The sequence below is a fragment of the Gordonia sp. 11cp genome (assembly GCF_057767225.1).
In genome coordinates this window covers 2584798-2815483 of sequence record NZ_CM173437.1, presented here as the reverse complement: position 1 = coordinate 2815483, position 230686 = coordinate 2584798, and the positions used below count along the sequence as shown (strand labels likewise).

The following is a 230686-nucleotide window of genomic DNA, read 5'->3' as shown; positions in this document are numbered from 1 at the left end:
CAAACATCTGAATCTCCTTCTGGCCCGCTCGCACGGGCCTCACGTTGTGAGTGCTTCTGATGCACGGCCTGTCGGCTGATCTGCAGTACTTCTGCGATCGCCTGCCAGCTCCACCCGTTGGCACGGGCGTTGGCCACCTGCACGTCCTCGAGTCGGTCGGCCAGGGTGCGCAGTGCGCGTACCGCGGCCAGGCCCCTCGCCGGGTCGCCGCTCGCGGCGTCCCCGGCCAGCTCGGCGCTCGATGCGTCGGGTGCGGTGTCGGTGCTGTGGTCGTCGTGCATGATGTCAGGTTATGTTGACACCACGGCCTTGTCAAGAATTGTTGACGAGCGGGGTATGCGACATCTCGCCCGGTCGCGGGTCCACAGACCGTACTACTCGTTCTGGATCGACTCGCTGATGTTCATCCGGCCGGCACGGACCGCGGGTATGAACGCGCCGACCAGGCACAACGCGACCGCGATGGTCACGAAGAGCAGGGCCGACGGCCGCGGCGAGTAGAGCACGGTCAGCGACGTCGTGATGGTCAGGATCTGGTTGCTGAGCAGATGCATCGCAGCACCGAGGACGACGCCGACCACCGACCCGACCAGGGCGACCGCACCCGCCTCGGCGAGCACCGTGCGGGAGACGAACCTGCGCGAGGCGCCCATGGCCCGCAGGACGCCGAGCTCGCGCCGGCGTTCCAGAACCGACAGCAGCAGCGTGTTGAGGAGTGCGATCGCGGCCGCACCGGCGACGATCCACTGGATGGCGACCGCGAACGCGCCGGCCTGCTCGACGGTGGCCTGGGTCGCGGCGAGGGCCTCCGCGCCGCTGTAGACGCTGATCGGTTTGTTGCCCGTCGTCGGGACGTTCTGGACCAGCGCATCGAGGTCCCGGCGGACCTGAACCGGGTCGGCGTCGGGCGAGGTGATCACCTGCAGGTAGGTGTCACCGTCGCGATCGAACCAGTCGGCCAGCAACTCCTGCGACATGGCCGCCACCCCGGAGTCGAGGGAGACGTAGTCGACCGTGTCACGCACCACCGTCTGCCGTGGGCCGTTGGGAGTCGCGAGTTCCACCGTGCTGCCGGTGTCCACGTCCAGCGCCCGCGCGAGGACATTCGACATCAGGATGCCGTCCCCGGCGAGCACGCTCGCCACCGCCTCCGGCGAGGCCTTGCGCATGAACGGAGCCCGCGAACCCGGCTCGAGCCCTTGCACATTCGCCTTGCTCTCGCCGATGTTCACCGCGGCCCACTGGCCACCGACCACCTCGGTGACGCCGGGAACCGCGGTGACGCGCTCGGCCACCGACGCCGGCAGGATCGGCCCCAGGGGCAGGGTCGCGGCCGACGTCGACGACACGTAGAAGTCCGGATCACCCAGCCCGTCGAGGGATTTCGACATCGAGGAGACCAGATTGTCCAGCGCGCCCGATGTCCCCATCCCGACCGCGATGGCCACCGCGACCGTCATCAACGTCGCCCACGCGCGCCGCGGGGCTCGCTCGGTGTTCACCGACGCGAGCTGCCCGGGACCGCCGAACCAGCGCGCCACCCGAACCACCGCCCAGGCCAACGGCTTCGACAGCGCGAAACACAGGAGCAGCGCGCCGACCAGATAGAAGACACCGGCGAGGATGGCCGGCCGGCCCGGCACCGTCGACACGATGACCCACGACGCGATGAGGCCGGCGACGCCGAGTACGGCGGCGACCACCACCGCGGGACCGCGGCGGGACGCGGAGTCCGACACCTCCACGGGAGCCATCGCCTCCACCGGCGAGACCGCGAACACCGCCCGCGCGGCCAGCGTCGTCGCCGCGACACACGCCACCACGCAGGCGATCACCGCGGCCGCGGGCGCATAGGCAGGCAGGTGGTAGTTGATGACGGTGCCGACCGAGTCGGCCGGTGGTTCGGGCAGGCTGCCGATCACGGCCCGCCCGGCCAGGATCCCGAGCGGGATGCCGAGCGCGCCGCCGACCAGACCCATCAACGCGGCCTCGCCGAGCATGTCACCGACGAGGTGGGACCGCTTGGCGCCCAACGCACGGATCATCGCGAGCGACCTGCGCCGCGAGGCAACCGCCATGTTCATCGTGTTGAACACCAGGAAGGCGGCGATCACCAGCGACACCAGCGACACCAGCAGGGTCGCGTCGCGGGTCACCGAACTGGCTACCTCGGCCTGTTTGGCGCGGAAGTCCGGGTCGACCACCACCGCGCGGCCGTCCACGATGCCCTTCACCTGCGCGCGAACCGCGGACACGTCGGCGCCCGGTTCGGTCACGACGAGGATCGAGTCGAGGCGGCCCTCGAGTCCGACGAGCCGTTGCGCGAGGTCGACATAGGCGAAGACGAAGCGGCCGTTGTTGAGGCCCGCGGCCTGCGCGTTGCCGAGGACTTCGAGGACCTCTACGTCGATCCCGTTGACCGACAGGCGGTCTCCGCGCTCGAGCCCGAGACCCGGACCGACGAACACGCCGGTGCGCAGGCGATCGAGCTCGACGGTCGCCGACTGCGGACCACCCGCCTGCTCCTGCTGCACGGCGGCTCGCAGACTGCCCGACAGCTGGGTGACGCGCTGGTCGGAGCCGAGCAGCGGCACGGCCGAACCGTCGACGACGACCGACCCGCGGATCATCGGCACGACGGCCGCCGCCGCGTCGACGTCGCGACGGATCTCGCCGGCCAGGGACTCGTCGACCCCGGTGTCGGTGATGCCCGCGACCTCGATGTCGGCGACACCCGACACCGCGTTGTTGAACTCGCGCACCGATTCCGACGCCGACCCGTAGGTCCCGAGTACCGCGATCAGCAACGCCGACGACACGACCACCACCGCCAGCGACGTGAGCAGCCGCAACCGGTGGGTGCGGATCTCGCGCAGGTTCAGCAACCGGATGCGCGTGAGACCGGCGAGCAGGGCGGAGGGTCGAGTACCCCGGCTCGGCACTAGGCGATCTTCCCGTCGCGGACCGTGATGGTGGTGTCGGCGACCGCGGCGGCCTTCGGATCGTGGGTCACCATCACCACCAGTCGGTCGGGCGTGTCGTGGGCGACCTCCGAGAGCAGTTCGAGTACCGACTCACCCGTCTTGGAGTCAAGATTCCCGGTGGGTTCGTCGGCGAGCAGGATCGTCGGGTCCATGATGAGCGAGCGGGCGATCGCGACGCGCTGCATCTGGCCGCCGGACAGCTCCGACGGCCGATGATCGACTCGGTCGCTGAGTCCGACCCGCCGAAGCAGTTCCACCGCACGGGGTTTCGCCTTGCGTAGGGACTGGTTGTCCAGGAGGCGCGGTAGTGCGACGTTCTCCCACGCCGACATCGTCGGGACGAGATTGAAGAACTGGAAGATGAATCCGACGCGGTTGCGCCGGAATTCGGAGGCGGCGGTGTCGTCGAGCGCGCCGAGATCGACCCCGTCGATGCTGATCCGCCCGGACGTCGGGGTGTCGAGAGCCCCGAGCACGTGCAGCAGGGTGCTCTTGCCTGCTCCCGACGGACCGACCACCGACACGAACTGCCCGCCGTCGATCGAGAGGTTCAGACCATCCAGGGCGCGGACCCGTTCATCGCCCATCTGGTACTCGCGCACCAGATCGACCGCCTCCACCAGGGCACTTCCGGTGCCGGGCGTCCGCCCGGGTTCCATCGACACTCCCGGATCGTAACCCACCCGCGGTGTCCGGCCCGGGTCTCAGGCGGTCCAGCGACCGGTGGCGAGGAACTCGTCGAGCACCGTCTCGGCGGGGCCGAGGTCGAACGAGCCGGTGGCCAGCCAGTCGTCGTCGAAATAGGTGGTCGCGTACCGATCCCCCGAGTCACAGAGCAACGTGACGATGCTGCCGGGCGTCCGCGCGGCGACCATCTCGGCGACGAGCGAGAAGGCCCCCCACATGTTGGTGCCGGTGGACCCGCCCACGCGGCGGCCGAGGAGATCGCTCACGCGGCGCGCGGTCGCGATGGACGCCTCGTCGGGCACGCCGATCATGCGGTCGATGACCTGTGAGATGAACGACGGCTCGACCCGCGGGCGGCCGATCCCCTCGATACGCGAGCCGGTCTCGGCGGTCAGCGTCCCGTCCGCCGACTCGTACGCGGGCAAGAACACCGAGTTCTCCGGGTCGACGACCGCCAGCCAGGTGTCGTGGCGCCGGTAGCGCACGTATCGCCCCAGGGTCGCCGACGTACCACCCGTACCGGCCCCGACGACGATCCACGTGGGTATCGGATGGTCTTCCTCGGCCAGCTGGGCGAAGATCGACTCGGCGATGTTGTTGTTGCCGCGCCAGTCGGTCGCGCGTTCGGCCATCGTGAACTGGTCGATGAAATGGCCGCCGAGCTCGGCCTCGAGACGCAGCGCCTCGGCGTAGACCTCGCCGGGGTGATCGACGAAATGACATCGCCCGCCGTGGCGTTCGATCAGCGCCGTCTTGGCCGGAGACGTGCTCTTGGCCATCACCGCGATGAACGGGACGCCGATCAGCTCGGCGAAGTAGGCCTCGCTCACCGCCGTCGACCCCGACGACGCCTCGATGACCGGTGTGCCCTCGACGACCCACCCGTTGCACAGGGCGTAGAGGAACAGTGAACGCGCCAGCCGGTGTTTCAGCGACCCCGTGGGGTGGGTCGACTCGTCCTTGACGTAGAGGTCCACACCGACCTCGCGAGCCCCGTGCCCGTCGAGTGGACCTCCGCCCGGACCGGTGCCGGCGGGTTCGGTCCAGCGCGACCACGCGGGCAGTGCGACGCGCAGCAGGTGGGTGTCGGCACTGCGTCGGCCGTCGGCCTCGATGAGGCGGATGGCGTTCTGGGTCCAGGCGCGGTCGGCTCGACGGTCGACGAGCCGCGTCGGCTTCACTTCTCGCCGCGGAGCCGTGCCTGCAGATCGTCGTGCTTGGACCGGCGACCGGCCTCCAGGGCCGCGATCTCGCTGTTGACCTTCAGGCGCAGCGTCTTGAACAGAACCATGCCGAGCGGGAGTGCGATCAGCACGCCGAACACCGCCGCGACGAGGAACGGCACCTCGACGTCGACCAGGCGTCCGCCGACCATGATGATCACGACCACCGCGGCGACGAGCAGCAGCCGCGCGAACGTGTAGGCGAACAGGGCGACCGCCAGGGTCATCGGGCGTCCACCGGCCTGCGGCGCGGTGTCCGCGGCGGTCGTCTCGCGGGCGGTGTCGCCGGGCGCGGCCTTCTTGCCGGGGGCGGGTTCGCCGGAGGCCGGTGTGCCGGGGACGGGGGTGGGGTCGTGCGGTTCACTCACCCCTCCAGCCTACTGGGCGGTCCTCACGCTCCCGCAGGTCGCAGGGCTTTGCACGCTCTTTACCTCCCGCTGACGGTTCGAGTACCTGGGCGATTTGCGTGTATTCATGAAGAACTCGTCCACCACGTGCAGAGCCGCTTCGCCACCTCCGGCGCGCCGACCGAGCACTCCAACACGCAGGGGGAACCATGACCAGCATCGAGACAGCACCGCCCGCGACCTACATCACGCCTGGACTCGCCAGCCAGCACACGCTGACCCCCGGCCAGGTCGCCGCGATGTTCAACGTCAATCCGAAGACGGTCGCCCGCTGGGCGAGCTCGGGCATCCTCGGCTCGATCCGCACCCCGGGGGGCCATCGGCGCTTCCGCGAGGAAGACGTCGTCGCCCTGCTCAACCGTCGCACGCACTGACCCGCGTCGGGCCCTCCCCTGTCGCCGGCGGCCCGACCAGCCGGCCGGGACTCATCCGATCGGCCGAGATGTGCGGGTCCGGCCCGCGTTCACCCTGGCCTCTCAGGCATCTCACGTACGCTGGACTGCGGGAGGTTGTCATGATCTATCTGTTCGCCGTTCTGGGTCTTCTCGCCATCGGTTTCCTCATGTGGCGCGCCTTCGGACCCCATGCCGACGAGTCCGGCGACACCCCCTCGTCCGGCCCTCGGCGCGCCCGGCCGCGCGGCCCGCTCGGTCCCGACGACGACCCCGATTTCCTCCGCGACCTGGACAATCGCACCCGCGGTACCAACGGCACCGACGGTGACGAGATCTGAGGCGTGGGGCCCGGCAGAAAAGCTGAGACCAGGTTCAGAACGTCTCTACGGAACATACCCAGGGGTAGGGTATCGTCCACTTCACCATCGATTCCACGATGGCTGATCCGAGAGAAGGCGCCGTTGAACCCGGGACGATCTCCGCGAGGGACGTCAACCGATGACGACCTGAGCTTCGCCGAGAAGATCGGTTATCTCTTCGAACACAGTCGTGACGAGAACGGCATCCGATATACCGGCAAGAAGATCGCCGAGAAGGCCAACCGGCTCGGCTACTCGCTGTCCGACGCGTACATCTCCCAGCTACGCACCGGCAAGGCCCGGACGCCGTCGTTCCGTACGGTCGAGGCCATCGCCCGCGCCTTCGACGTCAGCGTGACCTACTTCCTGTCCAACCCCGACGAGGATCTCGAACGCGTTCGGCAGCAACAGAATTACGTCGAGATGCTCCAGGTGACCGGCAGCCATCTGTCCGGGATCGACATGGGTTCGCTGTGCCCGGACACGATCGACGCGCTCATCGACCTGCTCAAGCTGGTCAAGGCGCAGGCGCTCGCCAAGAAGGCCGAGGAGAACTCCCCGAGCGAGGCTTCCAGCTGACGCCTGCCGCTCACAGACCTGCGTAGGAGTGCAGGCCGGAGACGACCAGGTTGATGATGAACAGGTTGAACAGCATCGCCACGAATCCGGCGACGTTGATCCAGGCCGCGGCATTGCTGCGCCAGCCCGCCGTCGCTCGTGCGTGCAGGTAGGCCGCATAGATCACCCAGGCGATGAAGGACACCGTCTCCTTGGGATCCCAGCCCCAGAACCGGCCCCACGCAGCCTCGGCCCAGATGGCACCGCAGATGACGCCGAGACCGAACAGCGGGAAACCGATCACGACGCACTTGTAGGCCAGGCGATCGAGCTGATCGGCCGACGGCAGGTGCTCGACGACGCGGCGGACCGAGCCGGCGAAGCCCGGGCGGCTCGCGGCCGCAGCGGAACCGTCGGGCGAGGTCGCCGCCCAGCGCATCTTGACCAGGTAGAGGATGCTCGCGACGCCCGAGACCAGCAGAATGCCCGAGGACACCGAGATGATCGACACGTGCACGGCGAGCCAGTAGGACTTCAGCGCGGGGACGACCGGCGCGGCCTGGGTGTAGAGCCAGCGGCCGGCGATGAACATCAGCAGGATGACGGGGAGCAGCACGAAGGAGAGCAGCGGACGGTGTTCGCGCTTGCGCAGGATGATCAGTCCCGCGAGCACACCCGCGGCGCACGTCATCGAGATGAACTCGTACATGTTGCCCCAGGGCGCGCGTTCGGTCGCGATCCCGCGGAGCACGATCGAACCGAGGTGGGCGGCGAGTCCGACGACGACGACCGGCAGCGCCATGTTGCCGAGCTTCTCGCCGAGAGTCCGACGCGAGGACTCGTCGACACGACCGGGCACTCGCGCCTCGGTCCCGCCGGCACCGGCGTTGACCAGCTGCTTCTGCTCGAGACGGCGGCCGCGGACGGCCGCGAGCGCACCCAGGAACAGGATGACCGCGACGACATAGACCGTCATGGCGGTGCCGTACAGCAGGTCCGAGTACCGCGCGAGTGTCTCGTCGATCGGCATCGCCGGTGCTTCGGTGTTCATGTGCTTCCTTTCGCCGGCTGCTAGAGCCGCCGGGTCGTCCGCCGCGAGGCGGGTGCGCCGGCGTCGTCGGCCACGAGATCGGCCGCCTGCTCGTCGAAGCCCTCGCCCCATCCGGCCTGATCGGTGCGTGCCAGGCCGGCAATCTCTACTACAGTACGTCGTTGCCCGTTCTCGTGACCATCAGCGCCCCGGTCATCGCCGTCGGATTGCGCGCTCGCGACCGGCACCGGGACCAGCCGGGCCCAGATGCGCCGGCGGCGGATCAGCAGCGACACCAGCAGACCACCGAGCATCACGATCGCGCTGACCAGCACCCAGACCTGGGCGGGGTCGTGCGAGACCTGCACCGACACCCACCGCTCGTAGCCGTCGAACGTCACCGTCGTGCCGTCGGCCAGGGTGTGGCTCTGGCCGACCCCGAGGTTGACCTGCGCCTGACGCTGGAGGCGGCCCTGTTCGATGAGGTCCTGGTCGAGCGAGTACACGTTCTGCGCTTTGCCGGTGTCGAGACCGGTGTCGCCCTTGAAGATCCGGATGGCGACGAAGGGGTCGTCGGGTTCCGGCGACGCCGAGGTCAACAGCGAGCCGTGGAACGACGCGGTCGGCGCGAACAGGCCCTCCAGGGCGATCTGGTTCTTGCGACGGTCGTCGGCGTCGGGGTAGAGGCCGGCCGGGGTGTCGAAGCGCGCGGCGCCCGACGAGAGCATCGTCTGGAGCTCATCCGGCACGAACGGGGTCGTCTGCGTGCGCTTCTCCCCGTTGGGGAAGGTCACCGTGAACCTCGGTGCGAAGCCGTTGCCGAGGACGTAGACCCGATCGCCGGCGACGCGCAACGGTTCGTTGACCCGGACCGAGGCGGTCTCCCAGCCGGCGGGATCGCCGAGGTTGCCGACGCCGCCGTCGCTGCCCGCGGCGTACCGGATGGTGGCGTCGTACATGTCGGGCTGGCCGCTGGGCAGGAAGGTCGCCGAGAAGTCGTCGACGCGGAAACAGAACGGTGAGAGGTCGGTGCCGTCGACCAGGTTGCCGGCGCGGAATGAGTCGTAGATGGCGGTCGAGGTGTTGCACACGCCCTGCTCGCCGTCGGCGACGAGACTGCGGGTGCCCTCGTAGCCGTACATCTTGCCCACCGCGATCGACACCAGGAGCGCCAGCAGGGCGAAGTGGAAGACCAAGTTGCCGAACTCGCGGAGGTATCCCTTCTCCGCGGAGACCTCGACGCATCCGTCCGGGTACGCCGCGCTCGGCTCGCGGACGACGACCTCGCGACGCCAGCCGCGCAACCTGCCGTCGATCCGGCGGGCGACCGTTTCCGGGTCGCCGTCGACGGTGTGCGTGACGTGCCGCGGCAGACGGGACAGGTTACGGGGTGCGGCAACGGGTTTCGCGCGCAGGCTGTGGAAGTGTTCGACCATCCGCGGCGTCAGACAGCCGACGAGGGAGATGAACAGCAGCACGTAGATCGCGGTGAACCAGGCGCTGGAGAAGACGTCGAACAGTTGCAGCCGGTCCATCCAGACGCCGAGCTGACCGCGGTCGGCGATGTACTCCAGGGTCTTCTGCTCGTTGAGCTCGCGCTGCGGGAGCAGCGCACCGGGGATCGCGGCGAGCGCGAGCAGGAACAGCAGGATCAGCGCGGTCCGCATCGAGGTCAGCGAACGCCACAGGTTGCGGACCGGCCACAGCACCCGGCGACGCGCCCAATGGGGCTTGCGGGCCGGCTCGGGGGTGTCCACCTGCGGGCGGTCGGTGAGATCGGTCATGGGTCCAGCGCTCAGATCGGTAGTTGGGTGTCGGTGACGAAGCGGACCTGGACCCACACGATGAACTGGTCCCACCAGCCGGTCAGCAGGGCCACGCCGACCCCGATCAGCAGGACGCCACCGATCACCTGGATCGTGCGGGCGTTCCGGCGGAGCCAGCCGAGACTGCGCAGGGCCCACGCCGAGGAGAACGCGAGGATCACGAAGGGCAGGCCCAGTCCCAGGCAGTACGCGACGATGAGGGTCACGCCCTTGGCCGCCGTCGACCCCTCGGTCCCGCTGACGGTGGCGATCACCGCGGCGAGGGTCGGTCCCAGGCACGGCGTCCACCCGAGCGCGAAGACCGCACCGAGCAGCGGCGCGCCGACGATGTTGGAGACCCGACGCGGTTCGAAGCGGACCTCACGCTGCAGCGCGGGGATGAGACCGATGAAGACCAGGCCCATCGCGATGGTGACGACCCCGCCGATGCGTTGCAGCAGTTCACGATTCAGCACGAAGGTACTGGTCACGCCGAGGACGGTCGCGGTGGCGGCGACGAAGACGACGGTGAAGCCGAGGACGAACAGGCCGGCGGCGAGCGCGACCCGCGACCGGCCGCTCTTGGCCTGTTCGCCGACCTTCACCGCGGGCGCCTCCGCCCCGACGAGACCGGCCAGATAGGACAGATAACCCGGGACCAGCGGCACGACGCACGGCGACGCGAACGAGACGAGTCCCGCGAGCAGACATGCCGCGAAGGCGAGCAGGATCGGTCCGCTGGACACGGTGTCGGCGAATGTGTCGCCGATCGACGAGGCGAGGATCGTGGTCGAGCCGTTCATCACACCGGGCCCGCCGGCTCGGCCGCGACGCGCTGGACGACCTCGTCGAGCTCGGCGTCCGAGACCGCCTTCAGGAACACCGCCGCCGGGCGGTGCTCCCGATCGAGCACGATCGTCGTCGGCACCACCGAGGTGGGCGTCGTCAGCGCGGCGAGCGACATCCCCGGGAAGTCGTAGATCGAGGGATACCCGACCTTGCGGTCGATCATGAAGTCCTTCGCGGACTCCCGGTCGTCGCGCAGGTTGATGCCGAGGAACTCCACGCCGTCGGCGCGGTAGCGCTCGTAGACGCGCTCGAGGTCATCGGCCTCGCCACGGCAGGGCCCGCACCACGATCCCCAGACGTTGATGACGAGGGCTTTGCCTGCGAACGGAGGATCGGACAGGGACAGCTGCTGCCCGGTCATCAGATCCTCGCCGGTGACGTCGGCGATCGGCTTGCGCTCCTCGGGCGCATAGGTGATGACGGTCTGCCCGCCCGGTGAGACGAACTGGAAGGTGTTCCCCTGCGCGACCGCGTCGTCGCCGGTGCTGCAGCCGGCGATCAGCATGATCAGGGCCGACAACACCGCCGGCAGGAGGAACTTGCGCACTGGGTCAGACCTTCGGTTTCACGCACCGGTGGCCAGCGGGTCGGAGGACCCGGCCGGTTCGGAGTAGATGATGTCGACGAGGGCGTCGTCGTCGTAGATGAGGCTGGTCAGCGAGGCCAGCGAGCACTGGCGACGACGCGGGTCGTGCCAGAGGCGCTGACCTTCGAGGAACCGGCGCAGCGTGTACACGGGCAGCTGGTGGCTGACGCAGACGGCTTCGTGACCGCGGGCGGCGTCGCGGGCCTTGTTGGCCGCGGCCAGCATGCGGTGCGCGAGCTGGATGTAGGGCTCGCCCCAGGAGGGGGTGAACGGGTCCCGCAGTTTCGGCCAGTGCCGCGGCTTGCTCAGCGCGCCGTCGCCGACCGAGACCTTGAGGCCCTCGAAGACGTTCTCGGCCTCGATGAGGTCGTCGTTGGTCAGGATCGGGATGCCGTGCGCGGCGGCGATCGGCGTGGCCGTCTCCTGCGCGCGTTGCAGCGGCGAGGCGAACACGGCCCGGACGTCGTGGTCGGCGAGGGTGTCGGCGACCTTGCGCGCCTGCGCCTGGCCGTCGGCGGAGAGCCGGAAACCGGGCAGACGGCCGTAGAGGATGCCGTCGGGGTTGTCGACCTCTCCGTGGCGCATCATGTGGACGATCGTGTGCATCAGGCGTTGTCCCCCGGTGTGGCTGCGGTCGCGGCCGCCTGCGCTGCCGCGGGCAGCGCATCGGCGATCTGCGAGAAAGCATCCTCGTCGAGCGCCGCGGACACAAACCAGGCCTCGTAGGCGCTCGGCGGTGCGTAGACGCCGCGCTCGAGAAGAGCGTGGAAGAACGGCGCAAACCGCCAGGTCTCCGTGGCGGAGACGCCGGCGTAATCGACGATCGGCGTTTCCGGATCGGTAGTGAAGAACACACTCAGCAGGCTGCCCGCCTTCTGCACGCGGTGGGCCACCCCGGCCGCGGAGAGGGCCTCGTGCAGCATCGTCGCGAGCCGGTCGGCGTTGGCGTCGAGGGTGCGATAGACCTCGACGTCGGCATGCCGCAGGGTCGCGAGTCCGGCGGCGACGGCGACGGGGTTCCCCGACAGCGTGCCCGCCTGGTACACCGGCCCGGTCGGTGCGAGTCGTTCCATGACATCCGCGCGGCCACCGAACGCCGCGGCGGGCAGTCCCCCGCTCATCACCTTGCCGAAGGTGTAGAGGTCGCCGGCCACACCCTCCAGCCCGTACCAACCGCTCGGGCTCACACGGAAGCCGGTCATGACCTCGTCCATGATGAGCAGCGCGCCGTGGCGCCGGGTGAGGTCGCGCAGTCCGGCGTTGAATCCCTCCACCGGGGCGACCGCGCCCATGTTCCCGGCCGCCGCCTCGGTGATCACGGCGGCGATGTCGTCGCCGAACTCGGCGAAGGCGTCGGCGACTGCGGTGAGGTCGTTGTAGGGCAGCACGAGGGTGTCGTGCGCCGACGCACCGGTCACACCTGGGCTCGTCGGCAGGCCGAGCGTGGCGACCCCGGAACCGGCGGCGGCCAGCAGTGCGTCGACGTGACCGTGGTAGCAGCCGGCGAACTTGATGATCTTGGCGCGACCCGTGTACCCGCGGGCGAGGCGGATCGCCGACATGGTCGCCTCGGTGCCGGAGTTCACCAGCCGGACGCGCTCGACGGGGTCGACGCGGCCGATGATCTCCTCGGCGAGTTCGATCTCGCCCTCGGTGGGCGCACCGAAGGACAGGCCACCGGTGGCCGCCTCACGGACCGCCTCGACGACGGCCGGGTGTGCGTGCCCCAGGATCATCGGACCCCACGAGCTGACGAGGTCGACGTAGTCGTTGCCGTCGGCGTCGGTGAGCCGGCATCCGGCCGCGGAGGCGATGAAGCGCGGGGTCCCGCCGACCGCGGAGAACGCGCGCACCGGGGAGTTGACGCCCCCCGGAATGGCCTGCGTCGCGCGGGTGAACAGCGCGGCGGAGGCAGCCGTTCCGGGAGCAGGCGTGGCAGCAGCGGAAGGGGTCACGGCCTACAGTGTTCCAAACGGCACCGGGTGACCCAAATCCCCGCTGGTCAGCGGGGTCGGCACGGCGTCCCAGCGGTGCGGGGACTAGCCCGCGAGCGCCTTGCGCACCTGTTCGGCGATCGCCGCCTGCCCCTGCTCGTTGGGGTGCACCGCGCCGGGGCCCGAGGTGGTCATCGGCTCGATCCAGCGCTCGTCGCCGGCACACGCATCGTGCCCCTCGGACACCTGCGACATGTCGACGAATTCCACCCCTTCGTCCTCGGCCGCGCGCCGGCCATAGGTGTTCAGCGCCGTCTGCAGTTCGCGGATCATCGGCACGTCACCTTCGGCGAGCCGCATCTCGGGATAGCAGCCGACGGTCGGCGGGAGCAGCCACGGATAGCCCGCGAGCAGGATGCGGGCATTCGGCGCCCGGTTTCGCACATCGCGCAGCGCCTGACGGACAGCCGGGTAGATGTCGGCGGCGACCGGGTCGATCAGCGATCGTCCGTAGCGATCGGTGCACGGCGCACCGGCGCGGTCGACGTCGGCGAGTTCGCTGCAGAGCCGGATCGCGCGGCCGTAGGTCTGTTCGTCGTTGCCACCGATCATCAGCGTCACCACATCGGTGTCCTCGTCGAGGGCGTCGAGTTGAGGTGGCACGCCCTGGTGCTGCGACTCGCGGAAGTCACCGGTGTCGGCGCCCGCGCAGCTGACGTCGGTCAGGTCGAAGTCCTCTTCCTCGGCGACGATGTGCGCGTAGTTCCTCGACGACCGCTGACAGTAGATGGGCGAGTCCTCCTCGAGCGGGCTCACGCCGGTTCCGGCGCTGAAACTGTCGCCGAGGTTCACGTACTCCGTCGACTGGGCGGGCTTTTCCGTCGACTGGGCGGGCATTTCCGTCGACTGTGCGCCCGTTTGCGTCGACTGTGCATCCGTTTGCGTTGACTGGGCGGGCATTTGCGTCGACTGGGCGCATCCGGCGAGAAGTGCACCGGCCGCAACGAGTCCGGTCAGGGTCCCCAACAGCCTTCGTTTCGCCACGACGCAATAGTCGCCCCCATCCCGACCACTCGCCAACATCGCAGCTCAGCGGGTCGATCGGAGTCCGGGAGTAGGGTTCGAACCGGCAGAACCGACATGTGAGGATGTGGCTTCGGATGAGTGGCGACAAGAACGTTCTCGACCCGCGGGGAGTGCTCGAAGCGGTGCCCACCGGTCTCTGGATCGACGGCCGGTCCACACCGGCGGCCGACGGCACCACCTTCGACGTCTATGACGCGGCCACCGAGGAGTCGCTCGTCTCGGTCGCCGACGCGGGGGTCGCCGACGCCCGTGCTGCGCTCGACTCCGCCGTCGCCGCTTCCGCGGACTGGGCGGCCACCGCACCACGCGAACGCGGCGAGATCCTCCGCCGGACCTTCGAACTGCTCACCGAACGCGCGGACGACATCGCGATGCTGATGACGCTCGAACTCGGCCGGGCCCTGCCCGACAGTCGCGCCGAGACCACCTACGGACTGGAGTTCCTACGCTGGTTCGCCGAGGAGGCCGTCCGGATCGGGGGCCGGTTCACTCCGGCGCCGGCCGGCAACGGACGCATCCTGGTGGCACATCAGCCCGTCGGACCGTGCCTGGCCATCACGCCGTGGAACTTCCCGCTCGCGATGGGAACGCGCAAGATCGGTCCCGCGCTCGCGGCAGGCAACGTCATCATCGTCAAGCCGGCTCGCGAGACACCGTTGACGATGCTCGCCCTGGCCGAGGCCTTCGCCGAAGCCGGCCTCCCCCCGGGCGTTTTGTCCGTCCTGCCCACCACGTCGAGCGGCGAGGTGTCCTCGACGTTGATCACCGACGACCGGATTCGCAAGATCAGCTTCACCGGTTCGACGCCGGTGGGCCGCAGCCTGCTCGGCCAGGCCGCCGAGCGCGTGCAGCGCACCTCGATGGAACTCGGCGGCAACGCTCCCTTCCTCGTCTTCGACGACGCCGACATCGACGCCGCGGTCGAGGGCGCGTTCGCCGCCAAGATGCGCAACGGCGGTGAGGCGTGCACCGCGGCCAACCGCTTCCTGGTGCAGGCGGGGGTCGTCGAGGAGTTCACCGAGAAGCTCGTCGCGAAGATGTCGGAGGTCCGCATGGGGCCCGGCTACTCCGACGGGGTGACCCTGGGACCGCTGGTGAATGCCGATCAACGGGACAAGGTCGCCGACGCGGTCGAACAGGCCGTCGCCGACGGCGCCCGGGTGCGGCTGGGCGGTGAACGCCCGGAGGGACGCGGCTTCTTCTATCCGGCAACGGTTGTCGACAATGTGGACCCGTACGCCCCGGTGACGCGCGAAGAGATCTTCGGCCCCGTCGCGGTGATCAGCACCTTCGACGACGAGTCCGCGGGCATCGAGGCCGCGAACTCGACCGAATACGGCCTGGCGTCGTACTTCTACAGCCGCGATCTCGAACGCTGCATGCGGGTCGCCGAGCACCTGGACTCGGGCATGGTCGGGGTGAACCGAGGCGTGATCTCCGATGCCGCTGCACCGTTCGGCGGGATCAAACAGTCCGGGATCGGGCGCGAGGGCGGCAGCGAGGGCATCGACGAGTACCTCTCGGTGAAGTACATCGCGCTCACTTGAGCATGTTACGTATGTGACTAGAGATGCAGGTGTTACCACTTTGATACCTGCACGGCCGTACTGATCCCTACACTCGGTCACCATGCGTCGTAGAACCCTCACGACCGCGGCTGCCGCGGCCGCGATCGCCACGGCCGCCTCGGTGGCCGTCGCCGTCGCACCGTCCGAGCCGGTCGCGAACGTCCAGAATGCCGCGATCAGTACCGATTTCGGCAGCGTGGACCTCGGCAGCTCCGAACTCGGCACCCCAAACAGCAACTTCCTCTGGCAGAGTCCGCCGACTCGCTACATCGTCGTCCTGGGTGCCAAGTTCGGTGTTCTCGGCCAGACCCCCGATGTCCTCAAGCGCAGGCTCGACGTCGCGGCCAACCTCGGCAAGAAGCACCCGTTCAACCGCATGATCGTCTCCGGCGGCGACACCCACTGGCTCCCGGTCACCGAAGCCCAGTTCATGAACCTCGGCCTCATCCGACGCGGAATCCCGATGTGGCAGATGGTCAACGAAGGAGCGTCGACCTCCACGGTGCAGAACGCCCAGAACACGGTGCGGATGCTCAAGCACATGGGCGCGAACGGCGCGATCATCGTGACCAACGGCTTCCACATGGAACGCGCGATGAAGAATTTCCGCGACGCGGCCCGGCAGCAGGGCGCCCGCATCGAGTTCCGGTCGGCGTACGCCTAGCACCTCACGGACACCCCTCGCGCGTCGCCAATTCCGTGCCGCTGATTCGATCCCATCAGCGGGACGGAAACGGCACCGCGGGAACGCAGTTCGCCCCGCCGGCCGAAGCCGACGGGGCAAGATCGTGATTCTCAACCAGCGGTGTGGGTGATCAGCGCAGCAGCGCGCGGCTCATGACGACGCGCTGGATCTGGTTGGTGCCCTCGTAGATCTGAGTGATCTTGGCGTCGCGCATCATTCGCTCGACCGGGAAGTCGCGGGTGTAGCCGGCGCCGCCGAACAGCTGGACGGCGTCGGTGGTGACCTCCATCGCGACGTCGGAGGCGAAGCACTTCGACGCCGAGGAGATGAACCCCAGGTTCTTCTCGCCGCGCTCGGCGCGGGCGGCCGAGGTGTAGACCATCAGGCGGGCGGCCTCGACCTTCATCGCCATGTCGGCGATCATGAACTCCACACCCTGGAACGAGCTGATCGGCTTGCCGAACTGCTTGCGGTCCTTGACATATGCGATCGCCTGGTCGAGTGCGCCCTGCGCGATTCCGACGGCTTGCGCGCCGATGGTCGGGCGGGTGTGATCGAGGGTCTGCAGGGCGGTCTTGAAGCCGGTGCCCTCGTCGCCGATGATGCGGTCGAGCGGGATCGTGCAGTCCTCGAAGTACAGTTCCGCGGTCGGCGAACCCTTGATGCCGAGCTTCTTCTCCAGCGGTCCGACGGTGAAGCCGGGATCGTCCTTGTGAACCATGAAGGCGGAGATGCCGTTGGCCTTCTTCTCCGGGTCGGTCACGGCCATGACGGTGTACCAGGACGACTTGCCGCCGTTGGTGATCCAGCACTTCGTGCCGTTGAGCACCCAGTTGTTGCCGTCCTTGCGGGCGCGGGTCTTCATGCCCGCGGCATCGGAGCCGGCCTCGCGTTCACTCAGGGCATACGACGCCATCGCCTCGCCGGACGCGATGCCGGGCAGCACCTGCTGCTTGAGGTCGTCGGAGCCGTTGAGGATCAGGCCCATGGTGCCGAGCTTGTTGACGGCGGGGATGAGCGAGGACGACGCGTCGACACGGGCGACCTCTTCGATGACGATGCACGCCGCGATCGAGTCGCCGCCCTGACCGCCGAACTCCTCGGGTACGTGGATCGCGTTGAACCCCGATGCGACGAGGGCGTCGAGGGCCTCCTGGGGGAACCGGGAGTTCTCGTCGACGTCGGCGGCGTGGGGCTCGATCTCCTTCTCCGAGAGCGCCCGGATCGCCTCACGCAGGGCGATGTGCTCTTCCGGGAGTTCGAAGACGTTGAAGTCGGGATTTCCGTAACCCATGACAACTCCTCACGGCACCTGGAGTGCCTGTTCGTTCCCGGCACGCGTGTACCGGCAGATGTTGATCCCCAGTGCAGCACGGCACTGAGTGCCATGTCAACCGCGCGGGACCTCTCCCACGCCGATTGTCCCCGAATCCGCGGCGGTTGTCCCGCGGCCGTTCGCGGGGCTCAGCCCTCCCCCAGCTCCTCGGCCACGCGACGTGCGACTTCCGCCGGCGAGGTCCCCGTCGGATAGGTCACGACGGTGACCTGTCTGCCCGGTGTCGCCCGCCGGTTCGACGCCTCCCCGGCCCGTTCGGCACCGAGTGCCACAGCTACCCGTTCGAGCTCCACGCGCAGGCGTTCCGGCGTGGCCTCGGCATCGCCGCGGATCATCTGCCGGAGCAGGAAGTTGTGGGTACCCGTGACCGCGGCGACGTAGGCGACGACGTGAACCGGCGACTCGTCGGGCAGCCGGGTGCGCAGGAACTCCTCGAACGCCCCCTGGTAGCGATAGGTGGTCACCAGTTCCCGGTCTCGCAGTGCCGGCACCTCCTGCACCACCTGCGCCCGGCGCACCGCGAGTTCCCGATCGCGGACGAAGTGGCCGAAGACCAGTTCCGCGGCGGCACAGACGGCCAGCCACGGGTCATCGCGGTCGGCGGCGAGCCGAGCGCCGACCTGGGCGAGCAACGACTCGTGGTCGGCGAAGATCACGTCTTCCTTGGACCCGAACTGCCGGAAGAACGTGCGGCGGGACATGCCGGCCGCCGCCGCGAGTTGCTCGACGGTCGTCGACTCGTACCCGTGCTCACTGAACAGACGGATCGACTCGGCGACGACCCGCGTGCGGAACGCGGCCGGATCGGAGTCCGCGGCTGACATGGGTCAAGTATCACCACACCGCGGGCGACGTGGCCGTCGGACCGGCCCCGAGGAGGATGTTCGGCGCCGACCCGTCCACCGGATGGTGTTCCTTACTCGTCAGTAGCGAGCGCCACAAAAGCTAGGTCCGACGCCGATCCACTACGTACGGTGGAGCCATGGCAACCCCCACTTCGGCGAGTCCCGACGAACAGGCCCCTGCTGCGAAGACCCCTTCGACGACGAGTCCGACACCCATCGCCACCGAGCCGACCGTCGACGATCCGGTGACGCCGGCGTCGGTGTCCGCCGACGACGAGCTGTCCGCGGACGAGCGGGCCCTGCTGGTCGACAATCTGCGGTTCGTCCTCGACGGCCGCTGGCGCACGACGAGGGAGACGGTGCGCGAGAACTCGAATCGCGCGGACCTGCTGCCGGACCCGTCCCGGACACTCGACGAAGCCCGTGCGCACACCCTCGAGGTGATGCGCGAGCTCGCCTCTCAGGGCTTCGCCGCCGCCGGGTTCGCCGAAGACCACGGCGGCAGCGGTGACATCGGGGCGTCGATCACCGCCATCGAGATGCTCGGCTACGCGGACCTGTCGCTCATGGTGAAGGCAGGCGTGCAGTGGGGCCTCTTCGGTGGCGCCGTCGAGAACCTCGGCACCGCAAGGCATCACGAGAAGTACGTGCCCGGGATCATCGATCTGAGCGTTCTCGGTTGCTTCGCGATGACCGAGACCGGCCACGGCTCGAACGTCCAGGCCATCGAGACCACGGCCACCTACGACCGCGATGCCCGCGAGTTCGTGATCAACTCCCCCACCCCGTCGTCCCGCAAGGACTACATCGGCGGCGCCGCCGCACACGCCCGCTACGCCGCCGTGTTCGCGCAGCTCGTCACCGGCGGACCCGACGAGGAGGCCGAAGGGCGTGGGGTGCACTGCTTCGTGGTGCCCATCCGCGACGAGGACGGCAACGACCTGCCCGGTGTCACCACCAGTGACTGCGGATACAAGGGCGGACTCGCCGGCGTCGACAACGGCCGGATCATGTTCGACAACGTCCGGGTCCCCGCGGAGAACCTGCTGAACCGCTACGCCGACGTCGCCGCGGACGGCAGCTACAGCTCCCCCATCGAGAACACCAACCGCCGGTTCTTCACGATGCTCGGCACCCTGATCCGCGGCCGCGTGAGTGTGGCCGCGACTGCCGGTGCCGCCGGCCGCAAGGCGTTGGCCCTGGCCACCCGCTACGGCCTGATCCGCAAGCAGTTCGAGGCACCCGACGCCACCGACGAGATCACGGTGATGGACTACCTGGGCCATCAACGAAAGCTGCTGCCGCTCATCGCCAAGTCGTATGCGATCGGGTTCGCGCAGAACGAGATCGTCGCCGAACTCCACGAGGTGCAGTCGGTCGCCCCCGACGATTCCGACGCCGGACGTCAGCGCCAGCTCGAGGGACAGGCCGCCGGCCTGAAGGCCTACGCCACCTGGCACGCCTCCCACGCCATCAACGTCAGCCGCGAAGCCTGCGGCGGCGCAGGCTATCTCGACGAGAACCAGCTGTCGATCATGCGTGGCGACATCGACGTCTTCACCACCTTCGAGGGCGACAACACGATCATGACGCAGCTGATCGCCAAAGAGTTGCTGTCGGCGTATTCCGAAGACGTGCAGGGACTCTCGGCCGGCGGCTGGGTGCGATTCATCGCCGGCATGGCACGTGACGTGGTGGCCGAGAAGACCGCGGTCCGGCAGGTCGTGCAGACCCTGCTCGACGGCTCCGACGAGGACACCGAGAAGTCGGCCCTCACCGACCGCAGCACGCAGATCCGGCTGTTCCGCAATCGCGAGGATCACCTCGTCCGCACGTGTGCGCAACGTCTGCGCCGCGCACTCGACGACGACAACGACGCCTTCGAGGTGTTCAACAACGCGCAGGACCACCTGCTGAAGGTGGGACACGCACACATCGAGCGTGTCGTGCTCGAGGCCTTCGTCGAGGCGATCGAGAACTGCGATTCCCGTTCGGCGGCAGACCTTCTGGGCAAGGTGTGCGACCTGTTCGTCTATTCGGCGCTGGAGGACGACCTGTCCTGGTTCCTGATGCACCGGCACATCTCGGTGGAGCGCGCCAAGGCGATCCGCCGCGGCGTGAACGAGCTCTGCCTGGAGCTGCGCCCGCACGCACGGTCGCTGGTCGACGCGTTCGGCGTCCCCGAGGAGCTGCTGCGCGCACCCATGCTGCAGAACGGCTGACGCCTGCTCCACAGACCATCGCGGCCACCGTCGAGGAGACGGTGGCCGCGTTGCGTTCCGGGGCGGGTTTGAGCGTCGGGAGAGCGGGCATACTGCCGCCGACGCCGCTGCCGAGGCCCCGCTGCGGCGTGTGCCCGCCTCCCGATCCGGAAGGGGACTCATGTGAGTGCTCTGCCCGACCTCGTCACGACCCCGTTCCGCTGGCTCGCCGCCCTGCGGCACGCGCGGGTGTTCCACCCCGACGGTCTGCTGTGCGGGGGTCACGCCGCACTGTCCGCGGATCACCCACTGCCCTTCCGGAGCGGCCCGGTGTCGGTCCGGGTGTCGAAAGGGATCGGCACGCCCGGCGGACTACCGGACATCGTCGGAGTGGCCATCCGGTTCCCGGCGAGCGACCCCGGCACGGTGGGCAGCGGTGGCGTCTCGCCGTCGACGAACGCGACCGGCGCCTGGGACCTCCTGCTGGCGGGCCCGGCCCCGCTGGCCGGCCGGGTGCCCCTGCCGCTCCCGACGACGCACTGGGCCACCGCGGTGTCGAGCCTGACGCCCTACCGATACGACGGAGAGCTGTACTGGATCCGGGCCCGCATCCTCGAGCCGTCGGACTCCTCCGGGGTGTCGATCGAGGACCTGGCCGCTCGTCTGCGCCGGAACCAGCCGATCGTCATCGTCCTGGAAGCGGGTGCCCGACGGTTCGTGCCCGTGGTCCGGATCGAACTCGACCACGTCCTCACCGGACTCGACGTCGACTTCGACCCGATCCTGCACCGGCCCGAAGGCGTCGAGTTCGCGCCGTCGTGGCTGGGCGATCTACGACGCCGCGCCTACCGCGACAGCCGGGCGGGCCGTCACTCGGTCACGTCCTGATCCCCGGGGTCCCGGCCCGTGGTCGGGGTGCCCCTGGGCGGCAGACCCAGCCGGACCGCCTCGTGCGCCTGCGTGAGTTCGCTGCGCAACCGTTCGACGTCCCGGGCCCATGCCTGGGCGAGTGTCCCCGAGGTCAGCTTCACGCCGATACCCTTGCGGCGCCTGGGTACTCCGTGCAGCTCACCGAGCGCGGACGAACTCTCCCAGTCCTCCGGGGTGTGACCGTGGTTGGGCGGGAAGATCTTCTCGATGTCGGCGAGCGGGGTCGTGACGGCGCCCTGCCGGAGGGTGGTCTCGGTGAGTTCGACGCTGACATGGCGACGCGCCGCGGACACCTGCACGACCGAGAAACCGAGGAGGAGCACGAAGAAGATCGCCAGCACCGGCCAGTGCACCTGACCGGGTCCGGCGATCTCCAGGGCCAGGACAGCACCGACCAGGATCGGACCGATGACGACGACCCACCAACTGCCCCCGGATTCGGCGAACAAGATCTCCCCCGCCGGTTCCACGGGGTCCGCCACATCGGGTTCCGGGGCGTCGGGTTCGACTACTTCCGGGTCCGCAACGTCGGAGTCCGCGACTTCGGAGTCCGGGGCGTCGGGTTCCGGGGGGTCGGGCTGGGAGGCGGGCGGATCGGAGGTCACGTGTTCTTCTTGCGGGACCGGCGGGCCGGAGCGTCCGGCTCCTTGCCGGTGTACCAGGTCTCGGCGGGCGGCCGGTAGGCCAGCAACGACCCGAACAGACCGACGATCGCAGCGAGCAGGGGAAATGCGAAGAACTGGATCCCCAGGCTCAGGAACAGCAGCATGGCCACGACGACCAGGGTCAGCGCCGCCAGCGACGAGCGCCACCGCACATCGCCGGTGTAGGCCTTGCTGCCCAGCAGGATGTATGCGACACCCACGACGACGACCATCGCACCCAGCACTCCGGAGGTGACGGTCCCGGTGTCGGCGACCGCGGACACGACGATCACCAGCGCGCCGAGCGCTATCAGCAGCGCGCCCGAGGCCAGCCAGCACCGGTAGGCCCAGACGACGAGTTTCGGACGCAACGCCGGATCGGGACTTGTCACTGGTTCTTCGGTCCTTCGTTCTGGTTCTCGGACCCCGAGTTCTCGGGGCGCAGGTTCTCGGGGCGCGGCTTCTCGAGATGGACGGGCTCCGAGTGGGGCTTCTCGGGATGAGGGCCGACGCGCTCATCCCGATGTTCGCTGTCACCATACGGCGTGTTCTCGCCGTATGGGTTCGGGTCATACGGACTGCGGTCGTACGGGTTCTGGCCATACGGATTCTGTCCGTATGGGTTCTGTCCGTAAGGATTCTGCTCGTACGGGTTCTGGCTGTAAGGATTCTGGCCGTACGGATTCTGGCCATACGGATTCTGGCCATACGGATACGGCGGCGTCGGGGGGTGGATCGGTTGTGGCTTGCGCGCCTGCGCCATGGCCCGGCAGTACGTCTCGGAGTCGCCGCGCATCAGCAGCACTGTCGCGCCGAGCGCCGCAACGCCGCTGATCACCTGCGGGATCATCGCCCAGACCGGCGAGGTGTCGCCGAACAGCGAGAACAGCAGGCTGACCACGACGTAGACGCCCATCGCCGACAGGACCACGCGCGCCCAGTTGTAACCCTTCCGGGTGAACCAGACGACCAGTGCGGTGATAGCGGTCAGGAACAGCGAGGTCACGACCAGCACGCCGATCACGAAGCCCGACGACGTCATGAAGTCGACCTGCTCGGGCGGGACCCCCTCTTGCGGTGCCGCGCGCACCTGATCGCGGATCATGTCGACGAACGTGCCCGTCTGCGCGAACAGCGCCACGATCTGCCCGACGATCACCACCACCCACAGTTCGACGGCGATGGAGACGGAGTCGGGAATCTTCGGTCGCGACGACGCGCCGGGGTCGGACTCGGGCGCGGGGCCGTACGGTTCGGGCATGGGACCAGCCTAGTGAATCGGGATCGCCACCAGCGCCCCGCGAGCGGTCACGACAGGCGCTGGGCCACCTCGGCCGCCCAGTAGGTCAGGACGATCGACGCACCGGCCCGCCGGATCGAGGTCAGCGACTCCAGGATCGCGGCGTCGCGGTCGATCCAGCCGCGTTCGGCGGCGGCGGAGATCATCGAGTACTCGCCGCTGATCTGGTACGCCGCGACCGGGACGTCGCTCATGTCGGCGACGTCGCGCACGATGTCGAGGTAGCTCATCGCGGGCTTCACCATCACGATGTCGGCGCCCTCCTCGAGGTCCAGGCGGACCTCGCGCAGCGCCTCGACCCGGTTGGCCGCATCCTGCTGGTACGTTCGCCGGTCCCCTTGCAACGACGAGCCGACCGCTTCCCGGAACGGGCCGTAGAAGGCCGAGGCGTACTTCGCGGCGTAGGCCAGGATCCCGGTGTCGGTGAAGCCCTCCGCGTCGAGAGCGGCCCGGATGGTGGCGACCTGACCGTCCATCATCCCGCTCGGCCCGAGGAGATGCGCACCTGCCCGCGCCTGGGCCAGGGACATCGAGACATAGCGCTCGAGGGTCTCGTCGTTGTCGACGCGACCACGGTCGTCGACGACGCCGCAGTGCCCGTGATCGGTGAACTCGTCGAGGCATGTGTCGGCCATCAGCACCGTGGCATCCCCGAGATCGTCGGCGAGGGTGCGCAGGGCCCGATTGAGGATCCCGTCCTCGGCGTCGGCCCCGGAACCGGTGGCGTCCTTGTCCTCCGGACGCGGCACGCCGAACAGCATCAGTCCGCCGACGCCGGCCGCGACCGCCTCGGCCGCGGCACCGCGTAGCGACTCCATCGTGTGCTGTACGACGCCCGGCATCGACGAGATCGGCACCGGCTCGGCGATGCCGTCGGCGACGAACATCGGCAGCACCAGATGTCGCGGCTCGAGCGAGGTCTCGGCGACCAGCCGGCGCATCGCCGGGGTGGTACGCAACCGCCGGGGCCGGATCACGGGTGGCATGTCGTCTCCTTCGTCTCACGGGCCCTTCGAGGCTCGTCGCTATCGCTCCTCACACCCTTCGAGGCTCGTCGCTGCGCTCCTCGCACCTCAGGGCGGCGCCTCAGGGAGCAGGAGCAGCTCAGGAACGCGAGCGGCGAGACTTCTTGCGCGGGGGCGGAAGTGCGCCCTCGGCCCGGAGGCGGGCAGCGTGCTCGGCGAGCGCGTCGACGAGCTCGATCACCGAGGCGTTCTCCGGCTGCACATCCACCCGGAGTCCGAATTCGGTTGCGGTCTCGGCAGTCTTGGGTCCGATGCACGCGACGATGGTGCGCGCGTGCGGCTTTCCGGCGATGCCGACGAGGTTGCGGACCGTCGAGCTGGAGGTGAAGCAGACCGCGTCGAAGCCGCCGGTCTTGATCATCTCGCGGGTCTCGGCGGGCGGCGGGGCCGCGCGCACGGTGCGGTAGGCGGTGACGTCGTCGATCTCCCAGCCGCGGTCGCGCAGTCCCTCGGACAGGGTCTCGGTGGCGATGTCCGCGCGCGGCAACAGGATTCGGTTGACCGGGTCGAAGACGTCGTCGTAGGGCGGGAATTCCTCGAGCAGGCCCAGCGAGCTCTGCTCACCCGACGGCACGAGTTCGGGGTTGATGCCGAAGGACCGCACCTTCTCCGCGGTGGCCTCACCGACGCACGCGATCTTGACGCCGGAGAACGCGCGGGCGTCGAGTCCGAACTCGGCGAACTTCTCCCAGACCGCGCGGACGGCGTTGGTGGAGGTGAACACGACCCACTGGTAGCGCCCGTCGACGAGTCCCTTGACGGCGCGTTCCATCTGCGCGGGACTCCGAGGCGGCTCGACCGCGATGGTCGGCACCTCCTTGGGCATGGCGCCGTGGCTGACGAGCCGCTCGCTCATGTCGCCGGCCTGGTCCTTGGTACGCGGCACCAGGACGGTCCAGCCGTACAGGGCACGCGACTCCCACCACGAGAGCTTTCCGCGCGCACCCACGACCTTGCCGACCGTGACGATCAGCGGGCCGGTGAGCGCGTTGCCCTGCTCGTTGAGCGTGGCGAGGGTGGCCTCGATGGTGCGCTGCGCGCAGGTGGTGCCGTTGATGGTGATCGCGGCCGGGGTCTGGGGCGCCATCCCGTGCTCGGTGAGGGCGCTCGCGGTCTCGGCGAGGTGACCCGAAGTCGCGTGCAGCACCAGCGGGCCCGGCGCGGCGGCCAGGGCGGCCCAGTCGACCTCGCCGCGCACGTCGGCCTCGGTGTGGGTGGAGCCGAGCGGCATACCGGCATAGCTCGGCACGACGGAGGCCGCGGGCAGACCCGGCAGGACCTCGAAGGTGACCGAGGTGCGGGCGACGGCGTTGACCTCGGCCAGGACCGAGTCGGTGGTGAGCGGGTCCCCGGAGACCACGCGCACGACGTCGTCGCCGTTGCGTGCCGCCGCGACGAGGGTCTTGGCGACCTCGGCCGGGTCGCCGAGCGCCGGCCGGACCACCGACTCCTCGTCGGCCTGGCCGGCATCACCCTCGACGGCCTGGGGTTCGTCGGGCGGGGAGGCGGGCGTCGACGTGGCGTCGTCGGCGGGTTTCTCGGCCTTCTTGGCGGATCGGCGAGTGTCGACGTCGGGTTCGTCGCGATGCGCACTACCGATCAGCGACACCACCGGCGCGGGCACATCGGGGTCGATGTAGGCCGTGGTCGCGTTGGTGATCACGGTGCGCGCCCGCACGGTGAGCAGGTCTGGGTCCCCTGGACCCGACCCCACGAACAGGATCCGTCCGGGATTTGCCTTCTTCGTACGGCTCATGGGTTCGCACTCTCCTGCCCTCTCGGCGAGGGCTGCAGTTCGTTCTCTGCTAGGGAGAGTTGACGAGGTCGCCCGCTCCCAGCTCCAGCAGTTCGGCGGCGAGATCCTTGCCCAGTTGAACGGCACGATCGACCGGGCCCACCACCGAAGCGCGGATCACGTCCGACCCGTCCTCGGCCGCCACCGCCGCTCGCAGCGACAGTTCGGCGAAGATGCGCCCGTCCTCGTCGATCGACTCGACCACCTCGGCGATCGCGCCGACCGGTGCGGTACATCCGGCTTCGAGAGCCGCGAGTACCGCCCGTTCGGCATCAATTGCCGCGCGGGTGGACTTGTCGTCCAACTCGGCGAGAATTCTCACCAGTTCGGCATCGTCGGAGCGGCACTCCACAGCGAGTGCACCCTGCGCCGGAGCCGGCAGCATGACCACCGGTTCGAGCGCTTCGGAGACCACTTCGGTCCGTCCGATCCGCACGAGTCCGGCGCGGGCGACCACGACTGCGTCGAGTTCGCCGCTGGCGACTTTGCCCAACCGAGAATCAAGGTTGCCTCGTAGGGGGCGGATTTCCAAACCGAGACCCAATGCTTTAAGCTGCGCGGCCCGTCGCGGGGCGGAGGTGCCGATGACCGAGCCGGGCGGGAGCTCGCCGAGCACCAGTCCGTCACGGGCGACCAGCGCGTCCCGGGGATCGACGCGCGTCGGGACGGCCGCGATCGTGAGGTCGTCCTCGGGGGCGGTCGGGAGATCCTTGTAGGAGTGCACCGCGACGTCGACCTCGTTGTTCCGGAGGGCCACGCGGATGGCGGTGGTGAACACCCCGACACCGATCTCGGCCACCGGCGCCGCCGAGGCGTCACCGGCGGTCTTGATGATGACCAGCTCGGCCGGGTGTCCGGCGGCGGTCAACGCATCGGCGATGGTCTGCGACTGGGTCGTGGCCAGCAGCGAACCCCGCGTTCCGATCCGAATCGGCGCGGGAGAGGTTGCGCTCATCGGTCACCCAGCTCGCCGGCCGCGTCGCCCGCGGGCAGGCCACCGAGATGGTCGGGGGCCGAAACCGCTTCCGCGGCACCGGGCTTGAGTTCGAAGAGCTCGCGCAGCGCCTCGGCATAGTGGTCCCCGTTGGGGGTCGAGGCCAGCTGCTTGACGCGCACGGTCGGCGCATGCAGGAGCTTGTCGACGACGCGGCGGACGGTCTTGGCGACCTCGTCGCGCTGTGCGCCCTCGAGGTCCGGGAGACGGGTCTCGAGCCGGAGGATCTCGGCCTCGACGACGTCGGCGGCGCGCTGACGCAGGGCGGCGACCGTCGGGGTGACCTCGGCCTGACGCTGATGTGTGAGGTAGTCGGCGAGCTCGGCGGCGACGATCGAACGGGCCGCGAGGGTGTCGTTCTCGGCGGCCTGGGTCTCGGAGTCGCCGCGCAGTCCCTCGATGTCGACGATGTGCACGCCGGGCAGTCGTGCGGCGGCCGGGTCGACGTTGCGCGGCAACCCGAGGTCGCAGATGACCAGCGGAGCCGCGTCACCGGCACGGGATGCGAGCGCCGAGTGCACCGAACCGACACCGACGACCGCACCGATCGCGCCCGTACATGTGACGACGACGTCGGCCGCGGCCATCGCAGCCGGCAGGTCGTCGAGCCCGACGCCCCGGACGCTGATGCCGTGGTTGGCGGCGATGTTGCCGGCGAGGTGATCCGCCTTCTCGACGGTCCGGTTCACGACGACCATCTCGGTCACGCCCTCGCGGGCCAGTTGCGCGGTGGCCAGGCCCCCCATCGCGCCGGCGCCGACGACGACCGCACGACGCAGGCGATGGGCACCGGTCGCGGGATCGGTGAGCAGCGACTTGGCGCGGTGGAGCGCGACGGAGACCACCGAGGCACCCGCCCGGTCGATCCCGGTCTCGGTGTGCACACGCTTGCCGACGCGCAGCGCCTGCTGGGCCAGCTCGTGCAGGACACGTCCGGCGGAGTCGTTGGCGTCGGCGCTGAGGTAGGCGTTGCGGATCTGGCCGAGGATCTGCTGCTCGCCGACGACGAGCGAATCGAGGCCTGCCGCGACGGTGAAGAGATGCTCGACGGCGGCCTCGGAGTACCGGACGTAGGCGTGACGGGTCATCTCGTTGACGGTCATTCCCGAGTGGTCACCGAGGACCGCGCCGACCGCCTCGAGCGCCGGGTGGAAGGCGTCGACGACGGCGTAGATCTCCACCCGGTTGCAGGTGGACACGAGCATGGCCTCGGAGATCGCCCGCGAGGAGAGCAGTTCGTCGATCAGTTTGGGCCGGTCGTGGTCGGAGACCGCCAACCGCTCGAGCACCTCGACCGGAGCACTGCGGTGCGATACCCCGAACAACAGAACACTCACGCTGTCACCGTTTCTTCACCCATTGCGTTTCCCTGGTGCCTGCGAGCCGGCTTCGTTCCGCGCGGCTCCTTGACGTCGTCGCGCGACCCGCGAGCGGCCTGGAAAGCCAACACCTGTAGTTCCAAGGCTAGATCAACTTGTCTGACGACAACATCCGACTCCGCCGGAAGCGACACCGGCGTGACGTTGAGCACCTGCCGAACCCCTGCGGCCACGAAGGCGTCGAAGGCGTTCCGGGCGTCGTCGTCGGCCGTGGCGATCACCGCGATCTCGACCGTCGGGACCGCCCGTTCGCAGACGTCCGCGATGTCGGTCAGCGGCGCCACCCGGGGGCCGCCGGCCTCCAGGACCGTGCCGGTCAGGGCCGGATCGGCGTCGAACATCGCAACGACCCGGAACCCTCGCCCGAAGCCGGCGTGCGACAGCAGTGCGCGTCCCAGCGAGCCGGCGCCGGCGAGCGCGACGGTGTGGATGCTGTCGGTGTGCAGGGTCATCGAGATCCGGGCGGTCAGCCTGCCCACGTCGTAGCCGACCCCCCGCACGCCGTTGGCGCCGACATACGAGAGGTCCTTGCGCAGGATCGCGGGGTTGACACCGGCCGCCGTCGCCAGTTCGCCGCTGGACGCCACCAGGACGCCCCGGCGGCTGAACGAGCGCAGCACGTGCAGATAGGTCGCCAGCCGGGCGACCGTCGGTCCGGGGATGTCGGCGGCCGGGATGTCTGGGGCGGGGACGACAGACGCGGGAGGGTCGGCGTCAGCCGACTTCGCACGCTCCGCGCCCACTCTCACTCCCACACGCTCGTCGGCGTCGACCAGACACCGAGACCCGACTCTTCCAACGGACAGAAGGATATAACTCGCCTGTGAATCTGTTCACACGGCCCCCCGGGGCCCGCGGTGCTGTGTTAGACGACGCCCCGACGGGCTGAGCAGCTCAGCGCCGGCCGGTGAGATCGGCCCGCAGGCGCGGTTCGTCGACCTCCCAGTAGCTGTGTTCGTCGCCGTCGAGCAGGACCACGGGAAGCCGGTCGCCGAACTCGGCGCGCAGGTCGGCACGTCCCTCGTCGGCCGCCCGGTCGACATCGACCTCGCTGAATCCGACACCCAGCTCGGCGCAGATCCGGGTCAGGTCGGACCGGGCCGCCGCACAGGCCTGGCACCCGGCGCGGGTCAACAGTTCCACCGTCATGGCAACCATCTTCCCAACGTCGCGATGGTGGGATCGCCCCGGGTGACTAGGCTGTAGCCGGCAAGCAGTGCTGGCGCTACGCGTGGGAGGTGGGCAGTGGGCGAGATCCCGGGCCCGGAAGACCGGCAGGACGACCAGACGCCCGAGGACGCCACGATCCTCCCCCCGAATCCCATGCAGGGCGACGGCCCGACCGGTGACGACTGGGAGGCCCACGCCGCACGGGTGGAGTTCACCGACGACTTCGACGAGGACGCCGAACTCCACGAGCTCGTGGACGACGAGACCAACCGCGTCACCAACTGGATCTCCCAGCGCGCGACCGCCGCCACGGGCCGCTTCCGCCAGACCGCGCACGAACTCCGCCAGACCCTCGCCGGCGAGGCGAGCGCGAAGGCCGCCGTCGACTCGCTGCGGTCACGCGAGACGGCCGACATCCCGGGCGAACCCCGGCGCGACCTCACCGCCGCCGCCTTCTTCGACGTCGACAACACCCTGGTGCAGGGTGCGTCGATCGTGCACTTCGCGCGCGGCCTGGCCGCCCGGAAGTACTTCACCTACGGCGACATCATGGATTTCGCGTGGACCCAGGCGAAGTTCCGGATCACCGGCAAGGAGAACGCGCGCGACGTCGCGGAGGGCCGGGAGAAGGCGTTGTCGTTCATCGCGGGCAAGCCGACCGCCGAACTCGTCGAACTCGGCGAGGAGATCTTCGACGACTACATCGCCGACAAGATCTGGCCGGGCACCCGGGCCCTGGCCCAGCGTCACCTCGACGCCGGGCAGCAGGTGTGGCTCGTGACCGCGACACCGGTCGAACTCGCACAGACGATCGCCGACCGACTGGGCCTCACCGGCGCGCTGGGCACCGTCGCCGAGAGCGTCGACGGGGTCTTCACCGGACGGCTCGTCGGTGACATCCTGCACGGGCCCGGTAAGGCCCATGCCGTGCGCGCACTCGCGATCCGGGAGGGGCTCAACCTCAAGCGGTGTACGGCGTACTCGGACTCGCACAACGACGTGCCGATGCTGTCACTGGTCGGCCGCGCGGTGGCGATCAACCCCGACACCGACCTGCGCGACGTCGCCAAGGTCCGCGGGTGGGAGATGTACGACTTCCGCACGGCGCGAAAGGCCGCCAAGTACGGGGCCGGGACCGCGATCGTGCTCGGCGCCGCGGGCGGAGGCGCCGCGGCGGCCGCCCGGTTCCTCCGGCAGCGCTGATCCCCCGACGTCGGATCACCCTGTGCTGAACGGCTTTTCGTAACAACTATGTGGTCGTGGCGCGCATGGTCGCCACGGATTCGTCAGTCGCGGCGCAACTCGTCGACGGGAACGCCGGGCACCCGCGCCACGACGTCGAGCAGGGAATGCGCGCACAGATCGGCGATCTGATCGCGGTCGAGTTCACGATTGCGCACCCAGTGCCGGATGAGTTCCTGGGTGTAGGCGAGCCAGGCGCCGACGACCGCCCGGAACAGTTCGGCGGTCTCGGCGGACAGCGGCGTGGCGAACTCGTGCCGGAACTGATCGACGATGAGATCTCGTAACCGGGCCCGGTCGGCCTCGTCGCGGTCGGCGATCCGCGGATCGGCCGCCCCGACTCCCAAAACGATCGAATCCGCCGCATGGGGGTGTTTCGCGTACTGGTCCAGGTAGCCGAGGACCGCGGTACGGATCCTGCGAAACGGTGTTGCGCCGGCGTCGATCTCGACCACCGTCCGCGCGATCATCCGGTCCGACAGCGCGTCGACGACGGCCACGAACAACGACCGCTTGTCGGGGAAGTAGCGGTACATGAGCGCGCGGGAGACCCCGGCCTCCGCGGCGACATCGTCCATCCGGACCTCGTCGTAGGGAGCCTCGCCGAACAGCCGCTCACCCGCGGCGACGAGCTCGGAGCGACGGGCCTCCGGAGTGAGGCGTCGGCGTACCGCACCCTCAGCCTTGCTTGACACGTGTTGAATAGTAGCCCACCATCACTAGTACACAGACGTCTACTAACGGGGATCCGATGTCACTGCCGCACCCACCACGTCGACTGCCACTGTTCGGCGACCTCCTCGCCCTCGACATCCGGACGCCGATGGAGTCGCTGGTCGACACCGCGTCCCGGATCGGACCACTGTTCGAGACGACGACCATGGGCGCCACCTACGTCATCGCCGCCGGGGCCGATGCCGTCGCCGAAGTCAACGACGAACGCCGTTTCGCCAAGCACCTCGGGCCCGAGCTGCTGGGCCTCCGGCCGGCGGTCGGGAACGGGCTCTTCACCGCGGACAACGACGACCCGGCGTGGATGGACGCCCATCAGCTCCTCATGCCGGCGTTCAGCCAGCAGGCGATGCGCCGCCACCATCTGGTGATGTCGGAGGTCGTCGGCGAACTACTCGATCACTGGGACCGGCAGGCCGGCCGGCCGGTGGACGTCACGGCGGACATGACCCGCACCGCGCTCGAGACGATCGGACGAGCCACCGCCGGTCACGGCTTCGGCGGATTCGGCGGTCACCGTGGCGGCGACACCGACCCGTTCATCCGCCACATGGTCGGCGCACTCCGCGGCAGCTACTACGAGTCCTTCATCCGACGGTCCTGGCTGCCCGCATGGACCGCGGACCTGGCCCGGCGGCGCGTCCGCCACCACGGCGACCGGATGGCGCGGATCGTCGACGACATCGTGGCGACCCGGCGTCGAACGGCGCAGTGGCCCGACGACCTGCTGTCCCTCATGCTCACGACGAGGACCGACGGCACGCCGATCCTCGACGAGGACAACATCAGGTACCAGATGATCACCTTCCTCATCGCCGGCCACGAGACGACCTCCGGCGCCATGTCTTTCGCGCTACACCACCTGTCCACCCGACCCGATCTCGTCGAGGCGGCACGGGACGAGATCGACCGGGTGTGGGGCGAGGACACGTCACCGGACTACGAACAGGTCGCGAAGTTGCGCCTCGTCCGACGGATCGTCGACGAAACGCTGCGGCTGCATCCGACGGTGCCCGGCTACTTTCGCGTCGCTCGTGCCGACACCACGATCGCCGGTGGTCACCCGGTGCGGGCGGGCGACTGGTTCCTGGTACTCGTGGGCGGACTGCACCGAGACCCGCGGTGGGGCGACGACCCCGACGTGCTCGACCCCGATCGCTTTCTCCCCGAACGCGTCCGGGCACGTCCCGCGCATCTGTACAAACCCTTCGGAACCGGTCTGCGGTCGTGCATCGGACGCCAGTTCGCCCTCCACGAGGCGGTTCTCGTCCTCGCCTCGTTACTCCGGCGCTACGACCTGACCCCGACTCCCGGCTACCGCCTCCGGACCACCGAGCGCCTCACGTCGATGCCCCGGGACCTGCGACTGACCCCGGTCGGGCGACCGACGGGCCCCGGAACCCGCGCCGACCGCGAAAGCCGCTCTACGGCAACAGCTTCTACAGCGTCGCCACCTCGCTCATGGGATCGATGAGGACCTTCGCGTGGTGTTCGGCGCCACCGAGGGCGTCGAACGCCGCCCCGACACCGTCGAGACCGACCGTCGCGGTGATCAGCGGTGCGACGTCGACCTTGCCGTCCGCGATCATGTGCAGGGTGTCGTGGAACTCGGCGGGATCGTAGGCGAACACGAAGCGCAGTTCGTGCTCCTTGTTCAGCGCCATGGCCGGCCGGAACGTGTCGGGTTCCATGCACACCCCGACCACGACGACGCGTGACCGGAAGGGCGCCTCGGTCACCACGTACTCGATCATCCCCGGGGTGCCCACGCACTCGAAGACGACCGGACCCTTCGGCGTCGCCCCCAGACGGTCGGCCATCCGGAACAGAGATGACCACGGCGCCAACGGAATCCGGCGAAGGGTTCGCATCGCGTCGAAGGCCGCGCCGAGCAGGTCCTGGGCCCGGGTGATGTACTGACCGGCCTCGGCGCACCGCTCGAAGGGTGAGGTCACCGCCGGGTCGACGACGATGTCGGCACCCACCCGGTGCGCGAGCGCGCGACGGCCGGCCGACGGGTCGCTCGCGATGACCGTCCGGACCCCGTCCGCCTTCAGCATGGCGACCACCGCGAGCCCGATCGGCCCACATCCGATCACGACCGCGACGTCGCGACGTCCGACCTCCCCTCGCCGGACCGCGTGGTGGGCGACGGCCATCGGTTCGGTGAGGGCGGCATGCTCGGCCGACAGACCGTCCGGGACCTCGAAGGTCATGTCCTCCGACACCAGCACGAACTGGGCGTACCCGCCGGGTGCGGACTCCGACAGACCGGTCAGATGTGCCTGGGCGCCATGTCGGATCATCGGCACGGCCACCACGGGCGTGCCGGGCACCCAACGCTTACGGCATCCGGGCCCATAGGAGACCACCTCGCCGGCGAACTCGTGTCCCATGACCACCGACTGCCCGGACCGCATGAACGCGTCGTAGCCGACCTCTGCGGACACCTCCGCCGAGGCGTCACAGTGGACGCGGGCATGCAGATCCGATCCGCAGATCCCGGCGCGCAGCACCCGCAACAACACCTGCCCGTCACCGGGCTCGGGGGTGGGGATCTCCTGGACCGTCAGCTCGCCGTTCCGGCACACCACTGCACGCATGCATCATGGGTATCAGCTGACAGGCCGGTGCGGGCGCCGAACGCGTGCCGTTCGGTGCCCCGAGGGCGGCGGGCGTCAGCCGAAGTACACACTCCCGCGCCGGCTGAGCATCCGGAACAGGGTCTGCTGGATCTCTTCGCGCACGTGATCGGTGAGGTCGAAGACCACCATCGGGTCGTCGGCGGACGCCTCGTCGTAGGACCCGGTCTCGATGGGCCGGCCGAAGTGGATGTGCCACTTCGACGGCAACGGCACCATGCCCAGCGGGCCGAGCCATGGGAACAGCGGGGTGACCGGGAAGTACGGCAGGCCGAGAATCTTGGCGAGCGGCTTGAGGTCGGCGAGCATCGGGTAGATCTCCTCGGAACCGACGATCGACACCGGGATGATCGGCGCGGCATTGCGCAGCGCGGTGGTCACGAACCCGCCGCGGCCGAACCGCTGGAGCTTGTAGCGGTCCTTGTACAGCTTGCCGATGCCCTTGTAGCCCTCGGGCCAGACCGCGGTCAGCTCGCCGGCCCGCAGAAGCCGGTCGGCGTCGGAGTTGCACGCCAGCGTCGCCCCGATCCGGCGGGCCACCTCGCTGATGCCCGGGGTGTCGAAGGCCATGTCGGCGGCCAGCACGCGCAGATACCGGCCCTCGGGGTGGTTGTCGCGCACGGCCAGCGAGGTGATGACCGCATCGACGGGGATGGTGCCCGCGTGGTTGGCGACCAGGAGTGCCCCGCCCTCGCGCGGCAGGTTCTCGATACCGGTGACCTCGACGCGGAACCACTTCTCGTAGACCTGGCGGATGGCCGGGAACCACACCGACTCGGTGAAGTGGGGGTCGAAGCCGAACTCGTCGACCTCGTACTCCCCCGCCATCCGTTCGCGGATGAACCCGGCGGTCGAGGTGAGGGTGTCGGCGACCGCGCCACGCAGTCCGCCCAGGCTGAACAGTGGACTCGACCTCGTCGGGCCGCGGTGTTCGACACCCAGTGCCTCGTCGGGAAGCGTGATCTCGTCGCTGATCGGGGTGACCTGCGCCGGCGCTCGTCCGAACCCATCGGTGTTGGGATGACCGAGCATCGACTCACGTTGCGCTGCTGCGGTTTTCGACAGTTCGTGACCGACCTGCTGACTCGGGTGGCGTCGGCGACCGGAATCCCGGACACCACGGGCGTCGGGGCCCGACGGCGACGTGTAGAGCTGAATGACTTTCGCGGTACGTGCATCTGTCGCTCCGCCACGTGCCAAAATGCTCACCCCTAGTTGTTTCCTGGGTACGGGATCCGGGCCGGGCCGGGGCCCGGATCTACGTCGATGTCGGCGCTCGAGCCGCCGCGGAGAACGATTCGCCGCACGCGTGCGCCGGATGCGATGTGGGTCTGACGTCCAAGTCTAGAGGTTGCACTCACGTTGCGCATGCTCACGACGACTTCGTCACGATCGTGACCCGAAATTTCACTGCAGCTGGTGGGCCGCCGCGACGACCCGCTGTTCGAACAGTTTCCACGAGTCGGACCCGATCACCGGCGTCACACCGCTGCGCTCGATGAAGTCGTCCAGCGTCTCGAGCGTCGTGTACCGCGGGACGAAGCCGAGTTCGGTCCGCATCCGCGTCGTGTCGAGCACCCGGCCATAGGTGAGGAACTCCGTCTGCGACGACCTCAGCTTCGCCGACCGCAAGTCCTGGAACACGCCCGCGATCGGAGCCAGGAGACTGCTCGGAACTGGCAGTTCGACGTGTCCGACGCGTCGGATCGCCTGCGTCAGGGTGACCACGCCCTCGCCGGAGATGTTGAACGTGCCGACCTTCCCGGCGAGGGTGACATGCTCCATCGCCGCCAGGGCGTCCTCTTCGTGCAGGAACTGCAACCGCGGCTGGAATCCGATCACCGTCGGCACGACCGGCAGCGAGAGGTAGGAACTCATCCGGGTGGTGATCCGCGGACCCAGCATCGCCTGCGGGCGGAGGATGGTGATGTCGATGTCCTGACGCCGGCGGCCCAACCCCCGCACATAACCCTCGACGTCGAGTAGATCTCGACCGTATCCGCGCTTCGGCTCGCGGGGAGCGCGCGTCTCCTCGGAGAAGTGCGACGGGTCGCGGCTGCTGGCTCCGTAGACCATCGCGGTGGAACGCAGGACGAGCCGCTTGACCGACGGCGTGCGCTGACAGGCCGCGCACACCTGCATAGCCCCGACGAGGTTGAACTCCTTGATCGCCGCCGAGTGCGGGGCGGTGTCGGCGATCGAGGTCGCCGCGTGGACGACCGTGTCCACGTTGTAGGCGGCGAGCGCCTTGGCGATGGTGGGGCGCCGGATGTCGAGACGCAGGAACTCCGCACGTCCCATCCGACGCAGGAGGTCCTTGCGCGGCACCCGCGAATCGACCGCGAGGACCTTCTCGATGTCGGGGTTGGCCGCGAGGCGCGCCACGAGGTAACCCCCGAGGAATGTCGATGCCCCCGTGACCAGGACCACCCTGGGCGGGGCGGAGGTGGGTTCGGCCATGTCCCGAGGCTATCGCCAGCCGAACGATTCGGCCCGACGAGCCGCCCTCGGAACGACAAAAGGACCCGCCGAAGCGGGTCCCGATGCCGAAGAAAGGCCTATTTGCCGAGTTTGCGACGCTGCACCCGGGTCCTGCGCAGCAGCTTGCGGTGCTTCTTCTTCGACATGCGCTTGCGGCGCTTCTTGATCACTGAACCCATCGGGGCGCTTCCTCACGATTGACACTGATGTACTTGTTCGGCCCTGGTCTGCACTTCAGCCGGGAACGGCGCCGGGAGCGAAGCGACGAGCGGCGGTGACAAAGGGCTCACCGGCGCATCCAGGTACGCGACCACCGAGCCTACCGGGCGGCACACCGGATCGGGAAATCGCGGTCGTCGACGATGCCGTTCCGGGGCCGCGGCGACACCCGTTCGCACGCCCGGGACAGCCACCGTCGAAGCAGAAGACCTCCGTGGCCGGCACGGGGCCGGTCACGGAGGTCTTCCGATGAAACTGCTGTTCAGGCGTCCAGCGTGCGCCGGATCAGCCGGCGTCGAAGTACGACGTCTCCAGATAGTCGTGGACCGCTTTCGCGTGCACACGGAACGAGCGTCCGACCCGAACCGCGGGCAGTTCGCCGTTGTGGACGAGACGGTAGACGGTCATCTTCGAAACGCGCATCAACGATGCAACCTCGGCGACGGTGAGAAACTGCGACGCCGAAGCCGCGTTGCTCACTGCGCCTGTCCTGTCACCAGGAGTGTCTGCAGGTGCCATGAATCACTCATACCTCCGGTGCACGCGTCGCGGCCGCAGGCTTCCCCTCCTGCGGACATCAGACACGCACGTGCTTAAAGAAGCTTAGCGTGGCAGATGTGAAAAAAGCGACGTGAGAGACCGGTATTTCTGAGATTCCTGTGACTCGACCCCAACATGCTGGGGTTTGTCGGCCCGTCGACCACAATTCATGGGGTGTCGGTGACGGCGTGTCCCTGTGCCAAACCCTCGACTTCCACTCGACGTCCACCGCGGGCGCTGGCCGCCGCGCAGGCACGAGTCGCCTGGTACACGGCGTGCCGCAGGCCGTTGGCCTCGAACTCGCGGATGGCCTCGGCGGTGGTGCCGCCCGGCGAGGTGACGGCCGCGCGCAGATCGACCGGGGACAACCCCGAATCGCTGAGCAGGATGCCCGCACCGCGGATGGTCTGCACCGCCATCTCCGAGGCCTGGGGGCGGGTGAGCCCGAGCCCGACGCCGGCATCGATCATCGCCTCGGCGAGCAGGAAGACATAGGCCGGTCCCGAACCGGACACCGCGGTGACCGCGTCCATCTGCTTCTCCGGCACGACCGTGACGCGGCCGACCGTCTGCAGGATCTTGACCACGGCCTGCAGCTGCTCGTCACCGACGTACCGACCGGCCGAGACCGCCGACATCGCCTCGTTCACGAGCATCGGCGTGTTGGGCATGACCCGGATGACCGGGGAACCGGCCTGCAGGGCGCTCTCGTATCGCGACAGGGGCAGACCGGCCACGAGCGTGACGGTCACCCGCTCGGATTCCGCGTTGTCCTCCGCCGAGGCCAGAATCCGCAGGATCGAATCGACGTCGTCGGGCTTGATCGCCAGGAACACGTACTGCGCCGACTCGGCCGCGCTCTTGACGTCGGTGACCAGTACGCCGTACTCATCGGCGATCTCGGCGGCGCGGCTCTCCTGCCGCTCGGCGACGACGAGGTCCTTGGTCGGGGTGCCTGCACCGATCAAACCGGCAAGCAGTGCCTCACCGATCTTGCCTCCGCCGATGATGGCGATGCGTTCGGACACGGATGTCTACCTTCCTGAGGGGATGAGGGCGAGCTGGCGGGACTGTGCGACGACTGTCCCGGTCGAGTCCACCACGAGATGGTCCTCCTCGAACATCCCGGGGCCGACCTCCGAACTCGTCGCGGCGAAGCGCAGCCAGCCGGGCGCGGGGTGCCGGCGGACATAGGTCGTCAGCTGCACGGTGGGTGCCCACCCGAACAGCGCCAGATTCATCACGACGGGCGGCGAGATGTCGCCGACCAGGACCGTGAAGTACTCGTCGGGCTCGACGCCCTTCGGCCGGATCCACCCGCGGACCAGCGGCTCGCCGGTCTCGCCGCGGACCACGGGGAACGTCTCCGAGTCGAGGACCAGATCGATGGCGGGGCCCAGGTGATTGACCTCGGCGATCGGCGAACCGTCGAGTGGGATACCCGTCGGCGACGGCTCCACGGGCAGTGTGTCGAGGACCGTGGGGCCGGAGTGGTGCGGCCGGCCGCTGTCGGGCCGGGCCATCGTCACCGACGACGACACGACGGTGCGGCCCAGCTGCACAGCGTCGACCGACAGGACCGTGACCGTGCGCCCGCGTTTGCGCACGCCGACCACCAGATCGATGTCCGCGGCGTCGGGGGCGGTGAGGTAGTCACTGGAGATCGCCACCGGAATCATCGCGGCAGCCGACTCGGCGAGCCGATCGCCGTCCGGGGTCAGCGCGCTCAGCGCGGTCCGGGCCGCCTTCGCGACGACCATCTGCAGCGTGCCGCCGTGCACCTTGGGACCGATGGTGAACGTCGCGTCGATGTGCGCCCGCAGGGTGAGCGAGTCCGGACCGCTCCGGTCCACCTCGGTCAGCTCCTGCACCTCGGTGATCTTGCTGGTCATCGTCCCGCCTTCGTCGACCCGGCTCGTCCCCCGAGGAGTCAGCTGCTGAACTGGCCGAGGGGCTCGGGGTGCAGCTCCCGTTTGAGGTGCCGCCGCGCAAAATCTAGCGAACGGGCCAGCAGCGCGCTGCGTTCGGGTTTGGTGCGCGCGCTACCCGTCGTGACCTCGAGCACAACCGCCCCGGCGAAGTCGCTCGCCGCGATCCGTCGGCACACCTCCGCGCAGGGCTGGGCCCCGTCGCCGGGGATGAGGTGCTCGTCGGTGGCCGCCCCGTGCCCGTCGGCCAGATGCAGGTGGTTGAGCCGCGACCCCATCCGGTCGAGAAGCGCGAGGGCGTCGACGCCGGCGGTCGCGGTGTGCGAGAGATCGAGGGTGTAGTTCGCGTAGCCGTCGTCGGTCGGGTCGATGGACTTGCCGAACGCCGACGCCGCCAGACCGGGCCCGCCGCCGCGCTTGGCGAGACGCCGGACCGACGGCTCGCCCGCCCCGAACAAGCGGTCGGCGCGCATCGGGAACATGTTCTCCACCGCGACCGCGATGCCGCTGTCGGCTTCGAGCTCGTCGACCAGGTCGTCGAAGGCCGCGACGTAGCCCCGCTGCCAACGGAACGGCGGATGCACGACAACGGTCGACGCACCCAGGTCCTCGGCCGCCTCCACCGCACGGGCGAGTTTCACGACCGGGTCACGTCCCCAGACGCGCTGGGTGATGAGCAGACACGGCGCGTGGATGGACAGCACCGGCACCTGGTAGTGCTCCGAGAGATGTTCGACGCGCCGGATGTCCTGGCTGAGGGGATCCCCCCACACCATGAGTTCCACGCCGTCGAAACCCAGTTCGGCGGCGTAGGCGAAGGCCGCCTCGGTGTTCTGCGGATACACCGAGGCCGTCGAGAGTCCGATCGGGATCTCGGCCGCTGGTGAGGTTCGGCCCGTCTCCGACTCTGACGGGTTCATCGGTTCGGGCCGGCTCACGCGGCCAACAACACCAGCGGCCCGATGGTGACCAGGAGACCCACACCGAGCGCGAGCAGCGTCGTCGGCAGATCCTTGGTGCGTCGGACCACGTGGGAGAGCGTCACGATCCCGAAGATGACGAGGACGGCGAGTACCAGCGCGAAGTACGGATTCCACCGCCAGAGTTCGGTGAAGCCCCAGAACAGGCCGACGCCGACCGCGAGACCCGCGAGCGCCTGCCCGAACAGCACCAGCCATGCCTTCACCGGCGACTGCTCGGCGTCATCCTCTGCCGTATCGGCGGCGTCGGCCTCGCCGGCGGTCGCCGGGCCGGCGGCGGACGGGATGTCCTCGCGTCCGGCCTCGACGCCCGCACCGGTCGGATGACCGGCTTCGGCGTCGGGCGTCTCGTCGATGTCCGTCGTGTCGTGCAGGGCATCGAGCTCGCCCGGCTCCCCCGGTTCGGCGGCATCCTCGGGTTCGTCGTCCTTCGTGAGGTCGACCCGGCCGGCGTCGTCGGGGTGGGACTCGACCGGCTCGATGGCCTCGGTCGGGTGGTCGTCGCTCCGGGAGACGACGGTCCGGTCGTCGTCCGTCTGGCGGTCGTCCGTCTGGCGGTCCTGGGTCCGGTGGGCGTCGGTCAGGTCGTCAGACGTCTGGTGGTCGTCGTCGGCCGGGCGGTCCTCGGTCGGGTGGATCTCGGGGTGCGCGGCGGCGATCGCGGCCGTCGTCCCGCCCGCCGTCGCGGCGGCTGCCGCGGTCGCGGCCCAGCCGGACGTCGTCTCGTCGTCGGCGTGGCCGTCGTGGTCCCGCCCGTCGAACCCGGGCGCGTCGACCGGTCGCTCGTCCTGGGCCCGATCGCGCTTCTTGCCGCCGAAGAGTTTCCGGGCCAGTCCGGCGACGCCCGCTGCCTTGGGCTTCTTCGCCGAACCGGCGGGACGGGCCGCGGTCCCGGACCGGCCTCTGCCGGCTCCGTGTTCCGCGCCTTCCACGTCGGCGAAGTTGCGATAGGCGTCGAAGTCCATGACCTCCGAGAACCCGCCGTCGCCCCGCTCGCGGGGACCGCCGGGGCCCGCATCGACCTCGGTCAGGTCGTAGGTGACCACGTCGTCGGAGTCGACGACGGACAGATCCTGGCCGTTCTCGCCGACGACCGGGATGATGCCGGTGACCGCGTTCGCCGACTCTTGGTCGACGGGGGCGGTGTCGCGCGGCGGGTTCTGACCGAGGCGACGGGCCACCGCCTCCGAGCTGAAGTCGCGGGTCGACATCGGCGGGACGGGCCCCTGGCCGTAGCCGGGCATCCCGCTGGCGGTGCGGCCGCCGGGCCACCCCTGTTGCCGGTCGGCACGCGGGCGGTCGACGACGGGGTGGTCCTCGGCCGGGCGCCGCGGAATCGGGTTCCCCGACCTCGGGAACGGTCCGGCGGTCGTGTCCGGGCGTCCCCGGGAAGCCGTGTCCCGCTCCGGAGGCGTCGCCTGCTCCGGACGCGCGGTCCCTGCGGACGGCGCCGCCGGTTCGGACCGGGCCGGGGTTTCGGACCGGGCCGGGGTTTCGGACCGGGCCGGGGTTTCGGACCGGGCCGGACTCTCGGACCGGGCGGAAGTCTCGGACGGCGCCGGGGTCTCGGCCGGTGCCGCCGAGTCGCCCTCGGCGTCGGAGACCTTCGGGATCTCGCCGGTCAGCTCCGACACCGAGAACGAACCGCTACGACCGGCGCGCCTACGTCCCCGTCCGTCTCGCGATCGAGCCGGTGCGTCGCCCTCCGAACCCTGTGACCGGGCAAGTAGCTCCGACACCGAGATGGGTCGAGATTCGGGCTCCGAATCCTTCGGCATGAAGTGGTTCTCCGTCCTCGTTCTCGAACGTCATTGGTCCGGGGCTCCGGGTCAGCCGACGCCCTCGTGAACGCCGCGTGCAGGAGCCGGCTCCAGCGCGTCGGCCTGCTCGGCGTCGAGTCGGCGCAGGATCACACCCTCACGAAGAGCCCACGGACAGATTTCCAGTGTATCGACTTGCAACGCGCGCATCGCCGCCTCGGCGACCAGCGCTCCGGCGACGAGCTGCCCGGCGCGGTCGGAACTGACACCCTCGAGTTCCGCGCGATCCGCCTTGGTCATGCGGGAGATGAAGGAGATGAGCTGGCGCAGCCCGCTCGTCGTCAGTTCCCGGCGGACCCGCGGTCCGGCACTCGACGGCGCCGCCCCGGTCAGCCGGGCGAGGCTGCGGAAGGTCTTCGACGTCCCGACGCACAGATCGGGCGCACCCGGTGCGAGCAGTTTCGCCGCCGGCGCCCGCAGTTCGGCGTCGAGCCAGTCACGCAGCACCCCGACCCGCCGACGGTCCGGCGGATCGTCGGGCAACCATTCGCGGGTGAGCCGGCCGGCACCCAGCGGCAGCGACAGGGCCACGTCGGGTTCCTCGTCGACGCCGTTGGACATCTCCAGCGAACCCCCGCCGATGTCGAGCGCGAGGATGCGCCCGGCGCTCCAGCCGCGCCAGCGGCGCACCGCCAGCGAGGTGAGGCGGGCCTCGTCGCGACCCGACAGCACCAGCACACGCACCCCGGTCCGGCGCTCGATCTCGTCGAGCAGATCGTCGGAGTTCGTCGCGTCACGCACGGCCGACGTCGCGAAGGCCATCATCTGTTCGCAACCCGACGTCCGGGCGATATGGGTGAATTCGTCGATCGACTCGATGAGCTTGGCGAGGGCACGGTCACTCATCCGCCCGTCGGCGTCGATCTGTTCGGCCAGGCGCAGAACCGCCTTGGTCGAACTCATCGGGGTGGGATGGCCGCCGCGGTGGGCATCGACCACCAGGAGGTGGACTGTGTTGCTGCCCACGTCGAGGACTCCTAAGCGCACGGCTCAACGGTAGTGCAGCCGCCTCGCCCGCCCGATCCCGGCTACCGTATAGAGGTGACCGCCATTTCGCCGTCCGCGCCCCGCGTCGACCCCGCGCCGGAGGTCGAACTCGACTTTCCGCGCGAATGGTACGAATTCGCCGATCCCGCCGATCCCGAGCACGTCATCAAGGCCGACCTGACCTGGCTGCTCTCCCATTGGACGTGCGTGTTCGGCACCCCGGCTTGCCAGGGCATCCTCCCCGGCCGGGAGACAGACGGTTGCTGCAGCCACGGCGCCTACCTCTCCGACGACGACGATCGTGAGACCCTGGCCCGCGGCGTCGCCATGCTGACGCCCGCGGACTGGCAGTTCTACAAGAAGGGCTCGGGCAAGGATCCGGTCGGCCCCAAGGGTTATCTCGAGGAGAGCGACCTCGACGACGAGCCAGCACTCAAGACCCGACTTCACAAGGGCGCGTGCATCTTCCTCAATCGCCCCGGGTTCGCCGGTGGCGTCGGCTGCGCACTGCACTCGATGGCGCTGCGCAAGGGACTCGAGCCGCTCACGGTCAAACCGGACGTGTGCTGGCAGCTCCCGGTGCGCCGCGAGCAGGACTGGGTGGAACGTCCCGACGGCACCGAGGTGCTCCAGACGACGATCACCGAGTTCGACCGGCGCGGCTGGGGCGAGGGCGGCCACGATCTGAAGTGGTACTGCTCGGGCTCCCCCGATGCCCACGTCGGCGCCAAGCAGGTGTGGGAATCGTATGCCCCTGAGCTGACCGCACTGATCGGCGAACCCGCCTACGCGGCGCTCGCGGCCGCCTGCAAACGCCGAAACGGCCTGGGGCTCATCGCGATCCACCCGGCGACGCAGGCCGCAACGCAGCGCCGCGAGACCGACGTCAAGTACGAGCTGCAACCCCCGGAGTAGTCCCGCCGGGGGCTGCCGGCCCGGTGTGGCTCAGGCCTCGAGCTTGTACCCGAGACCGCGAACGGTGATGAGGTGCTTGGGATTCGCCGGATCCGGTTCGATCTTCGAACGCAGCCGCTTGACGTGCACGTCGAGCGTCTTGGTGTCGCCGACGTAGTCGACGCCCCACACCCGGTCGATCAGCTGACCGCGCGTCAGCACCCTTCCGGCGTTGCGCAGCAGGTACTCGAGGAGATCGAATTCCTTGAGCGGCAAGGTGATCGGAGTTCCGTTGACCGACACGGTGTGCCGTTCGACGTCCATCCGGACCGGCCCGGCCTCCAGGATCCCGATCTCGAGGCCGTCGTCGGGCACGTCGCCACCGCGGCGCAGCACCGCGCGGATACGCGCGATCAGTTCGCGAGCCGAATACGGCTTGGTCACATAGTCGTCCGCGCCGAGTTCCAGGCCGACGACCTTGTCGATCTCGCTGTCGCGCGCGGTCACCATGATCACCGGGACGTTAGACCGCGTGCGCAGGGCCTTGCAGATCTCGGTTCCGGACATCCCGGGCAGCATGAGATCCAGGAGCACGATGTCGGGACTCACCCGATCGAAGGTCGACAGGGCTTGTGCGCCATCGGTGATGACGCTGGCCTCGAAGCCCTCCTTGCGCAACAGGAATGCCAGCGGATCCGCCAACGATTCCTCGTCCTCGACGATCAGAACGTGGGTCAACTCTTGTTTCCTTCGTTGTCGTGACCGGAAATCGGGTCGTTCGATGATGCTGCGTCGACCCGGGCCGGCGGGGTGTGATGGCCGGCGCCGAGTCCGCGGGGCGGTGAATCCGGATTCGACAGCGCCTGTTCGGCCGCCTCCGGCCAGCCGGTGTCCGACAGGTCCTCCGGGATGCACAGCGTGAACGTGGAGCCGGTACCGGGCTTGCTCCACAGGTTGATGGTGCCGCCGTGGTTGGCGGCCACGTGCTTGACGATGGCCAGTCCGAGTCCGGTGCCGCCGGTCATCCGCGAGCGGGCCTTGTCGACCCGGAAGAAGCGTTCGAAGACGCGCTGCTGATCCTCCGGCTCGATCCCGATCCCGCGGTCGGTGACCGCGATGGCGACCATCGGCCGCCCGTCGATCTTGATGACCCGACGACTGATGGAGACCACGGTGTCCGACGGCGAATACGAGACGGCATTGGAGATCAGGTTGTTCAGCGCGGTGAGCAGCAGTGGCCGGTCGCCGCGGATGGTCACCCCGATCGGATCGTCCGCGCGCAGCTCGATCGCCGCCGCCTCCGCGGCGAGGGTCGCCGAGGCCAGCGCGTCGTCGATGAGCGAGTCGACGTCGATGCAGGTGAACTCCGGGGTGACGCCGTCCTGCAGCCGGGACAGCGCCAGCAGTTCGCTCACCATGTTGCCCATGCGCTTGGTCTCGCCGACCACGCGGCGACTGAAGTGTTGCACCGAGTCGGTGTCGTCGGCCGACTCCAGGAGCGCCTCGGCGAGCAGGCCGATCGCGCCGACGGGTGTCTTGAGTTCGTGCGAGACGTTGGCGACGAAGTCGCGCCGGGTCGCCTCCACACGCTTGTGTTCGGTGTCGTCGAGGCCGTATGCGACGACGTAGCGTTCGTCGCCCTGCGCGACGATCTTGGCGTGACAGCGCACGTGCTCGACGCTGGGCCTCGGAGTACGGCCGGTCGAGACGAAGCCGAGGCTCGACATCGGCGGGCTGAACTCGAAGCGGCGTTCCACCCCGGTGTCGAGCACCTCTTTCACCGCATCCCACACGGGGTCGGCCAGCAGCATCTCGCGCACGAGTCCGAGTTCGACGGCCCGCTGGTTGTACAGCACGACGTCGCGGAACTCGTCGACGACGGCGATGGCGGTCTCGGTGTTGCGCACGACCATGCTCAGCAGACCGGCCTTGGTCATCCGCCCGTCGTCGGTGGTCGACTGCACATCCGAGTCGCGGACCTCCGCCCAGGACGGCACCGCACGGGGACCGAGGGTCACCGGGAACACCGGCGCCGCGGTGGCGTCGGCGGGTGCGGAACCACGCGAGAAGCGATCGAACAACGCGAATCCGCGAGACCGGTCACGGTCCCGGGTGCGTCGACCGATCACGACACCGAGGCAGAGCGCGAGTACGAACGCGATCGTCGCGGCGGAGATAGCGGCGGTCACAGGGGCAGCTTACGACTCGACCAACTCCGAACGCACATCTGACGAAGGTGTTCGGCAGTTGTTCACGCGGAGTTGGCCGGAGGCCCTGCGAGGGCCGAGAGCTCGGCGACGGGGGCGGTCATTGCGGAACCGGCACCGCCATGTCGGCGAACTCGGGGTGGCGTTCGATGAAACGCTGGACATAGGAACAGACCGGCACCACCTGCTTGCCGCTGCTGCGGATGTCCTCGAGGACGAACCGGACCAGGTGCCCCGCATAGCCGTGACCGCTGAACTGCTCCCGGATCACGGTGTGCGTCACGACGACCTGGTACGGCTCGGAGACATAGTCCAGATAGCCCACGACCTCGTCCTCGCCCGTGGACTCGGCGACGAGAATCGCCTCGTACCGCTCCCGAGCAGGTGAATGGTCGATCCGCAGGGCATCCACATCCGCCATGCCGTCTAATGTAGCGCGCGCCACACCGTCGACGCCATGGCGAAACGTGTCACGTCTCGTTGTCCGAACGGACCCTCTGCCTACTTCTGCCCCTGGGCGGCCACCGCAGCGGCACCGGCGGCGGCCGCCTCAGGGTCCAGGTACGTACCACCGGGGTTCAGCGGCTTCAGATCGTCGTCGAGGTCGTAGCGGAGCGGGTTGCCGGTGGGGATGTTCAGGCCCGCGATGTCCTCGTCGGAGATGCCGTCGAGATGCTTGACGAGCGCGCGCAGCGAGTTCCCGTGCGCGGCCAGCAGCACCGTCTTGCCCGCCTTGACGTCGGCGACGATGGTCTCGAGGTAGTACGGGATGAACCGCTCGACGACGTCCTTGAGGCACTCGGTCAGCGGCACCTCGGCGAGGTCGGCGTAGCGCGCGTCGCCGACCTGGCTGTACTCCGCGTCGGGCTCGATCGCCGGCGGCGGGGTGTCATAGCTCCGGCGCCACAGCATGAACTGCTCGTCGCCGAACTTCTCCTTGGTCTCGGCCTTGTTGAGGCCCTGCAGCGCGCCGTAGTGGCGCTCGTTGAGTCGCCAGTCGCGGATCACCGGAATCCACAGCCGGTCGGCCCGGTCCAGTGCGATGTGCGCGGTCGTGATGGCGCGGCGCAACAGTGAGGTGTAGACGACGTCGGGCAGCAGGTCGTGTTCGACGAGGAGCTCGCCGCCGCGCTCGGCCTCGGCCTTTCCCTTGTCGGTCAGCGCCACATCGACCCAGCCGGTGAACTGGTTGGACGCATTCCATTCGCTCTCGCCGTGACGCATCAGGATCAAGGTGCCGTTGCTCATGGCGGATAGTTTTCCACAGTCGGTGCGCGCCTTCTCTGCACCGCCGCCGGAATCCCGCGCCGACCCCTGCGCACGACGCGGGAGGACGAAATGGTAATGAACCCATCGATTCGCCGCGCGAAAGGACCGGGGCAGGTCTAGCGTGATCGCATGACAGCCAGTACAGATGCCGGTTCCACCGGCCAGAATGCGGAAAAGCAGCCCGAGCTCAAACGCGTACTGGGCTGGAAGCTGTTGCTGTTGTTCATCATCGGCGACATCCTCGGCACCGGCGTCTACGCGCTGACCGGGCAGGTCGCCGGCGAGGTCGGCGGCGCGGCATGGCTGCCGTTCCTCATCGCGTTCACGGTCGCGACCCTCACCGCCTTCTCGTATCTCGAGCTGGTGACGAAATACCCGCAGGCCGCCGGCGCAGCGCTCTACGTGCACAAGGCCTTCGGCGTCCACTTCATCACGTTCATCGTGCTGTTCACGGTGATGTGTTCGGGCATCACCTCGGCGACCACCGCGTCGCGGGCCTTCGCGGTCAACATGCTGACCGCGTTCAGCGGCGACTCACCCGACGCCACGAATCCGGCACTGTTCGCCATCGCCATCGGCTTCCTGCTGCTGGTCATGTTCATCAACTTCCGCGGCGTCGCGGAGGGCGTCGGCACCAATGTGGTGCTGACCCTGGTGGAGTTGACGGGTCTGTTGCTCGTCCTGTTCATCGGCTACTGGTTCATCATCGGCGGCAACGCCGAACACTGGGACGCGGTGGTGGCCTTCGAGAGTCCCGACGACAAGAACGTCTTCATCGCGGTGACCGCCGCGACGTCACTGGCCTTCTTCGCCCTCGTCGGCTTCGAGGACTCGGTCAACATGGCCGAAGAGTGCAAGGACCCGGTGCGGATCTTCCCGAAGGTGATGTTGAGCGGCCTCGGGATCACCGCCGTCGTGTACGTCCTGATCGCGATCTGCGCGGTCGCCATCGTGCCCGTCGGCGTGCTGTCGGAAAGCGAGACGCCGCTCGTCGACGTCGTTCAGGCCGCCGCGCCCGATTTCCCGATGTCCGATCTGCTGCCGTGGATCTCGATGTTCGCCGTCGCCAACACCGCGCTCATCAACATGATGATGGCCAGCCGGTTGCTGTACGGCATGGCCAAGCAGGGCGTCCTGCCGAAGTTCCTCGCCTACGTCCACCCCGGGCGTCGCACACCGTTCTCGGCGATCATCTTCACCACGGTCGTCGCGCTGTGCCTGCTGACCTACGTCAGCGCCGACCCCAAGGGTTCCATCGTCGGCCTGCTCGGCGGCACCACCGCGCTGCTGCTGCTCGCGGTGTTCACCGTCGTCAACATCTCGGTCCTGGTGCTGCGCAAGGACAAGGTGGGCCACAAGCACTTCCGCACGTACACGCCGATCGCGGTCATCGGCGCCGTCACCTGCGGATACCTGACGCTGCCGTTCACCGGTCGTGACCCGGAACAGTATGTCGTCGCCGGCTGGCTGCTGCTCCTGGGAGTGATCCTCTGGGCCCTCACCTACTGGTGGAACAAGCGCACCGGGACCGCACCCACCTCGGCCTACGACGACATCCCGCCGCACGAGATCCCCTGAGTCCGACTCGAATCCGAATGACGTCGTGCCCGGAATCCGGGCACGACGTCATTCGGATGTCGATGAGATGCCGAAGTTACTTGCGAAGGTCCTTGCGCAGGATCTTGCCCGAGGCCGACTTGGGGATCGTCTCGATGAACTCGACCGCACGAACCTTCTTGTGCGGGGCCACCTTCGAGGCCACGAACTCGATGACCTCGTCCGCGGTGATCTCCGAACCCGGCTGACGTACCACGAAGGCCTTCGGGATCTCCTCCCCCGACTCCGCCTCGATGACCCCGATGACCGCCGCATCGGCGATCTTGTCGTTGGTCAGCAGCAACGCCTCGAGCTCGGCGGGCGGTACCTGGTAGCCCTTGTACTTGATGAGTTCCTTGAGCCGGTCGACGATGTAGACGCACCCCGTCGGATCGACCTGCGCCATGTCGCCGGTGTGCAGGTAACCGTCGGCGTCGATGGTGTCCGCGGTCGCCTGGTCGTTGTTGAGGTAGCCCAGCATCACGTTGGGGCCCTTCACCCACAACTCGCCGGGCTCGGACAGGCCCTCGCTCGGCAGCTCGATCTCCGCACCCGAAGCCGGGTCGACGATCTTGTTCTCCGAGTTGGCCACCGCCCAGCCGGTCGAGGACAACGGCGGATCCTGCTGACCCAGCAGACCGGCGGTGTCGGCCGGGATCATGTGACTCACCGGCGACAGCTCACTCATCCCGTAGCCCTGCAGCATGTGCAGGTCCAGACGCTTGGCCACCGCCTGACCCAGCTCGTCGTCGAGCGGCGCGGCACCCGACATCATCGTGTGCAGCGACGACAGGTCGTAGTTGTCGATGATCGGGTGCTTGGCCAGCGCCACGGCCACCGGCGGCGCGATGTAGGCCATCGTCACCTTGTGGTTCTGGATGTTCTCCAGGAACTCCACGAGATCGAAACGAGGCATCACGACCAGCGACGCGCGGTTGTAGAGCGCGGCGTTGAGCAGCACGGTCATGCCGTAGATGTGGAAGAAGGGCAGCACCGCGATGACCACGTCGTCGGCACCCATGCCCTGGAGCGGGCGGATCTGGGCGACGTTCGCGACCAGGTTGCGGTGCGAGAGCGCCACTCCCTTCGGATTGCCGGTCGTCCCCGACGAATACGGCAGCACCGCGACATGCGTCGACGGATCGAAGGACACCTCCGGCGCGGCCAGTCCCGCGCCCAGCAGATCCGCGGCGTTCGGATGACCCGAGCTGTCCTGACCCTCCCCGTCGAGGACGATCAGATCCGCATCCGCCAGCCCGACCTCGTCGGCCGCCGCCTTGGCCTGCTCCAGCATCGGGGAGATCGTCACGAGCATCTTGGCGCCCGAATCCCGCAGCTGCTTGGCGATCTCTGGCCCGGTGAACAACGCGTTGATCGTGGTGGCGGTGCCGCCGGCGCGCAGGATGCCGTGGAACACCGTCGCGAACGCCGGGATGTTGGGCGACAGGATGCCGACCACGTCGCCCACCCCGATCCCCCGCGCCGCCAGCGCTCCCGCCGCCGCGTCGATCTGCGAGATCAGCTGGGCGTACGTCGTCGTCGCGCCCGACTTCGGGTCCACGAGCGCGGTGCGTGCCAGATCCTCGTCGGCCACCGCGCCGAACAGGAACTCGTACACGCTCACATCGGGGATCTCGACGTCGGGGAACGGACTCTTGAAGCTCATGGCACCTCCATTGGGGAATTTCTCGCCCGCATCGTATCAACGCATGTTGACATGATGTGATGTGGACCTCTCGCGAAGAGTCTACGATTCGTCCGATTCGGCGGTGACGTCACTCGCCTTATCGGCACCGTCGATCACCGATTCACCCGGCACATAGCGGCCTTCGAGCGGCGCACCGGCCTCGGGCAGTGACTCCTTGTCGATGAGGTGCTCGAACGCGAGGAGGTTGCGCAGGGACTCGCCGCGCGAGACCCGCCACGCCCACTCGCGCCGGATCGAGGTGAGGAAGCCGAGCTCGAGCAAGGTGTTGAAGTCGCCGTCCGCTGCCTCGAGAACCTGCCCCAGGATGCGATCGACCTCGCCGGAGCTCAGCGCATCGGCGGATATGCGGCCCACCAGGTAGATGTCACCGGTGTTGTCGATGGTGTAGGCGACCCCGTACAGCCGGCGATTGCGTTTCAGCAGGTGCTTGTACACCCCGGCGTGGTTCTCGTCGGGGCGGCGGCACACGAAGGCCTCCACCCGGACACCGTGCTCACTCGCCGTCAGCAGCACCGTGGTCTTGAGTTTGCGTTCGCCGGGCAACTCGACGACCACGTGGTCGACGTCGGCGCCGCCGCCGCTCTTGCGTGTGAAGGCGATCTCGTTCTCGCCCAGCGTCTTCTCGAGCAGGTCGACGACCTCGGTGCGACTCACGGCGTCCTCTCTTCGATGGAATCGGAATCCCTTGCGCAGCGGGCGGTGTCCGGCTGCGTCAGACCGTCACCCGGTTGCGCCGGCGACGCCAGCGGCGCCGGAGGCGAGCCGAGGCCGCGGCCGTCACCGTCGCGTCGGGCGATTCCGGGCCCTGGCGCGCGGCGAACGACCGCATGGCTCGGCTGTAGCTCTCCAGGAGCTGATCGACCGTGTGATCCCAGGAGAACTGCTCGGCATGTGCACGGGCGTTGTGGCCGAGTTCGACGAGACGATCGGGTTGCGCCAGGAGTTTCTCGAGCGCGTTGGTCCAGTCGCCGACCGCGTGGCCGTTGACCAGGACACCGGTCCGCCCGTCGTCGACCGCGACCCCGAGACCGCCGACATTCGCGGCGATGACGGGTGTCCCGCACGCCTGGGCCTCGATCGCGACGAGACCGAAGCTCTCCGAATGACTGGGCACCGCAACGACATCCGATGCCCGGTACACCTGCGCCAGGCGTTGCGCCGGCTGGGGCGGGAGGAAGGTCACCGAGTCCGAGATCCCCAGCTCGGCAACCTGATCCATCAGTGCGGTCGGTCGCTGGAGGCCGGAACCCGACGGTCCGCCGACCACGAGCAGACGCAGTCTGCGGCCGGTCGAGGCGGCTTCGGAGATCAGCGGCGCGGCCGCGGCCACGAGGAGGTCCGGCGCCTTGAGCGGTTGGATTCGGCCGACGAACGTCACGATCGTCTCGTCGGGGTCGAGGCCCAGTGCCGCCCGGGCCTGCGCGGCCGAACCCGGGGTGTAGCAGTCGAGATCGGCACCCGGCGTCACCACGTCGATGCGGGCAGGATCGGCGTCGTACATCGAGAGCAGCTCTGCCGCCTCGGTTTCGGTGTTCGCGACGAGCCGGTCGGCCTCACCGACGACCTGTTGTTCGCCGATCACCCTCAGTTGCGGTTCGGCGGTGTCGCCCTCGGCGAGTGAGGCGTTCTTGACCGCGGCGAGGGTGTGCGCGGTGTGCACCAGCGGGACGCCCCACCGGTCGCGGGCGAGCCAGCCCACCTGGCCGGAGAGCCAGTAGTGGGAATGGATCACGTCGTAGTAACCGGGCGCCTGGGCCGCCTCGGCACGCAACACCCCGGCCGTGAACGCGCACAGCTGGGCGGGCAGGTCGCGCTTGTCGAGGCCCTCGAACGGACCGGCGACCACATTGCGCACCGTGACCCCCGGCGCGGCGGCGACCGACGGCGCATCGGCCGACGACGTCGCACGGGTGAAGATCTCGACCTCGACTCCTCGGCGGGCCAGCCGGGTCGCCGTCTGCCAGACGTAGACGTTCATCCCGCCGGCGTCGCCGGTGCCCGGTTGCGCCAGCGGCGAGGTGTGCACGGAGATCAGCGCGACACGCCGCGGGGACGGGCTGGAGGTCATGGTCTCCACCATAGAGAAACGCCGCACCGGCCGACGCGTCCCCCGGCGTGCGGACACCCTGCACGCCCGCCGCCGCGATCACCTAGACTGCTTTCGGTAACGATTGTCATTTGCGTAAAGGTTGTCGATGAGGAAATCCCTGTTGGCCGCGGCCGGCGTGCTGTCCGCCGCCGCCCTGGTGCTGTCTGCCTGCTCGAACGACCCCGGCGGGAGCGACGGACCCCCGACCGTGGTGACCTCCACGAACGTGTGGGGTTCGGTGGCGGCCGCCGTCGCCGGGGACAAGGCCCAGGTCACCGCGCTGTACACCAACGCCGACGGTGACCCGCACGAGTTCGAGCCGTCCGCCGCCGACACCGCGACCATCGCCGACGCCGACGTCCTGGTCTTCAACGGCGGCCACTACGACTCCTACATGGAGGAGGCCGCGGCGAACTCCGACGCGACGGCCGTCGACGCCTACTCCCTGCTGGGCGGTGAGGAGCATGCCGCCGAGGCGCACGGAGACGACCACGCCGAACACGGCGACGACCACGCATCCGGCGGGGACCATTCCGACGGGGCCCACGACCACTCGCAGGGCGATCAGAACGAGCACGTCTTCTACGACCTCCCGGTCGTCGCCCAGGTCGCCGACAAGGTCGCCGACGCGCTGGCCGAGCAGGACCCGGACAACGCGGAGACCTACCGCGCCAACGCCGAGACCTTCACCACCGGCATCGACGGTCTACGGGCCAAGCTCACCACCATCCGGCAGCAGCACGAGGGCACCGAGGTCGCCCAGACCGAACCGCTCGCGGGCTACCTGCTGACCGAGGCCGGACTCGTCGACATCGCGCCCGCCGGGTTCACCCAGGCCGTCGAAGAAGGCCAGTCACCGGCCGCCGCCGACCGCGCCGCGCTGCAGGACATCCTCGCCGACCGTCGTGCCGCGGTGCTGATCTACAACACCCAGGCCGTGGACCCGGTGACGCAGGCGATGCTCGATGTCGCGGGTTCGGCCGGCGTTCCGGTCGTGGAGTTCACCGAGACCCTGCCCGACGGCGTCACCGACTACCTCGTGTGGCAGGGCGCCCAGATCGACGCGCTGTCCGCGGCGCTGGGTTCCGGTTCCAATTGACCGGGACAGGCAGCGACGGGGCAGAAACGGATCCGCATCCGGTCGTTGCGTTCTCGGGTGCCCGACTCGCGTTCGGCGACCGGATTCTCTGGGACGACCTGAACCTGAGCATCGAGCCCGGTGAGTTCATCGCGGTCCTGGGGCCGAACGGTTCGGGGAAGACGTCGTTCCTGCGGGTCCTGCTGCGCCAGTACGCGCTCGACCGCGGCAGCGTCGCCACCATCGACGCGGTCGGCTACATCCCGCAGCAGCATGCCGAGGACGACGCCGACCCGATGGCCATCCGCGGGCGCGACCTCGTCGGTTTCGGTGTCGACGGCGGCCGCTGGGGCGTCGGGCTGCGCGGGCGGGCGCGGCGACGCGAACTGGTCGACCGCGCCCTGAGCGCGGTGGACGCGCTGCCGTACGCCGACGCCCCGCTCGGCGTCCTCTCCGGCGGTGAGCAGCAACGTCTGCGGGTCGCGCAGGCGGTTGTCAGCGATCCCGGCCTGCTGCTCTGCGACGAACCACTCGCCAGCCTCGACCCGACCAACCAGCAGGTGGTCGTCGAACTCATCGACCGCCGCCGGCGCGAGGCGGGGACCGCGGTCGTCTTCGTGACCCACGAGATCAACCCGATCCTCCCCTACGTCGACCGCGTGCTCTATCTCGTCGACGGCAGGTTCCGCATCGGCGCGCCGCACGAGGTGATGACGACGGAGACGCTGAGCGAGCTCTACGGCAGTGACGTCGAGGTGCTGCGCGTCAACGGCCGTCTCGTCGTGATCGGCGGCGAGGACGCCCACCACTGTGCCGCGGAGACCGATTCGGGAATCGCACGCTCGGGCGGGCCGGCGTGAGCACCACCTACTCCGCCGTCGACCGCTCGCTGAGCGATCTCTGGGATTTCTCCACGACCATCGACCTGCTCGGTTACGACTTCATGCAGCAGGCCCTCCTCGCGATGGTGCTGCTCGGCCTCCTCGGCGGCCTGTTGGGTCCGCTGATCGTCGCCCGGCAGATGTCGTTCGCGGTACACGGTGCCAGCGAGCTGTCGGTGACCGGCGCCGCGGCGGCCCTGCTGATCGGGTTCAGCGTGAACCTCGGCGGTGTCATCGGTGCGGTCATCGCCGCGGCGGTGTTCGGTTTCCTCGGCAACAAGGCACGGGAACGCGATTCGGTGATCGGCGTCGTGATGGCGTTCGGCCTCGGTATCGGCGTGCTCTTCCTGGCCCTGTACGGCCGGATCGGCACCGGTTTCGCACTGCTGACCGGCCAGGTCGTCAGCGTCGGCATCAACGGGCTCGTCGCGATCGCCATCACCACCGGGATCGTCGTCGTCGTGCTGGCCGTGATCTACCGGCCGCTGCTGTTCGCCTCGACCGACCCCCGCGTGGCGCAGGCACAGGGTGTCCCCATCCGGACGCTGTCCGTGGTGTTCGCGATCATCATGGGCCTGGCGGCCGCGCAGGGCGTGCAGATCATCGGCGCGCTGCTGGTGATGTCGCTGATGATCACTCCCGGCGCCGCGGCCGCGCGCGTCACGTCGAATCCGACGCGCACCCTGGTGCTGTCGGTCGTGTTCGCCGAAGTCGCGGCGGTCGGCGGGCTGCTGATGTCCCTCGCCCCGAAACTGCCCGTGTCGGTCTTCGTCACGATCATCTCGTTCGCGATCTACGTCGTGTGCCGGATCATCGGGAACCGCCGCGTGCATCGCACGCGCTGAGTCACGGCGTGCATCGCACGCGCTGAGTCACGGCGTGCATCGCACGCGCTGACGGGTCATTCCTCGGCGAAGCCGGGGTTGCAGCCGGCGCCGACCATGTCCTCCTCGGCGACGACGGGACGTCCGGGTTCCAGGTTCCAGCTGGGCTTCTCGGGCTCGACCAGACGGGCGAACCGCCAGTGGCAGTCGAACTGGGCCTGCATGCCGGGTGTGTCGGCGGTGGGATCGAGCGCGACGACCTCGGCCCACGCGGACGCCATCGCGCCGGGTTCGGTGGTGTAGCGCCCGGAGCGCGTGGGGAACACCGAGAGACTCGGACCGACGGCGGTGTCGGTCCATTCGGTTCGGTCGATGTAGGGCGGGCGGTAGACGACCGGCGCGGGCGCCGACCTCGCCGGGTACGGCATGGCGGTGGTGACCGGCGGGGTCGTCGGTCCGGGTGAGGTGGCGCTGCTCGCCGCCGGGGAGTTCGGCGTCGGTTGCCCGCAGGCGGACAGGAGCGCGATCAGCGCGACGACGACGGCGACGAGCACCACCGCCCGCGGGCTCCCCGCGCACCCCGGCTCGTCCGGCCCCGACGTCATACCGCCACCTTAGGTGACGAGTAACCTGCACCTGTGGTCCCCCGACGCAGCAGGACGCGGACGCTCGCCGTGGTGCTCACCGCGATCGCCGGAGTTCTCCTGTGCCTCACCGGGTGCGCCCGCACGCCGGACCCCGGCCCCCTCCAGCCGACGCCGACGCAGCGGGTCCAGGCCACCCCGGGCGGGCTCGTCCTCGACGGAAAGCCGTGGTGGCCCGCCGGTTTCAACGCCTACCAACTGGGCACCGACTGGGCGGTGAACAGCGGGTGCGGTGCCGAGGTCGACCTCGACGCCTACTTCGCGAAACTGCCACCGCGGGCACTGACCCGGTTCAATGTGTTCTCGTCCTTCGCCGTTCACAAGCGCAGCGGGCTCCTCGACTTCGCGCCGCTCGACCGGGTCTTCGCCGCCGCGGCCCGGCATCGCCAGCTGGTGCTGCCGGTACTCGCCGGCGGGTCCGGGGACTGCGAGGACGGCCGGTTCAAGGACCGTGAGTTCTACGCCCGGGGCTGGCGCACACCGCCGTCGGTCAACCAGCCGTCCTTCGCGCAGTGGGTCGAGACCGCGGTGACACGGTGGCACGACGAACCGTCGGTCGTCGGCTGGGAGCTCGTCGGCGAGCCGGAGGCGAGCCGGTGCGGTCCGGACTCGTGCGAGTTGGACGCGCGCACCTGTCCCGCCGACGCCACCGCTGTCCTGCGGTCGTTCTTCGACTCGGCGGGCGCGCTGCTGCGCTCCTATGACGCCGACCGGCCGATCTTCGCGGGTCTCGTCGGCGGCGACCAGTGCGGCCTGGCCGGTCCCGGTTATCTCGACGTCGCCCGGTCTCCCGGCATCGACGTACTCGACTTCCACGACTACCGCACCGGACGCGGCCAGACCTCCGGTCCGCTCGGCAGCGACCTGGCGACTCGCGTCCGTCAGGCCCGGAGCGCCGGAAAGCCGTTGGTGGTCAACGAGATCGGCATCGACGCCGGCTCCTGCCTGCCCGCGACGACGCGCGCCCGGGCGTTCGAGGACATCATCGCGAACCACCGCGCGCTCGGTGTCGCCGGCGCGCTGCTGTGGGCTTTCGTCCCGGATCCGCGGGAGTCGTCATGCACCTACGACATCGGACCGTTCGACCCGGCCTGGAGTGTGGTCCGCGCCAACATCCTGTGACCCCGCGGTCTACGAAACCCCCGGCCGATCACAGGATTCGGTACATCCGCCAATCCGGTAGATCGGCGCCGTCGTTACGGGCCTCGAGCGCGAGCACCCCGAGCTGGGCCCCGTTCTCGTACATGGTCGGATACCGCTGATTGATCGCGTCGGACAGACCCCGGCCGGCCGAGGGAACGGTGAGGAAGTACTGGACCCCGCCGTTGCGCGGATCGTTGAGCAATTCGGTGAAGTCACGGTCGGAGGGGATGACGAACTGGCGGGGCCGGGTGGACTGTGCCACCACCGCGAACCCGTAGACGGTGTCGCACAACACCGATCCGTCGGGCAGCCGGAGGTCGTCGAGGTACTCCGCGAGCGCGCGTTCGGTGGAGAACGAGCGCACGATGCGTTCCTCGCCGAGGTACTTGGGCGACACCGAATCCGGTTGCGGACGAACCACCGATCCGAGAGCGAACTCCTGCGGCGCGTACTTGGGTGACGTCATGCCGTAGGTCGTGACCGGGAGCGCCGCCGCGACGACGACGAGCGCCACCGTGACCGCGATCTTGTACCCCCACCGGGAAGCGTACGGACGCACCGGGGCGAGGTAGGCGTGTGCGCCCATGCGCCGCACGGGAACCTGATGCCGCAGCGGCACCGACATCAGGGCCACGATCGCGGCCAGCAAGATGACGGTCATGTAGAACCGCAGGAAGCCGAACGTCGATCCGCGTGAGTAACCGAAGATCTGGAACGCGAGTACCGCGACGATCAGCAGTACGGGCAGCAACGGCATCAGGCGGCGCCGGCGCGCGCGCACCGCGATCAGTCCGAGGATCAGGATGGGCAGGAGCGGCGCGAGGATGGTGATCTCGGTGAGCGAGAACCTCACCGCGTCTCCGGTGGTGGCCGAGCCGCTACCGCCGGACTGGGCGATGATCGCGGCATTGCCGTATTCCGAGGTGAACTGGGCGAAGGCGTCACCGGTGATGAGCCACCCGGCCGCCGCCCAGGCGAGAAAGGCCAACGCGCTGGGCGCGAGGGTGAGCGTCACGTCGAGCAGGACACGAGGCACCCGCTTCGCGGGGTCGTGCCGGGAGTAGGTCACCCAGGCGACCACGAACGCGGCCGCGATCGCCGCGGCACCGCCGTCGTAGCGGGTGAGGTAGGACAGCGCCAGCGCGATCCCCGCGACGACGAGTTCGTGGACGTCGTCGGTGGACACCCATCGGATGAGTCGCCGGGACGCCCAGGCGAGGAAGAAGAGGTAGGGCGCCTCACTCATCCCGTTGGCCGCGTACAGGACGATCATCGGGTTGATCGCGTAGAGGACCGTGAACGTGCCCGCCACGCGCGGGCTGAGTCCCTGATCGCGTGCGATGCCGGAGATCTGCACGATCGATCCGGCCATGAAGGCCGACGACATGATCACCGCCGACACCGCATGCGTCGTCATCTCCGGGAACCACGGACTCAACGCGACGAGGGGCAGCTGGACGACCGCTGTCAGCGGGGTGAAGACGAAGCCGATCGCCGCCAGGTGCGGGGAACGGCTGAACAGCACGCTCTGCGCCGACTGCACCCGCGACAGCGCGTCGCCGAACAACAGATGGACCTCGGTGGCGAGGTAGATCCCGATCACGAGGTAGGGGATCCACGCCGCCAGGAAAATGATCACCCCGGCCGGGACGCGGCGCCTCACGCCCGGGCTCCCGCTGGTTCCGCGGTGTCGTCCTCGTCGCCGTCCTTCTGGCCGGCCTGATCGCTCTCCGCACTCTGGCTGCTCGTCGACAGACCGTGAAAGGTCTTCTCCCAGTACGACGGATTGACCAGGATCTGCCACATGCCCTTGATGGCGGCGACACTCATCATCAGCCAGTACAGCGGGATCAGCAGCGCCGACAGCAGCAACTCACTGCGGTCGTCCTCGCGGATCGCGATCAGGTTCATGTAGATGGCGGCGCCGTTGCCCAGCAGCATCGAGAGCAGCGCCAGATAGTAGATGGGCCCGGGGAACAACTCCGCGACGAACGCGGGCTGCCCGCCGATCCACATGGCCAGGATGAGCCAGAAGACCATGTTGAGGCAGGCGATCACCGGTGTTCCGGCGATGAGCAGCGTGAACCGCACGAATGCGACCGGCCCGAGGATGTGCCACAGCTTGACCGGGTGACGCATGTGGACGAGCCACGTCTGCATGTAGCCCTTGTACCAACGGGAGCGCTGGCGGACCCAGTTGATGGCGTCGACGTTGGCCTCTTCCATCGTGACCGAGTCGAGCACGAGGGTGCGGTATCCGTGGTCGGCGATGCGCACACCGAGGTCGGCGTCCTCGGTCACGTTGAACGGATCCCACGCCCCGATCGTGTCGAGGACGTCGCGCTTGAAGTGATTCGACGTGCCGCCCAACGGGATCGGCGCCCGGCTGACCATCATGCCCGGCAGCAGGAACCCGAACCAGATCCCGTAGTCGGCGGTGAACCACTCGGTCAGCAGGTTGTCGCGCACGTTGTGGAAGCTGAGCTTGCCCTGGACGCACACCACCGACTCGTCGTCGGAGTTGTTCAGCACATGGACGGCGCGGCGCAACTGCAGCGGATCGGGTTTGTCCTCGGCATCGAAGATCGTGACGATGTCGCCGGTGGCGAAGTGCATTCCGTAGTTGCACGCCTTCGGTTTGGTGCGGGGTTGCGCCGGCGGTGTCAGGACAACGGTGACGATGCCGTTCTCCTCGACCCCGCGCGCCGCCTCGATCGTCGGCTCATCGTCTTCTTCGAGCAGCAACAGCACCTGCAGCTTCTCGCGCGGATACTCGATGGTCTCCATCGCCGCCACGAGCTGCCCGACCACCTCGGGCTCACCGTAGGCCGGGACGAAGACGGTGTAGTAGGGCAGCTCGTCGTCGGGGATCGACCGGGCCTGCTCGTCGGACACCCGGATCGCCCCGTTGACCAGTCCGCGGCGGAAGATCACCACCCGGTCGACGAGGGTGACCACATACCCGATGGTGGCGATCGACACGAGCGTCGCGCAGGTTCCGACGGGATAGAAGACCATCGCGACGGCGACGAGGCCGAGGACCGTGAATCCGATGATCTTCTGGATCCGGCTGAACGCCACCGACGCCGACATGTCCGCGTCGGCATCGCGGAGGCGGTTCACCGCGTCGTCGAGTGCCTGCGCCCGGTACGCCGGGTCGGCGAGCAGTTCGGCGACCGGACGCCGGGGCCGGGTGCTCCGCGCGACGCCGGGTGCGTCCGCGTCCCGCATCTCGTGGTCGTCGCTTCCGTCGGCTGCGTTCGTCACCGCTCCTCCACCGCCTCGGCGCCGAGCTGTGCGCCGATCAACGCGCCGGCCAGCTGGATGAGCAGGGTGCGGTCCTTGTACTGCGGGTCGCTGTCGCTCAGCACCGAGTTGCCGCGCAGCAGGATGATCATCAGCGAGTTGAGGTTCGCCAGGATGGTGATCCGGGGTTCGGGGAAGTACGCGTCGGGTTCGTGGTTGTCGACCGCCCACAGCATGACCTGCTGCGTGCGGTTCCCGTTGGTCCACCACCACGACAGCACGGTGTAGGTCAGGTATCGCTCGTCGTCGACGACACTCCACAACTTTCCCTGGACCCCGAAGGGCAGCGCCAGGTCGAACGGCTCGCTCGACCGATCCCGGGAGAGGTCGTACCGGAAGATGTCCGGATACACCTCGAGCGCCAGGGACCGCCGGCTGTCGACGCTGTCCACGACGACCCGGCGTGGACGCGCGAACTTGTCGAACGCCCGCGTTCCGCGGCTCTGCACGAGAACCTGCCGGTTGAGCGTCGCACCGGGTCCGTACAGGCGGCTGACCCAGCCGTAGACGCCGACCGATTCCTGTCGCCACCCGACCGGCACCACCAGCGCCGGACCGATGTCGAGTTGGGGGAACCGCGCGCTCTGCCACGTGCTGCCGACGGGCGGGGTGGGGATCATCGCGAGGATGACCGCGGCCAGGAGTACCACCAGGCCCGGCCGTCCCACGAATGCCACCTTCGGCGCCGCGAAGTGTCCGGCGTCCGGTGGCGCCCAGTGCATTCCGCCGCGCCGCCGGTAGTCGAACAGCATGTACGACGACGTGGCGAGCGCGGCGATGAGCGCCGGGTACGGGACGAGGACGTTGCGGGGTGCGTCGAGCAGGTAGAAGATCACCAGCGCACCGGTCCCGATGCCCCCGGCGAGCAACGCCGCGAGCGCCTTGCGCCGCCACGTCCGGCCCACCGCGATCGCGGTCGCAGCCACCGCCATCAGCACCAGCGTGAAACCCGCGGCGAGGGATGTGCCGCCGAGCGGCAGCACGACTCCGCGCACCGGCAACGGGAAGATCAGGGCGAACAACAGCCAGGCCCACCGGTATCGCGCGACGGGACGCAGCCCGAACAACAGGATCGATGCCCCGAGCACGAACAGCCACAGCGCGAGCAGGTCCATGTGGGTCGTGAGATACGCACGGGCGTAGCGCGGGTTGACCAGGTACTTCATCGCCAGCGACAGGATGAGCACGACGATCCCGACGATGACGTCGGTCTGCCGGTCGTAGATCGGCAGTTCGTCGAAGCGGCGCCACGAGACACCGACGACCGCGACGAGGCTCAGGACGACGAGTACCGGCACGTACAGGATCAGCGTCTGCGCCATGAGCTCGTCGGCGACGGCCCGGATGGTGTTCCAGAAGCCGAGTGCGGTGCAGGCGAGCAGGAACAGCCATCGCAGGGCGATGGCCCGGTCGGGGTGCTCGACGAACATCCGGACCGGCTGCGCCGGTTTCCGGCGCGTCGCCACCCCGACGACTCTCGAGTCGACGACCCTGGAGACGGTCGATGGCACCGGAGATCAGTCCCCGTCGGTGTGCCGGCGCCGGCGCCGCAGCACCAGTGTCGCCGCGACGGCGGCGATGAGGACGGCGACGGCCGTGACCGCCACCGCGGGCCACAGCGAACCGTCCGACGACTCCGTCTCCGGCTGGCCCTCGTCGGCCAGCACCTCCACCGGTTCCTCCCCGGCCACTTGCAGCAGGGCGTCACCGTTGAGCGACGGCCACCGGTCGGGATCGGCCTCCAGCCAGGTGAGCACGGCGTCGAGGTCCGCGGAATCGTCGGTCGAGCTGGCCACGAGCACGGTCCGGGCGGCATCGCGCGCCACCTGCAGCGAGCCGAACTGCAGTGTCGGGGTGACGACCACCTCCGAGCGCCGGCCGTCGTCGTCGCGGACCGAGATCGTGCCGCCGTCGGCGGTGACGGGCAGGTCCACGTCCGGGACACCGCGACCGTCGGCGGCGATGATGACGGCCGGACCGTCGGTGGCCATCGCGTCCTCGACGGGCATCACCTCCACCCCGAGGCGCACCGCGGACAGGCGCTGCAGACCCGACATGAGCGACACCGCGCGCCGGACGTCGGCGACGTCGCCCGCCGTCCATGCGACCGCGGTGCTCGGCATCAGCGACTGCGGCAGTGACACGAAGCCGGCCGGGGCGGGCGGGTCGGCGGGCTCGGAGCGGACCTCACCGGACGAGTCGAGGCTCAACGAGCTGCGCACCCCCTCCCCGCACTGTTCGCGGAAGTCGCCGTGGTTGTAGGTGACCGTCAGCTCGGTGTACCGCGTCAACAGGTCCTGCGGGATGTCCACCCAGTGGTCGTAGCTGCCCGACCCGTCGGCCGGCCAGGATGCGATGACCCGCGGTCCGATCGCCACCGCGATCTGCCCGCCCATCGGCGTATAGGCACCCTTCACCTGGACCCGGACGTTCTTCGACGGCCGCCCCAGGCGCGTCTGGTCGACGCCGAAGGAGATCGACGGCCAGCCGGTGGCGGTCACCTGTTGATCGCCGACACCCAGGTCGGCCAGCGTGTTGACGACCGGGGCGAGCTGGGGCGCGTCGAACGGCGCGCCGGCCACGGCCGCGGAACTGATCGCGATCGACGACAGGTTCGAGGTCAGGAAGCCGACCTGCGACGGCAGCTGGTCGGCGCCACCGCCGATCCGCAGCACGGGCCACCCCGCGGCGCCGGGAGCGAGACTCAGTCCCTGGAGCAGATCGGAGTTGATGACCACCTGCCGTTCGAGCGGCTCGACGGCCTCGGTGGGGGCCGCGGCGCGCCGGGACAGCGAATCGGTCTCGATCTCGACGGCGGCCGAGCCGTAGTTCGCCACGACGGCGGTCGCCAGCGAGACGGCCGCGGCTCCCTCGGCGGGCCGCACGTCGTCGGGGACGTAGATGGTGAGCTTGCGCAGGACCGGAGGGAGGAACTCGGCGACACTGTTCGGGGCCGCTTCCCGTCCGCCGTAGGACGCGGTCGCGTTCTCGATCCGGAACCCCGAATCCGGATCGAAGATGCAGGTACCCGCGGTACGCAGGTAGGTCCGCAGGACGAGGTCGGCGGCGTTGCGATCCACCCGGACACCGCGCAGGGGCAGGACGATGGGCGAGTTGACCGACGGGCTGATGGGCGTGCGCGAGATCAGCCTGCCCTCCTGCAGGACGTCGACGTTGCCACCGGTGACGAACGCCGGATACTGTGCGACGCCGCGGAGTTCGGTCGGCGTGAGATTCGGCGGTACCGCCAGGGCCAGACTGACCTCGCCCTGTTGCCCGGGGAACGAGATGGTCGTCGACGAGCCGAGGTCGCGCAGACTCAGTGGCGGCGGCGGGTCACCGGGGGCCGCGCCGGCGACGGGGACCGTGCCCGCGCCCATCGAACCGGTTGCCGCGAGCAGGAGACCGGCGAGCAGCACGGTCGATGTGCGGAGCAGTCGAGAGCGCGATCGACCGCGAGATCCCCAGGACACGTGCATTTCTCACCCTTCGAGTGCTCCCCGTTCCCGACCTGTGCACCGCCCCGCAGAAGAACTTATCGGATGTGAACGATTGGGACACCTTTTCGGGTTCCTGTCGTGTCGCCCGCCTCCGCCGGCGTTGCGGGCGTTTCGATTCGCACACGTTCGCCCGAACACGGGCCGAACTCTGCGACCATGGCGGGGGTCGAGAAGTCCGGCGAACTCGAGGGAGCGCGATGCGACAGGTTCACGCCGGTGAACACGTCGACGGCGGCGTCTACGTCGACATCGCCGACGCGACGATCTGGCACTTCACCGCCGGGGAGGCGCACGGCCCGCCGGTGGTGCTGCTCCACGGGCTGTTCGCCTCGGCGTCCGCGTGGGGAACGCAGATCCCCGCGTTCCTCGACGCCGGCCTGCAGCTGTTCGTACCCGAACGGTCCGGTCACGGACACAGCCCCGATCTCCCGGGCGACTTCAGCCTCGAACGCATCGTCGCACGCACGATCGTCTATCTCGAGACCGTCGTGCGCCGACCGGCTCATCTGGTGGGCTGGGCCGACGGCGCCCCGGTCGCGCTGCTCGTCGCCCGCGAGCGTCCGGACCTCGTCCGCCGGCTGGTGTTCGTCGGCGGATACCTCAACAGTGCCGGCCGAACCGCCGACGAGTTCATCGACCAGGTGACGCGGCGCGACCCGGTCACGGTGGACTACCTGCGCATCTACTACGACACCACCTCGCCCGACGGACCCGAGCACTTCGACACCGTCTACGACAAGGCGGTCCGGATGCTGACCACCGAACCGGACTGCGAGGTCGCCGCGTTCGCGCGAGTCGAGGCGCCCACGCTCGTGGTGGTCGCCGACCGGGGGCTCGTCCGCCTCGAACACGCGCTGGAACTCGCGCGGACCTTGCCGCGCGGACGGCTGGCCGTCATCCCGGGCACCCACATCCTGCCGGTGGAGTCGCCCGAGCTGTTCAATCCGCTCGTCCTGTCGTTCCTCGCCGCCGACCCGCCGTCGGTGTGGGAGTTCGGCTGAGTCCTCAGGCCGGCGAGTGCACCCGGTACCACGCCTGACGACGCAGGGCGTCCGGGTCGGCCTCGACGTGGTCGGGGTCGTCGAGGACGAGGACCTTGCGGTCGGCGGTGGTGTAGGCGGGCCAGCCGAACCCCGGATCGCCGTTGCGCGCGAACCCGCCCCACCGCGTCTGGACGTTCCGGGTGACGCGTCCGGTGGCGGGCCAGTCCGCGAGGGCCAGGCCCGCGCCCATCGGGGCGCGGTAGGCGCCGAACACGCTGAACAGCTCGGTGGCGTGCGTGGCCCCGAAGCCGGTGGCCTCGAGCACCTTCGTCTGATAGTCGTAGCGATACACGTAGGTCGGGGCCACCGCGCTGTGCCCGTCGGCGAAAGCGCTCATCGGCGCCCAGAAGATCGAATCCCCGGCCAGGCGGATGCGGTCGCGGTCCCCGTCCTCGTAGTGCGAGGCGATCTCGCGCCGGACCTCTTCGTCCTCCACCCGCATCAGCGTGCGTTCGGCGTCGGGCATGACGTTCCAGAGTTTGGCGAACAGGTTGCCCTCGTCGCGGTTGCTGCCGATCACGAGCGGCACCGGCTGCGTGAGTCCACCCGCGGCCGCGGCCAGCGGCGACCGTGGCAGCAGGTCGCCGTCGACCACGGGCGCGAACGGGATCGCTCCCCCGGCGGTCTTGGTCGCGAAGCGCATCAGCCGGTTTCCCGCCGCCAGCAGCAACGCCGGGTTGGGTGAGGTGAGCAGCCGCTGCGCATGCACCGTGTCGACCGGCGGTTCGTCGCGCTCGAGAGAGGTCGCACGACGCTGCGGATCACGCAACAACCGGACGAATTCGTCCGCGTAGATCCGCGCGGCGTCCGGTTCGACGATCAGTTCCGGAGCCGGGCTCTGCGCGATCGCGTGGTGGTACAGCCCTGTCGTCGACGGCGCCGAGAGCAGTGACAGCACCGACGATCCGCCCGCGCTCTCGCCGAAGATCGTCACGTTGCCGGCGTCGCCGCCGAAGGCCTCGATGTTGTCCTGGACCCACTGCAGTGCCGCGATCTGGTCGCGGAGGCCGACATTGGAGTCGAAGGGTCGGTCGTCGGTGGCGAACTGACCGAGGTCGAGGAAGCCGAACGGGCCGAACCTGTACTGGATGGTCACCACGACGACGTCCTGGGACCTGGCGAGGAAGGCGCCGTCGTACAGCGGGGTCGCGGCCGTGCCGAGGATGAAGGCGCCGCCGTGGATGAACACCATCACCGGACGCGGCGTCGACGACGGGACGTCCGGCGAGTAGACGTTCAGTGTCAGGCAGTCCTCTGCCATCGGCGCGAACTTGCCGGGCGCGATGGCGGTGAACCGCTTCTCCTGGATGGCCGCCTTCGCCACCTTGGTGCAGTCGCGAACGCCAGGCCAGTCATGGGCCGGCTCCGGTGCGCGGAAGCGACGGTGGGCCACCGGCGGCGCCGCGAACGGGATGCCTCGCCAGCTGATGGTCCCCTTGCGCAGCCGCTTCCCCCGGGCGCCCTCGACCACTCCGTTACGGGTGGTCACCTTACTGTCCAGTAGTGCCATACCCCCACCGTAGACGAAACGGGAACTTCGTCTACCCCCGTCGTGTACACCGCGGGCGGGGTGGCCCGGCAGCACCGCCGACCTAGAATGCCCTCATGAGTCCCGGCGCGTCGCGCATCGACCTGAACGCCGACCTCGGCGAGGGCATCGGCGACGACGAGGCGATGCTCGGTGTCGTCACCAGCGCCAACGTGGCGTGCGGCTTCCACGCGGGCACCCCCGGTGACCTGCTCACCACCTGCCGGGCCGCGGTCGCCGCCGGGGTCCGGATCGGCGCCCAGGTGTCCTACCCCGACCGCAGCGGCTTCGGGAGACGGTTCATGGACATCACGACCGCCGATCTCGTCGCCGACCTGATCTACCAGATCGGTGCGCTCGACGCCCTCGCCCGCTCGGTCGGCGGCGCCGTCACCTATGTGAAACCCCATGGTGCGCTGTACAACACGGTCGTCCATCACGCGCAGCAGGCCGACGCCGTGGTTGCGGCCGTCCGGAACGTCGACGCCGGGCTGGCGGTCATGGGGCTGCCGGGGTCGGAGGTGCTGGCGCGGGCCGAACGCGCCGGCCTCGCCACCATCACCGAGGCGTTCGCCGACCGCGCCTACACCCCGGAGGGCTCCCTCGTGCCGCGGGGAACCGACGGTGCGGTGCTGTCCGACAGCGCCGAGATCGCCCGTCGGGTCGTCGAACTCGTCAGCACGGGCCGCATCGGCGCGATCGACGGAACATCGATCGACGTCGACGCCGAGTCGATCTGTCTGCACGGCGACACCCCGGGGGCGGTCGAGCACGCCCACGCCGTGCGGGACGCGCTCACCGCAGCCGGGATCGACATCGGCACCACGCCGGCCTGACCGGCCGTGCCGGTGTTGCTACTGGCGTCGCTGGCGGGCGAACTCGGCCAGGACCACGCCGGCGGCGACCGAGGCGTTCAGGCTCTCGACGTCGCCGGCCATCGGGATCGACAGGATCGAATCACAGCTCTCGCGGACGAGGCGGGACAGACCCTTGCCCTCCGAGCCCACCACGATGACGGTGGGGCCGCTGCCGTCGTAGTCGTCGAGCGTGACGTCGCCGTCCGCGTCGAGACCGACGAGCTGCGCACCCTGATCGGCCCAGTCCTTCAGTGTCCGTGTGAGATTGGTGGCGCGGGCGACCGGTAGGCGCGCCGCGGCACCGGCGCTGGTCCGCCACGCGACCGCCGTCACGCTCGCGCTGCGACGCGCCGGGATCACCACACCGTGACCACCGAACGCCGCGACCGACCGGATCACGGCACCCAGGTTGCGCGGGTCGGTGATGTTGTCGAGGGCGACGAGCAGTGGCGGGGTGCCGCTGGCCTTGGCCTCGGCCATCAGGTCGTCCGGATGGGTGTACTGGTACTCCGGCACCTGCAGGGCGATGCCCTGGTGCATTCCGTTGGTGGACAGGCGATCCAGCTCGGGCTTGCCGACCTCGAGGATCGAGATCGCCGAGTCGCCGGCGATCTTGACCGCTTCGGCGACCCGTTCGTCGGGTTCGGAGTTGGTCGCGATGTACAGCGCGGTGGCCGGCACGCCCGCGCGCAGGCATTCCACGACCGGATTGCGTCCGAGGACGTACTCGGGACCCTCGTCCCTGGCCCGCGCCCCGCCTCGGCCGGTCGCCGACTTGGTTGCCGCCTTGGCCCGCTTGTGAGCCGGATGATAGGGCCGGTCAACGGCTTTCGGCGTCGCACCGCGGGCCTCGAGTCCGCGGCGGCGCTGGCCACCGGAACCGACGGTCTGCCCCTTCTTGGTGCCGTCCTTGCGGATCGCGCCCTTACGCTTGGAATTTCCTGCCATCACGCCTCACCCTTCAGAGCCCATTGCGCACCGTCGGGGGTGTCGGTGACCTCGATACCGGCCTCGGCCAGCCGGTCCCGCACCGCGTCCGCGGTCGCCCAGTCCTTGGCGGCGCGCGCGTCGGCCCGCCGCTGTAATTCCGCGCGCACCAGCACGTCGAGTGCCGAGGTGGCGGCCGACTCGTCGGCGGAGCCCGCCCACCGGTCGTCGAGCGGGTCGACGCCCAGGATGCCCATCATCGCGCGTACCGCCGAGGCCGCCGTCAGCGCGGTGGCGCCGTCGCCGGATTCGAGCGCGGTGTTGCCCTGGCGAACCACGTTGTGCACGACGGCGAGTGCGGCCGGGACGCCCAGATCGTCGTCGAGAGCGGCGGCGAACTCGGGGTCGACGTCGCCGACGACCACCTCACCGACACGCGCGCCGACCCGTTCCACGAACGACTCGACGCGCCGGTAACCGGCTGCCGCCTCGGTGAGCGCCCCCGGCGAGTACTCCAGCATCGACCGGTAGTGCGCGCTGCCGAGGTAGTACCGCAGCTCGACGGCCCGGACACGCTGCAGCATCGCGGGGATCGACACCACGTTGCCCAGCGACTTGCTCATCTTCTCGCCACCCATGGTGACCCAGCCGTTGTGTAACCAGTAGCGCGCGAACGGATCTCCCGCACCATGCGCCTGCGCGATCTCGTTCTCGTGATGCGGGAAGATGAGATCCATACCGCCGCAGTGGATGTCGAACTCCGCACCGAGAAGTCCGGTGGCCATCGCCGAACACTCGAGGTGCCAGCCCGGCCGCCCGGGGCCCCACGGCGTCGGCCACGACGGCTCGTCGGGCTTGGCCGCCTTCCACAGGGTGAAGTCGCGGGGATCGCGCTTGCCGGTTCCCGCGCTCTCGCCCTGGTGCACGTCGTCGAGCCGGTGCCCGGACAGGGATCCGTAGTCCGGCAGGCTCAGGACGTCGAAGTACACGTTGCCGTCGGCGACGTAGGCGTGGCCCCGGTCGATCAACCGCTCCATGTACTCGACCATCTGGGTGACGAAACCGGTGGCCCGCGGCTCGGCCGACGGCGGCAGGACGCCCAGCGCGCGATAGGCGTCGTCGAAGGCGCGCTCGTGGGTGGCGGCCCACTCCCACCACGGCCGTCCCGCCTCGGCGGCCTTCCGCAGGATCTTGTCGTCGATGTCGGTGACGTTGCGCACGAACAGGACGTCGAGCCCCTCGTGCGTCAGCCAGCGGCGCAGGATGTCGAATGCGATACCGCTGCGTACGTGCCCGATGTGGGGTACTCCCTGGACCGTCGCGCCGCACAGGTACACCGACGCCTGTCCTGGGTGCAGCGGCACGAAGTCGCGCACCTCTCGGGAATCGGTGTCATACAGGCGCAGGGTCACGACCGGCAATCCTACCGGACCCCGACCCGGCCACCGACCGCCCGAGCCGCCGGTGCGCGCACCTCACGCACGCTCGCCGGAGACGGCGGCCGGCTCGGTCGCCCGCGCGACGACCGCGGTGACCAGCGTCCTCATCTCCGCGAGGGTCTCGGCCAGGACCGCCACCGCACGCTCGGTGTGGGGATGGCGCACCCGGACGTGGATGCCGTCGGCGTCGCGCCAGAACCACCACTGCGCGGTGTCGGTGGGTTTGGAGCTGGAAACCTGTTCGGCCCGTACGCCGGGATGCGGACCGGGCAGTCGCGTGTAGTCGACGTAGGACATCATGAAGACGTCACTGCGCCGCTGGTGGAGCCGATGCCCGAAGGCGGCGTACACGGGCGTCAGTCCGATCTCGGCCAGCGGCAGGGCCGCGGCGAGCCGGGCGGTGTTGACGGGAACGGCCTCGAACAGATCGTCGCCGGCGGCGATGCGGAGCGGCGCGTTGCCGACCGACCAGCCGACGCATCCGGGTCCGGCGCCGGTGCCGGTGGGCACCACGGTGGCCACCTCGCCGGGTCCGCCGACCGAGTTGATGGCCTTCGCCGCGAAGGTGAGTACCGCGGGATACGTCCGCCCACCGTGTCGATGGACCTCCGAACTGAACTTCCGCGCCGCGTCGCCCGGCAGCAGGGTTGCGACCATCGTGTGCATCTCGGCGGCGGCACCTGCCGGGACGCCGAGGTCGACGGGAAACTCCGGGACCTGCCAGTCGGTGGCGTCGAGGAACCGTTCCCATTCCGCCAGACGGGCGTCGTCGGCGGTCACCGCCGCCTCCTCGCCTGCGAGTCGGCGCAGCGCGTCCAGCCCGGACTCCGCGGGCGCCAGCGCCCCTCCGGCGAGGAGTTCGCAGATCTCGGAGGACAACAGGGCCATCGAGCGCGCGTCGACATAGCAGTGGTCGAATCCGCAGACGAGTGTCGTGCTCGACGCTCTCCGGACGGCGGCCAGGAAGTGCGGCATCGGCTGGAACGGGTCACACGTCGCGGTGATCCGCTCGGACAGCGCCGCGGCGAACTCCGCGGGCCCGAGTCCGGCGTCCGCCTCGCGCGAGTCCTCCTTCACGTCGACGCCGTCGTGCAGCAGTCGCTGATATCCGGTGTCGGTCGCCGCGTAGTGGCTGCGCAGGACGTCATGACGCCCGATGACGGTCGACACCACCTCACCCAGGCGGCCCAGGTCGAGCCGCTCGGGGAAGTCGAGCGTGAGCGCGATCCACCCGGGTTGCCCCTGCACGATCGAGTCCAGATGGAACCGCTCGTTCTCCGACACCGGCGCGCTCGCCGGTGCCGGAGAACCCGCGGGAACCGGAAGCCATCGGACCAGCTCCCCCGGTTCGACCTCCCATGTCTCCGAACTGGAGAGCTTCACCGCTCGGTCCTCTCGCTCGCATAGTCGTTCAGGATGGCGCCGACACGTGCGAGGTGTTCGACGACCGATGCGCGCGCGACCTCGTTGTCGGGGAGATGACACCGGACGACGAGACCCGCGGGAGTCCGGGTGAACCAGAGGTTGGCGTTGCGTGTGGGGCCGACACCGCTCGACGTCTGGATCGTCGACAGGGCGGGATCGTCGCCGATCGGCAGCCGGGCCAGATCGGTGTAGGAGACCATGTACGGGCTGCCGTCGAGGCCCCGGAAGACCCCCTCGGCGGCGAGCAGTGCCAGCACCCCGTGCGCGGGTGCCGAACCCGCGCGGCGCGCGGCGCGGACGCTGTCGCCGCCCGCGCGCACGACGTCGTCGAAGGTCGCCTGTTCGCCGTCGGGGAGGTCGACGACGACCGGCGCGAAGTTGCACATCCAGCCCTGGGTCCACGCGGTGTCGGGATCGCGGGTGGCCAGCACCGTGGAGACGAAGAACCGCGACTCCCCGGTGATCTCACGGTGCCGCACGGCCAGCGCGGCGTAGAGGAGGCCGGCGAACCCGCCACCGGTGGCCGCCAGCCGGGCGTCGCAGCGCGTGAGGGCGTCGGGGTCGAGCAGCCACTGTTCGACGGCGACCGCGGGCGCCGGGGTTGCGTCGGCGAGACCCAGGTCGAGCGGACACAGCGGCGCCCGCCCGGCGTTGTCGGCCAATGCGTTCCGCCACACCGCCACCCGGTCGTCGTCCGCGGCGAGTGCGGCCGCGGCGGACCGTTCGGCGAGCACGGCCGGCCCGAAAGCGCCCGGTGCCGGCAGATCGGCCGGCCGCGGTTCGGGCCCCGTCCCCTCCCGATGCGCGCGGTAGAGCGCGGTGATCTCGGTCAGCGCGAGCACCGACGAGTAGCCGTCACCGTGCGCATGATCCGTGGCGGCGAAGAAGGTGAAACCGGCGTCGTCGACGGTGGCCGCCCACCACGACCCGGGAACGAGTTCCGCGCGAGCTCTTTCCGATGCCCGCCGCCCGACCCATGAGCCGACGTCGGCATCCCCGACCACGACGGACTCGACATCGGCGACGCCGATCACGAACTCCTCGGGAGGCGCCACCCAGCGTTCGGGGCCACTCGGCCCCGGACGGTAGTGCGCGCGCAGCTCCTCGTGCCGACGGACGAACGCGGTGAGCGCCCCGGCCATCGCAGCCTCGTCGAGCGGGGTGTCGAATCGCATGGCGGCCAGCAGGAATCCGGTGTGGACCTCGCCGCGGCGCCGCTTGTCGCCCATTGTCGCCAGGTGATCGGCCTGCAGGAACGACACCCCGTTCGCCCATCGCCGGGCGGCGCGGCCCACGCGCTCTGCGTCGCGCAGTTCCCACTCGACGGTCCGACCGCCGACAAGGTGCTCGCGGAGCGGCACGACCACCGAGCCCGGGGTGCCGAACCGGGGCGTGGCGAACGCGGACTGCGCGGCGCCGGTCATCAACTGCGGAGTGCGGCCGTCGATCCTCCGGTGTGCACGCCGGCAGATACGGATTCGACCGCACGGTAGGTGTACTCGCAGTCACCGTCGGCGACGATCTTCTTCAGGATGGCCTGGAACGTGGAGAGGAACACCTCGACGGCGGCGGCGTTCTCGTCGGCGGGGAACCGCGCGGACACGTTCACCCCGGTCGGGATCCGGTTGATCCAGAAGTAGACCTCGTCGGCGTCGCGCGTCGCGCTGCGCAGCACCCGCGCCTGCCGCGGTGTCCAGTCCGCCGCACCCTCGGCATGACGGAGATCGATGTAGGACACGACGAATCCGGGAGGCGTCACATCGCCGCCGATGAGTTCGGCGACCGGCGCGAACGGCGCCGCGCCCACGCCCTTGTACTGCGCGGACGTCGCCGCAACCGCGGTCAGGGCATCGGTGAACTTCACCGGCGTGCCGGGCCGGACCGCGACGGGGATGATGCCGACGAACCAGCCGACTGCTTCGCCCCACTCGATGGCGTTGCGGGTGTGCACCGGTCCGATGAATCGCAGATCGGCGCTCCCCGACAGCGCGGCGGAGGTCATCGACAATGCGGTGTAGATCCCGGCCGTCATCGACGATCCGGCACCCTTGCACACGGCGTCGAATCGTTTGGTCTCCGCGGCGTCGAGCAGCCAGTGCGACAGGGTCGCCTGGAAACCGTTCTCCGGCAGTCGCTCCGAGACGATGGTGCGCGGCGCGTCGGACGGCACCTCGAACAGCGGGAACCGCGGGATCGGCTCGGGCTGCACGGCGGTTGGCGTGTCGTCGAAGAAGTCGCGCCACTGGCTGACCGCGGCGTTGTTCGCGTCGATCTGCTCGCCGAGTCGCCGCTCGGCGTCACTGAAGTCGAGGTAGCTGCCGAAGTCGTTGAGCGCGTGCGGTTCACCCGTCACCTCGGCGGCGTAGAGCGCGGTGAGCTCGCGGATGGCGAAGACCTGCGTGTACGCGTCCATCACGGTGTGGTCGGCCGCGAACACCAGCAGGAACCCGCTGTCGTCACCGGTCGGCTCCACGGTCACGGCGATGCAGTGCGGCCAGCTCAGCGGGGTGACGGTGCGGTTGAAGTAGTCGGTGACCAGGCCGGAGACCTCGTCCGCGGCCAGATCCGACCCGAATCCCCGCTCGCGCACGGTGATCGCGTCGGCTGCGACGGTGATGCGGGTCAGGTCGCCCTGCGGATGATGCGGCTCGTGGACCCGCACCGAGGTCCGGAAGGCCTCATGGCGGCGGTACCAGGCGATGATGGTCCGGGACAGTGCTTCCCGGTCCAGCGGACGTTCGATCCGGAACGCCGTGCCGATCCATTGGCTGTACCACTCCGAACCCTCGCGCACGGCCCGGCGGGCATGCTCGAGATGCATGTAGGACAGCTGTCGGGAGTCCGTCTGCCACTCTTCGGCGTCGACCTGCGGCTCCCAGGCGGTGACGGTGCCGCCGGGCATCGAATAGTCGGTCAGCTCGGTGTATTCCATTGCGGTCCACCTACCTTCTGTCGTGTTCGGGCGCCTTCGGCGCGGGTGTGTCGGGCGCCTCCCGGCGCGGGTGGTTCAGCGAGTTCGTCCGGGGCGGCGCGTCACAGGCCCAGCCCCTGCCGGAGTGTCGGCCAGCTCTCACGTTGCTGGTCCACCCAGTACGGCCACGAATGCGTGCCCGGATCGACGTAGCGGATGGTCGCCGGGATGTTCAGCTGATCGAGCCGGGCGTCGAGCTGCTGCGTGCACCAGAGGGAACCGACCTCGATCGCCCCGCCGATGACCTGACGGTCGGTCGGGTTCTCGTTGCCCGGATATCCGGGCGCGTCATACCGGCCCGCACGCCCCGTGCCGGTGGAGACGTAGACCGTGGACCCGCGCAGGTTCGCGGCCTTGGCGACCACGTCGTGCTGGGCCCAGGCGGGGTCGGTGGGCGGACCCCACATGTTGTCGGCATTGCCGCCGAAGGCCGCCACGATCCCCCGGGGGTAGGCCTGTCCGGCCGGGCCGGTGGTGGTGTAGCACCCGCTGTAGGCGGCCACGGCGTCGTAGAAACCCGGGTTGCGGGCCGCGAGCACGAGCGCCGCGCCGGCACCCATGGAGAGTCCGGCGACACCGCGGACGCCGTTGCCGTCGAACCGCTCGTCGATGAGCGACGGCAACTCGCGGGTGAGAAATGTCTCCCACTTGTATCGCCCGAGAGTCGGGTCGTCCCGCTGCCAGTCGGTGTAGAAGCTGCCGGCGCCCGCGATGGGCATGACGACGTTGACGTTCTTGTCGGCGTAGAAACCGGCGACGTCGGTCTTGAGCGTCCAGATGCTGTTGTTCGGGTCCTCTTCGTTGAGCCCGCCCAGCAGGTAGAGCGACGGCCGCGGACCGGATTCGGTGCGCGGCGTCACCACCTGCACCTTGATCGTCTTCCGCATCGCGGCGGAGTACACGTCGACCAGGTGCGTGTGCGGCCCGTCGGGGACGGTGCGTTCGATGAAGGAGCGTTCGACGGCGGGCGCGGCTGTCGCGGAGCCGACCGAAACGAGCGGACTGACGACACCGAGCGCGGCCGTCATTGCTCCGACAGCGAAAAGGGTGCGCATTGTTCCGCGGCGATGAAATGTACGGCGGGAAATACCCGTCATGTCGTCGCGTCCTCCGAGTTCTGCGGGAAAGTCATTTCTGACAAGGCGTTTGGGGCTGACAGATCTCACGGCAGCACCCCGGCGGGTCTCACGATGGTCACGACAGTAACCGGATCGCACCCGAATTGATAGTTCGGCAAGCTAATCGTGCAATCGCAAACTGCTCCTCAACAATCACAAGTCAAGTGGCGCAGCGCGACATGTGATATGAAGCCTGCGGCGTCCGGGGCGCTGTCGACACCCGTCGCCTGGCCTAGGGTTGGCTTACCTTAGCATGACCCGGGAGCCGCAACCGACCTCGTGTACACCCCCGCCTACGCCGTGCCCATCCACCAGCGGCGTACATCAACCAACGGCAAGGCAGACATGAACTTCGCATCCCTGGTCCGCCACGACGACCCGACCGCACCGGAGGTCGTCGTCGACCGGCTGACGGCCGACGACGACCTCTTCGTCCGGATGGATGTCATCCTCGGTCTCCCCGTCGTGAATCAGACCCTGTGGCGATTCCCCGGCACCGTCGACGTCGACACCATCACCGCCCTGGGCCAGAAACTGCGCTACGGACGCCTGAGCAGGCTCGTCGCGCGTCACCGCGGGCCCGGCCGCGCGTACTGGCGGTACACGCCCGAGGCGGGCGCGGTCGAGGTGCAGACCGATCCGGTTCCGGCCGGCGGCGAGGAGGCATGGGGACGCGCCCAGGCCGACGCTCCCCTCGACTTCGAGAAGGGCCCGGCATGGCGGCTCGTCGTCGCACGGGCGGCGGCCGACGACTCCGTGCTGGTCTCGCTGATCATCTCCCATGTCATCGCCGACGGCGGGACCGGAGCGGTGGCGATCATCGAGGCCATCCACGGCCTCGACTACGTCCCCGGCGCCGAACCCGGCCTGGCGTCCGACGTCCGGGATGCCGCCGACCTCCTGTGGACCGCCGGCCGCACCGCGGTGCGGATCTGGCGCGCGGGTCGGTCCACCCCACCCCCGTCGCCGGTACGGGTGACCGGTCGACCGGCACCGGAGACCGACGTCTCCGACGCCGAGACCGCGCCGAACGTCACGGTGCTGATCCCGCAGGCGGAGTACACCGCTGCGGCGAAATCACGCGGCGGCACCGACAACAGCCTCTTCGCCGCGCTGATGGTCGGGGTCCTGGAGCGAAGCGGTCGCGTGTCGGCGGGCGACGTCGTCCCGGTGTCCCTGCCCGTCTCGTCCCGCACGCTCGACGACCGGCGCGCGAATGCCAGTTCAGGCGCAACGGCTTTCGTGGAGGTCGACCCGCGACGCTACGACGATCTCAGCGCGGTGCGCACCGCGTGCAAGGACGCCTACGGGAGACTGGCCGCGAATTCGGGTGCCGTCGCGCAACGCGCCGTCGTGCTGCAGGCGCTGAGCACGTCGATCACGCGACGCCTCGCGTCGAAGGTGACCACCCCGCTGTGCCTGGCGTCGAACGTCGGGCAGGCGCCGGACGAGTTCGCCACGCTCGGTACCGGAACGCCCGGGGCGCTGTCGATCCGGGCGATCACCGCCACCGGCGACCCGGCGCGGCTGCGGGACCGCAAGGGCGGCATCAGCGGCTGGCTCGCGATCAACGACGACCACGTGATGTTCAGCGTCAGTTCGCTCGACCCGGTCCGCATTCCCGACGCCGCGACCCTGCGGACCCTCGTCACCGACGAGCTCGCCGCCTGGGGAATCGCGGGAAAGCCCTGGGGCGCATGAGGTTCGCCTTTGCGGTCCACGGCAGCCGCGGAGACATCCAGCCGGCGATCGCACTCGGGGCCGAGCTTGCCCGACGCGGCCACGGGGTACGCCTAGCCGTGCCGGAGGACCTGGTCGACATGACCGCGGCGTCGGGTCTGCCGACGCAGGTCCTGGCGCCGTCCACCGCCGAACTCCTGGCCAGTCCGCTGGTGAAAGAGCGTCTGAAATCGAAGAATCCGCGCGTGCGCCTGCGAGCGCTCGGCGAAGTCGCCGAACACGGACGCGCGACGTCCGAACGGGTGATGGCCGAGCTCGCCGACGACTCGGACCTGCTGGTCACCGGTCCACTCGCCCAGGACCGTGGCGAGGCCATCGCCCAGAGTCGCGGAATCCCCTTCGTGCCGTTGCACTACTGTCCGCTGCGTCCCAACGGGAGTCTCGACGTCCGCTACCGCCACTATCCGCGGCCGGTCTCCCGTGCCATGTGGTCACTCGCCGACCGAACCTACTGGCTGACGGTGCGCGCGGCCGATCGACGGCTTCGCACCGAGCTCGGCCTCCCGGCGGTGAAAGGCCCACTCGGCAGCCGGCTTCGAGCGCGCGGTGTCCCGGAGATCCAGGCCTACGACGCCGCGTTCTTCCCGGGGCTCACCGAGGAGTGGGGTGCACAGCGCCCGCTGGTCGGATTCCTGTTGCCCGACACCGAGACCCGGGGCTCGATGTCGGCCGGGCAGGACGCGACGGGGTCCGCGCTGGACTGGATCGCCGACGGCGAGCCGCCGGTATACATCGGTTTCGGCAGCATGAAGATCGGCGACGAGCAGATCGCCGGCATCGTGACGACCCTGCTGGCCCGTGGCCTCCGCGTCATCGGGCACACCGAACACGAACTGCCACAAGATGATCGACTCCTGCACATCGACACCCCCGTCGACCACGAAGTCCTGCTGCCGCAGTGCCGCGGCGCGGTTCATCATGGCGGTGCGGGCACCACCGCGGCTGCGGCCCGCGCGGGAATCCCGTCGGTCATCGCCTGGTTGAGCGCCGATCAGCCGATGTGGGCGGCGGCGCTGCGCAGGGCGAACGCGGGAGCGGGCAATCGTCTCGCTCGATTCGGACCCGACGATCTCGACCCGCTCACCGATCCCGCGATCGCGGCGGGTGCCGCGCGTCTGGCGGACCGCCTGACCCCGCCGGCCGAGGCGGTCGACCGGGGCTGCGAACTCCTGGTGGAGGCCGCGGGCTGACCGCGGACGGGAGTCATCCCGGGTCCGCGGCTCGATTCGTCGACTCCAGCAATGCGGTCGCCACTGCGGCGACACCCTCGCCACGGCCGGTCATGCCCAGACCGTCGGTCGTCGTCGCCGACACCGAGACCGGGCCGCCGAGTGCGGCGGAGAGCACCTGCTGCGCCTCGGCGCGGCGCGGTCCGATCTTGGGACGGTTGCCCACGACCTGGACAGCCGCGTTCACCACCCGTAGCCCGTCGGCCTCGACGAGAGCACGCACATGCGTCAGCATCTGCACCCCCGACACACCTTCCCACTCCGGACGACCGGTGCCGAACACCGAGCCGACGTCACCGAGACCGGCGGCCGAGAGCACCGCGTCGCACAGCGCGTGAGCGCCGACGTCTCCGTCGGAGTGACCTTCGCACCCGGGTTCGTCGGGAAAGTGCAGCCCGACCATCCAGCACTGGGCGGACGGGTCGACGCGATGTGCGTCGGTACCGATGCCGACGCGCATCATCGACCCACCACGTCGCGCACGATGTGGAGGTCCCAGGGCGTGGTGATCTTCATGGCGAGTGGGTCTCCGGGGACGAGGTGGACATCGATTCCGCATCTCTCGGCGAGACCGGCGTCGTCGGTGGCGAGCCCGGAGGCGTCGGCGTGAGCACGCCGGAGGGCGTCGCTGGTGAAACCCTGCGGCGTCTGGACGGCGCGCAACTCCTCGCGGTCGACGGTCCGGGTGACGCGCTCGAGGCCGTCCGGGACCGCCACGACCTGTTTGAGGGTGTCGACGACGGGAATCGCGGGCACGACGGCGGGATACCCGGAGCGCACCGCGTCGACGACGTCGGTGAAGACCCGGGCGGGTGTGAGCGGCCGGGCGGCGTCGTGCACGAGCAGGATGCCGGCGTCGCCGGCTGCGGCGATCCCGGCACGCACCGAATCAGAACGGTGCGCGCCACCGGCGACGACGATGACGTCGGGCAGCAACGCATGCGCCCGGTCGACGAGGTCGGCAGGGACCACGACGACAACCGTCGCTCCCAGCGCAGCCGGGATGTTGTCGACGCATCGTTCGATGATCGTGCGGCCACCGAGATCGACGAAGGCCTTGGGTACCGGCTCGCCGAGTCGGGTTCCCGACCCGGCAGCCGGGATGATGACACAGACATCCGCACCGGATCGCTCCGGCGTAGTGGTCACAGGGTGTCCTGAACCAGATGCGACCGGTGATCAGGAAGCGGCAGCGAGGACCTCGTCCAGGATGCTGGTGGCCTTCTCGTCATCGGTGTTCTGGGCGAGCGAGAGCTCGTCGACCAGAACGCGACGCGCACGGGTCAGCATCCGCTTCTCGCCTGCCGACAGGCCACGGTCCTGCTCACGACGCCAGAGGTCGCGGACGATCTCGGCGACCTTGATGATGTCGCCGGAGATCAGCTTCTCCTGGTTCGCCTTGAACCGCCGCGCCCAGTTGGTCGGCTCCTCGGTGTGCGGGGCCCGCAGAACCTGGAAGACCTGATCGAGACCCTCCTGTCCGACGACGTCGCGAACACCCACATACTCGAGCTTCGTCGAGGGAATCTGAACGGTCATGTCACCGTCGGCAACCTTGAGAACAAGGTATTCGATCTGCTCACCCTTGATGGTCCGGGTCACGATGTCTTCGACCCGGGCAGCACCGTGATGGGGGTAAACGACGGTGTCGCCAACTTTGAAATTCAATGTTCCTTGCCCCTTTCGAGTAGAGCCAGTCTAGCACGGGCGTTCCGAGGCACCCACCCAACGGTGCAGGTCAACGCGGTGAACGCGTTTCACGACAGGCTCTTTCGAGGTCGCGAGGGGTGCGAGGAGAGGGTGGGCCACCCCACTGGAGGGCCCCGTGGACGACGTTCGCCGGGCGGCGCCGAAGACGCGTCGACACCCTCCGTCACAGACGTCGCGGGACCGCCCGGGGACGCCTCGGCAGCCGCGCCGTCGTGCCGCATCACCACGCCTCGCGGCGGGCGAACGGCGAACCAATCGGGTACCCGGCCGGACTTTTCCGCACCACGCCCACTACGCTGCGTAGTGCAGGGTTTCGCGCGCTGCATGTCGGCTTCGTTTGACCTGGGAGGATCGGGTGTCAGTGCTTTCACTTTCCGCGCGGCGGTCGGCGGTTCGGCCATCACGCATGGTGACCGCGGTTGCCGCGATCGGCATCGCCGTCGCCCTGGGCACCACCGGGTGCGGCGCGGGTCAGATCTCGCAGACCGCCAACCAGCTGCCCGCGGTGAACGGCGCGAACGTCAACCTCGACGAGCTCCAGCTCCGGGACGTGCAGATCCTGTACCCCGAGGACGACGCGTCGACGGTCTTCGGCGACGGCGGACCGTTCGAGATCGCGTTCGTGATCGCCAACGCCGATCCCCTGGTCTACTACCGCCTCAAGGAGATCCGGCCGGAAGAGGGCCAGGTGACCTTCATCGAGGGCGCCGAGGCCGACGACCGGATCATCCCGCCCAACGGTGCACTGCGCGGCGGCACCCCGGTGGGCGCCAACCCGGAATTCGAGAAGCGTCTCAGCGTGGAACTGGACAACACCGGTGACACCGTCGCGGCCGGCCTGACCACCGAACTGACCTTCGCCTTCGAGAAGCGCGAGGCCGACGGCCGCTGGGTCGCTGCCGGTGAGACCACCGTCGAGACCCCGGTCGACGGCGGCGCGGAACTCGAGCGCCAGGACGTGGCGCGCAACGCCGAGCCGACGTTCTACAACCAGCACCACGGCGAAGAAGGCCACGCCGAAGAGGGCTCCGGCGCGGGCACCGGCGAACACGGCGCCGACGGCGAGGGTCAGGGCGAGGGCGGCCACTGACCCCCACGATTCCACTTCGCGACGAGGTCCGGCGATCATCGCCGGGCCTCGTTCGTCTTGTCGGGCCCGGCACCTAGTCTGACCGGGTGGCCAAAACCAAGTCGTCGTTCCGCTGCACCGGGTGCGGTCATCAGGTGCCCAAATGGGTCGGCCGCTGCCCCGAGTGCGGGGAATGGGGCACGATCGGCGAGGTCACCGGCGTGGCGTCGTCCTCGCGCGGCACCGCTGCGGTCGCGCCGTCGAGCCCGGCGCTGCGTATCACCGAGGTCGACGCCCAGAAGTCGGCCGCGATCCCGACCGGTATCGGCGAGCTCGACCGGGTACTCGGCCGCGGCGTCGTGCCGGGTTCGGTCATCCTGCTCGCCGGTGAGCCCGGTGTCGGCAAGTCCACGCTGTTGCTCGAGGCCGTCAAGCACTGGGCGGCACAGGACCGCACCGCGCTCTACATCACCGGCGAGGAATCGGCCGGGCAGGTCCGGATGCGTGCCGAACGCACCGGCGCGGTGCATCCGAACGTCTACCTGGCCGCGGAGACCGATCTCGCGACCATCCTCGGCCACGTCGACTCGGTCGCCCCCTCGCTCATGATCGTCGACTCGGTGCAGACGCTCGTCGCCTCCGGGGCCGACGGCGTGACCGGCGGCGTGACCCAGATCCGCGCGGTCACCACCGCACTGGTCTCGCTGGCCAAGAACCGTGGGGTGGCGGTCATCCTGGTCGGTCACGTCACCAAGGAGGGCGCGGTCGCGGGCCCGCGCTCGCTCGAGCACCTCGTCGATGTCGTACTCGCCTTCGAGGGTGACCGGCACTCGACGCTGCGCATGGTGCGGGGGGTCAAGAACCGCTTCGGCGCCGCCGACGAGGTGGGGTGTTTCGAACAACGTGACGACGGTATCCACCAGGTGCCCGACCCCTCGGGGATCTTTCTGCACCAACGGGATTCGGACGTGAGCGGCAGTGCCACGCTGGTGACGATGGATGGCAAGCGCGCGCTCGTCGGAGAAGTGCAGGCACTGGCGAACGGCACCGAGATGAACATCCCGCGCCGCGCGGTGTCCGGCCTGGACATGAACCGGGTCTCGATGGTCCTGGCCGTCCTGCAGGCACGCGGGGGCCTGAAGCAGATCGCGAAGAGCGAGGTCTATCTCTCGACCGTGGGCGGTATGCGGGTGACCGAGCCGGCCGCCGATCTCGCCATCGCCCTCGCGGTGTACTCCACGGTGAAGAACCAGCCCATCCCGCAGTCCACCGTTGTCATCGGCGAGGTCGGGCTCGGCGGCGAGGTACGACGCGTCTCGGCGGTCGCGCGCCGGCTGGCCGAGGCCAAGCGGCTCGGTTTCCGGGAGGCCATCATCCCCGCGGCCACCGACGAGGAACTGCCGAAGGGAATCCGAATCCTGCGCGTCGGGAACATCGGGGACGCCGTCGGTCTCCGCAGCGCGGAACCGGTGGACGCGCCCTTCTGACCGGACGTCCGGCGCTACGGATACATCCGCTGCTTGTACTCCTCGGCCCTCGAACTCTTGTCGACGTGCTCGGCGAAGTGCTTGCGCACATCGATCGTCACGAAGATCGCGTGCGCGCTGGCCACCGGTTCGTCCGGATCCCCGATGTGGGCGACCGCCTCGGTGAAGATCTTGCGCCGTTGTCGGCCCAGCAGGTTGCCGTGGAACCGCAGTGTCGAGCCCACCGGGATCGGGCGGATGTAGTCCACCTCGAGATGTACCGTCACCCCCGACGGCCCGATCAAGAGCGGGATGGTCCCCATCAACTCGTCGAACGCGGTGCTCAGGATGCCGCCGTGGATGACGCCGGGGCCGCCCTCCATACGGGTCTCGACCTCCATCGACGCGTCGACGGTGAATCCCTCTCCGGCATGGACCACGAGGTGCAGTCCCTGCGGCGAGTCCGGCCCGCAGCCGAAGCACGTCGGGTTGTGCATCCGGACCGGTTCACCCGCCTTCGCCGCCTTCGGGTGACGTTCCACCTCGTCCAGCTCGTCGGGCACCACAAAACTGCTGCTCTTCACACCCCGGTACCCTAGTCACATCGCAATGGCCGATGCCGCGGGGCACGTGTCCCACGGACGGTCGGCGCCGTCGCGGAGAAGAGGAGACATGGTCGCCGAAGTGGTGAGGTCCGAGCTGACGCGCGAGACGGTGGCGCGCGTCGCACCCGGCACCCCACTCCGTGACGGCCTCGAGCGCATCCTCCGCGGCGGCACCGGTGCCCTGATCGTGCTGGGCCACGACTCGGACGTGGAGAAGATCTGCGACGGCGGTTTCCACCTCGACGTCGAGTTCGCACCCACGAGACTGCGTGAGCTCGCCAAGATGGACGGCGCGGTGGTGCTCTCGACCGACGGCAAGCGCATCGTGCGCGCCAACGTCCAGCTGGTCCCCGATCCCTCGATACCGACCGAGGAGTCGGGCACCCGCCACCGCGCGGCCGAACGGACCGCCATCCAGACCGGACATCCGGTGATCTCGGTGAGCGCGTCGATGTCCATCGTCAGCGTCTACGTCGACGGAGCCCGTCGCGTCGTCGAGAGCCCGGACCCGATCCTGTCCCGCGCCAACGTCGCCCTGGCCACGCTCGAGCGGTACAAGGCCCGGCTCGACGAGGTGATCTCGGCGCTGTCGCGCGCGGAGATCGAGGACTATGTGCTGCTGCGCGACGCCATGTCGACCGCCCAGCGGATGGAGATGGTCCGTCGTGTGTCGGTCGAGATCGAGGAGTACGTACTCGAACTCGGCGTCAACGGCCGACAGGTCAGCCTGCAGCTCGAAGAACTGATCAGCGACAACGACACCATGCGCGAACTGCTCGTCCGCGACTACTACGCCAGCCCCGAGCCGGCGACCGCCGAAGACGTCCGCCAGGCACTCGAGGTCGTCGAGAACCTCAGCGACGCAGACCTTCTCGATCTGACGCTGCTGGCCGGCGCCTTCGGGTACCCGACCACCATCGAGGCCCAGGACACGGCGATGAGTCCCCGCGGATACCGCCTGCTCGCCCGGATCTCGCGGCTGCAGTTCGCGCATGTCGACCGGCTCGTCCGCAGCTTCGGCACACTGCAGGCACTGCTCGCGAGTTCGTCGGCCGACCTCCAGGCCGTCGAGGGCATCGGCAGCATCTGGGCGCGACACATCCGCGAAGGCCTGTCCCGGCTGGCCGAGACCAGCATCGAACGCTACGACTAGTCGCGGTATCTGCCGTGGTGGTGGCGAGGCTCAGGATGGTGGCTGCGCCGCTCAGGGCTCCTGAGCGGGAGCGACCATGTTGAACGTGATCGGGAACGACTCGCGCTCACCGATCTTGCCGATCGCCGAGTACGAACCGGCGGGCACCTGGGTCCGCGGACGCTCACAGCCGGGGCTGCTGGTGGTGCCCGACCAGGTGATGGTGTCCTTCACCTGCTGCGCCGGCTTGAGGACGACGTTGTTGACCGTGTTCAGCGGCGAGCAGTCGCGCGCCGACCACAGCGTCCGGGTCCCGTCGAGGGTGCGGACGATGACGTTCTGCACGGCCTTCCCGACATCGCGGGTGCATTCGGACAGCCCGGCATTGGTGGTCACGATGGTGAACACCGGATTCTGTCCGATCGTGTACGTGGGCTTGTCGGTGTAGAGGACCACCGAGATCGCCTGATCCGGGCACAGCCCGGGGCCGGCCGGTCCACCGGGAACCCCTGCGGGACTTGCCGATTCGACGGGGCTGGACGCGCCCGCGGGCGGCCCGCCGGGCACACCGGCACCGCCGCCCGAGCCGCCACCGGCGTCCGGTTCGCCCGACGCGCCACCGGCCTGCGGCTCCGAGGCGGGTGGTGCCGACGTCGTCGACGACGCCGACGAACTCGACGAGACACTCTCGGTGGCGGCGGTGTTCTGGGGATCTCCGCCACCCGACGTCATCCACACGATCAGAGCGACGACCAGACCGACCACGACCAGCGCACCACCCACGGCGACGACGCGGCGTCGCCAGTAGATCTCGGGTGGCAGCGGGCCCTGGGGTTCGATCACGCCCACCACGCTAACGGCCGGGTCTTGACTTCCGGCTGATCACGTGCGGCGTGTCGCAGCCGAAAAACGGCCCGGAGCAGGCAAAGTCTAGAGTTCGCCTTCAGGTTCCAGCGGTCATCACCGCCCCCTGAGGAGGCCCCGGAGCTTGCGGAGGGGCCGTCTCGAAGGGTCGGCGGTCAGGCGGACTCGGCGGTCACGGCGGTGGGCGACGGACGCTCGCCGATGTCGCCGTAGACGCCCTGGACGTTGACCTGTCCCTCGTTGAGCTGGTAGGTCAGGCCGACGATCGCCAGCCGGCCGGTGCTGATCCGGTCGGCGATGACGCGGCTGCGCTGCATGAGCAGCTGGCCGGTCTCGACCACGTGGCGGGCCTCGAACTCGTCGACGCGCGTCAGGCCCTCACTGCGACCGGCGAGGATGCTCGGGGTCACCCGCTCCACGACGTCGCGGATGTAGCCGCCGGGGATCTGGTTGTCGTCGAGCGCATCGAGGGTGGCCTTCACCGCGCCACAGCTGTCGTGCCCGAGGATCACGATGAGCGGGACCTCGAGGACCGCGACCGCGTACTCGAGCGAGCCGAGGACCGCGGAGTCGATCACGTGGCCGGCCGTGCGGACGACGAACATGTCGCCGAGACCCTGGTCGAAGATGATCTCGGCCGACAGTCGCGAGTCGGCGCAACCGAAGAGCACGACGTGCGGGTGCTGACCCCCGACGAGCCGCGCACGGTCCTCGATACCCTGGCTGGGATGCTGAGATTCACCTGTCACAAATCGATCGTTGCCGTCGCGCAGAATGCGCCACGCCTCTCGTGGTGTCGATGCGGTCATGGTCAATAGTGTGCCACCGGGCACTCTGCTCGGTTGGTTCGATACCCACGAACGTGATCTGCCGTGGCGGAATCCCTCCTGCAGCGGCTGGCAGATCCTCATCAGCGAGATCATGTTGCAGCAGACGCCGGTGTCGCGGGTCGTCGAACCCTGGCTGGAGTGGGTCCGACGCTGGCCCGTTCCCTCGGCGATGGCCGCCGAGCCGGCCGGCGAGGTCCTTCGGGCCTGGGGCAAGCTCGGCTATCCCCGCCGCGCGCTCCGTCTCCACGAGTGCGCGAAGGCGCTCGCCGCCGAGCACGGCGATCGGGTCCCCGAGGACGTCGAGACGATGCTGACCCTGCCCGGGATCGGCGACTACACCGCGCGGGCGGTCGCGTGCTTCGCCTACGGCCAGGCCGTGCCGGTCGTCGACACGAACGTCCGCCGGGTCATCGTCCGCGCGGTCCACGGCCGCGAGCAGCCGGCGAACCCGTCGCGGCGGGATCTCGCCGACGCCGAGGCCCTGCTGCCCAGGTCCGGCGACGGCACCTACGCCGCGTCCGCCCCACGCTTCTCGGCAGCCCTGATGGAACTCGGCGCACTGGTCTGCACGGCCCGAAACCCCAAGTGCGACAACTGCCCTCTCGTCGATTGCGCCTGGGTCGGACTCGGCCGGCCCGCGCATGCCGGCCCACCTCGGCGGGTGCAGAAGTTCGCCGGCACCGACCGCCAGGTACGCGGATTGCTCCTGGATGTCCTTCGCAACTCGAACGATTCGGTCGACCGCTCCGCACTCGACGTCGTGTGGACCTCCGACACCGCCCAGCGCGACCGCGCGCTGGACTCTCTGCTCGTCGACGGACTCGTCGAGATCACGGCGAGCGGACGGTACTGCCTGGCCGGCGAGGCCTAGGTCTGCCCCGACCGGGCACGGGCGACGATTCTGAGACGACTGTCCAAGTCGGCGTCCGCGAACCCGCCACCGCGAGCCCATAATTCGTGCCACGCTCATTGACCAGTCGTTTGATCGTTCGGAGATAGTCTCCCGCCGCGGGCCGATCGTTGCTAATGTCCCGGCCATGAGCCAGCCGCCGTATCCCCCTGTCCCGCCACCGGACCCGCAGCAGCCGGGCGGCTTTCCCGGCCAGCAGCCGCCGCAGTACGGGCAGCAGCCCCCGCCGCCGCCCCAGTACGGTCAGCAGCCGCCCCAGCAGCCGCCGTACGGTCAGCAGCCGCCGCAGCAACCCCAGTACGGCCAGGCACCCCCGCCGCCGCCTCCGGGTGGACCTCAGTACGGCGACGCCGGGGCCTACCCCGGCGCCCCGGATCCGCAGGGCGCGCCGTACGACACCGGCAAGATCGACGTGGGCACCGCGTTCTCGTGGGCCTTCGGCAAGTTCAAGAACAACGTCGGCGCGATGATCCTGCCGGGACTCACGGTGTTCCTCCTCGGCGCGGTCGTCATCGCGCTCGCGGTCTTCGGGGTGGCGCTCTTCAGCACGACGGAGACCACCGACCTCGGTGGCGGTTACACCTACGAGACGACCTCGCTGAGCGCCGGCGGGACCATCCTGATGATCCTGATCTACGCGCTGCTGTTCATCGGACTGCTCTACATCCAGGCGAGCATCATCTCGGGCGCGGTCCGCGTCGCCAACGGTGAACCGGTCACGGCGAAGTCGTTCCTCACCCCGATCCGGTTCGGGCCGGTCATCGGAACCGCGATCCTGGTCGGCCTCATCACGGGTGTCGGGTACGTGCTGTGCATCATCCCCGGCATCATCGCGATGTTCTTCCTGATGTTCTCGGTTGTCGCGACCATCGACAAGAGCCTCTCGCCGATCAACGCGATGAAGGCGTCGTTCGAGCTGACCAAGTCGAAGGTCGGCGACTCGATTCTGACCCTGCTGGTCACGTACGCCATCAACCTCGTCGGTGTGCTCGTCTGCTACGTCGGCCTGATCGTCGCCGCACCGGTCGCCCAGCTGTTCCTCGTGCACTGCTGGCGTCGGCTCAACGGCGCGCCGATCGCGCCCGCCGATCCGTCCTGACGCCATCCGTTCCCTCTCGGGGCGCACACGATTCGTCGTGTGCGCCCCGATTTTCGTTGCACACCAGGTTCTAGAGGTCGAGTCCCGACAGAAATGCCTCCACCGCACCGCGATACACGTGCGGCGCGTCGTCGTGGACGAGGTGGCCGGCGTTCGGAACACGGATGTGGCGGGCCTGGTCGTTCACCGCGGCCATCGTCCGCATCTGCCCGGGTGGGGTGACCCCGTGCTCGGCCTCGATCAGCAATGCCGGCACGCCGACCGAACGCCACTCGGCCCAGAAGTCGCGTCGGCCCCATTCCTCGGCGATCGCCGCCCACAACGGAATCCGCCCGTGTAACCGCCCGTTGTCGAAGGCCTCGAAGAAGTAGCGTCCGGCCACCGGCCCGAACATCTCGACGGCCTCGTCCTGCGACGCGAAACGGGCCGGCCAGGACTCGAACCACGGGGTCCAGTTGGTCGTGGTCCGACCGCGGAAGTCCGGGGCCATGTCCTCCACCACCAGTGCCGCGACCAGCTCCGGGTACTCCGCCGCCGCGCACCAGGCGTGGAGAGCTCCCATCGAGTGCCCGATGAGCACCGCGGGTCCGCGGTCGATCCAGGTGAGGATCTCGGCGAGATCGGCGACGAACCGTTCGGTCGCGAGTTCGCGGTCATCGCAGGGGTCTTCGGCGTCGGCGCCGGTGTGGAAGGCGGCGTCGTAGGTGAACACGCGGCCGTACCGGCGCAGCCAGGGGACCTGGCGCCGCCAGGTTCGGCCGCGCCCCATGAGACCGTGCAACAGGACGATGGGCGGCGCCGCGCGATCCGACGGACCCTGCGCGTCGTCCACGAGTTCGGGGCCGCCGTGGTCGCGAAGTCCGGTCTCCTGCGGAACCTCACCGTCGAACATGCCAGAACTGTAGTCGCAGAGGCGTAGTGACACCGACGCCCGGCTCGGGGCCCGGTGTCCGTGTCGGCGTTCGACCCGACCGTCGGGGCGCAGCGCCTATGGTGGACGCATGTCTGTTGTGAAGATCAATGCCATCTCCGTGCCCGAGGGCGCCGGCCCCGAATTGGAGAAGCGGTTCGCCAATCGCGCCCATTCCGTGGACGGGTCCAAGGGGTTCCTCGGTTTCCAGCTGCTCCGGCCGGTCAAGGGTGACGACCGCTACTTCGTCGTCACCGAGTGGGAATCCGAGGAGGACTTCCAGGCCTGGTCGGCGGGGCCCGCCCGCGAGGCTCATTCCGGCGAGCGGGCCAAGCCGGTCGCCTCGGGCGCCGATCTGCTCGAGTTCGAGGTCGTACTCGACGCGAGGCCCAAATCCTGAGATGAGCAGGCCGTGAGTACCGAACCGGCGCCCGGCGAGACCCTCGTCGTACCGGTGTTCCCGCTCGGCACCGCGCTGGTGCCGAGCGCGGAACTGCCGTTGCGCATCTTCGAGCCCCGCTATCGGCAGATGTTGACCGATCACGTCGACACCACCGAGGATCCGCCCACGGTCCGATTCGGTGTCGTGTTGATCGAGCGCGGTTCGGAGGTCGGCGGCGGCGAGTCGCGCTGCGACGTCGGCACGCTGGCGCAGCCGAGATCACGGGCCGCCTGCCCGACGGCCGTGCGTCGCTGACCGCCATCGGACGCCGACGGTTCCGGGTCGTCGAATGGCTGCCCGACGACCCGTATCCCCGCGCCCGGATCACCGTGCTGGCCGAGCAGGAACCCAGCCGCTCCGACCTCGCCCGTCTCGCCGCCATCGACGAGCGACTGAACACGCTGACCCGACAACGACTCGCCGCCGCGGGAGAAGACCCGGAGCCGATCATCGCCGCCATCGCCATGATCGACGCCGACCCGCGGGCCGCCGACCTCTCGCCCATCCATCGCTTTGCGGCACGGGCGGTCGCGCAGCCCCACGATCAGCAGCGAATCCTGGAGGCGGAGCAGCCGTCCGACCAGATCGAGATCCTCGACGACGTGATGCAGGGGCTGGAGGCGAGGGCGGTCTTCGGCACTTTCTGACCGCCGCCCTGGCATCAGAGTTAGAACGTGTTCTAATATTGCGTGTGCCGTAGTTCACACCTGCCCGACGGCGGCTGTCCGCCGCACGTGCCCGGGCAGGGCCCCGTCCTCTGAGGAGCACACGCGTAATGACCGAGACCGTGGAGTCCCAACCCGCCGCCCTCACCGGCGGGGGCGACCAACCCCAGTTGCTCATCGGCGGCCGGTGGGTCGATCCCCATTCCACCGAGACCCTCGAGGTCCACTCCCCCGCCACCGGCGAACGCGTCGGGTCCGTACCGCTGGCCGACGAGACCGACGTCGACACCGCGGTCCGCGCCGCGCGCGCAGCCTTCGACTCCGGCGTGTGGAGTTCGACTCCGCCCGCTCAGCGCGCCGACATCGTCGCGAAGGTCGCCGACCTGATCGACGAGCGCGGGGACGAGATCACCGCGCTGGTCTCCGCCGAGATGGGCGCACCGCCGAGCGCGATCAGCACGCTCCAGCAGCTCCCCGGCACCGGCGTCCTGCGTGCCTACGCGAATGCTGCCCGCGACTACCAGTGGGAGGAATACCGGACCGGGCTGTTCGGGACCACCCGGATCACCCGTGAACCGGTCGGCGTGGTCGGCGCCATCTGCGCCTGGAACGTCCCGCTGTTCATCACCTGCAACAAGATGGGCGCCGCGCTCGCCGCCGGGTGCTCGGTCGTGCTCAAGCCCGCCCCCGAGACCCCGATGACCGGCAACTACGTCGCCCAGCTGTTCATCGAGGCCGGCGTTCCCCCCGAAGCGATCTCGGTGGTCACCGGCGGTACCGAGACGGGGCAGGCGCTCGTCGCACATCCCGAGGTGGACAAGATCACCTTCACCGGCTCGACCGCGGCCGGCAAGGCGATCGGCGCGGCCTGCGCGCAGACCCTCAAGCGGTGCTCGCTGGAGCTGGGCGGCAAGTCTGCCGCCATCGTCCTCGACGACGTCGACGTCGACGCGAATGCGTTCATGCTCACGTTCCTCGGCCTGTTCAACACCGGACAGGCGTGCGTCGCCCAGACGCGAATCCTGGTTCCGCGCAGCCGGCAGGACGAGATCGTCGCCGCGATGGTCGAGGCCGCCAAGGCGATGAAGGTCGGGCTGCCGTCCGACCCCGAGGCCCAGCTCGGACCGCTGATCACGGAGAACCAGCGCAACAAGGTCGAGGAGTACGTCGAGCTCGGCAAGAAGGCCGGGGCCACCGCGGTTCTCGAGAGCGAGCGGCCGGCGGGACTCGACTCCGGCTACTTCCTCACCCCCACGATCTTCACCGGCGTCACCAACGACATGGCCATCGCGCAGGAGGAGATCTTCGGACCCGTGCTGTCGGTGATCGCCTACGACGACGTCGACGAGGCCATCGCCATCGCCAACGACTCGAGCTACGGTCTCGCCGGGACGGTGTGGACGAACGACGTCGAGCGCGGCATCGAGATCTCCACCAAGATCCGCACCGGCACCTTCGGGATCAACTGGTACGCCATCGATCCCGAGTCTCCGTTCGGCGGTTACAAGAACTCCGGCATCGGCCGCGAGAACGGCCGCGAAGGCCTCGAGTCGTTCCTCGAGCACAAGTCGACGATGCTGCCGATGGGGTACGAGGTGTCCACAAGTTAGACTCCCCAGCCTCTCACAGGGGGGAGCCGGGGCCGGACGACGCGAGCGTCCGGCCCCGGTTCTTGTCCGCACGCCCACCCTGAGTGACCTCGACGGGCGCGGCGTCCTCGCTACGCTCGGTCGACGCTGCTCGGCCGGCAGAGGGACCCGGCGCCGCTCGGCCGGCCCGCCAGCTCGATCACCTCCGCCGCACCGGTGTCGGCCGGTGGCTGATGAGTGACGACGACGACGATGCGGTCGGGTCCGAACAGATCGCGGTCCGCCCCCAGGAGTCGGCGCAACAACCGGTCCGAGTCCACCTCGTCCAGGTGCTCGGTCGGTTCGTCGAGCAGGACGACCGGCGCCGGGTGGAGCAGCGCACGAGCGAGGAGCAGTCGCCGGCGCTGCCCGCCGCTCATCGCGTCGGCCCCGCCGGCCAGGACGGTGTCGAGACCATCGGGAAGTGTTGCGGCCCAACGCTGTAGTCCGACGGCCACCAGTGCGGTACCGATCTCCTCGTCGGTGACGTCCCCGCGGGCGACACGCAGGTTCTCCCGGACCGTCGTCGAGAAGATGTGTGCCTCTTCCGCGAAATAGCAGGTTGCCGAACGCAACCCGACCTTCGATCCGTCGGCGGCGTCGGTACCGCCGACCTCCCCGGCCCGGGGGGACAACAGTCCCGCGAGCGTCAGGAGCAGGGTCGACTTCCCCGCTCCGCTCGGGCCGGTGATCACCAGCCGTGAACCCGGGTGCAGGTCGAGATCCACACCCCGTGCCGGACCGAGGATCTCGCGGTCGGGATGCCCCCAGCGCAATCCCGTGGCGGTCAGGCGCACCGGGGTTCGGTGGATCTCGGCGTCGGTCACATCGGTGGTCGTGTCGCCGCGCGCCCCGTCGACGAGCGCCATCATCCGGGCGGCGCTCTGGCGGCTGCGCTCGATCTGCAGCCCGGCCTCGGTGAGCGGTGCGGTGGATTCGAACGCCGAGAGCGGGAGCAGGACCAGCACTCCGAGGATCATCGGTGTCAGCCCCTCCCCCGAGCTCACCCCGGCAAGGGAACCCGTGGTCCCCGAGGCCAACTCGATGGCGATCACACACGCCGCGATCAGTGACGCACCGAGTGCGAGTGGCGTCGCCGACGCGGCGGACGCCTGCCATCGGATGCCCCGTTCGATGGCGTCGAGGTGCCGGCCGCCGGCCGCGGCGGACGCGGCCAGCGCATCCCCGCGCCGGCGTGCGACGACGAGTTCGGGCGCGTGCCACAGGGCCGTCGTGGCAGCCTCGGTGGCCTCGGACGCGGCCTGCGCGCCGTCCCGGATCGCCCGGGCACCGCCGCGAGCGGCCAGCCACGGCGCCACGCCACCGCTGACGACCAGCGCGAGTGCGAGCACCACGGCCGCGGGCACCGACACCAGTGCCATCACCGCCACGGCCGCAACCGATGTCGTGGCACCGACGCCGATCGGGATCAGGCCCCGGATGAGGGCGTTGCCGATCTCGTCGATGTCGTCGCCCGTTCGGTTGAGCAGCTCACTCCGGCGCAGGGTGACCGAGTAGCCCGGTGATCCCGACGCCAGCGCCGCGTACACCCGCTGCCGCGCGGTGGCCATGGCAGCCAGGGCGAGATCGTGGGTCGCCAGGCGTTCGAGGTAGCGGAACACACCACGCGAGATGCCCAGCGCCCGGACCGCGGTGATCGCCACCGACAGGTAGAGCACCGGCGGCATCTGCCAGGCGCGGGTGATCAGCCAGGCAGACAGCGCGGCGAGGAAGAGCGCCGACAGCGAACCGCCGACGCCGAGGGCGAGCGCGGCGATGGTCGGACGCCCCCGAAGGCCGAGGAACCCCAGGGCCCGAATGAGCGGATCACCGCGCACGATCCACCTCCGCGACCGTGCCAGTGTCTGTGCCTGTGCCCGCCGTGCCCGAGACCGCCGGGAACTCGATCGCCCGGTCCGCGTACTCGCGGGCGACACCCCGATGCGCGACCACGACGACCGTGTCCCCGGCGCGGGCGCGATCGCGGAGGGTCGCGAACACCTCGCGTTCGGATGCCTCGTCGAGATGGGCGGTCGGCTCGTCGAGGAGCAGCAGCGGCGCCGGTGAGGCGAGGACGCGGGTCAGCGCGAGGCGCTGCCGCTGTCCGGCGGAGAGCCCGACCCCGCCCGTTCCCAGCACCGTGTCGAGCCGTTCGGGCAACTCGACCACCACATCCGCGAAGCCGGTTGCCGCGGAGGCCGATTCGAAGGCGCCGCGGTCCAGGGCGCCGTAGAGCGCCAGGTTCTCGGCGACCGTGCCCGGCACGATCACCGGCTGCTGGGGCAGCCAGGCGATCTGTTCGTGCAGCGCCGCGGGATCGGCCTGGGCGACCGGGGTGGACCCGATCAGCACAGACCCCTCGTCAGGAGTGAGCAGGCCCATGATCGTCGAAAGCACCGTCGACTTTCCCGACCCGTTGGGCCCGGTGAACACCGTCAACGAACCCGGTTCGACCGTCGCGCGAAGGGATTCCGGCGCCCACCCGTCGCGGCCGTGGACCCCGACGTCGAGCAGCGTGATCGGCGCTCCGGCGACCGTGACGCCCCGGCTCCCCGCGGCGGGCACCGCCGGACCCGACCCGGCGGACGCCGGCGCGATGAGCCCGAAGACCTGCTCGGCAGCGGTGAGGCCGTCCGTCGAATTGTGGAACTGCATCCCGACCCGACGCAGCGGCAAGTACGCCTCCGGCGCGAGGATCAGTGCGAAAAGACCGGCGTACAACGACATCTCGCCGTAGACCAGGCGCAGACCGATACTCACTGCCACCAGCGCCACGCAGAGCGTCGCGAGCAGTTCCAGGACGGCACCCGACAGGAACGCGACACGCAGCGAACTCATCGTGCTACGGCGGTACGCCTCGCCGAGCTCACCGACGCGCGCCGCCGGGCCACCGGCCCGGTTCAGCGCCCGCAGGGTCGGCAATCCCGCGATGAGGTCGAGGAGCTGGGCGCTCAGCCGGCTCATCGTCGCCAGCTTGCGCGTGGTGCGGTCGCGTGTCATCAGTCCGACCAGAACCATGAACAGCGGGATGAGCGGCAGCGTGACGAGGATGATGAGCGCCGAGGGCCAGTCGGCGAGGGCGATGACCACCGTGACGACCGGCGTCAGGACCACCGCGGCGACGAGGGCCGGCAGGTAGCCCGACAGATACGGCCCCAGTGCGTCCAGACCGCGCAGGAGAACCGTGCTCGCATGTTCGCGGATCGCGGTCAGCGACCGTGGCGAGGTGCGGGCCGGATCGGTGAGGACGTCGAGCGCCTCGGCGCGCAACTCGGCGATCGCCCGCTCGGCGGCCCGGTGTGCGTACCGATCGTGCCCGTAGGCCATCGCCGCCCGCACCACGAGGGCGGCGGTCAGAATCGCCAGATGCGCTCCCTGCGCGGTGAAGGACCGCGCGCCCGGCGACACGATCAACTCGGAGACGATCGAGGCCACCATCGCCGCCACCACGATGATCGCGATCACCTCGGCCACCGCGAACACCGCGGTGACCCCGACGTAGCGGCGGGTCGTCGGCGAATACCGCAGCAGCCGCGGATCGAGCGGGGGCCGGGCGGTGCGACTCACTTGCTCGGGATTCGCAGCGACGGAAGTCCGGCCGGGTCCGGGATGTGCGCGACCGACAGCCGCTTTCGGAACACCCAGTAGGTCCAGGCCTGGTAGCCCATCACCACCGGGGTGATGAGCACCGCCGCCCACGTCATGATCGTGAGTGTGTAGTCGCTCGACGCCGTGTTCTCGATGGTGAGGTTCCACGCCGGATTCAGGGTCGACGGAATCGCATTCGGGAACAGCACGGCGAACAGCGTGGCGACCGTGCCCGCGATCGCGATGCAGGTGAACATGAATGCGTAACCCTCGCGGCGGATCTGCGTGGCCACCACCATGCCGACCGCGGCGACGGCGGCGATGAGCACCGGGATCCACGTCCACGAGTTGCCGTACGCGAACTGGGTCCACAACAGGAACACGGCGGCCACGATCAGTGTCGGCCAGGCCAGCCGGGCGGCGTAGCGAGCCGAATCCTCCTGCAGCACACCGGAGGTCTTCAGCGAGATGAACACCGCGCCATGGGTGAGGAAGGCGAGCAGGGTGGTCGCACCGCCGAGAAGCGCGTACGGGTTGAGGAGGTTGAAGAACCCACCGGTGTACTGGGCGTCGGCATCGATCGGAAGCCCGCGCACGATGTTGGCGAACGCCACACCCCACAGGATCGCCGGAATCCACGACCCCAGCCCGATTCCGATGTCGCACCACATGCGCCAGCGGGGATTGTTGATCTTGCCCCGCCACTCGATCGCGCAGACCCGCACGATGAGACCGATGAGGATGAGGAACAGCGGTAGGTAGAACGCGCTGAACATGGTGGCGTACCACCCGCCGAACGCCGCGAACAGCGCCGCACCCGCGGTGATGAGCCAGACCTCGTTGCCGTCCCAGACCGGGCCGATGGTGTTGAGGAGCGCGCGGCGCCGTTTGTCGGGATCGGCCTCCGGATCGTCGGCGGCGACCTTGTCGTCGCCACCGGTGTGACTCGATCCGAGGATCGGCATCAGCATGCCCACGCCGAAATCGAAGCCCTCCAGGACGAAATACCCGACGAACAGGAACGCGATGACCAGGAACCAGACTTCTTCGAGACTCATGATCACGCTCCTCTAGTACGCGAACGAGAGCTGTTTGGGCTCATCGGATTCGGATTCGTCGTCGGTGTGGCCTGGTGGTCGTGAGTCGTGCGCGGCCGGCCCCTCGATGACGTAGCGCCGCTGCAACATGAACCACACGACACCCAGGGCGCCGTAGAGCAGGGTGAATCCGATCAGCGTGACCAGCACGGTGCTCGCCGAGTGGTTGGAGACACCGTTCTGCACCAGCATGCTGATCCGCAGTGGATCGAGATCGTCCTCCCAGTTGGGTGCGACGACCCATGGCTGGCGCCCCATCTCGGTGAAGATCCAGCCGGAACTGTTGGCCAGGAACGGGGTCGGGATCATCAGCAGGGCGATGAAACCGAAACGTCTGGATTCGACCACCCGCTTGCGTCGCGTGAACCACAGGCCGCCCAGGGCCACGACCACCGAACCGAGCGCCCAGGTGATCATCGCCCGGAAGCCCCAGTAGGTCACGAAGAGGTTGGGTGCGAAGTTCTGATTCGCCGGCACGTTCGGCTGTCCGGCGAAGGCCTCGGTGTACTGCTCCTGCAGCTCCTCGACGCCCTGCAGGGTCGAGTCGAAATCGTGGTTCGCGAGGAACGACAACATCTTCGGGATCTCGATGATGTGGTCGATGTTCTCGCAGTTGTTCTGACGGCCGATCGACAGGACCGAGAAACCCGGGCCTGTCTCGGTCTCGCACAGCGACTCGGCGGACGCCATCTTCATCGGCTGCTGTTTGAACATGATCTGCGCCTGGATGTCCCCGGTGATGAACAGTGCGACACCGGAGACGATGGTCACCCACAACGCGAGCCTCGTGACCGGCCGCCAGAGGACGCGGGCGTCCTTCTCGAGGTCCTCGGGTGTCGCGTCGAGGTGACTCGGCGACGTGCTGTCCGGGATCTCACCCACGTCACCGGTTTCGGCGGCCTCGCGGATCTTCTTCGCCCGCCACGAGTTCCGGGCCATCCACCAGATCCCGATGGCCGCGACGAAGGTGCCGGCGGTGAGGAAGGCACCGGCGATCACGTGCGGGAAGGCCGCGAGAGTCGTGTTGTTGGTCAGCACGGCGACGAAATCGTTCATCGCGGGCCGCCCGCGTTCGGGGTCCCACACGACGCCGACGGGGTGCTGCATCCAGGAGTTCGCGGCGATGATGAAGTACGCCGAGGCGTTGACGCCGATCGCCGCCAACCAGATACACGCGAGATGCACGCGGCGCGGCAACCGGTCCCAACCGAAGATCCAGAGTCCGATGAACGTGGATTCGAGGAAGAAGGCGACGAGGCCCTCCAGGGCCAGCGGTGCACCGAAGACATCGGCGACGAACCGGCTGTACTCGCTCCAGTTCATCCCGAACTGGAACTCCTGGACGATTCCGGTCGCGACGCCGAGCGCGAAGTTGATCAGGAAGAGCTTTCCGAAGAACTTGGTGGCGCGCAGCCACTGCTCGTTGCCGGTGACATGCCACACCGTCTGCATCACCGCGATCATCGGCGCGAGGCCGATGGTCAACGGGACCAGGATGAAGTGGTAGACGGTCGTGATCCCGAATTGCCATCTGGAGACGTCCAGAGCGTCCATATCGCCTCGAATCGAGTTGCCGGCCCCCGGGCTGCGGGGGCAGGTCGAAACCTGCCGGGAACTTACTACTACCAGCGGTAGTAGTAGGTCGTAGGCGCGACGTTACGCCTGGTCACCGGGCCCGAACAAGCGCCAAAGGTCCCGCCGACCAGCTCGAGGCGGTGTCTTCCCTCTCATTGCCCGGGGTGTGTGTTCCGGGCGGGGTGATCAGGTGCGAGTGACCGAGGTCAATTGTCGTCCACCGAGATGGCCCGATCGACCAGATCGGTGAATTTCGCGGCATCGGACGGAACCGGCATCACGTACCGGTTGAGATGGGTCACCCGGGCCGCGAGGGTCACGCTGCTGACCAGCCAGACCGAATCGGCCGCCACCAGGTCCTCGGGCCGCAGCACGTCGGTCTTCGTCGTCCAACCCTCCCGCGACGCGACATCGAAAACCGCACGCACGGTGGTCGATTCGAGAATTCCGATCTCGGTGGGCGGCGTCACCAGGGTGTCCGCGTAGACGGCCACGACCGTGGCCCGGGGCCCCTCGAGGACGACGCCCTCGCTGCTGAGGAAGATCACGTCGTCGTAACCCTCGTCGGCGGCGTGACGCAGGGCCGCCATGTTCGTCGCGTAGCTGAGGGTCTTGGCGCCGAGCAGTTGCCAGGGCGCCGAGGCGGCGAGGTCTATCGAGAAGCCGCGGGCGAGGGTGACCACCCGCACCCCCTCAGCGCGCGCCGCCGCCACCCGGTCGGGCACCGCGTCGACGGTGACGTAGGCGGTCGGCGCCGATCCGTGCTCACGCCCGCGGCTGTAGACCAGCCGGAGGAGAGCCTCGCCGGCCGATCCGTGCTTCTCCGTCCACGCCTGCGCCGCGGTCTCGATCGCCCCGCGCCACTCGTCGAGATCGGGTGCGCCGAGATCCATCGCCGCGGCACTGTGCGTCAGGCGCTCGAGATGCAGCTCGACGCACCGGGGCCGTCCGGCGCGTACGAGAAGGGTCTCGAAGATGCCGTCGCCGCGGACCGCGGCCAGATCGTCGGCATGGAGGAAGGGAGCGTCGGCATCGTGCTGTGTGCCGTCGAGCGAGACAAGGATCGAATCCGCCATGGATAGAAGGCTGCCATGCGTCCCGGCCGTATGCCGAATCGACCCGTAGAATCGACACGTGAGCCGTTCACCCATCCTGACCAGGCATTCCGAGGGCGGGGCGGTGCCCGGTCCCGGAGACCTCCAATCCGCCGACACCGCGTGGCACTACGGTGATCCGCTCGGTGAACAACGAGCCGCCTACGGCGGCGGGGAGGAACGAGCCGGCCGGAGCGGCGTGATCATCGTCGACCGGTCCGACCGAGCCGTGATCGAGATCGCCGGCGCCGAACGCCTGACCTGGCTGCACACGATCACCAGCCAGCACATCGCTGCCCTCCCCGACCGGTCGAGCGCCGAGAACCTCTCCCTCGACGCCAACGGCCGTGTCGAGGAGCATTTCGTCCTCACCGACATCGACGGTGTCACCTGGATCGACACCGAGGGTTCCCGCGGTGACCCGCTGCTCGGTTTCCTCACCAAGATGGTCTTCTGGGCCAAGGCCGAGCCGGCGGCGCGACCCGACATGAAGGTCGTGACGCTCATCGGCCCGGGGGCGCTCGACGGACCGGTCGCCGACGTCCTGGAGATCGGCGCGGACACCGACGTCTACCAGGCCGGCGGGCTGCCCGAGACCCACCACGAGGACGAACCGCTCGGTTTCTGGCGGCGCATGCCCTCGTTCGGCGAGGATCGGGACCTGCCCGTCGTGGATCTGATCGTGCCCGAGTACGTGCTGACGCGCTGGTGGGACGCCCTGACCGAGGCCGGCGCACGGATGGCCGGCAGCTGGGCGTACGAGGCGCTCCGCGTGGCCGCCCGCCGCCCGCGGCTGGGCGCCGACACCGACGAGCGCACGATCCCGCACGAGGTCGACTGGATCGGCGGTCCCGACGAGCTCGGCGCGGTCCACCTCGACAAGGGGTGCTACCGCGGCCAGGAGACGGTCGCCCGGGTCCACAACCTCGGCAAGTCGCCGCGACGGCTGGTCCTGCTGCACCTGGACGGCAGCAGCGACGAGCGCCCGGTGCCCGGCGATCCGGTGACGGCCGGCGGCCGGACCGTCGGCCGCCTGGGCACGATCGTCGACCACCACGAGTGGGGTCCGATCGCTCTCGCGCTCGTCAAACGCAACGTGGGCACAGATGTCGAGCTGACCGTGGGCGCAGAGACCGCCGTGAGCGCCCGGATCGACCCGGACTCGATCCTCGAGGACGACCGGATCCAGGCGGGACGCGCCGCCGTGGAACGCCTCCGCGGCGGTTCGGCGGTTCCGGGACACCAGAGTTGAGCGAGGGCGTGGTGCTGGCCGTGTGCGCGGCCGGCGACGACGTGATCCTCGAGGGCATCGGCCGCTCCGCCATCGACAAGCGCCCCCGTCACGGACGCCTCGTCGTCGACGAGCTCGGCCTCGTCGACGACCACGTGGGCAACAAGCGGCACCACGGCGGCGTCGATCAGGCCGTGTACGCCTACGCCGACGCCGAGGCGCGCCGGTGGGCAGAGGAGCTCGGACGTGAGCTTCCTTACGGATGGTTCGGCGAGAACCTCCGCATCGACGGCATGGCGGTCACCGACGCGGTGGTCGGCGAACGGTGGGAGGTGGGCGCCGACGGTCTGGTCCTCGAGGTGACCATCCCCCGCGTCCCCTGCAAGACCTTCGCGGTCTGGGCGGGTGAGCCGCGATGGATGAAGCGCTTTCTCGATCAAGCCGATTTCGGCACCTACCTGCGGGTTGTCCAGAACGGCAGCGTGGCGCAGGGCGATCGGATCAGCGTCGTCCACCGCCCCGAACACGGCGTGCGATCACGCGATCTGCTCGCCGGCGGCGACCTCGAGGCGATCCGGTCCCTGCTCGCGCGAGACGATCTGCCGGCCAAGGTCCGGCGTGAGGCGACCAAGATGGTGAACAAGTCGGAAAGACGCGTCGGCGCGGCAACCCAGGGTGGACAACACAAATCCTAGAGGCGCGCTAGACTGGTCCGCACGACAGAATTACTTCAAGAGAACGGGGCCGCCAATCGTTTGGCCGCCCCGTCATTGTGCGAGGGGGTCCCATATGGGCCGCGGCCGGGCAAAGGCAAAGCAGACGAAGGTTGCACGTCAGCTGAAGTACTCCACTCCGAACACCGATTTGGAAAGCTTGCAGCGTGAGCTCTCCGGGCAGGGCGATCCGGTTGTAGAACGACCGGATCCGGTGGACGACTGGGTGGACGAAGAGGAGTGGCGACGCGCTTGACGCGCACACTCTTCGGGCGTTGATCTCTCGACGCCTGGGATCACCCCACACACTCTCCGCATGAGCGGACCCGCGGCGACGCGGGCCCATAATTTTGTACGCACCACCCGTTTTCGGATGGGTGGTGCGTGCTCATGCGTTGGTCGAGGGTGATCGAATCATCGTCAGACACCGACGCTCGCCGAGGGTTACCCCTCCGGCGAGCGTCGGTGTTCTGTATGTGGCCGCGCCTCGAACGATTGTCGTTGCGAGAGTGCGGTTTCGGCCGATCCTAGAAGCGCGGGTGCTCCCCGAGCAGACTGACACGCGCGTCTGTGTCGGATCTGTCGCTCGCACGCTTGACCGTGCCCAGGACCCAGTTGTCGACATGCCGGGCGGTCAGCACGGCCTGCGCCCGGTCGGTGTCCTCCGGCGCCACGACCGCGACCATGCCGACGCCCATGTTGAAGGTGCGCTCCATCTCGAGCTGTTCGACCCGGCCTCGCTGCCCGATCAACGCGAAGATCGGCGCGGGCGTCCAGGTGTTGCGCTCGAGCTCGGCGACGAGGCCGTGCGGGATCACGCGGGCGAGGTTCTCGGCGAGGCCGCCGCCGGTGATGTGCGCGAACGTACGGACATCGGCCTCGGCGATCAGCGCCAGGCAGTCCCGGGCGTAGATCCGGGTCGGCTCGAGCAACTCCTCGCCCAGGGTGCGCCCGAACTCCTCGACGTGGCCGAACAGGTCCATGTGACCCCAGTCGAGCAACACCTTGCGGGCGAGCGAGTAGCCGTTGGAGTGCAATCCCGACGACCCCATGCCGATGACGACGTCGCCGGCGCGCACGCGATCCGGGGTGAGGACGTTGTCGGCCTCGACGACGCCCACGGCGGTGGCGGACATGTCGTAGTGGTTGTCCTGCATCAGACCGGGGTGCTCGGCGGTCTCACCGCCCAGCAGCGCGCAGCCGGCTTCGACGCACCCGTCGGCGATGCCGGCGACGATCTGGGCCACCGTCTCGGGGACGACCTTGCCCACCGCGATGTAGTCCTGCAGGAAAAGGGGTTCCGCGCCGCAGACGACCAGGTCGTCGACGCACATGGCGACGAGATCGCGACCGACGGTGTCGTGTTTGTCGATGGCCTGCGCCACGGCCAGTTTGGTGCCGACGCCGTCGCTCGCCGCGGCGAGGACCGGCTCGCGGTAGTTGCCCTTGAGCGCGAACAGGCCGGAGAAGCCGCCGATTCCGCCGAGAACCTCTGGTCGCGACGCACGCTTGGCATGGGGTGCGATGAGTTCCACAGCCCGCTCACCGGCGTCGATGTCGACCCCGGCCGCCGCATACGAGGCCGGTGTCGCGCTCCCGGCCGTCTCGTCGGCAGCAGCATCCCGCTCCGTCATCTCCGCAGCACTCCCGTTCCAGAATTCTCGGTCGAACGTTGTTTCCGGCGTGTTCGCCGACGGGTCATACGGTACCGGAGGGTGGTTGGCGCGAAATCAGGGCCGCATGACCGCGCTGACGTTGTCGTTCGGCTTGGTCAGGGGGTCCACCGCACGGTCGCCGGCGGCACTGGCCAGCATCTGTTCCAGGACGGCCTTGCCCATCGAGGTCTCCTTGGGCAGCTCGATCGGGTATTTGCCGTCGAAGCATGCCGCGCACAGGGACGAGGCGCTCTGACCGGTCGAATTGATCATCTCGTCGATGCTGATGTAACCGAGCGAGTCGGCACCGATGGCCTGGCGCACGCCCTCGACCATGCCTTCCTCGGATTCCATGCCGTTGGCGATGAGCTCCGCGGGTGAGGCGAAGTCGATGCCGTAGAAGCAGGGCCATCGGACCGGGCTCGACGCGATCCGGACGTGCACCTCGGCCGCCCCGGCCTCACGCAGCATCCGGATGAGCGCGCGCTGCGTGTTGCCGCGCACGATCGAGTCGTCGACGACCACGAGTCGCTTGCCGCGGATGACCTCGCGCAGCGGATTGAGTTTGAGACGGATACCGAGCTGACGGATCGTCTGCGACGGCTGGATGAAGGTGCGGCCGACATAGGCGTTCTTCATCAGGCCCTGGCCGTACGGGATGCCCGATTCCTGGGCGAAACCGACGGCCGCCGGCACGCCGGACTCCGGCACCGGGATCACCAGGTCCCCCTCGGCGGGATGCTCCTTGGCGAGGCGCCGGCCGATCTCGACGCGGGTCGAGTGGACCGAGCGGCCGTGGATCACCGAGTCCGGACGGGCGAGATAGACGTATTCGAAGACGCACCCGCTCGGGGTCGGCTCGGCGAACCGTGAGCTGCGCACGCCGTCGGCGTCGATGGCCAGCAGCTCACCCGGCTCGATGTCGCGGACGAACGACGCGCCGACGATGTCGAGCGCGGCGGTCTCCGACGCGACCACCCAGCCGCGATCGAGGCGGCCGAGCGACAGCGGGCGCACGCCGTGCGGGTCGCGCGCGGCGTAGAGCGTGTGCTCGTCCATGAAGGTCAGGCAGAAGGCGCCCTTGAGGGTCGGCAGCAGTTCCATGGCGGCCTGCTCGATGGAGCTGTCGGCGGCGCCATGCGCGAGCAGTGCTCCCACCACATCGGAGTCCGAGGTGGCCGCCGAGCTCTTGATCCCCTGCTCACGGGCACGAGCGGCGAGGTCGGCGGTGTTGACCAGGTTGCCGTTGTGACCCAGGGCCACGCCGGTGCCGGCGTCGGTGGTGCGGAAGATCGGCTGCGAGTTCTCCCAGGTGGTCGAGCCGGTGGTGGAGTAACGGCAGTGGCCGATCGCCACGTGGCCGCTCATCGCTCCCAGCGTCTGCTCGTCGAAGACCTGGCTGACCAGCCCGAGGTCCTTGAACACGACGACCTGGCTGCCGTCACCGACCGCGATACCCGCGGCCTCCTGGCCGCGGTGCTGCAGGGCGTAGAGCCCGTAGTAGCTGAGCTTGGCGACGTCCTCACCGGGCGCCCAGACGCCGAAGACACCGCATTCCTCACGCGGTTCGTTCTCGGGTTCGTCCAGCGGGGCGGGGTTGATCGCGCCCGCACCGCGTGCAGAACATCCGCCCGCCGTCGTGGGAGCGAGCAGGTTCATGTTGGCGATCGAATGATCAGGCATCGACTAGCTCCCTGGGGCTGCGAATCGGTCAGTCGAGTGGGCTGGGAGACATCACGGAGTTTACGGGTCGGTCGGCTCCCGATGCGAATCTTCCAGCAGTGTCGGCCTGCGGGTAATTCCACGACACCCCGGCGAGTGATGAATCACACTCCGGTTCCGCGGTCACCCGACGACGCGATCGGGACGAGCGGGAGCAGATCGGCGATCAACCCGGCCCGGTGTCCGGAGGCGTCGACGTCGCCGGCGGCGAGGGCGTCGTCGTAGGTGAGGACACCGGCCACGAGGAGCAGCCAGGTCCGCGGCGACATCTCGACGACGTTCGGCGGCGTCCCACGGGTGTGGCGGGGTCCTTCGATGCACTGCACCGCGACGAACGGGGGTACGCGGACCTCGACCGAGTTGCCGGGCGCGAGCTGTTCGAGCGTCCGGGCCGACTGCCGGACGGCGTCGGCGAGGGCGGCGCGTCCCGGCGGCGGCGCGGTGGGGTCGACGAGCCAGTCCGAGACGGCCAGCACTGCGGCTCGGACCTCTGCTGGGTCCACTCTCCTGCGTGGTGGCACCCGGCCATTCTCCCAAGAGGGTTCGGGGCGGCTCGGATCGGGCAGTATTGACCGCATGGGAGCCGAGGTGTCCAAGCAGCAGTTCACCGGCGAGGACCGGGTCCGTTTCCGGCGCCAGGTGGGTCGCGGGACGGAAGCGATCGCCAGGATGCTCGCCGACGGATTGTTCACCGATCAGGGTCGTCCGCCGAAGCCGCTCCTCGGCATGGAGGTCGAACTGAACCTCGTCGACGAGCAGATGCGGCCGGCGATGGCCAACGCCGCCGTCCTCGAGGCGATCGCCGATCCCGACTATCAGACCGAACTCGGTCAGTTCAACATCGAGATCAACGTCTCGCCGCGACCTTTCACCATCGACGACACGATCTCGCTCGAACAGGCGCTGCGCACGTCGCTCAACCGGGCCGAGCAGCGCGCCGCGCAGACCTCGAGCCACCTGGTGATGATCGGCATGCTGCCCACGCTGAAGTCCGAACACTTTGCACATCACTGGATCTCGGCGAACCCCCGGTACGACCTGCTCAACGAGCAGATCTTCGCGGCCCGGGGTGAGGACCTCGAGATCGACATCACCGGTGTCCCACTGACCGACACCCACCACACCGAGCACCTGCGCACCGCGACCGACTCGATCCTGCCCGAGGCCGCCTGCACCTCGTTGCAACTACATCTCCGGGTGGCACCGGAAGACTTTGCCTCCCACTGGAATGCCGCTCAGGCCATCGCCGGGGTGCAGGTGGCCCTGGCCGGCAACTCGCCGTTCCTCGCCGGGACCGCGTTGTGGCACGAGAGCCGCATCCCCGTCTTCGAGCAGGCCACCGACACCCGTCCGCTGGAACTGAAGAATCAGGGCGTGCGGCCCCGAGTGTGGTTCGGGGAGCGATGGATCAACACCATCTTCGACCTCTTCGAGGAGAACACCCGCTACTTTCCCGCCCTTCTCCCGGTCTCCACCGACACCGATCCGCTCGCCGAGCTCGACTCCGGACGCATCCCGACCCTCGACGAACTGCGCCTGCACAACGGGACCGTCTACCGCTGGAACCGTCCGGTCTACGACATCCACGAGGGACAGGCACACCTGCGCGTCGAGAACCGCGTGCTGCCCGCCGGCCCGACGGTCGTCGACACGATGGCCAACGCCGCGTTCTACTACGGCGTCGTCCGCGGTCTCGTCGAATCCGACCGGCCGCTGTGGTCGCGGATGTCCTTCAACGCCGCCGCCGAGAACCTGCAGTCCGGCGCCCGCACCGGAATGGAGTCCCAGCTGTACTGGCCCGACGTCGGCTGGGTACGGCCCGACGAGCTCGTCCTGCGCCGGCTCCTCGTGCTCGCCGAGGACGGACTGCGCCGGTTCGGTGTCTCCGACAAGGCCCGGAAGCGCTACCTGTCGGTGATCGAGGGACGCTGCATCTCGCGCCAGACCGGGTCGGTCTGGCAGCGCCAGGCGGTCGCGGCCCGCGAGCGCGCGGGCGAGAGCCGGGAGCAGGCGTTGCAGGGCATGTTGCGCGACTACGTCACCCAGATGCACGAGGGCGAACCGGTACACACCTGGCAGGTCTGACACCCAACGGTCGATCAGGGGCGACGAGCCTGCTTTAATGGAAACAATTTCCATTAAGGAGGCTCCGTTGAAGGTTCGTGCATCCATCCGTTCACTGAAGAACCAGCCCGGCTCGCAGGTGGTCAAGCGCAAGGGTCGCATCTTCGTCATCAACAAGGGCAACCCGAGATTCAAGGCGCGCCAGGGCTGATCGAAGCGATCCGGTTGCGTTTTGTCCCGGTTACCGGGACAAAACGCAACGGGATCTGTCAAGCCGGGATTGCGGCTACTTCTGCGCGAAGAGCCCCCGGCCGGTCACGAGCGGGAGGTCGAGTGCGGTGACCAGACCGGGCTTCGCATCGACCACCGCCGCAACGGAATTGACCAGTCGCATCGCGGTGACGATCATTCCGGACACGTTGTGGTCGCCGTTCTCGCCGTGATGCCCGAACTCGACGGCCATCTCGGGCTCGCCGGCGATCGCGATGCGGTAGCAGCCGTCACCCTCGTGCGGGGACGGCCATTCCGGGCACTGATCGGGATGGGTGCGCGTATAGTGCTCCAGCACAACACGATCCACGCCGTCGACCTGGCCGGCCACCTCGAAGCGGACCGCAGCCATCGTCCCCTTCGGGATCTCGACGGAGACCGTCGAATAGTCACGATCGGCCGCCACCCGCTCGACGCGTTCGACGAGTGGCTCGTCGAGCACCAGGTCGAGTCCGGCGGCGATCTGTCGCACGACACTCCCCCACCCCATCGACAGGATGCCGGGCGCGAAGATCAGCGGCGTGGTGTCCAGCGGCTGTCCGAAGCCGAACAGGTCACGCATGACCACCGGCTGGTAATAGGTCGAGTAGTCGGCGATCTCCTGACAGCGGACCTCGTCGATGCGCTGGGACAGGCTGGTCATCGCCAGCGGCAGCACGTCGTTGGCGAAGCCCGGGTCGATGCCGTTGACGTGGAGGCTCGCGTTTCCGGCCTTCCCGGCGTCGGAGATCCGTTGCAGCAGTGAGTCGGGCAGGATGCCCTGCGGGAACTGCAAAACCACCGGGCCGCTCGAGACCACGTTGATCCCGTTCTCCAGGAAGAGGATCAGGTCCTCGATCGACTCCATGACGCGATCGTCGGTCATGGCGGTGTGCACGACGCAGTCCGGCCGCAAGGCGATCAACGCATCGCGGTCGCCGGTGGCGACGACACCCAGCTCGCGATCGAGACCGGCCAGCTCACCGGCATCCTTGCCGACCTTCGCGGGGTCGGACACCCACACCCCCACGAGTTCCAGGTCTCCCCGGGCGTCGATCCCGGCGATGGCATGTCGTCCGACGGTTCCGGTCGACCACTCGACCACTCGCAATGTCATGCGAATCAAACTAGAACACGTTCCAACTTCGGCGTGCCGATTCGGCGAGATGCACTCCACTAAGGTCGGGAGCTGTGACTGCCATGTCGCCCACGGACCCCGCCGACGCCCCGATCCACATCGACCACGACGGCCATCGGACGATGCTCAAGTGGCACCGCGGCCGGCGCCGCGCCGACGACCCGGCGTTCACCGCGACCCGGATCGTCGAGGGCATGCGGCTCGGCGCGAGCATCGAAGTCGATCTGGTGATCCACGCCGACCGGGGTTTCGCCGTCCTGCACGACCGCACCGTCGATCACGCCACCACCGGTACCGGCGCGGTGTCGGCACTCCCGGCGTCGTATCTGCGGGACCTGCACCTGCGGGACAATTCCGGCCGCCCCATCAACGACCGCGTCCTCCTGCTCGAGGACCTGACCGACCTCTTCGACGGGGTGGACATCGCGCCCACCGCGTCGCTTCAGCTCGACTTCAAGGAGGACGACGCCGCGCTCGACGCCGCGGCCGTGGAGGTGTTCTCCCGCAGCGTCGCACCCCACGCAGGGCACTACATCCTGTCGTGCGGCGACGCCGCGGCGGTGGAGACGCTGACCTCGGCCGCGCCGGGCGTCCGGATCGGTTACGACCCTTGCCATCACGGCGCCGCCGAGGCAGCACTACGGTCCGGGGACTTCGACGGGTTCGTCGACCGGGCGGTGGCGGCGTCACCGGATGCCGAGATGGTGTACCTGGAGAATCGGCTGATCCTGGCCGCCGACCGCCGCGGCCACGACCTGATCGGCGCATTTCACGAGCGCGGTCGTCTCGTCGACGGGTACACGGTGACCCGGGTCGGGCCACGCGTCGCCCCGGACATCAGGCGGCTGCTCGAGTTGCGGGTCGATCAGATCACGACCGACGACCCCGAGGCGCTGGCGACTCTCGATGTCGACGGCCCCGTACGCGATCCCGGTTCGCGGCTGATCCGCTGGATTCGCGGTGCCGCCGGGCGTTCAGACGTGGAGTGACCAGAGCGGTTCGACCGGGATGTTCCGGATCACGAACCAGGCCAGGACGACCACGAGCACGACGACGCCGGAGTATCTGAGGTGCTGCCAGCTGCGAACCCGGCGACCGGTCCACAGGCGCACGCAGTAGGCGCCGAAGGCGACGAGCAGCAACCCCATCGCCAGCACCCCGACGGCGTTGTAGTGCAGGGCGGCCGGGACGTCGCCGTGGAGCAGCGAGTAGATGGCCCGCAACGATCCACAACCCGGGCACGTCACGCCGAAGATCAGTTTGGTCGGACACACCGGAAGGGCACCGCCCGGCGTCGTGGGATCGGCGAACCACACTGCCGCACAGACCATCCCGGTACCGGCGACAACGGTCGCCGGCCCGAGGTACCGATGCTTCGAGAGGGCCGAGACCCGTCCGAGGACGGCCCTCTCGAAGCGCTCAGTACGTGGACGTGGACGCGGAGGCGCCGAGGAGGATGACGAAGAAGATGACATAGACGATGACGATCAGGACCCAGATGACGACCGACGAGATCGCACTCCACATCGCCCACTTCTTGGCCTCGTCGGCAGCCTTCTGCGCGCCGGCGTAGTCACCGGCCGCCCACAGCTTGCTGACCGAGGTCGACTTCACGATCGACACGATCCCGAGCGGCAGGCAACACAGCACCGTGGCCAGGATCGCCCAGACGAGGTTGTTGTCCGGTTCCGGACCGGCCGGGTTGCCGCCCGGGAACCCGCCGTACGGCTGCTGTCCGTAACCACCCGCGCCGTAGTTCGGCGGCTGGTTCGGATCATTGGGGTAGCTCATCTGCGCCCTTTCGACTCGGTCAGAGAACTCAAGGAGCGTAACCGACCGTGACCGGGCACGACACGTCCACAAAAGATATTGATTCCATTGACGTACAACGGAATCGTCACCGATCCGAACGTTGCGGGGCGCAACTAGGGCATGCGACTAGACGGCGTCGCCGAACAACCTCGGGAGGGTGCCCTCGTGCACCTCGCGCAGTTCGGCGAGCGGCACCGAGAAGTAGTCCTGGACGTCGACGGCGTCGCTGCCCTGATCGACCACACCGATGCGCGTCCACGGCATCGTGCGGGCGTCGAGCATCGCGGTGAACCGTGATTCCTCGGTGCGCGGGACCGCGACGAGCACCCGGCCGGCGGATTCGGAGAACAGCCAGACGAACGGGTCGGCGTCCTCGGGCAGCAGGATCCGGCACCCGGTCTCACCGGCCAGGGCCGCCTCGACGACGGTCTGGATGAGACCGCCCTCGCTGAGATCGTGTGCCGCGGAGATCAATCCGTCCCGGGACGACGCGGCGAGGATCTCGGCGAGCAGCCGCTCGCGCTCGAGATCGACCTGCGGGGGCACGCCACCGAGGTGGTCGTGGCTGACCTGCGCCCAGATCGATCCGTCGAACTCGTCACGGGTCTCACCGAGCAGGATCAGGGTCTCTCCCGGCTCGGTTCCGAGGCCGGTCGGGATGCGGCGGTGCACGTCGTCGATGACGCCGAGGACGCCGATCACCGGCGTCGGGAGGATCGCCGTCGCCCCCGTCTGGTTGTAGAAGCTCACGTTGCCGCCGGTGACCGGGATGCCCAGCTGCGCACAGCCGTCGGCGAGTCCCCGGACCGCCTGCTGGAACTGCCACATCACCGCCGGATCCTCCGGCGAGCCGAAGTTGAGGCAGTTGGTGACGGCCTTCGGCGTCGCACCGGAGACGGCGACGTTGCGGTAGGCCTCGGCCAACGCGAGCTGCGCGCCGCGGTAGGGATCGAGAAAGGTGTACCGGCCCGAGGCGTCGGTCGCCAGCGCGATGCCGCGCCCGGACTCCTCGTCGATTCGGATCATCCCCGAGTCCGCGTGCTCGGCGAGGACGGTGTTGCCACGCACGTACCGGTCGTACTGATCGGTGATGAACTTGCGGCTGCACAGCGCGGGCGAGGCGAGCATGGCCAGCAGCGTCTCGCGCAGCTGGTCGGGCGTGTCCGGGCGCTGCAGGGGTTCGGTGGTCGACGCGATGACGGTGTCCTGCCAGTCGGGTCGGGCGACCGGGCGCTCGTAGACCGGGCCGTCGTGGGCGACGGTGCGCGGCGGCACGTCGACGACGGTCTCGCCGTGCCAGGTGATGACCAGCTGATCGCCGTCGGTGACCTCGCCGATGACGGTCGCGAGGACGTCCCACTTGCGGCACACCTCGAGGAAGCGGTCCACGTTCTCCGGCGTCACGACCGCGCACATGCGTTCCTGCGACTCACTGGAGAGGACCTCCGCCGGGGTCATGCCCTCGGCGCGCATCGGCACCTTCTCCAGGTCGATGTGCATGCCACCATCGCCGGCCGCGGCGAGTTCGCTCGTCGCACAGGACAACCCGGCGCCACCGAGATCCTGGATGCCCACGACCAACCCGGCGTGGTAGAGCTCGAGACAGCACTCGATGAGCACCTTCTCGGTGAACGGATCGCCCACCTGAACACTCGGCAGCTTCTTCCGGTTGGGGCCGGAACCGTCGGAATCGTCGAAGGTCTCCGACGCCAGTACCGACACTCCGCCGATGCCGTCGAGACCGGTTCGCGCACCGAACAGGATGATCTTGTTGCCCGCGCCCGAGGCGAAGGCCAGGTGCAGGTCCTCGGTGCGCAGCACGCCCGCGCACAGCGCGTTGACGAGCGGGTTGCCCGCGTAGCTGGCGTCGAAGACGGTCTCGCCGCCGACGTTCGGCAGGCCGAGGGAGTTGCCGTAGCCGCCCACGCCGCGCACCACACCGTCGACGACGCGCCGGGTGTCCGGGGCGTCGGCCGGACCGAAGCGCAACTGATCCATCACCGCGATCGGACGGGCGCCCATCGCCATGATGTCGCGGACGATGCCGCCGACGCCGGTCGCGGCACCCTGGTACGGCTCGACATAGCTCGGGTGGTTGTGCGACTCGACCTTGAAGGTCACCGCCCAGCCGTCACCGATGTCGACGACACCGGCGTTCTCGCCGATACCGGCGAGCATGCTCGCGCGCATCTCGTCGGTGGTGGTCTCGCCGAAGTAGCGCAGGTGCACCTTCGACGACTTGTAGCTGCAGTGCTCGGACCACATCACCGAGTACATGGCGAGTTCCGCGTCGGTGGGCCGGCGACCCAGTATCTCGCGGATCCGCGCGTACTCGTCGTCCTTGAGACCGAGTTCGCGGAACGGTTGCGGATGATCCGGGGTCTGGGCAGCGGCTGAGACGGTATCCACCTGGGCACTCACGCAGACAAGTCTAGGCGGGCGCGGCCGGTTCCGGCCGCCGGGGCGGTCCGGGTGCGGACGGGCGGCCACGTTCCGGCGGGCGCGGACCGGCGGGGTCGGGCCCTGGGAGATCTGCGCCCGGTGCCGGCGCGGTCTAGCGATACTCTGTCCCCGGCGACCGCCCTCGCGGTGTGTCGCCGTTGCACCCGGGGAGATCGATACAGGGGACTCCGTACGGGATGGGACGACACAGGGGGAAGCGATGGCCGATGTCCGCAAGGCGAGGGCGCTCTTCGAACTCGGTGTCCTGTCGCTGAACATCCCCGTCGAAGGTCAGGAACCCGTCGACAATCCCGCGCAGGCGGCCAAGGCCTTCACCCGCGCGACCGAATGGGACCCGTCCCTGGGCGACGCCTGGATCGGCCGCCTCGCCTGCGGCGACAACAGCAACGAGGTCCTCCTGGGCCTCTACCGCGCACGCGGGTCGATCGGCGCCGAGCAGCGCCGGCTCGGACTTCCCCCCGGCACCATCGCGGGGCGCTGGTACACGGGCATGATGATCGACTTCCCGGCGTCGAGCGCCGTCGAGGCGACGGCCGCCTACGCCGCCAGCCTGGTCCGCGGCGCAGATTTCGCCGGTGCCGAGGAGGTTCTCGACGAGGTGCCCCCGGCCCATCGCGTGCCGATCGTGGACTTCGTTCGTGCCTTCCTCCATTTCGCCACCCAGCGCTGGCCCGACGTCCTGACGTCGCTCACCAGGTCCGATCGGTGGAACGACCCGTACATGCAGGCCGTCGCCGACTTCATGGCCGGAACGTCGTGTGTCCATCTCGGCATGCTCGGCGAGGGCATGCGGCGGTTGCAGAACGCGGTCGACGGCCCGATCGCGGCGTGTTCGACCCAGGCGATGTTCGTCTACGGCCTCGCGCTGCGCGAGCAGGGCCACGAGGAGAAGGCCAAGTCGATGTTCGAGCAGGCCTATGCTCGTGACCCGTCGCTGGCGGCCGCGGCCGAGGCGATCCGGTCGCCCTCCCTGCGCGTGACCGCCACGACGCCGGAGCAGATCGCCCAACGCACCGACCGGTGGGACCCGAAGTCGGTCCCCGATCGCGCCGAGAGACTGGTGTCGGGATCCGCAGACTCCGACACCCAGAGCTCGCTGGTGACCGAGGCGCAGCGCGAGCTGGCCGAACAGATCGGCCTAGACTCGGTGAAGCAGCAGGTGGCCAAGCTCCAGTCCACCGCGACACTGGCAAAGGTCCGCGCCGACCGCGGGTTGTCGACATCGGCGCGCAGCCTGCACCTCGCCTTCACCGGTCCGCCCGGCACCGGCAAGACGACGGTCGCGCGCATCGTCGCCAAGATCTATTGCGGTCTCGGATTCATCAAGTCCGACAAGGTCGTGGAGGCGACCCGCCGCGACATGGTCGGCGAGCACCTCGGCAGTACCGCGATCAAGACCTCGGCACTCATCGACTCCGCGATGGACGGTGTCCTGTTCATCGACGAGGCGTACACGCTGATCCAGCAGGGCTTGTCCGGTGGCGACGCGTTCGGCCGCGAAGCCGTCGACACGCTGCTCGCCCGGATGGAGGACGACCGTGACCGGCTCGTCGTCATCATCGCCGGCTACGACGCCGAGATCGACCGGTTCCTCGCGTCCAACGACGGCCTGGCATCGCGCTTCGCCCGCCGCGTGCGCTTCGACTCCTACACCCCCGACGAGCTCGCTCGTATCGCCGAGTTCATTGCGCGCAAGCGGGATTCGTCGTTGACCCACGAGGCGATGTTCGAGATCGAGCAGGCATGTTCGCCCCTGTACCACGACGTCCGCGAGCATCAGGGCACCACCCGCCGTGCCACCGACCTCGCGGGTAACGGCCGGTTCATCCGCAACATCATCGAAGCTGCCGAGGAGGAGCGCGAGTTCCGCCTCAGCAGTGCCGGCGATCTCGACGCCCTCAGCCAGGACGACCTCATGCGCATCGAGACCGCGGACGTCCGGGCCGCGATCTCCGGCGTCCTCTCCGGCCTCATGCGCTGACCGCCCGCCATCACCAGCCGGGTCCCGACCCGGATCACCTTCTCCGAGGAGTCCCGTCATGTCCGTCCCCGCCCGCCGCAACCGTCCGGCGCAGCAGGCCGCGACCATCACCCTGACCGCGCTGGTGACCCTCGCGCTCGGGGCGTGCTCGTCCGACGAACCCGCGCCCGCCCCCGGGACCGCCGCGTCGACGACGAGCAGCGTCGCGTCCAGCAGCACCGAGACCAGCAGCACCGAGCCCAGCTCCGGCGGGACCACCAGCGCCGAGTCGAGAACCCGCGGGACCACCACCGGAACGCCGACCCGCACCACCGCGTCGCCGTCGCGCGGGTCGGGTTCCGGGCCCGCGTCGACCATGACGTGCGCGGAGTTCCGCGGACTCGACGACGCGGCGCGGACGGCGGTGCTGCGCGAGCTGGACGTGACCTCGAACGCGCAACAGGTGGCCACCGTGGCGGCGACGGTCTGCCTCACCCGGCCCGACGACACCATCGCCGCTGTCGTCGCCGAACTCGTCCCGCGCTGATAGCTTTCTCAACCATGAGCGATCGTCCGTGGACCCTGCTGCACGGACCACTGTTCAGCCGCGACAGCCCCCTCGAGCGCAAGCACGCCGCGCCGCGGATCAGCGCCTACATCTACGGCAACATCCTGATCCTCGCGGTACTCATCCCGCTGCACGTCGAGGACGACTTCGTCGGTATCGCGATCCTCGCCGGCACCGCCGCGTCGACCTTCATCGCACACATCTTCGCCGAGGCGGTCGCCCGCCGGGTGTCCGACGGCCCGATCGAGCCGACGAGATCGGAGGTGCTCGGTCATCTCCGCGACTCGGTGCCGATCCTGACCTCGGCGCTCCTGCCCTGCGCGATCCTGCTGCTCGGCCTGATCGGCTGGATCGAACCCCGTACCGCCCAGCTCGTCGCGGAGATCGTGATCCTCCTGCGCATCGGCGGCACGGTCTTCGTCATCGACCGGCTCAACCACGAGCAGCTCAGCCGCGGAACGGTGTTCAGTGCCGGCGCGGTCACGCTGGTGGCGACCGTGATCGTCGTGATCAAGGTCGTCGTCACGCACTGAGGCGCGACGGGTTCGTCAGCCGCCCGCGCCCTCGGTGGTGACCGTGAGGATCGCCTCGGTGAACTCCGGCCGGCAGATGACGAGGTCGGGCAGGTAGGTGTCCTCGTTGTTGTAGACCAGCGGCGAACCGTCGATCCGACCGCACCACAGGCCCTTTGCCTTCGCGACGGCGACGGGCGCGGCCGAATCCCACTCGTACTGGCCGCCGGCGTGGACGTACGCGTCGGCCTCACCGCGCACGACCGCCATCGCCTTCGCCCCGGCGGACCCCATCGGCAGCACCTCGCCCGCCATGGCCGCGGCCACCTCGTCGGCGAAGGCCGGTGGGCGTGAACTGCTCACGACGACGCGCGGGACACCGGTCCGGGGCCGTGACGCGAGGCCCTCCACGGGCTCGACGGCCGAACCGTCGTCGAGATAGGTCACCCCGAGGGCCGGCAGCGCGACCGCACCCGCGATCAGTCCCTCGTCCGCCGACCAGAGCGCGACGTGCACGGCCCAGTCCGTCCGACCGCCGCCGGGTTCGTACGTGCCGTACTCGCGGGTGCCGTCGACCGGATCGATGATCCACACGCGCGACGCCGACAGCCGCGACTTGTCGTCGGCCGACTCCTCGGACAGCACCGCGTCGTCCGGGCGCTCCTGCGCGAGCCGCCCGAGGATGAACTCGTCGGACCGCCGGTCACCCTCCTGACCGAGCTCTTTGCCTGTCAATCCGCTGGAGCGCCGGATGTCGAGCAGGAGTTCACCTGCGGCGGTGGCCAGTTCGCCGGCCAGGGCACGATCGTCGGTCACGGGGATTCCTCTCGGTCGGGTACCGGGACGGCATGGAGCCAGCGCTCCACGCACTCACAGACCCAGGTTACGCAGCACCAGGTCGGCGACCTCGGACGGCGGACCGTCGTCGGGGGTGATGACCAGATCCGGGCTCGACGGCCGCTCGTACGGCGAGTCGATACCGGTGAACTGGCTGATCTCCCCCCGCCGCGCGCGGTCGTAGAGCCCCTTCGGGTCTCGTCGCTCGCACTCCGCGAGCGGGGTGTCGACGAAGATCTCGTAGAACGGCAACCCGCGCTCGGCGTGGATTTCGCGGGCCCGCTGCCGCTCTTCGGCGAAGGGGCTGATGAGCGAGACGATCGCCACCGATCCCGAGTCGGCGAACAGCGCCGCGACCTCACTGGTCCGGCGGATGTTCTCGCGCCGGTCGTCGTCGGAGAAGCCCAGATCCGAGTTCAGCCCGTGCCGCAGGTTGTCGCCGTCCATCAGGTACGCCGGACGCCCCTCGGCGACGAAGCGCCGCTCGAGCTCGACCGCCAGCGACGACTTGCCCGATCCGGACAGACCCGTCAGCCAGATCGTGGCGCCGTGGTGCGGACGGTGCTCGCGGGTGACCTTCGTCGCCTGCCACACGACGTGACTGTCGTGACTCACCGGCGCGGTGATCATCCCCGCCCCGACGGTCCGGTTGGTGGCCTCGTCGATCAGGATGAAGCTGCCGGTGTCCCGGTTGCGCCGGTAGGAGTCGAAGGTCACCGGCTCCTGGGTGTGCAGGGCGACGCGCCCGATCTCGTTGAGCGACAGCCCCTCCGCCTTTTCGTCGCGGTGCAGCGAGTTGACGTCGAGGCGGTAGTTGAGTCCGTTCACCTGCGCCCGGGTCAACCGGGTGCCGCAGAGCAGCTGATACCTGTTCCCCGGTCGCAGCTCGGCGTCCTCGGCGAACCAGCACACCATCGCGTCCAGGTCGCGGCCGACGTACGGACGGTTGTTGGGCCGTGCCAGCATGTCGCCGCGCACGATGTCGATCTCGTCGGCGAGTTCGACGGACACGGCCATCGACGCGAAGGCCTCGTCGACCGGCTGCCCTCCCGGCGCCCAGATCTCGGTGATGGTGGTGCTGAAACCGCTTGGCAAAACCACGATCTCGTCACCCCTGGCGAGCACTCCGCCCGCGACCGTACCCGCGTAGGCGCGGTGGTCGGCACCATCGCTGCGTTGCGGCCGGATCACGTACTGCACGGGCAGGCGGGTGTCGATCAGGTTGCGATCGGAGGCGATGTAGACGTGCTCGAGATGATTCAGGAGCGGCCGCCCCTCGTACCAGGGCATCGCCGCGGACTGGTCGACGACGTTGTCGCCCCGCAGGGCCGACATCGGGATGAAGGTCAGGTCCACGACGTTGAGCTTGGTCGCGAAATCGACGAAGTCCGCGCAGATCTCGTCGAACCGCTCCTGCGACCAGTCGACGAGATCCATCTTGTTCACGCAGACCGTCAGATGCGGGATGCCGAGCAGCGACGACAGGAAGGCGTGCCGCCGCGTCTGTTCCAGCACGCCCTTGCGCGCGTCGATGAGGATCATCGCCAGATCGGCGGTCGACGCACCGGTCACCATGTTGCGCGTGTACTGCACGTGACCCGGTGTGTCGGCGATGATGAATTTCCGCCTGGGCGTGGCGAAGTAGCGATAGGCGACGTCGATGGTGATGCCCTGCTCGCGTTCGGCACGCAGCCCGTCGGTCAGCAGGGCGAGGTTGGCGTACTCGTCACCGCGCTCGGCGCTGGTGCGCTCGATCGACTCGAGCTGGTCGGTGAAGATCGCCTTCGAGTCGTAGAGCAGTCGCCCGATGAGCGTCGACTTGCCGTCGTCCACCGAACCGGCGGTCGCCAGCCGCAGCATCTCCGTCGCGCCGCCGACGGCGTTGAGGTCGCCCATCAGAAGTAGCCTTCCTTCTTGCGGTCTTCCATCCCCGACTCGGAGATCCGGTCGTCGGCGCGCGTGGCACCGCGCTCGGTCAGCCGGGTCACCTCGATCTCCTCGATCACCTTCAGCACGTCGTCGGCGCCGGACAGGACACAGCCGGTACAGGTGGCGTCCCCGACCGTCCGGAACCGCACGGTCTCGGTCCGCACCTCCTCGCCCGGGAGCTCCTGCAGGAAGCGGGTTTTCGCGAGGAGCATGCCGTCGCGGGGAATGACCTCGCGCTGGTGCGCGTAGTAGATCTCCGGCAGATCGATGTCCTCGGCCGCGATGTACTGCCAGATGTCGAGTTCGGTCCAGTTCGACAACGGGAACACCCTGATGTGCTCGCCCTTGGCGTGACGTCCGTTGTAGAGCCGCCACAGCTCGGGTCGCTGCTCGCGCGGATTCCACGCGCCGAATTCGTCGCGGAAGCTGAACACACGCTCCTTCGCCCGCGCCTTCTCCTCGTCCCGACGCGCCCCGCCGAACACGGCGTCGAAACGGTTCTCGGTGATACCGCGCAGCAGCGCCGTCGTCTGCAGCCGGTTGCGGCTGGCGCCCGGCCCGGTCTGCTCGACGACCCGCCCGGCGTCGATGTCGTCCTGCACGGAGCTGACGATCAGGCGGACCCCGGTGTCGGCGACCACCCGATCGCGGTACTCGATCACCTCGTCGAAATTGTGTCCGGTGTCGACGTGCATGAGCGGGAACGGGATCGGCGCCGGCCAGAAGGCCTTGCGTGCCAGGTGGAACATCACCACCGAGTCCTTGCCGCCAGAGAACAGCAGAACCGGCCGTTCGAAGGTGGCGGCGACCTCTCGGAAGATGTGGACCGATTCGGCCTCGAGCGCGGCGAGGTGCGAGAGCTCGTAGCCGCGGTGGAACGGACGTCCGTCGGTTGTGGACTCGGTGCGATCCAGACGACGTTCGCCGTCGGCATCGATGGTGATGGCCACCGGAGCAACCCCCTTGACATGTCGAATATTCGACACTAAGTGTTGACAATGTGACACAAACCGTAGGTGACTTCTCCGCCGCGCGTCAACCGGCACGCGCCGCGTCGCCGCCGACCGCCCGGGTCGTCCGCATCGTCGAACTCCTCGCGGGTGCGGAGCAGCCGTCGATGACCCTGGCCGAGATCGTCCGCCAGACCTCGATGTCGCGCGCCACCGCCCATGCCGTCGTCTCCGAACTCGTCGAGTGCGGGTGGCTGATCCGGGATCCGTCGGCAGGCACCTTCGCCGTCGGACCGGCCTTCGTCGGCCTCGTCCGCAGCGCCGAGAGCGCCGATCACCTCGTCCGCTGGGCCGCATCGGCGGCGCGCGAACTCTGCGACCGATTCGACATCCCGTGTTTCGTCGCGCGGCGGACCTCGACGGATGCGGTCACCCTCGCCTCGCATGCGTTCCCGGCCCACCTCACCCCGGAGTCCGCGCCACATCCGTGGCTGCGCAACGGCAGCCGGATTCGGCTCCGTCCGCCGATCTGCCGCGAGTTCATCGCCTTCGACCCGGACGACGCACGGTCGGACTGGGTCGGCCAGGCCGCGGAGTCCACCCGCACACGACTCCGCATGGTGCTCGACGTCGTCGCCGACCGCGGTTATTCGATCGAGCGCATGACCGACGACCACGTGGCGATGATCGAGGCCCTCAGCTCCCTCGACACCATGTCGGACACCCTGCGCGCGAGGGTCGGGGACCTGCTCACCGAGCTGTCCGTCATCGACTACCTGCCCGAGGAGATCGATGCGTGCGCAGCCGACGACACCGGGGTGCCGGTGGTCACCATCGGCGCACCCGTCTTCGATGCCGGGCAGCGGGTGGTGGCGGCGATCGTCGTCTGCCCGAACCGGGAGCTCCGCGTCGACGAGCTCCACCGGCTGGGCGAGGCCACCCGGGCTGCCGCCGACGGGATCTCACGCCACCTCAGGTGAGAACCCATCCACCGATCGAATGAACATGCTGCGCCGAAACGACACAAAACGGGCTTTCCACGGGGAAACTGACCGGTGATCACGCCATCCGATCACCGCCACCAGCAAGGGAGTCGAGACATGCCCGGCACGAAGACGATCACCCGGTTGGCCGCCGCCGCCATCGCACTGACCTCGGCCGCCGGCCTCGGCGCCGCTGCCACCGGCGAGGCCAACGCGGTGACGCGCGAGTATCCGCTGTCGAACTGCATCGGCCTGAGCCCCAACGTCGTCGACGTCCCATTCCTGGCGCGGCGCACCATCGTCAGCACGTACGCCGGCAATGCCTACATCGCCACCGACTTCACCAGCTACTTCCCCGGCGGATACCAGTCCTCCGCACGCCTGGACTGGCACAACCTCGCCACCGGCAGGCGCGGCTCGAAGGTGAGCAACGTCCGCGTGAACCCGCCTTACCAGGGCGTCCACTACTTCGTGATCCCCGTCAGCCAGATCGGCAAGGGACGCGTCAACGTCACCTTCGGCGCGGTCAACCGCAACGCGCTCTGGAGCATCCCGTCCACGAGTTGCAGCGGGAGCGTCGTCATCCCCTGAGCCAGTTCCGCCGATCACCCACACCGACTACCAACCAAGCACTTGCTAGGTTAGTCTCGGGGGCATGAGTGACGTCGTCATCCCACCTCCGCTCGGACCCGACGATCTGGGCCCGGACACCTCACCGGTCGCCTACGAGACCGGCGGACCCGAGGGCGCGGTTGCCTATGTGACGCTGAACCGCCCGGAGTACCGCAACGCGCAGAACTCGGTGATGACCTATTCGCTCGACGCGGCGTTCCGCAAGGCGGTCGACGACGCCGCGGTGAAGGTGATCGTGTTGCGCGCGAACGGCAAGCACTTCTCCGCCGGCCACGACATCGGCACCCCGGAACGCGACTTCGACACCTACTACGAGAACGCGGCCGTCCTGCACTGGGACCACACCGACAAGACCGGGGCCGACCAGCGTCTCGCGCGCGAGATGGAGGTCTACATGGGGATGTGCCGCCGGTGGCGCGACATCCCCAAACCCCTCATCGCACAGGTCCACGGCGCCTGTATCGCAGGCGGTCTCATGCTCGCCTGGATCTGCGACTTCATCGTGGCCTCCGACGACGCGTTCTTCTCCGATCCCGTCGCACGGATGGGCATTCCCGGCGTCGAGTACTTCGCGCACGCCTTCGTGCTCGGCCCGCGCCGGGCGAAGGAGATCCTGTTCACCGGCGAACGTTTCACCGCGACGCAGGCCGCTGATTGGGGCATGGTCAATCACGTCGTCCCCCGCGACGCGCTCGAGACCAGGGTGAACGAGATCGCCGAGAAGGCCGTCGCCATGCCGATGCAGGGTCTGTTCCTCAGCAAGAAGGCCGTCAACATCTGCGAGGACCAGATGGGGCTGCGCACCTCCATGGACTCGGTGTTCGGGTGGCACCACTTCGCGCATGCCGCCAACTCCGAGGCGGGTGGCGATTCGCTCGGCGGCATGGACGCGAAGTCGATGAAGGCGTCGGCGTCCACCGGAACCGCAGCGGCATCGGGGAGCTGATCATGGACCTGCTCTTCGACGACGCCGCCGACGCCTTTCGCGCCGAGGTCCGCGCCTGGCTGGCCGACAACGTTCCGCGCGAACCACTTCCGTCGATGGACACCGCCGAGGGATTCGAGGCACACCGCGAGTGGGAGCGGACGATGGCCGCCGACCGGATGTCGGTCGTCAGCTGGCCCGAGGAGTACGGCGGCCGCGACGCCCCGCTGCTGCACTGGGTCATCTTCGAGGAGGAGTACTACCGCTCCGGTGCGCCCGGGCGAGTGAGTCAGAACGGCATCTTCCTGCTCGCACCCACCCTGTTCGAGCACGCGAGTCCCGCTCAGCTGGAACGCATCCTGCCGCGGATGGCCAACGCCGACGACATCTGGGGTCAGGCGTGGAGCGAACCCGAGGCCGGCAGCGACCTCGCATCGCTGCGATCGACCGCCGTGCGCACCGACGGCGGCTGGCTGCTCAACGGCCAGAAGACCTGGAGCTCGCGGTCGAGTTTCGCCGATCGGGCCTTCGGCCTGTTCCGCACCGACAAACAGGCACAGCGTCACAAGGGTCTCACCTACTTCATGTTCGACCTGCGCGGTGAGGGCGTGACCGTCCGGCCGATCGCGCAGCTCGACGGCGAGGCCGGGTTCGCCGAGCTGTTCCTGGAGAACGTCTTCGTCCCCGACGACCCGTCGAATCCGGGCGAGTCGGGTGTCATCGGCGAGGTGGACAACGGGTGGCGGGTCGCGATGAGCACCGCGGCCAACGAACGCGGACTGTCACTGCGCGCACCCGGCCGGTTCCTGGCCACCACCGACCGCCTGGTCGAGCTCTGGCGGTCGAACCGCGAGACCGTCCCACCGACGGCGAACACCGATGCGCGCGTGGCGGATGCGTGGATCGGGTCGCGTGCCTACGAACTGTCGACCTATCAGACCGTGAGTCGCCTCGCGGCCGGCGGCTCCCTCGGCATGGAGTCGTCGATCAACAAGGTCTTCTGGTCCCAGTGGGACATCGCCGCCCACGAGACCGCGCTCGACCTGCAGGGTCCCGCAGCCGAACTCGACGACCAGTGGACCGACGGCTACCTGTTCTCACTGTCCGGGCCGATCTATGCGGGCACCAACGAGATCCAGCGCAATGTCATCGCCGAACGCCTGCTCGGCCTTCCCCGCGGAGATCGGTGAAACACATGGACTTCCGACTCTCCGACATTCACACAGACCTCGCCTCGACGGTGGATGCGATGCTGGGCAAGGCCGACATGCCGACCGCCACACGTGCCTGGGCGGCCGGTGACCGCGCGGCCGTCGCCAAGGTCTACTCACAGCTCGCCGATGCCGGCATCAGCGGACTCCTGATCGACGAATCACACGGCGGCAGCAGTGCCGGGGCGGTGGAGATGGTCGTCGCCGTCGAACAGCTCGGACGTCATTGCGCCCCGGGCCCGATCGTCGAGAGCGTCGCCGTGCTGCCGATCCTGCTGCACGACGCCGACGTGTCGGGTCCGCTCAGCGACCTCGCCGAAGGGCGACTGGCGACGTGTGCGATCGGACCGCTCCAGCCACTGGCCGCCGACACCGCCTCCGCCGACGTCTATCTCGTCGTGGACGGGGTGCTCTCACGCGCGACCGTGCTGAGCACCGAGGCCTCGGTGGACGGCACGCGCACCCTGTCCCGGGTCACCGCCGGGGAGGTGCTCGCGACCGGGGTCGACGCCGCCGACGCCGCCGACGCGGGTGCGCTGGCCACGGCCGCGCAACTGCTCGGTCTGGGTCAGGCCATGCTGTCCATCGCGTCGGAATACGCCCAGTCGCGCAAGCAGTTCGGCCGCCCGATCGGGTCCTTCCAGGCCGTCAAGCATCACCTGGCCGACGTGGCGATCGCCATCGAGATGGCGCGTCCACTTGTCCACGCGGCCGCCCTGGGCATCGACGGGCAGGTCCCGGAGGGCACCGACGTCTCCCGCGACGTGTCCGCGGCCAAAGTCGCGGCCGCCGAGGCCGCCGACCTGTCGGCCCGGCGCTCGCTGCAGGTGATGGGCGCGATCGGTTACACCGCCGAACACGACATCTCGCTGTACATCACCAAGACCCGGGCACTGCTCAACGCCTGGGGCTCGCCCGCCGTACACCGCCAACGCATCCTGGAGACCCTGTGACCGTCAGTACCGGCACCGAAAGCCGCGGCACCGAGACCCTGCCTCCGTCCCCGGCGATCGGCGCCGAGGAACGGGAGGCACTCGTCGACGCTGTGCGGGATCTGCTGCGTCGCCGCGGGGACTCGACAGCGGTCCGCGCCGCCATGTCCGCTCCCGGGCGGATCGACTCAGGTCTGTGGCAGACGCTGTGCACCGAGATCGGTGTGGCCGCGCTGGCGATACCCGAACGGTTCGGCGGTGCCGGGGCGTCGTGGGTGGAGTCGGCCGCGGTACTCGAGGAACTCGGCGCCGCACTGAGTCCCGTCCCGGCGTTCGGCTCCGCACTGGCCACCGGCACGATCCTCATCGCGGCCGACGACGACGCGTCGTCGCGACTGCTGCCCGCCCTGGCCGCGGGCGAACGGACCGCCGCGCTGTGCTGGGCCGATGAGCGCGGCTGGCAGACCCCCGGAGTGCGCGCCGACGCCGGACTGCTGTCCGGGACCGCACATTTCGTCGTCGACGGCGAGTCGGCCGACCTGTTCCTCGTGCTCGCGGCCGGCCCCGGCACGCACGTCACCCTGCACGAGGTGGCCGCCGATGCGGAGGGCGTCTCGGTGTCGCCGATGCCCGTGCTCGACCCCACCCGGGCGCTGTCGTCGGTGCGGTTCGACGAGGTGGCGTCCTCGGCGATCCCGGCACCGGACGACCTCGCGCCCCGCCTCCGTGCGCTGGCGTGGGCACTGCTCTCCGCCGAGCAGGTCGGGGGCGCCCAGCGAGCCCTCGACCTCACGGTCGACTACACCAAGTCGCGCAAGCAGTTCGGTCGCACCATCGGATCGTTCCAGGCGCTCAAACACCGGATGGCCGACATGTACGTGTCGGTCGAGACGGCCCGGTCCATCGCCCGGGCCGCGGTGGCGGCGATCGCCGCCGGCGATCCCGACGCCGCGGACCTGGCACTGGCCGCCCACGTCTACTGCTCCGACGTCTGTCGTCGTGTCGCGGGCGAGGCGATCCAGTTGCACGGCGGGATCGGCATCACCTGGGAACACGACATCCAGCTGTATTTCAAGCGCGCCCAGGGCACCTCGCAGATGTTCGGTGCACCCCACACCGCGGTGGCCGAGCTCGCCCGCTCCCTGCACTGACGACGGTCAGCCCTGTCTGCCGCGTCGTCGCGCGATCAGGCGCTCGATCGGGTCGGTGAGCACCAGCAGTACCAGAGGGAGATTTCCGCTGCGCGGGAACACGATCGCGACGACCAGTGCGAACGCGAGGATCAGGAGCGTTCCCAGTCCGCTCGCCGAGGCGGCCCAGCGATCGGTCGCGGCGTCGTCGGCGAGCAATCCCCGGTGCCGGCGGCCCCACTCGGCGATCGCGATGAGCGAGGCCACGGAGACGGCGAGCACGCCGATGTAGAGGATGTTGGCCTGCTCGACATGCGCGCCGTCGACGAGGGCGGTCGCGAATGGCAACGCGACGATCGTCAGCAGCCAGATGAAATGGAGATTCATCAACGTCCGGTCGTAGGCGCGGAAGTACTCCATCGTCTGATGGTGCTGGCGCCACAGGATCCAGATGACGGCGAAGCTGACGAAGAAGCTGACCAGTTCGATCGACCTGTCCGACACCACCTGCCCGACCGACGAGTCCTCGCGCAGATCGTTGGCGATGTCGACGAGCGGGAGCACGAGCAGGGTCAATGCGATCGCGACCACCGCGTCGGCAAACGCGATGAGTCGGCTCAACCCCTCCGGCGACTGTCGGTTCTCCGGTTCTGCCATGCGATGCACTGTAAAACGCCCGGCCGGCGATCGGTAGCGACAATGCGCGCCATACCGTGCTGTTCCTCCGAGATCCCGCGGGTCCTCAGACGGCGAAGGCCGCCTCGACCGTTGCCTCGTCGAGCCCGTAATCGGAGAGCTGATAACGATGCTGGGGTTTGCGGGCGCCCGACTGGCTCTCCTCGTCGAGGGCGGTGACCGCGGCCCGCGCCGCATCCGTCATCGGGGTGTCCAGCGCGGCGTAGACGCGTTCGACGGTGCCCATGGGGTCCGACCGCAGATCGGTGAACTCGATGTCGAGGAACTGGGCCGGGTCGTATCGCTGTCGCGCCGTCGAGAACTCCCGCAGCCCACGCGACCACAACTCGAGCTGGTCCCGGCCGACCTGCGCGCCGGTGAACGTCGTCGACCAACCCGGTGTGGCGTGCTCGGCCAGGCTGCACATCGACGCGATGAGCGTGCTGGGCGGCCGGTGTGTCTGGATCACCAGAGCATCCGGGTATGCGGCCATGAGCGCATCGAGGGCGAACAGATGGCTGGGGTTCTTCAGCACCCACCGCTTGCCGGGATCGTTCAGACCGATCAGCTGTAGGTTCTTGCGATGCCGGTGATACGCCGGTGTCCAGTCCTGTCGGCTCAGCCACTGCGAATAGGTCGGGACATGCGCCAGCGATTCGTACGAGATCGACATGACGCTCTGCCGGAGCAGCTGCCAGCATTCCTCGACCTCGGCGGCGTCCATGTAGTGCAGCCCCATGAACTCGGGGTTCTCGACGTGGTGCTGCTCGAAACCGGCCTGGATCTGCTGGTAGACCGGATTGTCCGACCAGGTGTCGCGCGGCGGGCGGGGTTGCGGGAACTCCGCGAGCCACATCTCGACGCCCTGGTGCGCGGGATCGGCGGCCAACAACCGGTGCAGCGCAGTCGTTCCCGTGCGCGGCAGGCCCGTCACGAAGATCGGCCGGGTCACCTCGACGTCGGCGTACCCGGGGTTCGCCTTCCACGACGCCTCGCTGAGCAGACGGGCGACCAGCGCACCCTTGAGGAAGAAGCGGAACATCTTGCTGCCCAACTCGGTCAGCCCCGCCTCGGAGCGGTAGGACTCGAGCAGGATGCCCAGGGGCTCCAGGTAGTCGGTGTCCCCGAAGTCGTCGAGGCCGGTGGCGCGAGTGGCCGAGGAATGCAGGTCCTCGATCGTGCCGACGTCGGTGCGTGCCGCACTAGTCATGGTATTCACCGCAATTCACGTCCAGGGTGTGCCCGGTGATGGCGCGCGCCATCGGCGAGGCGAGGAACACGACGGCGTCGGCGATCTCGTCCGGCTCCGGCAATCGCCTGAGGTCGGATTTCGACGCCGTCTGTTGATAGACGTCGTCGGGTGAGATCCCGTACTTCTTGGCGACCTCGCCGAAGTACCACTTCAGCTGGTCATCCCAGATGTATCCCGGCGCGACCGAGTTGATGCGGATTCCCTTGTCACCGAGTTCGGAGGCCAACGACTGCGACATCGCCAGCAGCGCCGACTTGGCGATCTTGTAACTGCCGTAGCGGGGCTCGGAATGCCGGATGACCATCGAGTTGATGTTGACGATCGAGCCGTCGGCCGTGGCCAGCGCATCGGTGAACGAGCGGATGACCCGCAACGTACCCAGAACGGTGACGTCGATACTGCTCGCGATCTGATCGAAGTCGGTGCGGGACAACGGCTTCATCGACGGCAGCGCGAAGGCGTTGTTGACCAGCACGTCAGCTCGGCCGAACTCGGCGACGGTGGTGGCGACCAGGTTGTCGACGGCGGCGTCATCGGTGATGTCGGCCGGGACGACGAGGCTGGTCCCGCCGGCGGCGTCGATCTCGGCGGCGACCTCCTTCAGACGTGACTCGGTGCGGGCGGCGAGGACCACCCGCGCACCCTCCGCGGCCGCGCGCAGACAGATGGAGCGCCCGAGTCCCGGGCCGACGCCCGAGACCACGACGACCTTGTCGGCGAGCAGACCCCTGTTCACACTCATCCGAGCATCCTCTCGGCGAAGGCACGCTGGCGTGCCGCGATGCGCGCCGCCCAGCCGTCGGCGTCGATCCTGTTGTGGTCGAGGTGCGGCAGGTGGGCGGGCACGTCGTCGAACGCGACGACCTGCGCGGTCGGCCCCAGGTCCGGGCCGATCGGGGAATCGCTGCGTTGCCAGCGGAATTGCAGGATGCCCTTCGACCGGCCCGTCGTCTCGATCCAGTTCGCGACGCCCGGATCGCGATGTGACACCACCATCCGGATCATGCCGTCCGGATCCACCTGCGCCTGAGCGGAGTTCAGGCTGGTCTGATGGTTGACGTAGTCCAGCGAGATGTACCACATGCTGCCGAGCTGGAATCCCTGGTACGGGGCGTCGGACCGCGGGATGGTGATGACCATCGCCTCGTCGGGACCCAGCCGGAAGTGACCCACCGAGGAGAACTGCGTACTGAGCCCGCCGGGGGTCTGACGCGGTGCGGTGAACGTGTTGACCGGCTCGTCGAGGTAGAACCACTTCGGGAAGTTGAACCACGTGTTGATGCGCGCGGTCAGCATCTTGCCCGCGGTCGCATACCGGCGGGACACCCGTGCCAGGTCGGGCTCCGCCGGGGCGGTCCCGACCGTGTCGACCCGCTCGATGGTGATCGACCCCTTGCGTTCGGACCAGTCCGAGTACACCTCTCGTACCGCGAGCATCGACGCGCCCTCGCCGAGCGGAAAGTAGTCGTCCGGCGCGTCCGGGATGGGCGGGCCGAAAGTCAGCTCGTACGAGCCGTCCTCGGCGATCGTCAGTCGACGATCGTCGAAGGCGTCCTCGCCACCCGGCACCGACGACGCCGTGTAGTCCCCGCGCAGCACCTGAAAGCTCAGATCTGCTGTGGTACCGCGCCGTCCGCGCACCCGATACGTCCCGGTGGGCTCGACGTCGGCGTGGTAGTAGAGCGTGTCCGGGTTGTCCAGGCCCATCTTCGTCGACGGCCCGGTCGAGGTCACGAAGTTCGGGTGTGAGATCGACCGGGCGCGGACCAGCTGGACGATCGCGGCGATGCTCCCCGCCAGGTAGTCGTAGCCCTCGGCGAGATCTTGTTCGGTCTCGGCGAAATCGGCTGACGCGACCAGTTTCTCGGCCTCCGCGATCGCGTCGATGAGAGGCTGGGTGACCAGCTGCGGTGTGGCGCTCGGGTTGTCGATTCCGGTGGTGTCGGTGGTGTCGGTGTCGGTACTCGTCGTGTCGTCGACGGTCATAGCCAGGTGTCCCCGCCCGTCCAAGTCAGGAAATTCTCGAGTTCTGCCTGTGCGGGGGTGACCCGCGGGTGTTCGGTCGACAGGTAGCCGCCACGGTAGAACAGCAACGGCTTGTCCTGCAGCACTTCTCCGAGAGTCAGCGCACGCCCGATGACGATGTGGTGGTCGCCGCCGTCGGTGACGCTGTCCACGTCGCACTCGACCCAGGTGAGTGCGTGGCGGATGACCGGAAGGCCGGCCGGCGACGGGTCCCAGGTGATGTTCGCGAACTTGTCGTCACCCGGGGCGCCGAATGCCGCGCTGACGTCCTGCTGTCGGTTCGAGAGCACGTTCACGCAGAACTTGCCCGTCTTCTCGATCACCTTCCAGCTTCGAGAGGTCTTCATCGGGCAGAACAGGACCAGCGGCGGGTCGAGGGACAGCGCCGCGAACGACTGGCATGCGAAACCGACCGGGTTGCCCGCGTCGTCGAGCGTCGTGATGACCGTGACGCCCGTGCAGAACTGGCCCATCGCGGTCCGGAACTGGCGGGAATCGAAGTCGGCGGACCCGTAGGGTGACCGCGCGTGGGACTGCTGGGTCGTGGCGTCGGGGGGCATCTCAGCCCTTGAACCCGACGCTGAAGTCATGCCCCCACAGACTCACGGCCGTGCTCTCCCGGGCGATCCACTCGTCGTCGGAGACCGTTCTTCCCTCACAGCCGAACTCGACGTCGAAGCCACCGGGTGTCTTCATGTAGAAGGAGAGCATCAGGTCGTTGACGTGGCGACCGAGTGTCGCCGACATCGGCACCTTCTTGCGCAGCGCGCGATCCAGGCACAACCCCACGTCGTCGGCGTTCTCCACCTCGACCATCAGATGGACGATGCCGGTGCTGTTCGGGATCGGCAGGAAGGCCAGCGAGTGGTGACGCGGGTTGCATCCGAGAAAGCGCAGCCACGGGACCTCGTCACCCTCTTCGCGCCCGACCACCTGCGGAGGCAGGCGCATGGAGTCGCGGAGCCGGAATCCCAGTACGTCCCGGTAGAACTCGAGGGCCGCCTTGTCGTCGGAGCAGGTCAGAACGACGTGCCCGAGGCCCTGCTCCTCGGTGACGAAGCGGTGCCCGTACGGGCTGACGACGCGCCGGTGTTCGAGCGCGGCCCCGTGGAAGACCTCGAGCGTGTTGTCCGCCGGGTCGTCGAAGACGATCATCTCCGCAACGCGACGGTCGGCGATCTCCTCGTCCTTGCCCTCACGGAAGACCACTCCCGCGCGTGCCAGGCGATCCCGAACGTTCTGTAGCTCGGCGGCGTTCGCGACCTCCCAACCCGCACTCGCGAGCCGGTCGTGCTCGGACGGCACGATGACCAACCGAGCCGGGAAATCGTCCATCCGGAGGTACAGGGCGCCGTCGGTGAGACCGGAACCCTCGATCATCCCGAGGACCTTGAGGCCGTAGGTACGCCACGCCTCGATGTCGGTGGCCTCGATCCTCATGTACCCCAGCGAGCGGATCGGACTGTCGCTCATCTCCAAGACTCCTTGTGGCTCTGTGTTGGTCGGCAGCGGCGAGGTCTCACACCATCGTGTCGCCGATGGGAATCCCGAACTCGCCGTTGCCGAATGCGACGTAGGCGCGCTCCGGGTCGTTCGCGGCGTGCACGCGCCCGGCGTGGGCGTCGCGCCAGAATCGCTGGATGGGCGTCCCGTTCTCCAGGGCGTGTGCGCCCGAGTTTTCGAAGAGCCGGTCGATCGCGGCGATCGCCCGTCCGGTCGCGCGCACCTGGTCGCGCCGGGCGGACAGGCGCAACTCCATCGGGATCTCCTCGCCGGCGAGGATGAGGTCGTACTCGGCCTGCAGGTTGCCCGACAGCTGACGCCAGGCGGCGTCGATGTCGCTGGCGGCCTCGGCGATCCGGACCTTGGCGAACGGATCCTCCTTGGCCTTCTCGCCCGCGTAGGCGGCCCGGACCCGCTTGCCCTGATGCTCGACGTGGGCGCGGTAGGCGCCATAGGCCATCCCGACGATCGGTGTCGCGATGGTGCTGGGATGAATTGTGCCCCAGGGCATCTTGTACACCGGCGCGGTGTTGCGCTCCAGGCCCGGACTCTGTCCCATCGACATCGTGCGCATGCTCAGCATGCGGTGCCGGGGCACGAACACGTCCTTGACCTCGATGGTGTTGGACCCGGTGCCGCGCAGGCCGACGACGTTCCACACGTCCCTGATCGTGTAGTCCTCGCGGGGGATCAGGAAGCTGACGAAGTCGACGGGCTTGCCGTTCTTGATGACCGGACCCCCGACAAAAACCCAGTCAGCAGTCTCGCAACCCGACGACCACGCCCACGAACCGTTGACCTTGTAACCGCCGTCGACGACCTCGCCCATGCCCATCGGGGCGTACGACGACGAGATGCGGACGTTGGTGTCCGAACCCCACACGTCCTCCTGTGCCTGCTGATCGAACAGCGCGAGGTGCCAGTTGTGCACGCCGATGATGCCCGACACCCACCCCGTGGACCCGCACGCCGACGCGATGCGGCGTACCGCCTCGTAGAAGGTGACCGGGTCGGCCTCGTAACCACCCCACTGCTCGGGCTGCAACAGCCTGAAGAAGCCGGCGGTCTCGAGGCTCGACACGGTCTCGTCGGGGATGCGGCGCAGATCCTCGGTCGATTGCGCACGCTGCTCGAGCTCCGGGAGCAGGACGTTGATCTTCTCCAGGACCTGCTCGGCGGCTTCGCTCCGTTGTGCTGGCATCTCGCCTGCTCCTACTCGTCTCTCCCTCGACCGGGCACGCCGGCCGCTGTAACCATCGAGTTCGAGATTAGAACACGTTCTCATTTCTGTCGAGCACGCCGACTTTATGCCCATGTACAGGCCCTATTGCCCTCCGCGGCGTCGATCGGGCTGACAAATCTGAAACGTGTTCTAGTATTGGGTACAGTTCTTCGACGCGACACGAGTCACAGACAGGAGAGGGCACATGTCTTCAGGACCCGAGACGATGACCCCGAGCAGCCCCGGCACGCCGAGCGCAGCCGCCGCCTCCGACGGAGCGGACGTGGGCATCCGGGAGATCGACACGGGTGCGCCACCCACGCGTTTCGCGCGGGGCTGGCACTGCCTCGGACTGCTCGAGGAGTTCTCCGACGGCAAGCCCCACTCAGTCACGATCTTCGGCACCAAGCTGGTGGCGTGGGTCGACACCAAGGGCGAGGTCAACGTCCTCGACGCCTTCTGTCGGCACATGGGCGGCGACCTCTCCCAGGGCAAGGTGTCCGGGGACAATGTCGCGTGCCCGTTCCACGGCTGGCTGTGGAAGGGCAACGGACGTTGCGCCGGGGTGCCGTACGCCAAGCGCAACCCCAAGCTCGCCAAGACGCGCTCATGGCCGTCGATGGTCCGCAACGGCCAGGTCTTCGTCTACAACGATCCCGAGGGCAACCCTCCGCCGGACGAGTGCATCATCCCCGAACTCGACGAATTCGGATCCGAGGAGTGGACGCCCTGGACCTGGAACCGCATCGTCATCGAGGGCGCCAACTGTCGCGAGATCATCGACAACGTCGTCGACATGGCGCACTTCTACTACGTGCACTTCGCACTCCCCGACTACTTCAAGAACGTCTTCGAGGGTGAGATCGCCGCGCAGTACATGAATTCGCATGGCCGGCCCGACGTCACCCTCGGCACCAACTACGGCGACAGCCGTCTCGAATCGATCGCGGCGTATTACGGGCCGTCGTACATGCTGAACCCGATGATCCAGTACTACGGCGGGTACGCCGTGGAGACCATCCTCACCAACTGCCACTACCCGATCGACGAGAACTCCTTCGTCCTCATGTACGGCGTGATGGCCAAGGTCCCCGACGGACTGACCGCCGAACAGGCGTCGAAGATGGCCACCAAGATCAGCGCAGGCGTCGAGGTGGGCTTCCTGCAGGACGTCGAGATCTGGAAGAACAAGACCCGCATCGACAATCCCCTGCTCGTCGAGGAGGACGGTCCGGTCTATCAGCTCCGCCGCTGGTACGACCAGTTCTACGTCGACAAGGCGGACGTCACCGACGAGATGACCGGCCGATTCGAGTACGAGATCGACACCTCCAAGGCCCTCGAGAGCTGGAACGAGGAGATCCAGGAGAACCTGCGGCGCCAGGAAGCCGAGAAGGCCGACTCCGCCGCCGGCTCGGAGTCCACCGAGAAGGCCGAGGTCTGACGGTGACCCGGGCAGCAGGGGTTCGCGTGGGTTCCGACCGCTGGGCCAAGGCGCCCGACTTCCACGACGATCCCGACCGGCTCGCCCGGGTTCACGAGGCCACCCGCCGTGACCGTGAGCACTATCTGCAGGGCGGCATGCGCGAGATCGAGTGCCGCGCGTGCCACGCCTGCGTTCTCGTGAAGAAGACGAGTTCGTTCCACACCAGCGTGCAATGGAATGCCGACGCCCGGGAGCGCTGCCTCGGCCTCGAGCAGATGCGCGCGGGCGGCGACGGTGGGAACGACGACACGGGGAACGGCCCCCTGCTTCCCGGCGCGATGATGCCGACGTGCGCCCGGTTGTCGGCGAGTATCGACCACGGCGTTTCCGAGGGCATCATCCCCGCCGAGTCACCCGTCTCGGATCCCGACGGATACTGGTGATCGATTAACTACCACACCAGCAACATTCGGTAACACAAGCCTCAAGCATCACAGCGGTCACACCTTCGTCACACCTGGAGAACGACCGACGACACGCCGGCCCGGCTCCGCCAAGCTGTCGTCATGTCCGTATCGCCACCGCGCTTCAGGCGCGTGACCTGCACCATCGCACTCACCGCCGCGTTGTCGGTCGGCGTACCGCTCATCGGCTCCCCGCTCCTCGACACCGGTCGCGCCGCGGCCGCGGGATCGTCGGACTCCTCCGGTTCGGTTCCCATCTATCTGCCGGTGCCGACCACCGTCGGCCTCAACGCACTCGGGGCGGCGATCACCCAGATCGGCAAGCCGTACAAGTGGGCAGGCGTCGGCCCGCATTCCTGGGACTGCTCCGGGCTGGTGCGGTGGGCGTTCTACACGACCGGCGTCCACCTCCCCCGGACCAGCCAGCAACAGGCGAAGGTCGGACACGCGATCCCGTTCCGCGCGCTCGCACCGGGCGACATCATCATCTTCGGTCGCGACGCGGGACACGTCGGTATCTACGCGGGCGCCGGCCGCGTGTTCAACGCCTACGGCCCCAACGGTGTCCCGATCGGGTTCACGAAGCTGAAGGACATGGGATACATCAAGACGATTCGTCGGTTCGGCTGAGCGTCGGGCGCGGCCACCACGTCGTGAGCACCCATCCCACGACGACCACCAGCAACAGGGCCGCGACCACGACGGTCCCGATCAGTCCGTAACCGGCCTGCATCGCGGGCAGGTCTGAACCCAGCGCTTCCGACACCGAGTCGGAGAACAATTGCGCGGCAGGGTCACTCAGCACCCGGACGCCGACGACCAATGCGACGAGGGACGCGAGACCGATCACTCCGATGGCGGACGGCCGGAGTCGGGCACGCCACCAGCCCAGGGCCGCGACGACGGCGATCACCGCCCCCGCCACGACCACGCTCAGACCCGGCCGGTCGGTCTTGTCCTCGAAGAAGAACGCGACGTCGTCGTCGCTGGCCCCCAGGATCTTGACGTGTCCCAACCCGGTGATCGACGGTTCCACACCTTCGTCGGTCCAACCCCACTGGACCTGCGCGAGCAGGACCAGTAGCAGTCCGCCGGCCAGCATCACCGGCCACGCCGTGGTGCGAAGTCGTTCGACGGTGGCCGAGTGCGTCGTCATCCGACCAGCGTGCCATGGCCCATCCCGGTGGATATGAGTCGACTCTCCCCCAACGCGGTCCGCGACCGATGAGTTTGCGCGACCCTGTCGGTCAGAAGTGTGTCGACGAGCAGTTGCCCAGCAGATTGTGCGGAACAAGGAAGAGGACACAGAAATGGCAGAGTATGCGGCCCCCTCGGGGGCACCGATCTGGTTCGACCTGATGAGCAGTGACACCGCGAAGGCCGAGGAGTTCTACGGGGCGATCTTCGGCTGGGAGGCCGAGGCTCCCGACGAGGAGTTCGGCGGCTACCGCAACCTCCTCAAGAACGGCAAGCGTGTCGCGGGGCTGAGCCCGGTGATGGAAGGCGCGGGACCTCCCGACATCTGGACGGTGTACCTCCACACCGAGGACGCCGACGCCACGGTGAAGGCAGTCGAGGCGGCGGGTGGCTCGATCATGGTGCCCCCGATGGCCATCGGCGAGGAGGGCACGATGCTGATGGCCCTCGACACAGCGGGCGCGGCGATCGGGTTCTGGCAGCCGGACAAGCACAAGGGTTACTCCGAGTTCGGCGACCACGGCACGCCCTACTGGTTCGAATGCCAGAGCATGGACTACGCCAAGTCTGTCGACTTCTACCGGACCGTGCTCGGCGCGCGCATCGAGGAGATCGGTACCGGTGGCGACCCGGATGCCGTCGGGCCCGACAACTACGCCCAGATCTTCTACGGCGAGACGTCGTACGCGGGCATCATGGACTCGGTCAAGCTCTTCCCCGCCGGGGTGCCGTCGTTCTGGCAGATCTACATCACCGTCGACGACGTGGCCGCCACCGTGAAACAGGCCGAGTCACTCGGCGCCGAGATCCTCATGGCCGGCGAGGACACCCCGTACGGCACGCTCGCGGCGATCAAGGACCCGATGGGCGCCCTCATCTGTCTGGGGCACCCGCCCGCCGGCATGTGAGGTCCGGCCTCGGTAGGACTCACGCGGCTCGCGCATGAGTCCTACCGAGCAGCTCAGCGGCGGCCACAAACGTTCATCACGCCGCAACGAGACGGCCAGCGACAACCTGTAGCGTCCGACTTCCGCAGCACGATTCACCGTCGTATCGAGTGGAGTCGTCGGCGCAGAACAGGAATCGCATGTCCGCCACCGAGTCCGGAGCTCTTCCCGACACCGTCCAGAGTTACCTGGACGAGGTCCCTGCCTGGCGGGACGGCACGCCCGCGACCGCCGGCGCGATGACCTCGATGCAAAGACGGATCTGGTTGCTCGCGTCCGCGGGGAAGTTCCTCGAGGGCATGATCGTCTTCATGGTGGGCGTGGCCCTACCACTGATCATCGACGACTTCGGGCTCGGCTCAGCCCAATCCGGCGTCGTGACGGCCGCGCCCCTGTTGGGCATCATGATCGGCGCATCGGCCCTCGGCGGGCTGTCCGATCGGTGGGGTCGCCGTCAGATGTTCCTGGCCGAGATGGTTCTGTTCACGGCCTTCCTGGTGGGCGTCACGTTCAGCACCGGCTTCCCGATGCTGGTGGTGTGTCTCGTCGGCATGGGAATGGCGCTGGGTTGCGACTACCCGACCGCACACACCATGATCTCCGAGACCATGCCCACCAGCATCCGGGGTCGAGGGGTGCTCGCGGCGTTCGGCTTCCAGGCCGTCGGCGCCCTGGCCGGCACACTCGTCGGCGTCATCATCCTGGGCAATCGCGACGAACTGTCGGACTGGCGCTGGATGTTCGGCGTGGTTGTCGTCCCATCCGTCCTGGTGATCGTCGGCCGGCTCTTCATCGTGCAGAGTCCGCATTGGCTCCTCGGCACAGGCAGAGTCGACGAGGCGGAGCGAGCGCTGAAGCGTTTGTTGACTCGCCGACCGCAGTACCCGTCCACCGTCTCCCTCGCACTCCGCGACGAGTCTGCCTCCGGCCCCGACTCCGCCGACGGGTCACCATCCAACATCGGGTCGCTGTTCCGGCGACCCTGGCGCCGCTCGACGATCCTGGCTTCGATCCCCTGGTTTCTGCAGGACCTCGGAACGTACGGGATCGGCATCTTCACCCCGACGATCATCGCCGCGACGATCGGAACCGCCGCCGCAGACGACGCGACCGTCAGCAGCGTGGTCGCCGACGACCTGCACGGCGCCGAAGGCGCAGTCCTCATCGATGCCTTCCTCCTCATCGGCATCGCGTTGGCCATCCTCCTCGTCAACAGATTCGGCCGAATCCGACTACAGGTCTTCGGTTTCCTCGGTTGCGCTGTCGGGTTGGTGACAGCCGCCGCCTCCACCCTTCTCGACGGAACCCTGCAAGTCGTCCTCGTGTTCGTCGGCTTCATGTTGTTCAACCTCATGACCAACCTGGGTCCGAACTCCATGACCTATCTGCTGGCCGGCGAGGTCTTCCCCACCTCGCTGCGTGGGACGGGCGCGGGCCTCGCCGCCTCGGTCGCCAAGGTCGGGGCAGTCCTCACCGCCTTCCTGTTCCCCGTCCTCCTCGATGCCTGGGGAACGGCGATCATCGTGCTTCTTCTCGCCGGAACGTCGGCGCTGGGCGCATTCGTCACATGGACCTTCCGAGTCGAGACCACCGGACTGAGTCTCGAAGACGTGGACCGGATGCACGATGCGCCGTCGCCGACCGGAGGCATGAGCACTCCCCGGCCCACTCCTGCCGGGATCTCGTAGCGCAAAACGTTGCTGTAAACCAACTTTCGACAAACCCGCCCCTTTTCCGTAAACCCACCCGGTCCGAAGGCGTTGGGTTTACGGAAAAGGGGTGGGTTTGCGGGTGGGGGTACTCACCGCACCGGCAGCAACGGCACCCGCAGGAGCTCGCCCGACACCACCCCGCGCACCGTCCGAACCACCACCACACCCCATGCCAGGACGAGAACCGCGAACCCGGCGACGGCCGCGACCTGGAAGACCGCTCCACCGAGCGTGAGTGCCAGCGCACTCGAACCCGTCACGTAGGTGCCGAGCGGGAAGGTGAACGACCACCAGGTCATCGCGAACGGCATCCCCGACCTCAGCGTTCGCACGGTGAGCCGCGCGGCGACGACGATCCAGAGAGTGGCCACCACCCAGACGGTGAGGCCGTAGCCCATCGCGAACGACTGCAGCGTTCCGACGGTCGGGGCGCCCACGACGTGCGGTGCGACATGGGCGAGCAGGCATGCGGCGGTAATCGACTGGCCGAGCGGACCGAGAACGATCCACCAGGTGGGGACCATGTGGGCGGCACCGACATCACCGCTGCGCAGCCGCGCCGCCAGCACCGCCAGGATCGGCAGCGAGGCGAGTGCGGCCAGTACGAACATCGCGCAGCCGATCACCATCACGACCCCCGACGCCCAGCCCGCGGGCAGCTGCGGGGTGAGCACCGCGGCCGCCGACGCCGACACCATCGGGGGGACGACCGGCATCAGCCAGCCGCCGAAAGCCTCACCTACAGCCGGGCGGCCGACGATCAGGTGCCGGTACGGGATGACCACGGCGGTGAACACCCCGCCAATCGTGCCGATGATCCAGCACACGACGTCGATCCCCAGTGCCAGATCGCGGCCGATGACCGTCGTGCCGACCAGCATCGTGCTGGTCCCGACTGTCATCACCGCCATCGGTGCCGCGCCGTAGAAGTGGGCGACCACTCGGTGGGCGTGGTGACCGCGGGCGATCTCCGGGTCGCGGACCCAGTGGCGGACGGTGGCGGCCACCACACCCGCGAACACCGCGCAGGCCAACAGCCAGAAGACCGTCGCCACCACTGCCAGGCCCGGAGGTTGCCAGGGCAGGCTGTGCGCGGCGATCGCGACGATCCCGGTGCCCATCACCGCGGCGAACCAGTTGGGCGGAACGTAGGAGACGTGGCGACGCTTTGTCCCGGTGTCGGTTGCGGGCCCGCGATCTGTCGCGGCGAGTCCGGCGGTGGGGGTCGTCGTGGTCATGTTCACCACGTTCGCGCGAATGTCACGACGCCGGTAGGACCCAAAGCGTTGACAGGATACAAATCGTGTTTGTACCGGGGGTATCAGCGGTGCTTGTACCCTCGAACGATGGTGCTGAGTCCGCGGATGCCCGACCTCGCTTCGCTGGAGACCCTGCAGGCGGTGGTCGGGACAGGCAGTCTCAATGCCGCCGCGACCCAGCTCGGCGTCACCCAGCAGGCGGTGTCCGCACGAATCCGCGCGATGGAGACCCAGCTCGGCGTCACCCTGCTGACCCGCACACCGCGGGGTTCGGTACCCACCCAGTCCGGACGACTCGTCGCCGAATGGGCCGACCGGTTGCTGACCCTGGCCGGGGAGTTCGACGCCGGGCTGGCCGCGTTGCGCCTCGAACGCCGTGATCAGCTACGCCTTGCGGCCAGCCTGACCGTCGCCGAACATCTCCTGCCCCGCTGGCTCGTGTCGTTCGGCGCCCAGCACGATCACGCGCCGAAGGTGTCGTTCACAGCCACCAACTCCGACCACGTGTACGACCTCGTCCGTGCCGGCGACGTCGAGCTCGGTTTCGTCGAGGGGTCACGTGTCCCGACCGGTCTGCGAAGCCGGAGCGTCGCGCGTGACGAGCTGGTCCTCGTCGTGCCGCCGGGTCATCCGTGGACGCGGCTGCGGCGTCCGGTCACGGCCGCCGACCTCGCCCGCACCCCGTTGGTCACCCGCGAAGAGGGCTCGGGAACGCGGGAGTTCTTCGAACGCGCCCTGACGCGGGCCCTCGGGCCGGGACGGGAGACCGCGCCACCCGTGTTGGAACTGTCCACGACGGCGTCGGTGCGGGCGGCGGTCATCGCGGGAGCCGGGCCGGCCGTGCTCAGTGACCTCTCGGTCGCCGACGATCTCGGACACCGGCTGGCCCACATCGACATCGCCGACCTCGACCTCGCCCGACCCCTGCGCGCGGTGTGGCTGTCAGGGGCCCAACCGGGCGCCGGCGCGGCACGCGACTTCCTCGCGCACATCATCCGCAGCTGAGCAACACCCGTCCGATGGGCACTCGACGGATCGCCCTCACACCCCGGCGTTCGCGTCCTGCTTCTTCTTGAGTTCGAGCGCGATGTCGATCAGCTGGTCTTCCTGACCGCCGACGAGTTTGCGGCTGCCCGCCTCGAGGAGGATCTCCGCGGCCGAGACGCCATAGCGTTCGGCGTGGCCCTCGGCGTGCTTGAGGAACGAGCTGTAGCAACCGGCGTAGCCCATCATCATCGCCGAGCGGTCGACCAGGCACTCCGACGGCATGGCCGGACGGACGACATCCTGTGCGGCGTCGGCGATCTTCATGAAATCGACTCCGGTGGTGATGCCGAGCTTGTCGCACACACCCACGAAGGCCTCGGTGGGTGTGTTGCCCGCGCCGGCACCGAAGCGCCGGATCGAGCCGTCGATCTGCTGCGCACCCGCACGAATCGCGTTGACCGAGTTGGCAACCGCGATGTCGAGGTTCTCATGACCGTGGAACCCGACCTGCGCGTCGTTGCCGAGTTCGGCGACCAGGGCCTCCACCCGCACGGTCACGTCTTCGAGGACGAGGGCACCCGCGGAGTCGACGACGTAGACACACTGGCATCCGGCATCGGCCATGATGCGGGCCTGCTTGGCGATGACCTCCGGCGGCTGGCTGTGGCTCATCATCAGGAACCCGACGGTTTCCAGGCCCAGATCGCGGGCTAGTCCGAAGTGCTGGATGGAGACATCGGCCTCGGTGCAGTGCGTCGCGATGCGGCAGATCTGGCCGCCGTTGTCCTGCGCGGCCCGGATGTCGTCCTTGGTGCCCAACCCGGGCAGCATCAGGAACGCGATCTTCGCGCGCTTCGCGGTCTCCGCGGCGGCCTTGATCAATTGCTGCTCAGGAGTTTTGGAGAAGCCGTAGTTGAACGACGACCCGCCCAGACCGTCACCGTGGGTCACCTCGATCACCGGCACACCCGCCTCGTCGAGGGCGCCGACGATCGCGCGCACCTCGTCCTCGGTGAACTGGTGGCGCTTGTGGTGACTGCCGTCGCGCAGCGACGAGTCCGTGATGCGGATGTCGAGGGCATCGGAGTACTTGCGCGCGTTCGCCATCAGCTTCGGGTCACGCGGCGTGGAAACCACATTGGTGCTCATGCGGGGACTCCCAACTTTGTCTTCGCTGTTTCGTGGGCACTCACACAGGCGGTCACGCCGGGACTCCCAACCTGGTTTTTGCGATCTCTTCGCCGACCTTCGTGGCGGCGGCGGTCATGATGTCCAGGTTCCCGGCGTAGGGCGGCAGGAAGTCGCCCGCACCTTCGACCTCGACGAAGATCGACACCCGGGCGAAGCCGCCGTTGACGACGCTCGGCGGGTCGAACTGGGGGTCCTGCAACAGTCGATAGCCCGGCACGTACGCCTGGATCTCTTTCTCCCGGCGGTGGATCGACTCGGCGATGGCATCGGTGTCGGCGTCTTCGGGGATGGCGCAGAAGATGGTGTCGCGCATGATCATCGGCGGGTCGGCCGGATTGAGGATGATGATCGCCTTGCCGCGCTGCGCGCCGCCGATCGTCTCCACCCCCGCCGAGGTCGTCGCGGTGAACTCGTCGATGTTCGCGCGGGTTCCCGGTCCGGCCGACACCGAGGCGACCGACGCCACGATCTCGGCATACGGCACCGGCACAACCGAACTCACCGCATGCACCATCGGGATGGTCGCCTGCCCTCCGCACGTGATCATGTTGGTGTTCGGCGCGTCGAGATGCTCGCGGAGATTGGCCGGCGGTACCACCGCGGGACCGACGGCAGCCGGGGTGAGGTCGACGGCGATGATGCCCGCCTCTTCGTACTTCGGCGCGTACTCGCGGTGCACATAGGCCGAGGTCGCCTCGAAGATCAGATCCGGACGCTCCGACGACGCCAGCAGCTCGTCGGCGCCGCCGCTCATCGTGATCAGGCCATGATCGGCCGCGCGCTTCATGCCCTCGGAGGCGGCATCGATGCCGACCATCCAGCGCGGCTCGATCACCTCGGAGCGCTCCAGCTTGTACATCAGGTCGGTGCCGATGTTGCCCGACCCGATGATCGCTGCGGTCAGCTTGGCTGCCACGGGTTCCTCCTCATACTCGGTGAAAGTCGTTCGTGTCTAGGTGAAGTCGAGGGTGACGCGGCCCAGGCCGGCGAAGTCGGCCACGAAGTGATCGCCGGACGAGATGTCGATCGCCCGCGTCGCGGTGCCCGGCAGGATCACATCGCCCTTGCGCAGGCGCACCCCGAAGCCCTCGACCTTGCGCGCGAGCCAACTCACAGCGTTCAGCGGATGACCCAGTACCGCAGACGAATTGCCCTTGGCGACGATCTCGCCGTTGCGCGTCAGCGTCGCCTCGATGTCGCCGGTGTCGATCTCGGAGATCGGGACACGTTGCTGACCGAGGATCCACCCACAGGACGACGCGTTGTCGGCGATCGTGTCGCAGAGCGTGATCTTCCAGTCCTTGATCCGGGAGTCGATCAACTCGATCGAGGGCACCACCCAGGCCACCGCGTCGATCACATCCTCGTTGGTGCAGCCCTCGCCCGGCAGGTCCTCGCCCAGAATGAAGCCGACCTCGACCTCGACGCGCGGGAAGCACAGCTTCTTCGCGTCGATCGGGGTGTGTTCGAAGTACTGCATGTCGTCGAGCAGATGACCGTAATCCGGCTCGTCGACGCCCATCATCTTCTGCATGGCCTCCGAGGCCAGGCCGACCTTGTGCCCGGCGACCTTCGCCCCGGCGTCGAGGCGCTTGCGGATGTTGATCAGCTGGATCTCGTAGGCGTCGACCACATCGAGGCCGGGGTGGGCGTCGGTGGGCCTGTCGATGGCGGTCGCCGACGCCTCCGCCCGCGCCAGATCGGCAGCGATCTGCTCGCGAATCCCCTGCTCAACCGCCATCGTGCCCTCGCCTTCCGAATGTGAACGTGTTCTAGTTTAGAACACGTTGCAGTGTCGGGGCACTCCTCGGTGCGATCGGTGAACTTTTTCGCGGCGACGCCGGGATCGACGATCACACCAGCGGCGGGGGACTACGGTCGTCGTCATGAGTTCCGAGTCCCCGAATCCCGTCTCGCCGGACGACGACGACACCGGCGAGGCCATCCTCACCTCCGTCAACGACGGAGTGGGAAGGCTGACGCTCAACAACCCCCGCCGCAAGAACGCCATCACCCTCGAGATGGCCGCGGCCATCGAGCGATTCTGTGATCGGGTCATCGACGACGACAACGTCGGCGCCGTCGTCGTGGACGCCGTCGGCTCCTACTTCTGCAGCGGCGCCGACACGAGAATCCTGGCCGCGGCGTCCGCCGATCCGGCCGCGCCGTCGTCGGTCGCGCAGCTGTCGGCCGTCTACCGCGCGTTCGTGCGGGTCGGCTCGTTGCCGGTACCGACAGTGGGGGTCGTCGTCGGCGGGGCTGTCGGCGCAGGCCTCAATCTCGCACTCGCCGTCGACCTGCTCGTCACCACGCCCGACGCCGTCCTCGACAGCGGATTCCTCGCTCGCGGAATACACCCCGGGGGCGGTCACCTCACCCTGTTGAATCGGGCGGTGGGCAGGGCGAACACCATCGCCCTCGCGGCGTGCGGCCAGTCGCTGTCCGGCGAGCAGGCCGTCGAGCGCGGCCTGGCGTACGCGGCTGCGCCCCTTCCGGACATCCCGGCGATCGTCGACGGTCTGACCGGACCCGCCGCGCGCGACCCCGAGTTGACGCGGCGTGTGATGGCCAGTGTCCGTATGGAACTCGGACCCCCGGCGGTGACGTGGGATTCGGCGATCGAGATCGAGCGCGGCACCCAGATGTGGTCGATGGCGCGCAAGGGGCAGAACTGGTCGTCCCGCGGTCCCGGCCGGTCATGAGCCGGGGCGCCGTCTCGGACGACGTCCTGCACTCCCTCCGCGACGAGGTGCGCGCCTTCCTGCGCACCGAACTCGCCGGCAAAGCCGATCCCGTCGACTGGGCGTCAGATCCCGTTGACAATGCGTCTGTTTTCGGCGATCGTGCACCCAATCCCGTCGACCGTGCGCCCTAGTCCATACCGACACGCAGGCGGGATCGGAACTGTTGAGCCTGTTGAGGCCTTTGAATTCCTTACCCGATAGGAACCGGTGCGTTGATCAGGTCGTCCACGCCTGCCGCAGGCATCGACCTCTGGTCGCTTCGCCCCGTCGCCACCGGTCGACGTAGCGCCGACGGGATCGGACGCACAGTCAACGCGTAAAGACGCACAGTCAACGCGTAAAGCCGCCCAGTCGACGAAAACAGACGCCCAGTCGACGGGATCGGAAGCACCCCTGGCGTCCCATTTCTGAAACGTGTTCTAATTCAGGTAGAACACGTTCCAGCTGCGCGCACGAAGGGGACCCAATGGCCGGCTCGACCGAACCAGAACAGACCAGCACCCGATCCGAGACCCCGGCACCCGAGACGTTCGACGTCGTCGTCGTGGGGGCCGGCGGTGCGGGCCTGAGCGCGGCGATCACCGCAGCTCAGAAGGGCCTGTCGACGGTCCTGATCGAGAAGTCGCCGTACTGGGGCGGCTCGACGTCGCGGTCGGGCGGCGGGGTCTGGATCCCGAACAACTCGGTGCTGCGCCGCGACGGTGTGATCGACACACCGGACAAGGCCCGCGAGTACGTCCACGCGATCATCGGCGACCATGCCCCGGCCGATCGGATCGACGCCTACATCGACCGCGGGCCCGAGGCCCTCGACTTCCTGATGGCACACGCCCCCCTCGACCTCGAGTGGGTGAAGAACTATTCCGACTACTACCCGGAGGCACCCGGCGGCCGGCTCGCCGGACGGTCGATCGAGCCGCGCCCGTTCGACGCGCGCCGCCTCGGGGACGACCTGAAGACCCTGCACCCGCAATACACCAAGGCACCGCTGAACATGGTGGTGCTGCAGTCGGACTACCGCTGGCTCAACACCGGCCTGCGTCACTGGCGCGGTCCGCTGCGGATGGCGAAGGTCGGCAGCCGCTTCTTCTGGGCGCGCAGCCGGGGCAAGAAGCTGATCGCCATGGGCGCCGCGCTGGCCGCCGAACTCCTCATCGGCGTACGCCAGGCCGGCGTCCCGGTCCGGCTGAACACCGGCCTGGCCGACCTCATCACCGAAGACGGCCGCGTCGTCGGGGTGATCGCCGAGTCCGACGGCAAGCGCGTCGAGATCCGAGCACGCCACGGCGTGATCCTCGCCTGCGGCGGGTTCGAACACAACGACGAAATGCGCAAGAAGTACCAGCGCGACCCGATCGGCTCCGAGTGGACCACCGGCGCCCCGAGCAACACCGGCGACGGCATCAACGCCGGACTCAAGATCGGCGCCGCGGTGTCCCTGATGGACGACGCCTGGTGGGGCCCGACGATCCCGCTGCCGCGCGGTCCGTGGTTCGCGCTGTCGGAGCGGGCGGTACCCGGAACGTTCATGGTGAACACCCGCGGACAGCGCTACATGAACGAGTCCCTGCCGTATGTCGAAGCGGTGCACCAGATGTACGGCGGCCAGTTCGGTCAGGGCGAGGGTCCCGGCGAGAACGTGCCGTCGTGGCTCATCTTCGACCAGCGCTGTCGCAACCGCTACCTCTTCGCCGGCATCAACGCACGACAACCGTTGCCCAAGAAGTGGTTCGAGTCGGGTGTCGTCGTCAAGGCCGACAGCATCGCGGCACTGGCCGAGAAGATCGGTGTGCCGGTCGACGCACTGACCGCCACCACCGAGCGGTTCAACGGTTTCGCCCGCAAGGGCGTCGACGAGGACTTCGGGCGTGGCACAAGCGGTTACGACCACTATTACGGCGACATCACCAACAAGCCCAACCCGAGCCTCGGCGAGGTCAGCAAGGGCCCGTTCTACGCGGTCAAGATGGTCCCGGGCGATCTCGGCACCAAGGGCGGGATCAATGCGGATGCGTCGGGTCGCGCTCTGCGGGCCGACGGCTCGGTCATCGAAGGTCTGTACGCGGCGGGCAACACCAGCGCCCCGGTCATGGGACACACCTACGCCGGTCCGGGCGCGACGATCGGTCCGGCCATGGTGTTCGGCTACCTCGCCGCCGCCGACATCGCCGCCAAGGCCGCCGCCCCCGCATCCACAGGAGCCTGACACGATGCCCATCGACCTCTCCGTCGCCCTCGGCGCCGAGCTGCCCGAGGTGAGCTTCGAATGGTCGGCGTCGGACGCCGCCCTCTACAACCTCGCGGTGGGTGCCGCATCGGACCCGATGGACACCACCGGACTCGAGTACGTCCACGACTCGACACCGAAGGTGCTCCCCACCTTCGCCACCGTGGCCGCCGGCTTCCACACCACCGAACCCCCGAAGGTGTCGTTCCCCGGCATCGACATCGACCTCGCGAAGGTCGTCCACGGCAGCCAGCAGGTGACGGCCTACCGGCCACTGCCGGCCGGCGGCAAGGCGACCACCCGCACCCGGATCGCCGAGATCCAGGACAAGGGTTCGGCCGCGGTGATCGTGCAGGAGTCGGTGACCGCCGACGACGACGGCCAGACACTCTGGACCTCCCGCTCGTCGATCTTCGCCAAGGGCGAGGGCGGCTTCGGCGGCGAACGCGGTTCGTCGGCGAGGGTCGACTATCCCGACCGCGCGCCGGATCATCGCCTGACCGTCGCGACGCTCCCCCAGCAGGCCCTGCTCTACCGGCTGTGCGGGGACCGCAACCCACTGCACTCCGACCCCGACTTCGCCTCTCGCGCCGGGTTTCCCCGGCCGATCCTGCACGGCCTGTGCACCTACGGCACGGTCTGCCGCGCGATCGTCGACGAGGTCCTCGGTGGCGACGTGACCGCGGTCGCCGACTATTCGGCATCGTTCGCGGGCGTGGTGTTCCCGGGCGAGACCCTCGCGGTCGAGGTCTGGGAGGACGGCTCCCGGTTGCTGGCCACCGCGACCGTCGCCGAACGCGACGGCGCGAAGGCCCTCGGCAATGTGGTCTGCGAACGTCGTCGATAGTCCCGGAGCCGCGACGGCTCGGACGCAGCCCGGCGACGCTGTCGCGTGGGGCCAGTACGCTACACACGCGGACCGTGAGGCGGCCCGCAGGTTCCATGTCGCATATCCCCGAGGAGACGCCCATGAGCGATTCGCTGACGCCCCTACTCGCCGACAACCGCAGCGCACTGGTGACCGACCTCGTCGGTGTCATCGACGCCGAGGTGGCCGACCAGTCGGGTCTGAGCGGCGCTGCTGTGAAGACCGCCTACTCCGCGGTCCAGAAGGTGAAGCCCGGTGTCGTGCGCAGCGCCACCGATCAGATGGCCGAGGACTTCCTGAAGGCGCTGGCGCCGTTCTGGGATTCGAAGCCGGCCGGTGTCGCCTTCGGCGATCACCTGACGGCCCACAGCGATGCGGCGGCCGAGGCCCTGCTGTCGGTCACCGACGAGCAGGCCGAGACGGCCAAGCCCGCACTCGCCAAGGCATACAACTCCCTGCGCGGCAAGGGGAAGAAGTACGTGATCGCGGCACTGCCGCGTCTGGGTGCCGCCATCGAGCGGCACGCCGCCTAGAAGTCGGCGCGCGTCGTCGGCGGTCACACCGACATCTCGACGGAGTCGGGTCAGACCGCCGACGACGCGATGGCCACGAGAGCCACGACGACGCCGATGAGCGCGGCCAGCATCGACAGCACACGCCACACGTGGACGCGAGCGGGCGAGATCTCGGTCCCGTTCGGGGCGACGTCGGGCGATGCGGCCGGGGTCGCGACAGCGGGGGTAGCAGCGGCGGGGGTTCGTGCGATTCGGGGTGAGGCCATGACCTGTCACCACTTTCGGTTGTCCGGGGCCAACGGGGACCGGCACGGTCTCGCGTTCGCCCGGTATCGATACTGCAGTGATAAATGTGTCACAAGTTACTCGAGTAGCGTTGGCGCCTACATAGCGTGTCGCGATAACGAAATCGCAACACAGGCTCGCCGGCGGCGATCATGCCTCCGACCGAACACGTGTCGCCGCACGCAGACCCCGAAAGCGCAGGACGCCGAATGAGATTACCGTCCGCCATCCGCCTCGACGCGAAGTCTGCGTGGCTCGTCCTCGTCGCCTGTCTGTCGGTCAGCATGGTCGTTGCCGCGATGGCGGCCCTCAACACCGCCCTGCCCGACATCGCGATCGACACCGGCGCCGACGCCGGACAGATGACGTGGATCGTCGACGGGTACACCCTGGCGCTCGCGGCGCTGCTGCTCCCGGCGGGCGCGATCGGCGATCGGCTGGGCCGCCGCGAGGTCCTGATCGCCGGCCTCGTGTTGTTCGGCGTCGCCTCGCTGGTGGCGATCTGGGTCGACGGCCCGACCCAGTTGATCCTGGCCCGGTGTTTCGCCGGCGCCGCCGCGGCGCTGATCATGCCGACCACGCTGTCCCTCATCACCTCCGGGATGCCGGAAGGTCAACGCGCGGTCGGGATCAGCATCTGGTCGGCGATCGCCGGCGGCGGAGCGATCGCCGGCTTCCTGGTCACCGGCCTCCTCCTCGAGTTCTTCTCCTGGCACTCGATCTTCATCACCTTCGCCGCGGCATCGGCCGTGGCTGCCGCCCTCTGTCTGACCATCGGCACGTCGAAGGACAGCGACCCCGGTCGCTTCGACATCTCGGGAACGGTGTGTTCGGTCCTCGCCATCACCGGAGTCGTCCTCGGTCTCCTGGAGGCTCCGCATCGGGGCTGGGCGGATCCCGTCGTCTTGGTCTGCATCATCGGGGGCGTGTTGCTCGCCGCGGCTTTCGTCGTCGTGGAGCTGCGGTCGACGTCACCGCTGTTCGACGTCCGGCTACTCGGCAACCGCGCGTTCGGATCCGGGTCCCTGTCGGTCGCGGTCCAGTTCCTCGCCTCGTTCGGCATGTTCTACCTGCTGTTGCAACTGTTGCAGCTGGTGTTCGGCTACACGCCGCTGCAGTCCGCCCTCGCACTGATGCCGTTCGTGGCCGGCGTCGGCCTCACCACGCTGTTCGCGAACTGGCTTGCCGTGCGGCTCGATTCGCTCAAGTTCGTGATCGCCGGCGGTGCGCTGCTGTCCGGTGTCGGCCTGATCCTCCTCGGTTCGTTCCGGTACGAGACCTACTGGACGCTGGCCGGGGTGGTCGCGGTGATCGCCGTGGGTATCGGCCTGGCCTCGGCGCCGGCGACGACGGCCATCATGTCCAACACCCCGCTCGACAACCAGGGTGTCGGCTCGGCGGTGAACGACACGGCCCGCGAGATAGGCGCGGCGATCGGCATCGCGATCGCCGGCAGCATCGTCGCCGCGGGGTATCAGTCGCGGATCGGTGACACCGCACAACTGGCGCGTGATCAGCTGGCCGCGGCCGGTCAGCAGCGGATCGCCGCCGGCGACAGCGCCGGTGGCCAGGCCATGATCGCCGAGGCCGAGCAGGCCTCGACGCTGATCGAACGGTCCCTCGCCGAGGCGACGGTGGTCGTCGACAGATTGTCCGGCCAGGCCGCCGACCTCGCGGAGACCATCGCCGAGGGCAGCCGAGAGGCCTTCTACGCACCCTTCGAGCAGGCGTCGCTCGTGCTCGGCGGGATCATGCTCGTGAGTTCGGTGGCGCTGCTGTGGCTGACCCCGCGGCGCGTCGTCGAGGTGCCGTCGGACGTGGCAGAGCCCGACCCGGACCGCGACGACACCTACGCCCGTGACTGAGTGACGTAGCCTGTCCCGGTGCTCCTCACCGCGGACAGCGTCGCCGGCACCGTGGTCGGTGTCGCCGCCCTGCTCGTCGTGATCGTCGCGACCGTTGTCGCCCAGCGCATTCCGGCCGTGGTGGTGGCCGCACCGGTCGCCGCGTTACTCATCGCGCTCGGTCTCGCCGACCTCCAGGACGCTGCCGACGAGATCACCACGATGGCGCCGACCATCGGCTTCCTGGCCGCGATGCTGGTGGTCGCCGACGCCTGTGCCCGCGCCGGCGTCTTCACCTGGATCGGGTCGCTCCTGGCCCGGTGGAGCAGGGCCTCGCCACATCGACTGTTGCGCATCGTCTTCCTCGCGGCCGCGGCGACGACCGCGGTCCTCAGCCTCGACACCACGATCGTCCTGCTGACCCCGGTGGCCGTCGCCACCGCTCGGCGGATCGGCGCGCGGGTGACACCGGTGGCGTTCGCGAACGCCCACCTGGCCAACACCGCATCGACCCTCATGCCGGTGTCCAACCTGACCAACCTCCTGGCGTTCTCCGCGACCGGGCTGAGCTTCCTCGGTTTCACCGGTGTGATGCTGGCACCCTGGGTCGCCGCGATCGTCGTCGAGTACCTGATCTTCCGCCTGTACTTCGCCGATTCGCTCGCGCGCACGGCGCCCGCCTCCGGTTCGGACACCGGCGAGAACACCGCGGTCGGGGATCCACCCCGCCCCACCCTGATGCTCGCGATGCTCGGGCTGCTACTGGTCGCCTTCGTCGTGACCGAACCGCTGGGCGTCCCGCTTTCCGCGGTGGCCGGCGTGGGCGCGGTCGCGTTCACCGTGCCGCGGCTGCTCGACGCCCCGCTACCCACCATGCGGGACACGCTGATCGCGGTGAACATCCCCTTCCTCGGGTTCGTCGCCGTGCTCGGTGTCGTCATCCTCCCGGTCCGAACCGGCCCGATCGGCGACTGGATCGGCGGGTTGATCCCCGGCGAGTCCACCCTCCTCGCGCTGCTGGCGGTCGCCGCGCTGGCCGCGGTCCTGGCCAACCTGGTCAACAACCTGCCGGCGACCCTGCTCCTCATCCCGCTCGTCGCGCACGACCCGGGCTTGGTGCTCGCGATGCTCCTCGGGGTCAACCTCGGCCCCAACCTCGCCTACTTCGGGTCGCTGGCCAACCTGCTGTGGCGCGACATCATGCACCGCGACGGTTCCGGTGGGGGCACGGGCGCCCCGACCTCCCGCGAGTACCTCCGCCTCGGCGCACTCACCGTCCCGGCGACGCTCGTCGTCGCGGTGGTCGCCCTGTGGGCGGTGCTGCGGTTCACCTGACGACGGCCCGTAGAGTCACCCGTTCTACGCGCCGGTCGTGACTCGCAGGCGTGGGTGGGTGAAGGCGAAGACGGCGATGAGCAGGGTCGTGACCGTCGCGGCTACCAGCGGGGCTTGTTGGGAAGTCTCGTACAGAGCGGTCGCCGCCGCCGGCGCCACGATGAAGGTGAGGGCGTTCGTGGCGGCGACGAGTCCGGCGACACTGCCCTGCTCGTCGGCGGTGACAGCGAGCGACGCCCCGGCGGTGTACCCCGGCGCAGCCATGCCGAGGCCGACGCCGATGAGGAAGATCGCGACCAGCAGGCCGAGAGCTCCCCAGTCCGGGACCAGCAGACAGAAGCCGCCGAGCGCGATGAGCGCACCGACACGGATGTATCGCACCGGGGACCAGTGCAGTCGCGGTACCGCGATCCCCTGACTGATCACGAGGCCGACGCCGGCGATCAGCAGGGCGATCCCGGTGATGAGGGTGGCCTGCTCGGTGTCGAGCGCGAGGCGGTCCTGGACCAGGAAGCCGACGAGGATCTGGATGAACCCCAGCGCCGTGAACAGCCCGAAGGAAATCAAGAGGAAAGGCCACACCCGCTGATCGGTGAACGACACCCGGCGCGGAGCAACCGTCTCCTCGGCCGGTTCGGCTGGACGCAGCGCGATGACGATCACGAGCAGGGTTGCGGCGAGCATCACGGGCACGGCCCACAGCGGCACCAGGGTCGACACACCTCCCAACAGCCCGCCCGCCGCAGCGCCGACGATCATGGAGGTGCCGGTGGCGGCGCCGATCGCGGCCACGCCTCGTACGCGCTCGTCGACGGTGGGCGTGACCGAGGCGATGTAGGCCTGAGCGGTGGGGATCACCGCCGCCTCGGACAGGCCGAACCACACGCCCCGGACCAGCAGCATCACCACGAAAACGGCACCGGCCGACAGGGCGCCCTCGACGCCTGCCTGTGCGGCCGCGGCGAACACGACCATCGCGCACGTCCCGCTGGCGACCGTTGCCGTCAGGATCCGTTTGGGGCCGACCCGCTGAGACAGCCGACCCCAGATGGGACCGGCCACCGCGATACATGCCGCCGCGGTGGACACCACGAGCCCGACCTGCCACTCCGCGATTCCGATCTCACGCGACAGTGGCGCGATCAACGGGGTCATGACCATCATGGCGGTGTATGTCAGGAACACCGTCGCGACCACCAGACGAACCTGCCGCCGGCTCGCCGCCTGGGATGTGCCGTGCACTGCTGACGGGGCGGTGGTCACACGTCGCCTTTCGCTGGGGAGGCGATCCGGCGGTGGTGGGCGGGGCCCGCATCCTCGACGTGAGGGGGGTACGGGTGGGTTGCGTTCATACTCGTGTCCTCCGTATGTCGTTCTGCCACAGCGCATGGCGACGCCACGGTTGGCTTGCCTGCTGGTATCCGCGGTAGCGGGTGCGGCCGTGGTGTTCGCTGCTCAGCCCCGCGGGCGCGCCACCCAATGTAACTTAGGCTTACCTAATTATCGACAGCGGGCTGATGCCGATGCGCGAAGGATGGCCGGGGCGCACACGGATGGCAGGTCCTCGATCCGGTTCCTACCATGACCTCATGCTCACCGCGCTCGTGTCCTTCGTCGTCACCGCGACGCTGATCGTGCTGCTGCCGGGTCCGGACACGCTGGTGGTTCTGCGCGGAGTGGTGCGCGGGGGACGCGGGGAGGCGATGCGCACCTCCGCCGGGGTCGTGTGCGGCCTGATGGTCTGGGTCACCGCGGCCGTGCTCGGCCTGTCGGCCCTGCTGCAGGCCAGCCAGACCGGTTACGAGATCCTCAAGATCATCGGAGCCTGTTATCTCGTGTGGATGGGTATCAGCTCGGTCCGCGCGTTGCTGCGGGCCGCACCCGACCTCGCGGCCGCTCAGGAGGCCGCCGCGCCACCGGCCGACCGAAGGGACGGGCTGCTGTTCTCGGGCTTCACCGCCGGATTGCTCACCAACATGCTCAACCCGAAGATCGGCATCCTGTTCATCAGTCTCCTGCCCGGCTTCGTGCCGGACGGGTACTCGCCGGGATGGACGACCCTCGGGCTGGGGGCCACCTACATCGCCCTCACCGCGGCGTACTTCACCGGGCTGGTGGGCGCGGCCGGCCGCATCGCGGGATGGCTCCAGAGCGCACGAATCCGCCGTCGCGTCGAAGCGATCGGCGGAGTCGCGTTGATCGGGCTCGGAGTGCGCCTCGCACTCGAGAGCTGATCAGACCGCGGCGGTCTCGTGTGCCGCCGCCGCGGCCTTGGCCCAGCGATAGTCGGCCTTGCCGGCCGGGGTCCGCTTGACCTCGTCGACGAAGACGACGGTACGCGGAACCTTGTAGCGGGCCAGGCTCTCCCGGCAGTGGTCCTGGATCTCCTCGAGCGACGGCTCGTCGGACCCCTCGGCGACGGCGATGACCGCGGCGACGCGCTGCCCGTACTTCTCGTCGGGAACCGGGACCACCAGCGCGTCGGCGATCGCGGGGTGCCCGTGCAGCGCGGCCTCGACCTCCTCGGCGTAGACCTTCTCACCACCGGTGTTGATGCACTGGGAGCCACGTCCGAGAAAGACGATCGACCCGTCGGCCTCCACCGTGCCCATGTCGCCCAGGATCGAGATCCGGGTTCCGTCGGCCAGCGTCGGGAACGTCTTCGCCGTCTTCTCCTCGTCCTTGTAATAGCCGAGCGGGACGTTGCCGATGCGCGCGATGTAGCCGACCTCCCCCGACCCGGGCTCGATCTTGTTGTGCCGCTCGTCCACCACCATCATCCGGTCGGTCGGCGGGACCTTCAGGTTCCCGTTCTCGTCCATCATGATCTCGCCGTCGTTCCCCGACTCCGACGCCCCGAAGTTGTCGCGCAGCACCAGATCCGGCTTCACCGCGAGCATGCGGTCACGCACGTGCTGGGACCAAATCGCACCACCGGAGGTGATCGAGAACATCGACGACAGGTCGACGGCGTCCTTGCGCTTCTCGAGCTCCTCGACGAGGGGCATGCCCATGGCGTCCCCGACGATGAGGACGATGTTCACCTTCTCCTTCTCGATCTCGGTGACGATGGCCTCGGGATCGAAATCCCGCTGGATGACCAGGCGTCCGCCGAGGGTGAAGAACGTGAAGAGCGAGTACGACGCCGCGCCGTGCATGAGCGGGGCCGCGAGCAGGAACGCGATGGGCGGGAAATCCTTGACCGCCGTGCCGATCTCCTCCAGATCCCGGCGGGCCTCTCCGTACGGGTTCCCGCCGGAGAGCGGCTTGCGGAAGAAGTCGTCGTGCTGCCACATGACGCCCTTCGGGTACCCCGTGGTGCCGCCGGTGTAGAGCAGGTACAGCTCCTCGCCGTTGCGCGGCTCGAAGTCCCGGCCGTCCGGTGTGGATTCCGCATCGGCGAAGGACACGATCTCGACGACGCGACCGTCGGGCAGGTCGGCAGCTGCCGCACGCAGTTCCTCCACGACGTCACCGATGACGAAGACCGTACGCACGGTGGGCGTCTCGGCGAGGAGTGCCGCCACACTGCGCTGATGCTCGGGCAGTTCGACGATGATCGCGCGGGAGTCGGAGTTGTCGAAGATGTACTGCAGTTCGGCGTTGGTGTAGCGGTAGTTCACGTTGACCGGAACGGCACGGACCTTCAGCAGCCCCAGCAGGCTCGTCACGTGCTCGACGCTGTTCTTCAGGAACAGGGCGACGTTGTCGAACGCGCCGATCCCCGCGCCGGCGAACAGATGTGCCACCTGGTTGGAGAGGGTGTCGAGTTCGGCGTAGCTGATCTGGCGACCCTGGTAGCTGAGCGCGATCCGCTCGGGCACCGAGTCGGCCACGGTCTCGAAGACATCGGCGAGGTTGAACTTCATCGTGCGCGCTCCTTGGTCATACGGAGTGGGTGGATCGAGTGGAAGAGCATCGGATGTCGCGGCGTCATGCGGTCAGCACCAATCCGCTTGTGGGAACACCGGTCCCCGCGGTCACGACAACCTTCTCGGCGCCGCCGACCTGGTTGACCGAGGTCCCGCGGATCTGTCGGACCCCTTCGGCGATCCCGTTCATCCCGTGGATGTAGGCCTCGCCCAGCTGGCCACCGTGCGTGTTCAGCGGCAGCCGGCCACCGACCTCGAGGGCTCCCGGTTCCCGGACGAAGTCCTTGGCCTCGCCCCGCCCGCAGAATCCGAGTTCCTCGAGCTGCAGGAGTGTGTACGGCGTGAAGTGGTCGTAGAGGATCGCCATGTCCATGTCGTCGGGACGCAGGCCCGACTGCGACCACAGCTGACGGCCGACGAGTCCCATCTCCGGCAGACCCGCCAGCTCCTGCCGGTAATAGCTGGTCATGATGTACTGATCGGCGGCACTACCGGCCGCGGCGGCCGCGATCACGGCGGGCTTGTGCGGCAGGTCCTTCGCGCGTTCGGCCGACACGATGACCAGTGCGACACCGCCGTCGGATTCCTGGCAGCAGTCGAGCAGATGCAACGGCTCGGCGATGTAGCGCGAGTTCTGGTGATCTTCCAGGGTGATCGGCTTGTCATAGAAGAACGCGTCCGGGTTCACCGCCGCGTGCTTGCGGTCCACGACGGCGATACGACCGAAATCCTCACTGGTGGCGCCGAACTCGTGCATGTAGCGCTGGGCGATCATCGCGACGAACGCGGCCGGGGTGGACAGTCCGTGCGGATAGGTGAAGGCGTTCTCGGTACCCGAGGAATTCTCCTGGTTCGCCACCGCCGAATTCACCTGTCCGAAGCGCAATCCGGACCGCTCGTTGAAGGCACGGTAGGCCACCACGACATCGGCGACGCCCGTGGCCACCGCCATGGCGGCCTGCTGGACCGTGGCACACGCCGCACCTCCGCCGTAGTGGATCCGCGAGAAGTACGTCAGGTCTCCGATACCCACGGCCCGGGCGACCGAGATCTCGCTGTTGGTGTCCATCGTGAACGTGACGAGACCGTCGACGTCGGCGGGTGTGAGGCCGGCGTCGGCGATCGCCGCCGACACCGCCTCCGCGGCGAGCCGCAGCTCGCTGCGTCCGGAATCCTTGGAGAATTCGGTGGCACCGATCCCGGCGATCACGGCCTGCCCGGACAGCGACCCCATCAGACGTCCTCCCCTCGGCTCGTGGAGGCAGCCGCATCGTCGACGCTCAGCGTGACCGTCGAGATCACGTGCTTGCCGAGCGAATTGGTCCCGGTCACGGCGACCGTGATCACCCCGGCATCGACCTCGGTGACCTCACCGGTGAAGGTGACGGTGTCGTAGGCATACCAGGGGACGCCGAGTTTCAGTGCGATGGAACGGATTCTGGCAGACGGACCGGCCCAGTCGGTGACGAACCGCTCCACCAGCCCGGTGTCGGTGAGGATGTTGACGAAGATGTCCTTGGACCCCTTCGCCTGCGCGAGGTCGCGATCGTGGTGCACGTCCTGGAAATCGCGCGTGGCCAGCGCGGTCGCCACCACGAACGTGGGTGTCGCCTCGATCGTCAACGGCGGCAGCGTCGTTCCGACGGCCGCGGGGTGTGCGGCAACGCTCGTCATGCGGATTCCCCTTCCGTGGTCGTGGCCGGTTCCCACGCGTGCAGGGTCCACGAAGCGGTCCCGGCCGCCTCGTCGGCCGGGAAGTCCAGATAGGTTGCGCGCACGCGCATGCCGATCGACACGTCGTCCGGCTCCACGCCCCGGAGTTCGCCGAGCATCCGAACCCCCTCGTCGAGTTCGACGAGCGCCACCACGAACGGCAACCGGCGGCCGGGCACCTGCGGCGCGCGGTGGACGACGTAGCTGTAGACGACGCCGGTACCGGCCGCGACCACATAATCCGTCGGCGGCACGGTTCCGTCGGCCTCGCGCGGTTTCCAGGTCGCCGGCACCGGCGGGTGCCGCAGTGCGCCGTCGCCGTCCCGTTGGATGCGCAGTTCGTGCGCGGCCACCCCCTCCCAGAAGAAGGCGGTGTCCCGGGACGCGCTGGGTCTGAGCAGCCGCGCCGGGTCCAGGTCGTCGGGTGTCGCGGCCGCCGGCACCTGCTCGGGCGTGGCCTTCTGTGCAGCGGGTCGGAACTTCAGGATGCGGAAACGCATCTCGGCGACGACCTCGCGCTCCCCGGTCTCACCTCCGACCGACCAGACGTTCCGGGTGGTGAAGAACCAGCCCTCGCCGAGAGCGGTGTTCTTCGGCCCCACCACCTCGACGAGTTCGGCCGACAGCGCGACCTCTTCGCCCGGCCGGGTGTAGCGGTGGTAGACGGTGTCGCAGTTGGTCGCCACCACCGAGGTGAAGCCGGCCTCGTCGAAGAGTTCGCTCGCGCGACCCAGCGGGTCGTCGGCCGTCCGCACCCCGTGCAGGCCCCGCATCGTCCACACCTGTGCCATCGCGGGCGGCGCGACGATGCCGGGATGCCCGGCGTCCCGGGCGGCATGGGCATCGGTGTAGACGGGGTTGGTGTCCCCCATCGCCTCCACCCAGTTGTTGATCATGGGCTGGTTGATCGGGTCCCGACCGGCGACCGGCGAGCTCGGTCCGGCGTCGATGATCTCCTGCGCGGCGGCTCGGATCGCCTCGTCTCCGACGACGCCGTCGCGGGCGAGTTCGGGCGCGCTCACCGCTTGGCCCGCGGGAGTCCGAGACCGGCGGTCGCGATCATGTCGCGCATGACCTCGTTGACCCCGCCGCCGAACGTGATGACCACGTGCCGCTTCTGCTGCACGTCGAGCCAGTTCACCAGCGCCGCGGTCTCGGGATCGGTGAAATCGCCGTAGCGGCCCACGATCTCGTCGACCATCCGGCAGACGGTCTGGATGCGCTCGGTCGAGAACACCTTGGTCGCAGCCGCATCGGCCATCGAGATGGCCTCACCGGTCGCGGCCACCTGCCAGTTGAGCAACTCGTTGATTCGTCCGTAGGCGTCGATGGTGGCGAGCGCGCGGCGGACGTCCGGATGCTTGGCGATGACCGTTCCGTCGGGACCCGGTCGCTGCGCCCAGGCACGCACCCGCGCCGCGAGACCGTCGATGCGGCCGGCGGGACCGAGCATGACGCGCTCGTGATTGAGCTGCGTCGTGATCAGTTTCCAGCCGCCGCCCTCCTCACCGACGCGCATCGACACCGGCACCCGAACATCTTGGTAGTAAGTGGCATTCACGTGGTGGGCGCCGTCGGCGGTGATGATCGGCGTCCAGGTGAAACCGGGGTCGGAGGTGTCGACGATCAGGATCGAGATGCCCTTGTGCTTGGGTGCATCCCGGTCGGTCCGCACGGCGAGCCAGATGTAGTCGGCGTCGTGACCGCCCGTGGTGAAGATCTTCTGCCCGTTGACCACGTAGTGGTCGCCGTCGCGGACCGCGGTGGTGGTCAGCGAGGCCAGATCGGTGCCGGCCTCGGGCTCGGTGTAACCGATCGCGAAATGTACGTCGCCGGCGAGGATCGCGGGCAGGAACTTCTGCTTCTGCTCCTCGGTGCCGTGGACCTGAAGCGTCGGCCCGACGGTCTGCAGCGTCACCGACGGCAGTGGGACGTCGGCGCGCACGGCCTCGTTGGTGAAGATCTGCTGTTCGATCTCACCGAAGCCCTTGCCGCCGAACTCCTTCGGCCAACCGACTCCCAGCCAGCCGTCGTCACCCATCCGCTTGATGACCTTGCGATAGGTCGGTCCGTGGCGTTCGGTGAGCATCACCGCCGCCTCGTCGGCGGTGACCAGGTCGGCGAAGTACTCGCGCAGTTCGGCGCGCAGCGCGCGCTGTTCCGGGGTGAGATCAATGAACATCGGGCACCTCTGCGATACGGGTGTCGTCGGCGGGGACGTCGGTGATGTCGGCGAGTTCGTCGAGCCGCACGTGTGCACCGCCCACCAGCCGCGCCAGATCCTTGGTGAGCGAGAAGTAGCGATGGAGCGGATAGGTGATGTCGACGCCGATCCCGCCGTGCAGGTGGGTCATCGTCCGGGTGGTCGGGGGGATCTCCTCGGCCAGCCAGTAGGCGGCGATCGCGAGATCGGTCGACGCGTCGAGTCCTTCGGACAGTCGCCAGGCCGCGGCGGTGGTCGCCAGTTCCATCGACCGCCCGACGACGTAGATGTCGGCCAGTTGCTGGCCCACCGCCTGGAACAGGGCGATCGGCTTGCCGAACTGTTCGCGGGTGGAGACGTGATCGGCGGTCAGGCGGGTGGCGCCGGCGACCAGGCCGTCCGCGTAGGCGCACAGCGCGAGGCGATACCGGTCGCGGAGGATCGCGAGATCGCGAACCACGATGTCGGCGTCGTCGACGGGTACGTCGTCGAAGGTCACCGTGTACTCGCCCCAGCCGCTCGAGGTCGGCGTACGCGTGACGGCGACCCCGTCGGCGCCCGGCGACACGGCCACGACGCCCGCGTCGGCGGCCACGAGGAACAGCGAGGCACCGTCGGCGTGCAGCACCCCGACCTTCGTCCCGGTGAGCCGACCGTCGCGGACGGAGGTCCGCGGGGTGGCGGTCAGGGCGTCGCCGTGTTCGCCGATCGCGACCGAGACCCAGCTTCCGCCGGTGAGCGAGCCCCCGAACCGCGACCACGCCGATCCCTCGCCCGTCTGGGCGTCGGCCTTCGCGAAGACAAGGGCCGCGGTCAGCGAACCGAGAGCGGGCGTCACGGCCGCAGCGCGTCCCATCCGGCGGAACAACGGGAGCAGACCCGATTCGTCGACGCCGTCACCGTCGAGTGCGGCCGGCAGCGGCAGCACGAGCAGGCCGGCGTCGACGAGCGCCTGCCAGCCGTCGGCCTCGAACCCGCCTCGGGTCGTACCCGTGCCGTCGGAATCGCGACCACCGAACGTCGACTCCCAGTCGGGCTGTCGTCGTGCGAACACGTCCTCGGCGACGTCGCGAACCGCGATCGCCGTGCCGTCCAGGGCAAAGTCCACCCTGTGCCTCCCTCACCATGAACCCGTCAAGAACTAGAACCTGTTCTAGTTGTATCAGAGTCCGCGCGCAAGGGTGTCGGAATCGGCGCTTATCTGCGGTTTCGGGACTTTCGGGGGCGGTCAGGCCCGGGGCAAACCGAGAATGCGTTCCGCCGCTGCCGTGCGCAGGATCTGAGTCGTCCCGCCCGCGATGGACAGGCAGCGGTTCTGCAGGACGGCGTCGGACGCCTCGGACGCCGCCAGACCGGCCGCCCCCAGGAGCCGCAACGCCAGATCGGGCACCGACTGCCGGTGTTCGACGCCGATCAGTTTGCGCACACTCGACAGCGCGCCGGGGTCGAGCCCGGCCAGCTGCCTCGTCGCCGCACGAGCGTCGAGAACCCGGCCGACATGCGCGTCGGCGAGCTGGGTGCCGAGCGCACCGAGCTCCTCGGCGGTCAGCTCCCGCCCCATCGATCGCACCTGCGACAGCAGCGACTCCATCTCCTTGCCGAGACCGGTCCCGCCCATCGCCACCCGCTCGTTCGCGAGCGTGGTCCGCGCCAGCCGCCAGCCGCCGTTGACCTCGCCGACGACACAGTCATCGGGTACGACGACGCCGTCGAGGAAGACCTCGTTGAAGTTGGCTCGCCCGGAGAGCTCACGCAGCGGACGGATGTCGATGCCGGGCGAACCCATGTCGACGAGGAAGTACGTGATGCCCTTGTTCTTCGGCGCCTCGGGATCGGTGCGCGCGAGACAGATCGCCCACTGCGCGTTGTGGGCCTGCGAAGTCCAGATCTTCTGGCCGTCCAGCCGCCAGCCGCCCTCCACCCGCACCGCTCGGGTCCGCAACGCGGCCAGGTCCGAGCCCGCCTCGGGCTCGGAGAACAGCTGGCACCACACCAGGTCGCCGGCGAGCGTCGGCGCGACGAACCGTTCGCGCTGCGCATCCGTGCCGTGCTCCAGGATCGTCGGGATCGCCCACGCGCCGATCACGAGATCGGGTCGCTCGATCCCGGCCGACTCGAGTTCGGTGTCGATCAGCAACTGCAGCGCCGCATCCGCACCCAGGCCGTGCGGTGCCGGCCAGTGCGGGGTCAGGTAGCCGGTCTCGGCGAGGAGCCGCCGGCGATCACCCGGATCGGCGTCGACGATCGCCGCGACGGTCGCCCGGACCTCGTCGCGGCGGTCCTCGACCTGCGAGAGGTCGAGGCGGAAACGTCGCCGCGTCCCCGCGAGTCCGAGTCCGGCGAGGGCCGCGGCGTGCGTCGAGGCGTTCGCCAACGCCGCCTGTGCGGCGAGCGCCGCCCGGAGATAGAGGTGTGCGTCGTGCTCGAAGGTGAAGCCGATGCCACCGAGGACCTGCACGCAGTCCTTGGTGTTGGCGACCGGGTCGCGGGCCACCACGACGTCGGCGGCCAGCCTGCTGATCTCGAGTTGCTCACGCGCGGTGTCGAGTTCGTCTGCGGACCCGCCCGTCTCCGCCCCTCCCGAGGCGGCCGCGAGTACGTCGTCGACCGCCCGGGCGACGTCCCACGCGACCGCGGTGACCCGTTCGCTGCGGCACAACATCTCTGCACAGATGTGCTTGATCGCCTGGAAGGAACCGATCGGCACACCGAACTGGGTGCGGACCTTCGCGTAGTCGACGGCGGTGTCGAGCGCCCAGCGGGTGACACCGCTCTGATACGCGGCGAGTGTCGCCGACAGCAGTCCGGCGACGAACGTCCCGTCCCGGAGTTCGATCAGGTCGTCGACCGCGATCTCGGACACGCGGACGCGGCTGACCGACGCGGTGCCGTCGAGCGGGGTCTGCGGCGCGACGTCGGTGACACCGGCACCCGGTGGGACGATCCACCAGGACCGCTCCCGATCCGCGGTGCCGAACTCGACCAGAACGGCGCACCCGTCGACGTAACCGCCGACGAGTCCGAGGTCGATCTCGCCGCCGGACAGTTCGAGGGCCACCCCGGCATAACCGGCAGCGGGCGTCACCACCGGCACCGATCCGGTCAGCAGGTCCGGCAACAGCGCGGCGCCACGGTCGGCGTCGCTCTCGCGCGAACCGCCGCGGAGAACCGCCAGCGCGATCGCCGCCGTCACCGTCGGACCGAGCGGGCCGGGGACGAGGTCGACCCCGCACTGTTCGAGCATGGCGGCCACGTCCAGGAAGCTCGCACCGAGGCCGTCGGACGCCTCCGGAACCGCGGCGGCGAACACGCCCAGATCGGCGATCTGGGAAAGTAGTTGCGTCCACTGGTCGCGGGGCTTGTCGATGTCGGAACGGACGATGTCGGTCACACTGGTGGAGCGCGCCCAGGACGCGATGCTGTCACGCACCGCGATCTGCTCGGAAGACGTGGCGATTGTCACTGGCAATCCCTGTATGTCGAGTTGTGACGAATAATTAGAACCTGTTCTAATATGCCATGGGTGTACTCGGATCGGGTAGCCACCCGCGATCCACCCGCCAGAGACGTTTTTGACACGTGAGGATGTTCGAGAGCACATGGCCCGTTCTGCACCCGGCAACGCCGCGGTCGACGCTCCCAACGGGGCTGCGGCGTCCGCCGCTTCGCCCGAAGCCGGCTCCACCGCGCAGCGCGAACGCCGCCGCCGCATCCTCGACGCCACCCTCGCGCTGGCGTCCAAGGGCGGGTACGACGCCGTGCAGATGCGCACTGTCGCCGACAAGGCCGATGTCGCCGTCGGCACGCTGTATCGCTACTTCCCGTCGAAGGTCCACCTGCTCGTCACCGCCCTGGCCCGGGAGTTCGAGCGCGTCGAGTCCAAGGTCGATCGTTCGCAGTTACGGGGCGACACCGCGATCGACCGCCTCCGCCATGTCCTGGACATGATCACGTTCGCCATGCAGCGCGATCCTCTTCTGACCGAGGCCATGACGCGCGCGTTCATGTTCGCCGACGCGTCCGCGACCGCCGAGGTCGACCAGGTGGCCGGGATCATCGACCGGCTCCTCGCCGGCGCCATCGTCGACGACGGCGAACCCACCGAAGAAGACCTGGCGATCGCTCGCGTCCTCTCCGATGTGTGGATGTCGAACCTGGTGCAGTGGCTCACCCGTCGCGCATCGGCGACCGATGTCACCAACCGACTCGAGCTGACCGTCCGGCTCCTGCTCAAAGACCGCGCCAAGTAGCAACCCGGAGTTCCCCACGGCCCGACGACGTCACAACTGGGTGACGACGGATCGCCTCGGTTGGGACCACCCACTCAACTCGGCTACCTTTGTTACGTCTGAGAATTTTGTTAACAGAAGGGGCTAGAGGTGCGATCCTCCTGGTTGCGACGACTGTGCGTCGCCGGCTGTGCCGTGGCGGTCGCGACCGCCGGATGGGCTCCGGCCGCGCTGGCCGAACCCACCCCCGACCCCGATCGCGCCCGCATCGACACCGTGGTCCACGACTCGGCCCAGCAGTCGACTCTCATCGTGTACTCGGCGGCGATGCGCAAGCTCATCCCCGTCAACGTCCTGCGCCCCAAGGACACCACCAAGTCGCGCCCCACGCTCTACCTGCTCAACGGCGCCGGTGGCGGCGAGGACTCGGCGACCTGGGCGGCCAAGACCCAGTACGCGAAGTTCTTCTCCGACAAGGACGTCAACGTCGTGACGCCGATCGGCGGCGCATTCTCGTATTACACCGACTGGCAGCAGGACGATCCGGTGCTCGGTCGCAACAAGTGGACGACGTTCCTCACCAAGGAGCTCCCGCCGTTGGTGGACAAGGAATTCGACACCACCAAGGTCAACGCGATCGCCGGGATCTCGATGGCCGGCACGTCGGTGCTCAACCTCGCGATCGCCGCACCCAAGCTCTACCGGTCGGCCGCCGCCTACAGCGGATGCGCCCGCACCAGTGATCCGGTGGGACAGGCCTACATCCGGATGGTCGTCGCCGACCGCGGGCAGGGCAATCTGACCAACATGTGGGGACCGGTCAACTCGGCCGGCTGGCGGGACAACGACCCGTACATCCACGCGGACAAGCTGCGCGGCACCAAGGTCTACATGACCAGCGGGACCGGCATGCCCGGCCAGTTCGACCGGCTCGAGGCACCGCTGGTCGCGGGCGATCCGCTGACGCTGGCCAACCAGATGGTCATCGGCGGCATCATCGAGGCCGCGGTCAACGAGTGCACCAAGCAGATGGTCTCGCGCATGCGGGCGCTCAAGGTGCCGCACGAGGTCACCTTCCGGCCGAGCGGCACCCATTCCTGGGGTTACTGGGAACGCGACCTCGAGACCACCTGGCCGAAGATCGCGGCAGACCTGAGGTGAGCGACGCATCGGACCGCTTGTGGGCCGATGACCTGTCCGTGGGCCAGATCTTCGAATTCGGCACGCATTTCGTCAGCGAGGACGAACTCGTCGACTTCGCTCGCGCGTGGGACCCGCAGGATTTCCACACCGACCCCGATGTCGCCGGACGGGGCCCCTACGGAGGACTGATCGCCAGTGGGCTGCACACGATGTCGATCTACCAGAAGCTCAATGTCACCGGCGTGCTGAACAACTGGCGGGTGATCGCCGGCAAGCGACTCGGCGACGTGGAATTCCTGCGTCCGGTGCGTCCCGGCGACACCCTCACCGGCTCGACCGTCATCGACGCGATCGAGTTCGACGACCGCGACCGCGCTCTGGTCACCTCGTCGGCGGAGTTGCGCAACGCCGAGGGCAAACCGGTGATGCGCACCGTCGTCGAGGCCTATGTGCACGCCCGCCCGGGTCGCGCGCACACCTGACGTCTGCTCGGTTCACCACCGCGGTCACTGGTGCGAGGCGAACCGCCCCGGTCGTCCCGCCGGCCCCGCCCGGAGGTGCCCCGCCGGGCGGATCTCGCGGCGCGCCTACGATGGTCGTCGATGACCGACGACCGTGTTCCCGAGATCGCAGACCTACCGCGGGACCGTGAACCGGGCGGTCGTCGCCCCGACGAGCCCGACCGGACCAGCATGTTCGCGTCGTTGCGCATCCCCAACTATCGCCTCTTCTACGCGGGGATGGCCGTCTCGATGACGGGTTCGTGGATGCAGGCCACAGCGCAGGCGTGGCTCGTCCTGACGCTGAGCGGATCGGCGTCCGTCCTCGGTCTCATCGTCGCCCTCCAGGCGCTACCCGTCCTGCTCATCGGTCCGTACGCCGGGGTCATCGCCGACCGGGTCGACCGGCGCCGGTTGCTCATCGTGCTGCAGTCGATGATGGGATTGCTGGCCGCGGTGCTGGCTGCCATCACCCTCTCCGGGGCGGTCCAGGTCTGGCACGTGGGTGTACTGGCGGTGATGCTCGGGCTCGGGCACGCCTTCGAACAGCCGGCGCGACAGGCGTTCATCCACCAGATCGTCGGCAAGGACCTGATCCGCAACGCGGTCACACTCAACTCGGTGATGGTGAACGCCGCCCGCGCGGTGGGTCCGGCGGTCGCCGGTGTGGTCCTCGGCCTCGTCGGGTCCGGTGCGTGCTTCGCGGTCAACGCCGTCAGCTTCGTCGCCGTGGTCGCCTCACTCCTCGCGCTCGACTCGTCGAAGATCACCACGGAGACACCGATTCCGCGTGCCAAAGGCCAGTTGCGCGAGGGTCTCCGCTACGTCCGGGGCAGCCCGGCGCTATGGATCCCGCTGGCCACGATGGCGCTCGTCGGCACCCTGACCTACAACTTCCCGGTCACGCTGCCGGCCGCCGCGGACTTCGTGTTCGACGGCGGGCCGGAAGCCCTCGGTTTCATGACGTCGGCGATGGGGGTGGGCGCAGTCGTCGGCGGACTCGTGGTCGCGGCCCGCGGGAGCACCGGCCTGCGCCCACTCACGCTGGCCGCCTTCGGCTTCGGGGTCACCGTCGCGGCGACCGCCCTCGCGCCGAATCTGCCGACCGCGATCTGCGCACTCTTCGGGGTCGGCTGGCTCAGCGTCACGTTCATGTCGACCGGCAACGCCACCTTGCAGCTCAATTCCGAACCGCGGATGCGGGGTCGGGTGATGGCACTGTGGTCGGTGGCCTTCATGGGTTCCACGCCGATCGGGGGGCCGATCGTCGGCGCGATCATCGAGACGTTCGACGCCCGTGTCGGTCTCGCCGTCGGAGCCGTCGCCTGCCTGCTCGCCGGAACACTCGCCCTCCTCGCCACCCGCCGCAGCGGGGCCGTCCTCACCTAGACCAGTGGCCGTCCCGTCCGGACCCGAAGCCGGACGTCGGCCAGCAGGAGCCGAAAACCCAACTGTGACAGCCACAACGGCGTGCGACGTTCCTTGGCGACGAGCCGGCCGACGTAAGCGTCGAACCACGCCTGGTCCTCGTCGGTCCACTCGACCCGGAGGGCGTCCCGGAACGGCTGCGGCAGATACCCGATGGTCCGGCGGAGCTTGACCGGACCGTACTTCTCCTGGATGCGGGTGGGCGCGTAGCCGAAGTTGGCGATGTCGAGCAGGAAGTCGCGGATCTCGTCACTGATCTCGATCCGCGAGACCTGCTCGTCCCAGTAGGTCGTGAACTCATCGCGCGAGGCCGGCCAGGCCTCCGCGGGCATCTGCAGGGTCGTGCCGCAGACCTTGCCCTGCTGGTAGAACTTCTCGCGCTCCTCGCCCTGCAGCGGTCCGTGGACACGCTCGTAGATGTCTTCCCACCCGTAGTAGAGGCAGGCCGCGACCCAGAGCTGCAGGTCGGTGTTCATCGCGTTGTACTCCACCGGACTGTCCGCATCCGAACGCACCTGCGCGTGCTGCCGGTTGACGGCATGCCGGTAACGGCGACGGTCGTCGGCGTTGCCCAGCATCGCGACCGCCAGATACGAGGCGGTGGTCCGCGCGCGTTTGACCGGATGCCGATCGAGCCGCCCGTTCTCGACCTTGCTGTGTGCGACTCCGTATCCGACCGCCGGGTTCGCCAGCTGCATGATCACGTTCGTCGTGCTCATCGTCTGCCCCATCGTCAGCAGCGAACGCGCGAAGAAACTGCTGTCGATATTGTCCATCTCCGCCCGCGACATGCGCTGATCACCCTGCGTCATGGCCCCACCCATTCTGATAACACGTGTTGTCTGATTGTCTTGCTGTCAGCTTAGCGCCTGTTTGCGCACCGGTCGACAGCACTGGGTGACAGCACTGCCCGAGCGACCCCGAACGCGGCGAACCCCGGCTCACTCCGAGGTGAGCCGGGGTTCGGCGGCGATCTGCAGGGGGAGATCGGTGGGGGCGGATCGGATCGGCCCGGGGCAGATCAGTAGGAGTAGAAGCCGCGGCCCGTCTTTCGTCCGAGCCGCCCGGCGTCGACCATGCGGCGCAACAACGCCGGCGGCGCGTAGTGGGGTTCGGCGAACTCCTCGTACAGCGACTCCGCGGCCGACAGCGTGATGTCCAGGCCGATGGTGTCGACCAGGGTGAGCGGGCCCATCGGGTATCCGCAGCCACCCTTCATCGCGAGGTCGATGTCCTCGGCCGAGGCATACCCCGAATCGAACATCCGGATGGCCTGGCACAGGTACGGGATGAGCAGGGCGTTGACGATGAACCCGGACCGGTCGCCCGCACGGACCGCGGTCTTGCCGAGCGTGTCGGTGACGTACGCACTCACGGCGTCGGCCGTCTCGGGTGCGGTGGTGAGCGTGGAGATGATCTCGACCAGCGGCATCACCGGCACCGGGTTGAAGAAGTGCACGCCGACAACCCGCTCGGGAGTCTTCGTCGCCGTCGCCACCTTGATGATCGGGATCGACGACGTGTTGGTGGCGAGAATGGTGTTCGCGCCGGTCGCAGCGTCGAGGTTCGCGAAGATCTCGCGCTTGAGCTCCTCGATCTCGGGGGCCGCCTCGATCACGAGCTCGCGATCGGCGAGGTCGGCGTAGTCGGTCGTCACCCGCAGCCGAGCCAGCGCGGCGTCGGCGTCTTCCTGGGCGAGCTTGTTCCTGCTGACCGCCTTGGCCAGCGACTTCTCCACCCGCCCACGCGCGGCATCGGCGAACTCCTGCTTGACCTCCACGATCACGACATCGCTGCCCGCCTTGGCGCACACCTCCGCGATGCCCGCACCCATGGTGCCTCCGCCGATGACGCCGATCTGCTGCACAGTGAACCTCCGAAGTCGAGTGATACGACAAACGGTAGTCGGTCGTCGGATCGGCCATCCGAACGACTCCCGCCCACCCGGGAACATTCCGGCCCGAGGTCGCCTCCAAGTACATGAACCGCCCAGAAGCACTGCACACCAGCGCTCCACCACTTGGAAGGACACACCCCATGAGCACCGAGATCCCCGCCGACGCCGTTCTCGTCGACACCGACGGCGACGGAGCCGTCGACGCCGCCCTCACCGACGTCGACGGTGACGGCACCACCGACGCCATCCTCGACACCGACGGCGACGGCCAGGCCGACTCCATCGCCTACGACACCAACGCCGACGGCGAAATCGACGTCATCGAAGCCGACACCGACGCCGACGGATACACCGACATCGCCGTCGCCGACACCGACGCCGACGGCACCTTCGACACCGCCGTCGACGACGAAGGCAACGTCGAAGTCGGCGACTTCGGCAGCATCGACGGCGGCGACGCCGTCTGATCGCGACTCCCCTCGTGCAGTGGCCGGCCCGGCGACCCCGGGCCGGCCACTGCCGTGGGGTGGATTCGACGATTTCGCCGTGCCCTCGAATCCCGCACGCTAGCGTGACTCAGATCACGATCGGGGGATGCGATGATGCCGGCTCGAATCGACGTGCGACGTGCGGACCATGCGGGACGCCGGTGGCGGCGACGAGTCCGCGCCGTCACCTGCCTCGCCGCCGGCGCCACGCTCGTCTCCACTCTGCTCGTGGCCGCGCCCGCGGACGCGGCCACTCACCTCTTTCCCGACATCTCCGAGGTCTCGGTTCCCCAGGCCGCATGCGGCCCCGGCTCACTCCCCGAGCCGGGTCTGCAGGGTGACGTCAGCGCGGAGGATCGCCTCTCCGGCCGCAGCATGCGCGGCTACCGCTGCAACGTCACGCGGCTCGGCGGTGTCCGCGGCGCCGGCGGCGGCATCGTCTCGGCGAACTTCGAGCACTGCAGCTACACCGGCAGCCTGTTTCCCGGGAACAACTGGGTGAACCCGCCGGGCGTTCAGGTCATCGACGCCTCGGACCCGAGCTCGCCGCGTGTCGTCGGGTCGCTGACGGATCCGGCCATGCGCGGTGGCACCTGGGAGACCCTGAAGGTCAACAAGGAGCGCAAGCTCCTCGCCGCGACATCGGTGCCGCTGCTGTGGGGCGGCGGGTTCTTCGCCGTCTACGACATCTCCGACTGCACCCGGCCCAGACTCCTCAACAAGGGCCCGGGCACGTCGACGCCGCTGCCGTTCACCTCCCACGAGGGCGGTTTCTCACCCGACGGCCGCACCTACTGGGCCTCCGGGGTGTTCCCCGGGCACCTCAGCGCCATCGACATCTCCGATCCCCGGTCGCCCCGCGTGATCTGGCAGGGTCTCCACTCGTTCCTCGGACACGGCTTCGGCATCTCCCCGGACGGGAATCGGATGTTCCTGTCGAACATGGCGGGGGTGACCGTGCTCGACATCAGCGACGTCCAGCGCAGACGCCCGCACCCCCAGGTCCCCCACCTCGCCGCGTACCTGTGGCCCGACGGCCAGCTCAACCAGCACTCGATCCCGATCACCTACCGCGGTCGGCCCCACATCGTCACCGCCGACGAGGCCGGTTCCGGCGGGGTCAAGATCTTCGACGTGACGAAGGTGAACGCACCCCGGTACACCGCGCAGATCAAGCTCGAGATCAACCTCCCCGAGCACCTCGACACCAATCTGCGGTCGTCGACCGGCGGTTCGCTGTTCAGCAGCAACCCGCACTACTGCGCGGTCGACCGGCCGAACGATCCCACCGCGCTGGCCTGCGGATGGGAGTCGTCGGGCATCCGGGTCTTCGACATCCGCGACCTCGACCGTATCCGCGAGATCGGTTACTACAACCCGCCGGCCCGCACGGGCACCACCCTGCTGCAGACACCCAACTCACCACATGTCGTCGGTTCGCTGCTCGGCGTGCCCGCCGTCGAATTCCTCAGTCTCGGAATGTCGATCGCGAACGGCAAGGTCAGGCTGAACGAGATGGTCGGTCCCCGTAGCGGAATGGTCGTCGGCGGTGACATGTCGACCGACTGGTGCATGTCCCCGCCCGAGTTCCGGGGAAACGAGCTGCGCGTCACCTGTTCCGACGGCGGTTTCCAGGTGTTGCGGCTGAGTCCCGCCGTGTACACCCCACCCCCGGACCAGAACAGCACGATCGGATGAGCTTCTCTCGCCCCGACGTTCCGCTGGTGCGCGCCGTCGTGGTCGCCGCGACCGCGGCACTCCTGCTCACGATGGGCGTCGTCGTGGGGGCCGTGTGGGCGGGCCGCGACCACGACTCGTCCGCGATGAGTGTGTCCGACATCGGATTCGCTCAGGACATGTCGGCGCACCACGACCAGGCCATCCTCATGTCGAGGACGATCGGCGCGGTACCCGGGGTCGCGCCGCAGATCCGCGGTGTCGCCGACCGGATCGTCCACACGCAGACCGCCGAGAGCGCGACGATGCGAGGCTGGCTGCAGTGGTTCGACCACCCGATCACCGCGGCGGAGCCGATGTCCTGGATGGCCGGTGGGGACGCCCGTCACGGGGACACCCAGCACGGCGACGGACTCGGCTCCCACCCGCCGATGCCGGGGATGGCGAGCATCGACGAGGTCGGCCGCCTGAGCGCCCTGCCACCCACCGATGCCGAGATCTTGTTCCTGCAGTTGATGATCCGGCACCACCGTGGCGGGATGTCGATGGCCCAGGCGGCGTACAACGACGCGCGAACCGGTTCCGCGACGAAGGATCTGGCGCTCATGATGATCGGTGATCAGGGCGACGAGATCGGCCTGATGACCATGTTGCTCAAGGAGCGTGGCGCCGATCCGTTGCCGACGTGATCACACGGTCGGCAACGGATCGGCGTCGAGCCTCAATCGGTCTTCGGATGCAGGGTGAACATCTCCCACACCTCTTTCTGGTCCGCTGCCCAGGGGTCGTAGACGAACGGCGCGTGCCGCAGGGCCATCCCCGCCTTGCGCGGCGTCCGGTTGGCCTTGAACCCGTTGCAGGACTTGCACGCCGCGACCTGATTGCCGAACGTGCTCGGGCCACCCTGGGACACCGGGACGATGTGGTCGACGGTGTCGGCCGGGCCGTCGCAGTAGGCGCAGATCCATTGATCGCGCCGCAGGATGGTCGCGTTGGACGCGTAGGAGTCCATCGTCTTACCCGCAAACGGGCGGTAGGCGTCTCGTCTGATCGCCACCACCTTGTGGATGGGCAGGGACAGCGTCGGGGAATGGACGACGCGAACCAGCGGGGTGCCCTCGACGTTCCGCGCGACCTCGGTGGTCAACAGGACCGCGGCGCGGCGCCAGGTGACGCGCGCCAGTATCTGCAGTCCGGCGTTGGTGACGAAGATGGTCATGACAGCTCCTCGATGCGTGGGCGAGTGAGTGCGCCGACCACCGAGGTTCATGACCTCAGGAACTGGTGACGCGTGATGTGATCGGTCCCGGCCTACCGTCGGATTTCAGTCCGCACGGACGGTCGGATGGGGCGGTCCGCCACTCGCCGGCGAAAGCCTTGTCACCCATCGACATCTGCGTCACCTCCTCTCGTTGGTCTGGCATGCTCTGTCGCCACGATAACCGCGCTCCGGGTGCACTGCCACCGTTTATGTCCGGCGTGTTCGGATGTTCACCCAGTTCACACGGGCTGTTTGCAGGCATTTTTCACCGTAGGGCACGTTGAGCCAGCTCGTGATGATCTTCGTGGTGCTCGAGATCGGACGCCGGGACGGACCCTCGACCGAGCCGGCTCAGAAGATCTCCGGCAGGTCCTTCGACACCGTGTTGGGGTAGGTCGCCGGCCGCTTCTCCAGGAAGGACATGACGCCTTCATAGACGTCCCCGGACTGCCCCCGGTAGAAGATCGCCTTCGAGTCGGCACGATGAGCGTCGAGCGGGCTGGGTGCGCCGGCCATCCGCCAGAGCAGTTGCCGGGTCAGTGCCGCCGAGACGGGCGCACTGTTCGCGGTCATCTCGCGCGCGACGGCGATGGCGGTCTCGAGCACCTGGTCCTTGGGGACGATCTGCTGGATCAACCCGCGGTCGAGAGCCTCGTCGGCCTGCACCATCTTGGCACCGATCGTCCACTGCAACGCCGTCGGCAACCCGACCAACCGGGGCAGGAACCAACTCGACGCGGCTTCGGGAACGAGACCGCGAGCGGCGAAGACGAACCCGAACTTCGCGTCCTCTGAGGCGATCCGGACGTCGGCGGGCAGGGTCATCGTCACCCCGACGCCGGCCGACGGGCCGTTGACGGCGACGACGATCGGTTTGAGCGAGGCGAACATCCGCAGGGTGAGTTTGCCGCCCTCGTCCGCGGGAATCTCGGGCTCCCGGCTCGCATCGGACTCCACCACCGACGAAGCATCGAACGTCGCACCACCCGCCTCGAGATCGGCGCCGGCACAGAACGCGCGGCCGTTACCCGTCAGCACCACCGCACGCACGGTGTCGTCGGCATCGGTCTCGTCGAACGCGGCGCAGAGCTCCTCCCTCATCTGCACGGTGAACGCGTTGAGCCGGTCGGGCCGGTTGAGCCGGAAGATCGCGATCTCCCCGTCGCGCTCGACGGTGATGGTGGGCTGGTCTTGTCGGGATTTGCGCCCGACGTCTGATGTATCGCTCGTCACAGGGTGATGCTATCGGGCGCTGGGACACTCCGCGTCGGCTGTGTCAAAGGTATCCGGTTCAGACACAACACAACGGCGGCGCCACCCTCCCCGGGTGACGCCGCCGTTGTGTCAGATCTGCTCAGACGGGCACGATGTCAGCTCGCGTCGGACTCGCCGGCCTTGGTGAGCTCGACCGGTGCGTCGGGAACCATGCGCGGCTTCTCCGAACCGGTGAAGACGAATCGGGCGTCGTCGCCTTCGCCTTCACCGTCCCAGTTCTCCACGTCGACGAGGACGATCTGTCCGGGAGCGATGTCGCCGAACAGGATCTTCTCCGACAGCTGGTCCTCGATCTCGCGCTGGATGGTGCGACGCAGCGGACGCGCACCCAGCACCGGATCGAACCCGCGCTTGGCCAGCAGCGACTTCGCGCGGTCGGTGACCTCGAGGGCCATGTCCTTGTTCTTCAGCGCACCTTCCACGCGCGTCAGCATGAGATCGACCATCTGGATGATCTCCTCACGCGTGAGCTGGTGGAACACGACGATGTCGTCGATACGGTTGAGGAACTCGGGGCGGAAGTGCTTCTTGAGCTCGTCGTTGACCTTCTGCTTCATCCGGTCGTAGTTCGACTTGGTGCCGTCGCTCGACGAGAAGCCCATGCCCACGGCCTTGGAGATGTCCGAGGTACCGAGGTTGGACGTGAAGATCAGCACGGTGTTCTTGAAGTCGACCGTGCGGCCCTGACCGTCGGTCAGGCGACCGTCCTCGAGGACCTGCAACAGCGTGTTGTAGATCTCCGAGTGGGCCTTCTCGATCTCGTCGAAGAGCACCACCGAGAACGGCTTGCGGCGCACCTTCTCGGTGAGCTGACCGCCCTCTTCGTAGCCGACGTACCCGGGAGGGGCACCGAACAGCCGCGAAGCGGTGAAGCGGTCGTGGAACTCGCCCATGTCGATCTGGATGAGCGCGTCGTCCTCGCCGAACAGGAAGTTCGCGAGCGCCTTGGAGAGCTCGGTCTTACCGACACCGGACGGGCCGGCGAAGATGAACGAGCCCGACGGACGCTTCGGGTCCTTCAGACCGGCGCGCGTGCGACGGATGGCCTTGGACACCGCCTTGACGGCGTCCTCCTGGCCGATGATCCGCTTGTGCAGCTCGTCCTCCATGCGGAGCAGACGGGTGGTCTCCTCCTCGGTGAGCTTGAACACCGGGATACCGGTCCAGTTCCCGAGGACCTCGGCGATCTGCTCGTCGTCGACCTCGGCCACCACGTCCATGTCACCGCTGCGCCACTGCTTCTCGCGCTCGGCACGTTCGGCGACCAGCTGCTTCTCCTTGTCGCGGAGGCTGGCGGCCTTCTCGAAGTCCTGCGCGTCGATCGCGCTTTCCTTCTCCTTGCGCGCGTCGGCGATGCGGTCGTCGAACTCGCGCAGGTCTGGCGGCGCGGTCATCCGGCGGATGCGCATGCGCGCACCGGCCTCGTCGATGAGGTCGATCGCCTTGTCCGGCAGGAACCGGTCGTTGATGTAGCGGTCGGCCAATGTCGCGGCGGCGACCAGCGCACCGTCGGTGATGGAGACGCGGTGGTGCGACTCGTACCGGTCGCGCAGACCCTTGAGGATCTCGATCGTGTGCTCGACGGACGGCTCGCCCACCTGGACGGGCTGGAACCGGCGCTCGAGGGCGGCGTCCTTCTCGATGTACTTGCGGTACTCGTCGAGGGTCGTCGCACCGATGGTCTGCAGCTCGCCACGCGCCAGCTTCGGCTTGAGGATGCTGGCAGCGTCGATCGCACCCTCGGCGGCACCCGCGCCGACGAGCGTGTGCAGCTCGTCGATGAACAGGATGATGTCGCCGCGGGTGTTGATCTCCTTGAGCACCTTCTTGAGGCGTTCCTCGAAGTCACCGCGGTAGCGGCTGCCCGCGACCAGCGAACCGAGGTCGAGGGTGTAGAGCTGCTTGTCCTTGAGGGTCTCGGGGACCTTGCCGTTGACGATCGCCTGCGCCAGACCCTCGACGACGGCGGTCTTGCCGACGCCCGGCTCACCGATCAACACCGGGTTGTTCTTGGTGCGGCGGCTGAGCACCTGCATGACGCGCTCGATTTCCTTCTCCCGGCCGATGACCGGGTCGAGCTTGCCCTCCGAGGCGGCGGCGGTCAGGTTACGACCGAACTGGTCGAGGACCAGCGAGGTGGACGGCGTGCCGGACTCGCTGCTGCGTCCGCCGGTGCCGGCCTCCTGTGGCTCCTTGCCCTGGTATCCGCTGAGGAGCTGGATGACCTGCTGGCGGACCCGGTTGAGGTCGGCGCCTAGCTTCACCAGCACCTGGGCGGCGACGCCCTCGCCCTCGCGGATCAGGCCGAGCAGGATGTGCTCGGTACCGATGTAGTTGTGGCCGAGCTGCAGGGCCTCGCGCAGCGAGAGCTCCAGCACCTTCTTGGCACGCGGGGTGAACGGGATGTGCCCCGACGGCGCCTGCTGACCCTGGCCGATGATCTCCTCGACCTGGCTGCGGACCCCTTCCAGGGAGATCCCGAGCGACTCGAGCGCCTTGGCGGCCACGCCCTCGCCCTCGTGGATGAGGCCGAGGAGGATGTGCTCGGTACCGATGTAGTTGTGGTTGAGCATGCGCGCTTCTTCTTGGGCCAGAACCACAACCCGACGCGCGCGGTCGGTGAACCGTTCGAACATTGTTCTCCCTCACATTGCTAGCGCCCCGGCCGCCGCGGAGACCGCTTCGGAGGCCCCTGAGGACAACCGGTACGGATAGACGACGACCAGCCTGCTTCCACTCTAGAGGTCGTCTCGGGTGCACCTGCAGTTAACGCCTGCGCAGAGTGCGTGGATCCACCGATGCGGCGGGGATGTGCACAGTACAACTGCGCTGGCCGGGGCTGTGTTCCCCCGCCGCTACGCCGAGAGCGAACGGCGCCGCGAGTGCCCCCGATGCCGCCCACCTCGAGCTCACACCTGCAGCGCGGACAGGATGTTGCCCGACGGATCGGCGAACCACGCGATGTCGGGCCCGTTGTCCCCGCCGCGGACGATCCCCCGCTCATCGTGGGCGAAACCCTCGTACCGCAGCATCTCGACGCCCTTGCCGACCAGTTGGTCCACCGTGGCCTCGAGATCGGACACAGCGATGTTGAGGACGGTGAAATCCGCGGGGACGTGATCGTCCTTCGGATACGCCAGGACGGTCACCTGCCGCCGGATCCGGATTCCCAGGATGCCCATCGGGTACCGCAGCACCCGCATCCCGAGGACGTCGCGGTAGAACCGCTCGGTGGAGCCGAGGTCGCGGACCGCGAAGCCGCTGCACGTCGACGCCGGTGGACCCATCCCGATCTCTTCCTCGTCGGACAGCCGGATGATCTGGACCCAGTTGCCGTCGGGGTCGGCGACGGTCCCCAGGAAGCTGCCGCCCCGGTTCTCGAGAGGACTGATCCATTCGGCACCCAGGTCGTCCAGACGCGCCGCCGTCGCCTGGGGGTCGTCGACGTCGACATTGAGGATCCGGCGAGGGCCGTCGGTGGTGGGCCCCGACACGTCGGCGCGTTTGTCGCACAGGAGGAAGAAGCCGTCGAGTTCCACATAGTCGTATCCGGGTCCCCCGGCCCCGGTCGATTCGATCTGCGCCTGGAAGGCGGTCGAATACCACCGGGCAAGGCGTCCCGGGTCGTCGCTGGAGAGGAGTACCGAACTGCTGGTTGCGGTGGCCATGGTGATACAGACCGCTCGCCGGACCCGAACTCATCGGTGTGCCCGCCGGGCGTTTCGCGCACACCGCGCGCTTCACCGGTGATCGGATTAGCGTCGTAGCCCATGACCCACGACGCCCGGCCCCGGTCACACCGGGTCAATCTGACGGTCTTCATCGCCTCGGGCGTCATCGTGGTGGCCTTCGCCGTCTGGGCGCTGGCGGCACCGGCGGCGGCCGAGTCGACGATCAACGACGTGCGCGACTTCATCACCCGGTGGTTCGGTTGGTGGTATTTCGTCCTCGCCACCGCCATCGTCGGACTCGTGGTGTTCCTCGGCCTCAGCAAGTACGGGCGCTACCGGCTGGGGCCGGAGGAGTCGCGCCCGGAGTACAGCCTGTTCACCTGGACCTCGATGCTGTTCGCCGCGGGGATCGGCATCGATCTGATGTTCTTCTCCGTCGCCGAACCCGTGACCCACTACCTCAACCCGCCGACCGGACTCGCCGAGACCAACTCGGCGGCGCGGGAGGCGGTCACGTGGACGGTGTTCCACTACGGGGTCACCGGTTGGGCGATGTATGCGCTCATGGGTGGCGCGCTCGCCTACTTCGCCTTCCGGCACAACCTCCCGCTGACGATCCGGGCGGCCCTGTACCCGGTCTTCGGCAGACGTGTCGAAGGCCGCTGGGGCGACGCGATCGACGTCGCGGCCGTGCTCGGCACCATCTTCGGCATCGCGACGTCCTTGGGTATCGGGGTCGTCCAGCTCAACTTCGGGCTGAACGAGATCTTCGGGATCGAGCAGGGCAAGGCGGCCCAGATCGGCCTCATCGTGCTGGCTGTGGTGATCGCGACGGCGTCGGCGACCTCCGGCGTGGACAAGGGCATCCGCCGCCTCTCCGAGATCAACGTGATCCTGGCGATCTGCATGCTCGTCTACATCACGGTGGCCAAGGATGCGGACTTCTTGCTCAACGGGCTCGTCCAGAACGCAGGCGACTACGTGTCCACCTTCGCCGACCGGACCCTCGACACCTTCGCCTGGGATCAGGTGAATCCGCCGCCCGGCAACGACGCCCGCGCCTTCGTCGACGGCTGGACCCTCTTCTTCTGGGCCTGGTGGGTGGCCTGGGCCCCGTTCGTCGGACTCTTCCTGGCCCGCATCTCACGCGGACGCACGTTGCGCCAGTTCATCTTCGGGGTCCTGGTGGTCCCGTTCAGCTTCATCCTGGTGTGGATCTCGATCTTCGGCAACAGCGCCTTGCAGGTGGCGCGCGGCGATGCAGACTTCGCCGAGACGACCGCCTCCACACCCGAAGCCGGGTTCTATTCGCTGCTCGAGCAATACCCCGGTTCGACGTTGCTCATCGGCATCGCGACGATCACCGGCCTGCTCTTCTACGTGACCAGCGCCGACTCCGGCTCGCTCGTCATGGGCAATTTCACCAGTCGCCTCGACGACCCGATGGCCGACTGCGCGCGCCCGTTGCGCGTCTTCTGGTCGGTGGCGATCGGCCTGCTGACGCTGTCGATGCTGTTCGCCGGCGGCGGTGACGGGTCCATCCTGACCCTGCAGGCCGCGACCGTGATCATGGGCCTGCCGTTCTCCTTCGTCCTCGGGCTGATCGGCATCTCCCTGCTGCGTGCCGTCCGCAGCGAATCGGTCAAACTCGACAGCTTCCGGACGACCCTGCCGAAGGTGATCGCCGTCGGGCGCGGCCCCACCGAACACGGCAGCTGGCGGCAACGACTCATCGGGACCCTCCGCTTCCCCGGCCCGACCGCCACCCGAAAGTTCATCGGCGCCAACGTCGTACCGGCGATGACCGAGGTCGCCGAACAGTTCGGTCGTGAGGGGGTCACCGCGACCGTCGACGAGTCGGCCGAGAACGAGGGTCTGCCGTCTCCGCGCCTGGTCGTCGAACTCGCCGAGGTCCCCCGCTTCGAGTACTGCGTGTGGCCGGTCTCGGCCCCGACCCCGACCTACGCGGTCCGGACGCAGCGTTCCGACGATCGCTACTTCCGTTGCGAGGTGTACCTCACCGAGGGGTCGCAGGGTTACTCGCTCACCGGGTACACCCGCGACCAGATCATCGGCGACATACTCGACCAGTACGAACGCCATCTCGGATACCTGCACCTGCGGGATGCCGCCGGTGATCACCACGACCCCGAGCCCGATCCGGGCGCCGGCGAGGGTACCGTGCCCGACAGCGACACGGACATCCCCGACAGCAGTTCCGAAGGAGCACCGGCTCGATGAGCGAGACCCTCTACATCGACGGCCGGTGGCAATCGGCCGTCTCCGGCGAGACCCGCGAGATCCGCTGTCCCGCAGACAACTCGGTCGTCGGCACGGTGTCCGAGGCCGGCGTGGCCGACACCGAGGCCGCGATCGCGGCGGCACGACGCGCGTTCGACGCCGGCGAGTGGAGCGCAACACCCGCCGCCGAGCGTGGGGACCTCCTCCTCCGCGTCGCGGATCAGATCGACGAGCGCAGAGACGAATTCGTCCGGGCCGAGACCCTCGACACGGGTAAGCGGCCGTACGAGTCCGACCTCGACATGGCCGACATCGCCCACTGCTTCCGGTATTTCGGCAAACTCGCGGCGACCGATGCCGGCCGCGTGGTCGACACCGGCTCCCCCGACGCCGATTCCCGCATCGTCTACGAACCGGTCGGCGTCTGCGGGCTGATCACACCGTGGAACTACCCCCTGCTGCAGGCGGCCTGGAAGGTCGCGCCGGCACTCGCGGCGGGAAACACCTTCGTCCTCAAGCCCGCCGAACTGACCCCACACACCTCGATCCTGCTGATGCAGGCCCTCGAGCAGGTCGGTCTCCCGGCAGGCGTGGGCAACCTCGTCCTGGGAGCGGGGGCCGTGGCCGGGGCGCCCCTGTCCTCGCATCCCGACGTCGACCTGGTCTCGTTCACCGGCGGACTCGTGACCGGCCGGATCATCGCCCGCGAGGCGTCGGCGACGGTGAAGAAGGTCGCACTCGAACTCGGGGGCAAGAACCCCAACGTGGTGTTCGCCGACGCCTGCGCCACCGACGAGTTGCTCGCCGCCGCGGTCGACAACGCGCTCAACGCCGCGTTCCTGCACTCCGGCCAGGTGTGTTCGGCGGGCGCACGGCTCATCATCGAGGAATCCGCACACGACCGCTTCGTCGACGAACTCGTCCACCGTGCGGAGCGAATCCGTCTCGGCCTCCCCTACTCCGAGGGCACCGAGACCGGTCCGCTCATCTCGGCGGCACACCGCGACAAGGTGCACGCCTACGTCGAACAGGCCCGGGCGGACGGTGCCGTCATCCGTACCGGCGGCGCATTCGCGACGGGCGATGCGGGATCGGGCCGCCTCGACGACGGGTGGTTCTATCCGCCCACCGTGATCGATCACGCCGACCGGTCGATGGCCTGCGTGCACGACGAGGCGTTCGGGCCCACCGTCACCGTGGAGACCTTCACCACCGAGGATGAGGCGGTGACCCTGGCCAACGACACCGTCTACGGATTGGCCGGGGCGGTCTGGTCGGCCGATGCGGCGCGCGCCCGTCGCATCGCCGGACGGATCCGCGCCGGAACGGTGTGGGTCAACGACTTCGGACCGTATCTGCCCGAAGCCGAGTGGGGCGGGTACGGCCAGTCCGGTTTCGGTCGGGAACTCGGGCCGTCGGGGCTGGCGGAGTACCGCGAGGCCAAGCATGTCTACGAGAACCTCAGACCGGGTGTCACCGGCTGGTTCGCGGACCGGTCGGGCGACCGAGGGGATCGGCGATGAGCGAGACCTACGACCACGTGGTCGTCGGCGGCGGCTCGGCGGGTGCCGTGATCGCGTCGCGGCTGTCGGAGGACCCATCGATCTCGGTGTGCCTGCTGGAGGCGGGTCCCTCCGATGTCGGCGATGACGCGATCCTGCGACTCGACCGATGGATGGATCTCCTCGAATCCGGTTACGACTGGGACTATCCCATCGAGCCGCAGGAGAACGGTAACGACTTCATGCGGCACGCCCGTGCCAAGGTCCTCGGCGGGTGCAGTTCGCACAACAGCTGCATCGCCTTCTGGGCCCCGCGGGAAGACCTCGACTCCTGGGAACGCGACTTCGGTTGCGCCGGGTGGGGTTCGGCGGAGCTCTACCGGCTCTATCCGCAGATCGAGACCAACGACGCGCCGGGCGCACACCACGGTCGCAGCGGACCCGTCCACGTCATGAGCGTGCCGCCGAAGGACCCGTGCGCCCTCGCCCTACTCGATGCGTGCGAGTCGGTCGGCATCCCCCGCGTCGAGTTCAACAGCGATTCCACGATCGTCAACGGCGCCAACTTCTTCCAGATCAACCGACGGCCCGACGGAGTGCGCGCCTCGTCGTCGGTGAGCTACCTGCATCCGCACCTCGACCGCCCGAATCTCACCGTCCGTACCGGATCATGGGCCAAGCGCGTGGTCATCGAGAGGGTCGACGGCGAGCTGCGCGCCGTGGGCGTGGACATCACCGACAACGCCTTCGGTCGCACCACACGGATCGAGGCCCGGGGTGAGGTCATCGTCTCGACGGGCGCGATCGATTCTCCGAAGTTGCTGATGCTCTCCGGAATCGGGCCCGCCGACGACCTGCGCGAGCACGAGATCGAGGCGCTCGTCGACGCACCCGGGGTCGGTGAACACCTCCAGGACCATCCCGAGGGGGTCATCGGGTTCGAGACCACGAAGCCCATGACACGCGAGTCGACCCAGTGGTGGGAGGCGGGCGTCTTCACCACCATCGACGAGGGTCTGACCCGGCCGGACCTGATGATGCACTACGGCAGTGTGCCCTTCGACATGCACACACTTCGTCAGGGCTACCCGACCAGTGACAACACCTTCTGCCTGACGCCGAACGTGACGCACGCCCGGTCACGGGGCACGGTTGCGTTGCGCTCCCGCGACTTTCGCGACAAGCCGCGGGTGGACCCCCGGTACTTCACCGACGTCGAGGGTTACGACATGCGGATCATGATCGCCGGCCTGCGGAAGGCCCGCGAGATCGCCGCGGCCGAACCGTTGGCGTCGTGGATCGCGCGCGAACTGTATCCCGGTCCCGCCACGACGAGCGACGCCGAACTGGCCGACTACATCACCCGGACGCACAACACCGTCTACCACCCGGTGGGTACCGTGCGGATGGGCCCGCCCGACGACGAGCTGTCGCCGCTGGACCCCGAGCTGCGCGTGAAAGGCGTTGCGGGCCTGCGCGTGGCCGACGCGTCGGTGTTTCCCGAGCACACCACGGTGAACCCGAACCTCACCGTCATGCTCGTCGGCGAGCGCTGCGCCGAGCTGGTGCGCGCGGACAACTGACGCAGAACTAGGTCGCGAAGGAGTCGACGATCCGCTCGAGGACGGCGGCCACCTGCTCGGTGGCGGCCTCGCGATCGTCGGCGGCGGCGACGTAGAGCGCCGCCTCATCGAGAGCGCCGATCGCGACATGGGCCAGCGGGCGGGTGGGCTGCTCGACCGCCTGCCCCGTCGCGATCGCCGCCGCGATCAGACCCTCGACGAGTGCGAAGCCGAATTCTTCACCGCGAGCGCGCCATTCGCTCCAGCCCAGCACCGACGGCGCCTCGACCAGAGTGATGCGGTGCACTTCCGGCTCGGTACACAGCCGCAGGAAGAGGCGCATGCCCGACTTGAGCGCGGCGAGCGGATCGTCACCGGCCCGTTCGCCGACGTCCGCGGCGATCTGCGCGACGATCGACTGCTCCACGTCGTCGTAGACGGCGACGAAGAGCCCCTTCTTGTCGTCGAACTGGTGATACAGCGCACCGCGCGTGACACCGGCTTCGGCGACGATCTCCTGGGTGCCGACGTCGGCGAAACCGCGCTCACCGAAGAGTTTGCGTCCGGCGGCGATCAGCGCCGCGCGGGTGGCCGCGGTCCGCTCCGCCTGGGTACGACGATTGACTTTCATACAGTTTGCACGTAACTTTCATACTCAGTGTTCGTAAGTTATCTGAGTCTACGAGAAGCGGGTCTCGCCATGGCAACTGCACCGCGGGCGGCCACACCCCCACCCACCACACTTCCGAGCGTCGAACTGCCCTCCGGCGTCCTCGAGTACGCCACATACGGGCGCGCGGAGTCCGCGCATCCGCCGATCGTCTTCGTCCACGGCGCCGTCGTCGATCATCGCCTGTGGGAACCGACCGCGCTCCTGCTCGCCGAACGCGGGTTCAGGTGCCTGGTCCCCCTCATGCCCCTGGGCTCCCATCGCATTCCGCTCGGGCCCGGGGCGGACCGCTCGCCGCGCGGGATGGGCCGGCTCCTGCGGGAGTTCGTCGACCGGTTCGGCCTGTCCGCCGCGACGCTCGTGGCCAACGACTCCGGCGGCGCCATCACCCAGTTCGCGCTCGACGACGACCCGCGATTCGTCAGCCGGTTGGTGTTCACCAACTGCGATGCGTTCGATCTGTTCCCACCCCAGCCGTTCCGGCTGTACTTCGCACTGATGAAGCACCGTTGGCTGCTGAAGCCTCTGGCCGAGGCGATGCGACTGCGCGCACTGCGCCATTCCGCACTCGGGGCCGGCCTGCTGCTCAACGACCCGGACCCCGAACTCACCGGCTCGGTCTTCGAGCCGCTGCAGACCGATGCGCGCATCCGCGACGACTTCATCGCTTTCCTCCGAGGCATCAGTCCGGCCGAACTGGCGACGATCACCCCACGGATGTCCGGTGTCGACCTTCCGGTCCGCCTGGTCTGGGGACGCGACGACCGATGCTTCACCCCGGCGCACGGACGCCGGCTGGCCGCTGCCTTCCCAGGCGGCGCGCCGTTCGTCGAGGTTCCCGACGCACGGACCTTCGTGTCGCTCGACCAGCCGCGGGCCGTGGCCGACCAGATCGTCGAGCTCACCGTCGGGGACCTCACGTCGCCCTGACTGTCCGTCCCGCGAAGAAATTTCCTCCACACCCGTCGGATTGTCGCGTCCAGCCACGACGATGAAGGTGTGAGCAGCGACCAACCGGTTTCTTCGACCCGGGGACCAGAGGGATTGCTGGCAGTCTATGACCAGGCACTGCCAGAGGTGTACGGCTTCGTCGTGCGCCGCTGCCCGGATCGTCGCACCGCCGAGGACGTCACCTCGGAGACCTTCCTGGCCGCGATGGACTCCGTCCGACGACGACGCGACACCGAACCGACCACCGGGTGGCTGATCGGGATCGCCCGGCACAAGCTCGCCGATCACTGGCGACGCGCCCAGCGCACCCCGGAGCCCGTCGAGAATCCACCCGACCGCGGCAACGATCCGTGGGACACCGAACTCGACCGGATGGTCGCCCATCACACCCTGGGCCAGCTGTCGCCGGTCCATCGTTCGGTGCTGACGCTGCGCTACGTCGACGATCTCCCCGTCGGCGAGTGCGCGGAGATCCTGGGCCGCACGGTCGGCGCGACCGAGGCACTTCTCACCAGGGCCAAGCGCGCGTTCCGTGCCGCCTACCCCGAAACACAACCCCAGCCCAGCGGGAGAGGAGGTCACGCATGAGTACCCGGAACAGCTCGCGCTTCGACGCGACGCGAGATCCGCTGCACGTCCTGAACGCGGCGCGCACGCCGGGCTTCGACGATCCCGTTCGTCCCGACCGCGATTTCGCCGCCGCGCTGCGTGATCGCCTCGAGCGCGGCGCGAACCTACCCGAAGGAGTCGTCATGGCCACCGCAACACAACTCGATGCATCGGAGACCGCCCCGTCCGCTGCGCCCTCCCGAGGAGAACCGGTGGTGGAACGCCCCGGCGCCCTCCCGTATCTCGTCGTGGCCGAACCGCAGGCCGCGATCGACTGGTACGTCGACGCGTTCGGCGCACGGTTGCGCGGCGAACCGATCGTCATGGCCGACGGCGTGATCGGCCACGCCGAACTCGAATTGGGCGGCGGCGCGGTCTATCTCGCCGCCGAGTTCCCCGATCTCGGACTCCGCGCGCCCGCCCCCGGGCAGGTTTCGGTCAGCCTGATGGTCGCCGTCGACGACACCGACGATGCGGTCTCGAGCGCCGCCCGCGCCGGAGCCGCGGTGACCCGCGAGCCGTACGAAGCCCACGGCACCCGCACTGCGGTCGTCGTCGACCCGTTCGGGCACCGCTGGATGCTGAGCGGGCCGTCGAAGGCCACGACCCCCGCGGTGATCCGCCAGGGCGACGTGGGCTTCATGTCCCTGAACACGCCCGACGCCGCCCGTGCCCGGCGCTTCTACGGCGACGTCCTCGGCTGGGAGTTCGACTCACAGGGGCGGCGTGTCATCAACGTCGGTCATCGCCTCGGCATCTTCGAGACCCCGGGCGCCCCGACGATGTTCTGCGCGTACGCCGTCGACGACCTCGAGGCCGCCCACGAGCGCATCGTCGCGGCCGGCGGACAGGGGACGTTCGGTTCCAGTCCCGACGGACACCGCGTCGTCGACGCCGTCGATGATCAGGGCGTCCGATTCGCGGTCTTCGCCTCCGACCCGGAGGACACCCGGCCGGAGGCGCACCCGCGCGCACCCGGAGCCATGACCTACCTGACGGTGCTGACGCCCGACAGCGGACGGTTCCGCGAGTTCTACGGTTCGGTGCTCGGCTGGACGTTTTACGGCGGTCGCGTCGACGACGGCTGGGAGGTCGACGACTCCCGACCGCAGATCGGTCTCGCGGGCGGCGCGGACCGCCCGGTCGCCGTGCCGATGTGGACGACCGACGACGTCGTCGCCGCGGTCGAGCGCGTCCGCGCCGCGGGCGGGACGGTACTGGAGGAACCGAGCACCGCCCCGTACGGCGTCTCCGCGCGATGCGCCGACGACCAGGGCGGGCAGTTCTACCTCGGTCAGTTGTTCTGAGCACCCACCCGCACGCGCAGGAAGCAACACGGCATCAGCCCACCAACAGCCCGACGATCAGCACCACCATCGCTGCGGCGGTCAGCAGGGAGCGCACGACGTTCCACGGCACCCAGACGGCGGTGAACCGCGACCAGACCCTCTCCGCCTCGTCTCCGCGGACATCACCCGCGGCGTCGAGACGGTCGTTGGCGGGGACGTTGACGACCATCGTGATCACGATGCCGAGCGCGGTGAGGACCGTTGCGGCGAAGGCCCACCACCGGAGACCCGAACCCCAACCGAGCCAGACGGTCAGCGCGCCGAACAGCAGACCGCCGCCGAAGATCACCGCGAAGAGCGGGTTGAGGATGGCGCTGTTCATCCGTTGCATGGCCGCGACCGCGACGTCGGCACCGGCCCGGGTCAGACCCGGGATCACGGCGTAGCCGAATCCCGCCAGCACACCGGCGCTGAGCCCGGTGGTCACGATCGTCAGGGTCACCAACACCTCGCGCAGCAGATCCATGGGAACAGTTCAGCATCTCGCGAGGCGAAAACCGTGACCCGACCGGCGGATTTCCTGCTCCGCCGTCCGGATCCCGACTCCGGAGCGGCCACCGCCGTCATGGTTGACTCTTACCCATGTCCTCTCGCCCTCGCGTCCGGGCCCTGTCCGCGCGTCTGCCGTTCGGCATCGGGACCATCGTCTTCGTCCTGTGCGCCGCGCTGGTCGTGACCGGTGGCGTGGTGCTCGCGAGCGGTGACGCCCGGACCGACGACGGTGAGTACGCCTACGGCGAGCTGCGCGGATACGAACGTGAGCCGGGGACCGCCTGGACGATCGTCGGCCAGGAGGACCTGCCCGACTACGTCGGTGAGGTCACCATCGAGGTCGCCGACACCTCCGACGAGGGTTGGCTCATCACGTATCCGTCCGGATTGGGACGCTCGTTCGTGATGGTGGACCGGCGTACCGGAAAACTGCTGTGGGACAGCCCCATCAACGCGGGGCAGGGCGACTGCGCGGTCAACGAGGCGGGCCAGGTCGGTTGCGCGGTACAGCTGGGCACCCCGCTCGACGACGGTTTCTACCTCGTCGACGACGACGGGGTCCCGACCCGCACCGCGGAGTATCTGGACACCAAGGCGGTCGAGGGTCTCGGCACCGACTTCCTGCGCGTCAACCGGGTCGGGCACCAGGTCACGCTGAACACCCCGGCCGGCAACAACATCTGGGCACGGACCTTCGCGGCACCGGTCGTCGGCATCGAGGTATCCGGCGACATCGTCGTCATCAAGACCGCCGATGCCAGCCAGCACCTGGTCAACCCGGCTACCGGGGAGGACCGCATCGGTTGCGACCAGTGCGCGATCAAGCTCTACCCGACCGGAGTGACCGTCGACCACCAGGCCTACGGCGAGGAGAAGGTGGTCACCTACGCCACCGTCAACGGGCGGGTCGACGCCGATCCGGTCGCGGAGGCCGACGGCCTGCGCGTGCTGCCGGGACCGTCGACCCTGCCCGTCCTGAACGCGGCGAACCGGGTGTTCGCCGCCGAGGGACAGTACGAGGTCCGCGATCCCGCGCAAGCGAGGGCGCTGTGGCAGATCCGCGACGGCGAACTGTCCAAGGCCAATGCCGTCGCCTGTGGCTCCCTCGTCAACTTCGGCCGCCTCGACGGTTCACGGACGACGTACGCGCTCGCCGACGGCGCACACGTCGGCAGCGGGCCCCCGCCCGGTCCGCAGCAACCGATCCTCGCCAATCCGCGGTGCGTCGGGTCCAGCGGCACCACCATGGTCCTTGTCAATCAGGGGCTGCTGACCGGACTCACCCCGGGCAACACCGCGGCGTGGGAACGCGGCTTGTCCTCCCCCGGTCTCGTCCGGGTGGTCGACGGATACATCGTCGTCAGCGAGGGCAGCACCCTGTCGATGCTGCGCCCGAACTGACCCCGGCCGCTGCCCCGATCGTCCCGCCATCAACCATCGTGTGGGCCGTTTCACAGGCGCGCTCGAGCTTCGGGCCTTACCTGCACAAACACGAAAACGTCGTCCCGTACAGACCTGTTTCGGTTACGACAAGATAACGCTTTGCTCACGGCCGCGTGTACGGTCGGCTCGGTTCCGCAAGCACGAGCCACGAGATGTACACGCGAGGTCGATCAGTTTTGGGTAAGCACTCCAAGCCACGGAAGAGGTCCCGCACACCGCTGTGGGCCACCGCCCTCCTGCCGGTCGGCGTTCTGGCCGGCGCGGCCACCGCCGGAGCCGAGCTCTCCGGTCAGACACTGGCCCCGACGCCTGTGTCGGCGCCCCAGTCGCCCCAGTCCGCGACCGAGGCCACCACACCACCCGCCGTGACGCCTGCCGTCCGGGCCCACCCCATCGCGCCGACGCCCCCACCGCCCCCGGTCCGCCCGGCGAGCGTCACGACCGGCGCGGTCCCGGTGACCAACTACGACGCGTACTCCTCGGCCGCCAAGGCCGTCACGAGCGCCCACCCGCGCTGCGGCATCGACTGGAAGGTCATCGCCGGAATCGGTCGCGTCGAGTCCCATCACGCCGATCAGGGCAACGTGAACCCCGACGGCGTGCTGCGCAGTGCGATCTTCGGTCCGCGCCTCGACGGGTCCCTCGCCGGCAACCAGGTCATCGGTGACACCGACGGCGGCCAACTCGACGGCGACCCGGTCTACGACCGCGCGGTCGGCCCGATGCAGTTCCTGCCGTCGACATGGAAGATGTACGCCGCCGACGGCAATCGCGACGGAAAGTCCGACCCGCAGAACATCTTCGACGCCGCGCTGACCACCGCGAACTACCTGTGCGACGAAGACCTCGACCTGCGAGACTCGTCCTCGCTGGTGACGGCGGTGCTGCGGTACAACAACTCGATGGACTACGTGGACAAAGTCCTCGGTTTCGCCCGCGAGTACTGATCGCGCTCTCCTCGCACCTGGTCCGGAAGAACTGGAAGATCGGCCGTTCCGGAGTTGGGACACAGCGGCCCGCGGAGTCACGCACAGCAACGACACAGGGGCGACGCCGACGATGCGCAGGGCTCGGCGCTCGGGCTCGTGACCGACAGACGTCAACTCGACCGATGGACTTCGATCGAAGTCTGGGAGTCGAGTTGAAGTCTGTCGGTTACGAAACGCAGCTTTGTGCCGCCTCACCATCTGCGGTGCGAGAAGCGATAGCGACAACCTCCCACCTCTGCCCCCTGAGGTGCGAGGAGCGCAAGCGACGACCCCCCACCTCTGCCCCCTGAGGTGCGAGGAGCGCAAGCGACGAGCCACGAAGGGTCGGCGACCGAGGCTGCGAAACCCTTCGTGACGCTCGCAAGCTCGCTCCTCAGGGAGCAGGCACCAGCCCGCAAGCTCGCTCCTCAGGGAGCAGCCACCCGCTCGCACCTCAGGGAGCAGGCACCAGCTCGCAAGCTCGCTCCTCAGGGAGCAGGCACCAGCTCGGGCGCCAGGACCTCAGCCTTGCGTCAGGAACGCCTGCAGCGCAGCCGAATACATCGGCACGTCGTCGGCACCCATGAGCTCGCGTGCGGAGTGCATCGCCAGCTGTGGCGCGCCGACGTCGATCGTCGTGAGACCCGTGCGCGATGCCGTGATCGGTCCGATCGTCGACCCGCACGGCAGATCCGCCCGATGGACGTACCGCTGCATCGGGACGCCCGCGGCGTCGCATGCGAGCGCGAAGACGGCCTCTCCCACCGCATCCGACGCGTAGCGCAGGTTCTGGTTCACCTTGAGCACCGGGCCGCCGCCGATCGAGATGCGGTGGCCGGGTTCGTGCCGTTCGGGATAGTTCGGGTGGGTCGCATGGGCCATGTCGCCCGACAGGCACACACTCGCGGCCATCGCCCGCAGGAAGTCCTCGCGTGATCCGCCCCGCGCCAAGACGATTCGTTCGCAGACCGAGCCCAGGAAGTCCGAGGCGGCACCGCGTTCGGAACCGCTGCCGACCTCCTCGTGGTCGAACAGGACCAGCATCTTCGTGTGATTCGACGACCCGGCGTCGAGCAATGCGCGCAAACCCGTGTAACAGGTGCCCTGGTTGTCCAAACGGGGTGCGCTGAGCAGATTTCCGTCGGCACCGATGATCGCCGACGGTGCGACGTCGTGGGTCATGAGCTCCCAGCCGAGGACCGCGTCCGGATCGATCCCCGCATACTCCGACACCCAGCCCAGGACATCGGGAACCTCGTCACCGATCCCCCACACGGCGTTGACATGCCGTTGCGGATCGAGCGAGACGCCCTTGCGGTCCTCGGACAGATGGATCGCGAGCTGGGGCACCCGCACCACCGGCTCGGTGACATGGACCAGCGTGTGCGCCACCGAGTTTCCCGACCGGTACGCGAGACGGCCGGAGAGGCCGAGGTCGCGATCGAGCCAGGAGTTGAGCCACGCACCGCCGTAGGGTTCGAGCGCGACCATCGCGACTCCGGCCGACGAGCGGTCCGGATGCTGCTTGAGCCGCAGGTTGGGACTGTCGGTGTGCCCGCCGACGATGCGGAAGGCACCCGAGGGCCCTGTCTCCCAGGCGATGATCGAGCCGCCGCGGATCACGTAGTGCCGCGCCGACGGCGCGTCGAGGTCACCTCCGGGCCACTCCTGGTCCTCGAAAAGTCGCGTGTACCCGGCGTTTTCGAGTTCACGTGCCACCGTCGCACAGACGTGGAACGGCGACGGCGACGCGTCGACGAACTCGCCGAGCCCGCGCGCGGTCGCACTGGTCGGAATCCTGGCGGACGCACTCATCGGCGTGCCTGCTCTCACGCGGAGGCGAGAACCGAGTCGATCGCCGAGTAGAACAGTCCGAGGCCGTCGTCACTGGGGCCGGTGAGCGGCTCCGTGGCGTGCTCGGGGTGCGGCATCAGGCCGACGATCCGCCCGTCGGGGCTGGAGATCCCGGCGATGTCGAGCGACGAACCGTTGGGGTTCCGCTCGGGGAACCGGAACACCACGAGCCCCTCACCCTCGAGTTCCTCGAGCTTGCGCTCCGACGCCACGTAACGTCCTTCACCGGACTTGAGGGGGATCAGGATCTCCGCGCCCTGCTCGAACCGGGTCGTCCACGCCGTGGTGTTCGACTCGACACGCAGCCACTCGTCCCGGCAGATGAAGTGCAGGCCCTCGTTGCGGGTCAGTGCGCCCGGGAGCAGTCCGGCCTCACAGAGGACCTGAAAACCGTTGCAGATGCCGAGGATCGGCATCCCCTTGCCCGCGGCCTCGACGACCGATCCCATGACCGGCGCGAAACGGGCGATGGCACCGGCCCGCAGGTAGTCGCCATAGGAGAACCCGCCGGGCACGATGATGGCGTCGACACCCTTGAGGTCGGCGTCGCCGTGCCACAGTGCGACCGGCTCGGCGCCCGCGAGCCGGACCGCGCGGGCGGCGTCGACATCGTCGAGGGTGCCGGGGAAGGTGATGACCCCGATACGTGCTGTCATGTGCTGCTCTCTACTCCGCGACGCGCGAGACGTTGAAGTTCTCGATGACGGTGTTGGTCAGGAGTTCTTCGGCGATGCGCTCGAGGGTCGTGTCGTCGACCGTGTCGTCGACCTCGAGCTCGAAACGCTTGCCCTGCCGGACGTCGCCGATTCCGCTGAACCCGAGCCGACCCAGGGCGCCGACGATGGCCTGGCCCTGGGGGTCGAGAATCTCGGCTTTGGGCATCACGTCGACCACCACTCGCGCCATGGACCGCTCCTCAATGTCTGCTGGTCGGTTGTCGCCTGATCGGTGTGTCTCCCCGATCAGTTCACGCCGGTCAGCTTACCGGGTGCGCCAAATCGCCTCAGAGCACGGATTCGATGGCGGCGATGACCGTCGGGTCGGTCGGCTCGGTGCGCGGACGGAAGCGGTTGACGACCTCGCCGTCGGCGTTGACGAGAAACTTCTCAAAGTTCCACTGGATGTCGCCCGCTTCGCCGTCGGCGTCGGCGTGTTGGGTGAGTTCGGCGTACAGCGGGTGGCGACCGTCGCCGTTGACGTCGGTCTTCTCGAGCAGCGGGAAGGTCACACCGTAGGTCGCCGAGCAGAAGGTCGCGATCTCCTCGGCAGTACCCGGCTCCTGCCCCATGAACTGGTTGCACGGCACTCCGACGACGGTGAGCCCTTTGTCCCCGTATGTCTTGGCGAGCTCCTCCAGGCCGGCGTACTGCGGCGTGAGACCGCACTTGCTGGCGACGTTCACCACGAGAAGCGGTCCGCCGAAGTCGTTCAGCGAGACGTCGGAACCGTCGAGGGCAGAAACCGGGATGTCCTTGATGTTGGCCATGGACGCCAGGTTAGACGTCGCCGGCCGCGGAGCTTTCGAGACGTGGGTCACAGCACCGTGGCGCGTATGCACAAGGTCACCGTTGTTTGCGTTTCTGCAATAGTTGCATTTGCGTTAGCATCTTCCGGTGGCCGAAGAATGCATGGGTTTCCGCGGTGCCGATGAGTCGGTGTCTGCCGCATCGTCGGCGCTCAATGCATTCCTGGACCGACTCACCAGCCTGAGCCGGCCGGAAGCACTGGAAAGTCTGGCCTCCACCGACATCACGTTCTCCCAGCTGCGCATCCTCTCGGCACTCGGATGCCAGGCAGGTCCGATGTCGGTGAACGCGATCGCCGATCAGGTACAGCTGTCACTCGCGGCCGCCGGCCGGACAGTGGACAAACTGGTCGGCGGGGGCCTCGTCGATCGTCGCGAGGATCCGTCCGACCGGCGGGTCAAGCGCATCTCCCTCACCGACGCGGGAATGCGCTTCCTGGAGACCCACCTGGCAATGAAGCACGGAACCATCCAGGACTTCGTGGCCCGTCTGCCCGCCGAACTCCGGGACAACCTGTGTACGGCGCTACGTCCCATCGTCGACGACGACGTCGACCACTTCCGGCTGCCGGCCGACACCCGACACCGGGCCTCATGACCCCGAGGGCCGGCGCGCCGGCCCTGGTCACCAGCCTCTGAACCCGAACACCCTCGATCCCGGGGTTCGCACCAGACTCCCGCCCTCCACCTCGAGCGCGAGTCGGTGCGGCCTGTACAGATCTCGTCCGACCGATAGGAACACCCGAATGACTTCATCCACAGGTGGTCACCTGCACGAAGGCCCACCGGACACCAAGCTGGACCGACACGTCCTGTTGGTCGCCGGCGTGGTCGTGCTCGGCGCGATCATGTCGATCCTCGACGTCACCGTGGTGGCCGTCGCGCAGAACACCTTCCAGCAGGAGTTCGGCACCGACGCGGCCGGTGCCGCCTGGACGGCGACCGGCTACACCCTGGCGCTGGCCGCGGTGATCCCGCTGTCGAGTTGGGCGGCTTCGCGTTTCGGCACCAAGCGCGTCTACCTCGTCTCGCTGGTCCTCTTCACGCTGGGCTCGGTGCTCTGCGCGCTGGCGCCGAACATCGGGATGCTCGTCGCGTTCCGCGTGATCCAGGGACTCGGCGGCGGCATGCTGATGCCCGTCGGCATGATGATCCTGACCAAGGCCGCCGGTCCGGAACGCGTCGGCTCGGTCATGGCGGTTCTCGGTATCCCGATGCTCCTCGGACCCATCTCGGGCCCGATCCTGGGCGGCGTCCTGATCGAGCAGCTCAGCTGGCACTGGATCTTCCTGATCAACGTCCCGATCGGCATCGTCGCCCTGGTCTACTCGTGGATCGTCCTGCGCGACGACGCCGAGACCAGCCGACCGTCCTTCGACGTCGTCGGCCTGCTGCTGCTCTCCCCTGGTCTGGCACTGTTCCTGTTCGGCATCTCCTCGAGCGCCGAGCACCGGACGTTCATGTCGGCCTGGGTCCTGGTGCCGGCCATCGTGGGCGCGATCCTCATCGTCGCCTTCGTCTTCCATGCCCTGCGCAAGAAGAACCCGCTCCTCGACCTGCGCCTGTTCGCCAACCGCACGCTGAGCGTCTCGGTCATCACAATGGTGCTGTTCATGATCGCGTTCTTCGGTGCGGCACTGCTGTTCCCGCAGTACTTCATCGGCGTGCGCGGCGAGTCGACGCTGGCCGCCGGCCTGCTGCTGGCGCCGCAGGGCATCGGCGCGATGATCACCATGCCGATCGCCGGTCGTCTCACCGACAAGATGGGTCCGGGCAAGTTCGTCGTCAGCGGCATCGTGCTGATCGTGTTGGGCCTGGGCACATTCATGTTCCTGGGTGCGAACACCTCGTACTGGCTCCTCGGCGCCTCCCTGTTCGTGCAGGGCCTGGGAATGGGCCTGGCGATGATGCCGATCATGTCCGCGGCCCTCGCGACGCTCAGCAACTCGCAGGTCCCCGACGGCTCGACGCTGCTCAACGTGATCCAGCAGTCGGCGACCTCGATCGGCACCGCGGTCATCTCGGTGATCCTCGCCAGCAGTCTGGCCGGCAAACCGGAGGCCGGTCTCGCGATCATGGCCAACACCTCCGACGCACCGCTGCCCCCAGGAGTGCCGGATCCGTTGCCGGAGTCGTTCTTCGAGACGGCGGCGGACGTGTTCTCCAGCACCTTCACCATCGCGGTGGTGCTGATCGTGCTCACGCTGATCCCGGCGTTCTTCCTGCCCCGCAAGAGGATCGCCTCGCCGCTCACCGAAGAGGACATGGACCGCGGTCCGATCATGATGCACTGACGGCCCTGCTGGTCGAGCTCTCCCTTGCTGGTTGAGCTTGTCGAAACCACACGACGAAGCCCCGTTCGACTCGGTCGAACGGGGCTTCGTGGTTTCGACAAGCTCAACCAGCGGGAGGGGAGCTCAACCAGCGGGAGGGGAACTCAACCAGCGGGAGGGGAACTCAACCAGCGGGAGGGGGACTCAACCAGCGGTGCGGTCGAGTGCGCCGGACTGCTGGAGGATCCACGCCAGCTCGAACGCCACTTCTTCCCACTGCTTGTAGCGTCCACTGACGCCGCCGTGACCGGCCGACATCTCGGTCTTGAGCAGGACCGGGTTGTCGGATGTGGACTTCTCCTGAAGCCGCGCAACCCATTTCGCCGCCTCGGTGAACAACACCCGGGTGTCGTTCAGCGACGTCTGCGCGAGAATGGGCGGGTACGGCTTCGCCTCGACGTTCTCATAGGGCGTGTAGGTCTTCATGTACTCGTAGACCTTCGGGTCGTGCAACGGGTCACCCCACTCGTCCCACTCGATCACCGTGAGGGGAAGGGACGGATCGAGGATCGAGTTCAGAGCGTCGACGAACGGCACCGACGCCAGAATCCCGTTGAACAACTCGGGCGCGAGGTTGGCGACCGCACCCATCAGCAGTCCACCCGCGGACCCGCCCTCGGCGACCATCTGCTGCGGTGTCGTCCAACCGGTGTCGACGAGATGACGGGCCGCCGCGACGAAGTCGGTGAAGGTGTTGCGCTTGCTGAGTTCCTTGCCGTTCTCGTACCAGTGGCGACCCATCTCGCCGCCGCCGCGGATGTGGGCCAGGACGAACACCATGCCGCGGTCGAGCATCGACAGTCGCGCCACCGAGAAGTACGGGTCGATGCTCGCCTCGTAGGAGCCGTAGCCGTACAGCAGCAGCGGGGCGGGCTTGGCGGCGTCGGTCTCCTTGCGGCGCACCACCGACAGCGGGATGCGGGTGCCGTCCTCGGCGACGGCCCACTCGCGGGACTGCACGTAGTCGGCCGGGTCGTAGCCGCCCAGGACCGGCTGCCGCTTGAGCAGGGTGCGCTCGCCGGAGGCGACGTCGAGCTCGAACAGTTCGGCCGGCTCGATGAAGCTGCCGTACCCGATGCGGAGCTTGGGGGCACTCCATTCCGGGTTGGCCCCGAGGCCCGCCGAACTCAGCTCCTGATCGAAGGTGACCTCGGCGAAGTCCGACTCGGACGGGATGCCGTCGATCTGGCGGAGATCGGCGATCGCGAGCCGCGGCAGTGCATCCCGGCGGTAGGACAGGACCAGGTAGTCGGCGAAGGCGTCGAGATCCTCGATACGGCGCTGCGGGTCGTGCGCGATGAGTTCCCGGCGTGCCGACGGATCGTCGACAGGTGCGAGGTCGATGGCGAAGTTCTCCGCCTTCTGCCCGTCCCGGACATCGTTGTGCACGATGACGAGGTAGTCCTCGCCGTCGATGACCGCATGTTCGACGCTGTACTCGACTCCGTCGACTCGCGGTGCGACACTGCGGAACTCACCCGTCGGGTCGTCGGCGGCGAGCAGATAGCTCTCCGAGGTGATCTTGGAACCGACACCGATGACCAGGTACTTGTCACTTCGCGTGGTGCCCATCCCGACCCAGAACCGCTCGTCGGGCTCGTGGAAGACCTTCACATCGGCCGAGCCGGCGCCGATGTCGTGGCGCCACACCGTGTCCGGACGCCACGCGGCATCGACCGTCGAGTAGAAGACGTGCCGGGCGTCCGCCGACCAGACCGCACCCCCCGACGTGTCGCGCACCTCGTCGGGGAGCAGCTCGCCACTGCGAAGGTCCTTGACGCGCAGGGTGTATCGCTCGTCCCCGACGACGTCGATGCTGTAGGCCAGCCAGTTCCCGTCGTCGCTGACGGTCAGCGCCCCGAGGCTGAAGAAGTCATGGCCCTCGGCCTCGACATTGGCGTCGAGCAGGATCTCCTCGCCGGGCAGCGGGTCGTCGCCGACCTCCGGCGGGGTCCAGTCGTCGTCGGACCGGATCGGACAGCGGCAGGACGTCGAATACTGCTTGCCCTCATGGGTGCGCCCGTAGTACCAGTACCGGCCGCGCCGGTTGGGCACCGACATGTCGGTTTCCTTGGTACGACTCTTGATCTCGTCGAAGATCTGCGCGCGCAGGTCCGCCAGCTGGGCCGTGTGCGATTCGGTGAAGGCGTTCTGCGCCTCGAGGTAGGCGATCACCTCTGGATCGTCCTTGTCGCGCAACCATTCGTAATCGTCGACGAAGGTGTCGCCGTGGTGGGTGCGCTCGGTCGGCACCTTCTTGGCGACCGGCGGGGTCGCGTCGTGGACGGCCACGGTCTTCTCCTCGGTCACGAGATCACCTCCGCGTCGGGCCAGTCGGCAAAGGACTTCTGCGAGATCCACTCGTAGGCATCGATGTAACGCTGGCGCGTGCGGTCGACGACGTCGTCGGGCAACTCCGGCGGCGCCTCGTCGGACGCTCTGTCCCAACCGGATTCCGCACTCGTGAGCCAATTCCGTACGATCTGCTTGTCGAAGCTCGGCTGCACCTTGCCCGGCTCGTAGGTGGCGGCCTCCCAGTACCGCGACGAGTCGGGGGTGAGCACCTCGTCGGCCAGGACGAGTTCCCCGTCGGCCCCGCGGCCGAACTCGAACTTGGTGTCGGCGAGGATGATTCCGCGCTCGGCGGCGACCGCCGCGCCGCGTGCGTAGATGTCGAGTGTGGCCGACCGCAACGCCTGCGCCAGCTCCTGCCCCTCCTGCTCGACGACCCGCTCGAAACTGATGTTCTCGTCGTGCTCACCCTGCTCCGCCTTGGTGGCCGGGGTGAAGATCGGTTCGGGGAGCTTGCTCGCCTCCGCCAGACCTGCCGGCAGTTCGACGCCGCACACCGCTCCGGTCGCCTGGTAGTCGAGCAGGCCCGAGCCGGTCAGGTAGCCGCGGGCGACGCATTCGACCTGCACCATGGGCAGTCGGCGGACCACCATCGACCGGCCCAGCACGCGCGCCGGGATTCGGTCGTCGGTCGGCCCGCCGGCCAGGTGGTTGGGCACCCCGAGCTCGTCGAACCAGTAGAAGCTCATCGCCGTCAATATGCGTCCCTTGTCGGGGATCGCGGGACTGAGGACGTGGTCGTAGGCCGAGATCCGGTCGGACGCCACCAGCAGCAGGGTGTCGGCGTCGATCTCGTAGATCTCGCGGACCTTCCCCGACGCCAGATGCCGGTAGGACTGCAGTTCAGGACGCATGGACTCGACCCTAGAGGGTGAGGTGTCCACGCGGGGCGGCAGGGACCTCCCGTCCGGCCCCGGGCCGCGGGGTCTGCGATCCTGGACCGATGAGCGAGCCGCACATCACCATCACCTACTGCACGCAGTGCAACTGGCTGCTGCGAGCGTCGTGGATGGCCTCGGAACTGCTGAACACCTTCGGCACCGAGATCGGCTCGGTGACACTCGTCCCCGGCACCGGTGGCGTGTTCGTCGTCGACGTCGACGGCATCCAGATCTGGGAACGCAAGCGTGACGGCGGCTTCCCCGGCGCTCCCGAACTCAAGCGGCGCGTCCGCGACACCGCCCTACCGGACTGGCAGCTCGGGCACGGCGACGCCACCGCGCCAGAATGACCCCGATCCCTGAGGAGCCCCGGAGCTTGCGGAGGGGCGTCACGAAGGGTCTACAGACGTACTAGAGAATCGGCGCCGGCGTGTAACCCGCGGCGTCCGGGTACTGCCCGATGATCTTCTCCGCGGCCGCGATCACATCGGCGACCTGCTGCTCGGCGGCACCCACGAAGGCGGTCTTGTCGGCCAGCAGCTCGTCGAGCTGGGCCCGGTCGAGCGGAAGACGATCGTCGGCGGCGAGCCGGTCGAGCAGGTCGGGTTCCCGCCCTTCCTCTCGCATGGCCAGTGCGACGGCGACGGCGTTCTCCTTGATCGCCTCGTGCGCGGTCTCCCGGCCGACACCGGCGCGGACCGCGGCCATCAGGACCTTCGTGGTCGCCAGGAACGGCAGGTACCGGTCGAGTTCGTTGGCGATCACCGCCGGGTAGGCGCCGAACTCGGCGAGAACGGTCAGGAAGGTCTCCATCAGTCCGTCGATCGCGAAGAAGGCGTCGGGCAGGGCCACGCGGCGCACCACCGAGCAGAAGACGTCGCCCTCGTTCCATTGCGCGCCGGCCAGTTCCGCGGCCATCGAGCCGTAACCCCGGAGCACGACGGCGAGCCCGTTGACGCGCTCACAGCTGCGGGTGTTCATCTTGTGCGGCATCGCCGAGCTGCCGACCTGGCCGGGCTGGAAGCCCTCGGTCACGAGCTCGTGGCCGGCCATCAATCGGATGGTGTGGGCCAGCGACGACGGCGCCGCGGCCATCTGCACGAGAGCCGAGACCACATCGTGGTCGAGCGAACGAGGGTAGATCTGGCCGACCGAGGTGAACGAGCGCGCGAACCCGAGATGGGCGGCGACGCGGTCCTCGAGGTCGGCGAGTTTGGTGGCGTCGCCGCCGAGCAGGTCGAGCATGTCCTGCGAGGTGCCCATCGGACCCTTGATACCGCGCAGTGGATAGCGATCGATGAGCTCGCGCAGCCGGGTCAGCGCGATCATGAGTTCGTCGGCCGCCGAGGCGAACCGCTTGCCGAGGGTGGTCGCCTGGGCGGCGACGTTGTGACTGCGCCCGGCCATGACCGTCGAGGAGTAGTCGGCCGCCAGGGCGACGATGCGGGCCAGCACCGCGACCCCGTGCGCGTGGACATGCTCGAGTGACCGCAGGATCTGCAGCTGCTCGACGTTCTCGGTGAGATCCCGGCTGGTCATGCCCTTGTGGATCTGCTCGTGACCGGCCAGGGCGTTGAACTCCTCGATCCGGGCCTTCACGTCGTGGCGGGTGACGCGTTCACGGTCGGCGATCGACGCGAGGTCGACCTGGTCGACGACGCGCTCGTAATCCGCGATGGCGTCCGCCGGTACGTCGATGCCGAGGTCGCGCTGAGCCTTGAGCACCGCGATCCACAGTCGCCGTTCGAGTTCGATCTTGGTGGTCGCCGACCACAGCTCGGCGAGGTCGGCGGAGGCATAGCGGCTGGCCAGGACGTTGGCGATGGCGGGCTTCGACACCCGCCCAGTGTAGGTTGCCGCCGGAGACAAACCGAAACCCCTGTTCGGTCCACCTGCCATCTACTTGCGGTCCACCTGCGGGGGGACCACCGTCGGCCTCAGAAGGCGAAGCACGCCCCGTTGGAGCCGTATCCCTGCCGCACGCGGACGAACGTCGGCTGCGAGACCTTCCCGTTCTGCACGGCATACAGGTACTTGTCGCCGATGCGGTGCGGGACCCAGGTGGTCGAGGCGAGCGCGCCCTGGGGCAGGTCGCGTCCCACGAAGCGCGGTGGCAGGCCCGCCTTGACCTCGAAGAACTCGACCCAACCGGACGAGTTGACCGCGACCGTCAGCGGATACGTGCAGCCGGTGCCGTACACCGCCGAGGAGAGCGGGACCGACGCATCGACCCGGCCGGCCGGCGCCGCCTGCGCCGACGGGGCCAGCAGTGCGGTCGTGCTCATCACCGCCGCGCCGAGCGCGGCTCCGATCCCCAGAATCCACCGTCGTCCCGACACACGATCCCCTTCCCCGTTTGGTGACCTGACGCTCCATCGTGTCATCGTCACGCGGACCACGCGGCCGATTCACGAGGTTCGCCCTCGCGGGTCACTCCCGAGGGGCGAGGACGTCGACGATGTCGAGCAGTGCGTCGCGCACGGCGTCGACGGGCCGCACCGCGGTCTGGCTGAGTGCGCCGACGATGGCACCGTCCTCGATGCCGATCAGTTGCGCGATGTGCACGGGGTCGGCGACACGGTGGGATTTGACCAGCACCTCGCAGTGATGGAGGGCCAGCGACTGTCCCCGCGCGGCGACGACGTCGCGCAGGAGGGGGTGGCGCGCCGCGAGCGCGATCATCTCGTATCGCGCGGACAGCTGCTGGAGGGTGGTGTCGGAGCCGACGAAGACGTCGGCGAGCACGCCCGCCGTCGCCGCGCTCCCCCGGTGCCGTCGCGGAAGAGCGTTGCAGCGCGCGGAGACTGCGGCCTCGTCGTGCGCACACAGGTTGGCCGCGGCCTCGGCCATCAGGTCGTCGAGCGAGCCGAAGTAGTAGGTCGTCGACGCCAACGGGAGCTGCGCGCGCTCGGCCACCGCACGATGACGCACGGCGTCGAAGCCGCCTTCGAGCAACAGCTCACCGGCAGCCTCGATCAATCGAGACCGCCGCCGCGCACCCTTCGGTGTCGCTGCCGAGGTCATCATGGATGTTCATGCTGCCAAAGGGTCGGTACCGTCGTATCGCTTTCACGAAAGCGGCGCACGCGCAGGAGGATTCCCGTATAAGTCCGCTGACCTCCAGGAACGTCCTATTCGACGCCGCCCGCTCGCTGTGCTCCCGGCGCGGACCGACGCCGCCCGCTCACTACGCTCCCGGCTGCGGTCCGGCGGCCTCGTCAGTCGGACATCGGACACCGGGGTACGACGCCCATGCCCGCGGTTACCGTGAGCGCATGCAGTTCGACGGCCTCCACGCTGTCGCCGATTACGCGGCGCTCTACACCTGTCTGCGACAGGTCGCGTTCGCCGGTTTCCTCCGCGAGCGGCTGGGGAACTTCGAGGCGCGCTGCGACCCGGCGGAGCGGGCCGTCGTCTTCACCTCGACATCCCCTCCCGGCCAGGACGGCCAGCACGATCCGTTCCGTTCGCGGGCCATCCTGATCGCGGTGATCGAGACGGACGCGATCGTGTGGGGCTGGGCTCATCCCCGCGGCGAACCGTCCGGTCCCGCATCCGCGCTACGGGACGTCGGTGCCCGATTCGGCGTCGACGACTTCGCCGTTCCCCGGGTGCCGTTGCCGCCCAACCTGTCCCGCGATCAGATCACCGGCTACCGGACGCAGGCGATCGACATCGTGGCCGCGGCCGCGGTCGAGAGCACCGGGATCAGTCCGTACTGGACGGCACGACTCGACGACGGGGAACTCGCGGTGTACCTCCTCGACGACGTCGCACTCCCCGAACCGAGCTTCGCCGACTTCGCCACGACGATGCCGACGGTGATGAGATCTCTTGCGGTCAACGATCATCGGGTGGCGATCCACGGGATGGCCGCGCGGCGCGGCTGGCACATCAGCTGGCGGACCGGTTCCGACGGCGGGCGGTCGCCGATCTGCGACGTCACTGATGGCGAGTCGGTGGCACACGTCGAGTTCGACCGACGCGCGCGGCCCGTCGACTTCAGCTGTGAACTCGTCGGGCAGGCCTGACCCCGCGGCTTTCTCCGCCCCTGTCCTCCGACCGCGTCGCCGGTGGCGAACCGTGCGACCATCGGGGACATGTCCCCCGACGATCGTGACGACATCCATCTCCGGCGTGCGATCGAGCTCGCCGCCCAGGCCCGCGCCCGCGGGGATCATCCGTTCGGCTCTCTTCTGGTGGCGCCGGACGGCGGCGTCGTGGCCGAAGGCATGAACTCCGTCGACACCGCGGGTGACCCGACCGGGCACGCCGAGACCAACGTCGTGCGGGCGGTGGGGCACCTCGACCTCGCGACCCGGGCCGAGCTGACGCTGTACACCAGCACCGAACCGTGCGCCATGTGCTCGGGAGCGATCTACTGGGCCGGGATCGGCACCGTCGTCTATGCACTCGGCGAGGACGACCTGCGGGAGATGACCGGCGACGACCCCGCGAATCCGACACTGGCGATGCCGTGCCGCCGGATCTTCGACGCAGGCAGCCGGCCGATCGTCGTCCGTGGTCCGGTCGCCCTCGACGCGGCACGCGAGGTCCATGCCGGATTCTGGCAACACGGTTGAGATCTGCGGCGGTCGCTGTCCTGCGAACGACCGTCGTACGCGCCGCGGACGAGACAGATTCCTCACATCGGCGCGCGGCGGGCGCCGATCCGTTGCCGCGAGACGGGGGTCGGCCATTACCCTGTTGACTCGATGACCCGAGTGCCGCCACCCACCAGCGATCCCGACGACCGCAGCAGTCCCGACGAGACCCGCCGCGCCCTCGTCGGTCGTCGTGCTGTCCTGGCGGCCGGACTCGGCGCCGCCGCGCTCGGGGTCGCCGCGTGCTCGAGCTCGACCCCGCCGACGTCCGTGCAGCCACGCAACCTGGAGGGCCGGGCCGACGACGAACTGCCGGTCGAGGCCTCGCCGCCGCCGGTCACCGGGGGTCCGCCGCTGATCACGGGCAGCTTCCGGTCCACTCGGATGGGCGGCCGCGACACCCGCTGGGCTGTCGCCCGGCCGAACGGGGTCACGGGCAGGCTCCCCGTCGTCGTCGTCCTGCACGCGCTGAACACCAACGAGAAATCGATCTTCGGACCGAAGCTCGAGATGCAGACGGTGATGCAGCAGTACGTCGAGGCCGGAAACGCGCCGTTCGCCCTCGCCGCCGCCGACATCGGCCGCAATTACTACCACCGGCGCACCGACGGCACCGACGGCGGCGCCATGATCCTCGACGAATTCCTGCCGATGCTGGCCGGCAACCCCGACCTGGATCTGTCGACCGAGCGGATCGGGCTCTTCGGCTGGTCGATGGGCGGCTACGGCGCGCTGCGCCTGGCCGCGATGCTGGGGTCGCCGCGCGTCGCCGCGGTGGCGGTCAGCTCCCCCGCGATGTGGGCCGACCCGCGCAACTTCCCGCCACGCGCCTTCGACGGCATCGCCGACTATCAGGCCAACTCGCTGTTCGGCGCCCAGCCGAAGTTCGCGAAGATCCCGCTGCTGATCAACATCGGCTCGAGCGACCAGTTCTACACCTACACGCGCCAGTGGGCCGCCGGTCTCCGCCCGCCCGCCGCCTTCGGGACCGCGGCCGGGGGGCACACCAACCGCTACTGGCGCAGCGTCCTGCCCGAGCAGGTCGAGTTCCTCGGGCGCAACCTGGCTGTCTGACCCGGGTTTCGCTCAGATGCTGATCCGGCCCTCGAGGGCGTTGCGGCCGATGTCGCTGCGGAAGTGGGAACCGGGGAGCTTGATGTTCGCGATGCGCGCGTAGGCCTGCTCGCGGGCCTCGGCGAGGTCGGCGCCGGTGCCCACCACGGCGAGAACCCGTCCGCCGGAGGAGACGACGGCGCCATCGTCGTTGAGCGCGGTGCCGGCGTGCAGCACCCCGTCGGCGTCGGCACCGGTGATGATGTCGCCGGTCCGCGGCTTGCCGGGGTAGTTCTCCGCCGCGACCACCACGGTGACCGCGGCGCCGTCGCGCCACTGCAGGGGCGGCAGATCGGCGAGGGTACCGGTCGCGGTCGCGTGCAACGCCTGTCCGAGTGGGGATTCGAGCAGAGCCAGCACGGCCTGGGTCTCCGGATCGCCGAAGCGGCAGTTGAATTCGACGACGGCGGGTCCGTCCGACCCGATCGCCAGGCCCGCGTACAGCAGACCGGAGAACGGGATTCCGCGTCGAACCATCTCGGCGGCAACGGGTTTCACGACCTCGTCGACGATGCGCGCGGTCATCTCGGCGGGCAACCAGGGCAGCGGCGTGTAGGCGCCCATGCCGCCGGTGTTCGGTCCGGCGTCGTTGTCGCCGACCCGCTTGTGGTCCTGCGCGGGGAGCAACGGCACCACGGTCTCGCCGTCGACGAGGCAGAACAGCGACACCTCCGGCCCGTCGAGGAAGCTCTCCAGCAGGACCGGGTGCCCGCTCTCGAGGCACTCGGCGGCGTGGTCGCGGGCGATGACGCGGTTTTCGGTGACGACGACGCCCTTGCCGGCCGCGAGGCCGTCGTCCTTGACGACCCAGGTGGGTCCGAAACGATCGAGAGCGGCGTCGAGTCGAGCGGGGTTGTCGACGATCTCCGCATGGGCGGTTTTGACCCCCGCAGCCGCCATCACGTCCTTGGCGAACGCCTTGGACCCCTCGATCTGTGCGGCCTGCGCACTCGGGCCGAAGGTGGCGATCCCGTCGGCCCTTAGTGCGTCGGCGACGCCGAGGACCAGAGGTACCTCGGGACCGATGACCACGAGGTCGGCGTCGATCTCACGCGCCAGGGCGACGACCGCGTCGCCGGAGACGGCGTCGACGGGATGGTTCGTGGCGATCGACGAGGTGCCGGCGTTACCGGGGGCGACGTGCAGGTCGGTGACCGCCGGATCGTTCCGGAGACCGATGAGGAGGGCATGTTCGCGGCCGCCCGAGCCGATCACGAGTACGCGCACGTCCACGACTCTAACGGTCGCTCCCCGGGGCCGACCGAACGGTCGTCGACGCCGGACAGCGGGACGCCGACGGGCAGCAGGCGTCGGGGCACGACGCCTGCTGCCGTTCGCCGGTGAGCGAGCCGGTCAGCTCGTGGGCATGGTGAGGTCGTACATGGTCACGCCGTCGACGGTGACGGCGGTGAAGTTCTCCTGCACCCAGGTGCTGATCTGCGACGACGGTTGGGTCGAGTTCCCGCCCATGCCACCACCCATGCCGGGACCCGAGCCGCCGACGAAGTAGTGGATCTCCTTCGCGGCGACGAGCTCTTGGAATTCCGCGAGCGTCGGCGACGGGTCGCTTCCGTTGAACCCGCCGATCGGCATCACCGAGTGGCCGGTCTCGAGCTGGTACCCGGAGGCCGACATCGATCCGACGGCAGCGGCGACCCAGGTGTAGTCGCCGGCGTCGGCACTCAGTGTGTCGACGACGGCCGCCGAGGGGGTCGACCCGCGCAGCAGTCCCCCACCGCCACGACCGTCCGCGCCCTGCTGGGTCATGCCGGGCATCCCCTGGCCGCCCGGACCACCCATGCCCTGCGGAGGCATCGCGGGCATGCCCCGACCTGCAGGTCCACCCGGGCCTCCCCGTCCACCGGGGCCGCCCTGTCCACCGGGGCCGAACTCGCCGTCGACCCGGGGTCCGGCGGTGATGATGGATCCGCTCCTCTCGGTCGCGATGGTGTCCACGGTGTAGGCCACCGGGCCGGCCAGACCGGCAATGACGGCCCCGACGAGGGCTGCGGCCGCGATGCTCCGACGCCGGGCGAAGACCATGGCCACCGCCGCGGCGAGCCCGACGAGGAGGACGGCGAACCGGAGCCACGGCACGAAGTCGGGAGTGCGGCCCAGCAGGACATGGCCCCAGATCGCGGCTATCGCAACTGAAATCCCCAGCGCGATCCGCACCCACAACCGGTCCCGGCGCGACCAGCACACCGCGGCGCCACCGGCGACCACCGCGGCGACCGCGGGAGCCAGTGCCGCGGTGTAGTACTGGTGGAAGATCCCGGCCATGAAGCTGAAAACACCCATCGTGACAAGCAGCCAGAGCGCCCAGACGACCAGATACGCACGCCGCGGGTCGGTACGCCGGGCCCTCCCGATGAGCACGAGCGCCACGACGGCGAGAAGCAGTCCCGTCGGGATGAGCCAGGCGATCTGACCGCCCTGCGCGGGTTCGAACATCCGCAGCCAGCCGGTCTCACCCCATGCGCCACCGCCACCGCCGCCGGGACCACCCATGCCACCGCCCATGCCCTCCATGGCGTTTCCGCCACCACCGGGCACGACGGCACCGGTCTCGTTGCCGTTGAGCCGGCCGAGGCCGTTGTAACCGAGGGTCAGTTCGAGGATCGAGTTGTTCTGCGAGCCACCGATGTACGGGCGCGACGACGCGGGCCACAGCTCGACCGCCAGAATCCACCAGCCCGCACTGACGATCATCGCGCCCAGCGCGGCGAACAGCTGCCCGACCCGGCGCAACCACCCGCGTGGGCCGAAGGCGAGGTAGGTGACCGCCAGCGGCGGCACGATCAGCATGACCTGGAGCTGTTTGGTGAGGAAGCCGAATCCGACGAACACCCCGGTCAGGATCAGCCACCGCCAGCGACCGTCCTCGAGCCCCTTCATCATCGACCAGACGGCCGCGATCATCAGCAGGATGAGCAGCGCCTCGGGATTGTCGAACCGGAACATCATCGCCGCGACCGGTGTCACCGCGAGGATCGCTCCCGCGAGGATGCCGGCCCAGTGGCCGAGGTACTTCCGGGTGATCAGGTAGAGCAGCGCCACCGAGGCGACGCCCATCAGCGCCTCGGGCACCAGGATGGACCACGAGTTCACCCCGAAGATCCGCGCGCTGAGACCCGGAATCCACAGCGAGGCAGGTGGTTTGTCGACAGTGATGGAGTTCGCCATGTCCGAGGACCCGAAGAACCAGGCCTTCCACGACTGCGAGCCGGCTTGAATGGCCGCCGAGTAGAAGGAGTTGGCCCATCCGTTGATCGACAGGTTCCACAGGTAGCCGACCGTGGTGCCGATCAGCAGCAGCGCCAGCGAGAGACGTTCCCAGCGTGTGTTTCCGGAGGCCGGACCTGTGATTCCCGGGGGATTCTCGGGTGCAACGGAATTCGACGGTGGAACGAGGGTGGTGCTCATGCGGCGACCTCCGTGCGGTCGGCGGCCGCCTTGCGGAACACCCAGCGGAGACCGATGAACCGGGTGAGCGTGGCCACCAGGTTCGCGGTCACCAGGATCATGAGTTCGACGTGTTTGGTCGCGTCGGGAGCGACGGTGTGGAGCACGAGCAGTGCACCCGAGGTGACCAGCCAGCCGAAGAGGAAGACGCCCAGACCGAAGAGCTGATGGCGCAATGCGTTGTCACGGCCGCGGATGCCGAAGCTGAACCGCCGGTTGGCGGCGGTGTTGAGGATGGCGGTGATCGCCAGGGCGACCACATTCGAGATCTGGGCGCCGAGGAAGGAGTGGAGGGCCAGGAACAGTACCGCGTAGGCCAGCGTCGAGGCGACGCCCACCACGCAGAAACGCGCCAGCTGCCCGACCAAGCCCGTCGGCACCCCGTCGAGCTGCGGTCCCGCGGCCCGGTCCCGGCCGATGGACTCGCGCAGTTCAGCGATCGGCAACCGACCCATCGCCAGCGCGAGACCCACGCGCGCGCAACCTTTGAGGTCGGCGATCGCGGTCGCCACGATGTCGACGGTGCTGTCGGGGTCGTCGACCCAGTCCACCGGCACCTCCGCGATACGCAGACCGATCTGCTCGGCGAGGACCAGGAGTTCGGTGTCGAAGAACCAGCCGGTGTCGGCGACGAACGGCAGCAGCTCGCGCGCGATGTCGGTCCGCATGGCCTTGAACCCGCACTGGGCGTCGGAGAACCTGGCCCCCATCGCGGTACGCAACATCAGGTTGTACGAGCGGGAGATGAACTCGCGCTTGGGTCCCCGGACGACGCGCGCGGACCGGCTGAGGCGCGTGCCGATCGCGATGTCGGAATGCCGTGAGACGAGAGGGGCGATGAGCGGCATGAGGGCGTTGAGATCGGTCGACAGGTCGACGTCGCAGTAGGCGACGATCTCGGCATCGCTGTGCTGCCACACCGCGCTCAGCGCGCGACCGCGTCCCTTCTGCTCCAGATGGACGACGCGCATGCCGTCGAGCTCACCCGCCAGTGCGACGGCGATGGCGAGGGTGTCGTCGGTGCTGGCGTTGTCGGCGATGGTGATGCGCGAGGCGTAAGGCACGTGCAGACGCAGGTGATCGGCGAGGCGACGCACCGACGTCGCGATGTCGGCCTGTTCGTTGTGAACGGGTACGACGATGTCGAGTACCGGATTCGGCGTGGAGGTGTCGGTGAGTGTGTACATCTGCGCGGTGGTGCCCGGCGGTGCTTCTGGGATCATGCGGACCACAGTGGGCTCCCAGCCTCGCGTCACCCTGCGTGCGAGCTGCCGGGTTCCTGTGAACGCCTGACCGGGGCGTGTGGACGGACACCGGGGGCGTGTCCGAGGCCGCAACTACATTGGGCACATGCCCGCAACCCTCGCCCCGGATCAGCTGACCGCCGCCAACCGCGTCATCACCAGCCTGGCCGGTGAGGGTGCCGCGCTGCGTGAGGATCAGCTCCGGGCCGTGACCGCGCTGGCCGGCCGCCCCGTCGACCCCGCCGAGCGCGGCGCGCGGGTCCTGGTGGTCCAGGCGACGGGATGGGGCAAGTCGGCGGTCTACTGGTCGGCGACCGCGATCATCCGGGCCGGTGGCGGTGGGCCGACCCTCATCGTGTCGCCGCTGCTGTCCCTCATGCGCGACCAGGTCTCGGCAGCCGCCCGCGGCGGGTTGTCGGCGGCCACGCTCAACTCGTCGAACGTCGACGAGTGGTCGACGATCGAGGCGCAGCTGCGGGCCGGCGACCTCGACGTCCTGCTCGTGTCACCCGAACGGCTCGCCAATCCGGGCTTCGGCCGCCGAGTCCTGGACGCCCTCGCCGGCAACCTGGGTCTGCTCGTCATCGACGAGGCGCACGCGGTCTCCGACTGGGGTCACGATTTCCGTCCGGACTACCGCCGCGTGGCGGACGTGCTGCGCACCGTCAACCCGACCACGCCGGTGCTGGCCACCACCGCCACCGCCAACGCGCGTGTCACCGCCGACGTCGCCGCCCAGCTCGATGCCGGCACCGCCGGCGAGCCGACCCTGGTCCTCCGCGGGCCGCTCGCACGGAAGTCGCTGCACCTCAACGTCATCGACGGACTCTCGCCGGTCCAGCGGTACGGCTGGGTGGCGCAGTCGCTGCCCGCCCTCCCGGGCTCGGGCATCGTGTACGTGCTGACCGTCGCCGACGCCGACCGTCTGGTCGAGGCCATCCGAGCCGTCCACGGCGACGCGGTCAAGGTGGCCGCCTACACCGGCCAGCTCGACGCCGACCGTCGCCACGAACTAGAGGACGCACTGCTGCGCAACGAGGTCAAGGCGCTGGTCGCGACGTCGGCACTCGGAATGGGTTATGACAAACCCGATCTCGGCTTCGTGGTGCATGTCGGGTCACCACCGTCGCCGGTCTCCTACTACCAGCAGGTCGGTCGTGCCGGGCGCGCCCTCGACGATGCCGTCGTCATGCTCCTGGCGTCGCAGACCGACGACCGGATCTGGGATCACTTCGCGACCGCGACGATCCCCGACCCGGACAAGATGCGTGACCTCCTCAGCGCCCTGGACGCCGCGGACGAGCCGCAGTCGGTGGTGCAGCTCGAGGCCGCAACCCGGTTCCGTCGTACACGGATCGAATTGATGCTCAAGCAACTGGCCGTGGACGGCGTCACCGACCGGACCCCCGACGGGTGGGTCGTCACCGGCAAGCCCTGGACCTACGACGCCGCGCACTACGACGGCATTCTCGCCGTACGCCGCCGGGAGGCCGACATCATGCGCGCCTACATCGCGGGGCGCACCTGCTTGATGCGGCTCCTGACCGAATCGCTCGACGATCCCCAGGCCGCGGACTGCGGGCGATGCTCGGTCTGCCGCGGCGCGCTCAGCGACGGACTCACCGACACCGTCGACGACGAGACCGTCCGCACCGTCACGTCGACGCTCCGCCGCAAGGCGCAGACCCTGGATCCGCGCAAGATGTGGCCGGGCGGCGAATTCGGCCGTCGCGGAAGAATTCCCGCAGACCTGCTCGCCGCGCCGGGGCGCGTCCTGGCCCACGCCGACGCCCCGGAGTGGGTCGAGGTGCTCGCCGCCGCCCGCAACGGTAACGAGCGAGCGGTGGCCGAGTTGGGCGACGCCGCGGTCGCGACACTGTCCGCGTGGGTGCGCGACACCGGTATCCGCGCCGACGTCATCGTGTCACTACGCCTGACCGGCACCGCACTCGCCGAGACTCTGGCCCAACACCTGCGGAAGGTCGGAAAACGCGACGGCGGCAGTTTCCCCGTGCGCATGGGTGACCCACCCGCCGACGCGACCGGGGCCGTCGAAGCCGCCTACTGGCGGGACCATCTCGGCGACCCGCCCGACGTCGCGGGCCGCAACGTGATGCTCGTGGTCGACGCCAACAGCTCGGGCTGGCCGATCACCCTGGCCGCCGCAGCCCTCCGCGAAGCGGGCGCGACCGCGGTGTTACCCCTGCTGATCCACCGGACGGTGTGAGCTCTCCGCAAACCCACCCTTTTTCGGCAAACCCACCCCCTCGCAGGGGTGTGGGTTTGCCGAAAAGTGGTGGGTTTGCAGACGGTGGGGTCAGTCGGCGACGTACTCGCCGTAGCCGAGGGAACGCAGGCTCGCGCGGATCTTCTCGGCCGCGGCGTCGAGGTCCTCGGGACGGGGGTTCTTGTTCGCGTTGGCGAGGTCGAAGGTCTGCATCGACAGCGCCGGGAAGACGTGGACGTGCACGTGTGGCACTTCGAGGCCGGCGATGAGCAGACCCATCCGGGGAGCGTCGAAGGCGTCCTTGACCGCGCGTCCCACGTTCTGCGCGACCGCACTGAGATGTGCGAACGCGGCGGTGTCCATCTGCTCCCAGTGATCGACCTCGGCACGGGGAACCACCAGGACGTGACCGGGCGTGACCGGTTCGATGGTGAGGAACGCGACCGCCTCGCCGTCCTTCCAGACGAACCGGCCGGGGAGATCGCCGTTGATGATCATGCTGAAGACCGATGCCATGGGCGCGAGTCTAGTGGTGTGCCTCGGAGACAGATGACCCCCACGGCCACGGCGGGTGTCGTCGGCGAAAGTGTCGGGGTTCCATGACATCCTTTCGGTGTGAGTGGGCCAGAGTCATCCGGGGCGGGACGAACCCCCCGATCCGTCGTCGGATCCAGCGACGTCCTGGCCCGCGCCCAACGGTTCCCGCGTCTTCGGTACATGGGGTCGAAGTACCGTCTGCTGCCCCATCTCGAACGCACCTTCGCCGAGATCGGCGGGTCCACCGCGGTCGATGCGTTCTCCGGTTCCGGAGTCGTGTCCTACCTGCTGAAGGCGCAGGGCTTCGAGGTCGTCAGCAACGACTTCCTCAACTTCCCGCACATCATCACCCGCGCGTCGGTGGCCAATTCGAGTGTCCGGCTGGAGCCCGAACTGATCGAGGCGATCTGCGGTCCCGCCGCCGACGATCGCGACTACATCTCACGGACCTTCGACGGCCTGTACTTCACCCCCGAGGACCGGGCCTTCCTCGACTCGGCGTGGTCGCACGTCGACCTTCTGCGCGGGTACCGCCGCGACCTCGCGATCGCCGCCCTGGTGCTCTCGGCCGCACGCAAGCAACCGCGGGGCGTGTTCACCTTCACCGACTCGACGCGGTACGCCGACGGCCGGCGCGATCTGACCATGTCCTTGCGCGACCACTTCCGTCTCCGAGCCGCCGGGGACTACAACGCCACGGTGTTCAGCAATGCGCGCAGCAGCCGCAGCGTCCAAGGCGACATCTTCGACCTCGAACTGCCGTGGTCCGAACCGCCGGATCTGGTCTACCTCGACCCTCCGTACGCGCCCCCGACCGACGACAACGACTACATCAAGCGGTATCACTTCCTCGAGGGATTGTCGGCCTACTGGCGCGGCATGAGCATCATGGAGAACACCAAGACCAAGAAGCTGCCGAAACGCTTCACCCCGTTCGCCTACAAGCGGACCATCGAGGACGCCCTCCTGCGCACCTTCGAGCATTTCGAGGGCGCCGGCGCGATCGTGCTGTCGTACTCGTCGAATGCGTTGCCCGGCAAGGATCGGATCGTCGACCTGCTCGGGAAGGTCAAGCCGTCGGTGGAGGTCATCGCGATCGACCACAAGTACAGTTTCGGCACCCACGCGGCCGCGACGCGCCGCGACGTCAGCGAGTACCTCTTCATCGGCCGGGACTGACCGGCGGATACCCACTGACGACACGGCGACACACATGAGCACCGCGGGCGACTTCGACGACTACCTGACATCGTTGGGACGGTTGACCTCTCATGTGGACCCGACGGCGTCGACGCCGGAGGCAGAGCGGATCACCCAGGCCACCGCGCGCCTCGGCGAACTCCTCGACACCGACATCGCGGGTCTCGCGGCCTGGGTGAGGGACAACCCCACAGACGTCCCCGTCCTCGGCCTCGCGGTCGGGCTGTCCCAGGAGAAGCTGAAGAACGCGCTGCGCGACCGGTTCGACACCAGCGGCTGGCACGCGCTGGCACGGGCGCAGCCGGTCGAGCTGGTGACCTGGCTCGACACCGAGTTCGACCTCGTCCGCATGCTGCGCACCCAGTTGTCGCGCACGTTCACCTTCGCCGACATCCTCGTGGCGCGCGCCGGCACCCGCGCCACCGCCACGCGCGCGGGAGCGTCGGGTCGGCGTATCGAGGACGAGATCGAGGACATCGCCCGCGACATCGGACTCGACTACGTCACCCGGTCGCGGTTCGCGGGACGCAACGGGCGGACCGCGCCCGCCGACCTGATCGTCGGCGACCCGTCGTCGGCCGACATCGTGGTGGCGGCGAAGGGTTTCGACTCGACCGGCTCCAAACTCACCGACGCGGTTCGCGAGATCGAGGAGATGGCCGAGGTGCGGTTGCCGACCCAGCTGGTTCTCGCGGTGATCGACGGGATCGGCTGGAAGTCACGGCAGTCGGACCTGCGCCGCATCCACCAGCTGTGGGTGACACGCCAGATCGACGGGATGTACACACTCGTCGGACTCGACCGGTTCCGCGACGACGTCACCGACTTCGCGAAGCTCCGGCGGTTGATCTAGTCGACGTCGGCGAGCGGCAGCCTCACCCAGAACGACGCTCCCGCACCAGGACTCGTGTCGACGCCCACGCGCCCGCCGTGCGCGGCCACCAGGGCGGCGACGATCGACAGACCCAGACCGCTACCACCGCCGTCGCCGCGGTGCCGCGAGGAGTCACCGCGGTAGAACCGCTCGAAGACGTGCTCGGCATCCTCCGCCGTGAGTCCCGGGCCGGTGTCGGTGACGGTCAGCACCGCCTCGCCGGTGTCCGGACGGTCGTCGACGGTCACCCCGACCGTGATCGAGGCGTCGGTCGGCGTGTGGTTCACGGCGTTGCCGATGAGGTTGCGCAGCACCTGCACCAGACGCGGCCCGTCGCCGAGGACCACCGGCGGACGATCGCCCGCGACGACGTCGAGTCGGATCTCACGATCGGGCGCGGCGGCCCGTGCGCTCTGCACGGCGTCGGCGGCCAGGCCGAGCAGGTCCACGGGCGCGGAATCGACAGGACGCGCGGCATCGAGTCGCGCGAGCATCAGCAGGTCCTCCACCAGCAGGTTCATCCGGCCGGCCTCGTCGTCGATGCGTCGCATCGCATCGGTGACATCGGGAAGATCGGGGACATCGGCAACGCCGTGCTGTGAATAGAGTTCGGCGAAGCCCTTGATGGACGTGAGCGGTGTCCGCAATTCGTGGCTGGCGTCGGCGACGAAGCGTCGCATCCGCTCCTCGGAGGCGCGCGCCTGCTGTTCGGATGCGGCGGTCGAGGCGAAGGCGTGCTGGATCTGCCCGAGCATCCGGTTCAGCGAGTCCGACAGGCTGCCGACCTCGGTGTTGGCCGGCGCCGGCGGGACGCGCCGGGTCAGGTTCCCCTCCGCGATCTCGTGCGCGGTCTCCTCGACCCGCCGGAGCGGACGCAGACCGGTGCGCACCAGGACATAGCTCAGCACCCCGATCAGCAGGACGACCAGCACGCCGATCCCGATCTGCAGCCAGATCAGCCTGCTCACCGTGTCGTCGATGTCGGACATCGGCGTGGCCACGATGGATCTGCCGAAGCTGTTGCTACGCTTGATAACCCGCCATTGTGGGCCGTCTCCGTCGACGGACGGGACGGTCACGGGTCCGGCGTTGTCGCGGGCCAGTCCGTCGAGGTCGGGGGCGTCGTCGAACTGGTTGTAGACATTGTCGGTCGAGACCCCACCGGGACCGTAGACGATGGACTCGACGTAATAGGGCGACGGCGGCCGGCGCGGTCCGGGCGGGCCGGGTCCGTCGCCGAGGAATCCACGGGGTTCGGCCCACGTGCGTATCGCGTTCGTCAGTCCCTCGTCGGCGCGCGCGATGAGGTCCTGACGCATCGACGAGGTCACCGCGATCCCGGAGGCGAGCAGCCCGACGGCGACGAGCAACACGGTCAGGGCCACCAGCGAGATCCGCAGCGGAACACCGCGCTTGCGCGTCCCGCGACCGGTGCCGGCCACCGCCCGATCAGTCACGGGGCTCTCGCATCACGTAACCCACTCCGCGGAGAGTGTGGATGAGTCGCTTGTCGCCGGTGTCCAGTTTGCGTCGCAGGTACGACACATAGGATTCGACGACGTTCACCTCTCCCCCGAAGTCGTAGTTCCAGACATGGTCGAGGATGCGCGGTTTGGACAGCACCGTGCCCGCATTGACCATGAAGTAGCGCAGCAGGGTGAACTCCGTCGGCGAGAGCGGAACCAACTCGCCCGCCTTGAACACCTCGTGGGTCTCGTCGTCGAGTTCGATGTCGGCGAAGGTGATCTTCGACGACGCGCGCTGCTGATCGTCGAAACCGCTGCGTCGCAACAGCACCTGCAGGCGGGCCACGACCTCTTCGAGGCTGAACGGTTTGGTCACGTAGTCATCGCCGCCGATGGTCAGGCCGTTGATCTTGTCCTCCACCGTGTCCCGCGCCGACAGGAACAGCGCGGGTGCCTCCACCCCGTCGGCACGCAGGCGGCGCAGGAGCCCGAACCCGTCCATGCCCGGCATCATCACGTCGAGGACGAGGACGTCGGGTTTGGCGGCGCGGCACCTGTCGAGAGCCGCCGGACCGTCGGCGGCGGTCTCGACCTCGTACCCCTGGAATTTCAGCGACACCGACAACAGCTGACGGATGTTCTCCTCGTCGTCGACGACGAGGACCTTCGCGCCGCGCGTGCCGTTCTGATTCGCCGCTTCACTCACACGATCAGACTCCCAGGACGCCCTGGTATCTCACTGTAGGCACGCTGGGAGATTCCTGTGAGCGTTGACCAGCGGTTTCACCGAGGCCGCAGCCTCACGCGTCGGGGTGACCGTACGCCGCGGCGATCTCTTCCGAACCGCGCCAGCGGGAGTAGGTCGGGCTCTGTGGCCATCCTTCCGGAGAGTCCTGCCACTCCTCCTGACGCCCGTAGGGCAGCACGTCGAGGAGTCCGAACACGAAGCCGAGTTGTTCGGTGCCCCGTCCGGTGGAATGCCAGGTGCGGTACACCGTATCTCCGTCGCGGAGGAAGACATTGACCGCGAACCCTTCCCCCGGCGCGGCATCGACATCCGCCGAGAAGGTCGTACCCGCCGAGGAATACCAGTCCATCCGATTGCCGACGCGCTGCTTGTAGGCCAGCGCCTCCTCGATCGGCCCGTGCGTGATGATGACGAAGCGCGCGTCGTAGTCGGCGAGGTAGTCGAGCCGGCTGAACTGGGTGGTGAAGCCGGTGCAACCCGGGCACTGGAACTCGGCGCCGTCGGTCCACATGTGGTTGTAGACGATCAGCTGTGAGCGTCCGTCGAAGACATCGACCAGCCGAATCGGTCCGTCGGGCCCGGTCAGGACATAGTCGTCCATCTCGACCATGGGGAGTCGGCGACGCTGCGCGGCGACGGCGTCGAGTTCGCGGGTCGCCGCCTTCTCGCGGCGGCGCAGGTCGGCCAGCGCCGTCGCCCAGGTCTCGCGGTCGGCCACGGGTGGGAGTGCCGTACTCACGACGATGCCTCTCGCATGACAGTGCCTTTCGCTCGGTGATGAGAACAATTCACCGGGTAAGACCCGCCCTTGCTCCGGAATTCATCGCACCGCGGGAACGGCACCTGCCTAGGCGGTGAGTTCGTAGGCCGCCTGGAGCCGGCGCACGTGCTCGCGGACCTCGTATAGTTCCCGGCGCGCGGTTCGCAGAGCCTTCTCGCCGCCTCGACCGGCCTGCAGGCTCTCCACCAGTGAGTCGGCGACGCGTTCCAGCTCGTCAACCAGCACCCGGGCCTGCGCCTGTGCGACGGGATCGACAGATCGTCGCGAGCGAACCATGGGGTCATCGTAGGTTCTTCGATCGTTAACCGCTCGCGGAACCGCCGTCCACCGACCGGGGTGGAACGTCGATGGCGGCGAGATGAACGGTCGATGAATCTCTTCATCGTGACGGTCCACATTGTCGCGTTCGGACTAAATTGTGTCCATGGATGCCCATGACGAGCGTCGTCAGATCAGCGAAGTCCAGGACCGGCTCATCGGCCTCTACTCGCACCGTTCGCCCAACGACGTCGCCGCCGCGGTCGAGAAGGCATACCAGCACTTCGACGGCACCGAGGTCCGCGACTTCGTGCCACTCCTCGTCGAACGCCGCGCGAACAAGGACCTCGGCGGCACCGACGTCATGGCCGATCCCGCCTCGGTCCCGCCGCACGTCGGGGAGTGACCGAAACGGGGGATGACACCGTGACGCCCGGTCACGTGGTCAGCAGCAGCCGGTGGTGGCGCTGAGGACGTTGCGGAGAGCTTCCAGCGATTCGGGTCTCGACCGGTAATAGACGTTCATCCCGCGACGCTCGGGCGAGACCATCCCGGCTTTTCGCAGCTGACCCAGATGGTGGCTCGTCGTCGCCTCGGTGAGTCCGACGGCCGTCGCGAGGTCGCACGTGCAGATCCCGTCGCCGTCGTCGGCGAGGAGGATCGAGACGAGTTTGATCCGCGCAGGGTCGGCAAGAGCCTTGAGCCGCAACGCGATCTCGAGAGCAGTGGCGTCGTCGAGTGGTGCCGCCGACACCGGCGCACAACAGATGGGGGCACTGATGTCGACCATCGGCAAGGTCTTCGGCATGATCCGACCCTACCCCTCCTATTGACATATGTCGAAAAGGTGGCATCCTGCAAGGACGACCCCGATTAGACATATATCTCACAGGTAAAGGTGGCTCGTCATGTCCCGTATCCAGCTCGCACTCAATGTCGATGATCTCGGTGCCGCCGTCGAGTTCTACGCCAAGCTGTTCGACACCGCCCCGGCGAAACGGAAGCCCGGTTACGCGAACTTCGCGATCGCCGAACCTCCGTTGAAGCTGGTGCTTCTGGAGAATCCCGGCCACGGCGGCACCATCAACCACCTCGGCGTCGAAGTCGAGTCGAGCGAGAAGGTGCACTCCGAGATCGCCCGACTCTCCGGTGAAGGCCTGTTCACACAGGAGGAGATCAACTCGACCTGCTGCTTCGCGACCCAGGACAAGGTCTGGGTGACCGGCCCGAGCGACGAGAAGTGGGAGGTCTACACCGTGCTCGCCGACTCCGAGACCTTCGGCGTCAGCCCAAAGATGTTGGAATCGAACGAAGTCGACGGAGATCAGCAGGGCGCGGCGTGTTGCGGTGGCGCCTCCGATTCACCCGGTGCCCGCACGGCCTGCTGCTGAACGAGCGCAGCTCATTCTTGTCGGTGGGTGCCCGTATGTTTGAGTCATGCAGTTCGGGGGTGACGGCGCAGCCACTTCGGGCGAGAGGCCCGAGGCCGAGTCCTCGCTGCCCGCAGCGCTTTCCGACTTCGAGTTGTCTCCCGGGGAGCTCGTCGACGTCATCACCCACTGCGGCCGCGACCTGTTCGGCTACCTCGTACCCGGACGCCCGCCTGATCATCCGGCACGCAGCAAGCTCGCCGAGCAGCGAGCCACCCGCACCACCGCCCACCGTCGCGAAGTCGACGCGTGGAACGCTGCCAACCCACCGCCGTTCTGAACCACCCGGGCGGCAAACCCACCACAGATGGACCGACCAAGACCTGGATCGGGTGTGGGTTTGTCGATCCGTGGTGGGTTTGGGGGCTGCACCCCGCCGTCGCTCCAGAGCTGTCTATCGGTCCAGACGGCCGGCGAGGTCGCGGATGCGTGCGGTGATGTCGTCGCGGATCAGCCGCATCCGCTCGATGCCGTCGACGCCTCGAGCGGAGGGTTCGACGGTGTTCCACACCTCGACGTCGACCCCCTCCGGCGGAGTGACCTCGGCGGTCCCGACCACCACGACCAGATCCGCCGCGCGCATCAGTTCGTCGGTGAGTTGCCGCGGTTGATGTCCGGAGACGTCGGCGCCGACCTCGGCAAGCACCTGGGCGGACAATTCGTTGACCTGGCCGCCGATCTTCGCGTCGGTGCCGGCCGACGAGGCGGCGATCCGGCCGGTGACCGTTGACGTGAGGTGTTCGGCCATCACGGATTTGCCGCGGTTGCTCACGCAGACGAACAGCACGTCGTATGGGTCAGGCATCACGTACCGGCTCCTTGGTCGGATCGATGACTCCGGTGAACCTCTTTCGCAGCGCGAGGGAGACGTACACGAGCGCGACGAGGACGGGCACCTCGATGAGTGGGCCGATGACTCCGGCAAGAGCCTGACCGGAGGTCGCACCATAGGTCGCGATCGCAACGGCGATGGCGAGCTCGAAGTTGTTGCCGGCGGCGGTGAACGCCAGCGTGGTGGTCCGTGCGTAACCCAGCCCCATCGCGGCGCCGAGGACGAATCCGCCACCCCACATCACCGCGAAGTAGATCAGCAGCGGCAGCGCGATCCGCACGACGTCCCACGGGTGAGAGGTGATCTGCTCCCCCTGCAAGGCGAACAGGATGACGATGGTGAACAGCAGGCCGTAGAGGGCCCACGGCCCCAATCGCGGGAGGAACGAGGATTCGTACCATTCGCGGCTTCTGGCCCGTTCGCCGATGCGGCGGGTGAGATAGCCGGCGACCAGCGGGATTCCGAGGAAGATCAGCACCGACTTCGCGATCTGCCACGGCGAGGTGTCGATGGTCGTCTGTTCCAGGCCGAGCCATCCGGGTAGCACCGAGAGGTAGAACCAGCCCAGCACGGCGAACATGATCACCTGGAACACCGAGTTCAGTGCGACGAGGACGGCAGCCGCCTCGCGGTCGCCGCACGCCAGGTCGTTCCAGATGATGACCATCGCGATACAGCGCGCCAGACCGACGATGATCAGTCCGGTCCGGTACTCCGGCAGATCGGGGAGCAGAAGCCAGGCCAGCGCGAACATCAACGCGGGTCCGACGATCCAGTTCAGCAGCAGCGATCCCAGCAGCAGGCGACGATCGCCGGTGACCGAGTCGAGTCGGTCGTAGCGCACCTTGGCCAGCACCGGATACATCATGATCAGCAGTCCGAGAGCGATCGGCAGCGAGATGCCGTCGATCTCCACGGCCGCCAGCGCGTCTCCCAGGCCGGGAACGGTGCGGCCCAGCAGCAGGCCCGCGACCATCGCCGCGCCGATCCACACCGGCAGGAACCGGTCCAGCATCGACAGCTTCGCCGCGACCGCGGTGTCGGTGGCGGTCATGACCGGACCTCGCACGACCGGGCGTCCCCCACCACCGACGCGAGACCGCCCAGCAGATCGGAAAGATGTTGTAGCGCATCGGTGTTCACGCGGTAGTACACCCAGGTCGCCCGACGCTCACCGGTGATGAGACCCGCCTCCCGCAGCACCTTGAGGTGGTGCGAGATCGTCGGTTGTGAGACGTCGAACGGTCCGGAGATGTCGCACACGCACGCTTCGGCTCCCGGATGCGCGGCGATCTCCGACAGCAACCGCAACCGAACCGGATCCGCGAGTGCTTTCAGCACCGGCGTGGCCGTCTCCGCCTGGTCGGTGCTCAAGCCGCGCCCGACCGGCGACAGCAGGTTCTGATTCGACATGCGTCAATATTGACCGATGTCGAATCAGTGGGCAACCGTGACCCCTCACAACCGGCGCGCGTAGGGAGCGGCGTATCCGGTCTTCAGCGGTTCGTCCCCCAGCCACGCGGCGAGCTCCTCGGCCCGGGCGTCGAGCGCGCGACGCGCATCGCGGGGCAGCGGCTCCAGCGGGATGATGTCGATCGACGAGTCCGCGCGGCGATACCAGCCGCCGACGATGCGGCCGTCCCACCAGGCGGTCTGACCGCCGTTGCCCGCGGAGTCGAAGACCTCCGCGGCGTGGCCGCCGAGGTAGAAGCCGCGCTCCTTGTAGCCCATGGTGGTCGGGTCCAGTTCGGGCAGCAGGACGGCTTGCGGCTCGACCTCGTCGTCCGAGGCATCGGGTACATCGTCGGGCAGGACGTGGCCGACGCCGCCGCCTTCCAGGTCGACCTGGGTCGTGTCGAGTTCGGCGAGGGCCGCGCGGACCGCGGTCTTGGTCGACCCCAGCCACCAGGCCAGGTCGGTCTCGGTGCCGGGTCCGTACGTGCGCAGCCAGCGTCCGATCAGCGCGCAGTGCCCGTCGTGAACGCTGACCGACGGCAGTGCCTCGCCGAGCCAGAGGGGCATCGACGTCCAGGCCGGCCGCGACAGATGCCAGCCCAGGCGATTGGGGCCGCGGACGATCGCGCCTTCGGCGTCGAGCATGTTCAGCACCCGCGGACCCATCGGGGCGCGTCCCGCCCAGGCGGTGCCCGCGCCGTGGCTGATGTAACCGTCGAGAGCCGGTAGGCGCTCGCGCAGTTCGGTGGAGGTCAACGATTCCCCGCCGGCCAGTTCGGCCAGGACCGCCTGCCGGGCGGTCTCGATCCAGCCCTCCGGGTCGTCGAAGTCGGGACTGCGCCGGAGATCGCGCAGCATGTTGGTGCGCTCGGAGGCCGAGATCCGTGGCCCCAACGCCCCGACGGACTCGGCCAGGACGTCCCTCGGGAACACGAACAGGGTCCGTCGCATCGCGAGGTGCTTGACGAGCGTCCGCGCTTCGTAGAGGGCGGCGTCGACGGAGTGGCGCGCGAAGCCCGGGCCGACACGAGCCCAGGCGGCCAGATGGACCGTCGAGGGAGTGGTGGCGTGTAGACCGACCATGGTGGCGGCCGCCTCGACCGCGTCGACTGCCCGCGACGACGCGTCGAGGTGCGCCCGGCGCATGAGGCGTGCGCGGCGCTGTGCGTCGGTGATCACCGGTCGAGCGGTCATCGCTCGAGAGTCATCGATCGGGCCCCGCAAGCAGTCGCATGGAGAAATCGTAGTGAGCTGAGCCGACAAGTAGAGAGTGGCCCGGAGGAGGGGACGCGGGTGCCGGAGACCGCCGACCCCCGTCGACCCGGTGTCCGGCACCCGCGCGGTCGTGTGGGCCGAACGACACACAGCCCCCGACGGGCAGTGTTCGCCGAACACCTCCGTGTGTCCTTCGACCGACGCAACCTGTGCGCTTCCCGACGCCCGTCGAGTCGCGCCCCACAAGGAGACCCCACGAACGCCGCCCACTCCACCCCCACACCGGAAACCGCGACGAAGCCACTGGTCAAGCGGCTAACGGACTATCCGGACCGGACAGAACCGGTTCCGGATCCGGTTTCCGAACCGCCGGTCGACCCTGGTACGCACATCCGAGATGTGGCCGTCGCCACATCGGGTCGCCGATGCTGGCGCGGTGGGTTCGGCTACCGCATGATGGTGCGGTCGAACAGTCGGGGCGAGCATGGGGACAGCTGAGTGGATTTCGGTGAGGCACTCGCGCGACTGTTCGTGCAGGCAGGCCGTCCCACACTGCGGGCGTCGGCGACGCGGGCGCGGGTCTCGGCACAGCGGATCAGCGACTGGCGCAACGGGCGGCATCTCCCGCGGGACTTCGCGACCGTCGAACCGCTGCTCGTCTGGCTGACCGTCAGGGCTGTCGCCGCCGGCGCCGACGACGTCCTCACGATCCGGCAATGGCGAGAGATGTGGGACCACCGGACGCCCGACGAGGCCCGCGCGGAAGAGCCGTCCGCACCGCAGCAGGCACGACCGTTCGCCGGTCTCGCCACGTTGACCGCAGCCGACAGCCAGATGTACTTCGGCCGCGACGACGTCGTCGGCACCCTCGTCGACGCGATCCTGGCGGCACGCAAGGGACCGCCGCCCCTGCCTCCCGCGTCCCGGCTCGTCGTGGTGACCGGGGTGTCGGGATCGGGCAAGTCGTCGCTGCTGCGTGCCGGCCTCGCGCGGGACGCCCGGTTGGCCCCGCCCCGACTCGGCGAGATCACCCCGGGAGGCCTCGCCATCGCGGACCCGGCGGAAGCGGAGGTCACCGACGCGCCGGCTCCGACGCCGCCGACGACCGAGCAGGCGGTCATCGTCATCGACCAGTTCGAGAACGTCTTCTCCCTCGAGGACTCGCTGCGGGCCGAGACGCTGCGCGAGGTCGAGGAACTCGCGCACGACACCGTCGTCGTGGTCGGTGTGCGAGCCGATTTCTTCAGTCAGTGCGTCGAGCACCCGTTCCTCGCCGACGCATGGCAACACCGCTGCGTGATCGTCTCGGAGATGACGCGCACGCAGTTGCGCGAGGTCATCACCGCACCCGTCCGTCTCGCCGGCGGCCGGATCGAGACCGGACTCGCCGACGTGATGATCACCGAGCTGTACGAGGCGTCGACGGGCGGCGACCGGGCCGGCCGGCTGCCGTTGCTCGCGCACGTCCTGCAGGCGACCTGGGCGCGCCGCAGCGGCAACCGGATGACCCTGTCCGGCTACCGGGCAACCGGCGGTATCGCCCGCGCCGTCGCCGACACCGCGGAGGCCGCCTGGGCGGCGATCGACCCGCGGCATCGAGACCTCGCGCGCGCCGTCCTGCTCGCCCTCGTGCACGTCGGTCCGGCCGGGATCGCGCTGCGCGTGCCGCTGTCCACGGCGACCCTCGCGAACCGGTTCCCGCCCGAGGTCGCCACGGTCATCGACGAGTTCGCCCAGGCCAGGCTGCTCACGGTCTCCACCGACTCGGTGATGCTCGTGCACGACGTCGTGCTGACCGCGTGGCCACGTCTGGCCGAGTGGATCGCCGACGACACCGACAACCACCTGTGGCGTCAGCAGCTCGACGCCGACAGCGCGGCGTGGCTGGCCAACGGCCGGGGCCGGTCGTTCCTCTACACCGGGTCGCGTCTCGACGACGCCAAGCGCCGGCGGCGGACACTCCGCAGTGACTATCTGCACCTGCTCAGCAAGGAGAACGACGCATTCCTCGACGCCGCGGTCGCCATGCAGCAGCGGCGACGCCTCACCCGCATCGGTGCGGTGTCGGTCATCGTCGTGCTGGCGATCGCGGCGACGATCACCGCGGCGATCGGGTTCCGGCAGGCCCACGACCTGCGGCAACAGCGAAACGCCGCCGAACGGTCGGCACTGCTGTCCCACATCGACAGCATGCAGTTCTCGAACCCGTCGCTGGCGGCGCGGCTGCTGCTCGTCGCGCACCGGATCTATCCCGACGACCCGACGGTGGAGAGCCGCCTGCGCGGGGCCGCGACGACTCCGCTCGTGACACCCCTGACCGGTCACACCGGCCCGGTCTACGACCTGTCCTTCGACCGGACGGGCACCCGGCTCGCGTCGGCGAGCGGCGACCGGACCGTCCGCGTCTGGACGCGGTCCGGTTCGTCGGACTACCGGGAGTCCGCGGTTCTGCGCGGCTTCGGCAACTACGTCACGAGCACCGACTTCCACCCGACGCGGCAGCTGCTGGCGAGCAGCAGCGGCGACGGCTCCGTTCGCATGTGGGACCTGACCGACGCGGCGAACCCGCGCGCGGCGACGACGGTGTCACCCGGCCACGGCACGGTCTACATGGTGCGGTTCGCCGCCGACGGCCGCACCCTGGCCGCATCGTCGGACGACGGCACCATCACCGTGTACGCGGTCTCCCCGACCGGTTCGATCCGGGAGACGGCCGTGCTGCGCGGTCACACCGCCGCGGCGCGGACCCTGTCCTTCAGCCCCGACGGTCGCACCCTGGCCAGCGGCGGCGACGACCGGACCGTGCGCCTGTGGACCACCGGCGAATCACCGCAACCCCTGGGTCCCCCGCTCACCGGTTTCCCCAGCATCACCCACGCCGTCGCCTTCAGCCCCGACAGTCGATCCCTCGCGGTCACCGGCGACAGCCCCAACGCCCAACTGTGGGATGTCGCCGACCCGCTCGCGCCCCGCCCGTTGAGCACCTCCCTGCCCAACAGCACGGCGGGGTCGTGGTCCATCGCCTTCGACAGCTCGGGTTCACAGCTGGCCTCCGCCCGCGCCGACGGTCTCGTCCGGGTGTGGAACACCGCCAATCCCACCTCGCCGACCCTGCAGTGGGCGCTGCAGACCACCTCCGAGCAGGGGTCGGTGCGGACCTTCTCCGCCCGCTTCGACCCCAGCGGCGACCAGCTCGTGTCCGGTCGTTCCGACGGCACCATCGACGTCTGGAGCCTGCCCGGCCGGACCGAACCCGATCGTGGCGGGACGATCACGGGGCTGGACACCGACGCCGCGCAACGAGTCCTCGCGACGGTCGGCTCCGACACGACCCTGAACCTGTGGACGACGTCCGGCGGCCTCACGCTGCGATCGCGAACGCCGATCCAGCGCCGGGTCAACGACCATCCGCGTGTCAGCCTCAACGGCCCGGGCACGCTGGCCGCGACCGCCAACAACAACGGTGGGCTCGTCGAGCTCTGGGACATCGCCGACACCGCGGCCCCTCGACGCGCCGCGGCCCTCGGCGTCGCCACCCGCTACTCCTTCCCGGTCGTCTTCGCGCCGTCGGGGAACCTGCTCGCGACCGGCGACACGGATACCACCGTGGCCCTGTGGGACACCTCGGACCCCCGCTCCCCGCGACGGGTGGGTGCACCGCTGCGCGGACCGACCGACCTCATCCGCAACGTCGCGTTCAGCCCCGACGGCACGCGGCTCGCGCTGACCTCCGACGACAAGCGCGTCTACCTGTACGACCTCACGTCGTCGAGTCCGGACCCGGTCGACGTCATCACCGACGAGGCGCCCATCGCCCAAGCCGCCTTCGACGACGGCGGTGTGCTGGTGGTCGCCTCCCGCGACCTGTCCACCTGGCGCCTGCCGCCGGTCGGCTCCGACGCCGAACCGGAACTCCTCGACCGGCAGGAGGACATGTTCGCCTCGACGGTCTCGATGGCGCCCAACCGCCTCGCGGTGGGCACCGCGACGCACGAGCTGATCAGCTTCGCGCTCGACGACGACGGTCAGCTCACCGATCGGCAACCGGTCGGGACATTGCTCGCCACCACCGACACCACCACCACCTGGCAGCTACCGGTCCAGCTCCCGTCCGACGAGGAGATCATCTCCGGCGGGGACACGACCGGGAACGTCTACCTGCACACGCTCGACCTCGATGTGGCCCGCGACTGGATCTGCGCGAGCACCGCACCCCTCACCGACGCGCAGCGCGGCGCCTATCTCCCGCACGTCGACGTCCGTGCGAATTGCGGTCGGGACTGAATGTTGTCGGCCGGCAGGTGACCTCGACGGACGCGGCGTCCTCGCTGCGCTCGGTCGACGCTGCTCGGCCAGCAGAGGGGTCGCAGCGGGCATCACCGGAAGCCGAGCACCTCGTCGCCCCATGCCTCCCAGATGTCGCCGTCGAGGTTCTGCACCACCCGATCCTCGGCATCGATGCGCAGCACCGGACGGTGGCCGGTGTCGTAGGTGGGCCAGGGATCGCCGAGCGACCCGGCGTCCGGCTCCTGTCCGTGCGCGAACGCGGTCCATCGTCGGACCATCCTCTCGGACACCGCTTCTCCCTGCTTGCGGCCGCCAAGCAGGAACGTGACGTCACGGGGCCCGGCTCCGAGATTGCCCCACACGTACGGGACCTCGGTGGCGTGGGCGGCGCCGAGGCCGAGGAGGCGGAACATCCTCGTCGTCCAGTCGTAGCGGTAGACGTAGACCGGCGCCGAGCGTGCGTGCGCCTCGGCCAGCCACAGCGTGGGCATGCGGAACGCCACGTCGCGGGCCACGCCGAGCCCGGTGACCTTGGGACGCAGACCCGAATAGGCCGAGAGCACCTGGGCACGCTGCGGGAGGACGACGTCCGGGTACTCCTTCGTCATGCCGGCGAACATCCGCTCGATGTCGGCCGTGGTGATCGGCATGAGCGGGGACTTCATGTACTTGAAGAGATTCGCCTCGTCGCGATTGGTCCCGATGATCAGCGGCACCGGATGCGCACGGCCTGCCCGATAGACGTCGAGGGGATGCTCGGGCAGCAGATCGCCGTCGATGACCGGCGCGAACGCGATGGTGCCCGGGGTCTCGGCGGGGATCTTCTCGAAGAGAGTGGTGGTGAGCGCCGAACACGTCATGCCGTCGAGCGCCTCGAGCCGTCCGACGACGTCGCCGGTGTCGAGTTCACCGGCGTCGATGCCGGCGACCTCGAGCAGTTGCGCGGCAACCCGCGCCGCCCGCTCGGACCCGTACATCGAGGTCACGGGCGAGCTCTGCGCGATCGCCCGGCCGAAGAGCCCGGCCGCGGCCGGCATCGTGAGCAGTGCGGTGACCAGTCCCGCACCCGCCGATTCGCCGAACACCGTCACCTTGCCGGGATCGCCGCCGAACGCGGCGATGTGGTCGTGGACCCAGTGCAGCGCCGTCAGCACGTCGCTGAGTCCGGCGTTCGATTCGAATCGCCCGTCGATCGACGAGAGGTCGGCGAACCCGAGGACCCCGAGCCGGTAGTTGAGCGTCACGACGACCACGTCCCCCGTGGCGGCGAGGTTCGAACCCTCGTAGAACGGCTGGGCCCCTGATCCCAGGACGTAGGCGCCGCCGTGCAGCCACACCATGACCGGCAGTCCGACGGCATCGTCGGCATGCTCCGAGGCACCCGGCGGGGTCCACACGTTGAGGAACAGACAGTCCTCGTCCATCACCACGTCCGGGCCCAGCCGCACCGCGGGGTTCAGTTGTTGCGGGCAGACCGCGCCGAATCTCGAGGCATCGACGACGTCCTCTGGCGCGTCGCTCTCGGCGAGGGGCACCGCCCGGCGCCAGCGCAGCTCCCCCACCGGCGGACGGGCGTACCGGATGCCCCGCCACACGTCCGCCCGCTCGCCGACGACACCGCGGTAGGTGCCGACGCGGGTGTGGGCGAGCGGTCGCGGGCCACTCGCAGCTTCTCCCACGGATGAGGGTGGGATGGCGGAGGTGCCCGGTTCGTCGTGCTTCATCAGTCCATCGTGCACCGTGAACCTGTTCCGGTTGTCCGGAATTTCACCGCGCCTCCTGGGTAATGTGACCCCATGGAGCTACTACGCAACGTCGTAATCTTCCTGCACATCATCGGCTTCGCCGTCACCTTCGGCGCCTGGGTGACCCAGCTCGTGGCGCGCGAGTTCCGCGTCACCCGCGTCATGGACTACGGGATACTGCTGTCCCTGCTGACCGGGCTCGCACTCGCGGCGCCGTGGCCGGCCGGAATCGACCTGAACTACCCCAAGATCGGGATCAAGCTCGTGATCCTGCTCGTTCTGGGCGCGATCCTCGGCATGGGCAGCGCACGCCAGAAGCGCACCGGCGAACCCGTACCCCGGCCCCTCTTCTGGGCCGTCGGCGCGCTGTCGCTGCTCGCCGCGGGTCTCGCGGTCATCTGGTGACCGACCGCGCCCACCGGGCCGGACCCGCGAAACGACAACGCCGCGCACCGGATCGGTGCGCGGCGTTTGTTCGTGGAGCCCCCTGTCGGGATTGAACCGACGACCGCTCGCTTACAAGGCGAGTGCTCTACCACTGAGCTAAGGAGGCACGCGCGGCCGAGTATATCGGCCGGACCGCTTCCCGGTTCATCCCACCCGGGCCGATCGGACGCTCCCCGATCAGCCCCGGATCGCGGCCACCGCCTCGATCTCCACCAGCTGCTCGTCGTAGGCGAGGACCGAGACACCCAGCAGGCTGCCCGCGGGCTTGTGATCGCCGAAGGCCTCGGTCACCGCGTCCCAGGCGACCACCAGATCGGCCTGCAGGTGCTCGGCGACGAACACGGTGACCTTGGCGACGTCGCGCAGCGTCGCGCCGGACTCGATCAGCGCGGCCTCCAGGTTCTTCATGCACTGCACGGCCTGTTCGCGGACGTTCCCGGGAGCGACGGTCGCGCCGTCGTCGTCGATGGGCGCCGCGCCTGCGGTGAAGACGAGACTCCCGGGACTCACCGTTGCGCTGCGGGTGTGGCCGTCTCGAGGACCGTTGATGTGCACGGAGGACATGCCCGCGATCGTAGACCAGCCGCGGAACTCAGCCCTCCAGCGCGGAGTCGATCACGGCGGCCAGTTCCACCGGACGGTCGCTCTGGACCGAGTGGCCGGCACCGGCGATCACGACTTCGGAGAATCGCGCCGCGCGCTCGGCGAACTCGCGGGCATCGGCGTCGTCGACGAAGGTCGAGTCACCTCCCCGCACCAGGGTGAAGTGGGTGTCCGCGGTCTCGACGTGCTCCCACAGCGGGCGGAAGTCGTCCGCACCCGAGAGCCGGTCGTAACGCCACTCGTACCGGGTGCCGACCGGCTTGCTGTTGTGTATGACCCCACGTCGTATCGCCGACCGCGGCCGGTGTGGGGCCATTGCCGCGATACTGTCCGTCATGGTCTCGATGTCATCGAAAAGAGCTGGGCCGCTGGCCAACTCGGTCGTCCCGCGCTGGTCCGCCGACATCCCCTGCAGGCGCGTCGAGACCGACGGTGTCACATCGACGATTACGGTGTGGGCCACCAGCGCCGGGCGCAGACCGACCGCGCGGATGGCGGTCAACCCGCCCAGCGACATGCCGACGAGCATGCGTGCACGAGGCGCGACCTCGCCGATGACCGGCAGCACGGCCTCCGCCGCCGTCCACGGCATGTAGTCGCGATCCGCCCGCCGATCCGAATGTCCGTGACCGGGCAGATCGATGGCCACCGCGGACAGATCGGGGCGCCGGCAGATCAGCTCGAGGATCACGCTGTCCCAGGTGTGCGCGTTCTGCGCGCCACCGTGGAGAAACACCACCTCGGGATCTGCTCGCCCCCAGCGCAGAGCACTCAGCGCGCGCCCCTCGACGTCGACGGTCTCGCGTTCGACGACCGGCAGCGGGAAGTCATCGCGCCCGATCTCCGCGCGATTCTCGGCGAGATGGTCGAATTCGTCCGCGATCGATCCCGTCATGATCTCTCCCTGGGCTCCGTGCGGGATCATCCCGCCTGCGTCGACGAAGAAAGCGCCTGGCATGTCCGAAATACTGTGTACCACCACCGGACAGCTGCCGTCGTGAATGTTTGATCGGAACGCGGCACCCTGCCCGAACCGCCCGGACGGAGGCGGTGTATCCAGTCTCCTGTCAGGGTTGAACCGGTCGGGAGCCGGTTACCCCGCGAGCACTCCCCCACCGACCCCAGGAGGCCTGCGTGCGCGAACAGATCGGCCGTGTCCTGCGCCGGCTCAGCGGCAGCCGGCAGGCGACGATCGACACCATCGAACCCGGCAGCATCATGGTGTCGCCGCGCAAGCCGATCGAACCGTTCGACGTCGCGGCGATCACCGAGGTGCTCGATCTCGCCACGAAGATCGGTGCGGTCCTGCTCGACTCCGGCACCGGGGCCATCGACACCCAGACACAGATCAAGTTCGTCGCCGGCGTGTACGGCCTCGAGGACGTCGACGTCGACGTCACCTACAACACGATCGTGGTCAGCGCGCGGCGCGGCGCGACGCTGCCGCCCATCACGACCATGGAGCAGGTCTACTACCGCTCGATGGACTTCACACGGCTCGCGCAGGTCGACCGGCTGGTCCGCCGTATCCGTGATTCGTTCATCAGCCCGTCGACCGCGCATCAGATGGTCGACGAGATCATCACCGCGCCGCACCCGTATCCGCACTGGCTGGCCACGACCGCCTGGGGGATCATGGCGTCGGGCATCGCGGTGCTGCTCGGTGGCCAGTATCTCGTCGCCGCACTGGCCTTCGCGACCACCGTGGTGACGGTCAGCATCAACCGTCGCCTGAACCGCATCGGGACCCCCGTCTTCTTCCAGCAGGTCCTCGGCGGGTTCGTGGCCGTAGTCCCCGCCGCCCTCGTCTTCGCCGCGGCCGAACGGCTCGGGGTCCAGATCGCGCCCTCGCAGGTCATCGCGGCCGGCATCGTCGTCCTGCTGTCCGGGCTGTCGCTGGTCGGCTCGGTACAGGACGCGATCACCGGCGCGCCCATCACCGGGGTGGCCCGCTTCTTCGAGTTGCTGCTGATGACCGGCGGCATCATCGCCGGCGTCGGCGTCGCGATCCGGATCCTGGAGGCGGGGGGCATCTACCTCCCGACCATCACCACGACGACCAGCTTCGAGGTCGTCGAACTCCCCATCCGGGTGGTCGCCGGCGCAGTGGCCGCCTGTGCCTATGCGCTGGCCAGCTACGCCGAGACGCGCGCGCTCGGGGTGGCGTTCCTCGGCGGCTTCATCGGCACCGCCGTGGCGGCCGCATCGACCTTCACCGACATCGGCGACGTCATCGCCAACGGTCTCGCGGCGGCGTTCGTCGGCCTGATCGGCGGCCTGCTGGCACGCCGTGCGCTGACGCCGCCGCTCGTCGTGGCGGTGGCCGGCATCACCCCGCTGCTACCGGGTCTCGCGGTGTATCGCGGTCTCTACGGCATCCTCGGCGATCAGACGCTCGACGGCTTCACCTGGATCGCGAACGCGTTGGCCATCGGCTGCGCTCTCGCCGCGGGCGTCACCCTGGGCGAGTTCGTCGCCCGGTCGCTGCGACGTCCCCAGCTGCCTCCCCGACCGGACTGGCGACTCCGCCGCCGGATCGCGCTGCGCGAGGATCGCGAGGCCCGTCAGGCGCACGCCAACGCCCGCCGGGGCCGACCGAACCGCCGGCGACCACCGACGCCGCGACTCTGACGCGAGGCGGGTGACCGTGAACCCCCGCGAGGCCCGGGTAGAATACGGAGTCGGGCGTGTCCTCGGACGGCAGCGTGGCATCACCAGGAGTCCGGGGACGCCGCACCACCGCGCCGGCTGACATCGCGCGCCGAACGCACACCATGCCGCACAACGAGGGGACTCACATGCCCGCGAAGACGACCGACATCGCCGACGAAGAACTGGAACCCGTGGCCGACGAGACCGCCAACTCGGCGCGCCGCGTCGTCGCCGCGTACGCGACCGACGCCGACGAATGCCGGATGCTGTTCGCCATGCTGGGGATCGCGCCGGGCGAGAACGCCTGACCAGGTGGCTCCGCGAGCAGGAGAAACCCACCCCGACGCCGACGGCGTGACCGGGACCGACCGGAACATCCACGACGGGGCGGAGTTCGTCGTCGTCGCGAACCGTCTGCCCGTCGACAAAGAGGTCCTTCCCGACGGCACCGTCAATTGGAAGCGGAGTCCGGGGGGACTCGTGACCGCGCTCGAGCCGATCCTGCGCGCCAACACCGGGGCATGGGTCGGATGGTCGGGGATTCCCGACTCCGACGACAACCCCGACATCGAGGGCATCGACATCCACGCGGTCCCGCTCTCGACGCAGGAGATCGCCGAGTACTACGAGGGCTTCTCCAATGCCACGCTGTGGCCGCTCTACCACGACGTCA

The 230686-nt window shown here is 68.7% G+C and carries 219 protein-coding genes and 1 tRNA gene (3 of these 220 only partly in view); 89 read left to right on the top strand and 131 right to left on the bottom strand.

The window, feature by feature from the left end; genetic code table 11:
* On the bottom strand, positions 1-7 hold the 5' portion of the coding sequence (locus AC3B6C_RS12620) for an ATP-dependent Clp protease ATP-binding subunit (protein WP_488372977.1). 875 nt of this gene lie to the left of the window's left edge; only the first 7 of its 882 coding nucleotides appear in the window; the start codon lies at positions 5-7; the stop codon falls past the left edge of the window.
* Positions 1-281 carry the 5' portion of a hypothetical protein gene (locus AC3B6C_RS12615; protein WP_014925567.1) on the bottom strand. 1 nt of this gene lie to the left of the window's left edge, so the window shows 281 of its 282 coding nt (coding positions 1-281); the start codon lies at positions 279-281; its stop codon straddles the left edge of the window (only 2 of its three bases are visible, at positions 1-2). Before AC3B6C_RS12615 ends, AC3B6C_RS12620 begins: the two co-directional genes overlap by 8 nt.
* A 93-nt stretch (positions 282-374) precedes the next feature.
* Entirely contained in the window at positions 375-2942 is a 2568-nt protein-coding gene (locus AC3B6C_RS12610) for an FtsX-like permease family protein (RefSeq protein WP_488372976.1), read from the bottom strand.
* Complete coding sequence (locus AC3B6C_RS12605; protein ID WP_488376252.1) at positions 2942-3643, bottom strand: ABC transporter ATP-binding protein; 702 nt, start codon at positions 3641-3643, stop codon at positions 2942-2944. Before AC3B6C_RS12605 ends, AC3B6C_RS12610 begins: the two co-directional genes overlap by 1 nt.
* A gap of 45 nt (positions 3644-3688) precedes the next feature.
* Positions 3689-4852: an L-cysteine desulfhydrase Cds1 gene (gene cds1 / locus AC3B6C_RS12600; protein ID WP_488372975.1), complete on the bottom strand. Its 1164-nt coding sequence runs from the start codon at positions 4850-4852 to the stop codon at positions 3689-3691.
* On the bottom strand, positions 4849-5262 hold the full coding sequence (locus AC3B6C_RS12595; RefSeq protein ID WP_010842011.1) for a DUF4229 domain-containing protein: 414 nt from the start codon (positions 5260-5262) through the stop codon (positions 4849-4851). The genes cds1 and AC3B6C_RS12595 overlap by 4 nt, the downstream gene beginning before the upstream one ends.
* A 188-nt stretch (positions 5263-5450) precedes the next feature.
* Here AC3B6C_RS12595 and AC3B6C_RS12590 point away from each other — a divergent pair, with 188 nt between their 5' ends.
* From AC3B6C_RS12590 to AC3B6C_RS12580, 3 genes are all read left to right on the top strand, one after another.
* Complete coding sequence (locus AC3B6C_RS12590) at positions 5451-5675, top strand: BldC family transcriptional regulator (protein WP_010842012.1); 225 nt, start codon at positions 5451-5453, stop codon at positions 5673-5675.
* A gap of 140 nt (positions 5676-5815) precedes the next feature.
* Positions 5816-6034, top strand: a complete 219-nt coding sequence (locus tag AC3B6C_RS12585; RefSeq protein WP_010842013.1) for a hypothetical protein — start codon at positions 5816-5818, stop codon at positions 6032-6034.
* A gap of 123 nt (positions 6035-6157) precedes the next feature.
* Positions 6158-6634 (top strand): helix-turn-helix domain-containing protein, encoded by a 477-nt coding sequence (locus AC3B6C_RS12580; protein ID WP_010842014.1) that lies wholly within the window; start codon positions 6158-6160, stop codon positions 6632-6634.
* A 10-nt stretch (positions 6635-6644) separates the two neighbouring features.
* On the opposite strand, the gene ccsB is transcribed toward AC3B6C_RS12580, so the two are convergent.
* The 7 genes from ccsB to AC3B6C_RS12545 form a co-directional block, all read right to left on the bottom strand.
* Positions 6645-7664 carry a c-type cytochrome biogenesis protein CcsB gene (gene ccsB, locus AC3B6C_RS12575; RefSeq protein WP_014925560.1) on the bottom strand — a complete coding sequence of 340 codons (1020 nt, stop codon included), beginning with the start codon at positions 7662-7664 and terminating at the stop codon, positions 6645-6647.
* 20 nt (positions 7665-7684) lie between these two features.
* Positions 7685-9427 carry a cytochrome c biogenesis protein ResB gene (resB, locus tag AC3B6C_RS12570; RefSeq protein WP_488372974.1) on the bottom strand — a complete coding sequence of 581 codons (1743 nt, stop codon included), beginning with the start codon at positions 9425-9427 and terminating at the stop codon, positions 7685-7687.
* 11 nt (positions 9428-9438) lie between these two features.
* Entirely contained in the window at positions 9439-10251 is an 813-nt protein-coding gene (locus AC3B6C_RS12565) for a cytochrome c biogenesis CcdA family protein (protein ID WP_055475262.1), read from the bottom strand.
* Entirely contained in the window at positions 10251-10844 is a 594-nt protein-coding gene (locus tag AC3B6C_RS12560; RefSeq protein ID WP_488372973.1) for a TlpA family protein disulfide reductase, read from the bottom strand. Before AC3B6C_RS12560 ends, AC3B6C_RS12565 begins: the two co-directional genes overlap by 1 nt.
* 18 nt (positions 10845-10862) lie before the next feature.
* Entirely contained in the window at positions 10863-11489 is a 627-nt protein-coding gene (locus AC3B6C_RS12555; RefSeq protein ID WP_010842019.1) for a histidine phosphatase family protein, read from the bottom strand.
* Positions 11489-12838, bottom strand: coding sequence for a glutamate-1-semialdehyde 2,1-aminomutase (gene hemL, locus AC3B6C_RS12550; protein ID WP_035717135.1), 1350 nt, complete (start codon positions 12836-12838; stop codon positions 11489-11491). Before hemL ends, AC3B6C_RS12555 begins: the two co-directional genes overlap by 1 nt.
* Positions 12839-12922: 84 nt before the next feature.
* Positions 12923-13714 carry an SGNH/GDSL hydrolase family protein gene (locus AC3B6C_RS12545; protein ID WP_488372972.1) on the bottom strand — a complete coding sequence of 264 codons (792 nt, stop codon included), beginning with the start codon at positions 13712-13714 and terminating at the stop codon, positions 12923-12925.
* 263 nt (positions 13715-13977) lie between these two features.
* Here AC3B6C_RS12545 and AC3B6C_RS12540 point away from each other — a divergent pair, with 263 nt between their 5' ends.
* On the top strand, positions 13978-15450 hold the full coding sequence (locus AC3B6C_RS12540) for an NAD-dependent succinate-semialdehyde dehydrogenase (protein ID WP_488372971.1): 1473 nt from the start codon (positions 13978-13980) through the stop codon (positions 15448-15450).
* Between the two features lie 82 nt (positions 15451-15532).
* Positions 15533-16135 (top strand): YdcF family protein, encoded by a 603-nt coding sequence (locus AC3B6C_RS12535; protein WP_010842023.1) that lies wholly within the window; start codon positions 15533-15535, stop codon positions 16133-16135.
* Between the two features lie 151 nt (positions 16136-16286).
* Here the strand turns inward: AC3B6C_RS12535 and AC3B6C_RS12530 are convergent, their stop codons facing one another.
* Complete coding sequence (locus tag AC3B6C_RS12530) at positions 16287-17450, bottom strand: acyl-CoA dehydrogenase (RefSeq protein WP_010842024.1); 1164 nt, start codon at positions 17448-17450, stop codon at positions 16287-16289.
* Between the two features lie 170 nt (positions 17451-17620).
* Positions 17621-18316, bottom strand: a complete 696-nt coding sequence (locus AC3B6C_RS12525; RefSeq protein WP_488372970.1) for a TetR family transcriptional regulator — start codon at positions 18314-18316, stop codon at positions 17621-17623.
* Positions 18317-18474: 158 nt separating this feature from the next.
* Here AC3B6C_RS12525 and AC3B6C_RS12520 point away from each other — a divergent pair, with 158 nt between their 5' ends.
* Together AC3B6C_RS12520 and AC3B6C_RS12515 are read left to right on the top strand one after the other, a co-directional pair.
* Positions 18475-20559 (top strand): acyl-CoA dehydrogenase family protein, encoded by a 2085-nt coding sequence (locus AC3B6C_RS12520; protein ID WP_488372969.1) that lies wholly within the window; start codon positions 18475-18477, stop codon positions 20557-20559.
* 162 nt (positions 20560-20721) lie between these two features.
* Entirely contained in the window at positions 20722-21426 is a 705-nt protein-coding gene (locus AC3B6C_RS12515) for a hypothetical protein (protein ID WP_488372968.1), read from the top strand.
* Here AC3B6C_RS12515 and AC3B6C_RS12510 read toward each other — a convergent pair.
* The 9 genes from AC3B6C_RS12510 to AC3B6C_RS12470 all read right to left on the bottom strand — a co-directional run bounded on the left by AC3B6C_RS12510 (position 21408) and on the right by AC3B6C_RS12470 (position 29754).
* Complete coding sequence (locus tag AC3B6C_RS12510) at positions 21408-22073, bottom strand: DUF3093 domain-containing protein (protein ID WP_488372967.1); 666 nt, start codon at positions 22071-22073, stop codon at positions 21408-21410. The genes AC3B6C_RS12515 and AC3B6C_RS12510 overlap by 19 nt on opposite strands.
* On the bottom strand, positions 22070-22504 hold the full coding sequence (locus AC3B6C_RS12505) for a hypothetical protein (protein WP_010842029.1): 435 nt from the start codon (positions 22502-22504) through the stop codon (positions 22070-22072). Before AC3B6C_RS12505 ends, AC3B6C_RS12510 begins: the two co-directional genes overlap by 4 nt.
* Positions 22501-23373, bottom strand: coding sequence for a hypothetical protein (locus tag AC3B6C_RS12500; protein ID WP_488372966.1), 873 nt, complete (start codon positions 23371-23373; stop codon positions 22501-22503). Before AC3B6C_RS12500 ends, AC3B6C_RS12505 begins: the two co-directional genes overlap by 4 nt.
* Positions 23374-23420: 47 nt before the next feature.
* Positions 23421-24398 (bottom strand): porphobilinogen synthase, encoded by a 978-nt coding sequence (hemB, locus tag AC3B6C_RS12495; RefSeq protein WP_014925546.1) that lies wholly within the window; start codon positions 24396-24398, stop codon positions 23421-23423.
* 118 nt (positions 24399-24516) lie between these two features.
* Positions 24517-26193, bottom strand: a complete 1677-nt coding sequence (locus AC3B6C_RS12490; protein ID WP_010842032.1) for a bifunctional uroporphyrinogen-III C-methyltransferase/uroporphyrinogen-III synthase — start codon at positions 26191-26193, stop codon at positions 24517-24519.
* A 49-nt stretch (positions 26194-26242) separates the two neighbouring features.
* Positions 26243-27187, bottom strand: a complete 945-nt coding sequence (gene hemC / locus AC3B6C_RS12485; RefSeq protein ID WP_010842033.1) for a hydroxymethylbilane synthase — start codon at positions 27185-27187, stop codon at positions 26243-26245.
* Positions 27184-28563, bottom strand: coding sequence for a glutamyl-tRNA reductase (locus AC3B6C_RS12480; protein ID WP_488372965.1), 1380 nt, complete (start codon positions 28561-28563; stop codon positions 27184-27186). The genes hemC and AC3B6C_RS12480 overlap by 4 nt, the downstream gene beginning before the upstream one ends.
* Positions 28560-29348, bottom strand: coding sequence for a redox-sensing transcriptional repressor Rex (locus AC3B6C_RS12475; protein ID WP_488372964.1), 789 nt, complete (start codon positions 29346-29348; stop codon positions 28560-28562). Before AC3B6C_RS12475 ends, AC3B6C_RS12480 begins: the two co-directional genes overlap by 4 nt.
* Before the next feature lie 151 nt (positions 29349-29499).
* A complete protein-coding gene (locus AC3B6C_RS12470) occupies positions 29500-29754 on the bottom strand; it encodes a glutaredoxin family protein (RefSeq protein WP_010842036.1) in 255 nt (84 codons plus the stop codon).
* A gap of 96 nt (positions 29755-29850) precedes the next feature.
* Here AC3B6C_RS12470 and AC3B6C_RS12465 point away from each other — a divergent pair, with 96 nt between their 5' ends.
* Entirely contained in the window at positions 29851-30978 is a 1128-nt protein-coding gene (locus AC3B6C_RS12465) for an HAD family hydrolase (protein ID WP_010842037.1), read from the top strand.
* A gap of 83 nt (positions 30979-31061) precedes the next feature.
* On the opposite strand, the gene AC3B6C_RS12460 is transcribed toward AC3B6C_RS12465, so the two are convergent.
* Complete coding sequence (locus tag AC3B6C_RS12460) at positions 31062-31712, bottom strand: TetR/AcrR family transcriptional regulator (RefSeq protein WP_488372963.1); 651 nt, start codon at positions 31710-31712, stop codon at positions 31062-31064.
* Positions 31713-31768: 56 nt separating this feature from the next.
* On the opposite strand from AC3B6C_RS12460, the gene AC3B6C_RS12455 reads away from it, so the two are divergent.
* Entirely contained in the window at positions 31769-33223 is a 1455-nt protein-coding gene (locus AC3B6C_RS12455) for a cytochrome P450 (RefSeq protein WP_488372962.1), read from the top strand.
* Here the strand turns inward: AC3B6C_RS12455 and AC3B6C_RS12450 are convergent.
* The 10 genes from AC3B6C_RS12450 to AC3B6C_RS12405 form a co-directional block, all read right to left on the bottom strand.
* Entirely contained in the window at positions 33189-34352 is a 1164-nt protein-coding gene (locus tag AC3B6C_RS12450; RefSeq protein ID WP_488372961.1) for a zinc-binding dehydrogenase, read from the bottom strand. The two genes, AC3B6C_RS12455 and AC3B6C_RS12450, sit on opposite strands and share 35 nt — an antisense overlap.
* 75 nt (positions 34353-34427) lie before the next feature.
* Positions 34428-35600: a lysophospholipid acyltransferase family protein gene (locus AC3B6C_RS12445; protein ID WP_193748571.1), complete on the bottom strand. Its 1173-nt coding sequence runs from the start codon at positions 35598-35600 to the stop codon at positions 34428-34430.
* Between the two features lie 198 nt (positions 35601-35798).
* Positions 35799-36851: an NAD-dependent epimerase/dehydratase family protein gene (locus tag AC3B6C_RS12440; RefSeq protein WP_010842041.1), complete on the bottom strand. Its 1053-nt coding sequence runs from the start codon at positions 36849-36851 to the stop codon at positions 35799-35801.
* Positions 36852-36949: 98 nt separating this feature from the next.
* Positions 36950-37051, bottom strand: coding sequence for a 30S ribosomal protein bS22 (locus AC3B6C_RS12435; RefSeq protein WP_003402602.1), 102 nt, complete (start codon positions 37049-37051; stop codon positions 36950-36952).
* A gap of 325 nt (positions 37052-37376) precedes the next feature.
* Entirely contained in the window at positions 37377-37610 is a 234-nt protein-coding gene (locus tag AC3B6C_RS12430; RefSeq protein WP_004019963.1) for a helix-turn-helix domain-containing protein, read from the bottom strand.
* Positions 37611-37798: 188 nt separating this feature from the next.
* Positions 37799-38659, bottom strand: a complete 861-nt coding sequence (gene proC, locus AC3B6C_RS12425) for a pyrroline-5-carboxylate reductase (protein WP_010842043.1) — start codon at positions 38657-38659, stop codon at positions 37799-37801.
* Between the two features lie 6 nt (positions 38660-38665).
* Positions 38666-39523, bottom strand: coding sequence for a thioesterase family protein (locus AC3B6C_RS12420; RefSeq protein WP_010842044.1), 858 nt, complete (start codon positions 39521-39523; stop codon positions 38666-38668).
* Between the two features lie 38 nt (positions 39524-39561).
* On the bottom strand, positions 39562-40479 hold the full coding sequence (locus AC3B6C_RS12415; RefSeq protein ID WP_488358764.1) for a sugar phosphate isomerase/epimerase family protein: 918 nt from the start codon (positions 40477-40479) through the stop codon (positions 39562-39564).
* Positions 40480-40493: 14 nt separating this feature from the next.
* Complete coding sequence (locus AC3B6C_RS12410) at positions 40494-42317, bottom strand: GtrA domain-containing protein (protein ID WP_488372960.1); 1824 nt, start codon at positions 42315-42317, stop codon at positions 40494-40496.
* A gap of 51 nt (positions 42318-42368) precedes the next feature.
* Complete coding sequence (locus AC3B6C_RS12405) at positions 42369-43346, bottom strand: Ppx/GppA family phosphatase (RefSeq protein WP_197282754.1); 978 nt, start codon at positions 43344-43346, stop codon at positions 42369-42371.
* Positions 43347-43400: 54 nt separating this feature from the next.
* Between AC3B6C_RS12405 and AC3B6C_RS12400 the strand changes: the two genes are divergently transcribed.
* Entirely contained in the window at positions 43401-44261 is an 861-nt protein-coding gene (locus AC3B6C_RS12400; RefSeq protein ID WP_488372959.1) for a DUF3109 family protein, read from the top strand.
* 30 nt (positions 44262-44291) lie between these two features.
* On the opposite strand, the gene AC3B6C_RS12395 is transcribed toward AC3B6C_RS12400, so the two are convergent.
* From AC3B6C_RS12395 to AC3B6C_RS12380, 4 genes are all read right to left on the bottom strand, one after another.
* The gene (locus AC3B6C_RS12395) at positions 44292-44978 is read right to left on the bottom strand and encodes a response regulator transcription factor (protein WP_010842049.1); all 687 of its coding nucleotides are present in this window, start codon (positions 44976-44978) and stop codon (positions 44292-44294) included.
* Positions 44975-46429, bottom strand: a complete 1455-nt coding sequence (locus AC3B6C_RS12390) for a sensor histidine kinase (RefSeq protein WP_488372958.1) — start codon at positions 46427-46429, stop codon at positions 44975-44977. Before AC3B6C_RS12390 ends, AC3B6C_RS12395 begins: the two co-directional genes overlap by 4 nt.
* A 118-nt stretch (positions 46430-46547) precedes the next feature.
* Entirely contained in the window at positions 46548-46868 is a 321-nt protein-coding gene (locus AC3B6C_RS12385) for a GNAT family N-acetyltransferase (protein WP_010842051.1), read from the bottom strand.
* Positions 46869-46948: 80 nt separating this feature from the next.
* Complete coding sequence (locus AC3B6C_RS12380) at positions 46949-47695, bottom strand: phosphoglyceromutase (RefSeq protein WP_010842052.1); 747 nt, start codon at positions 47693-47695, stop codon at positions 46949-46951.
* Positions 47696-47845: 150 nt separating this feature from the next.
* On the opposite strand from AC3B6C_RS12380, the gene AC3B6C_RS12375 reads away from it, so the two are divergent.
* Positions 47846-49294, top strand: a complete 1449-nt coding sequence (locus tag AC3B6C_RS12375) for an APC family permease (RefSeq protein WP_055475208.1) — start codon at positions 47846-47848, stop codon at positions 49292-49294.
* A 76-nt stretch (positions 49295-49370) separates the two neighbouring features.
* Here AC3B6C_RS12375 and AC3B6C_RS12370 read toward each other — a convergent pair whose 3' ends face one another.
* The 3 genes from AC3B6C_RS12370 to mshA all read right to left on the bottom strand — a co-directional run bounded on the left by AC3B6C_RS12370 (position 49371) and on the right by mshA (position 53088).
* Positions 49371-50978 carry an AMP-binding protein gene (locus AC3B6C_RS12370; RefSeq protein ID WP_010842054.1) on the bottom strand — a complete coding sequence of 536 codons (1608 nt, stop codon included), beginning with the start codon at positions 50976-50978 and terminating at the stop codon, positions 49371-49373.
* Between the two features lie 81 nt (positions 50979-51059).
* On the bottom strand, positions 51060-51674 hold the full coding sequence (locus AC3B6C_RS12365) for a type III secretion system chaperone family protein (RefSeq protein WP_488372957.1): 615 nt from the start codon (positions 51672-51674) through the stop codon (positions 51060-51062).
* A 58-nt stretch (positions 51675-51732) separates the two neighbouring features.
* Complete coding sequence (gene mshA, locus AC3B6C_RS12360; RefSeq protein WP_010842056.1) at positions 51733-53088, bottom strand: D-inositol-3-phosphate glycosyltransferase; 1356 nt, start codon at positions 53086-53088, stop codon at positions 51733-51735.
* Positions 53089-53215: 127 nt separating this feature from the next.
* Between mshA and AC3B6C_RS12355 the strand changes: the two genes are divergently transcribed.
* The 3 genes from AC3B6C_RS12355 to AC3B6C_RS12345 are packed head-to-tail and all read left to right on the top strand — an operon-like array spanning position 53216 to position 55913.
* A complete protein-coding gene (locus tag AC3B6C_RS12355) occupies positions 53216-54208 on the top strand; it encodes a metal ABC transporter solute-binding protein, Zn/Mn family (protein ID WP_488372956.1) in 993 nt (330 codons plus the stop codon).
* On the top strand, positions 54205-55047 hold the full coding sequence (locus AC3B6C_RS12350; protein WP_488372955.1) for a metal ABC transporter ATP-binding protein: 843 nt from the start codon (positions 54205-54207) through the stop codon (positions 55045-55047). The genes AC3B6C_RS12355 and AC3B6C_RS12350 overlap by 4 nt, the downstream gene beginning before the upstream one ends.
* Positions 55044-55913: a metal ABC transporter permease gene (locus tag AC3B6C_RS12345; RefSeq protein WP_014925527.1), complete on the top strand. Its 870-nt coding sequence runs from the start codon at positions 55044-55046 to the stop codon at positions 55911-55913. Before AC3B6C_RS12350 ends, AC3B6C_RS12345 begins: the two co-directional genes overlap by 4 nt.
* A 56-nt stretch (positions 55914-55969) precedes the next feature.
* Here AC3B6C_RS12345 and AC3B6C_RS12340 read toward each other — a convergent pair whose 3' ends face one another.
* On the bottom strand, positions 55970-56497 hold the full coding sequence (locus AC3B6C_RS12340) for a DUF2599 domain-containing protein (protein ID WP_488372954.1): 528 nt from the start codon (positions 56495-56497) through the stop codon (positions 55970-55972).
* Positions 56498-56530: 33 nt separating this feature from the next.
* Here AC3B6C_RS12340 and AC3B6C_RS12335 point away from each other — a divergent pair, with 33 nt between their 5' ends.
* Complete coding sequence (locus AC3B6C_RS12335; RefSeq protein ID WP_044505951.1) at positions 56531-57658, top strand: beta-mannosidase; 1128 nt, start codon at positions 56531-56533, stop codon at positions 57656-57658.
* Positions 57659-57686: 28 nt separating this feature from the next.
* On the opposite strand, the gene AC3B6C_RS12330 is transcribed toward AC3B6C_RS12335, so the two are convergent.
* From AC3B6C_RS12330 to AC3B6C_RS12315, 4 genes are read right to left on the bottom strand one after another with little or no spacing between them, the layout of a single operon-like run.
* The gene (locus tag AC3B6C_RS12330) at positions 57687-59342 is read right to left on the bottom strand and encodes a glycosyltransferase family 39 protein (RefSeq protein WP_014925524.1); all 1656 of its coding nucleotides are present in this window, start codon (positions 59340-59342) and stop codon (positions 57687-57689) included.
* Positions 59339-60910 (bottom strand): glycosyltransferase, encoded by a 1572-nt coding sequence (locus AC3B6C_RS12325; protein WP_488376251.1) that lies wholly within the window; start codon positions 60908-60910, stop codon positions 59339-59341. Before AC3B6C_RS12325 ends, AC3B6C_RS12330 begins: the two co-directional genes overlap by 4 nt.
* A gap of 32 nt (positions 60911-60942) precedes the next feature.
* A complete protein-coding gene (locus tag AC3B6C_RS12320; RefSeq protein WP_488372953.1) occupies positions 60943-62496 on the bottom strand; it encodes a hypothetical protein in 1554 nt (517 codons plus the stop codon).
* A 6-nt stretch (positions 62497-62502) separates the two neighbouring features.
* The gene (locus AC3B6C_RS12315; RefSeq protein WP_488376194.1) at positions 62503-64464 is read right to left on the bottom strand and encodes a hypothetical protein; all 1962 of its coding nucleotides are present in this window, start codon (positions 64462-64464) and stop codon (positions 62503-62505) included.
* 218 nt (positions 64465-64682) lie between these two features.
* On the opposite strand from AC3B6C_RS12315, the gene AC3B6C_RS12310 reads away from it, so the two are divergent.
* Positions 64683-65486 carry an alpha/beta fold hydrolase gene (locus AC3B6C_RS12310; RefSeq protein WP_010842066.1) on the top strand — a complete coding sequence of 268 codons (804 nt, stop codon included), beginning with the start codon at positions 64683-64685 and terminating at the stop codon, positions 65484-65486.
* Positions 65487-65490: 4 nt separating this feature from the next.
* Here AC3B6C_RS12310 and AC3B6C_RS12305 read toward each other — a convergent pair whose 3' ends face one another.
* Positions 65491-67038: a carboxylesterase/lipase family protein gene (locus AC3B6C_RS12305; RefSeq protein ID WP_488376193.1), complete on the bottom strand. Its 1548-nt coding sequence runs from the start codon at positions 67036-67038 to the stop codon at positions 65491-65493.
* Positions 67039-67133: 95 nt separating this feature from the next.
* Between AC3B6C_RS12305 and AC3B6C_RS12300 the strand changes: the two genes are divergently transcribed.
* Positions 67134-67892, top strand: coding sequence for a LamB/YcsF family protein (locus AC3B6C_RS12300; protein ID WP_488376192.1), 759 nt, complete (start codon positions 67134-67136; stop codon positions 67890-67892).
* A gap of 18 nt (positions 67893-67910) precedes the next feature.
* Here AC3B6C_RS12300 and rlmB read toward each other — a convergent pair whose 3' ends face one another.
* From rlmB to AC3B6C_RS12270, 6 genes are all read right to left on the bottom strand, one after another.
* Positions 67911-68861, bottom strand: coding sequence for a 23S rRNA (guanosine(2251)-2'-O)-methyltransferase RlmB (rlmB, locus tag AC3B6C_RS12295; protein ID WP_488376191.1), 951 nt, complete (start codon positions 68859-68861; stop codon positions 67911-67913).
* Entirely contained in the window at positions 68861-70252 is a 1392-nt protein-coding gene (gene cysS / locus AC3B6C_RS12290) for a cysteine--tRNA ligase (protein ID WP_010842070.1), read from the bottom strand. The genes rlmB and cysS overlap by 1 nt, the downstream gene beginning before the upstream one ends.
* A 63-nt stretch (positions 70253-70315) precedes the next feature.
* Positions 70316-71662, bottom strand: a complete 1347-nt coding sequence (locus tag AC3B6C_RS12285) for a condensation protein (RefSeq protein ID WP_488376190.1) — start codon at positions 71660-71662, stop codon at positions 70316-70318.
* On the bottom strand, positions 71659-73128 hold the full coding sequence (locus AC3B6C_RS12280) for a condensation domain-containing protein (RefSeq protein WP_010842072.1): 1470 nt from the start codon (positions 73126-73128) through the stop codon (positions 71659-71661). The genes AC3B6C_RS12285 and AC3B6C_RS12280 overlap by 4 nt, the downstream gene beginning before the upstream one ends.
* Positions 73128-74636 (bottom strand): condensation domain-containing protein, encoded by a 1509-nt coding sequence (locus AC3B6C_RS12275; RefSeq protein ID WP_488376189.1) that lies wholly within the window; start codon positions 74634-74636, stop codon positions 73128-73130. Before AC3B6C_RS12275 ends, AC3B6C_RS12280 begins: the two co-directional genes overlap by 1 nt.
* Before the next feature lie 101 nt (positions 74637-74737).
* Positions 74738-75703, bottom strand: a complete 966-nt coding sequence (locus AC3B6C_RS12270; RefSeq protein ID WP_488376188.1) for an alpha/beta hydrolase — start codon at positions 75701-75703, stop codon at positions 74738-74740.
* Between the two features lie 435 nt (positions 75704-76138).
* Here AC3B6C_RS12270 and AC3B6C_RS12265 point away from each other — a divergent pair, with 435 nt between their 5' ends.
* Positions 76139-77494: a hypothetical protein gene (locus tag AC3B6C_RS12265; protein ID WP_488376187.1), complete on the top strand. Its 1356-nt coding sequence runs from the start codon at positions 76139-76141 to the stop codon at positions 77492-77494.
* A complete protein-coding gene (locus AC3B6C_RS12260; protein WP_488376186.1) occupies positions 77491-78723 on the top strand; it encodes a nucleotide disphospho-sugar-binding domain-containing protein in 1233 nt (410 codons plus the stop codon). The genes AC3B6C_RS12265 and AC3B6C_RS12260 overlap by 4 nt, the downstream gene beginning before the upstream one ends.
* Positions 78724-78736: 13 nt before the next feature.
* On the opposite strand, the gene ispF is transcribed toward AC3B6C_RS12260, so the two are convergent.
* From ispF to AC3B6C_RS12245, 3 genes are read right to left on the bottom strand one after another with little or no spacing between them, the layout of a single operon-like run.
* Complete coding sequence (ispF, locus tag AC3B6C_RS12255; protein WP_010842077.1) at positions 78737-79222, bottom strand: 2-C-methyl-D-erythritol 2,4-cyclodiphosphate synthase; 486 nt, start codon at positions 79220-79222, stop codon at positions 78737-78739.
* The gene (gene ispD, locus AC3B6C_RS12250) at positions 79222-79911 is read right to left on the bottom strand and encodes a 2-C-methyl-D-erythritol 4-phosphate cytidylyltransferase (RefSeq protein ID WP_488376185.1); all 690 of its coding nucleotides are present in this window, start codon (positions 79909-79911) and stop codon (positions 79222-79224) included. Before ispD ends, ispF begins: the two co-directional genes overlap by 1 nt.
* A gap of 30 nt (positions 79912-79941) precedes the next feature.
* Positions 79942-80430, bottom strand: coding sequence for a CarD family transcriptional regulator (locus tag AC3B6C_RS12245; protein ID WP_006435671.1), 489 nt, complete (start codon positions 80428-80430; stop codon positions 79942-79944).
* Positions 80431-80878: 448 nt separating this feature from the next.
* Here AC3B6C_RS12245 and AC3B6C_RS12240 point away from each other — a divergent pair, with 448 nt between their 5' ends.
* Both AC3B6C_RS12240 and radA read left to right on the top strand, forming a co-directional pair.
* The gene (locus AC3B6C_RS12240; RefSeq protein ID WP_010842080.1) at positions 80879-81562 is read left to right on the top strand and encodes a hypothetical protein; all 684 of its coding nucleotides are present in this window, start codon (positions 80879-80881) and stop codon (positions 81560-81562) included.
* An 86-nt stretch (positions 81563-81648) separates the two neighbouring features.
* On the top strand, positions 81649-83028 hold the full coding sequence (gene radA, locus AC3B6C_RS12235) for a DNA repair protein RadA (RefSeq protein WP_488376184.1): 1380 nt from the start codon (positions 81649-81651) through the stop codon (positions 83026-83028).
* Between the two features lie 14 nt (positions 83029-83042).
* Here the strand turns inward: radA and AC3B6C_RS12230 are convergent, their stop codons facing one another.
* Complete coding sequence (locus tag AC3B6C_RS12230; RefSeq protein ID WP_488376183.1) at positions 83043-83591, bottom strand: PaaI family thioesterase; 549 nt, start codon at positions 83589-83591, stop codon at positions 83043-83045.
* Between the two features lie 88 nt (positions 83592-83679).
* On the opposite strand from AC3B6C_RS12230, the gene disA reads away from it, so the two are divergent.
* Positions 83680-84765, top strand: a complete 1086-nt coding sequence (gene disA, locus AC3B6C_RS12225; RefSeq protein ID WP_010842083.1) for a DNA integrity scanning diadenylate cyclase DisA — start codon at positions 83680-83682, stop codon at positions 84763-84765.
* A 51-nt stretch (positions 84766-84816) separates the two neighbouring features.
* On the opposite strand, the gene AC3B6C_RS12220 is transcribed toward disA, so the two are convergent.
* Together AC3B6C_RS12220 and AC3B6C_RS12215 are read right to left on the bottom strand one after the other, a co-directional pair.
* Positions 84817-85587, bottom strand: a complete 771-nt coding sequence (locus AC3B6C_RS12220) for a hypothetical protein (RefSeq protein WP_044507608.1) — start codon at positions 85585-85587, stop codon at positions 84817-84819.
* Between the two features lie 176 nt (positions 85588-85763).
* On the bottom strand, positions 85764-86417 hold the full coding sequence (locus tag AC3B6C_RS12215; protein ID WP_014925505.1) for a carbonic anhydrase: 654 nt from the start codon (positions 86415-86417) through the stop codon (positions 85764-85766).
* Here AC3B6C_RS12215 and AC3B6C_RS12210 point away from each other — a divergent pair.
* Both AC3B6C_RS12210 and AC3B6C_RS12205 read left to right on the top strand, forming a co-directional pair.
* Positions 86416-87309 (top strand): HhH-GPD family protein, encoded by an 894-nt coding sequence (locus tag AC3B6C_RS12210; RefSeq protein WP_488376181.1) that lies wholly within the window; start codon positions 86416-86418, stop codon positions 87307-87309. The two genes, AC3B6C_RS12215 and AC3B6C_RS12210, sit on opposite strands and share 2 nt — an antisense overlap.
* Before the next feature lie 166 nt (positions 87310-87475).
* Positions 87476-88447 carry a hypothetical protein gene (locus AC3B6C_RS12205; protein ID WP_488376180.1) on the top strand — a complete coding sequence of 324 codons (972 nt, stop codon included), beginning with the start codon at positions 87476-87478 and terminating at the stop codon, positions 88445-88447.
* 70 nt (positions 88448-88517) lie between these two features.
* On the opposite strand, the gene AC3B6C_RS12200 is transcribed toward AC3B6C_RS12205, so the two are convergent.
* Positions 88518-89339 carry an alpha/beta fold hydrolase gene (locus AC3B6C_RS12200; protein ID WP_488376179.1) on the bottom strand — a complete coding sequence of 274 codons (822 nt, stop codon included), beginning with the start codon at positions 89337-89339 and terminating at the stop codon, positions 88518-88520.
* Between the two features lie 109 nt (positions 89340-89448).
* On the opposite strand from AC3B6C_RS12200, the gene AC3B6C_RS12195 reads away from it, so the two are divergent.
* The 4 genes from AC3B6C_RS12195 (at position 89449) to AC3B6C_RS12180 (ending at position 92074) form a co-directional block, all read left to right on the top strand.
* On the top strand, positions 89449-89757 hold the full coding sequence (locus AC3B6C_RS12195) for an antibiotic biosynthesis monooxygenase family protein (protein WP_035717146.1): 309 nt from the start codon (positions 89449-89451) through the stop codon (positions 89755-89757).
* Positions 89758-89769: 12 nt separating this feature from the next.
* Positions 89770-90054, top strand: a complete 285-nt coding sequence (locus AC3B6C_RS12190; protein WP_488376178.1) for an LON peptidase substrate-binding domain-containing protein — start codon at positions 89770-89772, stop codon at positions 90052-90054.
* Positions 89988-90446 carry an LON peptidase substrate-binding domain-containing protein gene (locus AC3B6C_RS12185; RefSeq protein ID WP_488376250.1) on the top strand — a complete coding sequence of 153 codons (459 nt, stop codon included), beginning with the start codon at positions 89988-89990 and terminating at the stop codon, positions 90444-90446. The genes AC3B6C_RS12190 and AC3B6C_RS12185 overlap by 67 nt, the downstream gene beginning before the upstream one ends.
* 128 nt (positions 90447-90574) lie before the next feature.
* The gene (locus AC3B6C_RS12180) at positions 90575-92074 is read left to right on the top strand and encodes an aldehyde dehydrogenase (protein ID WP_488376177.1); all 1500 of its coding nucleotides are present in this window, start codon (positions 90575-90577) and stop codon (positions 92072-92074) included.
* A gap of 110 nt (positions 92075-92184) precedes the next feature.
* Here AC3B6C_RS12180 and cydC read toward each other — a convergent pair whose 3' ends face one another.
* From cydC to AC3B6C_RS12155, 5 genes are all read right to left on the bottom strand, one after another.
* On the bottom strand, positions 92185-93930 hold the full coding sequence (gene cydC, locus AC3B6C_RS12175; protein ID WP_488376176.1) for a thiol reductant ABC exporter subunit CydC: 1746 nt from the start codon (positions 93928-93930) through the stop codon (positions 92185-92187).
* Positions 93920-95659: a thiol reductant ABC exporter subunit CydD gene (gene cydD, locus AC3B6C_RS12170; protein WP_488376175.1), complete on the bottom strand. Its 1740-nt coding sequence runs from the start codon at positions 95657-95659 to the stop codon at positions 93920-93922. The genes cydC and cydD overlap by 11 nt, the downstream gene beginning before the upstream one ends.
* On the bottom strand, positions 95656-96738 hold the full coding sequence (gene cydB / locus AC3B6C_RS12165) for a cytochrome d ubiquinol oxidase subunit II (RefSeq protein ID WP_488376174.1): 1083 nt from the start codon (positions 96736-96738) through the stop codon (positions 95656-95658). Before cydB ends, cydD begins: the two co-directional genes overlap by 4 nt.
* Before the next feature lie 12 nt (positions 96739-96750).
* Positions 96751-98331 carry a cytochrome ubiquinol oxidase subunit I gene (locus AC3B6C_RS12160; RefSeq protein ID WP_488376173.1) on the bottom strand — a complete coding sequence of 527 codons (1581 nt, stop codon included), beginning with the start codon at positions 98329-98331 and terminating at the stop codon, positions 96751-96753.
* A 227-nt stretch (positions 98332-98558) separates the two neighbouring features.
* Positions 98559-99428, bottom strand: a complete 870-nt coding sequence (locus AC3B6C_RS12155) for an aminodeoxychorismate lyase (RefSeq protein WP_055475239.1) — start codon at positions 99426-99428, stop codon at positions 98559-98561.
* Positions 99429-99486: 58 nt separating this feature from the next.
* On the opposite strand from AC3B6C_RS12155, the gene ygfZ reads away from it, so the two are divergent.
* The 3 genes from ygfZ (at position 99487) to AC3B6C_RS12140 (ending at position 101646) form a co-directional block, all read left to right on the top strand.
* Positions 99487-100698 carry a CAF17-like 4Fe-4S cluster assembly/insertion protein YgfZ gene (gene ygfZ, locus AC3B6C_RS12150; protein WP_488376172.1) on the top strand — a complete coding sequence of 404 codons (1212 nt, stop codon included), beginning with the start codon at positions 99487-99489 and terminating at the stop codon, positions 100696-100698.
* The gene (locus tag AC3B6C_RS12145) at positions 100695-101372 is read left to right on the top strand and encodes an MOSC domain-containing protein (protein WP_238554035.1); all 678 of its coding nucleotides are present in this window, start codon (positions 100695-100697) and stop codon (positions 101370-101372) included. Before ygfZ ends, AC3B6C_RS12145 begins: the two co-directional genes overlap by 4 nt.
* A 94-nt stretch (positions 101373-101466) precedes the next feature.
* Positions 101467-101646: a DUF3073 domain-containing protein gene (locus AC3B6C_RS12140; protein WP_010842099.1), complete on the top strand. Its 180-nt coding sequence runs from the start codon at positions 101467-101469 to the stop codon at positions 101644-101646.
* A gap of 271 nt (positions 101647-101917) precedes the next feature.
* Here AC3B6C_RS12140 and purM read toward each other — a convergent pair whose 3' ends face one another.
* The 3 genes from purM to AC3B6C_RS12125 form a co-directional block, all read right to left on the bottom strand.
* A complete protein-coding gene (purM, locus tag AC3B6C_RS12135; protein WP_488376171.1) occupies positions 101918-103024 on the bottom strand; it encodes a phosphoribosylformylglycinamidine cyclo-ligase in 1107 nt (368 codons plus the stop codon).
* Between the two features lie 96 nt (positions 103025-103120).
* The gene (gene purF / locus AC3B6C_RS12130) at positions 103121-104728 is read right to left on the bottom strand and encodes an amidophosphoribosyltransferase (protein WP_055475242.1); all 1608 of its coding nucleotides are present in this window, start codon (positions 104726-104728) and stop codon (positions 103121-103123) included.
* A 143-nt stretch (positions 104729-104871) separates the two neighbouring features.
* On the bottom strand, positions 104872-105288 hold the full coding sequence (locus AC3B6C_RS12125) for a sterol carrier family protein (protein ID WP_051129780.1): 417 nt from the start codon (positions 105286-105288) through the stop codon (positions 104872-104874).
* Positions 105289-105343: 55 nt separating this feature from the next.
* Between AC3B6C_RS12125 and AC3B6C_RS12120 the strand changes: the two genes are divergently transcribed.
* Together AC3B6C_RS12120 and ykgO are read left to right on the top strand one after the other, a co-directional pair.
* A complete protein-coding gene (locus AC3B6C_RS12120) occupies positions 105344-106852 on the top strand; it encodes a glutamate-cysteine ligase family protein (RefSeq protein ID WP_488376170.1) in 1509 nt (502 codons plus the stop codon).
* A gap of 67 nt (positions 106853-106919) precedes the next feature.
* Complete coding sequence (ykgO, locus tag AC3B6C_RS12115) at positions 106920-107042, top strand: type B 50S ribosomal protein L36 (RefSeq protein ID WP_044505924.1); 123 nt, start codon at positions 106920-106922, stop codon at positions 107040-107042.
* A 75-nt stretch (positions 107043-107117) separates the two neighbouring features.
* Here the strand turns inward: ykgO and AC3B6C_RS12110 are convergent, their stop codons facing one another.
* Positions 107118-108197, bottom strand: coding sequence for an NAD(P)H-dependent amine dehydrogenase family protein (locus AC3B6C_RS12110; protein WP_488376169.1), 1080 nt, complete (start codon positions 108195-108197; stop codon positions 107118-107120).
* A gap of 83 nt (positions 108198-108280) precedes the next feature.
* On the opposite strand from AC3B6C_RS12110, the gene AC3B6C_RS12105 reads away from it, so the two are divergent.
* Entirely contained in the window at positions 108281-109207 is a 927-nt protein-coding gene (locus AC3B6C_RS12105; protein WP_488376168.1) for a glycerophosphodiester phosphodiesterase, read from the top strand.
* On the opposite strand, the gene AC3B6C_RS12100 is transcribed toward AC3B6C_RS12105, so the two are convergent.
* The 3 genes from AC3B6C_RS12100 to purL form a co-directional block, all read right to left on the bottom strand.
* Positions 109193-109549: a DUF2752 domain-containing protein gene (locus AC3B6C_RS12100; protein WP_488376167.1), complete on the bottom strand. Its 357-nt coding sequence runs from the start codon at positions 109547-109549 to the stop codon at positions 109193-109195. The two genes, AC3B6C_RS12105 and AC3B6C_RS12100, sit on opposite strands and share 15 nt — an antisense overlap.
* An 88-nt stretch (positions 109550-109637) precedes the next feature.
* Positions 109638-110009 carry a CD225/dispanin family protein gene (locus AC3B6C_RS12095; protein ID WP_010842108.1) on the bottom strand — a complete coding sequence of 124 codons (372 nt, stop codon included), beginning with the start codon at positions 110007-110009 and terminating at the stop codon, positions 109638-109640.
* 147 nt (positions 110010-110156) lie between these two features.
* Positions 110157-112451, bottom strand: coding sequence for a phosphoribosylformylglycinamidine synthase subunit PurL (gene purL / locus AC3B6C_RS12090; RefSeq protein WP_193363227.1), 2295 nt, complete (start codon positions 112449-112451; stop codon positions 110157-110159).
* A 241-nt stretch (positions 112452-112692) separates the two neighbouring features.
* On the opposite strand from purL, the gene eccA reads away from it, so the two are divergent.
* Genes eccA through AC3B6C_RS12075 form a run of 3 tightly spaced genes read left to right on the top strand, consistent with a single transcriptional unit; the run spans position 112693 to position 115554 of the window.
* The gene (eccA, locus tag AC3B6C_RS12085) at positions 112693-114474 is read left to right on the top strand and encodes a type VII secretion AAA-ATPase EccA (protein WP_488376166.1); all 1782 of its coding nucleotides are present in this window, start codon (positions 112693-112695) and stop codon (positions 114472-114474) included.
* Positions 114475-114532: 58 nt separating this feature from the next.
* Positions 114533-115000 (top strand): hypothetical protein, encoded by a 468-nt coding sequence (locus AC3B6C_RS12080; RefSeq protein ID WP_488376165.1) that lies wholly within the window; start codon positions 114533-114535, stop codon positions 114998-115000.
* A gap of 14 nt (positions 115001-115014) precedes the next feature.
* Complete coding sequence (locus tag AC3B6C_RS12075) at positions 115015-115554, top strand: hypothetical protein (protein ID WP_010842112.1); 540 nt, start codon at positions 115015-115017, stop codon at positions 115552-115554.
* A gap of 15 nt (positions 115555-115569) precedes the next feature.
* Here the strand turns inward: AC3B6C_RS12075 and AC3B6C_RS12070 are convergent, their stop codons facing one another.
* The 3 genes from AC3B6C_RS12070 to cysD are packed head-to-tail and all read right to left on the bottom strand — an operon-like array spanning position 115570 to position 119213.
* Entirely contained in the window at positions 115570-116349 is a 780-nt protein-coding gene (locus AC3B6C_RS12070; protein WP_055475248.1) for a 3'(2'),5'-bisphosphate nucleotidase CysQ, read from the bottom strand.
* 54 nt (positions 116350-116403) lie between these two features.
* Positions 116404-118266, bottom strand: coding sequence for an adenylyl-sulfate kinase (gene cysC / locus AC3B6C_RS12065; RefSeq protein ID WP_055475249.1), 1863 nt, complete (start codon positions 118264-118266; stop codon positions 116404-116406).
* Positions 118266-119213 carry a sulfate adenylyltransferase subunit CysD gene (cysD, locus tag AC3B6C_RS12060; RefSeq protein ID WP_193748574.1) on the bottom strand — a complete coding sequence of 316 codons (948 nt, stop codon included), beginning with the start codon at positions 119211-119213 and terminating at the stop codon, positions 118266-118268. Before cysD ends, cysC begins: the two co-directional genes overlap by 1 nt.
* Positions 119214-119299: 86 nt before the next feature.
* Here cysD and AC3B6C_RS12055 point away from each other — a divergent pair, with 86 nt between their 5' ends.
* From AC3B6C_RS12055 to AC3B6C_RS12030, 6 genes are all read left to right on the top strand, one after another.
* Complete coding sequence (locus AC3B6C_RS12055; RefSeq protein WP_055475250.1) at positions 119300-120229, top strand: IclR family transcriptional regulator; 930 nt, start codon at positions 119300-119302, stop codon at positions 120227-120229.
* Between the two features lie 120 nt (positions 120230-120349).
* Positions 120350-120823 carry a hypothetical protein gene (locus AC3B6C_RS12050; protein ID WP_488376164.1) on the top strand — a complete coding sequence of 158 codons (474 nt, stop codon included), beginning with the start codon at positions 120350-120352 and terminating at the stop codon, positions 120821-120823.
* A 64-nt stretch (positions 120824-120887) separates the two neighbouring features.
* Entirely contained in the window at positions 120888-121811 is a 924-nt protein-coding gene (locus tag AC3B6C_RS12045; protein WP_488376163.1) for an enoyl-CoA hydratase, read from the top strand.
* Positions 121812-121813: 2 nt separating this feature from the next.
* Complete coding sequence (locus AC3B6C_RS12040; RefSeq protein ID WP_010842119.1) at positions 121814-122980, top strand: acyl-CoA dehydrogenase family protein; 1167 nt, start codon at positions 121814-121816, stop codon at positions 122978-122980.
* Between the two features lie 5 nt (positions 122981-122985).
* Positions 122986-123954, top strand: coding sequence for an acyl-CoA dehydrogenase family protein (locus AC3B6C_RS12035; protein WP_014928747.1), 969 nt, complete (start codon positions 122986-122988; stop codon positions 123952-123954).
* Positions 123951-125084 carry an acyl-CoA dehydrogenase family protein gene (locus AC3B6C_RS12030; protein ID WP_014928746.1) on the top strand — a complete coding sequence of 378 codons (1134 nt, stop codon included), beginning with the start codon at positions 123951-123953 and terminating at the stop codon, positions 125082-125084. The genes AC3B6C_RS12035 and AC3B6C_RS12030 overlap by 4 nt, the downstream gene beginning before the upstream one ends.
* A 6-nt stretch (positions 125085-125090) precedes the next feature.
* Here AC3B6C_RS12030 and AC3B6C_RS12025 read toward each other — a convergent pair whose 3' ends face one another.
* From AC3B6C_RS12025 to hsaA, 7 genes are all read right to left on the bottom strand, one after another.
* A complete protein-coding gene (locus AC3B6C_RS12025) occupies positions 125091-125720 on the bottom strand; it encodes a TMEM175 family protein (protein ID WP_488376162.1) in 630 nt (209 codons plus the stop codon).
* 85 nt (positions 125721-125805) lie between these two features.
* Complete coding sequence (locus AC3B6C_RS12020) at positions 125806-126948, bottom strand: sulfotransferase family protein (RefSeq protein ID WP_488376161.1); 1143 nt, start codon at positions 126946-126948, stop codon at positions 125806-125808.
* Positions 126941-127732, bottom strand: coding sequence for an SDR family oxidoreductase (locus AC3B6C_RS12015; RefSeq protein WP_488376160.1), 792 nt, complete (start codon positions 127730-127732; stop codon positions 126941-126943). The genes AC3B6C_RS12020 and AC3B6C_RS12015 overlap by 8 nt, the downstream gene beginning before the upstream one ends.
* Entirely contained in the window at positions 127729-128976 is a 1248-nt protein-coding gene (locus AC3B6C_RS12010) for a hypothetical protein (protein WP_055476883.1), read from the bottom strand. The genes AC3B6C_RS12015 and AC3B6C_RS12010 overlap by 4 nt, the downstream gene beginning before the upstream one ends.
* Positions 128973-129575, bottom strand: coding sequence for a 3-hydroxy-9,10-secoandrosta-1,3,5(10)-triene-9,17-dione monooxygenase reductase subunit (hsaB, locus tag AC3B6C_RS12005; protein WP_010842126.1), 603 nt, complete (start codon positions 129573-129575; stop codon positions 128973-128975). The genes AC3B6C_RS12010 and hsaB overlap by 4 nt, the downstream gene beginning before the upstream one ends.
* 1 nt (position 129576) lies before the next feature.
* Positions 129577-130488 (bottom strand): iron-dependent extradiol dioxygenase HsaC, encoded by a 912-nt coding sequence (gene hsaC, locus AC3B6C_RS12000; RefSeq protein WP_010842127.1) that lies wholly within the window; start codon positions 130486-130488, stop codon positions 129577-129579.
* Positions 130489-130534: 46 nt separating this feature from the next.
* Complete coding sequence (gene hsaA, locus AC3B6C_RS11995) at positions 130535-131719, bottom strand: 3-hydroxy-9,10-secoandrosta-1,3,5(10)-triene-9,17-dione monooxygenase oxygenase subunit (RefSeq protein ID WP_010842128.1); 1185 nt, start codon at positions 131717-131719, stop codon at positions 130535-130537.
* A gap of 226 nt (positions 131720-131945) precedes the next feature.
* Between hsaA and AC3B6C_RS11990 the strand changes: the two genes are divergently transcribed.
* From AC3B6C_RS11990 to AC3B6C_RS11980, 3 genes are all read left to right on the top strand, one after another.
* Positions 131946-133184 carry a 3-ketosteroid-9-alpha-monooxygenase, oxygenase component gene (locus AC3B6C_RS11990; RefSeq protein WP_488376159.1) on the top strand — a complete coding sequence of 413 codons (1239 nt, stop codon included), beginning with the start codon at positions 131946-131948 and terminating at the stop codon, positions 133182-133184.
* 2 nt (positions 133185-133186) lie between these two features.
* A complete protein-coding gene (locus AC3B6C_RS11985; protein ID WP_488376158.1) occupies positions 133187-133609 on the top strand; it encodes a hypothetical protein in 423 nt (140 codons plus the stop codon).
* Positions 133610-133732: 123 nt separating this feature from the next.
* Positions 133733-134260 (top strand): C40 family peptidase, encoded by a 528-nt coding sequence (locus AC3B6C_RS11980; RefSeq protein ID WP_488376157.1) that lies wholly within the window; start codon positions 133733-133735, stop codon positions 134258-134260.
* Here the strand turns inward: AC3B6C_RS11980 and AC3B6C_RS11975 are convergent.
* A complete protein-coding gene (locus AC3B6C_RS11975) occupies positions 134235-134786 on the bottom strand; it encodes a hypothetical protein (RefSeq protein ID WP_488376154.1) in 552 nt (183 codons plus the stop codon). The two genes, AC3B6C_RS11980 and AC3B6C_RS11975, sit on opposite strands and share 26 nt — an antisense overlap.
* A 154-nt stretch (positions 134787-134940) precedes the next feature.
* Between AC3B6C_RS11975 and AC3B6C_RS11970 the strand changes: the two genes are divergently transcribed.
* A complete protein-coding gene (locus AC3B6C_RS11970; RefSeq protein WP_010842133.1) occupies positions 134941-135735 on the top strand; it encodes a VOC family protein in 795 nt (264 codons plus the stop codon).
* Between the two features lie 179 nt (positions 135736-135914).
* The gene (locus AC3B6C_RS11965) at positions 135915-137462 is read left to right on the top strand and encodes an MFS transporter (RefSeq protein ID WP_488376153.1); all 1548 of its coding nucleotides are present in this window, start codon (positions 135915-135917) and stop codon (positions 137460-137462) included.
* A 113-nt stretch (positions 137463-137575) separates the two neighbouring features.
* Here the strand turns inward: AC3B6C_RS11965 and AC3B6C_RS11960 are convergent, their stop codons facing one another.
* Positions 137576-138724: a TDT family transporter gene (locus AC3B6C_RS11960; protein ID WP_488376152.1), complete on the bottom strand. Its 1149-nt coding sequence runs from the start codon at positions 138722-138724 to the stop codon at positions 137576-137578.
* A 108-nt stretch (positions 138725-138832) separates the two neighbouring features.
* Here AC3B6C_RS11960 and AC3B6C_RS11955 point away from each other — a divergent pair, with 108 nt between their 5' ends.
* Complete coding sequence (locus AC3B6C_RS11955) at positions 138833-139750, top strand: LysR family transcriptional regulator (RefSeq protein WP_084817330.1); 918 nt, start codon at positions 138833-138835, stop codon at positions 139748-139750.
* A 36-nt stretch (positions 139751-139786) separates the two neighbouring features.
* On the opposite strand, the gene dmpG is transcribed toward AC3B6C_RS11955, so the two are convergent.
* From dmpG to AC3B6C_RS11940, 3 genes are read right to left on the bottom strand one after another with little or no spacing between them, the layout of a single operon-like run.
* On the bottom strand, positions 139787-140881 hold the full coding sequence (gene dmpG / locus AC3B6C_RS11950) for a 4-hydroxy-2-oxovalerate aldolase (protein ID WP_488376151.1): 1095 nt from the start codon (positions 140879-140881) through the stop codon (positions 139787-139789).
* A 52-nt stretch (positions 140882-140933) separates the two neighbouring features.
* Entirely contained in the window at positions 140934-141839 is a 906-nt protein-coding gene (locus AC3B6C_RS11945; RefSeq protein ID WP_488376149.1) for an acetaldehyde dehydrogenase (acetylating), read from the bottom strand.
* Positions 141840-141875: 36 nt separating this feature from the next.
* Positions 141876-142664 (bottom strand): 2-keto-4-pentenoate hydratase, encoded by a 789-nt coding sequence (locus AC3B6C_RS11940; protein ID WP_488376148.1) that lies wholly within the window; start codon positions 142662-142664, stop codon positions 141876-141878.
* Positions 142665-142809: 145 nt separating this feature from the next.
* Between AC3B6C_RS11940 and AC3B6C_RS11935 the strand changes: the two genes are divergently transcribed.
* The 5 genes from AC3B6C_RS11935 to AC3B6C_RS11915 all read left to right on the top strand — a co-directional run bounded on the left by AC3B6C_RS11935 (position 142810) and on the right by AC3B6C_RS11915 (position 147295).
* Entirely contained in the window at positions 142810-143625 is an 816-nt protein-coding gene (locus AC3B6C_RS11935; RefSeq protein ID WP_488376147.1) for an enoyl-CoA hydratase-related protein, read from the top strand.
* Positions 143622-143798 (top strand): hypothetical protein, encoded by a 177-nt coding sequence (locus tag AC3B6C_RS11930; RefSeq protein WP_488376146.1) that lies wholly within the window; start codon positions 143622-143624, stop codon positions 143796-143798. The genes AC3B6C_RS11935 and AC3B6C_RS11930 overlap by 4 nt, the downstream gene beginning before the upstream one ends.
* A gap of 335 nt (positions 143799-144133) precedes the next feature.
* The gene (gene kstD, locus AC3B6C_RS11925; protein ID WP_488376145.1) at positions 144134-145873 is read left to right on the top strand and encodes a 3-oxosteroid 1-dehydrogenase; all 1740 of its coding nucleotides are present in this window, start codon (positions 144134-144136) and stop codon (positions 145871-145873) included.
* 4 nt (positions 145874-145877) lie between these two features.
* Positions 145878-146741 carry a MaoC/PaaZ C-terminal domain-containing protein gene (locus AC3B6C_RS11920; protein ID WP_014928740.1) on the top strand — a complete coding sequence of 288 codons (864 nt, stop codon included), beginning with the start codon at positions 145878-145880 and terminating at the stop codon, positions 146739-146741.
* A 122-nt stretch (positions 146742-146863) separates the two neighbouring features.
* Positions 146864-147295, top strand: coding sequence for a DUF6918 family protein (locus AC3B6C_RS11915; RefSeq protein ID WP_010842144.1), 432 nt, complete (start codon positions 146864-146866; stop codon positions 147293-147295).
* Between the two features lie 50 nt (positions 147296-147345).
* Here AC3B6C_RS11915 and AC3B6C_RS11910 read toward each other — a convergent pair whose 3' ends face one another.
* Complete coding sequence (locus AC3B6C_RS11910) at positions 147346-147543, bottom strand: hypothetical protein (protein WP_010842145.1); 198 nt, start codon at positions 147541-147543, stop codon at positions 147346-147348.
* A 228-nt stretch (positions 147544-147771) separates the two neighbouring features.
* Here AC3B6C_RS11910 and AC3B6C_RS11905 point away from each other — a divergent pair, with 228 nt between their 5' ends.
* A complete protein-coding gene (locus AC3B6C_RS11905) occupies positions 147772-149427 on the top strand; it encodes an MFS transporter (protein WP_488376143.1) in 1656 nt (551 codons plus the stop codon).
* A gap of 18 nt (positions 149428-149445) precedes the next feature.
* Positions 149446-150741, top strand: a complete 1296-nt coding sequence (locus AC3B6C_RS11900) for an SLC13 family permease (RefSeq protein WP_488376142.1) — start codon at positions 149446-149448, stop codon at positions 150739-150741.
* Positions 150742-150765: 24 nt separating this feature from the next.
* On the opposite strand, the gene AC3B6C_RS11895 is transcribed toward AC3B6C_RS11900, so the two are convergent.
* A complete protein-coding gene (locus tag AC3B6C_RS11895) occupies positions 150766-152004 on the bottom strand; it encodes an MFS transporter (RefSeq protein ID WP_055476868.1) in 1239 nt (412 codons plus the stop codon).
* Between the two features lie 326 nt (positions 152005-152330).
* On the opposite strand from AC3B6C_RS11895, the gene AC3B6C_RS11890 reads away from it, so the two are divergent.
* The gene (locus tag AC3B6C_RS11890) at positions 152331-152975 is read left to right on the top strand and encodes a LysE family translocator (protein ID WP_488376141.1); all 645 of its coding nucleotides are present in this window, start codon (positions 152331-152333) and stop codon (positions 152973-152975) included.
* On the opposite strand, the gene AC3B6C_RS11885 is transcribed toward AC3B6C_RS11890, so the two are convergent.
* From AC3B6C_RS11885 to AC3B6C_RS11855, 7 genes are all read right to left on the bottom strand, one after another.
* Complete coding sequence (locus tag AC3B6C_RS11885; RefSeq protein WP_488376140.1) at positions 152976-154610, bottom strand: acyl-CoA synthetase; 1635 nt, start codon at positions 154608-154610, stop codon at positions 152976-152978.
* Positions 154611-154674: 64 nt separating this feature from the next.
* Positions 154675-155847 (bottom strand): lipid-transfer protein, encoded by a 1173-nt coding sequence (locus tag AC3B6C_RS11880; RefSeq protein WP_488376139.1) that lies wholly within the window; start codon positions 155845-155847, stop codon positions 154675-154677.
* The gene (locus AC3B6C_RS11875) at positions 155847-156287 is read right to left on the bottom strand and encodes a MaoC family dehydratase (RefSeq protein WP_488358661.1); all 441 of its coding nucleotides are present in this window, start codon (positions 156285-156287) and stop codon (positions 155847-155849) included. Before AC3B6C_RS11875 ends, AC3B6C_RS11880 begins: the two co-directional genes overlap by 1 nt.
* Complete coding sequence (locus AC3B6C_RS11870; protein ID WP_488376138.1) at positions 156284-157348, bottom strand: bifunctional MaoC family dehydratase N-terminal/OB-fold nucleic acid binding domain-containing protein; 1065 nt, start codon at positions 157346-157348, stop codon at positions 156284-156286. The genes AC3B6C_RS11875 and AC3B6C_RS11870 overlap by 4 nt, the downstream gene beginning before the upstream one ends.
* Positions 157345-158508 (bottom strand): acyl-CoA dehydrogenase family protein, encoded by a 1164-nt coding sequence (locus AC3B6C_RS11865; protein ID WP_488376137.1) that lies wholly within the window; start codon positions 158506-158508, stop codon positions 157345-157347. Before AC3B6C_RS11865 ends, AC3B6C_RS11870 begins: the two co-directional genes overlap by 4 nt.
* Positions 158498-159637, bottom strand: coding sequence for an acyl-CoA dehydrogenase family protein (locus AC3B6C_RS11860; protein ID WP_488376136.1), 1140 nt, complete (start codon positions 159635-159637; stop codon positions 158498-158500). Before AC3B6C_RS11860 ends, AC3B6C_RS11865 begins: the two co-directional genes overlap by 11 nt.
* Before the next feature lie 120 nt (positions 159638-159757).
* Positions 159758-161992, bottom strand: coding sequence for an acyl-CoA dehydrogenase family protein (locus tag AC3B6C_RS11855; RefSeq protein WP_488376135.1), 2235 nt, complete (start codon positions 161990-161992; stop codon positions 159758-159760).
* Between the two features lie 136 nt (positions 161993-162128).
* Between AC3B6C_RS11855 and kstR the strand changes: the two genes are divergently transcribed.
* From kstR to AC3B6C_RS11835, 4 genes are all read left to right on the top strand, one after another.
* Positions 162129-162779, top strand: a complete 651-nt coding sequence (kstR, locus tag AC3B6C_RS11850) for a cholesterol catabolism transcriptional regulator KstR (protein ID WP_010842157.1) — start codon at positions 162129-162131, stop codon at positions 162777-162779.
* A 129-nt stretch (positions 162780-162908) separates the two neighbouring features.
* Positions 162909-163919 carry an alpha/beta hydrolase gene (locus AC3B6C_RS11845; protein WP_014925456.1) on the top strand — a complete coding sequence of 337 codons (1011 nt, stop codon included), beginning with the start codon at positions 162909-162911 and terminating at the stop codon, positions 163917-163919.
* A complete protein-coding gene (locus tag AC3B6C_RS11840) occupies positions 163916-164383 on the top strand; it encodes a MaoC/PaaZ C-terminal domain-containing protein (protein WP_488376133.1) in 468 nt (155 codons plus the stop codon). The genes AC3B6C_RS11845 and AC3B6C_RS11840 overlap by 4 nt, the downstream gene beginning before the upstream one ends.
* Before the next feature lie 120 nt (positions 164384-164503).
* Complete coding sequence (locus tag AC3B6C_RS11835; RefSeq protein WP_488376132.1) at positions 164504-165790, top strand: MFS transporter; 1287 nt, start codon at positions 164504-164506, stop codon at positions 165788-165790.
* On the opposite strand, the gene AC3B6C_RS11830 is transcribed toward AC3B6C_RS11835, so the two are convergent.
* Positions 165787-166653 (bottom strand): oxygenase MpaB family protein, encoded by an 867-nt coding sequence (locus tag AC3B6C_RS11830; RefSeq protein ID WP_010842161.1) that lies wholly within the window; start codon positions 166651-166653, stop codon positions 165787-165789. The two genes, AC3B6C_RS11835 and AC3B6C_RS11830, sit on opposite strands and share 4 nt — an antisense overlap.
* A gap of 197 nt (positions 166654-166850) precedes the next feature.
* On the bottom strand, positions 166851-167696 hold the full coding sequence (locus tag AC3B6C_RS11825) for a 3-hydroxybutyryl-CoA dehydrogenase (RefSeq protein WP_488376131.1): 846 nt from the start codon (positions 167694-167696) through the stop codon (positions 166851-166853).
* A gap of 170 nt (positions 167697-167866) precedes the next feature.
* On the opposite strand from AC3B6C_RS11825, the gene AC3B6C_RS11820 reads away from it, so the two are divergent.
* From AC3B6C_RS11820 to AC3B6C_RS11810, 3 genes are all read left to right on the top strand, one after another.
* Positions 167867-168193, top strand: coding sequence for a hypothetical protein (locus tag AC3B6C_RS11820; RefSeq protein WP_014925451.1), 327 nt, complete (start codon positions 167867-167869; stop codon positions 168191-168193).
* 132 nt (positions 168194-168325) lie between these two features.
* Positions 168326-169912, top strand: a complete 1587-nt coding sequence (locus AC3B6C_RS11815) for an LVIVD repeat-containing protein (protein ID WP_488376130.1) — start codon at positions 168326-168328, stop codon at positions 169910-169912.
* Entirely contained in the window at positions 169909-170580 is a 672-nt protein-coding gene (locus tag AC3B6C_RS11810) for a DUF305 domain-containing protein (protein WP_488358651.1), read from the top strand. Before AC3B6C_RS11815 ends, AC3B6C_RS11810 begins: the two co-directional genes overlap by 4 nt.
* A gap of 32 nt (positions 170581-170612) precedes the next feature.
* Here the strand turns inward: AC3B6C_RS11810 and AC3B6C_RS11805 are convergent, their stop codons facing one another.
* The 4 genes from AC3B6C_RS11805 to AC3B6C_RS11790 all read right to left on the bottom strand — a co-directional run bounded on the left by AC3B6C_RS11805 (position 170613) and on the right by AC3B6C_RS11790 (position 176095).
* The gene (locus AC3B6C_RS11805; RefSeq protein WP_010844217.1) at positions 170613-171110 is read right to left on the bottom strand and encodes an HNH endonuclease; all 498 of its coding nucleotides are present in this window, start codon (positions 171108-171110) and stop codon (positions 170613-170615) included.
* A gap of 393 nt (positions 171111-171503) precedes the next feature.
* Positions 171504-172385, bottom strand: a complete 882-nt coding sequence (locus tag AC3B6C_RS11800) for an enoyl-CoA hydratase-related protein (RefSeq protein WP_488376129.1) — start codon at positions 172383-172385, stop codon at positions 171504-171506.
* Between the two features lie 137 nt (positions 172386-172522).
* Positions 172523-175063, bottom strand: coding sequence for an ATP-dependent Clp protease ATP-binding subunit (locus AC3B6C_RS11795; RefSeq protein WP_010844215.1), 2541 nt, complete (start codon positions 175061-175063; stop codon positions 172523-172525).
* A gap of 273 nt (positions 175064-175336) precedes the next feature.
* Entirely contained in the window at positions 175337-176095 is a 759-nt protein-coding gene (locus AC3B6C_RS11790) for a VOC family protein (protein WP_488376128.1), read from the bottom strand.
* Between the two features lie 102 nt (positions 176096-176197).
* On the opposite strand from AC3B6C_RS11790, the gene betT reads away from it, so the two are divergent.
* The 3 genes from betT to AC3B6C_RS11775 are packed head-to-tail and all read left to right on the top strand — an operon-like array spanning position 176198 to position 181424.
* A complete protein-coding gene (gene betT / locus AC3B6C_RS11785; RefSeq protein ID WP_488376127.1) occupies positions 176198-178339 on the top strand; it encodes a choline BCCT transporter BetT in 2142 nt (713 codons plus the stop codon).
* Complete coding sequence (locus AC3B6C_RS11780) at positions 178336-179862, top strand: aldehyde dehydrogenase family protein (protein ID WP_488376126.1); 1527 nt, start codon at positions 178336-178338, stop codon at positions 179860-179862. The genes betT and AC3B6C_RS11780 overlap by 4 nt, the downstream gene beginning before the upstream one ends.
* Complete coding sequence (locus tag AC3B6C_RS11775; RefSeq protein ID WP_488376125.1) at positions 179859-181424, top strand: GMC family oxidoreductase; 1566 nt, start codon at positions 179859-179861, stop codon at positions 181422-181424. The genes AC3B6C_RS11780 and AC3B6C_RS11775 overlap by 4 nt, the downstream gene beginning before the upstream one ends.
* Before the next feature lie 7 nt (positions 181425-181431).
* Here AC3B6C_RS11775 and AC3B6C_RS11770 read toward each other — a convergent pair whose 3' ends face one another.
* Positions 181432-182034, bottom strand: a complete 603-nt coding sequence (locus tag AC3B6C_RS11770; protein ID WP_010844210.1) for a TetR/AcrR family transcriptional regulator — start codon at positions 182032-182034, stop codon at positions 181432-181434.
* Between the two features lie 69 nt (positions 182035-182103).
* Here AC3B6C_RS11770 and AC3B6C_RS11765 point away from each other — a divergent pair, with 69 nt between their 5' ends.
* From AC3B6C_RS11765 to AC3B6C_RS11755, 3 genes are all read left to right on the top strand, one after another.
* Positions 182104-183003, top strand: coding sequence for an alpha/beta fold hydrolase (locus tag AC3B6C_RS11765; protein ID WP_488376124.1), 900 nt, complete (start codon positions 182104-182106; stop codon positions 183001-183003).
* A 114-nt stretch (positions 183004-183117) separates the two neighbouring features.
* Complete coding sequence (locus AC3B6C_RS11760; RefSeq protein WP_014925439.1) at positions 183118-183612, top strand: RNA polymerase sigma factor; 495 nt, start codon at positions 183118-183120, stop codon at positions 183610-183612.
* Entirely contained in the window at positions 183609-184940 is a 1332-nt protein-coding gene (locus tag AC3B6C_RS11755) for a VOC family protein (RefSeq protein ID WP_488376123.1), read from the top strand. The genes AC3B6C_RS11760 and AC3B6C_RS11755 overlap by 4 nt, the downstream gene beginning before the upstream one ends.
* Positions 184941-184974: 34 nt before the next feature.
* On the opposite strand, the gene AC3B6C_RS11750 is transcribed toward AC3B6C_RS11755, so the two are convergent.
* Entirely contained in the window at positions 184975-185448 is a 474-nt protein-coding gene (locus tag AC3B6C_RS11750) for an anthrone oxygenase family protein (RefSeq protein WP_014925437.1), read from the bottom strand.
* Positions 185449-185564: 116 nt separating this feature from the next.
* Here AC3B6C_RS11750 and AC3B6C_RS11745 point away from each other — a divergent pair, with 116 nt between their 5' ends.
* Together AC3B6C_RS11745 and AC3B6C_RS11740 are read left to right on the top strand one after the other, a co-directional pair.
* Positions 185565-186875 carry a hypothetical protein gene (locus tag AC3B6C_RS11745; RefSeq protein ID WP_488376122.1) on the top strand — a complete coding sequence of 437 codons (1311 nt, stop codon included), beginning with the start codon at positions 185565-185567 and terminating at the stop codon, positions 186873-186875.
* 218 nt (positions 186876-187093) lie between these two features.
* Positions 187094-187864 carry a lytic transglycosylase domain-containing protein gene (locus AC3B6C_RS11740; RefSeq protein WP_488376121.1) on the top strand — a complete coding sequence of 257 codons (771 nt, stop codon included), beginning with the start codon at positions 187094-187096 and terminating at the stop codon, positions 187862-187864.
* Between the two features lie 543 nt (positions 187865-188407).
* Here the strand turns inward: AC3B6C_RS11740 and AC3B6C_RS11735 are convergent.
* From AC3B6C_RS11735 to AC3B6C_RS11720, 4 genes are all read right to left on the bottom strand, one after another.
* Positions 188408-189700, bottom strand: coding sequence for a M18 family aminopeptidase (locus tag AC3B6C_RS11735; RefSeq protein ID WP_488376120.1), 1293 nt, complete (start codon positions 189698-189700; stop codon positions 188408-188410).
* 14 nt (positions 189701-189714) lie between these two features.
* Positions 189715-190395, bottom strand: a complete 681-nt coding sequence (gene purQ, locus AC3B6C_RS11730) for a phosphoribosylformylglycinamidine synthase subunit PurQ (RefSeq protein ID WP_010844202.1) — start codon at positions 190393-190395, stop codon at positions 189715-189717.
* Between the two features lie 10 nt (positions 190396-190405).
* Complete coding sequence (gene purS / locus AC3B6C_RS11725; RefSeq protein ID WP_010844201.1) at positions 190406-190645, bottom strand: phosphoribosylformylglycinamidine synthase subunit PurS; 240 nt, start codon at positions 190643-190645, stop codon at positions 190406-190408.
* Between the two features lie 97 nt (positions 190646-190742).
* On the bottom strand, positions 190743-191225 hold the full coding sequence (locus AC3B6C_RS11720; RefSeq protein WP_010844200.1) for a glutathione peroxidase: 483 nt from the start codon (positions 191223-191225) through the stop codon (positions 190743-190745).
* A 142-nt stretch (positions 191226-191367) separates the two neighbouring features.
* On the opposite strand from AC3B6C_RS11720, the gene AC3B6C_RS11715 reads away from it, so the two are divergent.
* Positions 191368-191862, top strand: a complete 495-nt coding sequence (locus tag AC3B6C_RS11715) for a MarR family winged helix-turn-helix transcriptional regulator (RefSeq protein WP_010844199.1) — start codon at positions 191368-191370, stop codon at positions 191860-191862.
* Between the two features lie 148 nt (positions 191863-192010).
* On the top strand, positions 192011-193558 hold the full coding sequence (locus AC3B6C_RS11710; protein ID WP_010844198.1) for a DHA2 family efflux MFS transporter permease subunit: 1548 nt from the start codon (positions 192011-192013) through the stop codon (positions 193556-193558).
* Between the two features lie 183 nt (positions 193559-193741).
* Here the strand turns inward: AC3B6C_RS11710 and AC3B6C_RS11705 are convergent, their stop codons facing one another.
* Both AC3B6C_RS11705 and AC3B6C_RS11700 read right to left on the bottom strand, forming a co-directional pair.
* A complete protein-coding gene (locus tag AC3B6C_RS11705) occupies positions 193742-195907 on the bottom strand; it encodes a S9 family peptidase (RefSeq protein WP_010844197.1) in 2166 nt (721 codons plus the stop codon).
* On the bottom strand, positions 195904-196803 hold the full coding sequence (locus tag AC3B6C_RS11700; protein ID WP_488376119.1) for a phosphoribosylaminoimidazolesuccinocarboxamide synthase: 900 nt from the start codon (positions 196801-196803) through the stop codon (positions 195904-195906). The genes AC3B6C_RS11705 and AC3B6C_RS11700 overlap by 4 nt, the downstream gene beginning before the upstream one ends.
* An 89-nt stretch (positions 196804-196892) precedes the next feature.
* Between AC3B6C_RS11700 and AC3B6C_RS11695 the strand changes: the two genes are divergently transcribed.
* A complete protein-coding gene (locus AC3B6C_RS11695; protein ID WP_488376118.1) occupies positions 196893-197180 on the top strand; it encodes an Rdx family protein in 288 nt (95 codons plus the stop codon).
* Between the two features lie 61 nt (positions 197181-197241).
* Here AC3B6C_RS11695 and purB read toward each other — a convergent pair whose 3' ends face one another.
* The 3 genes from purB to AC3B6C_RS11680 form a co-directional block, all read right to left on the bottom strand.
* Positions 197242-198669: an adenylosuccinate lyase gene (purB, locus tag AC3B6C_RS11690; RefSeq protein WP_055476789.1), complete on the bottom strand. Its 1428-nt coding sequence runs from the start codon at positions 198667-198669 to the stop codon at positions 197242-197244.
* A gap of 98 nt (positions 198670-198767) precedes the next feature.
* Entirely contained in the window at positions 198768-199169 is a 402-nt protein-coding gene (locus AC3B6C_RS11685; RefSeq protein WP_014925426.1) for a hypothetical protein, read from the bottom strand.
* A gap of 91 nt (positions 199170-199260) precedes the next feature.
* Positions 199261-199854 (bottom strand): TetR/AcrR family transcriptional regulator, encoded by a 594-nt coding sequence (locus AC3B6C_RS11680; protein WP_193363251.1) that lies wholly within the window; start codon positions 199852-199854, stop codon positions 199261-199263.
* 251 nt (positions 199855-200105) lie between these two features.
* Here AC3B6C_RS11680 and AC3B6C_RS11675 point away from each other — a divergent pair, with 251 nt between their 5' ends.
* The 3 genes from AC3B6C_RS11675 to AC3B6C_RS11665 all read left to right on the top strand — a co-directional run bounded on the left by AC3B6C_RS11675 (position 200106) and on the right by AC3B6C_RS11665 (position 202508).
* Complete coding sequence (locus tag AC3B6C_RS11675) at positions 200106-200861, top strand: DUF6882 domain-containing protein (RefSeq protein ID WP_055476790.1); 756 nt, start codon at positions 200106-200108, stop codon at positions 200859-200861.
* 69 nt (positions 200862-200930) lie between these two features.
* Entirely contained in the window at positions 200931-201413 is a 483-nt protein-coding gene (locus tag AC3B6C_RS11670; protein ID WP_014925422.1) for a nucleoside deaminase, read from the top strand.
* A gap of 132 nt (positions 201414-201545) precedes the next feature.
* Positions 201546-202508 (top strand): alpha/beta hydrolase, encoded by a 963-nt coding sequence (locus AC3B6C_RS11665; RefSeq protein WP_488376117.1) that lies wholly within the window; start codon positions 201546-201548, stop codon positions 202506-202508.
* Between the two features lie 12 nt (positions 202509-202520).
* Here the strand turns inward: AC3B6C_RS11665 and purD are convergent, their stop codons facing one another.
* From purD to AC3B6C_RS11650, 3 genes are all read right to left on the bottom strand, one after another.
* Positions 202521-203774 (bottom strand): phosphoribosylamine--glycine ligase, encoded by a 1254-nt coding sequence (gene purD, locus AC3B6C_RS11660; RefSeq protein ID WP_488376116.1) that lies wholly within the window; start codon positions 203772-203774, stop codon positions 202521-202523.
* Positions 203775-203900: 126 nt separating this feature from the next.
* The gene (locus AC3B6C_RS11655) at positions 203901-205973 is read right to left on the bottom strand and encodes a glycosyltransferase family 39 protein (RefSeq protein ID WP_488376115.1); all 2073 of its coding nucleotides are present in this window, start codon (positions 205971-205973) and stop codon (positions 203901-203903) included.
* Positions 205970-207235 carry a bifunctional glycosyltransferase family 2/GtrA family protein gene (locus AC3B6C_RS11650; protein ID WP_488376114.1) on the bottom strand — a complete coding sequence of 422 codons (1266 nt, stop codon included), beginning with the start codon at positions 207233-207235 and terminating at the stop codon, positions 205970-205972. The genes AC3B6C_RS11655 and AC3B6C_RS11650 overlap by 4 nt, the downstream gene beginning before the upstream one ends.
* A gap of 127 nt (positions 207236-207362) precedes the next feature.
* Between AC3B6C_RS11650 and AC3B6C_RS11645 the strand changes: the two genes are divergently transcribed.
* On the top strand, positions 207363-209483 hold the full coding sequence (locus AC3B6C_RS11645) for a RecQ family ATP-dependent DNA helicase (protein ID WP_488376113.1): 2121 nt from the start codon (positions 207363-207365) through the stop codon (positions 209481-209483).
* A 90-nt stretch (positions 209484-209573) separates the two neighbouring features.
* Here AC3B6C_RS11645 and AC3B6C_RS11640 read toward each other — a convergent pair whose 3' ends face one another.
* Positions 209574-209999 (bottom strand): HIT family protein, encoded by a 426-nt coding sequence (locus AC3B6C_RS11640; RefSeq protein WP_010844184.1) that lies wholly within the window; start codon positions 209997-209999, stop codon positions 209574-209576.
* A 99-nt stretch (positions 210000-210098) separates the two neighbouring features.
* Between AC3B6C_RS11640 and AC3B6C_RS11635 the strand changes: the two genes are divergently transcribed.
* Both AC3B6C_RS11635 and AC3B6C_RS11630 read left to right on the top strand, forming a co-directional pair.
* Positions 210099-211199: a DNA adenine methylase gene (locus AC3B6C_RS11635; protein WP_442902728.1), complete on the top strand. Its 1101-nt coding sequence runs from the start codon at positions 210099-210101 to the stop codon at positions 211197-211199.
* A gap of 34 nt (positions 211200-211233) precedes the next feature.
* Positions 211234-212073 carry a hypothetical protein gene (locus AC3B6C_RS11630; RefSeq protein ID WP_010844182.1) on the top strand — a complete coding sequence of 280 codons (840 nt, stop codon included), beginning with the start codon at positions 211234-211236 and terminating at the stop codon, positions 212071-212073.
* Here the strand turns inward: AC3B6C_RS11630 and AC3B6C_RS11625 are convergent.
* The 4 genes from AC3B6C_RS11625 to AC3B6C_RS11610 all read right to left on the bottom strand — a co-directional run bounded on the left by AC3B6C_RS11625 (position 212070) and on the right by AC3B6C_RS11610 (position 215365).
* Complete coding sequence (locus AC3B6C_RS11625) at positions 212070-213551, bottom strand: sensor histidine kinase (protein WP_488358637.1); 1482 nt, start codon at positions 213549-213551, stop codon at positions 212070-212072. The genes AC3B6C_RS11630 and AC3B6C_RS11625 overlap by 4 nt on opposite strands.
* A complete protein-coding gene (locus AC3B6C_RS11620; protein WP_010844180.1) occupies positions 213544-214266 on the bottom strand; it encodes a response regulator transcription factor in 723 nt (240 codons plus the stop codon). Before AC3B6C_RS11620 ends, AC3B6C_RS11625 begins: the two co-directional genes overlap by 8 nt.
* 94 nt (positions 214267-214360) lie before the next feature.
* Positions 214361-215047 (bottom strand): DUF899 domain-containing protein, encoded by a 687-nt coding sequence (locus AC3B6C_RS11615; RefSeq protein WP_488376112.1) that lies wholly within the window; start codon positions 215045-215047, stop codon positions 214361-214363.
* 108 nt (positions 215048-215155) lie between these two features.
* Positions 215156-215365 carry a hypothetical protein gene (locus tag AC3B6C_RS11610; RefSeq protein WP_010844178.1) on the bottom strand — a complete coding sequence of 70 codons (210 nt, stop codon included), beginning with the start codon at positions 215363-215365 and terminating at the stop codon, positions 215156-215158.
* Positions 215366-215513: 148 nt separating this feature from the next.
* On the opposite strand from AC3B6C_RS11610, the gene AC3B6C_RS11605 reads away from it, so the two are divergent.
* Positions 215514-215753 carry a three-helix bundle dimerization domain-containing protein gene (locus AC3B6C_RS11605; RefSeq protein ID WP_010844177.1) on the top strand — a complete coding sequence of 80 codons (240 nt, stop codon included), beginning with the start codon at positions 215514-215516 and terminating at the stop codon, positions 215751-215753.
* Between the two features lie 39 nt (positions 215754-215792).
* On the opposite strand, the gene AC3B6C_RS11600 is transcribed toward AC3B6C_RS11605, so the two are convergent.
* Complete coding sequence (locus tag AC3B6C_RS11600; RefSeq protein WP_010844176.1) at positions 215793-216155, bottom strand: Rv2640c family ArsR-like transcriptional regulator; 363 nt, start codon at positions 216153-216155, stop codon at positions 215793-215795.
* 100 nt (positions 216156-216255) lie between these two features.
* Here AC3B6C_RS11600 and AC3B6C_RS11595 point away from each other — a divergent pair, with 100 nt between their 5' ends.
* Together AC3B6C_RS11595 and AC3B6C_RS11590 are read left to right on the top strand one after the other, a co-directional pair.
* A complete protein-coding gene (locus tag AC3B6C_RS11595; protein ID WP_488376111.1) occupies positions 216256-216738 on the top strand; it encodes an ArsI/CadI family heavy metal resistance metalloenzyme in 483 nt (160 codons plus the stop codon).
* A gap of 46 nt (positions 216739-216784) precedes the next feature.
* Positions 216785-217057, top strand: coding sequence for a hypothetical protein (locus AC3B6C_RS11590; protein ID WP_488376110.1), 273 nt, complete (start codon positions 216785-216787; stop codon positions 217055-217057).
* Between the two features lie 114 nt (positions 217058-217171).
* Here AC3B6C_RS11590 and AC3B6C_RS11585 read toward each other — a convergent pair whose 3' ends face one another.
* From AC3B6C_RS11585 to AC3B6C_RS11570, 4 genes are read right to left on the bottom strand one after another with little or no spacing between them, the layout of a single operon-like run.
* Complete coding sequence (locus AC3B6C_RS11585) at positions 217172-217582, bottom strand: arsenate-mycothiol transferase ArsC (RefSeq protein WP_488376109.1); 411 nt, start codon at positions 217580-217582, stop codon at positions 217172-217174.
* Positions 217575-218663 carry an ACR3 family arsenite efflux transporter gene (gene arsB / locus AC3B6C_RS11580; protein ID WP_488376108.1) on the bottom strand — a complete coding sequence of 363 codons (1089 nt, stop codon included), beginning with the start codon at positions 218661-218663 and terminating at the stop codon, positions 217575-217577. The genes AC3B6C_RS11585 and arsB overlap by 8 nt, the downstream gene beginning before the upstream one ends.
* A complete protein-coding gene (locus tag AC3B6C_RS11575) occupies positions 218660-219022 on the bottom strand; it encodes an ArsR/SmtB family transcription factor (protein WP_488376107.1) in 363 nt (120 codons plus the stop codon). Before AC3B6C_RS11575 ends, arsB begins: the two co-directional genes overlap by 4 nt.
* 45 nt (positions 219023-219067) lie before the next feature.
* Positions 219068-220258 (bottom strand): winged helix DNA-binding domain-containing protein, encoded by a 1191-nt coding sequence (locus tag AC3B6C_RS11570; RefSeq protein ID WP_488376106.1) that lies wholly within the window; start codon positions 220256-220258, stop codon positions 219068-219070.
* A gap of 519 nt (positions 220259-220777) precedes the next feature.
* Here AC3B6C_RS11570 and AC3B6C_RS11565 point away from each other — a divergent pair.
* On the top strand, positions 220778-224563 hold the full coding sequence (locus AC3B6C_RS11565) for an nSTAND1 domain-containing NTPase (RefSeq protein ID WP_488376105.1): 3786 nt from the start codon (positions 220778-220780) through the stop codon (positions 224561-224563).
* Positions 224564-224655: 92 nt separating this feature from the next.
* On the opposite strand, the gene AC3B6C_RS11560 is transcribed toward AC3B6C_RS11565, so the two are convergent.
* Positions 224656-226290 carry a carboxylesterase/lipase family protein gene (locus AC3B6C_RS11560; RefSeq protein WP_488376104.1) on the bottom strand — a complete coding sequence of 545 codons (1635 nt, stop codon included), beginning with the start codon at positions 226288-226290 and terminating at the stop codon, positions 224656-224658.
* A gap of 72 nt (positions 226291-226362) precedes the next feature.
* Here AC3B6C_RS11560 and AC3B6C_RS11555 point away from each other — a divergent pair, with 72 nt between their 5' ends.
* A complete protein-coding gene (locus AC3B6C_RS11555; RefSeq protein WP_010842778.1) occupies positions 226363-226716 on the top strand; it encodes a hypothetical protein in 354 nt (117 codons plus the stop codon).
* 73 nt (positions 226717-226789) lie between these two features.
* Here AC3B6C_RS11555 and AC3B6C_RS11550 read toward each other — a convergent pair.
* From AC3B6C_RS11550 to AC3B6C_RS11540, 3 genes are all read right to left on the bottom strand, one after another.
* A tRNA-Thr gene (locus AC3B6C_RS11550) sits at positions 226790-226864 on the bottom strand.
* Positions 226865-226935: 71 nt separating this feature from the next.
* Positions 226936-227322 (bottom strand): RidA family protein, encoded by a 387-nt coding sequence (locus tag AC3B6C_RS11545; protein ID WP_488358628.1) that lies wholly within the window; start codon positions 227320-227322, stop codon positions 226936-226938.
* 28 nt (positions 227323-227350) lie between these two features.
* Positions 227351-228319: an alpha/beta fold hydrolase gene (locus AC3B6C_RS11540; RefSeq protein ID WP_488376103.1), complete on the bottom strand. Its 969-nt coding sequence runs from the start codon at positions 228317-228319 to the stop codon at positions 227351-227353.
* A gap of 176 nt (positions 228320-228495) precedes the next feature.
* Between AC3B6C_RS11540 and AC3B6C_RS11535 the strand changes: the two genes are divergently transcribed.
* The 3 genes from AC3B6C_RS11535 to AC3B6C_RS11525 form a co-directional block, all read left to right on the top strand.
* The gene (locus tag AC3B6C_RS11535; protein ID WP_010842781.1) at positions 228496-229992 is read left to right on the top strand and encodes a threonine/serine exporter family protein; all 1497 of its coding nucleotides are present in this window, start codon (positions 228496-228498) and stop codon (positions 229990-229992) included.
* A 167-nt stretch (positions 229993-230159) separates the two neighbouring features.
* A complete protein-coding gene (locus AC3B6C_RS11530; protein WP_010842782.1) occupies positions 230160-230321 on the top strand; it encodes a hypothetical protein in 162 nt (53 codons plus the stop codon).
* 46 nt (positions 230322-230367) lie between these two features.
* On the top strand, positions 230368-230686 hold the 5' end (the start) of the coding sequence (locus AC3B6C_RS11525) for an alpha,alpha-trehalose-phosphate synthase (UDP-forming) (protein WP_197282773.1). 1169 nt of this gene lie beyond the right edge of the window; the window shows 319 of its 1488 coding nt (coding positions 1-319); it begins with the start codon at positions 230368-230370; its stop codon lies beyond the right edge, outside the window.

Coding starts and splice junctions, on each gene's coding strand:
- mshA (WP_010842056.1), bottom strand. CDS start 53,088: ATGACCTCCAGCCCGTCCCCGCGGCGTGTCGCGCTGATCTCCGTGCAC.
- betT (WP_488376127.1), top strand. CDS start 176,198: ATGACCCACGACGCCCGGCCCCGGTCACACCGGGTCAATCTGACGGTC.
- AC3B6C_RS11735 (WP_488376120.1), bottom strand. CDS start 189,700: ATGAGTGCGTCCGCCAGGATTCCGACCAGTGCGACCGCGCGCGGGCTC.
- cysC (WP_055475249.1), bottom strand. CDS start 118,266: ATGGGCGACCTCAACGCCGTCGGCGGCGCGACGGAGATGCTGCGGCTG.
- AC3B6C_RS11560 (WP_488376104.1), bottom strand. CDS start 226,290: ATGAAGCACGACGAACCGGGCACCTCCGCCATCCCACCCTCATCCGTG.
- AC3B6C_RS12045 (WP_488376163.1), top strand. CDS start 120,888: ATGAGTGACGTCGTCATCCCACCTCCGCTCGGACCCGACGATCTGGGC.
- AC3B6C_RS11575 (WP_488376107.1), bottom strand. CDS start 219,022: ATGTCGAATCAGAACCTGCTGTCGCCGGTCGGGCGCGGCTTGAGCACC.
- AC3B6C_RS12340 (WP_488372954.1), bottom strand. CDS start 56,497: ATGACGTCGGGGCCGGACGAGCCGGGGTGCGCGGGGAGCCCGCGGGCG.
- AC3B6C_RS11780 (WP_488376126.1), top strand. CDS start 178,336: ATGAGCGAGACCCTCTACATCGACGGCCGGTGGCAATCGGCCGTCTCC.
- AC3B6C_RS12525 (WP_488372970.1), bottom strand. CDS start 18,316: ATGTCAGCCGCGGACTCCGATCCGGCCGCGTTCCGCACGCGGGTCGTC.
- AC3B6C_RS12095 (WP_010842108.1), bottom strand. CDS start 110,009: ATGAGCTACCCCAATGATCCGAACCAGCCGCCGAACTACGGCGCGGGT.
- hsaB (WP_010842126.1), bottom strand. CDS start 129,575: ATGCCCCCCGACGCCACGACCCAGCAGTCCCACGCGCGGTCACCCTAC.
- AC3B6C_RS12040 (WP_010842119.1), top strand. CDS start 121,814: ATGGACCTGCTCTTCGACGACGCCGCCGACGCCTTTCGCGCCGAGGTC.
- AC3B6C_RS11630 (WP_010844182.1), top strand. CDS start 211,234: ATGAGCACCGCGGGCGACTTCGACGACTACCTGACATCGTTGGGACGG.
- AC3B6C_RS12450 (WP_488372961.1), bottom strand. CDS start 34,352: ATGCGTGCAGTGGTGTGCCGGAACGGCGAGCTGACGGTCCAGGAGATC.
- AC3B6C_RS12020 (WP_488376161.1), bottom strand. CDS start 126,948: ATGACTAGTGCGGCACGCACCGACGTCGGCACGATCGAGGACCTGCAT.
- AC3B6C_RS12375 (WP_055475208.1), top strand. CDS start 47,846: ATGACAGCCAGTACAGATGCCGGTTCCACCGGCCAGAATGCGGAAAAG.
- arsB (WP_488376108.1), bottom strand. CDS start 218,663: ATGACCGCCACCGACACCGCGGTCGCGGCGAAGCTGTCGATGCTGGAC.
- AC3B6C_RS12555 (WP_010842019.1), bottom strand. CDS start 11,489: ATGCACACGATCGTCCACATGATGCGCCACGGAGAGGTCGACAACCCC.
- AC3B6C_RS12470 (WP_010842036.1), bottom strand. CDS start 29,754: ATGACGGTGGAACTGTTGACCCGCGCCGGGTGCCAGGCCTGTGCGGCG.
- AC3B6C_RS11815 (WP_488376130.1), top strand. CDS start 168,326: ATGATGCCGGCTCGAATCGACGTGCGACGTGCGGACCATGCGGGACGC.
- AC3B6C_RS11715 (WP_010844199.1), top strand. CDS start 191,368: ATGGGTTTCCGCGGTGCCGATGAGTCGGTGTCTGCCGCATCGTCGGCG.
- AC3B6C_RS12585 (WP_010842013.1), top strand. CDS start 5,816: ATGATCTATCTGTTCGCCGTTCTGGGTCTTCTCGCCATCGGTTTCCTC.
- AC3B6C_RS12435 (WP_003402602.1), bottom strand. CDS start 37,051: ATGGGTTCAGTGATCAAGAAGCGCCGCAAGCGCATGTCGAAGAAGAAG.
- AC3B6C_RS11570 (WP_488376106.1), bottom strand. CDS start 220,258: ATGACCGCTCGACCGGTGATCACCGACGCACAGCGCCGCGCACGCCTC.
- AC3B6C_RS12200 (WP_488376179.1), bottom strand. CDS start 89,339: ATGTTCGACGGTGAGGTTCCGCAGGAGACCGGACTTCGCGACCACGGC.
- AC3B6C_RS11880 (WP_488376139.1), bottom strand. CDS start 155,847: ATGGGGTCGCTGTCCGGGCAGGCCGTGATCGCCGGGATCGGTGCCACC.
- AC3B6C_RS12080 (WP_488376165.1), top strand. CDS start 114,533: ATGTCCGTCCCCGCCCGCCGCAACCGTCCGGCGCAGCAGGCCGCGACC.
- AC3B6C_RS12275 (WP_488376189.1), bottom strand. CDS start 74,636: ATGGAATACACCGAGCTGACCGACTATTCGATGCCCGGCGGCACCGTC.
- AC3B6C_RS11820 (WP_014925451.1), top strand. CDS start 167,867: ATGAGCACCGAGATCCCCGCCGACGCCGTTCTCGTCGACACCGACGGC.
- AC3B6C_RS11555 (WP_010842778.1), top strand. CDS start 226,363: ATGGAGCTACTACGCAACGTCGTAATCTTCCTGCACATCATCGGCTTC.
- AC3B6C_RS11745 (WP_488376122.1), top strand. CDS start 185,565: ATGTCCTCTCGCCCTCGCGTCCGGGCCCTGTCCGCGCGTCTGCCGTTC.
- AC3B6C_RS12520 (WP_488372969.1), top strand. CDS start 18,475: ATGGCAACCCCCACTTCGGCGAGTCCCGACGAACAGGCCCCTGCTGCG.
- AC3B6C_RS11890 (WP_488376141.1), top strand. CDS start 152,331: ATGCTCACCGCGCTCGTGTCCTTCGTCGTCACCGCGACGCTGATCGTG.
- AC3B6C_RS11915 (WP_010842144.1), top strand. CDS start 146,864: ATGAGCGATTCGCTGACGCCCCTACTCGCCGACAACCGCAGCGCACTG.
- AC3B6C_RS12535 (WP_010842023.1), top strand. CDS start 15,533: ATGCGTCGTAGAACCCTCACGACCGCGGCTGCCGCGGCCGCGATCGCC.
- AC3B6C_RS12370 (WP_010842054.1), bottom strand. CDS start 50,978: ATGAGCTTCAAGAGTCCGTTCCCCGACGTCGAGATCCCCGATGTGAGC.
- AC3B6C_RS11790 (WP_488376128.1), bottom strand. CDS start 176,095: ATGGCCACCGCAACCAGCAGTTCGGTACTCCTCTCCAGCGACGACCCG.
- AC3B6C_RS12490 (WP_010842032.1), bottom strand. CDS start 26,193: ATGAGCCGTACGAAGAAGGCAAATCCCGGACGGATCCTGTTCGTGGGG.
- AC3B6C_RS12105 (WP_488376168.1), top strand. CDS start 108,281: ATGTCGCCCACGGACCCCGCCGACGCCCCGATCCACATCGACCACGAC.
- AC3B6C_RS11670 (WP_014925422.1), top strand. CDS start 200,931: ATGTCCCCCGACGATCGTGACGACATCCATCTCCGGCGTGCGATCGAG.
- AC3B6C_RS11540 (WP_488376103.1), bottom strand. CDS start 228,319: ATGCCAGGCGCTTTCTTCGTCGACGCAGGCGGGATGATCCCGCACGGA.
- AC3B6C_RS12565 (WP_055475262.1), bottom strand. CDS start 10,251: ATGAACGGCTCGACCACGATCCTCGCCTCGTCGATCGGCGACACATTC.
- AC3B6C_RS11795 (WP_010844215.1), bottom strand. CDS start 175,063: ATGTTCGAACGGTTCACCGACCGCGCGCGTCGGGTTGTGGTTCTGGCC.
- AC3B6C_RS11610 (WP_010844178.1), bottom strand. CDS start 215,365: ATGGTTCGCTCGCGACGATCTGTCGATCCCGTCGCACAGGCGCAGGCC.
- ispF (WP_010842077.1), bottom strand. CDS start 79,222: ATGCGCGTCGGCATCGGTACCGACGCACATCGCGTCGACCCGTCCGCC.
- AC3B6C_RS12015 (WP_488376160.1), bottom strand. CDS start 127,732: ATGAGTGTGAACAGGGGTCTGCTCGCCGACAAGGTCGTCGTGGTCTCG.
- AC3B6C_RS11755 (WP_488376123.1), top strand. CDS start 183,609: ATGAGTACCCGGAACAGCTCGCGCTTCGACGCGACGCGAGATCCGCTG.
- cydB (WP_488376174.1), bottom strand. CDS start 96,738: ATGAGTCTCGAAGAAGTCTGGTTCCTGGTCATCGCGTTCCTGTTCGTC.
- AC3B6C_RS12410 (WP_488372960.1), bottom strand. CDS start 42,317: ATGCCGAAGGATTCGGAGCCCGAATCTCGACCCATCTCGGTGTCGGAG.
- AC3B6C_RS12415 (WP_488358764.1), bottom strand. CDS start 40,479: ATGAACCCGTCAGAGTCGGAGACGGGCCGAACCTCACCAGCGGCCGAG.
- AC3B6C_RS11585 (WP_488376109.1), bottom strand. CDS start 217,582: ATGCCTGACCCATACGACGTGCTGTTCGTCTGCGTGAGCAACCGCGGC.
- AC3B6C_RS12430 (WP_004019963.1), bottom strand. CDS start 37,610: ATGGCACCTGCAGACACTCCTGGTGACAGGACAGGCGCAGTGAGCAAC.
- AC3B6C_RS11910 (WP_010842145.1), bottom strand. CDS start 147,543: ATGGCCTCACCCCGAATCGCACGAACCCCCGCCGCTGCTACCCCCGCT.
- AC3B6C_RS11960 (WP_488376152.1), bottom strand. CDS start 138,724: ATGACCACGACGACCCCCACCGCCGGACTCGCCGCGACAGATCGCGGG.
- hemC (WP_010842033.1), bottom strand. CDS start 27,187: ATGAGCGCAACCTCTCCCGCGCCGATTCGGATCGGAACGCGGGGTTCG.
- hsaA (WP_010842128.1), bottom strand. CDS start 131,719: ATGCCAGCACAACGGAGCGAAGCCGCCGAGCAGGTCCTGGAGAAGATC.
- AC3B6C_RS12280 (WP_010842072.1), bottom strand. CDS start 73,128: ATGACCGGCGCCGCGCAGTCCGCGTTCGCCACGCCCCGGTTCGGCACC.
- AC3B6C_RS11595 (WP_488376111.1), top strand. CDS start 216,256: ATGTCCCGTATCCAGCTCGCACTCAATGTCGATGATCTCGGTGCCGCC.
- AC3B6C_RS12140 (WP_010842099.1), top strand. CDS start 101,467: ATGGGCCGCGGCCGGGCAAAGGCAAAGCAGACGAAGGTTGCACGTCAG.
- AC3B6C_RS11865 (WP_488376137.1), bottom strand. CDS start 158,508: ATGTTCATTGATCTCACCCCGGAACAGCGCGCGCTGCGCGCCGAACTG.
- AC3B6C_RS11665 (WP_488376117.1), top strand. CDS start 201,546: ATGACCCGAGTGCCGCCACCCACCAGCGATCCCGACGACCGCAGCAGT.
- AC3B6C_RS11965 (WP_488376153.1), top strand. CDS start 135,915: ATGTCCGCCACCGAGTCCGGAGCTCTTCCCGACACCGTCCAGAGTTAC.
- AC3B6C_RS11695 (WP_488376118.1), top strand. CDS start 196,893: ATGAGCGAGCCGCACATCACCATCACCTACTGCACGCAGTGCAACTGG.
- hemB (WP_014925546.1), bottom strand. CDS start 24,398: ATGCCACCCGTGATCCGGCCCCGGCGGTTGCGTACCACCCCGGCGATG.
- resB (WP_488372974.1), bottom strand. CDS start 9,427: ATGACCGATCTCACCGACCGCCCGCAGGTGGACACCCCCGAGCCGGCC.
- AC3B6C_RS11590 (WP_488376110.1), top strand. CDS start 216,785: ATGCAGTTCGGGGGTGACGGCGCAGCCACTTCGGGCGAGAGGCCCGAG.
- AC3B6C_RS11645 (WP_488376113.1), top strand. CDS start 207,363: ATGCCCGCAACCCTCGCCCCGGATCAGCTGACCGCCGCCAACCGCGTC.
- AC3B6C_RS12300 (WP_488376192.1), top strand. CDS start 67,134: ATGAGTCCCGGCGCGTCGCGCATCGACCTGAACGCCGACCTCGGCGAG.
- AC3B6C_RS11680 (WP_193363251.1), bottom strand. CDS start 199,854: ATGACCTCGGCAGCGACACCGAAGGGTGCGCGGCGGCGGTCTCGATTG.
- AC3B6C_RS11955 (WP_084817330.1), top strand. CDS start 138,833: ATGGTGCTGAGTCCGCGGATGCCCGACCTCGCTTCGCTGGAGACCCTG.
- AC3B6C_RS12325 (WP_488376251.1), bottom strand. CDS start 60,910: ATGCGGGACGCGGACGCACCCGGCGTCGCGCGGAGCACCCGGCCCCGG.
- purS (WP_010844201.1), bottom strand. CDS start 190,645: ATGGCGCGAGTGGTGGTCGACGTGATGCCCAAAGCCGAGATTCTCGAC.
- AC3B6C_RS12380 (WP_010842052.1), bottom strand. CDS start 47,695: ATGAGCAACGGCACCTTGATCCTGATGCGTCACGGCGAGAGCGAATGG.
- AC3B6C_RS11545 (WP_488358628.1), bottom strand. CDS start 227,322: ATGTCCTCCGTGCACATCAACGGTCCTCGAGACGGCCACACCCGCAGC.
- AC3B6C_RS12215 (WP_014925505.1), bottom strand. CDS start 86,417: ATGACCGCATCGACACCACGAGAGGCGTGGCGCATTCTGCGCGACGGC.
- eccA (WP_488376166.1), top strand. CDS start 112,693: ATGGCCGATGTCCGCAAGGCGAGGGCGCTCTTCGAACTCGGTGTCCTG.
- rlmB (WP_488376191.1), bottom strand. CDS start 68,861: ATGGCAGGAAATTCCAAGCGTAAGGGCGCGATCCGCAAGGACGGCACC.
- AC3B6C_RS11935 (WP_488376147.1), top strand. CDS start 142,810: ATGAGTTCCGAGTCCCCGAATCCCGTCTCGCCGGACGACGACGACACC.
- purF (WP_055475242.1), bottom strand. CDS start 104,728: ATGCCTGATCATTCGATCGCCAACATGAACCTGCTCGCTCCCACGACG.
- AC3B6C_RS11885 (WP_488376140.1), bottom strand. CDS start 154,610: ATGAAGTTCAACCTCGCCGATGTCTTCGAGACCGTGGCCGACTCGGTG.
- AC3B6C_RS12100 (WP_488376167.1), bottom strand. CDS start 109,549: ATGGTCTGTGCGGCAGTGTGGTTCGCCGATCCCACGACGCCGGGCGGT.
- AC3B6C_RS12420 (WP_010842044.1), bottom strand. CDS start 39,523: ATGACCAGCAAGATCACCGAGGTGCAGGAGCTGACCGAGGTGGACCGG.
- AC3B6C_RS11710 (WP_010844198.1), top strand. CDS start 192,011: ATGACTTCATCCACAGGTGGTCACCTGCACGAAGGCCCACCGGACACC.
- AC3B6C_RS12160 (WP_488376173.1), bottom strand. CDS start 98,331: ATGGACGCTCTGGACGTCTCCAGATGGCAATTCGGGATCACGACCGTC.
- AC3B6C_RS11770 (WP_010844210.1), bottom strand. CDS start 182,034: ATGAAAGTCAATCGTCGTACCCAGGCGGAGCGGACCGCGGCCACCCGC.
- AC3B6C_RS12025 (WP_488376162.1), bottom strand. CDS start 125,720: ATGGCAGAACCGGAGAACCGACAGTCGCCGGAGGGGTTGAGCCGACTC.
- AC3B6C_RS11650 (WP_488376114.1), bottom strand. CDS start 207,235: ATGATCCCAGAAGCACCGCCGGGCACCACCGCGCAGATGTACACACTC.
- AC3B6C_RS11600 (WP_010844176.1), bottom strand. CDS start 216,155: ATGCCGAAGACCTTGCCGATGGTCGACATCAGTGCCCCCATCTGTTGT.
- AC3B6C_RS12075 (WP_010842112.1), top strand. CDS start 115,015: ATGAGCGATCGTCCGTGGACCCTGCTGCACGGACCACTGTTCAGCCGC.
- AC3B6C_RS12265 (WP_488376187.1), top strand. CDS start 76,139: ATGAACTTCGCATCCCTGGTCCGCCACGACGACCCGACCGCACCGGAG.
- AC3B6C_RS12355 (WP_488372956.1), top strand. CDS start 53,216: ATGAGGAAATCCCTGTTGGCCGCGGCCGGCGTGCTGTCCGCCGCCGCC.
- disA (WP_010842083.1), top strand. CDS start 83,680: ATGGTCGCCGAAGTGGTGAGGTCCGAGCTGACGCGCGAGACGGTGGCG.
- AC3B6C_RS11775 (WP_488376125.1), top strand. CDS start 179,859: ATGAGCGAGACCTACGACCACGTGGTCGTCGGCGGCGGCTCGGCGGGT.
- AC3B6C_RS11970 (WP_010842133.1), top strand. CDS start 134,941: ATGGCAGAGTATGCGGCCCCCTCGGGGGCACCGATCTGGTTCGACCTG.
- AC3B6C_RS11990 (WP_488376159.1), top strand. CDS start 131,946: ATGTCTTCAGGACCCGAGACGATGACCCCGAGCAGCCCCGGCACGCCG.
- AC3B6C_RS12310 (WP_010842066.1), top strand. CDS start 64,683: ATGCGACAGGTTCACGCCGGTGAACACGTCGACGGCGGCGTCTACGTC.
- AC3B6C_RS11980 (WP_488376157.1), top strand. CDS start 133,733: ATGTCCGTATCGCCACCGCGCTTCAGGCGCGTGACCTGCACCATCGCA.
- AC3B6C_RS12500 (WP_488372966.1), bottom strand. CDS start 23,373: ATGCCCGAACCGTACGGCCCCGCGCCCGAGTCCGACCCCGGCGCGTCG.
- AC3B6C_RS12210 (WP_488376181.1), top strand. CDS start 86,416: ATGGTCAATAGTGTGCCACCGGGCACTCTGCTCGGTTGGTTCGATACC.
- AC3B6C_RS11830 (WP_010842161.1), bottom strand. CDS start 166,653: ATGGGTGGGGCCATGACGCAGGGTGATCAGCGCATGTCGCGGGCGGAG.
- AC3B6C_RS11675 (WP_055476790.1), top strand. CDS start 200,106: ATGCAGTTCGACGGCCTCCACGCTGTCGCCGATTACGCGGCGCTCTAC.
- AC3B6C_RS12195 (WP_035717146.1), top strand. CDS start 89,449: ATGTCTGTTGTGAAGATCAATGCCATCTCCGTGCCCGAGGGCGCCGGC.
- AC3B6C_RS12590 (WP_010842012.1), top strand. CDS start 5,451: ATGACCAGCATCGAGACAGCACCGCCCGCGACCTACATCACGCCTGGA.
- AC3B6C_RS11930 (WP_488376146.1), top strand. CDS start 143,622: ATGAGCCGGGGCGCCGTCTCGGACGACGTCCTGCACTCCCTCCGCGAC.
- AC3B6C_RS12120 (WP_488376170.1), top strand. CDS start 105,344: ATGGGAGCCGAGGTGTCCAAGCAGCAGTTCACCGGCGAGGACCGGGTC.
- kstR (WP_010842157.1), top strand. CDS start 162,129: ATGGCCCGTTCTGCACCCGGCAACGCCGCGGTCGACGCTCCCAACGGG.
- AC3B6C_RS12155 (WP_055475239.1), bottom strand. CDS start 99,428: ATGGCGGATTCGATCCTTGTCTCGCTCGACGGCACACAGCACGATGCC.
- AC3B6C_RS11810 (WP_488358651.1), top strand. CDS start 169,909: ATGAGCTTCTCTCGCCCCGACGTTCCGCTGGTGCGCGCCGTCGTGGTC.
- ccsB (WP_014925560.1), bottom strand. CDS start 7,664: ATGAACACCGAAGCACCGGCGATGCCGATCGACGAGACACTCGCGCGG.
- kstD (WP_488376145.1), top strand. CDS start 144,134: ATGGCCGGCTCGACCGAACCAGAACAGACCAGCACCCGATCCGAGACC.
- AC3B6C_RS11640 (WP_010844184.1), bottom strand. CDS start 209,999: ATGGCATCGGTCTTCAGCATGATCATCAACGGCGATCTCCCCGGCCGG.
- AC3B6C_RS12260 (WP_488376186.1), top strand. CDS start 77,491: ATGAGGTTCGCCTTTGCGGTCCACGGCAGCCGCGGAGACATCCAGCCG.
- AC3B6C_RS12440 (WP_010842041.1), bottom strand. CDS start 36,851: ATGGCCGAACCCACCTCCGCCCCGCCCAGGGTGGTCCTGGTCACGGGG.
- AC3B6C_RS12270 (WP_488376188.1), bottom strand. CDS start 75,703: ATGACGGCCGCGCTCGGTGTCGTCAGTCCGCTCGTTTCGGTCGGCTCC.
- AC3B6C_RS11530 (WP_010842782.1), top strand. CDS start 230,160: ATGCCCGCGAAGACGACCGACATCGCCGACGAAGAACTGGAACCCGTG.
- AC3B6C_RS12205 (WP_488376180.1), top strand. CDS start 87,476: ATGAGCCAGCCGCCGTATCCCCCTGTCCCGCCACCGGACCCGCAGCAG.
- purQ (WP_010844202.1), bottom strand. CDS start 190,395: ATGACAGCACGTATCGGGGTCATCACCTTCCCCGGCACCCTCGACGAT.
- AC3B6C_RS11605 (WP_010844177.1), top strand. CDS start 215,514: ATGGATGCCCATGACGAGCGTCGTCAGATCAGCGAAGTCCAGGACCGG.
- AC3B6C_RS11750 (WP_014925437.1), bottom strand. CDS start 185,448: ATGGATCTGCTGCGCGAGGTGTTGGTGACCCTGACGATCGTGACCACC.
- AC3B6C_RS11835 (WP_488376132.1), top strand. CDS start 164,504: ATGACCGACGACCGTGTTCCCGAGATCGCAGACCTACCGCGGGACCGT.
- AC3B6C_RS12605 (WP_488376252.1), bottom strand. CDS start 3,643: ATGGAACCCGGGCGGACGCCCGGCACCGGAAGTGCCCTGGTGGAGGCG.
- hsaC (WP_010842127.1), bottom strand. CDS start 130,488: ATGAGCGACAGTCCGATCCGCTCGCTGGGGTACATGAGGATCGAGGCC.
- dmpG (WP_488376151.1), bottom strand. CDS start 140,881: ATGAGCACCAATGTGGTTTCCACGCCGCGTGACCCGAAGCTGATGGCG.
- AC3B6C_RS11805 (WP_010844217.1), bottom strand. CDS start 171,110: ATGACCATCTTCGTCACCAACGCCGGACTGCAGATACTGGCGCGCGTC.
- AC3B6C_RS11920 (WP_014928740.1), top strand. CDS start 145,878: ATGCCCATCGACCTCTCCGTCGCCCTCGGCGCCGAGCTGCCCGAGGTG.
- AC3B6C_RS11765 (WP_488376124.1), top strand. CDS start 182,104: ATGGCAACTGCACCGCGGGCGGCCACACCCCCACCCACCACACTTCCG.
- AC3B6C_RS12385 (WP_010842051.1), bottom strand. CDS start 46,868: ATGGCGGATGTGGATGCCCTGCGGATCGACCATTCACCTGCTCGGGAG.
- AC3B6C_RS12010 (WP_055476883.1), bottom strand. CDS start 128,976: ATGACCGTCGACGACACGACGAGTACCGACACCGACACCACCGACACC.
- AC3B6C_RS11700 (WP_488376119.1), bottom strand. CDS start 196,803: ATGCGTCCTGAACTGCAGTCCTACCGGCATCTGGCGTCGGGGAAGGTC.
- AC3B6C_RS12035 (WP_014928747.1), top strand. CDS start 122,986: ATGGACTTCCGACTCTCCGACATTCACACAGACCTCGCCTCGACGGTG.
- AC3B6C_RS11905 (WP_488376143.1), top strand. CDS start 147,772: ATGAGATTACCGTCCGCCATCCGCCTCGACGCGAAGTCTGCGTGGCTC.
- purM (WP_488376171.1), bottom strand. CDS start 103,024: ATGACGGAGCGGGATGCTGCTGCCGACGAGACGGCCGGGAGCGCGACA.
- AC3B6C_RS12455 (WP_488372962.1), top strand. CDS start 31,769: ATGTCACTGCCGCACCCACCACGTCGACTGCCACTGTTCGGCGACCTC.
- AC3B6C_RS11940 (WP_488376148.1), bottom strand. CDS start 142,664: ATGGCGGTTGAGCAGGGGATTCGCGAGCAGATCGCTGCCGATCTGGCG.
- AC3B6C_RS12050 (WP_488376164.1), top strand. CDS start 120,350: ATGCCCGGCACGAAGACGATCACCCGGTTGGCCGCCGCCGCCATCGCA.
- AC3B6C_RS12540 (WP_488372971.1), top strand. CDS start 13,978: ATGAGTGGCGACAAGAACGTTCTCGACCCGCGGGGAGTGCTCGAAGCG.
- AC3B6C_RS11975 (WP_488376154.1), bottom strand. CDS start 134,786: ATGACGACGCACTCGGCCACCGTCGAACGACTTCGCACCACGGCGTGG.
- AC3B6C_RS11875 (WP_488358661.1), bottom strand. CDS start 156,287: ATGACGAGCGTTGCCGCACACCCCGCGGCCGTCGGAACGACGCTGCCG.
- AC3B6C_RS12110 (WP_488376169.1), bottom strand. CDS start 108,197: ATGACATTGCGAGTGGTCGAGTGGTCGACCGGAACCGTCGGACGACAT.
- AC3B6C_RS12545 (WP_488372972.1), bottom strand. CDS start 13,714: ATGCCCGCCCAGTCGACGGAAAAGCCCGCCCAGTCGACGGAGTACGTG.
- AC3B6C_RS12240 (WP_010842080.1), top strand. CDS start 80,879: ATGGTGACCGCGGTTGCCGCGATCGGCATCGCCGTCGCCCTGGGCACC.
- AC3B6C_RS12530 (WP_010842024.1), bottom strand. CDS start 17,450: ATGGGTTACGGAAATCCCGACTTCAACGTCTTCGAACTCCCGGAAGAG.
- AC3B6C_RS12305 (WP_488376193.1), bottom strand. CDS start 67,038: ATGGCACTACTGGACAGTAAGGTGACCACCCGTAACGGAGTGGTCGAG.
- AC3B6C_RS12315 (WP_488376194.1), bottom strand. CDS start 64,464: ATGCACGTGTCCTGGGGATCTCGCGGTCGATCGCGCTCTCGACTGCTC.
- AC3B6C_RS11720 (WP_010844200.1), bottom strand. CDS start 191,225: ATGGCCAACATCAAGGACATCCCGGTTTCTGCCCTCGACGGTTCCGAC.
- AC3B6C_RS12180 (WP_488376177.1), top strand. CDS start 90,575: ATGACCGAGACCGTGGAGTCCCAACCCGCCGCCCTCACCGGCGGGGGC.
- AC3B6C_RS11655 (WP_488376115.1), bottom strand. CDS start 205,973: ATGAGCACCACCCTCGTTCCACCGTCGAATTCCGTTGCACCCGAGAAT.